Here is a 230,686-nt window from a genome sequence, read left to right on the forward strand (position 1 = left end):
CTTTAGACTACATCTACGAAATAACCAATGATTTTATTGAGTTGCACGGCGACAGAACTGTGGCAGACGATAAAGCAATGGTAGGCGGATTAGGAGATATTGACGGTAGATCTGTCATGTTTATCGGCCAGCAAAAAGGTAGAAATACCAAACAGCGTCAAATGAGGAATTTTGGGATGGCAAATCCTGAAGGATATAGAAAGGCGTTGAGGCTGATGAAAATGGCCGAGAAATTCGGTAAGCCGATTGTAACATTGATAGATACTCCAGGGGCATTTCCAGGATTAGAAGCTGAAGAAAGAGGGCAAGGAGAAGCCATTGCTCGAAATCTGAAAGAGATGTTCATGTTAAAAGTTCCTGTGATTTGTATTATCATAGGTGAAGGAGCATCTGGTGGAGCTTTGGGTATAGCTATCGGAGATAGAGTCATGATGTTAGAAAATTCTTGGTATTCAGTTATCTCTCCTGAAAACTGTTCCACAATCCTTTGGAGAAGTTGGGATTACAAAGAGCAGGCTGCCGAATCATTGAAACTAACAGCAGTGGATATGAAAGGAAATGGTTTGATAGATGATATTATTCCTGAGCCTTTGGGAGGTGCACATAGAGATATGAAAAAGATGGCTCTTAATTTAAAAGAAGCTTTGGTAAAGGCTTTGAAAGAGTTGGATAAGGTGAAACCGGAAAAGAGAATTGAACAGCGCATCGATAAGTTTTGCTCGATGGGCGTAGTTGTAGAATAAAACATATCCCGAGCTTCTTTTAGAGTTCGGGATTTTTCATTCAGATCTATATGGATTTATACGTTGTAAATACGGGTTTTTTTAAGTTGGATGGCGGTGCCATGTTTGGGGTGGTTCCCAAGACCTTATGGTCGAGAACCAATACTGCAGATGAAAACAACTTATGTACCTGGGCAATGCGCTGTATGCTGGTTGTCGATGAGGGAAGAGTAGTGCTTATTGACAATGGAATTGGAGATAAGCAGGATGCTAAGTTCTTTTCTCATTACTATCTACATGGAGAAGATTCACTTAGGGGAAGCTTGATGAAATTGGGAGTTCACCCCACAGATATTACGGATAATTTTTTAACTCACCTTCATTTTGATCATTGTGGAGGTGGTGTAGGCTATGGATCACATGGTCAATATGAGATGACTTTTCCAAGAGCGAAGTATTGGTCAAATAAAGATCATTGGCAATGGGCAACAGTTCCTAATGCCAGAGAGAAAGCTTCCTTTTTAAAGGATAATATCCTTCCTATGGAAGAAATGGGTCAACTGGAGTTTGTTGATTTAAAATCCAAATCATTGTTCAAAGGATTTGATTTTATTACCGTAGATGGCCATACTGATAAGCAAATGCTTCCGAAGCTTCAATACAAAGGAAAAACCATTGTATTTGTAGCTGACTTATTGCCTTCAGTTGGGCATATCCCAATTCCTTATGTAATGGGTTATGATACACGCCCGTTACTGACATTGGATGAGAAAACACAGTTTTTGGAAGAAGCAGCTAGAGAAGGGTATGTTCTGTTTTTTGAACATGATCCGATCAATGAATGCTGTACGGTGAAAATGACTGAAAAAGGAGTCAGGGTGGATCAAACCTTCAAACTCCATGAAATCTAATTTGAAAATTGGAATTGCTCTTTCCGGTGGAGGAGTAAGGGGAATCTCACATCTGGGAGTTTTAGAAGGTCTCAATGATGCAGGTATTTTTCCTACAAAAGTTTCTGGCACTTCAGCAGGAGCCATAGTAGGAGCTATGTACTGTAAAGGGTATCGCCCAAAAGAAATCCTGAAGATCATTGTTGAGACAAACTATTTTAAATTTATGCGCCCAGCAATTTCTCTTACAGGTATTCTAAAGATGAAGTCTGTTGGAGACTTGTTTAAGTTATATCTCAAAGATGATTGCTTTAGTGATTTAGAAACCCCATTGACAGTAGCTGCCACCGACATTAAAAAAGGAAAAGTAGTTTATTTCTCAGAAGGAAATTTGATTGATCCTATTTTAGCATCTTCCTGTATTCCAGGGATGTTTGACCCAATCGTAATTGATCAAAAGTATTATGTGGATGGGGGAGTGCTAAATAATCTACCTGTAGAACCTTTGGAAGGAATTTGTGACTTCGTGATAGGAGTAAACTGTAACCACCTACCTGAAGAAAGTAATATTCGAAACATGAAAAGTCTGATCGAAAGATCGGTGATCATGTCGATGAATTATAACGTGTATAGTCGAAAGTCTAAGTGTGATTTCTTTATTGAGGCAGAGGGTCTTGGTAAGTATGGAGTTTTTGATATCAAAAAAGCCCAGGAATTATTTCAAGCAGGATACGACCGAGTATCACAATTTATTGATGAAAATCCTGCAATTTTGGAGCTCGCAACAAAGGAAAAGAAAAAGTAAAGTTATGATGAAGTTGTTGTCCCGTTTCGTTTTTTGGATTTCAGGTTGGTCTTTAAATGCCAATTGGCCTGATGGATTAAAAAAAGCAGTTTTGATTGCAGTTCCTCATACATCCAATTGGGATATACTATATGCAAGAGCCGCTTTTTTTCTTATGGATATTCCTGTCAGGTTTACCATCAAGAAAGAAGTGATGGTTGGACCTCTAGGTTGGTTGCTTTCCGGCTTGGGAGCAATTTCTATTGATAGAAAAAGAATTCCTGGAGGAAGAAAGCAAACCTATACTGAAGCGATGGTATCGATGCTGAAGGAAAGAGATGAATTGGTGATTATGGTGACTCCTGAGGGAACAAGGTCACAAGTGAAAAGATGGAAATCAGGGTTTTATCATATTGCACTTGGAGCAGATGTCCCTATTGTGGTGGGATATTTAGATTATAAAAAGAAGGAAGCGGGAATAGGTCCATGTCTTTATCCCGATGGAAATATGAATGAACAAATTGAAGAGCTGAAAGCCTTCGGAAGGACTGTAACAGGAAAGCATCCTGAAAAAGGAATACTATAAACAAAAGCCCTGAAATTCAATTTCAGGGCTTTTTTATGTGGCTAAGCTTCATTTATTGCTTTTAAAATGATTTCGCAAGCCTCCTCAATTTCTTTCGCGGAAATGGTTAATGGGGGTGCAATTCGCATGGAATCGTCGCAGAAAAGAAACCAATCTGTGATGACTCCTAATTCAATCGCTCTGTCGATAATTGGTTTCACCACCTCAAAAGATTCGAATTCCACAGCCATCAACAAACCTTTATTTCGAATGGATTTTATTTTTGGATGAATTAGTAAAGACTTGAACTGATCTGCCTTTTGCTCTACTTGGCTGATTAAATTCTCATTCTTTAAAATTTCAATAGTAGCCAATGCTGCTGCTGAAGAAACGGGATGCCCACCAAAGGTGGTAATATGACCTAGTAGTGGGTTGTTCTTGAAAACAGACATCATTTCCTGACTTGAGATAAATGCTCCTATAGGCATTCCTCCGCCCATTCCCTTGGCACAAACAATGATATCTGGGGTAATCCCGTAATGTTCAAATGCCCAGAACTTACCTGTTCGTCCAAATCCAGCCTGGATTTCGTCCAAGATCAACAAAGTGCCAGTCTCATCACATTTTTTTCTGAGTGCCTGAAAGTATTCCTTTGTGCTTGTCCGGATGCCAGCTTCTCCCTGAACTGTTTCAAGTATGACAGCAGCAGTATCTTCATTGATTTGATCCATCTCTTTTGGGGCACCAAACTGAATATTGAATACACCAGGTAATAAGGGCCTGTAGGCACGCTTGAAGATTTCATTCCCGCCTACACTAAGTGCCCCATGAGAACTCCCGTGGTAGGCATTGACGCAAGAGATGATATTTCTTTTGCCTGTGTATCGTTTGGCTAATTTCAAGGCTCCTTCCACTGCCTCTGAACCACTATTTACCAAATAAACATTGTCAAGATTTGCTGGAAGCGTATCACATAAAGCCTTGGCAAGTTGGGATTGTGGTGACTGAACATATTCACCATAGACCATTAGGTGTAGATATTTGTCCAATTGCTCCTGAATGGCTTGGAGTACTTTAGGGTGCCTGTGGCCCACATTGCTAACTCCAATTCCTGAAATAAGGTCCATGTATTTTTCACCTTTAGGCCCAAAAAGGTATACACCTTCAGCTTTTTCCACTTCGATCATCAGGGGGAAATCCGTAGTTTGTGCTAAATGTTGAAGGAATAATTGCCTATTGTTCATGTTGAAATGTGTTCAAAAGATTCGAATTGTTTCACAAAGTTTTGAATTTTTTACTCATTGCCCTGTGAATGAATTTCTCATTACAAAAGTATAGAATTATTAAAGAATGAAGTCTGGAGAAATATTTCCATGCTAATTCATCTGGATAATGATTACCTAATAATTGTGGGGACAAAAAAGGCGATATTGGATTATTATTGTCAAGAAAAAAAGAATTAACTGAATTGGTAATCAGGGGGCTAGTATGAAAGTTGAATTCCTATCCCCAACTATTTCAGTTTTTTCTTATTTTTAATCATATTTTTCCAAAAAATAAAGTTGATTTTAATCAATTTTCACCCTACAAAACGCATTAAAAGCAATCCATGCCCGATAAGATTATCGATGTCAAAAAGGTTATAAAAAGCAAAAATCCCAAACTTTTGAAATGGATGCCGGGCTTTGCATTATCCTATATTCGTAAGGTGATCCACGAGGATTGGTTAAATGATGTGATGGGGAGAATCCATCATCTTTACGGGCTTGATTTTGTATATGCCGTAATCAGGGAATTGGAGATTGATGTAGAATTGGTGGGTGGAGAGAAAATCCCGAAAGAAGGAGGAGTAATCATCGCAGCCAATCATCCGCTTGGAGGAATTGATGGAATTGCATTGATGTATGCAGTCGGGAAAATAAGACCAGATATTCGATTTCTGGTAAATGATTTATTGATGTCTTTCGAAAATTTCCAGCCCATGTTTGTTCCAGTGAATAAATTGGGAAAAAATTCTCAAAAGAGTCTGGATAACATCGATAAGGTATATGCCGGGGATTCTGTAGTGATGGTATTCCCTGCTGGATTGGTTTCTAGAAAGTTTCCAGAAGGAATAAGAGACTTAATGTGGAAGAAAAGTTTTATAACAAAGGCCAAAAAGTATCAAAAAAATATAATTCCTTGCTTCATTGATGGGAAGAATTCGAAGTTTTTTTACAATTTGGCTAATTGGAGGAAGAAGTTAGGGGTACAAGTTAATATTGAGATGTTTTATCTTGCGGATGAAATGTATCATCAGCAGGGTAAAAAAGTAAAAGTCCATCTTGGTGAGGTCATTCCTTTTCAAAGTCTTGATTCAAGTAAATCAGATGCGAAATGGGCTTTTCATGTGAAAGAATTGGTGTACAAATTAGGACAATCATGAGTAAAGAAGAAGAAATTATTCCTGCAGTTGATAAGGCTTTGATCAAAGCAGAACTTACAGCTGATCGATTTCTTCGATATGCAAATAATGGAGATAATCTGGTCTATTTAGTCAACTATCATAATTCGCCGAATGTGGTACGTGAGATTGGAAGACTCCGAGAAATAACTTTTAGAGCAGCTGGGGGAGGTACAGGGCAAGCATTGGATCTTGATGAAAATGATACCTGCGAAAATTGTTATGAACAATTGATTACCTGGAGTCCAGAGAATGAAGAGATTGTGGCGGGCTACCGTTTGATAAAGTGTAAAAATGCTGTTTTACAGGATGGGAAATTGAATTTATCTACCACTCATCTTTTTAATTTTTCTGATCAATTTATTCAAGAGTTCATTCCAAGTACCATTGAATTAGGTAGATCTTTTGTGCAACCCAAGTATCAACCAAGCATAGATAATAGAAAGGGAATATTTAGCCTGGATAATCTTTGGGATGGTTTGGGTGCTGTGGTATTATTAAACCCCGATATCAAGTACTTATTTGGAAAGGTTACCATGTATCCCCACTATAACCGGGAAGCAAGAGACCTGTTGTTGATGTTTATGAATCATTATTTCCCAGATAAGGCAGGTTTAGTAACTCCAAAAGCTGACTTAAAGCTAGGGTATGAATCAGATCTGCCGAATAAAGGGAATCCTTTTTTAGAATTGTCCTATAAGGAAGGATATAAGCTGTTGAATACACGTATTCGTGCCTACGGAGAGAATATTCCACCATTGATCAATACGTACATGAATCTTTCACCCACGATGATGACTTTCGGTACAGCGTTAAACGATGAGTTTGGTGAGGTAGAAGAGACAGGAATATTGATAACCTTGAAAGATATTTACGAAACCAAAAAACACAGGCATATGGATACCTTTGAAAGAGATCGTGAATATGGAAGTAGAGAAATCAAATAAACGTACTCTTATTGCGGGAGCAAGTCCGGACCCTTCTAGGTATGCCTTTACGGCAGCTACGTTTTTGAATCGGTTGAATATACCATTTGTTCCAATTAGTATAAAAAAAGGAGAGGTGCTGGGAGAAACGATTCTACCCTTAAAGGAAAAACCACCTATTGAAGGAATTCATACTATTACGCTCTATTTAAACGCTACCCATCAGCAAGAGTGGGAGGATTATTTTTTGTCTTTGAAACCTAAAAGGATAATTTTTAATCCTGGCGCAGAAAACCCCAGCTTGTATCATAAAGCAGAACAAGAAGGAGTGGTATGTTTAAATGCCTGTACTTTGGTGATGCTAAGTACTGGACAGTACTGATAATCAGAGAGTAAAGCCTTTGTTTTTCGAGTGGCTATTTTACTCTTTTTGGCTTGGTAAAATGCTAGTTAAAGTCACTTTTTTTATCTATCTTGCGTATTCTTAAAATGAACACAAAATCACCATTCTAAGGCCCATTTTGAGGGTTTTCTCCAGAAAATATGAGTGAAGAAAAAGCGAAAAAACCTGCAGGTTACGGAGCAGGAAACATCCAGGTATTGGAAGGTTTGGAAGCAGTCCGTAAAAGGCCTGCCATGTACATCGGGGATGTTGGAGTTAAAGGACTTCATCACCTGATTTGGGAAGTTGTAGATAACTCAGTCGATGAAGCGTTAGCAGGACATTGCGATACAATCCATGTAACTGTCAATGTAGATAATTCGATTACTGTTGAAGATAACGGTAGAGGTATTCCAACGGACTGGCATGAGAAAGAGCAAAAATCTGCTTTAGAAGTAGTTTTGACTGTATTGCACGCCGGAGGTAAGTTTGATAAAGATACTTACAAAGTTTCCGGAGGTCTACATGGAGTAGGGGTTTCCTGTGTGAATGCCTTGTCCACGGATCTTAAAGCAACAGTCTTTAGAGATGGCGTCATAACTGAGCAGGAATTTAAAATCGGGGTTCCACAATATCCGGCCAAGGAAGTTGGCAAGACGGATAAAAGGGGAACGATGATTCATTTCAAGCCAGATGATAGCATTTTTACCCATACCGAATATAAGTACGAGACGATTGCAAATCGTTTGAGAGAAATGGCTTTCCTAAATGCAGGAGTCAGAATTTTTCTAAAGGATTTACGTGAGATTGAGGAAGATGGGAATGCTCGCACAGATGAATTTTATTCTGAAGGTGGGCTAGTTGAATTTGTTCAATATCTGGACAATACAAGAGAAAAAATCATTGAAGAGCCTATTTACATTGAAGGTGAGTTTAATTCTGTGCCTGTACAGGTGGCCATGAATTATAATACTTCCTATTCTGAAAATGTGGTTTCTTATGTGAATACGATTAACACCTATGAAGGCGGTACACATGTAACGGGCTTCAGAAGAGCATTGACTAGAACCTTGAAGTCTTATGCCGATAAGTCTGGCATGTTGGACAAGCTGAAATTGGAGGTTTCCGGAGATGACTTCCGTGAAGGTCTGACGGCAGTAATTTCAGTGAAGGTTGCTGAACCGCAGTTTGAGGGTCAGACAAAAACCAAACTTGGTAACTCTGAAGTGGTAGGTGCAGTAGATTCTGCAGTTTCTGAAACTTTACAGTCCTGGCTGGAAGAGCATCCAAAAGAAGCTAAAATCATCGTAGGTAAGGTGGTTCTCGCTGCCCAAGCAAGACATGCTGCTAGAAAAGCACGTGAGATGGTTCAAAGAAAGAACGTTCTCGGTGGCGGTGGCTTGCCAGGAAAATTAGCGGATTGTGCTAATTCAGATCCAACCGTTTGTGAATTATATCTAGTCGAAGGGGACTCAGCTGGTGGTTCTGCTAAGCAAGGTAGAGATAGAGACTTTCAAGCAATTTTGCCTTTAAAAGGTAAAATCCTGAATGTCGAGAAAGCTCACGAACATAAAATTTACGATAACGACGAAATCAAGAACATCCTTACTGCACTTGGAGTTAAATTCGGGACAGTAAATGATGATAAAGAATTAGACCTTTCTAATCTAAGATACCATAAGATCATCATCATGACGGATGCTGATATTGATGGTTCGCACATTCGAACCCTGATCTTGACACTGTTCTTTAGATATATGAGAACATTGATCGAGAAAGGCTTTATCTACATCGCTTTGCCACCACTTTATTTACTGAAAAGAGGTAAGGACGAACGATATTGCTGGACAGAGGAAGAGAGAAAACTCTTGACCAAGGAAATGGCAAAAGATGGTAAAGAAGATAGTGTGGGAATTCAGAGATACAAAGGTTTGGGTGAGATGAACCCAGAGCAGCTTTGGACTACAACCATGGATCCTAACGTAAGAACGATTAAGCAAGTGACGATTGATTCAGCTGCAGAAGCAGATCATTTGTTTAGCATGCTCATGGGAGATGAAGTGGCACCAAGGCGAGAGTTCATCGAGAAAAACGCCAAATATGCTAAAATTGATACTTAAGGCTAATTTGAATATTAAAAAGGGGCCTTGTGCCCCTTTTTTCATTCATTAACAATTTGATAACGTCAGGATTGACAAAGAGATAATAAATTGCCAACCCAAATATTAAGTTTTTATGAAACTGGCAGTAAAAGATAAATACGAATCCATTATCCAGAAAAGTGATTTGGTCAGCCGAGATTTAAGCTGGTTGAAATTTAATGATCGTGTATTAGATCAATCTAAAAAAGAGGAAAGGACAATTTTTGATAAATTGAAGTTTCTGGCCATCACTGCTTCGAATTTAGATGAGTTTTTTATGATTCGAGTAGGCTCACTCTATAATTACCTTGATTACGACAAAGAGCGAGTTGATTATTCAGGATTAAGAGAAGAACCTTTTAAGACTAAGTTGATGAATGATTGTCAGGTCTTTCATAAAGATCAACACAATCATTTTACCGATGTGATATTGCCAGGGTTGGACCAAGAGGGAGTAAGCTTGGTGAATATTTCTAAACTATCGGATTCTGAAAAGGGTAAAGTAAAAGACTACTTCGAAAAAGCGATATACCCCATGTTGACCCCGATGGTCTATGATGGATATAGAACTTTCCCGATCCTAATGAATAAGCTCTTGGTCTTCGGTGTGGTTACGACCAGCCCAGGAGAAAGAAAGGATATGAAGAAGCTGAGCTTTGTTCAGATCCCATCTAATATCCCAAGGTTTTTCGAGATCGAAAGAGAGAATTCTCTACTACTCATTCCAATAGAAGAGGTTATTCGAGAGCATATTATTTCCCTTTTCAGAAATGTAGAAATAGAAGGGATCAGCCTTTTTAGAATTACCAGAAACGGGGATTTTACTTTGGAAGAATCAGAAGATATGGATGCAAACTTCTTGGAAGAAGTGAAGCGGAAATTGATGGAGCGTAAAACTGGAAGGGTTGTAAGAATTGAAATTGAGGAAGGGTATAGCAAATGGATGCTAAACTCTTTATTGGAGCGATGGAATCTGAAAATGGATTCTGTTTTTCTGACTAAAAGAGCCAGCATGATCGATTTTACCGGTATGTGGCAGATTGTGGGTAACAAAAGATTTAGAGATCGTTTACCTGCTGTTCCAGCACCCGTCAATCCACTTTCATATCCTGAAGAGGGTAGAGCAGATATTTTTGATACGCTTAAGAGTAAGGATATTCTGCTGCACCATCCTTATAATAACATTGATTCTATTCTTGATCTTATCAATAAAGCCGCTGAAGATCCAGATGTAATGGCTATCAAAATGACTATTTATCGTTTGGCGAAGGATAGTCAGATTACCAAAGCCTTATTGAAAGCTGCAGAGAATGGTAAGCACGTGTCAGTACTTTTTGAAGTAAAGGCAAGGTTTGATGAGGAAAACAATATTCGCGAAGCGAAGCGACTTCAAAAAGCAGGTTGTTTTGTGATTTATGGTATTACTCATTTAAAAACGCATACGAAGCTCTTGCTGATTGTTAAGAAAAACTCAAGTGAGATCACACGCTACGTACATTTAGGTTCTGGAAATTATAATGAAGATACGGCAAGACTGTATACTGACATTGGACTCTTAACAACTAATGAAACATTGGCCAATGATGTCTCCGAGTTCTTCAACGTAATCACAGGGCATTCCATGCCTAGTCAATACACCAATTTGATTACTGCTCCTAGAGATATGAGGAACCAGTTGATCGATTACATAGAACAAGAAGCCGAAAATGCTAGAAATGGACTTCCAAGCGGAATCTTCATCAAAGTTAATTCCTTAGAAGACTCTGAATCCATTTATGCCTTGTATAGAGCCTCTCAGTCAGGTGTAACCATCAAAGTAATCGTAAGAGGTATTTGTTGTTTAAGACCGCAAAGAGTGGGGTTGAGCGATAAAATTGAAGTGATTTCAATAGTAGGTGATTTCTTAGAGCATTCCAGAATCTATCATTTCCATAACAATGGGAACACGAGGACCTATGCTGGAAGTGCTGATATGATGGTTCGTAGTTTTGATAAGAGATTAGAATCCTTGTTTAAAGTAGAATCTCCATTGCTTGAGAAGCAATTGATGAATATCCTTGCTTATAATCTAAGGGACAATGTCAATGCCTATACCATGCAAGAAGACGGTACTTATATAGCAAAAAAACCAATTGGAGATGAGGAGGAGTTTAATGTGCACCGAGAATTTTTCAATTTGGATCCGGATAAAGTAAGCCAAGTTCAGCTGGTAAATTAATATCAAAAGCCTCTTTTAAAGAGGCTTTTTTTGATTCTTGGCAAACAATTTTCTAATCATCCCATCTGCTAATCCAAGGTTTGGAACCAACATTTCTTTAGAATTTGCTAATTCCATAACCCTCCTATAGATTTTTCCAGCGGGGATGATGACATCCGCTCGATCTTCATTCAGGTTTAATTTATTGACTCGCTCTTCGAAGGTCATGGATTCAAGAAGTTGCAAGGTTTCCTGAATTTCGGAGAAACTTAGTTTTTGGTCTTTTGAATTTCTTGGAGAAGCTTTTTGGGCCAATTCATTTATTTTACTGATGTTACCACCGGTACCAATCGAGCATAAATTTGAGGTAGTTAATAACTCTTGCTTAAGAAACTGTTCTAATGCATCCCATTCAGCGCTTAGGTTTTTGTTCTCTAATACTCGGATGGAACCGATCTGAAAAGATCGGGATGCTGTTTTTTGATTTTGCTGATAAAGATTGATTTCAGTGCTTCCACCACCAACATCAATATGGATGTATGCTTGATTGTCTAAAATACTAATCAAGGATTCATTGACTAACGTAGCTTCTTCTTCTCCTGAGATGATTTGGATCGTCAATCCAATTTCTTTTTCTATTGCATCTGCTATCATTCTTCCATTTGTGCTTTCTCGCATCGCAGAAGTAGCGCAGACCATATGATCTTCCACCTCATAAAGGTCGATTAAGAGCTTAAAAGCTCTCATGAGTTTCAGAAATTTTTCTGCTTTGTCTTTACTGATATTTCCAGTTTGAAATACATCTAAGCCTAACTTCATTGGAAACCGAATGTATTCCAATCTTTTAAAGCGATGCTGACCTTCAAAATAAGTCACATTAGTGATCTGCATTCTGATTGCATTGGAACCGATATCTATGGCAGCAAACTTCAAATTGTATGTTTATTTCTTTTTTGAAATGACCACTAAAATAACTCCCGCTGCCAATACTGCTCCGCCAGCATAGGAAGGCCAGTTTACCTCATGTTTTTTATTCGCATTGATCTGAATAGGTCCGGCATCGACCACATTTTCTTTGGTAGTAAAACTTAGATTGTTGCTGAATAACATAAAGATGCCAGCGAGAATAAGGACAAAGCCAAATATTTTCATTGCGTGTTTTTTAACTTAAGTCTTCAAGAATATTGCCAATTGCCAGAATAAAGAATTAGAATGGAAATAAAATGGGAATGCCAATAGTTCCTATGATCCAAAATAGGATGTTTAGAGGTGTGCCGACTAATAAATAATCTTTAAAATTATAATTCCCGGGAGAATAGATCATCGTGTTGGTTTGATATCCCATAGGGGTCATGAAGCTTAAGCTAGCTGCAAAGGTTACCGCCATCAATAAGGGTCTGGAGTCAACACCTAAGCTATTGGCTATACTGATCGCAATAGGAGCCAGGAGAGCGGCTGTCGCATTGTTTGACATGACATTAGTCAATAAAAATGTCAGTCCAAAAATACCTCCTAAAACAATCCGTGGACCATATTCTCCTAATCCATTCACGATTGACTCCCCGAGCAATGCAGATCCCCCAGTTTTCTCTAAAGCAGCTCCCATAGATAAAATTCCTACCAACATTAATATCACTTTCCAGTCAATTGCTTTGTAGGCCTGCTCTGTTGTGATTACTCGAGTAATGACCATGGCAACAGCACCTGCCATCGCACTTACTACGATTGGTAAGATGTTCAAAATTGCTAAGGCCAAAACAGCCGTCATAATGATCAGGGTAAGAATCGTTTTCGTTTTATTGAGATTCCTAGTTCTAGATTCTGAGACTAAAAGCAGTCCTTCAGTTTCATAGATAGACTGAATACTTTCTTCAGTTGCTCTAAGAAGGAGTATATCTCCAGGAGCTAATCGGGTTCTGGTAAGAAGCGTATCAAGCATTCCTTTTCTATGTCTGATTCCGATGATCAAAACCTGATTAAAAAGCTCTTTAAAGTTTAATTCCTTGATGCTTTTCTTGATCAAAAATGAACTAGGGGTAATTACTGCTTCATATAGGCGCTCTTCTTCTCCAGTTACAAGTTCTTCTTCCCATACCAACTCTGCTTTTAATTTGATTCCTGGATATGCTTTTAGTTTTTCTAGCGTCTCTTTATCTGAGCTAAATCGGATGAGATCACCTTTCAGGATTGCTGTATTTGGGTAAACTCTGATTTTTTGTCCATCTTCTCTTATGATTTGTAAAGGTTGAATGGGGAGTTTGTTAAATAATTTCTGCTTTGAAACTTGTTCTTGCAACTGAGTGAAATCTTCGGTGATTATTAATTCTGATAGATAATTCCCTAGTTCCATAGAATCTCCAAACAGCTCCTTACTTTTTCTACTGGGTAATAAAAACCTTCCTACAAAAGCCATGTAAAGGATGCCGAATAATAGAAAGACAAGACCCATAATACTCATCTCAAAAATCCCAAATGCAGGTAAGCCAGCATTCTCTGCAATTCCACTAACAAGTATATTGGTACTTGTGCCAAGTAATGTGCATACTCCACCCATCAATGCACCAAATGAAAGAGGCATCAAAAGTTTGGAAGGAGGGATTTGGTTGTTTTTTGAAAGTTGAATCACCGCAGGCATCAAAAGGGCCACTACAGCAGTATCACTGATAAAAGCTGACAACACCCCGGCGGAAACCATTAAGGTAAGCATGAGTCTAAGCTCACTCTTTTTTGCTTGTTTACTTAACCGGTAGCTAAAGGAATCCAGAACTCCAGTACTGAAAATTGCTGCTGATAAAACAAACATCGAGGCGACGGTCAAAGTTGCTGAATTGGAGAAACCAGCTAAACCTTCTTTGATATCCAAAATGCCAGTAATTAAAAATAAGATCATTACTCCGATGGAAACAGTATCAATGGATAGCTTTTCAGTTAAGAAAAGAACCATTGCCAAACCTATGATGGAGAGCGTTAAGGCGATATCAAAATCCATAAATTACATATTGAGATAATTTCCTTTTTTGAGTCTAGATTTTATTCGGAAGAAATTGATAAAACCCAAAATGAAAATTGAAAAACTCAATCCGAGTGCCAGATAACCTAATTCACGGACATGGTCAAGTTTTTCGACTTCAAATAATGCGATACCACTGACCAAAAAATATAAAGAAGTCCTTATAAAGGCCAGTAAGGTCCTCTGATTTGCTAAAGTAGTACGTTGTCTGGCTAAAAAATCTCTAATTAACAGTTCACTTTCCATGTCATTTTCCATATTTGTATTTCAATGTTTTAAATTTAATAAGTTATAAACTGATATATTATGAAGAGAATCTCTACACTTTTCCTTTTTGTATTTCTAACAGGGCATTTATTTGCTCAATCAGAACCTGAAACCACCCCTGTAGATACCAGCTATTGGCTCAAGGAAATTAGTGGTGGGTTAAATTTAAATCAAGCGTCTTTTTCCGGCAACTGGCAAGGCGGTGGTGTCAATTCAATTGCTGTGGGAACTTACCTTTATGGAAGAGCTAATTATGCTAAAGATAAGTGGTCTTGGGATAATACGATGGACTTAACGTACGGGGTAGTTAAAAATAAAGATGAAGAAGGAAGAAAGTCAAACGACAGGATTTATTTGGATTCTAAAGTGGGTTACGAAATTAATGATAAGTGGGATTATTTCTTTGCTGTAAACTTCTTGTCGCAATTTGCTCCGGGTTATGAGTTTGAAGATGATGACAAAACCCTAATTTCAAAATTTTTCAATCCAGCCTATTTAACTACCTCACTGGGAGTGGAGTATAAGCCAAATGATGAATTTAGTCTGAGAATGGCACCTTTTGCTCCTAGATGGACATTTGTGACTGATACCACTTTACATAATAATGTCCCTACTAATTACGGGGTTGAAATCGGGAAGAAAGTTCGAACTGAATGGCTAGCCTTTAGCTTATTGGCAGATTGGAACAAGAAGTTAAGTGAGAATCTTACTCTAAAAATGAGATATCAGATGTATGCCAATTATGAGACATTAGCTTTTGATACGATTGATCATCGGTTAGACTTGGGTTTAGAAGCTAAAGTGTCGAATTTAATTAATGTGAGTTTAACCAGTATGAGCATCTACGATTTGGATCAGGACGATAAAATCCAATTTAGCCAAGGGCTTGCTTTAGGCATCTCATTTAAGCGCGGAAATTTCCCCGAAGAATAAAATAAGGAGAATAATTAAATACAAATTTATATTTGGAATTTTGATTTAATTATAATTGTATTATTTTTGAATTCATTGTGGTAGTTAAATAATAGTTGGTTTAGTTTTCAAATAAAGGGCAGGAGATTTTCTCCTGCTTTTTTATTGCCCTAAGGCCTATTTTGGCCATTTTTTTAAATCTCCAGTTAAATCCCCGAATAATCCAATTTTCTATTCTTTAACCGTTAGATATACTAAGAGTTGAAGCTATATTTTGGGTACTTCATCAATTCTATTTTAGTATAAACGAAAAAAGCCCAGACTTTCGTCTGAGCTTTATGTACACGCGGAAGGATTCGAACCCTCAACCCTCGGAGCCGAAATCCGATATTCTATCCAGTTGAACTACGCGTGCCTGAAAATTTCAGTTTTTTTTATCCTTGAAGAACCGCCTGAACTTTGTCAGCAGCTTCTTTCAACGTGATCGCAGAAGCAACTTTCAATCCTGATTCATCAATGATTTTTGCACCTTCAACTGCATTAGTTCCTTGTAGTCTTACGATAATAGGAACACGGATATCACCAATAGATTTGTAAGCTTCAACCACACCATTTGCAATACGGTCACATCTTACGATACCACCAAATACATTGATAAGGATCGCTTTAACATTAGGGTCCTGAAGAATAATTCGGAATCCAGCCTCTACGGTAGTAGCGTTTGCGCCTCCTCCTACATCTAGGAAGTTAGCAGGCTCGCCACCAGAAAGCTTGATCATATCCATGGTTGCCATTGCAAGGCCGGCACCATTTACCATACAACCTACGTTTCCGTCAAGTTTTACGTAATTCAATCCTGATTTTCCTGCTTCTACTTCCAAAGGATCTTCCTCAGACAAATCTCTAAGATCTGCAAGGTCCTTATGTCTGTAAAGTGCGTTGTCATCCAAATTTACTTTGGCATCAACTGCAAGAATTTTATCGTCAGAAGTTTTTAATACTGGGTTGATCTCAAATTGAGAAGAGTCAGTTCCTTCGTATGCTTTGTAAAGAGCGGCAATAAACTTCACCATTTCTTTAAATGCAGTACCGGTCAAACCTAGTTTGAAAGCAACTTTTCTAATTTGGAAACCTTGAAGTCCGACTTTAGGGTCGATCCACTCCTTAATGATTTTTTCTGGAGAGTTTTCTGCCACATCCTCAATGTCCATTCCACCTTCAGTAGAAGCCATGATTACATTACATCCTTGTGCTCGGTCAAGCAAAATAGATAAATAGTATTCCTTTGGCTCAGAGTCACCTGGATAATAGACGTCCTCTGCTACTAAGATTTTATTGACAACTTTGCCTTCCGGTCCAGTCTGATGCGTCACCAAAGTCCCGCCCAGAATTGCTTTAGCTTTGTCAGCTACATCTTCTAGTTTTTTTGCAAGAACCACACCATTGGATCCAGTTTGTTGGATTTTACCTTTACCTCGGCCTCCGGCATGAATTTGAGCTTTGATCACGTACCAGGAAGTTCCGGTTTCAGCGTTGAGTTTAACAGCTGCTTCATGAGCTGCTTCTGGATTGTCGGCTACAATACCGTTCTGAATGCGAACTCCATATCCTTTTAATACTTCTTTAGCCTGATATTCGTGAATATTCATCCTATGAAAATTTTTGCTCGAAGTTAAGCTCAAAGTGTCGATAAATCAAACGTTGAATTGTCCTTTCTTACCGAAATTTCCTGTTTATTGCCTATTCAATTGTTCAATAGGATTAGATTTATTCTAATTTTATACCTCTTAAAAAACTTACCATGCTGAAAGCCAGTGGCATCCATAAGCACTACGGAAATTTACATGTTTTAAAAGGAGTGGATCTTGAAATTTCTTCTTCGGAGATAGTTTCTATCGTTGGTTCCTCCGGCGCAGGAAAAAGTACCTTACTCCATATTTTGGGAACCCTGGATAAACCCGAAATGGGGAACCTTGAAATGAATGGAAAAGACCTACTGAAATTGACCGGAGAAGAATTGGCTAGTTTTAGAAACGAACAGATTGGTTTGATTTTTCAATTTCACAACCTTCTTCCTGAGTTTACTGCTTTGGAGAATATTAAGATTCCTGGTTTGATCAAAGGAACTTCTGAAAACAAATTGATGAAAAGAGCAGGGGAATTAGCCGAAATCCTAGGGATTAGTCATCGATTGGATCATAAGCCGGCTACTGTTTCTGGAGGGGAGCAACAAAGAATCGCTGTCGCAAGAGCTTTGATAAATGATCCCTTGGTAGTTTTCGCTGACGAACCCAGTGGTAACCTGGATACAGAAAATGCCCAATCCCTTCATTCCTTGTTTTTTACTTTAAGAGAAGAGTTAAAGCAGGCATTTGTCATTGTAACCCATAACAATGAACTCGCTGAAATGGCTGATAGGAAAGTGACTATGAAAGATGGTTTGATCCTTGAAGATTAAGCATTTAAGCTTCGTAGCATTTTATTGATATGCTTTTTGGCTTCAAACATATCAGAGAAGGATTCGATGATCATATGGTTTTCGTCTAATAAATAGGTGATCCTTTTGGGCATTTTGATCAAGGGAATTAAAGCATCATATGCCTTACATACTTTTCCTGAAGGATCCGAAAGTAGGTCGAATGGAAGTCTATGAGCCTTTTTAAACCTTTCATGAGTAGGTATATCATCTTTGCTGATTCCTAAAATGGGGATGTTAAGATCTCGAAATGCCTCAAATTGGTCCCTAAACTCACAAGCTTCTTTTGTACATCCAGGTGTGAAGTCCTTAGGATAAAAATAGAGGACCAAGGCTTGATCTTTAAAATCCTTCGATAAGTTGACTTTTTTGTCACCTGTTGATGCAAGGGTGAAATTTGGTGCTTGAGTTCCTTTTTTTAATCCCATAATGTTGGGTAAACTGTCTAGGGAAAATAAAAGTTTTAGAAATTTCATAAACTCTCAAACTTCCATGAACTATCTGGGTACTTTTGACATTTGATTCAGAATACCACCAAATAAGTTTCCAGTGAAAATATCTAGTGTCCAGTCTATGCTGTTAGCTGGTGTATTTTTTGCCTTGATGAATGTATCGGTTAAATACATTCCTCATATTCCCGCAATAGAAATTATTCTGTTCAGGTCATTTTTCAGTCTGATTTTTAGCTTCATGCTTTTGAGACGTCAGCGGGTGAATATTTTCGGGAATAACAGGAAGTTATTGGTTTTAAGAGGAGTGGTAGGGTCAGTAGGGCTCATCTCTTTTTTCTTTACACTGCAAAATATTCCATTGGCTAGTGCAGTGACTCTTCAATACCTTTCACCGATCTTGACGACCTTGTTGGGGATATTTATAGTGAAAGAGAAAGTGAAACCCATTCAGTTTGTCTTTTTTACCATTTCTTTTTTAGGAGTAATGATGGTTCAGGGCTTTGATACCCGAGTAAATCTGCTGTATGCCGGAATTGGTTTTATTTCAGCACTCTTTTCAGGGTTGGCCTATAATGTCATCAGGAAGCTAAAAAATACAGAACATCCATTAGTAATTATTTTTTACTTTCCGTTAGTGACTTTACCTATAGCTGGGGTAATCAGTTTCTTTACTTGGGTGCAACCAGTAGGTTGGGACTGGTTGATTCTTCTGTGGATTGGTCTATGTACCCAAACTGCTCAGTACTTTATGACAGTGGCCTACCAAAATGCGAATGTTTCTAAAATTTCTAGCCTGAGCTATTTAGGAGTATTCTATGCCTTGATTTTTGGTTTCTTCTTTTTTGGAGAAACCTACTCCTTGATGGCCTATATAGGGATGGGGATGTTACTGTTAGGTGTGATTTTAAATTACAGGGTGAAAAACGCAGCTTAACCTTTGTTTGTACGGTCAATCCTCAATCTTTACCTTTATAGTCTAGCGACTTTATATGAAAATTACCAAAGACTTATACCAAGGCTCTTTGGCCTTGTTGACTGATTTTTATCAAATCACCATGGCTTATGCCTATTGGAAATCAAATAAAGCTGAGCAAGAAGCCGTGTTCTCTTTATTTTTTCGGAAACATCCATTTCAAGGTGGATTTACCTTGGCAGCAGGACTTGATTATGTGATTGATTATTGCAAGAGCTTTAAATTTGAGGAGAAGGATATTTCCTACTTGCGTGAAATGAAAGCTAAGGATGGGGCAAAGATGTTTGACCCAAAATTCTTGGATTACTTGGCTAAAATGAAGTTTAGCTGTGATATTGATGCCATTGAAGAAGGAACTGTGGTATTCCCTAATGCACCTATGATCCGAGTAAAAGGTCCATTGATTCAATGCCAACTGCTAGAGACTCCTTTGTTAAATATTTTCAACTTTCAAACTCTGATAGCTACTAAAGCCGCAAGGATAAATTTAGCGGCTAAAGGTGAACCAGTGCTCGAATTTGGATTAAGGAGAGCGCAGGGAATAGATGGTGCTTTGGCAGCATCCAGAGCATCATACATTGGAGGCTGTTCTTCTACCTCCAATGTGATGGCAGGAAAGCTTTTTGGTATACCTGTATCAGGCACTCATGCTCATAGTTGGATTATGTCTTTCGAAACTGAATTGGAAGCCTTTGAGGCCTACGCAGAAGCTTTTCCTGATCAATGCATTTTCTTGGTTGATACTTATGATACACTCAATGGCGTCAAGAATGCCATCAAAGTGGGAAATGCACTGCGGAGCAAGGGGAAAGAAATGATGGGAATTCGAATTGATTCTGGAGATTTGGCTTATTACAGTAATCAAGCCCGGCAAATGCTTGATGAAGCAGGTTTTCCAGATGCGAAAATTGTCGCTTCAAATGATTTAGATGAGCATATTATTACTTCTTTGAAAGGGCAGGAGGCTTCAATTAATGTTTGGGGAGTAGGAACCAAATTAGTTACAGCCTTTGACCAACCTGCTTTGGGGGCAGTTTATAAATTGTCAGCCATCAAGGGAGAAGACGGTTCATTTGTGCCTAAGATTAAAGTTTCCCAACAATCCTTAAAAATCAATGTTCCCGGTTTGCATAATGTAAAACGCTACTATTCCAAAGGAAAAGCGGTAGCTGACATGATTTATCTAGAAGGTCAGGAAATCAATCCAAAAGGCACTGTTATCATTGACCCAACTGATAATGCGCGTAGGAAAAGGATTATGCCTTTGTTTTACCAAGAGGAGGAGTTATTGAAGCCTATTTTTAGAAATGGAAAGTTGAAATATAAAAGTCCAAACTTGGAGACTATAAGAAAGAGGGCTTCAGATCAACTTGATACTTTGGATAAGACACACAAGAGATTGGTGAACCCTCATTTATACCCGGTAGGTTTAGAAGAAAACCTGCACCATTTAAGGACCGATTTGGTTTTAAAAGCTCAACAAATGGATCAAGCATCAGATGAGAAGTAAAGAAGAGGCATTGATTATAGTAGATGTTCAGAAAGATTTTCTACCAGGTGGGGCTTTAGAAGTCAAGGATGGAGATCAAATCATTCCTATTATCAACAGACTTCAAAAAGAATTTGAATTGGTTGTAGCCACCCAGGATTTTCACCCTGCCGACCATAAAAGTTTTGCAGCAAACCATGAAGGGAAGAAAGTAGGTGATTTTGTCAAACTAGGAGGGTTAGATCAGTTCCTTTGGCCTGTGCACTGTGTACAAGGATCTGAAGGTGCCTCATTTGAGAAAGACCTTGAAAAAAAGTCCTGGGCTGAAATATTTCAAAAAGGAAAAAATCCAGAAGTGGATTCTTATTCAGGTTTTTTTGACAATGCCAGAAAAGGAGATACAGGTTTAGGAGATTATTTAAAAGAGAAAGGCGTGAAATCGGTTTATATCACTGGGCTTGCTCTAGATTACTGTGTCAAGTTTACAGCGATGGATGCATTAAGCCTTGGGTTTGAAACTTTCTTAGTGAAAGATGCTAGCAGAGCAGTCAATATTACTCCTGAGGATGGGGGGAATGCATTGAAAGAAATGCAAGAGGCAGGGATTCAAATTATCACTAGTCAAGAAATACTTTAAATCATGTTTGAATACGATCCACAGAAACATTATCCGCATGAAACAGAAAGTCGAGTTGTTGTTCGCTTTCAGGATTGCGATCCACTAAGGCATTTAAACAATGCGAAGTATTTTGATTATTTCTTCAATGCAAGGGAGGATCAAGTTCCCAAACTTTATGGGCTTGAGGTTATGGATTTGATTAAAAAGTATAAAGCTGCTTGGGTAGTTTACAATCATAACATCAGCTACGTGAAGCCAGCGATGGTTGGGGAATGGGTGAGAATCATGAGCCGTATTATATGGCATAACCATAATACCATTGTCATAGAGTATTATATGTGTGATGATTCTAAAAAGGAATTGAAAACCTTGCTTTGGTCTACGATGAGGTATGTGACCTTGGCCGAAGGAAAGTCTACAGACCATACAGGAGCTGTGATGGATTTCTTAAAAGCGACTTCCGGAAACATTGATATTTCAGAGATCAATATCAAGGATCGAGTTAAGGTTTTGGCGAAAGAACTCAAAAAATAAATTTGATTTAAGTCAAAAATATGTGTCTCAGCGAACAAGACCTGTACATCAGCGTACAGGTTTTTATTTTTTAAAGTATTTGAAATCAAGCACTTGAAATTTTTAAAAAATTATTTTTTCATAAAAAATACAATAATCTGTAACCGGGAAATTTTAAAAATCAGGCCAAATCTGTCCGCTACTATGACAGTCGAACAAGAAAATCTCTAAAAATGTTCGATAAAGGTCGGTAAAATGTCTATACAGGAAAATAATATTTTGTGTTTTTCAACATTTGTTAACAATTGCTTGATCCTGAAAGAGGGTGTTTTGGCATGCTAAAATTGGTTTGGTATGGCCTTAGTGTAATAGTAAGCACAACACTAAACCAACAATATCATGAAAACTTTATTCACTTTAGCTCTGGCTGGCGCCCTTTCTTTTAGCGCCTTGGCCAATGCAGACGACGATTTAAGAGCATTATCAGACGTCAATTCTAATTTCAAAAAAATCAATGTTCTACTTAAAGAAGGAGTAGGCCAAGCAAAGATTGCCATTTTGGATCTGGATGGTAAAAAACTACACCAGAAAAAAGTAAAAGTAAAAAATGACGATATAATGGTCCCTTATAATATGGACGACCTACCATGCGGAGAATATCTGGTGATGATTTCTACCGAAGATGAAGAGGTGGTTTATACCGTGGAAACTAAGGAAAAGCCAATACCTGCTACTGAATTACCTTTGATGGCTTATGGTAAGACTGTCGATGAAAATACAATTAATCTTACTGTGATAGGACTTACTGTACCTGGTGTTCAGGTTCAAGTAAAAACCGAAAAAGGTGGCTTGGTAATTCATGAGGAATATATAGACCAAGAAGATGGGTTCAAAAAGGATTTTTCCTTTAATGGAATAGATCCAGAAGATATATACTTAGAATTAACTGATGCCTTAGGCAGATTTAAAGTAGTTCACTTCTAAGAATTAAGATTTAGTTTAGTTGATGAAAGAGCTCCGACCATACGGGTTGGTGCTTTTTTTTGTTTACAAAGTGAAGTGTCTCCCCTTAGTGTTTTTGTGAAAGTACTGTCTTTCAAACGTTATTTTCAATGTAGTTTTTTAAAGGTAAAAACGTTTCTTTTCGGACGTTTGATGTACAATTTTGTACAGAATACCATTATAAAAAATAGGAGGGGTAATTAGATGAAAAAAAACTTTAAATAATTTTAATTAAATAACATATAATCAATGTATTGTGATTAATTTAATTATGTTCGGTACTATGACAATCGAACGAATTTTTTTATGGTTTTGGGACATTTTTTTTCACTTTTTGGGAATATCCCCCTTATCTATAAAATCCGGTCTATTTAAGAAGAATTAGCCTTGATTTATTTATTGGTTTTGGTACGCACTTGGTATTAATAATACTGTATTACTTAAACCAACATATTATGAAAACTTTATTCACACTAGCGATTTGCTGCTCATTATCATTGAGTGCGATTGCTGCAGAGGATCTCAAAGAATTGTCTTCTGTCAACACAATTTTCCAAAAGGTAAAAGTCTCACTTAAAAGTGGAGTGGGAGATGCCAAAATTTTCATCATGGACATGAATGGAAAAAAACTCTGTAAACGCAAAGTCCATGTAGAAGATAGTAATGTAGTGGTTCCTTATGACATGGGACATATGCCCGAAGGTGATTATCTAGTGAAAATCTCCACAGACGATGAAGAAGTAATTTATGAGTTCAATACGAAAGCAAGACCAAAGAAAGCAGAGTCACTTCCTCTAATGGCTTATGGTAAAACGGTTAATGATGCTACGGTCAGTCTATCTGTAATAGGGTTAACAGTTCCTGGAGTAAATGTAAAGATCTTTTCTGCTGAAAACGGGAAGTTGATCTATGAAGAATACATTTCTGAGCCGGAAGCCTTTAAAAAGGATTTTGCATTGAAAGGAGTCCAGTCTGATGATATCTACATGGAAGTCAATGATGCTCAGGGAAGAAAAAGAACTTTGTTTTTTTAATCTAAACATAGATTCGGGTAAAAAGCGTTAGCCAAGTGGCTAACGCTTTTTTTAGGTCCAGACTTTTCACTTTTTACATGGAGATGATTTTAAGAGGATTTGACTCCTAACGAACGACTACTGTACAGTTCCGAACGCCTCGAGTTTTGGCATCCATGGTATTTATCATTCTCTAAACTTTTTTCAACATTAAATTTCCTTAATAAGGACAATAAGATGCAACCTTGAGAATCTGATTTATAGACCTAATCTGTACGGTAGCAATACAATCGAACGATGAGTTGCATTTATTGTGAACACTTTTTATTAATAAATCATGATTTTATCGCAATTATATTTTGATAAATGCTGATAAAAATAATTTTGAAACTGTGAGATTGGTGTTTTAAAAATTTTAAGTTTCCATTTTGGTATGAGGTTGGCAATAAAGAGATCAGAACTTTAAACCAACGAAAATGAAAACTTTACTAACATTAGCAATGGCAAGCGCCATATCTTTTAGCTCATTAGCAGCAAACGATGACCTTAAAGATTTATCAACTGTAAACAGTCACTATCAAAAAATAAGCGTGACTTTAAAAGGTGGGGTGGGTGATGCCAAAATCACAATCCTTAACAATGAGGGAAAGAGCCTTAACAGCAGAAAAGTCCACGTGAAAGAAGATGGATTGGTCGTACCTTATAATATGGGAGAACTTCCGATCGGAGAGTATCAAGTGAAAATTTCTACAGAAGACGAAGAAGTCACTTACAAAGTAGAAACTGCTAACAAACCAATTCCTGTGGAAGAGCTTCCATTGATGGCATATGGCAAAAAGCTGGACAATAATACGGTTAGTTTATCAGTTATTGGATTGACCCAACCTGGAGTAAATGTGAAAATCATGAATTCAAAAAGTGGAAAGGTTATTCATGAAGATAAGGTAAACCAGCCTGAAGCTTTTAAAAAGAATTATTCTTTTAAAAGCATTAAAGCAGAGGATGTATATCTAGAATTAACAGATGCATTGGGAAGAAGCAAAGTAATTTACTTCTAAACTAACTAAACCAACTTGCATCAAAGCCCTGTTCGAAAGAGCAGGGCTTTTTATGTTAGAAGGTGCTGGGTCAATCGATCTGCCAATTTCTCAAGATCTATCCCCAATACCTCTTTGCTTACTTTCAATACTTTTTGTTTAGAATCTGAAGGAAGCTTCTCAAAACCAACATGAGCTCCTAAAATTCCTCCAGCTACGGCAGCTGTCGTATCATTATCTCGACCATAATTCACTAAAAAAACCATCGTTTTTTGAAAGTCAAAATCCGCATAAAGCATAGCTGTCAATACTTGCAGATAAATTTCTCCCGCATGAAACGGCATGTCTTGCTGCCTTTGGTCTAATTCAGAAAAGGCAAATTTTAAGGCCTCGCTATCCGGCGAAAACCTGTTTTCAGTACTATCCAATTGCCAGGCTTTCTGATCTATTGCCAATGAATTAATCAATATCTGTTGAGCGGTTCTTCCAACCAGCCTACTTTGGTAGTATCCTTTTGGATCAATTCTTAAAGCTGCCAAAATATCCTCTTTATTCGCCCCTTTCTTCATTCCTGCGGCAGTCATAGCAGCTGATAATGCCGTTAAATCACGGGCATAGCCGATGTCATAGATGGCTAGTTTATAGGATTCCAAATAGGCTTTTTCTGGATTTCCAGGATAAATAGCTCCAATCGCCGGTGCATATAATAATCCTGCACAGACCATTTCTCCACCATAAAATCTACTAAGAGAATCTGCATAACCATCCACATTTCCAGCGATATAAGGCTGACTGACTTTTGCCCATTCTTGAAGCCAGGTAAATTTGAGCGTGGATTTTTCTATGTCAGATGGATCAATACTTTCGCTATTTTTCAATTCTTGAACGTAGCTGCTGTATTGATTAAAGATAAACTCTGCAAAGTCTTTGGAATCCAAAGAGGTAGGGGATTGGCTCAATAGGTAATTGACGGTAAGTTCTTTCCATCTCGTATCGTCCGTGGTTCCACCTGCAGGTAGGTTTGGGAGCCAAATTCCTTCTGGAGAGACCTCTCGAATCATAGAATCTAAGGTTTCAACAAAACCATATTGTAGGTTGATATCTGCTCTGGCCCACATCTCTGTCGGTGCTCCCATGGCGTCTCCGATGGCTGATCCGACAAGCATACCTAGGATTTTGTCTTTTAACTCATTTTCATTAAGCCCGCTTTCAAGGATGTAATTAGTCTTTTCTTCCTCTATTTTATCAGGTTTAGAACAAGAAAAAATAATTAGAGTCAGTAGAATGAGGGTTAGTTTATTCATCTGTAAGGATTAAATCTACGGCTTTATCCATCAAGTTTTCTTTATAAGACAAAGTCATATTAACTGGTAGTTGCGCAATTCCGATCAATCTACGCAATATTTCCACTCCTTGGTATTGTGACAATAGCCTTGGTGATAGGGGTTGAATATAGTTTTTTAGAAATTCGATTTTCAGACTTTCTGCTTGTTGACCTAGGTCTAAATGCGCAAAAAGAACTCCTATGTCAAACTCAGGATCACCCATAAATCCAAATTCAGGATCTATAATTTTAATACCATCTTTAGTTTGAAGCCAGCTTCCTGGATAGAAATCACCATGTAAAAGGGTGTCCCCTTGTTTTAAATAGCGTTTTCCCAATTCGTCAATTTTTCTTTTTAGACTAGAATTCTTTTTGTATTTCAGACTTAGACTTTGTAAGCCTGATTGAACTGAATCTAAGTCAAATCCATTTTCTTCTAGAAAAGGAAACTGGAAAATATGTTCATGATTTAAAACTTTCATCGCCTGATTATCAGGGAAATTTTTTGGCTCAAGCTCATGAAGCGAATTGAGATAGTCTGTAAAAATTTGCATATCCTGTATGCCTATTTTCAATCTACCTTCATAAATCCCTAAAAAATCACTTCCTTTCCCTAAATCCTGAGTGATCAACAAGTGTTGGTCGGGAAGAAAAGAAATCACTTGAGGAGAGAGTTTCTTAAGTGTAATATTGTTTTTTAAGCTTTGATAGAATGCATGTTCTATTTCTATTCTTTCTACAGGAGCTGCAATCTGGGGGAATTTCCGTACGTAGTTTTTGGATTGTTTGATGATTACAGAACGTCGGTTTGTTTGAACTCTCAATACCACGTTCATATTACTTTCACCTGCTGGCTCCACTTTTTGAATCTCCTCACCATTAGCCCAAATAGGGAGTTTTGAAATCTCTTTTAAGCTGCTGGTTAATTCAAGGTTGATCATGCGTTTCTCTATCTTTTAATTAGTTGAAAATACTAACGTAATCTAACATGGCATTAGATTATTGAATCTTTCAGGAAAAAAGAATGAAAAAGGAATACTGCTTTGATTTAAATTACTTATTTAAGGCAATCAAAAATCCTTATTTTTATAAGAAGTAAACACCAATAAACCAGCTATGTTTGGATTACCCAGAACCCTATATACAGAAGAACATGAACTTTTCCGTCAAAGTGTACGGGATTTTATTGCAAAAGAAGTAAGCCCATACAATAAAGAATGGGAGCAGAATAAAATGGTTTCCCGAGAATCTTGGAAGAAATTTGGAGAGAATGGTTTTTTAGGAATACAGGCTCCAGAATCACTTGGTGGCATGAATATCCAGGATTTTAGATTTAATGCCATACTTATTGAGGAATTGGGACTGAGTGGATGTTCGGGGCCAGCTATAGGATACCCTTTACACAGTGATATCGTGATGCCTTATATTTTGCATTATGGGACAGAAAGTGCTCAATCAAAATACATCCCTAAAATGGTTTCGGGAGACTTTATAGGGGCAATAGCCATGACTGAACCAGGAGCAGGGTCAGATTTGCAGGGTATATTGACTAGTGCTGTAGATCAAGGCGATCATTACCTTGTCAATGGTACAAAGACCTTTATTACGAATGGATACCTTTCTGATGTAGTGGTAGTAGCAGTGAAAACTGATCCCAATAAAGGGGCAAAAGGAATAAGTCTTCTTATCATAGACAAGGATATGAAAGGTTTTACTAGAGGAAAGCCTTTTCAGAAAGTTGGCCTTCATGCGCAAGATACCTGCGAATTGTTTTTTGAGGATGTTATAGTTCCAAAAGAGAACCTCCTTGGAAATGAAGGTGAGGGATTTAAATATTTGATGACTGAACTAGCTCAAGAGCGTTTGGTAGTCTCTCTTGCTGCAGTGGCATTAGGAGAATATATGCTAGAGGCTACCGTAGATTACGTGAAAACCAGAAAGGCATTTAAGAAATCTCTTTCTGAATTTCAGAATACGAGATTTAAACTAGCTGAAATGACGGCTGCATTGGAGCAAGGAAGAATTTATTGTGATCACCTGGTCCAGCTACATAATCAGGGCTTATTAGATTCAGCTATGGCTTCAGCGGCCAAATATAATATGACTGAGCTTCAATGTAAGGTAGCAGATGAATGTGTCCAGTTGCATGGAGGTTATGGTTATATGTGGGACTATGGTGTGGCAAGAGCTTATGCAGATGCCCGAGTTCAGCGTATTTATGCAGGCACAAACGAGATTATGAAAGAGCTTATTGCAAGAAAAATATTGAAATAGACGACTGTAATCGTTGTCCAATCCCTAGAAATTTTAGTAATTCAGAAAAAAAACAATCACCCAAAATATAGTGAGATGCAAGATTTTCCATGGTTTAAATTTTATCCAAAGTCAGTTGACAAAGTTGTCAACTGTGATGCCTATGGTAGTGTTTCTGAACTTTTTGAAGAATCTGTCAAAAAATACGGAGATAGTACAGCCTATGAATGCATGGGTAAGACGCTCTCATTTAATGAATTAGATAAGCTTTCATCTCATTTTGCAAATTATCTCATACATGTATTGAAACTAGAGCAGGGTTCAAGAGTAGCCCTTCAGATGCCAAATACTCTGCAATATCCAGTGGCCATGTTTGGTGCACTTCGAGCTGGAATGATTGTAGTAAATACTAATCCTCTTTATACTTCTGCAGAAATGAAGCATCAATTCAATGATGCCGGAGCAGATGTCATCGTCATTGTAGCAAATTTTGCTCATAATCTAGAAAAGATTAGAGAGGAGATTTCAGCGAAAAGAATTATCATCACCGAACTAGGTGATTTATTGGGTTTTTTGAAAGGGACGATCGTAAACTTGGTTGTAAAACATGTCAAAAAGATGGTTCCAAGCTATTCACTTCCCGGAGCAGACACTTTTAAATCTGCACTGGAGCAGGGAGCCGAGTACGAATTTCATGCACCCAAAATCAAGAAGAGTGATACTGCCTTTTTACAATATACTGGAGGTACAACTGGTGTTTCAAAAGGTGCAGAACTTAGCCATGGAAATATCATTGCGAACATGCAACAGATTTCAGAATGGATGAAACCGAGTTTAAAAGAGAGAGAAGAGGTAGTAATTACGGCATTGCCACTCTATCATATTTTTGCACTGACAGTTAACTGTCTATCAATGTTGAAAATTGGGGCTCATAATGTATTGATTACCAATCCGCGTGATATGCCCGCATTTTGCAAGGACCTTTCCAAACACAAGTTTTCAGTTTTCACAGGTGTAAATACCTTATTCAATGGTTTATTAAATCAGGAATCTTTTAAGAATCTGGATTTTTCTCATTTGAAAATTGCTGTTGGAGGAGGTATGGCAGTTCAAAAGTCTACCGCTGAAAAATGGAAAAAAGTTACTGGAACTCCTCTTGCTGAAGGTTATGGTCTTACGGAAACATCACCCGTGGCTTCCTGTAATCCAATTGATGGGACAGAGAGAAATGGGACGATAGGAATTCCACTTCCCAATACCGAAATGTGTGTCATGGATGATGAGGGCAATATGTTAGACATCGGCGAGAGAGGAGAGATTTGCATCAAAGGCCCCCAAGTAATGATTGGATATTGGAATAGGCCTAAGGAAACTGCAGAAGTCATGCGTGGAGAATGGTTTAAATCTGGAGATATCGGGATAATGGATGAGGATGGATTTTTCAAGATTGTAGATCGGAAAAAGGAAATGATTTTGGTTTCTGGTTTCAATGTTTATCCAAACGAAATTGAAGATGTCATTGCATCCTGTGAAGGTGTTTTAGAGGTAGGTGTTATAGGTATGCCAGATCCAAAGTCCACTGAGAAAGTAGTGGCATACGTAGTCCCAAAAGGAGATTCTTTATCGGAAGATAAAGTGATTGCACATTGTCATGAATCGCTGACTAACTATAAAATCCCAAAAGAAGTCTATTTTACTGATGAGCTACCAAAATCGAATGTTGGGAAAATTTTAAGGAGGAAAATCAAAGAGGCGCATATGGAAAAGATTGGAGCCAAAACAAAATAATGTTCATTTTGGCAAATCACAATTGTTGCATTTATTGGCAATAGTTCGTTTGGGTTTAAATCAAACCTCCTTTCTTATGAAAAAACTGCTGTTTTTTTGCTCTTTAATGATGTTCTTCTCTTGTGATAAGGAAAAATCAGAGGAAAATTTTATTGTTGGTGACTGGACTTTGGTGGAGATTTATAATCCTTGGACTGGAACTTCAAGTAGTGAGAATCTAAGTGATTTCTTTCAGACCTACCAGTTTATGTCAGATGGAACATTTAAAAAGACAAGAAAGTCAGAAGGAGAGGAATTAAAAGAAGCAACAGGAGTTTATACTTTGGAAGATGTGCCATTATATAGTTCAAGTGATGCAAAACTTTTCATCTATTTAACTTTTACTGCCGGTGATGATATTTATAATAACTGTGGAGATCCAGACGAGGAACTGTTAACACTAAGGTTTAGTAATAAGCTAAGTAATTTTTCCGCGACTCCATGTGATGGGGCAGGATATACCTTTGAAAAGGACTAAAATCAAAAAGCCATCCTATTAGGATGGCTTTTTGATATCTTAAATAATTCCTTCGAAGTATTCTATGGTTTTGGTTAAACCATCCTTCAAGGCGATTTTTGGTTCCCAATCCAACTCCTTTTTTGCTAGATCAATTACCGGTTTCCTTTGCAATGGGTCATCTTGAGGAAGAGACATAAATACTAATTTACTCTTACTGTTAGTTAGTTCAATAATCAATTGAGCCAACTCAAGCATCGTAAACTCACCAGGGTTTCCAATATTGACAGGTCCAGTAAAACCATCTCGGCTATTCATCAATCGATACATACCTTCTATGTTATCATCAACATAGCAGAAAGACCTGGTTTGCTTCCCATCACCATAGATCGTGATGTCCTCATTTTTTAAAGCTTGTACAATAAAATTTGATACCACTCGACCATCATTGGGATGCATTCTAGGCCCGTAGGTGTTAAATATGCGCATCACCTTAATAGGGACTTGATGTTGCCTATAGTAATCAAAAAACAAAGTTTCTGCACATCGTTTTCCTTCATCATAACAGGCTCTTGGTCCCAAGGTATTTACATTACCTCTGTACGATTCTGGTTGAGGGTGAATTTCAGGATCTCCGTAAATTTCTGATGTACTTGCTTGAAGGATCTTGATTTTTAGCCTTTTAGCGAGCCCTAACATATTCATGGCACCAATTACAGAAGTTTTGGTGGTTTGAACTGGGTCAAACTGGTAGTGAATTGGAGAGGCAGGGCAGGCAAGATTGTATATTTCATCTACTTCCACATAAAGAGGATGAGTTACATCATGCCTTAGTAATTCAAAATTCTTGTTGTCAAGAAGGTGATGAATGTTTCTTCGATTTCCTGTGAAAAAGTTGTCAACACATAAAACCTCATTTCCTTCTTTTAAAAGGCGGTCACAAAGATGGCTTCCGAGGAATCCGCCACCACCGCTTACTAAAACTCTTTTCATGGATTTAATTCAGTATAAAAACTATGGGTTCAAAAATAAGCAAATGTTTTTCATTTGAAACCCTGATTTTAATTAAGCTTTATTCTTTTGCTTCTTTGGGAGCGTCTTTGATGTATTTTGCAGGATTCCCACCGACAATTACATCTGCTGGTACATCTTTGGTGACCACTGAACCTGCTGCAATAATGGATCGATCTCCAATGGTTACTCCGGGGCAAATTACCGAACTTCCTCCAATCCACACATCTGAACCTATAGTAATGGGTTTTCCAAATTCCCATAATTCTCCTCGTGACTTAGCATCAGTCGGGTGTGAGGCGGCATAAAACTGAACGTTAGGAGCTATCAATACCCGATCACCAATTTTGACAGGAGTGACATCTAAAACAACACAATTGAAATTAAAGAAACAATCATCCCCAACTTCAATGTTGTAGCCATAGTCACAAAAAAATGGCGGTTCAATCCAAACATTTTTCCCAGACTTTCCCAGTAACTCTTTTACTAAATTCGCTCTTAAAAAAGTTTCCTCTGGCTCTGAATCGTTCAATTGTTTGAGAAGTTTTCGGGCATGCATCCTTTCGGCCATCAATTCTGGATCTGCGGCCAGATACCATTTACCCGATATCATCTTCTCTTTATGGGTCATTTTTGTTTTTTATAAAGTAAAGCTGCTTCTACTCCACGAATTTCAGCCAGTCCTTTTAATCTTCCGATGGCTGAATATCCTGCATTGGTTTTCTTTTTAAGATCATCAAGCATTTGATGCCCGTGATCCGGTCGCATAGGAAGCGATTTCCCTCTTTGTTCCTGGACTTTTAAAATCTCATCAATTACAGCTACCATATCTACATTTCCATCCAAATGGTTGTCTTCAAAGAAATCACCATTCTCTTTTCGACGAGTACTTCTCAAATGTATGAAGTGGATATGTTTTCCAAATTCTGCAACCATGGCAGGAAGATCATTATCTGCTCTTACCCCATAGGAGCCTGTACAAAATGTCAACCCATTATAAGGGCTTGGTTGATCTGTAATTAATCTTCTTGCATCTGAAGCAACAGAAACTACTCTAGGTAATCCAAATAATGGAAACGGAGGATCGTCTGGGTGAATCGCTAAATAAACTTCATTTTCTTCAGCGACTGGAACGATTGCGTCAAGAAATAACTTTAAATGCTCTGCAAGCTTTTCAGCATTAATTCCTTCATAGGTTAAAAGCATTTCCTTGAATTCTTCAAGTGTATATCCTATCTCTGAACCTGGAAGACCTTTTAAAATGTTGTCAATAATCAATTGATGTTTTTCAGGACTTAGGCCTTCATAATATGCTTTTATTTCCTGAAGCTCAGAAGTTGAGTAGTCTGCCTCTGCACCTTCTCTCTTAAGTATAAATAAATCAAAAGCTTGAACAGCCTTTTTTTCATAAAGTAATGCTTTGGCGCCGTTCGGAAGTGTATGGAATAAATCTGTTCGGGTCCAATCCAATATCGGCATAAAATTATAGCAAACCGTTTTGATTCTAGCCTTAGCTAAATTTCTAATACTTTGCTTATAATTTTCAATGAGCTCTTGATAATTGCCTGTTCGGGTTTTGATTTTTTCATGAACAGGAATAGACTCTACGACAGACCAAGTCAAACCTGCTTGTTCGACGGTTGCTTTTCTCTTTAGGATTTCTTCAGAAGTCCATACTTCACCATTGGGAATGTGGTGAAGAGCAGTTACAATGCCCGTGGCTCCAGCTTGTAAAATATCCTGAAGACTAACTGGGTCATTTGGACCATACCAACGCATGGTTTGTTCCATTTTATAGGTCATAATTTTGAGTTTACAGGGTTTTATTGCTTTTATCTAAGTTAGCTTATTCTGGATGATTGATAAAACTATACTCCTGAATATGCGCTGAATCCACCATCTACAGGGATGATTGTTCCGGTTACAAATTGAGATGCATCACTGCAGAGCCATTGCAAAGAACCCAAAAGATCTTCAGGCTTTCCAAACCTATTCATTGGTGTATGACTCTTGATTTGATTACCTCTTTGAGTTAAACTTCCATCTGATTCAGTAAGCAGGGTACGATTTTGTTCCGTAAGAAAAAATCCAGGAGCAATGGCATTCACACGAAATTCGGGTCCATGTTTAGCGCTCAATTCTACTGCTAAGAATTTGGTGAAATTGTCTATTGCAGCTTTGGCAGAGGCATAACCTAAAACTCGAGTCATAGGTCTACTGGCCGCCATTGAGCTGATATTTAAGATATTCCCCTTATTATTTTTGAGCATCAAAGGAAGTAAAATTTTAGTCGGTAAGACTGTTCCCAGATAATTAAGGTCCACAACGTTCTTTAGAGATTTTGTGTCTAAGTCTAAGAAAGTTTGATTGGGAGTGATTACTGCTCCAGGCATATTACCACCAGCAGCATTGATCAAAATATCTATGTATTCATGGTCAGATTCGATTTTTGAAGCTACTTCTTGCAGCCCTTCTTCATCCGTTACATCTGCGTAGTAGCCCCAGGCATCTCGTCCTGTTGCATTTATTTCATCTACTAATTGATCAACCTTTGCCTGGGTTCTTCCAATAATGATCAATTGAGCTCCTTCCTGAGCTAAATGCAAGGCCATTGTTTTTCCTAGTACACCTGTTGCTCCTGAAAAAGCTATTTTCTTCCCTTCAATGGAAAATAATGTGCTCATATTATACGATTATGTTTTTTGGGTCAAAGTCAAAGTAATTTTTAGCGTTATAATAGCAAATGTCCTGAATGATTTTTCCAAGCCATGCTTCATCCCAAGGTAGTTCTCCATTTTTTACATCATTTCCGAAAAGATTACATAAAATCCTTCTGAAATATTCATGTCTTGGGAAAGATAGGAAGCTTCTTGAGTCAGTCAACATTCCAATAAAACAGGAAACTAAGCCCATATTGGATAGTGTGTTGATCTGTCTCTCCATACCATCCTTCTGATCTAAATACCACCAGCCAGATCCAAACTGAACCTTACCTTTGATGCCTCCACCATTGTAATTACCGATCATTGTGGCGAAAACTTCATTATCCCTTGGATTAAGATTGTATAATACCGTTTTACTCAACTGGTCAGAGGACTCCAACTTATTTAGATATTTAGAAAGGGCAGAAGCTTGATCAAAATCTCCAATAGAGTCGTATCCTGTATCTGGACCTAACACAGACAACATTCGTTCGTTGGTGTTTCGAAGTGCTCCTAAATGAAATTGCTGAACCCAACCTTTGCTATGGTACATTTTGGAAAGCTCTACCAATACTTTGAATTTAAAGAATTCGGCCATTTCCTTCGTTAAAGTGTTACCATACCTAAGGTCATGGATCAATACATCCATGTTATATGGTTCGCCTTCAAAATAATAAAGTTGTTCCAAGCCATGATCAGAAACTCTACATCCTCGATCGTGGAAATAATTTACTCTTATCTGTAGTGCTTGAATTAATTCTTCAAAATTTGCAATTCCTTGACCATTTGCTAATTCCCCAAGTTCCGCAAGGTATTTACCATAGGCCTTTGGGTCTTCAACCGCATAGGCTTTATCTGGTCTGAAAGCAGGGTACATTTGAAGATCATTTTCTTTTTTGCTAAATGAAACATGTTCATTTAAAGTGTCAGTGGGAGAATCAGTTGAACAGACAACTTCCACGTTCATTTTATTCAATAAGGAACAAGTGCTAAAATCCGATCCTTGCAACATTTCTGATGTTTGGTTAAAAATAGCAGAAGCATTTTTGGACGTAAGCAGTTCATCAATTCCAAAATAGCGCTGAAGTTCTAAGTGAGTCCAATGAAAAAGTGGGTTTCTTAAAGTATAAGGAACGGTATCCGCCCATTTTTGGAATTTCTCCTCATCACTGGCATCGCCTGTGATATATTTTTCTGGAACTCCCAAGGTCCGCATGGCTCTCCATTTATAGTGATCACCAGCTAACCAGATTTTTGAAATGTTTTCAAAGTTTTTATCAGAGTTTATCTCATTAGGAGGGAGATGGTTATGATAATCTATGATGGGTAAACCCTTGGCGTATGTATGATAAAGGTGCTGTGAATACTTGTTCTCTAAAAGAAAATCCTCTGCAATAAATGCCTGTTTTTTGTCCAAAGTTTGCATATGGTTTTTTGAATTTCATCTGCTATTAACTGAAAGCAATTTACCCTGATTTCACCCTTTTTAATTATTTAAATACGAAAACGTTTTCGAAATTATATGAGCGGAATGATTATTAGTAAAAGAACCTTCGTATTTTCAATTCCCAATTTATTAAACCCAAAATTTGACAGACCATGGCCTCAGGAATTAGTCTGAAAGAATTAGCAGCTCAACTTAATTTAGCGCCTTCAACAGTATCGAGGGCTTTAAATGATAGCTATGAAATAAGCGATAAGACAAAGGAGAAAGTGTTGAAAATGGCTGAAAAGTTAAATTATCAACCCAATCCTTTTGCGCGAAGTCTCAGGGAAAATAAGAGTAATGCTATCGCTGTTATAATGCCTGAGCGGATCAATGCTTTTTTCGCTCATTTTATAGATGGTCTTGAGTCTATTACACAGGACCATGGGTATCATTTATTAGTTTATAGCACACATGAGGACTTGGAGAAAGAAAAGAAAATTGTCAACCTACTTCTCAATGGTAGAGCGGACGCAGTCATCATGTCTGTTTCAAGTCAAACGAGTGATATTTCCCATTTGAAAATGCTTCATGAAAGGGGGCTTCCTATATTATTTTTTGATAGAGTGTGTAGTGAAATTCCTACGACGAAATATATCACGAATGATTATCAAGTCTCATATGAAGCAACCAAGCATTTAATCCAACAAGGTTGTAAAAAACCTGCATTTTTAATGTTGTCTGAAGGGATTTCTATCACTAAAGAAAGGCATAGGGGGTTTTTAGCTGCATTAAAAGAAGCAGGTATCTCAACAGAGCCACATTTAAACAAGGTTTGTTTTCAAGATGAATCTGAGAATGTTAAAGTAATTGAAGAGCTTTTATCATCAGAAGCACCGCCTGATGGGATTTTAGCTTCTGTTGAAAAATTAGCCATTGCTAGTTATATGGCTGCTAAAAATCTAGAACTGAAAATCCCAAAGGATTTGAAAGTGATTAGTTTCTCTAACATGAGAATTGCAGGGCTATTAAACCCGTCACTATCCACGATTTCCCAGCCAGCTTTTGAAATGGGAGAGGAGTGTGGCCGGCTTTTGATGAAGAAATTAACAAGGCCTAAACAACCTGATTTCCCGGATGAGTTAGTGGTTTTACCCTCAAAGCTTACGATAAGAGCTTCTACGATGGTGGAGTAACCATTTATTAAAATAAAAAAAGCTGTTCCGAAAATTTTCGGAACAGCTTTTCTGTTTATGTGGCTATTTAATTAATAGCCTGGATTCTGAGGGAATGCGCTAGCATTTCCTTCTGCCCGGTCAATTTGATTTTGAGGGATTGGTCTCAATGTATGGAAATCCTGAATGTTAGGCGCTCCTTGAGGATTATAGAGTTTCACTCTTTCCACTAAGATTCCCCATCTTTTCAGATCCAACCAGCGTGTCTGTTCCCCGATCAATTCTCTAGCTCTTTCTTCAGTAATCAACTCAAAAGTTACATCTGATGCTGAGATTTCCATTTCCGCTTCTTTTCCAGGGAAGGCAGCTCTTCTTCTTACCATGTTAAGGTTTTCCGCAGCTAGATCCATTTTTCCTTGACGGAATTGAGATTCTGCAAGTAAAAGATAAGTGTCAGCTAATCTCATTGCGATGTAGTCTCTACCACCTTCAAATTGTGTACGGTCAGCTCTTCCTGGATCCATATGCTTTCTTAAAGCTGGAAACAAGCGCTCTGTATAAAGCTCAGGCGTCAAGACCTGATAAGGATATTGGGCTCTTTCTGCTTCTGACATATTATACCCTGGTAACCACATGGTGGTATCGCCTTGAGCGAAAGTCACTGTCTCTTTTGACTTGTCAAAAGTGGTATTATAAGTCCCTGGTCTATTGGATAAGAAGGCATCACGATATGACTTTTTGTATCTTGAGTCATTCTCTCTTTCTGCAAAAATCACGTCTAAAGTATAATTAGTCGGTCTATACCTCTTAAATGGTCTACCGTTTTCCGTATCTCTAATCATTCCTGGCTGCACATCATACTCCATTAAGAAGAATACGTGCGCGTTATTACCGCCACCATTGGTCAACGGATCTCTAGTGTATTGAACAGAATAAATTACTTCATCATTGATTTCATTTCCAAATGCATAAACATCCGCAAAATCGGGAAGTAAGATTAAGCCATAATTATCAATGACACTTTGTAATAATGGCTCAGCATTAGCAAAATCAGAACTTTCAGCAGCTTCTGATGTGCCTTTAGTTAAATATACTCTGCCTAATAAATGTTCAGCTGCTGGTCTGGTAGCACGTCCGTAATCTGAAGATTTTGCCTTCGCTTCCAAGTTTGGAATAGCTTCTTGCAAATCCTGAATAATTGCTGAATACACTGTAGCTACCGTTGCTCTGGTTACTTCTTTTGTAGGAACCTCTGTTTCAGAAAGCTGCAAATCAACTCCGCCAAACAACTGAACTAAAATAAAGTAATGATGTGCTCTGATAAACTTCGCTTCTGCAATCCTTTGTTTGAGAACATCTTCAGAAACTCCAGTCACATTTACTGATCTATCGATTACTGCGTTACAGGTATTGATTCCTCGGTAAAACTCATCCCATAACTCACGCACATGACCATTTTGAGAGTCAAATTGATTGGTGTAGGTATTCATGAATTTCCAGCCACCATCTGCTCCATTGGTATAAATGTCCGTACCGAATATGGTGAAATTATTGCCTCTTTCAGTTCCGTACCAAGCTCTCATCGTGCTATAAGCAGCGTTGATTCCATCATTAAGTCCTTTTGGTGTATTTAAGTAATCGTTACCGATTTGGGAAACGACATCTTCTTCCAGAAATCCATCACAGGAAATCATAGTAGAAAATCCTATTACCAGGGCTGTTGCTTTCGCCCATTTATTCATTTTTATAGCTAAATTTTTCATTTCTATTTAGAATTTTGCATTAATACCAAATGTAAAAGAAGTGACTGCAGGAGAGACGTTTGCATTTACTGCTCCGCCACCAACTCCTTGCTCCCCATCTATAAACACTTCAGGGTCAATTCCTTTGTGCTCAGATCTGTAGTTTGCAAAAATGAAAGGTTGCTGAATACTTGTGTATAATCTTAGGCTGGTGAAACCAATTTTATTGATTACCTCAGGCGCGAAATTGTAGCCGAAATTGATGTTTCTTACTTTAATAAAAGTACCATCAAAGTATTCCATAGAGCTTGCGTATTTAGCTCTTTCCTGATTCACATTTGGCCTTGGGTAATCATTAGTCGGATTATTAGGAGTCCAATAGTTAACGTCTAGGTTGTTGTATCTACCTGCTAGCGTATTGTTTCCAGTATGGAATTGAGACCTGATCATTGAACCAAACCTTCCAAATAAGAAGAAGGATAGGTCAAAACCTTTGTAAGAAAATCTATTTGTAAAGCCTAAAGCAAAATCAGGAACTGCAGATCCAAGGAATTGTCTATCATCTGAGTTAATTACTCCATCATTGTTTAGGTCTTCTATTTTGATTTCTCCAGGTACACTACCATAAGAAGTAGCTTCATCTAATTCGTCCAATTGCCAGATTCCAATCTTTTTCAAATCATAGAATATTGTCAATGGTTGACCGATAAATCTACCTGCAGAGATGTCGTCACCATTTGGAAGTGAAATGATCTCTTCTTTGTTTTTTGTGAAAATCAGATCCGAAGTCCAAGTGAAATCACCTTTTTCTATGTTAAGCGTAGAAAGGGTCAATTCGATACCTCTGTTTTGAGTCTCTCCAATGTTAGTGGTGAATCCACCAAATCCAATGGAATTAGGAAGTGGTTGAGGAGCTAATAAATCAGATGTATTTGTGATATAATATTCTAAAGAACCAAATACTCTATTTTGCCATAAAGCAAAATCTAAGCCCACATTGAAAGTTGTAGAAGTTTCCCATCTTAAATCTGGGTTACCAATCGTACTTGGTCTATAACCGTAGGCTGGAGAATTGTCAAATGCATAGGAAGTTCTTCCTAAAAGCGCCTGAGTTTGGTATGGGTTGATTGCTTGGTTACCAATTGATCCATAAGAAACTCTAAATTTCAATTGATCAACATTCGTTGAATTTTGCATGAAGCCTTCGGAATGAATATTCCATCCTAATGCTACTGAAGGGAAGTAACCAAATCGATTATTTTCACCAAACCTTGAACTACCATCCGCTCTCAATGTAGCTGTTAACAAGAATTTGTTTTTGTAATCATAGTTAACTCTACCCATGAATGACATCAATGCCCATTCTCTCAAATTAGTATTTGCTCCTGTAATTTGAGAGGCATCCCCTAAACGGTGATAAAATTGAGATTCTGCTGGAATACCTAAAACACTAACTGTAGTCTGTTCATATCTATCTTTCTGGATAGACTGCAATGCTGTAATGTTCAGATTATGCTTTTCATTGAAAGACTTATTGAAAGTCAGGATATTTTCCAGAGTATAATTAAAGGTGAATTCATCATTTACACTACCAGTGGCATCACCACCACGTCTTGCGTTCGTTTGAGAACCTGTAAACCTACCATTTCTACTAATGGTGATATCAGGACCAAAAACCAATCTATAGGTTAAGCCGGGTATAATCTCATAATTGGCAAAAATACTATTGAAAATCCTGTAGTTTTTGGTCAGATCTTCCTGCGCTCCTTCAACAATTTCCGCAAACGGGTTGGTTCTTAATCCATCAGAAGTAGGTAGGAAGATTAAGTTTCCATCCTCATCGTAGGGCTTTCCAAGTGGATTTTCTGCAAGGGCTCCTCCGAGCGGATTGAAATTTTCTCCATTTCTTTCACTGAATGAAACCAAGGTAGAGGTGCCGAATTTTATTTTCTTATTAATCTGATGATCAATATTAGCTCTGAAAGTATATCGAGTATAATCTTGGTTTTTGATAACACCTTTATCATTAAAGTAGTTAGCAGAAACAAAGAAAGTAGTTTTTTCTGAACCACCACTTACACTTACCTGATGACTTTGAATAGCTCCTTTTCTTAAAAGTCCTCCGACATAATCAGTGCTTCTTCCCTGTGCAATACCCTCAAGCTCAACTGGTTCAAATAGTGATTCATCTGCTGCAGGTGTAGCTGGTCCATCTGGATATTCCCCACTTGTTCTACGAGATTCTCTTTTATATTCGGCAAACTCAGGTCCGTTGAAAACATCAATCTTTCCAAGCTCTTGATTCACTCCATAATAAGAGTCCACAGAAACGATTGTTTTTCCTCTAGTACCTCTTTTTGTGGTAATTAATACTACACCGTTTGATCCTCTAGAACCATAAATAGCTGTAGCTGATGCATCCTTTAGAACTTCCATAGAAGTAATATCCTGTGGGTTGATGTCATTTAATCCACCGACAACAGGAATTCCATCAATTACATAAAGTGGTTCGTTGGAAGCGTTGAAAGACCTTCTACCTCTAATTCTAACCTGTGGTGCAGAACCCGGTTTAGATCCAGGTTGAGTAACATCCACACCAGCTGCTCTACCTTGTAAAGCTTGTCTGGCATCTGTGATAGGTAATTCCTGAATTTCCTTTGAGCCAACTGATGAAATAGCTCCAGTCAATTGACTTTTTTTGGCAGTACCATATCCTACCACGACTACTTCATCCAATTCTGAAAGATCTGGGTTTAGTGTAACGTCGATTACACTTCTACTTCCAACAGATTCTTCTAATGGAGTATATCCTATAAAGGAAAATACCAAAGTTTCGGTTGAGGAAGCATTAATAGAGTAATTTCCATCCAGATCAGTGGTTGTTCCTCTAGTGGTGCCTTTGACTAATATAGTCACTCCTGGAAGGGGGAAGCCTGACTCATCATTGACAGTTCCCGTTACTTGTGAATCTTGTGCAAAAGTGGGTGAGACTCCACTTAAGAGCAAAAGAAGTACACATAAATACGTGTAAATTTTGGGTTTCATAATTTTTGAGGTTTGTGTTATAAAAATTGTTGTTTGTCTTGCCGCCCATCTTTTATGAGTGGTAAATAGGTTAGAAATACGATCATTATCTGTGATAATTTGATATAATCTGTTCAAATTAAATAGTATATCCATAGGAACTAAAATTTTTTACGCAATCGATTGCGTCAAAATATTATATTGGAAATAAAACCCAGTGTAATTGAATATACTTTATTTAAAAGTTTAGGTTTTTGATTTTTTTTCAAAAAAATGGCGAAAAATAATGTAATTTTTCAGTGGAGTACTTAATTAAAAAAATCATTTAACTCCCATAAATTCTAAAAAAAAATACCTGTTACGTTTTAGATAACAGGTATTCTATTTAGTTCTAAATATATTACAAGGAAGGAGGTTCCCAGCCTTTTTCATATTCTCTAGCCCAAAGTGCTTTTGCCTTAGTGGAGTTTTGTATATGTCCATTTTTGGGGTCGCAAACTAATGACTCTCCTGTTCTATAAGAGATGTTTGCCAAGTGACAAAGTAAAGTACTTACTGCACCTTCTTCTATAGTTGAGTTTTGTTCCTCATTTCCTCGGATAGCTTCAAAGAAATTAGAAACGTGGATCGTACTCATATCACCGCCTCCACCAAGCTGAGTTCCGCCTTCATTATTGGATGCAAGGTTCTCTTTGATAAGTTTACCTGATCTGTCAAAATGTTTATAGCCACCTCTATTTACAAAAACAGACCCTTCAGAGCCGTAGATGACTGTTCCACGATCGCTTCCATAAGTACTGTATCCATTTCGACTTTTTCCATCCCACTGAATCACGGAACCATTTTCAAATTGATAGGTTGATTCCAGTGTGTCATACATGGTCCATCCATCATCTTCGAAATGAAATTTACCTCCCACAGTTGAGACTTTTACTGGATAATCTACTTGTAGTGCCCACCTGGCTACATCCAATTCATGGGTCGCATTATTACCTGTTTCGGCAGTACCATAATCCCATCCGTACCAATGCCAATTATAATCCCATGTGTTGTCTGTATATTCTCTTCTTGGTGCAGGACCTTGAAATAATTCCCAATCAAGTCCTTCTGGTGGTGCAGCTGGTGTAGGATTTACCACTCTTCCTCTGGCATTGCTGTAAAAAGCTTTTGCCATATTGACCTTTCCAATGGCTCCTCCATGGATAGCTTTGATGATTTCAATACTTTCAGGAGCTGAGCGCTGCTGATTACCCATTTGGATGATATTGCCATATTTCTTTTGAATGGCGATTAATATTTCACCTTCCTTAGGGTTATGGCTACATGGTTTCTCTACATAAACGTGTTTACCTCTTTCGGAAGCTAGCCAAGTTCCAGGAGCATGCCAGTGATCTGGAGTGGCATTGATTAATACATCTACCTCTTTATCCTCCAGTACTTTCATAATATTCCCTTCCAATTTAGGTTTGTAATCAATCCTTTTGGAAAAGTTATTGGCAGCTCTTGTCATTTGTGACTCCATGACATCGCAGAGGTACATTAAATTTACATTGTTTTTGGCAAGGCTTATAGGCTCGTAATAAGCACCAAGTCTTCTGCCTAATCCTGCAATCGCAACATTTAATCTTTCATTAGAGCCAAGAATATTTCCGTAACTTTTTGCAGAAAAACCCAGACTTCCCATAGCTGAGAAGCCTAAAGTGGCAGCAGCTGACTTCTTTATAAATTCCCTTCTGTTTTTCTTCATCGTATTTTGGGCTTTATTTAAGTGACTTTAATTTAATGTTTTTGAAACTAACTCTGTTTCCATGATCCTGTAAAAGGATATGTCCTTGCTCAGCTTCGCCAAAATTCGGCCAGATTTTATACTTGCTATTTGCAACTAGTTCTCTAAACTCTTCAGATCCACGGTCATATTCCAAAACTTTAAGTCCATTTAGATAATGAGTAACATGATTATTTGGCTCTACTACTACACGGCCTTTGTTCCATTCTCCAATTGGATTTATAAATCTTCCTTGTTTTTGAGCAGTAATTAGATCATAAAGACTGGAAAGAGTTCTATTTCCTTCTTTTCCCATTTTGGCATCAGGATGCTTCTCATCATCTAAAATTTGGTATTCCAAACCAATTGCCGATCCTTTGTTTCCTTCAGATAAAGTCACGAAATACTTTAATCCACTATTAGCTCCTTCTGTAAGTCTAAATTCAAAGCCTAAATCGAAAGCAGAAAACTCTTCCTTGGTCACGATATCTCCGGCATTGGTAGATTCCCCACCGTCAGATTCAGCAATTGTCAAAATCCCATCATTGACCGACCAGCCAAAATCAGGAAACTCGTCTTTGTAAGCACCCTTCCATCCTTCAGAGTTTTGGCCATTAAATAGCAATTTCCATCCTGTGTTTTTTTCGTAGTCTGTCAATTCATTGAGTCTATTATTCACAACGTAAATAGATGAGCTGAAAGGCTTAGGGTCCAAATTAGTAGTCTTGATCTTTACATTTTTGAAATAAGTCTTATTGCCTTCGTCCTCTGGATTTCGAATGCTATGTACTTGTAGTCCCACGAATCCTTTGCTATCCATATCATCCACCACATAAGCAACTTCTTGTCCATTTAGCCAAGTTTTGATCTCATCTCCAATCACTTCTATTCTATAATGATTAAATTCTCCCATTTTAAAAGCAGTTTTCGCTGCTGGGTTTAGGTCCAAGGGGTATAACCATCCTCTGCGAGCTTCATCATAAATACCTGCCGACCATGCTCTTTCGCTTGGGTCAGCTTCTACCTGATATCCATAAACCAATCCATTTCCATCTCTAGCCGCAGGGTCGAATTGCCCACGGGCCATAATTCCAGAGTTACTTGTAAGGTTTTCTACTTTTAAGTCTAGCTCTAAAATGTAGTCTCCATATGTTTCTTCAGTAATTAAGAAGGTGTTTGGAGAGCCAGCAACTGCAGAACCTACAATTACTCCATCGACCACTTCAAAGTTGGCTGTCCCTGCTACAGCTTTCCATCCGCTGAGGTCTTTGCCGTTAAATAGGTCTACCCATCCATCATCGGACTTTTGAGCTCCATTGGAGCAACTTATAAACAGTATTCCTGAGAAAAGAAAAAGGAATAATTTCGAAAACATTTTCATAAAATTGGTTTTTAGTATTAAGTAAAAATCCTGATTTAAGGCTGTTCACACAACTAGGATTTGATTGAATTTACGCAAACGTTTTCGAGTTTAAAGCCTAAAAATCGATGAAAGAGTAATCTAGCATTTGAATGGAAAAAGAATCGGTCGAACTTTCTTACTTTTGCGCATGATTGATTTTGACCAACGAGGAAAAGTATTTATTACATGTAAGGATCGCTTTGTATCCTACCTGGAAGCAGAAGTGAGAGAACTGGGCTTTGTCCCAGATGAAGTTACCCGAACAGGGATAGAATTACAGGCAAGTATGGAAGAATGCATGGACCTCAATCTTCACTTGAGAACTGCGTCTCAAGTACTTTTCGAGATCAAATCTTTTTATCTCCAGCATGCAGATGATATTTATAGAAGAGTGAAGGCTATTCCTTGGGAGGAGTATTTAGATGTGGATGGTTATTTTTCTGTCAGCTCAGTGGTGGATAATGAAAGTATTAATAACCCCATGTTTGTGAACGTTCGGGTAAAAGATGCGATTGTAGACAGGTTTAGAGAAAAATCAGGAAGAAGACCAGATTCTGGTTCCGATTATCAAGGTCTCGTTTTTCAATTATACTGGAAAGGAACAAGAGCGGCTATGTACATCAATACTTCTGGAGATACGATTGGAAAACATGGATACCGGAAAATCCCAGGTAAAGCACCTATGTTAGAGTCTTTGGCTGCAGCTTCCATTTTCGCAACCGAATGGAACACTAGAGTTCCATTTATTAACCCAATGTGTGGATCAGGTACTTTAGCGATTGAAGCCGCTATGTTGGCTACTAAAAGATACCCAGGTTTGTACAGGGATAATTACTCCTTTCAATATATTCTTGGCTATCAAGAAGAAGCCTTTTTGGCTAAGAAGAGAAAGCTTGAAAATAAAATCAAAGAAATTCCAGAGCTCAAGATTATTGCCTCGGATTTATCCTTACAGGCCATTGCTTTTGCAAAAGAAAATGCAATCAATGCAGGTGTAGATCATATGATCGAGTTTCAGGTTTGCGACTTTGCTGAAACAGAAATTCCTGAAAGGCCTAGAGGGGTAGTAATTTTTAACCCAGAATATGGGCAAAGGTTAGGGGAGACGGATGAGTTGGTTGAGACCTATAAACGATTGGGAGATTTTATGAAACAAAAATGCCCAGGCTATAGAGGTTATATTTTTACAGGAAATATGGAGTTGGCAAAAAAGGTAGGTTTACGAGCCAGTAGAAGGATTGAATTTTGGAATGGTACCATTGATTGTCGCTTGCTAAAATACGACCTGTACGAAGGAAAAAAAGAAGATTAAAAAGAGCAGAAGAATTAAGCATTTTAAATGCTTAATTCTTCTGCTTCAGATACTATTGATGTTCGTCTCTTAACAAATCATTCACAGTTTTCACTGGATTGAAAGTAATTAGAGGAACTTCCACAAATAAAGTGTTCCAACCTGCCATGGCTCCATTCCAAAGGCCTGGCAATTCCAGTGCTTTTAAGTCTTTGCCACTTTTGGATTTTTCTGTAATGAAGCCAGTCATCATATCCCGGAACTCCAAAAGGTCAAAGTCCTTACCTTCAAAATCTTTGGTTCCACAGACTAGATCTACAGGGTTGAAGTGAGTGGAACTTTTAAAGACCTCTTGAGTGTCTGAATCACTCAGGTCTATTTGGGCAGTTTCAGCAATTTGCAAGGAAAGAGAACCGTCAGACTCTTGCACCCAAAAAGGACCGCCTCCTGGTTCCCCGGTGTTTTTCACCATTCCACAAACCCGTATAGGTCGATTTAATTTCTCCTGTAAAGCAGTTGCTTTATCCTCATGGGATTTGGACTCGTATCCATCCGGTAGTTTTGCTCCTAAATGGTAAGTAAGTACATGTTCTGCATGCATGATGGAGGAATCTGTAACTTCAGATTTTAACCTATTCAAGGCTTCAAAAACATGTTCCTGAATTTCTAAAAGGAGTCCACCGATAGCCATTTTATAGTTTTTGGTTTCTTCCTTTAGACGGTCGGGAACTACGTTGTCTATATTTTTGATAAAGATTAAATCGGCGGAAATGTCGTTTAGGTTTTCTAGTAAAGCCCCGTGACCTGCTGGTCTGAACAAGATAGAATCATCATCTTCCAAAAATGGGCTGTTATCCATATTGACAGCAATGGTGTCTGTTGCCTTTTTTTGTTGTGAATAACTTATGTCGAATTTGACTTCGTATTCCTTTTCAAGTTTGGGAACGATGGAAGCTATTTCAGTTTTGAATTTCGATTCATGCTCAGGGGAGACCGTAAAATGAATTTTAACAATATTGCCTTTTCCTACAGCATACTGTATTCCTTCAATTAAATGTTCATAGGCTGGAGTTCTTCTTTCCTCTGGGTAGCTATGAAACCTCAGCAAGCCTTTTGGGAGGCTTCCATAACCTAATCCATCTTCCAAAAGCAAGGCAGCTAGGATTCCTTTATAATCTCTAGAATCCAATTTGTGATTAATACTACTTCCTTGTGCCTTTAGAACCTCATTTAAGTCATCATAAAAGGCGAATTTTTCAATCTTGTCCATGAATTTCTGAACAAAAGGAGATTTGCTGAGGTCTCCATCTCCTTCAAGGAAGGCAAAAAGGTCCTTAAACATTCGTGAGGCAGCCCCACTCGCTGGAACGAATTTCACTACTTCAATTTGTGAAGTTTTTTCTGGGTAGGATTTTTGAAAGTGAGCAAGTTCCTTGTCACTCAATACTTTAATTCCATTTTTAGGAGTAGCAGCTGCTACAATTTTTAAAAAAGGAAAGCCGTTTTCGAAATGGTTTATTTGTTGTTTGACTAGCTCAGGGTTCATTCCCTGCGATAAAATTTTAGATTCTAAGCCTGTATCCATGCTTTCTTGGGTTTGACAAAAGTGATATGTTAAGATAGCAGGCTATTTGTCTTTGCTCAAATTTGAAAGAGGAATTTTAGAGGCAAATGCTAATAAATTGTCATATTCCCATTCTTTTTAAAAATTCCTCGCGTTTAGAATTAGATATGCTTACCTGTTTTTCATTGTTCATGACAATGTAGCCTCCTTCTGATTTGACAAATTTTTTAACCTCAGAAAGGTTGATTAAAAAACTATTATGAACACGCATAAAGTTGACATCAATAAGTAAGTTTTCATATTCCTTAAGGTTCTTACTGACCACTAACTTTCGATCATCTTTTAAATGAAAGTCTGTATAAGAACCGTTTGCTTCACAATATAGAATCTGGTTTACTGGAATAAACTCAACTCCCTCGGAAGTGGAAAGGCAAATTTTCCGATTCTCTGGATTTCCTGATTGAAAATTATTTAAAAGGTTTTCCAACAAATTCTGTCTAGATTCTGTTTGGATTAATTCCTTTGCTTTGTGAACTGCTTCTAAAAGCTCATCTAAATCGATAGGCTTTAATAAATAGTCTATTGAACTGAATTTTATCGCCTTGATGGCATAATGTTCAAATGCTGTGGTAAAAATCAAGTGAAAATCTAAATGTTTTACCTTTTGCAATACATCAAAGCCGGTTCCCGTTTGGAGTTCAATATCCATAAAAATGAGATCGGGCTGGTGAAGTGTTATTTTTTCAACAGCTTCTTGAACATCAGTTGCTTCACCCAAAACCTCAACCTCCGGGCAGTAATCTGCTAAAAACGTTTTGAGAGTTTCTCTATTATGATATTCATCCTCAATGATAATCACTCTTAAATTTGTCATTGTTTTGGGATTTTAATGATCACTTTCGTACCTGGCTTTAGATCCTCGTATTGAATAAAATCTTCGATGGATTGCCACTTGTTTTCCAACTTAAGTCTTTCATAAGTTAAGCTCATTCCTCTTGAGGGTCTATAATTTGCTCTCTTAAGTTCTCCTGCAGCTTTCCTACCTATACCATTGTCTTTTACTTCACAGATGATATAGTTTTCTGAATCTTTAAAATGAATTGTTAATATTTTATCTCCAGACTTTTTTGCATTAAGCCCATGTTTGATGGCATTTTCTACAAAGGGTTGGATAATCAACATGGGTACTTCTTCGTACAGCATATCTGCATTTTCAGGTAAAACAATGTTGTATTCAAAGGCATGTTCAAATCGTAGTGATTCTAGGTCTAAGTAGACCCTCAATAGTTCTACTTCTTTTTCAAGTGTCACATGGATGTCTATAGAGTTTTCCAATACCTGTCTTACGAATTTACTGAACTTCGATAGGTATCTTAAAGCAGGTTCCTTTTGTCCGCTGCTTATTAAATGCTGAATAGAACTTAGGCTATTAAATATGAAATGAGGATTAATTTGGGAGCGTAGCGCACCTAAACGAGTTTGATAAGTTTCCTTTTCAGCCTCTCTTTTTTCAATACTGATAAGTTTGATTTTATAGGATAGCCCTAAAGCAAAGATGGTACTTTCTATGGCTGAACCTGTAATCATATAATCCAGGTCAAAAAGGAACATGGTCATTAAGGCTCCTGTGGTAAATACCAAAGTGCCAGCAATCACGAAATAAACGAGCTTTCCAGGATAGGTTTTCCAAAGATATGCAACTCCCACAAATGCGAATGAGGCCATAAAATAGCGCTGCCAATTCATGATTTTTGCTTGCAGAAGACTATAAGGCTCCATATAAATTATTGCACTCACAAAAAGTAAAAAAAAGATAAGAAGGATGGCTACGCCTTTTACTACTTTATCAAACCTTGGAAGGACTTTTTGGAGTTCAAGAAAATGGCGAATAAAGAGTAAGTAAAAGGTATTGATGAGAATTTGAGATACCGTGGTGAGCCAGAAAAAAAACAAGCTATTTTCATACCCAAAGTTTGCCGCTAAATAGGGGCTGATTCTAGAATAGTAAATCAATTGAAATAGCAAAAACAGTCCATAATAGATGTACTGTCTTTCCTTCATATTGAAAAAAAGAATCAAGTTAAAAACCATTAACACTGAAGCGACTCCCAAGAAGAAGAAAGCTAAAACCTGGCTTTTAAAGGAGTTGATAGTCAGATAGTCCGAAAATACTTTGTGAGCTTGAGGGTTGCCCACGCCAAATCTTATTCTGGAAAGATTTGGGGTAGATCTTATATATTGGGTAAGTAATAAAAGCTTGTTTCCTTGAATTAGCTCATCCTTTTGAAGGGCAATAAAATAAGGACTTTCAAGATTTGTTCTTTGGAGTTCGTTCTCCTCAAATCGGTTATAGGAAAGTGCTGTCAATTTCCCTTCTCGAAAAATGTACAGGGCACCTTTTTCAACTTGACTTGGATAAAAGTATATGGAGTCTTCTATTAGGTCGCTTAAAAAATCCTGAAGGTCTATTTCAAACCAATAATAATATCCATGTTTGGGAGCTCTTAAAGAGTCTTTACTGAAAAATTGATTTTGATTAGAAAGCTCTAACGCCTGATCTGCTTTTAATGCAGTGTCGGATATATAAATCTTGGGATTTATAGGAAGCCTGTATGCGGGGATAAGTTCTTGGGCCCATAACGAACAGGCCGATATAAAGTACAAAAAGAGTAAAAAGAGGAGTTGCCTCATTGATTGGCTAGATTGGGAAAAATAAGTTGAACAGTTTTAACCGACTTATTTGATCCATCCAAAGGTGTTTCTGAAACCTTGGATTTTATTTCATAAGGTCGGAGTTCGTTCAGCATATTAACAAAATCCTCCCAAGGAATCATATTTTTCTTGTAGATGGAGTTAATTGGCGCTTCTTCTACTGCTAAAGTGTTATTTATTACCACATTGAAATTAACTTTTGAAGCGGAAATATGGAAATCCACTTCAATTTCTGTGTTTCCATTCGATTTGGCAATGTTCTCTTCAAGCAGATTTTCAATTAAACTTTGTACTATAATGGCAGGGATCTTAGCTTTTGGAAATGTCTCAATGTTACCTTTTTTCAGGTTATAAGTAAGTTTATCCTCATAGCGGAGTTTTTGAAGTTGAAGATACCATTCAAGCATTTGATATTCTTCTGAAACTTTTACAGTTTCTTCATGTAATTGCCCGAGAAAGTAACGAAGCAATTTTCCGAAAATATTCAGGAATCGGAGAGACTTTCTTTTGTCTTCCAATACAATATAATGTTGAATGGCATTTAAGGAATTAAAGACAAAGTGAGGGCTTAATTGAGCTGAAAGAGCTTCTATTTGTAATCTAGTTGCTTTTTGTTGAATTTTCCACCTTTCAAACTCCGTGTCTTTTACGGTATGTAATGCACGAATTCTGGCAATTTGTCCTGCATAGATTGAGGCAACCGCCAATAAAATTTTTAAGTGTTGATCACTGAAATAATTTGCTTGCGAATTTTCGCTATCAATTACCCCAATGACTTTTCCTTCCAGCATTATAGGAACTGCTATTTCGGATAATCTGAAAGAATCGTCCTTTATATAATCTTCATTGGTTCGTGTGTCATCAACTATAATTGGGAGACTGGTAGCTGCTACTTTTCCTGTTATACCTTCACCCACTTTAATCTTTATCGTATTTATAATAGCTGTGCCATTTGGGTTTTTTGGGCCGATAGCAGCTTTTTGCTCTAAATATTCTCCTTTATCATCTAATAAATAGATAACAGCATCCTCAAATCCTAAGATAGAGATACAGTTATTTGCCATATCCCAAAGAATTTCTTCTTCAGTCTCCAACTCTACCATTGAATTGGAGAAGTGAAGCAAAATTTCTTCTATTTCTTTTGGGCTGATATGTCCTGTTTCTTGCTGACTCACTTTTTCTACTTGAAATGATATTTATTCAAGTTGGAATTTATTGAAAAAAATAATCCATAACCAATGCTACTTAATAGAATGCCCTTTTCAGTTCATGGATGTTCGTTTCCAATTGATAGGAGTCTTAGAATATAAAAAATAGGCCTCTAAAGGCCTTAAAAGCCGTTTATTTGATTGATGAATTGAAAAGCACAATTCATCAATCAAAACCATACGTTCATCGATTAGGCGCAAATTTTTGATTTTAGAGGTTTTATGTTTGAAGTGTCGGAAGCGAAAAACACTTCAATAAACTTTATAAATAAATTTTCTAAAATCATGAAAAAGTATCTTTTTATTATCGGTTTAGGAGCTATGATTTTTAATAGTTCATGTGATTCTCAAAATGAGGATTCCATATTTGCAATGGATCAAATGGCTGCAGATGCAGATTCAAATGATAACCTAAATGCCCGTATCGGGCCCTCTGCAGGAGGTAAGGGTGAAGGAAACGCCAAGTTTAACTATGAAATTGCCGAATATTCATATGATGGTATAATGATGACCTTGCCAGCAGAAAAGGCAAAAGAAATCATGGAAACATCTAGAACTAAAGAGGATTTTATTGGTAAAATGATTGTTAAATCAATCGGGATTTTCGATTCAACTTTGGTGAAAAGAGCAACTATGTTTAGTGATTATGCTAGAAGAAATCATGCTGCATTGGCTGGAGATGAACATGAGATCGAGTATGATATCGCTGCAGGTCCTTATGCATCAGCGGCGGCTTTCATGAAAATCGGTGATATTAAAGGTGAGTCTAGAGATAAGGAATATCCATTTGCCTTACTTTTTGATAACAATAGACCCCAAGCTGCTCCTTCTACCGGACCTTGGGATGACAGTATTCCTCCAGTAAAGAAACCAGAACTGGAAAGTATGGCTGAATTTGTTTTACAATTAAACTCTAGAACAGCTGAACCAGCTTCTATAGCTGAAAGCTTAGACGAATTGGAAATTGGATATGGTGTGGATCCAGCAGCAATAGCTATGTTGTTGCCTGCCATTCAAAAAGTTCGAGAGGCTGCTTCAACAGGAACTAACGCCAGAGGAAAAGCTGATATATTGATCGAGTCACTTTCTCTAAATTATGGCTTAGATAAAGAGGGGGATTTTGCTTCTTTACTACAATTAGGCGGCATGGGATCCATAGGGAAATTAGCTAGTGATGACTATGATTCTTCCGGAGATGTGGACTGGGCGAGTATTCAATTGAATAGAAAGAAGTTTGAATTTGAAATGTTCTACCTATGGGATAGGTTTTGGGAAAATCATCAAGAACTCCCTGTTCCAGGAAGATAATTTAAAGGGAAATTTTTTAATGGAGGCCTTGAGAAATCAAGGCCTTTTTATTTTAAAATGAAATTGATCTTTAGGCTTCTTTTGAGCTAGAATTGAGATTGATTCTTCAGTTAATTGTAATACTCTTGGATAGCCTCCTGTTACCTGGGCATCTTTCATAAGTATTAATAATTTTCCGCCAGATGTAAGTTGGATCGTTCCGGGATAAACAGGAGCTGTATGCATTTCGGGAAGCTCATTGTTTAATAATTCTTCCACTTGAAATGCCATTCGGTTAATGGAATTGGCCAAGGTGAAAAGAGTTTTTTCTAGGAGGTTTTGGGAGCTTCTGTCCAGAGAAGCCCATTCCGGTCCAGGATATGCCATGATCTCATTTTCTTTCATCCATTTTCTGGGGTATTTCACATGTGCCGAAGAAAATGAAAAATCATCAAAAGATAGGTAACTCACTTGGTCTCCCTTTTTCAGCATGGATATTTTTGATATACCCTTATAAAAGCTTTTGCTGTTAAGAAATAGTTTTGATTGGAAGCCTTCCTTGATTCCGAGGTAAATGATCGCTCCAAACTCAAACTTTCCTACCTCCAAAATATCACCGATTTTGATATTAAGCAGGCCTTCTGACCTCACTTTTCGGGAATTGACTTTTACTTCTGCCAAAGCGCCAGCAATGCATATGGTGGTAGGCTCATTAAATAAAAGCTGTAGGCCTGGTTGGCATATTTCCATTACTGCAGCATTCTTATGGTTTCTCAATAAATGGTTGACCCAATTCATCGATTTTTGATCCATTACCCCAGAGATAGGAATTCCAAATTCTGCATATCCTATTCTTCCCAAATCCTGAATACTTGTGCCAGGACCTGTTTTGAGGATTGTGATATGTGAATGATTCATCATTCTATCCATTTTGGGTGGGGAGACTCTTGTTTGAATGAATCAAACTCATCTAAAGAAATTGAATAGAATTTAATTTGTTCTCCCGGTTTTGCCCAAACTGGTGGAGTCTTACCTGGATTAAATAATTCGATTGGGGTTTGACCTATCAAGTGCCATCCGCCGGGGCTTTCGCTTGGGTAAATACCGGTTTGGCTTCCTCCAATTGCTATGGAACCGGCGGGGACCTGGCCATCAGGCATTGACTTCCTAGCTTGATGTAAAATTTTTGAAAGGCCTTCTAAATACATAAAGCCTGGTAAAAAGCCGTAAAAGTGTATTCTATATTTAACAGAACTGTGAATCTCAATAAGTTCAGAAATCTTTAGGTCCTTAATTTTTGCAAGGCTTTCTAAATCTCTTCCTAATGAAGGTGAATAGCATACGGGTACTTGCCAAGTTTTAGTAGGCAATTTAATTTGATGATAATCAGATTGATTAGCTGATAGCCAATGCTCCAAAAAATTAGTATCGACCTTTTTACTCCAAAGGATGGATAATGTTTTAAATCCCATTCTTGTTTCAACAATCCTGGCTTTAAACTCCTCTTGTAAATCTTCCTTTAATTGTAATTGCTGCTGTAAAAGCTTGTCTGAGATAGGTAAATCCCAAGATACTTCGGATAGAATTGGTGTGATTTGAAAAAGTTTGGGTTTCATTACCACCAAATTTTACGAATTTCTGGTAAGAAATGAACCAATCCTGGGTTGTCTCCATGAAAACAAAGGGTGTCAGCTGAAATGGGGAGTTTCGATCCGTTAATAGCACTGATGTATCCTTTTTCTAATAAAGGCGTTAAGTGGTTTTTGATCTGCTCGATATCTGTGAACAGGGCTCCTTCGACATTCCTCGAGACCAAAGAAAAATCAGGGTTATAGGCTCTGTCAGCGAATACCTCTTTTCTTATTGGAATAAGTTTTTTAAGGGAGAATTTTTCTAACTCTGAATTTGGAGAGGTGAAAATTGGAACGTTCGGATAATTAAGAGTTAAGAAGTTTGATAATAATTCGGCTAGCCCTGGGTTTTTTGCAGCATCATTATACAGTGCGCCATGAAGTTTAATGTGATCCATGGGAAGACCTTTTAATTGGGCGATTTCTACAAATAAATCTATTTGCTCTCGTAAGGAATCAAGTAGTTCTGTTGGGGCAATTTTAATGGATTTTCGCCCGAAATTTTCTGGATCTGGATAGGAGGGGTGAGCACCAACCTTGGTGTTGAACTGAATTGCAAGATCCAGACTTTTAGAAATAGTATTTTTATCTCCAAAGTGGCCCCCACAGGCAATACTTGCCGCATCTATCCAAGGGAAAATATCTGCTTCATGACTTATGCCTTCGCCAAGATCACAATTTATTTCAGGTGCTTTATTCATCTCTTAAGAAAGATGGAAATTCATAACAAAAGAGGCAAGCAAATTCTCGTCTTTGTTTAAATTTTCCTGATCAGAAGTCCCTTGACATTGTTTTTTGAGTTTTTTAATTTAAGATCGAATCAAACCAAATAACTATGGGAAAAGGAGATATGAAAACTAAGAAAGGAAAAGTTAATAGGGGGACATTTGGAGCTAGCAGGCCTAGAAAATCTGCAAATAAAATAGCACTTCAAAAAAAATACGAAATCAAAAAGAAATAGGGGAAAGAGGGCAGGGAAGCCCTCTTTTTTATTTTCTAGGGTAAACTTTGATGACTTTCTTCGTTTCTGAATCTATTTCTAAGACTATCGGCCCCAAAACCATATCTTGAGTGGTGCTAAAATATACTTCATAGTTACCAGAAGCATTTATTCTTACAAATGCATCCCTCCAGTCACCGACAATAGTTTCTTGTTCCGAAGCATTTAAATGCTTGAAGGCAATTTCTCTGATTTTTCTAAAATCTGCCTCCTGATCATCTTTGTCTTGACAGGAAGAGATTGAGAAAAATAAGCTAATAATAAATAATGAGGATAATACGTGTTTCATTCGTGGGTTTTTCCCCCAGACGAATCATCCCTAAAAAGCGTTACTTAGTTTTTAAAGATTGTTGTAGTATTTAATCAACTCATTAAGCTGCTTAAAGTCCAGCTTGCCTTTAGCCAATTTGAGATGATGCATAATTGCCAATGATTTCTTCATTCGGCTTTCTGGGTTTTTTACTTTGGTAACGATATAAACCAAACTTCTTTGTTTACCGGGAGTAAGAGACCTGAAAAACTTATTTCCTTCCTCATCTTGGTCAAGCAAAACCTGAAATTCCTCCGGTAAATCATGGCCAAACTCACTATAATCTCTTTCTAAATGAATGGAAAGCACATCTCCTTTTTCAAGGTTTAGCTCGTTTCTTAATTCTTTATTGATTAATAAATACCAATAGTTTTTACCTTTCATCAAGGCCATATGCCATGGTCCCTGATGATTTACTGTGACCATAACTCTTCTGTTATTCTCTGTTAAAAACTCTTCAGAAATGGCATCGGGTACTGGAACATGATAGCTCCAATGATTAAAATCAAAATTTTCTAAACTTGCTTTGAAATCTGCCATACCAAAAGTGAGAACTTAGGAAGAACTCAGGTTAAAACTTATCAGAAAAGCTGTTCCTTTTCCAACTTCACTTTTTACACGGATGGACCCTCCATGACTTAATATAATGTTTTGAGTATTGGTTAAGCCTAGTCCCGATCCTGAATCTTTACTAGTGAAAAACGGTTCAAAAAGTCTTTCCAGATTTTCTTTAGGAATACCTACTCCATTGTCTTTTATTTCAACACGGCACTGTTTGTTTTTAATGTAGGTTTTCAAAGTTAGTTTCCCACCTCTTTCTGGCATTGCTTCCACAGCATTTACTAGAAGATTGATCAATGCGATCTTTACTTTTTCAGAATCCACATCAATATCACAAAGCTCATCCTGATAATCCTTGATGATTTCGAAGCCCTTAATCTCAATCCTATCTTTCACTTGTTCTAAAGCCTGGTCAAGCAATTCATTGATAGATTGATTGGAGATGTCAAGTTCACTAAATCGGGTACTTTCCAGAAGCTGAGTAACCAATTGGTTAATCCTATTGCAATTTCTTTGTATTACCTCTATCAAATCTCCACTTTCTTCCAATACTTCCTCAGGAAGCTCCATTTTGAGTTGATCTGCTGATAGGACTATGGTTGTCAAAGGATTTTTGACTTCATGAGCTAATAGCCTTGCGATTCTACCTGTTGATGAAAACTTTTTTAAGTTTAGTTCCTCTTCCTCCTTAGCTTTCATCGCTGTCAAATCCTTGATCAGTACTTGAAATAAATTGGTGTCTTGTTTGACAATGCTGATCAAGGCATTTATGGAGTTCTCACTGTTAATCTTGAGTTCCGCTTCTAAATCATAGACTTCTGATTTTTTTCCCAAGACCTCCATCAACATCAATTTGGGATCTTCATATCGGAACAAATCAGTAAAGTAATAACCTTTTCCAGAGTCCTCAGAATGAGGTTCCATCCCAAATTTATTGATGAAAATAGGATTCGCTTCCAAAATCTTACTTGAGCTATCCATCAGGAGGAAGGGATCACCAGCTCTTTCAAATATTGATCGGAATTTGACTGCAGCTTTATCTAGGGATTCCATTAATTGGGAATCTCTTATAGCATACCTAAGGGTTCTGTCTAAGGTTCTTGCATCAAACTCTCCCTTTATCAGGTAATCAGAAGCACCAACTTGTAGAGCCTCCTGGTCTATTGTGCCTGTATTCATGCCTGTAAGCATGATCACTGGTACATGTTTTTGCTTAGCCTTTATTTCTTGGATTAGTTCTAACCCAGTCTCTTTACCTAACTTATAATCCACTAAAAATACATCGAAAACCTCATTGGCTTTTTCAAGTGCCTCCTCATAGGTTGAGGCCGATTCGATTTGGTAATTTGTACCCTTATTTTTCTTTAGAATTGTTGAGAAAAGTAATAAATCATCCGGATCATCATCTACATATAAAATTCGAATGGTATCTGTACTCATAATAGTTGTTTTAGGCAGGCAATTTTACTGTGTTGGACCAATAATTTTCAATTTCTTTTGCGACTTTAACCAAGCCTTCAAATGATCCTGGTTTGGTGATAAAGCTATTTGAACCCATTTTGTAGGTTACTTCGATATCATCTTTAAGGTTAGATGTAGTAAAGATGATTACAGGGATTTTTTTAAAGTCATCATGGCTCTTTATTTCTGCCAAAGCCGCTCTACCATCTTTCTTGGGCATGTTTAAGTCCAATAAGATAATATCAGGAATAGGGAATTGGTCGATCGCATCATAAGGTGCAACTCGGTTTAAATAATGCAGTAATGCTTCTCCATCTTCCACACAGATAACGTTTTCTTTAGGAAGTGTTTTTTGGAAAGCCTTGATAATTAATAATTTGTCATCATCATCATCCTCAGCAACCAGTATGTTAATTGGTTTTTTCACGAGTATCATATTCTTATTTAAGGGTACACCAAAAGTGATTTACATGCTTTGGTGAATAAAGCTATTTGCAAGTTAGTCTCTTAGCGTTAGATATTTACAATATTATTTCAAGATGTGACCACCGGTAAGAAAAACGAAAAGGTTGAACCTTCTCCTTTAACACTGGTGGCATAGATTGTCCCATTATATTTTTCCAGGATTTTTCTAGAAATCGATAGGCCAATCCCTGTTCCTTCAAATGCTTCTCTGCCATGCAATCTTTGGAAAATGGCAAAGATTTTTTCCGAATAATCTTCGTCAAAACCTATTCCATTATCCTTGAAGCTTATTAGATGGAACTCTGTTTCTGAATCCAGAATTGGAAATTTTAACACTTCCTCGCGAGTAGCAATTCTACTGGATATCTCTATTTTAGGAGGGACATCTTGCTTTGAAAATTTCAAGGAATTGGAGATTAAATTTTGAAAGATTTGTCTGAATTCAGTTTCCTTACCTAATACTTGAGGAAGCTGTTCTACTGAAATGGTAGCCTTTTTTTCTAGAATGGCAATTTCCAGGTCATCTAAAACCGTCTCCATAACCTCTTCCAAATCGATGACTTTTGAATCTTCATTGTTTTCTCTTCCTGCTCTACTGTATTCCAATAAATCTGTGATCAGCCTTCTCATTCTATTAGCGGCTACAGTTATTCTATTAAGGTACAGTTCTCCTTCCCCATCTAGCTTGTCGGCATATTGCTCCATAAATAAATCCGAAAAGGCAGTAATCTTACGCAGGGGTTCCTGTAAATCATGGGATGCTACATATGCAAACTGCTCCAATTCTTTATTAGAGTCATCCAGTAGATAAAGTTGATCTTGTAATTTTTCCTGATATAGCTGAATTCTTCTAGAGGCAATTTTTTGGGCTTTATTATAATGGAAAATGGAAAATAGCGTAATCAAACCTACGGATATAGAAAAAAGAGAGATCAAGCCAACTATAAAGGGTAGGGCATTAATGTTATTGAGGAGAGAGCGGTTTCGCTCTACAAAAACACGGTTTTCTTCATCATTAATAGCCGTGACAGTTTGTTTAATAGAACGATACCCTACTAAGGCATTGGATACTCTGCTTTGATCAACAAACCCCTCCAAACTTCCATTTTCATTGAAATAGTTTACCGTACTTTCAAAAGTATTTACCCTGTCCTTGATTAACTCTTCTAAAACCTCTAGATTTTTTTGTTGCGTATCATTTTTTGAGGTAAGGTCATTTAATTTATCCAGCAGCATCTGTGCATCTATTAAAGACTGCTGATAATTTGTCAAAAAGTCTTCATCTCCGGTGATTACAAATCCTCTAATATTTGTTTCTCTTTCCAAGATACTAGCATAGAGCTCACTTGTTCTTTGAAGGACATCTTGTGTTTCCATCAAAGCTGAAGTGTAAAAGCTAATTCTTTGCGAGGTCCAATAAGAAACCCCACTTCCCACCATTATTAAAATTAATGAGATGATCGCATAGATTTTTATCCTTTTCATGGAGGGGGTGCTTTGGTCGTTAAGCTGTGGATTGCCAGATTTGGGGAATTTCTTTCTCATTTCTTACGGTTTTCCAAGTGAATTTCTGGGTTGGAACAATTAAAAGGTGCTTTTTTGACCAATTTAAGCTGCATTTTTCGATTTCTAATTATGTAGGCATGCACATTGAACTAAAGGACTCAAATAAAACATTAACTAAAACCACAACAACAATGAGTTCTCTATTATATTTTATCGCAGTGATTCTACTAATCGGATGGTTGATTGGAGTATTTGCTTATAGTGCTACAGGTCTTATTCACGTACTACTAGTATTGGCTGTAATTGCCGTTCTATTCCGTTTAATTAGTGGACGAGGGATATAGAATAAAGTATTCTGTATCAATCTTTAATTGAAATACAGATACGACTTAAAAGAGTGTTCTGAGAAGCAAAAGAAAGAATACTTTTCACTAAAAGTCGAAACAAAGGAAGAGGAAAAGATGTTTTAATATTCAGCTTTTGTTCTTTAAGAATTGAATAAAACAGAAAATAAATTTTTATAATTTAAATTAGTTAAGATATATGAAAGCGATCAACAAAACTTTATGGGTAAGCGGATTAGTCACTGGAGCACTAGTGGGGGCTTATTTGTATAAAAATCAAGATCAATACGCATCTCAAAAAGAAAAGATTAACGGCCTTTTAGGAGACCTTCAGCAGGTTGCAGGCGAATTAAAAAATAAATTGGTAGAAGCTAGCCAAGAAGGTTTAAATGCTACCAAGACAGCCTTGAATTCTGCCAAAGAATCAGCAAATTCAGCGAAAGAGGCTGTTAAAGAAAAAGTGTAATAAGGTTTAGAAATATGAAAAAAAGGTGCAATTCCTGATTGCACCTTTTTATATACCCTTATTATTCAAAGTAAAATAATAGTACCAAAATAAAAATTGAGTGAAGTACTCTGCCACCAATCCAAAAAATGTAGAAATGTGATGAAGAATAACGTGATTCTTGTAGTGGATGATGAATTAGAAATAAGAGCACTTTTAACTCGATTTCTTGCAAGAAAAGGATATGAGGTAATTTCGGCCGGGACACTAAGTGAAGGACGCAAATTGGTAGATCAAAAGCATCCCAACCTTATCTTTTTGGATGTCAATTTACCCGATGGAAATGGTATCAAAGAATTGAAAAAATGGTCCTCTGAATTTGATTGGCTTCAAGTCATTATGATGAGTGCATTTGACCATCAGGAGGCAAGAGATGAAGCTTTCGATTCTGGAGCGATGTATTTTTTAAGCAAACCATTTAATCTTGCCAAATTGGAGCAAGTAATTCAAAAAAAAATAACTAAGAACAATTAATACTATTTCACATGGCTAAGATTCTAGTAATCGATGACAACATTGATATTTGCCAACTTCTAGAGCGGTTTTTAACTAAAAAAGGCTACGAAGTAGATACCACTATCTCTGGTAAAAATGGACTGGAGATGGTTAAGGAAACCTATTACGATCTCATTTTCTGTGACTTTAAACTTCGAGACATGGAAGGTCGAGATGTACTGGCTAAAGTCCGTATAATATCACCTGGAACAAAAGTCGCAATCATCACCGGTTATGCAGATGTGAAAATTGCCGTGGAAGTAATCAAAAAAGGTGCTTTTGATTATATCACTAAACCGCTGATTCCAGATGAAATCATCAGTTTGATTGAGCGTGCTTTAGCTTTAAAAGAAGAAGAAAAAGTCAAATCCGTGACTTTTGAAAAAGCCGATTCAAAAGCCAAGAAAAAGACATCAAAAGCAGAGGCTGATTCTAAGTTTTTGAAGGGTACAGGTAAAGAATCCAAAAAACTTTATAAAGAGGTGAAATTGGTTGCTCCAACCAACCTAAGTGTAGTGATTTATGGAGAAAGCGGAGCAGGAAAAGAGAATATTGCCAGGTTAATTCATGATCAAAGTGAAAGAGCAGGGAAGCCATTTATTGCAGTAGACTGTGGAGCATTGACAAAGGAACTGGCAGGAAGTGAATTGTGGGGCCATGAGAAAGGATCTTTTACCGGAGCCCATACAGAGAAACCAGGGCAATTTGAAATTGCTGACGGAGGAACCATATTCCTTGATGAGATTTCAAACTTGTCTTATGAAGTGCAAGTAGGATTATTAAGATTAGTGCAAGAAAGAAAACTAAGAAGAATAGGAGGTACCAAAGATAAATCTATTGATGTAAGAATTATTGTGGCCTCTAATGAGGATTTGAGGAAAGCTGTTCAGGAAAATAAATTCCGTGAAGATCTTTATTTCAGATTCAATGAATTCAGTATTACCGTTCCTCCATTGAGAGAAAGAAAGGATGATATTGAGGCTTTTGCTTTGCATTTTCTAGAATTATCAAATGAGGAGTTAAATAAAGATGTAGAAGGCTTTGATGAGGAAGTAAAAGAAGTCTTCCAAGAATATGTATGGCCTGGAAACCTTCGTGAAATGCGCAATGTCATCAGAAGGGCTACCTTATTGACAGACGGAGAAAAAATGACTGTTTCTGCATTACCTCCTGAGGTGGTGTATGCGAGGAAATTTAATTTCACCGACTCAACTTCAAGTAATACATCCGACGCTCAAGCCAATGGTGCTCAAGCGAGCAAATCTCCAACTAACTTAAAAGATGCAGCTGCAGAAGCAGAGGCAGAAGTACTGAGAAAAGTACTTGAAGAGGTTAAGTATAACCGAACCAAAGCTGCGAAACAATTGGGGATCGATAGAAAAACTCTGTTCAACAAAATGAAACAATACGATTTATAATTCAATACAGAATCATAAAAAAAAGGGCTTTCAGTAAACTGGAAGCCCTTTTTTTGTGCAAGGCATTCAACAGGATGGGGAATCTATTTCATGCGATTTTTAAGGTGTTTTTACCAATGATTTTTGTTCTCCAATGATTCTTTGTTTCAGTAGTTAAAATCCAATAGTATCTAATGATTTTACCTTATTAGGGGAAGGATGATTTTGAATGAGGTTTATTGGCTTTGAGATTGCATTATACTTGGCATGGATAACATAACTAACATTAAAACCACAGATAATATGTCAACTAATAAAGCAACACTTGCAAATCATTTGAAACTAGATGACAAGGCTATGAAGAGTTTAGCTGGAAATATGAATGATCTATTGTCTGATTATCATATTTTTTATCAAAATGTAAGAGGATTTCACTGGAATGTAAAAGGTGAAAATTTCTTTGATCTTCATATCAAGTTTGAAGAACTATACACGCAACTTTATGAAAATATAGATGATCTGGCTGAGAGAGTCGTAACTATTGGATTCAAGCCTTTACATGCCTATTCAGATTACCTTAAGAATAGTATTCATAAAGAAATTACCGATGTAAGTAATGGAGATGAATGTGTCAAACATGTCATTGATGGACTTGGCATTCTAGCACAGTCTCACAGAAAAGTAGCCGAAGAGGCTGGCGAAGCTGGAGACATTGCAACTGAAGATATGCTGACAGCTTTTGTGGGCGATCTTGAGAAAAGAATGTGGATGTTTACTATGTTTGCAAAATAATATACCAAACACAGCCAAATTTAAGAGCCGCAGTGAGAACTGTGGCTTTTTTGGTTTAAAGCAAAAAAGCTCGCTTTATAAAAAAACGAGCTTTTGATAAAATCTACTTTTTGCTTTAAGAGAGAGCTTTTTCACAGAAATCAACACATTTCTGAACCTCTTTCACTGGATCTGATCCTTCTGGAACCTGATATTCAAGTTCTATCGTGGCAGGAAACTTATATTTATTTTTTTTCATCAATTGGAGCATTTCTGGGATTGGAGTATCTCCTTTTCCCCATTCTAAATTCCCCTTTCCGTTGGCCGGAGTTTGACGATCTTTAGTATGCATGCTTAAAATGCGCTTATGTTGTTTTTCTATCAAAGGAATTAAATCCGTATTACCTGCAGCAATATAGTGTCCGGCATCTAGGTTAAGTCCATTCTTTGGGCTTTGCGAAAGCGCAGTGTCCCAAAAAGTAAAAGTTTCTTGCTCATGACCGTGATAGCCCACTGACATTCCATTCTTCTCTCCAAGTTTACCAAGCCTCAATGTATGAGCATCATCTGAGGGGTGTTCAAGTGTTACATGAGATGCACCAAGAGCTTTGGCAGCTCGCATGCCATAGGAGATTTCAGCATCTGAATTATTCTTTCCAAAGGCACTGGGTTTAAATGCATAGATACTGACCCCAGCAGCTTTGTACATTTTGCGGAAATCTTCAAATTTTTTCATATCCACATTAGCTCTCCACTCAGCAACTTCTTTTCCGTAAGCCTCTGAAGCAGATCTCATTTCTGCCATTTCTTTCTTTTCATCCTCGGTCAATTCACCTCCATCTCGACCTTTACGCATAAGTTGAAACATTCTCATCCTATCCACTGGAGAAGATGGCATGCCAGCGAAACTCTCTGCTGGATCTCCCATGAGTTCAATTGCGCTAAGACCGGATTCAGTTACATATTTCAGTGTTGCTTCTGCACTTTGATCTGGCATGGACCGAAAGGAGTAAGTAATGCATCCAACCTGGACTCCATTTATCAAAGAGTTTGGCTTATTGTAATTTTTGAGAATATTAGGCGCTCCATGCAGCCATGCTGGGGCAGCCATAAATCCTGCTGCTCCTAGAGCTGACTTTATCAAAAATTCTCTTCTGTTTTTCATGGTATTTTGGGTTATTGAATAGGGAGAGTTTATTTTATTGAAAATCAAATTAATAATTTTCCAGTAATAAATATTGAAAAGGCAATGGTACACCAAATGATTAGATAGTTGGTCGTAATCTAATTTAAACGAAAGCAGGTATCTTACCTTTTCAATTGATTATAGAATTTGAATACGAATAGTGAGATGAAATCCTTAAGGAAAAGAATGGATGAAGGTGATTTTTTAAAGGAATTAAATTTCCAGACGGCTAGGAGTGGTGGGGCAGGTGGTCAGCATGTCAATAAAGTGGAGACCAAGGTCTTGATTAATTTCGATCTGGAAGCATCATTAGCATTGACAGAGGAGGAAAAAATTAGGTTAAAAGAAAAGCTAAAGTCCAAAATAACCGAAGCAGGATTACTTCAGGTTCAAGCACAAGAGAAGCGTTCTCAATTCCAGAATAAGGAGATTGCTATCCAAAAGTTTTATGAGTTGATCCAGAAAGGATTAAAAAAGAAAAAGACTCGCAAAGCCACTAAACCAGGTAAGGGAGCCATAGAAAAACGTCTAAAATCCAAAAAGAACAAAGCTGAAAAGAAAGCCAATAGAAGTTGGAAGTATTAAGCTAACATGATCTTTCTATTCAATAACACGGACCAAAAGTCGATTACAAACTTTTTCGCTGAGTGTTTCAGAGGAATGGTTTTCGTAATTTACTACCATACTTTGATCATAAGGTTCGACAGAACGAATGGAAAGCTCTTTTCCCAAACTCAATTCCCTGCTATTTAAGAATTCTAAAAATTCGGTTGAGGAATTAGTGAGTCCTGCTAAAGTCACTGTTTGACCAGATTTGCAAGAAGAAAGGCTGACATAATTCACTTCCTGAACCCGGCCGTTTTTATCAGGAATAGGAGAGCCATGTGGATCTACGGTAGGAAAGCCTAGCATTTCATCCATTCTTTCAAAAAATTTACCAGCGTGAATATGTTCCACTTGCTCTGCAATTTCATGAACTTCTTCCCAGCCAAATCCCATTTTATTGACCAAAAACATTTCTGTTAGCCTATGTTTTCGGATAATTAGTGCAGCTGCTTTTTGTCCATCTTTTGTCAGAGTTACCGGTCTGTATTTTTCATAAATCACCCAACCGTTTTTTTGCATGTTTTTTACCATACTATTCACCGTAGGCATACTTACCTGCATTTGTCCTGCTAATTCCGAAATGTTCACCTCATTTTCCTCATTCGCTAAGTTAAATAAGGCCTTGAGATAGTTTTCTTCTGTTTGAGAAGCCATACAATTTTCAATTTGTACTCAAATATCTAAAAAAAATATGGATAACAATTTTGTTAGATCAATCTAACAAATTACTTTTGCAATATCTAATTAAATTGTGAGAAGACTGATATGAAGAGATTACTACTAGCATTAGCAATAGTTTGTGGAGGGATTACAGGAGTTTTCGCTCAAGAATTTTTGGTGGAAGGGAGAGTTATGTCAGAAAACAAAGCACTAGAATTTGCAAATGTTCTTGTGAAAGGGACAAGTTTAGGTGCGGTGACAGATCAGGAAGGTTACTTTAAAATTGCCCTTTCTAAGTCAGGGGAGATAAGTCTTCAGGTTTCCAGTATGGGTTATAAGACGCTAAACAAGACTTTAAAAGTCCCTTCAGATCAAGCAAGAAATCTAAGTTTCGAACTAGAATCTATGGATTCAGGCTTGGATGAAGTGGTAGTAAGTGGTACTATGCAGGAAGTTTCTAAGTTAGATTCTCCTGTTCCTGTAGAGGTTTATTCTGCAAATTTTTTCAGAGCCAATCCCACCCCTTCGGTTTTTGAATCGCTTCAAAATGTGAATGGAGTTCGTCCCCAGATCAACTGTAATGTTTGTAATACAGGAGATATTCATATCAATGGATTGGAAGGACCTTATACCATGATTTTGATCGATGGGATGCCAATTGTTTCAGGTTTAGCGACTGTTTACGGCTTGACAGGAATACCTCAGTCATTGATCAATCGTATGGAAGTGGTGAAAGGACCTGCTTCCACACTATATGGTTCAGAGGCAGTAGGTGGTTTAATCAATGTCATTACCAAGAGCCCTGATACTGCACCACAAGTTGCGGTCGATGCCTTTGCCAGCAGTTGGGGAGAGGTTAATACTGATATTGGCTTTAAGAGCAATTTGGGCTCAAAGCTCCAATCTTTGTCAGGAGTAAATGTGTTTTATTACGATAACCCAATTGACAATAATTCTGATGGGTTTACGGACTTAACTTTATCTAAAAGATTTTCGGTCTTCCAAAAATTCAATTTAAAAAGGCCTCAAAATAGAGTATTCAATATTGCGGGTAGGTATGTTTATGAGGATCGTTGGGGAGGTGAGATGAACTGGGATAAAAGTTTTCGTGGAGGAGACGAAGTTTATGGTGAAAGCATATTTACCAGTAGATGGGAAACATTTGGTACGTACCAGTTGCCAACCAACGAGTCCCTAAACTTGATGTTTTCTGCAAATGGTCATCACCAAAATTCTGTTTACGGGACTACAATTTATGAAGCCAATCAAAGGATTGGTTTTGCTCAACTCACCTGGTCAAAATCTAGCCAGAATCATCAATTTCTTACTGGCTTAGCTTATCGATACACGTTTTATGATGACAATACACCTGTAACCTCTTCTGCAGATGGGAAACTTAATCAGCCTTCCAAGGTGCATTTGCCTGGTTTATTTCTTCAAGATGAAATAAAGTTTCAAAGAAATCAAAGTTTGTTACTGGGACTGAGATATGATTATAATTCAGTTCATGGTTCAATATTTTCTCCAAGGTTGAATTACAAATTGGCTTCTGAGGATAAAAGCACTGTTTTACGTGTATCGGTAGGGAATGGCTTTCGGGTAGCAAATGTTTTTACAGAAGATCATGCTGCCCTGACAGGTGCTAGAGAAGTGGTCTTTGAAGAGGAACTACAACCAGAGCAAAGCTGGAATACTAATCTGAATTTTGTGAAAAAAATATACTCTGATAAAGGGACATTTATTGGGATAGATGCCACAGGGTTTTATACTTATTTTACCAATAGGATTGTTCCTGACTATGAGACGAATCCCAATCAAATCATCTATGCAAATTTAGATGGTTCTGCTGTGTCGAAAGGGGTTTCAGTAAATCTTGATTTGGCTTGGGCAAATGGCTTGACGGTTACCACGGGAGCTACTTTGATGGATGTGTCAATAGAAGAGGAGGGCGTGAAATCTCGCCAGCTTTTGACTGAACGGTTTTCTGGTGTTTGGTCGGTAGGATATGATTTTCACGTATTAGGCCTTACAGTGGATTACACAGGCAATGTATACAGTCCAATGCGATTGCCTTTATTAGGAGAACTGGATGAGCGTGATGAGTATTCTCCTTGGTGGAGTATCCAAAATATCCAATTGACCAAAAAACTAGGGGATCGTTGGGAAATATATGGTGGAGTTAAAAACCTCTTGAATTTTACACCGCCTGCAAACAGTATTGCCAGATCATTTGATCCTTTTGATAAAGGCGTAGACTTCAACCCTGATGGTTCAGTTGAGCCAACTCCAAATAATCCGCAGGCCTTAACCTTTGACCCAACTTATGTTTTTGCACCAAATCAAGGGATAAGAGGATTTTTAGGATTCCGATGGACCATTTTATAATAAAAAAGCCCAGAGAAATCTCTGGGCTTACGCGTTAAGTTATTAAACCGATGATTGATTAGATTTCCTCTTCTACAGAACCGCAGGTTAACATTTTGTCTCCAAAATATGGATTTCTAATTTCCATCGAAGTACTTAACCAAAATGCGCCCTGATTGTTTTTTGCCATAGGACAATATTGCTTATAAAGTTTTCCAGAAGTGAGCTTTGAAGTCTTAACCATTTCTAATACTTCTGCAGAGAGTAAATCAAAAGCGTCTCTTTGCACTTCTGTGTCAGTGGTTTCCGAGATTTTTTTGATCTCTACTCTTATTACTTCAAGTTCTGTATTAGGATTAGCTGAAAGAGTTGAAGATAAATTTAGAGCGATCTCTTGGGCCTCTTGTCCATTGGTTTCTACCAATGCATTTTTAAGGTTTAAATAACCACCCAACACTTTTGAATGAAAATCATCCTCCAATGTCACTTTATCAGCAGTAGTTTCAATTGTTTCTGTTGCCGCAACGTTTTCTGTTTTACTTGTTTTTTCTGAACAGGCATAGGTAAACAGTATAGTCAGGGAGAATAGGGCGATTTTTGATAAATTTTTCATCAAGTTTAATTTTAAATAAGTATTTATTATTGTTTTAGTCTATTAGTATTGGCTAGATAGAAATTGAAAATTGTTTTCAGATTCCTGAATAACCAAGGTTTTTTAATTCCTTCCTTTGTCTGAAATTTATGCGCTTTTTTAATCTATAATTTTAATAACCTCACCACAGGTCAACATGGATTCTCCGAAATAAGGGTTCACAATGTTTTTATCTAAACTCAACCAGTCCGCTCCTTGATTACTATCGGCCATGGGGCAATGTTGCACATATAAAGTTTCCGAATAGGCATGAAATTGCTCTGTCATTTTGACCATTTCGTCAGAAATGCTTTGAAAACTTTTTCTCAACTCATCTATGTTTTTAGCAGTTTTCGCATCTGTCAAACTCTTTTTGAGATTGCCTTCGAATGTCATCCATTGAGTATGAGCATCTCCAGTAAAAAGAGCCATATTGACTTTGTTTATGGACTCCTCCATTGATTTTGCAGCTTCTTTGGAGTCATTCAGTTCATCTTTGGTCAATGCATCTTTTAATTTTAGATAGTTATCATACACTGGCTTTAAGGAATATTTCGCCTGGGGACTGATAGCTAAAGATGAATTGGAAGTTGAGCTCATAGTCCCCTGCATTTCTCCATGATTATGGCCAGTCATCGGAACTCCGCCATCAGGGCTCATCATGCTAGGTTTTCCCGCTAATTGTGCAGCAGCATCTATGCTAAATGTGCCATTGATGGCAATTTCTTCTCCACCTTGTAAACCCTCTTCAATTACATAAGTATCTCCAAGTGATGGTCCCAATGTTACTTCTCTTAGTTTAAATCTGATGCCATTTTCTGAGGTGTTTTTTACATAGACAACCGATCTTTTTCCAGTCCATAATACAGCTGATTTGGGTACTGAAAGCATTGCAGTATTGGAGTTTAAAGCTGCCTTGATAGTGCCTGAAGCAAACATTTCCGGCTTAAATTTGCCTTTAGGATTTGAAACTTCAATTCTTGCTTTAGCAACTCTTGAAGCTGGATCAATCAATGGGTCGATATAGCTGATTTTGCCTGTAAATGTTTCCCCTGGTAGAGATTGGATACTATATTCAATTTCATCTCCCACTTTGATCCAAGAAAGATCCGTCTCATAAATATCGAATAGGACCCAAACCCGAGAAAGATCTGCCACTTCATAGATCGCCTGACCTTGCTGCAAATGATCTCCAAGATTTGCCAATTTTTCTGTGACATATCCTGAGACATTGGCCCGGATTGGGAAGTTTCTCAAAATCGTATTGTTATTAAGAATTTCTGAAATCTGAGCATCGGAGATTTTCCAGTTTTTCAGTTTGTTTTTGGCAGCCTGGAATAGTTCAGGTTGGGAATCTTGAATTTTTGCTGCCTGCAATAATTCATTTTGAGCAGTAGTCAACTCAGGAGAATAGATGGTTGCGATCACCTGACCTTTGCTGATAAATTCACCTGTGAAATTCACTTTCAATTCTTCGATTCGCCCTGGAATATGGGAGGTCTGAGTATAGTTGAGACGCTCATCAGCTTGAACTTTCCCACTTAGTTTCACAGATTTATTGGCACCTGAACTTCCGACGATTGCAGTCTGCACATTGGCCAATTGCATGGCAGTAGGGGACATGCTAATAGAAAGTGGATCAATCGATTCCAGATCATTTTCTAATGGAATCAAATCCATGCCGCAAATAGGGCAAGTTCCTGGCTCATTTTGTTTGATCTGAGGGTGCATGGAGCAAGTCCAGACACCATTTTCTTCAGTCAGGTCATGTTGATGCTCATCTTGGGAATTCGAATTTCCAAAAATAAGATACCCAGCCAACAGCCCTGTGAATAACATTCCGATGGATATGATCAGAACATGTTTTTGTAGCTTTTTCATTGGTCAAATGATTTTGCAGTGAGATAATCTATTTCCGCAATGTTTATTTTTAGTGCTGTCTCTGCAGTCACTTTTAATTTTTGATATTTCAATAACTGTTGCTGCATTTGCAGCACATCCTCGATGGAACTTTCGGAATTGGAATAGGAAGTATAAAGCAATTCCAATGATTGCTTGGTTTGCTCCATCTGTTCTTCATACAATTCAATCAATTCCTGCTGTTTGGTAACCCCAAAATCCAACTTCTCATAGGAGGTTATCAATTGGTTTTCAAAATCCTCTTTTTGATATCGATAGGCCTCTTGCATCAGCTGAGCTTCTTTTTTTGCAGCTTGATATTTTCCTGAGAAAATCGGTAAGCTCATGGAAACCATTGGCATAAAGGCATTTTTCCCATTGTCATCCACCATCATATCTTCTCTTTTTCCGATGAAGACATAATCCAAACCTACTCCGATTTTCGGCATTGATTGGCTTGCGGCAGTCCGCTCATTCGATTCTGCTGCGGCAATTTTAAAATCAAATTCCTGAAGAATTGGATTGGATTCCAGCAGAGAATCTCTTCTATATTCATTAGGAATATTTTCTTCCAGTTGGAAGTCTTCAATTTCTACGACTTCATTTTCATCTCGATTTAGCAGTTTGTTGAAAGCTGAGAGCAGAGGTTTTCTTTGTTTTTCTAAGATGCTAAGATTCGTTTCAGCATCCTTTAGCATAATATCCACTCTCAAAACATCAACCATAGATCCTTTTCCATTCGAAAACTGATTTGTAGCCAATACCTTATAGTTTTGAAGGATCTCGATGTTTTCCTTTTCGATCTCAATGAATTGCTCTAACTCATAAAGTGGATAATAAGCGGAACTGACATCGTAATAAAGTTTATTCTTTGCATTAAGAAAGGATTGGAATTTGGCTTCCGCCAGAGCTTCAGAACCCTTTCCATAATATTTCAATGTTCCAAACCATGGGAACATCTGGTTTAGGGAAAGTCTTGCCCGCTGTGGCCCTACGCGCGTTTCTACTGGAGAAATAAAGTATCCAAAAGAAATCGTAGGATCAGCCAGACTTCGGATTTGTGCCGCTTTTTCTAAAGCAGCTTCAAATTCCTTGTAACTTCCCTTCAGACCTGGATTATTTTCAGCTGCAATTTTCAGATAGTCATTCAGTGATTGGCTGTAGGCAGAAATGCCAGTGAAAATCACAAGGAGCAAAGAGAAGATCCATTTATTCATATGATTTTTCATTTGCTGATTTTTTTGAGTTTGTACTCTTCTCTGATGCTGTAAAGCACAGGTACTATGAAGTAGGTAATAGCCGCGACGATCATCCCTCCGAAAGCAGGTATAGCCATTGGAATCATAATATCCGAACCTCTTCCTGTTGAGGTGAGAATCGGCAATAAAGCGATGATTGTAGTGGCTGAAGTCATGACAGCTGGTTTAATCCGTCTCTGGCCCGCTTCAATGATCGCTTCTCTGATTCCTTTTAGGTTATCCGTTTTGTTTCTTTCAAAACTTTGATCCAAATAGGTTGCCATCAACACACCATCATCCGTCGCAATCCCAAATAGTGCAATAAAACCTACCCAAACAGCCACGCTTAAGTTGATTGTTTTCATCTGGAATAATTCCCTGATATTGGTGTCGAAAAGGCTGAAATTTACGAACCAATCTTGTCCGTAAAACCAGAGCATCATAAATCCACCACTAAATGCCATTGCAATTCCGGTAAATACCATCAAGGAGGTCGTCACGGATTTGAACTGGAAATAAAGAATCAGGAATACCAGTCCCAGAACAATAGGAACGATGATAGCGAGACGTTTTTCTGCTCGAACCTGATTTTCATAACTTCCGGAAAACTTAAAGTTGATTCCAGCAGGTACTTCCAGTTCTCCTGAATCAATCCTTTCCTGAATCATCCTTTGTGCATCATTGACAACTGTGACTTCAGAAAAACCATCTCTTTTATCAAACAAGACATAACCTACCAAAAAGGTATTCTCGCTCTTGATAGCCTGAGGACCTCTTTGGTATTCAAAATCAATAATCTGTGCCAAAGGAATCTGAGCACCGGTAGGAGTAGAAATCAAGATTTTCCCCAATGATTCGGGATCATCTCTTAGTTCTCTCGGATAGCGCACTCGCACCGGGAATCGCTCTCTACCTTCCACCGTATTGGTGATATTCATTCCTCCAATCGCAGTTTCTATCGTTTGCTGTACGTCTTCAATGCTTAATCCAAAGCGCGAAATTTCATCCCTCTTGATATTCAAAAGCAAATAAGGTTTACCCACAATTCTATCTGCGAAAGCTGCTTCCGCTTTGACAGAAGGGACTTCTTTCAGGATGCTTTCTAACTTTAATCCAAAATTTTCAATCGTTTGTAAATCAGGACCATATACCTTGATTCCCATAGGCGCTCTCATACCAGTTTGAAGCATGATCAAGCGCGTTTCTATCGGTTGTAATTTTGGTGCAGATGTCACCCCAGGGATTTTGGTGACTTTGACGATTTCATTCCAAATATCATCTGGCGAATTCACTTGGCTTCTCCAGTTTCGATAGTACAAGCCATCCTCATCTGGAATCAATTGTGATTTTTTAATTCCTTTTGCGATGGCATCCTGATTGGATAATGTGTCTCCGGATTTCAAAATGAATCGGTCATTGTCATCAGTTTGGAACCTCAAGCGATACCCATCTTCATCCAAAATGTATTCAGGTTTATAATTGATCACATTTTCATACATGGAAATAGGAGCAGGGTCCAATGCCGATTCAACCCTTCCCAACTTTCCAACTGTTAATTCCACCTCTGGAATATTAGTCAGCATCATATCAAGCTTTGAAACTACCTCACCGTTAAATTCAATACCCGAATGAGGCATGGATGTTGGCATCAACAAGAAGCTTCCTTCATCGAGAGATGGCATAAATTCTTTGCCTATTCCAGGGAAAGTGTGGGTCAAAGAAGACCAAACTTTAGTCGGTCGAATATTGACACCTATGACATCAAAACCTTTCGGGATGAATCCAAATATGCCATTTACTCCCAACCAAATACTTCCAGCAAGTAGAATGAGGATTGCAGGAATGCTCAGAAAGGCTGTTTTATGGTCGAGGCACCACCTCAAGATGCTTTTGTAATAGTATTCTAGAATGGCAAAAGCCCCTAAAATCAATCCCACCAAGAGTGCTACGAAGATGAAATTGATCAATAGACTCTCTGCTGGTCCAAGTGGAAGCCAGTATTTTGCTAGTAGCCAAACTACCCCGATCACCACCAGGTAGAGTTCCGCATTTTCTACTATGCTGTTTGTTCTTTTGCTTAATGAAATGCCTGAAGTCTTCAGATAGGACTTTCCAAAACTTAATACTCCGAATAAGATAAGCATTACACCCGCCCAGGTATATCCGAAAAACAAACTGATGACTCCTAAAACCAAAAGGGCTACAGGGATGAATTTCTGGAATTTAGATTTTTTCAGATTGATCCCGAAAAAGAAATGCGCCAAACTCGGTAAAATCAAAAGGGAGACAATTAATGCAGCTACCAAGGCAAAAGTCTTTGTGAAAGCCAAAGGCCCAAATAACTTTCCTTCTGCCGCTTCCAAAGTAAATACGGGAATAAAGGAGACAATCGTAGTGGAGACAGCTGTTAATATAGCCGTGGCAACTTCTGAAGATGCTTTGTAAATGGTGTCAATCAGTTTTTGTTCCTCAGGTGCCTCATCGATGTGTTTGATGATGTTTTCGGAAAGTATAATTCCCAGATCGACCATGGTTCCGATTGCAATGGCAATCCCCGATAATGCTACGATGTTTGCATCCACACCAAAATACTTCATGGCAATGAATACCATCAAAACTGATATTGGTAATAAACTGGAAATCAACAGAGAAGCCCGAAGGTTATAAACCATCACAATAACTACCAAAATGGTGATCAAGAGCTCCAAAGTCAAAGCTTCTTCTAGCGTTCCTAAGGTTTCGTTAATCAACTGGGAACGGTCATAAAATGGTACTATGGTCAGTTGGCTTTCGGTGCCATTTGCCAATGTTTTCTTAGGTAAACCGGAACTGATTTCTGAGATTTTCCCCTTGACATCCTGGATCACAGCAAGTGGATTCGCACCATATCTTGCGACAACGACTCCACCGACGACTTCTGCTCCGTCTTTGTCCAGAGCTCCTCTTCGGTTGGCAGGTCCCAAAGAAACCACAGCAATATCCTTGATTCGAACAGGGACATTATCCTGTACAGCGACCACTGCCTTTTCGATGTCCTCCAAATTCTTGATGTATCCCAGGCCTCGAACCAAATACTCTGCTTGATTGATTTCGATGGTTTTTGCTCCAACATCACGGTTAGATTTCTTTACCGCTTCCATGACTTTCGTCAGAGGAATATTGAATGCTTTTAGCGCATCAGGATTAACATCGATTTGATATTCCTGTACATAACCTCCAATAGAAGCTACTTCAGATACACCCTCTACCGCATTGAGAGCATATTTTACATAGAAATCCTGAACTGATCTGATTTCGTGCAGGTCCCAGCCTCCGGTTGGAGTTCCATTGGAATCTCGACCTTCAAGGGTATACCAATAAACCTGTCCCAAGGCGGTTGCATCAGGACCAAGAGTTGGTTGAACTCCTTCCGGCAATAATCCCGAAGGCAAGGAATTCAGTTTTTCAAGAATTCTTGATCTTGACCAATAGAACTCAGTGTCTTCATTGAAGATGATGTAAATGCTGGAAAAGCCGAAAATGGAAGAACTTCGAATGGATTTTACCCCCGGAATTCCTAATAAATAGGTGGTCAATGGATAGGAAATTTGATCCTCAATATCTTGAGGAGATCTTCCTGGCCAATTGGTAAAAACAATTTGCTGGTTATCTCCGATATCCGGAATCGCATCCACAGGCACTGGATCCGAAGGTATTGAACCTACTTCCCAACCAAATGGAGCGGTAATAATTCCCCATAGGATCATAGCGATCAGAAGGAGAACTGTTACCAGTTTGTTTTCAAGAAAGTACTTGATGATAGAATTTAACATGTGATGAATCTGATAAATGACCAGAATAGGAATTGACCAATCTTGATTTACAAGATTTGGACAGTTTTGAGGCCTTCACCTCAGAGCATCACAGTATTAAATAAGGAAAGTTTGAAACAAAACTTGATGGTCCTGTTTCAAAATGGGAGGGGAGTAATAGAAATATTCAGCAATTGGAGTTTCCTGAATGTTTCCGTTAAAAATAAAAGTATGTACAAATGCGACAGCGAAATTCAAATGAAGATTGATTCCTGCTTTAGCAAAGCTGAAATCCTCATCCATATTCACTAGCTCAAATTCATTGTCACAGCAATTGGAGGACTTGAAATGATTTGGATGGTCTTGGTCAGTATCACAATCTGGAGTTTTTTGCTCCATACCGCAATCAATATGGGATGCCTTTAATCCCAATTCACTCAACATTTCCATTCCACCACAGAAGTGTGTGGATTTAGCCATCCCAATGCTTGCAAAAAGCAGGATGAAGGAAAGCGCTATGGAAATGGTCTTTTTCAATGCTGTAAAAGTACGGTTTTTTTAGGAAATAGGTTATTCTATTTTCTTCTTATCTGTTTCGAAGTACAAATGGTAGTGGTTACTACATCCAGGATTGAACGCTGCTTTACATTTTGGGCAAGTGTTGTTACTGCTTTGATAATCAGTTATTGATAACTCTGTGCCGCAAACTCCGCAAAGAATTGCTTTCGAATCAAATTCAGATTTTGGCCAGACCTTAGGTTCATGATCTGCAGTTTCCTCATGGCAAGAATAGCATGGATAGTACTTATCACAGCATTTAAATTTGATCGCGATGATGTCCAATTCAGAATGCCAATGTTGACATCTGGTTTGGTTGTCTATAGGTTTCCCGTAGACATTGATCCCTTTAATACTTGATTTTACCACTGGCAATGCCAAATTTGTTTGTGCTTTTGCACTGGCAATTAAGGTAAAAAGCAGAAAGAACAATAAGATTTTTCGCATTCCTGAAATTTCAATTCAATTGCAATTTATTCAGGTTTGGCAATAAATCCTGCTTTGATCACGGTTTTAAAGACTTCTTCGGGAGTAATATCCTCAGACTCTACGGTTAAAATGCGATCGTCACTCTCCAGATCTACATTCCAGGATTTGATTTTAGGTTCTGCATTTAGCATTGGAGTAACTTTAGCCAGACAATTACCGCAATTGATATTGGTTTTGAATTTTTGAGTTTTCATTATGGATCAGTTTTAATTTAATATTTAATCAGTTTGAGGACTTTCTATTTTTTCTAGTAAAAATATTATTTGTCAGGCTGAGCGGAGTCGAAGCCGGGTCCTCGACTCCGCTCGGACTGACAAATTTGAAAATCCTATTTCTGTTTAATTTCTATTCAATGTTTTAATAGGATTTACAATTTCTTACCCTTTAACCTAAGACTATTCAAAACTACCGAGACGGAACTGAAGGCCATGGCTCCACCTGCAATCATCGGATCCAACAAGAAGCCGTTAATTGGATAAAGCAAACCTGCAGCAATCGGAATCCCAATTAGATTGTAAATAAAGGCCCAAAATAGGTTTTGATGAATTCCATGAACAGTCATTTTTGAAAGCCTTAAAGCCTTTGGAATTGCCTCTAAATCGGAAGATATAATGGTCATTTTAGCCACATCCATCGCAATGTCAGATCCATGACCCATCGCAATGCTGACATCTGCCTGTGCCAAAGCTTCGGAATCATTTATCCCATCGCCGACCATCGCGACGACTTTTCCCTGGCTTTGAAGGTCCTTGATGAATTCTGATTTGTCAGAAGGTAAAACCTCCGATCTAAAATCAGTCAGACCAACTTGCTTGGCTACTTCTGCCGCTGTCTGCTGATTGTCTCCAGTCAGCATGTAGACATCGATCTTTTGGTTTTTTAGCTCCTCGATTGCCTTTTTTGAACTAGGCTTGATTTCATCAGAAATGGATAAAACTGCAAGAAGTTCATTTTTATTGGCAAAGTAAATCACGGTTTTGGCCTCTGATTTCCATTGATTCGCTTTCTTCTCAAACTCATTTGAAATCGAAATTCCTTCTGATTCCAGCAGTCTTTGATTGCCGACGAAATAAGTCATTCCTGATTCATCCTCTGCTTTGGCTCCTTTGCCAGTGATACTTTGGAAATTCTGAATTTTAGATTTATTGACCTGGCTTTCTACCAAATGCTTTGAAACTGCCTCTGCTAATGGATGCTCTGACTTGGATTCAATAGCCAGAAGAATTGGACTAAAATCTTTTCTTAGTTCTTCAGAAAGCCATTTTTCATTGCTTACACTTGGTTTTCCTGCTGTGATGGTTCCTGTTTTATCTAATACAATCGCATTTACATTGTGCGCTAATTCCAAGCTTTCGGCATCCTTGATCAGGATATTGTTTTCTGCTCCTTTTCCAACTCCCACCATGATAGCGGTAGGGGTGGCAAGGCCCAAAGCACAAGGACATGCAATCACCAAGACTGTCACGGAAGTCAGAAGAGCATGGGTAAATGCCTCATCTCCACCAAAAAACATCCAAGCTCCAAAGGTTATAATAGAAATAAGAATTACGGTAGGGACAAAGATTCCAGCGATTTTATCCGCCAACTTCTGTACTGGAGCTTTGCTGCCTTGAGCTTCCTGCACTCGTTTGATTATTTGGGAAAGGAGAGTTTCACTACCAACTTTTTCTGCCTTGAAATGAAAGCTACCTTTTTGATTGACCGTGCCTGCAAAGACTGCATCCTTTTCTTTTTTCTCTACTGGAACAGGTTCGCCAGAAATCATACTTTCATCGACGAAAGAGCTGCCTGAGATTACACTGCCATCTACAGGGATTTTTTCGCCTGGTCTGACGATGATTTCATAGCCTTTCTGGACTTCTGAAATTCGGATTTCTTTTTCCTTTCCATCGATAATCGCTTTTAGTGATTTTGGTTGAAGCCCCATCAGCTTTTTTAAAGCCGTAGTAGTATTGGACTTTGCTTTTTCTTCGAGAAGCTTACCAAAACTGATAAAGGTGATAATGACAGTAGCCGCTTCAAAATAAACATGAGGCATGATCCCTCTTTCAGTCCAGAACTCTGGAAATAACGTGTTTAGAACACTGAAAACAAATGCTATTCCGGTACTCAAAGCTACCAGCGTATCCATATTTGCTTTGCCATACTTGGCTTGCTTCAAGGCATTTACAAAGAAGCTTTTACCAAAAATGAAGAGAACAGGAATTGCTAAAACCATAGAAATCCATTTTCCCGGTTCCCAATCCATAAAAAACATCCCAAGAATAAATATCGGAAGGGTCAGAATTGCTGCTCCAATCGTTCTTTTCTTGACTTCTTCGTAATATTCTTGTTGTGCTTTCTCTCCGGCTTCTTCTGAATTTCCGTCAGTGACGACCAAACCATAACCGATCGCGGTCAAAGCTTCATTTAAACCCTCAGGTTGAATTTGGCTGGGATCATATTCCACTAAGACAGAATTGGATGCGAAATTGACCGAAGCAGATTTTACACCATCAGTATAGGATAAAATGGTTTCAACACTATTTGCACAGGATGCACAAGTCATCCCAGTGACTGGGAAAGTGTTTTTTACTAATTCTATATTACTTGCAGTGGTTGACATGATGTGTTGTGGTCTAATGACTTTACAAACTTCGGAATTATGTCATCCAATTTTGTTATGGAATTTTGAGCTTCTTTTATAAGATTTTGTCGGATGGAGAACTTTCCTCCATTCTGAATTTTACGATAACAGATGAAGCGATGGTCAGTATTCCAATGGAAAAAATAGCTACTGGAATTCCCCATTGGTCAGCAAGAATTCCTGATAAAATGGCTCCAAAAGCATATCCCAGGTCTCTCCATAATCGAAATGTGCCAATACTTTCTGCTCGTTGTACTGGATGGGTATGATCAGCGATTGCGGCCATAAATGTGGGGTAAACCAAAGCTGTTCCAAAACCCAAAAGCACCATAAATAAAATCTGAAGATGGTAATTCATCAAATTTGGAAGAAGCAAGAGGGTCAAACCTTGAAGGAGCATTCCGCCAAAAATCATCTTCTTTTTAGAAAATCGATCCGCCATTTTCCCTGTTCCAAGCTGACCAATTCCCCAAATCAAAGGATAAGTAGCAGTAATTACACCTGTTTGGTTCAGACTAAATCCATTGGATAATAATAAAACTGGCAAAAGTCCCCAGACCATTCCGTCATTAAGGTTGTTGATCAATCCAGCTTGGGTGATGCTACTTAAGGTCTTGTTTTTGATTGAGGTTTGAAGAAAAACTCGTTCTACTTTTTCTAAAGTTGCTATTTCTGACTCTTTTTTCACAAAGTGATGGGTGTCTTTGACCAGAAAAATAGAAAGGAGTAATCCCAGAATAGAAACCACAACTCCTATATAAAACGGAGTGGGGGATACTCCGAATTTCTCAGCTAGGTACGCGGATAAATAAGCGCTGACTCCCAAGGATAAATAGCCTGCAAACTCATTCATTCCCATCGCAAAACCCCTGTCTTTTTCACCGACTAAATCGATTTTCATGATGACCGTACTTCCCCAAGTCAAGCCTTGGCTGACTCCTAGAAGGACATTTGCTAGAATAACATAATTCCAATTGCTAGCAAAAATCAAAAGAATTGGAACTGGAATGGCTAAAATCCAACCTAAAATCAACAGCTTCTTTCGACCGAAATTATTGGCAAATTTCCCTGTCAGGTAATTGGTTATTGCTTTGGAGAAACCAAAAGCTGTGATGAAAGATAAAAAGGCAAAATTGGAACTCAGACCGAAAATTTCAGAAGCATACTGAGGGAAAATTGAACGTTCCATTCCCAGCATCGATCCAACCAAAGCGTTGACAATGACCAAGATGAGGAATTGTTTCCAGTTTGCTTTTAGACCTAAAATAGGATTCGTCAAGAGATTAGAATTTGACACAAAGGTCACTTTCCCTGCTTCCTGATCCTTTTACATTTGTTAAATAATCAACGGATGCTCGCCCGGATTCTACTAAGGCTTACTTGGGTGATACCAAGGTAAGATGCGATATGTTTTAATGGGATTCTTTCCAAAAGTGAGGGGAAACCGCTTAGTAATTGTCGGTATCTTTCATCAGCACTATGAAATTGCAAACTTTCAATTCGATTGACATAAGCTACGTAGGACATTTCCATCATTTTTCTAAATAGCCTTTCAATTTCTGGGTAAGAATCAAACAAGGTTTCCAATTTGGAGGCTGAGATTCCGATAAGTTCGGTGTCTTCTATAGCTTGAATTGCCTTTTTGCTGGGCTTTCCAGTGAACAAACTTTCGGCGCGGATAATCATGTCATTCTCAAAAGCAAAATATTCGGTGACATCTATTCCATCCTTCAAATAATAGATTCTTGCAAGACCGGAGCTGACAAAATAATAGGTGCGACAAGTTTGCCCAATTTCTTGGACGTGTTTGTTTTTGGGAGTTTTGATTTCGAAAGCTATGGAATTTAAGGCTTCAGCTGCCTCTTCTGAAATGGGCTGGATAGCCCTAAAATAAGCGAGTAAAGAGGGGAAGCCTTGTGTTTTTTCCATCTTTAAATGTAAGGAATTCGACTAATGAATTTACAATTGATCAAGGCTCTTACGAATTGATTTTTTGTCTTTTTTAAACTCAGAAGGAGTCATCCCAGTCTCTTTTTTGAACTGGGTAGAAAGGTAGGCAACACTGGAATAATCCATTTTGAAAGCGATTTCGGATAATGTTAGCTCATTGTAGATGAGCAGCTCTTTGATCTTTTCGATTTTCTGCCTGGTGATGAATTTTTCTATAGTGATACCCTCTACAGAGGAAAATAAACGCGATAAATGAGAGTATTCCTGATTTAGTTTTTCTGCCAAAAAAGTAGAATAATTGGTGAGCAGAACTTCATTTGAATAATGAATTTGATCAATCAATAGTGATTTTATCTTTGATATGATTGCTGATTTTTCACCTTTCAAAAGTTCGAATCCCTGATTATCTAATTTCGAGGAAAGAAGCTCTTCTTGATTCTCAGTTAAATTTTCCTGAAGGATAACTTTCCCCAACTCTACTGATTGAAAAGAGATTTCTAACTCATTCATGGTCGTTTTTACTGCTTCAATACAGCGTGGGCAGACCATGTTTTTTATCAGAACTTCTTTTGAATCGCTCATTTCAATTAGTTAAAACTCTTTCTCGCCAAACTCACTTTTGACGAATTTCGCTTTGTTTTTGGAACGATTGAGCGTATAGGAAAGGTTCAAAATGATCATATCTACTTCCTGGATGTAATTTGTAGTCGTGTAGAACTCACCGTCCCGATAAGTAGTGATTCGTTGTTCATTGGTGTCCAAAATCCCCATATCGATATTTTGCCATACCAAGTTAGCAGCTAACCTTCCATCCATCCAGCTTTTTTTGACAACAATACTCGGGGTGTAAAATCTAGAATCTTCTCCCAGAGCTGTTACTCTTTCAGATAGGTAATTTAATGTTCCCTGAATGCTCCAGTTTTTCTGGAGGGTGAAAGTGGTGTTGATATTGATTGAATGTACCCAGCTCTCCGTATTTACAGGACGATCATCAAAACTGCCTTTTATGGAATAATGGTAGAGATTTAATCCTCCGAAGACTTTCCACCAGCTGGTTGGAAATATTTCAAGTCCCATGTCAATTCCCGTGGATTTTCCTGTTCCAACATTGGAATAAATTCTATTCAAAATCGTGTCATTGTAAACGGTGTTTACTCTATTTACCAGATTTTTCACTCTGGAATGGTACGCTGTCGCATAAAAGCTAGAAGCATCCCAGGTTTTAATGACTCCCAATTCTACTTGGTTGATAAATTCAGGGAGGAGGTTTGGATCACCTTGCTCCAAGGTTTCGCTGTGTTCTCTTTCTGGGAAAGGATTCATTTTGAACGTGGTAGTTCTCTCTACTCTTTGGCTGAAGCTTGCTTTCAGTTGAAGCTCCTCATTTACCTGATAACCTAGGTTTGCACTAAAGAATGGTCTGATAAAATCGTACTGATATACGGTGTCTACAATACCAGCTTTATCTTCCAGATCAAAACTTCGATCCATGCTTTCCACTCTAAGGCCTATGCCATAATTGAATTTTTCAAATTCCTTATCAAGTTGTAGATAGGCTGCATGGATATTCCTCTTTAATTCAACGTTACTTGAAAATTCTGGAACCAGTTCAAATTCACCTGTTTCATTATTTTTTCTCTCATAAAGGAAGTCTCCCTTATGATCTAATTTTCGGAATTGATATCCCGCTAATAATTGACCAAATGAATAGGGCTTGAAAGTATAGTCTAAATTATAGCGAATTCCGTTTAATGGATTATCGTTGGTGTTGTATTCCTCTTGGTACACTGTGCTTAGATCAGGATAACCTAAGTTTAGATTAGAAGTTGGACCACCTAGCATACTGTATTCATAGAGGAAGGAGGTGCTTATTTTGGATTCATTCTCAAAAATGTGAGAATAATCAAGGCTTCCTAAAACTACATCACCTCTTCGGCTTTGGTCATTGGCATTAAAATATTGGAAATTATAAAGTTCCTGCCCATTTGCTATGGCGTGATTGTCATAATAGAGAATGTCGGCAGTTCGAAGTTTGTCTCTGACAGCTCCATAGAATCCAAGGCTAAAAGCACTTCTTTCGGATGGATTATATCCAATCGTAAATCTTCCGGAGTAGTTTTTTTCGTCGATGCTTCTTTCTCCTTCAGAAGGAAAAAATGTGGTTGTGTCACCGGACATGGTCATCACATTCCCAACTCTTCTTCCAGCGATGTCATTTCTCTGAAAACTGGCTCCAACGGAAATGTCCCACTTGCCTTTAAGGTAGTTTAGGTTAAAGTCGGCTCCATATCGTTTCGCTCGTTCTGCATTTCCATAATTTTCGATTGGAGGCATTCCTAGCTTGGTATTGAACTGCATGTACAAGCCATCGGTAGTTCCTGATTTTGTAATCACGTTGATCATTCCGGCTTTTCCTTCCGAGTCGTATTGAGCAGAAGGAGAGGAGATCCAATCTATTTTTTCAATACTGTTGGCAGGCAATTGACTTAGAATCATCATAGGGTCAGATTGAACGGGTTTCCCATTGATCATCACCACAAACCCACTTGTACCCCTAATAGAAATCTGGCCATCTACATTGATGGCTACCCCTGGAAGGTTTTTAAGAATATCAGCCGCATTTCCTCCCTGTGCTGCCTGGAAACTTTCTGCAGAATAACTTTGCTTCTGTAATTGAAATTCGGTGGAAAGTTTTTGGCCTTGGATTTCCACACCTTCGAGCGTAGTCTGATCTGGTGAGATAGAAAGTACTCCTAGGTTTTTGCTTTCCTTGTCGCCTAAATGTAAATCTGAAATAGTTTTAGATCCATAGCCGATATAGGTGATTTTTAACAAATAATCTCCTGCATCTAACTCTGAAATTAAAAATGCCCCTTCTTCATCAGTGATTCCACCATTGATCAAGGAACTATCGGATAGTTGATATACTGCTACGCTGGCAAATTCCAATGGAACCTGAGTGAGCTCATCATGGATGAACCCTGAGATACTTGATTGTCCGAAAACTACTTGTGAAACTTGAAAGAACAGAATTATAAATACTCCTGTGAATAACTTGGGCATTGACATAAGTCAAAAGTAATTCAAAAACGGTTATTTAAGCATCCTGCTTTTCTCCTGAAATCAATTCTGGTAATAATTTTTAATTGTTCCAAATAATAAAAAACCCGAAACCTAGCTTTTGCAAGTATTTCGGGTGTGTTGGTTTAGTTTTCAATTATTATTTATTACGCCTTTTTAGTCATATATATTCTAGAAGTAATTAATAATATACCTGCAACAAGTGGCTTAATGACTTTGTAAAATCACCGAATAAAGGTGTTCAACTTTGAAAGTAAGGTAGAGAAATAGTTGAATGATCAAGAAAAAATAAATTCCAATACCAGATAAAAAAGGGATGGGCAAATCAAACAGCCCAATCCTGTATAAAATGTAGCGGTTACTGCACCATAAGGAACCAATTTTGGATCTGTAGCAGCTAATCCTGCCGCGACGCCGCTGGAAGTACCCATGATCCCCCCGTAGGCCATTGCTGATCCAGGGCTTTTTAGGCCTATTTTTTTGGCAAATACTGGGGTGAAAATGGTGACAGCAATTGTCTTAACTACTCCAATTGCAATACTCAAAGCTATGATATCAGAGTCAGCTCCCAAAGCAGCACCAGTAACAGGTCCCACGATGTAGGTGCATGCACCTGCGCCTATGGTACACAAACTGATAGGGTCCGAAATTCCCCACATATATGCTACCGCTACTCCAGAGAAAAAGAAGATCAAAATCCCAAATAGTAGAGAGGCAAATCCTAATAACCCGGATTTCTTCACCAAGACATAACTTGCTCCCATGGCTGTTGCCACAATTGCAAAATCCCGAAACATGGAACCACCAAGAGTTCCTATTCCCTGAAAGATAGGGATGTCTGCTATCCCTTTTGAACCACCTGTAAACAGACCTCCTAAGTATCCTAGGACTAGACCAAGGAAAATAGCTATGGCAGAACCTGGGATTTTTCCTTGAAAGAATTTTTTGGAAAGTATTTCGGAACCAAATGCTAAAACTCCTATGCAGAAGAAACCAACGATTAGTCCATTCTTGTCCACTACTTTTAGTAATTCTTCCATGCTAAATCTCTTTGAAGAACCTTAAAAGGAAAGGGAAGAAAATAAATGCAAATGCCACTGGAATTAATCCCACTAAAACAGCCAATAGCCCACTGGAGACAGCAGATTGTACATTCAAACTGGCAGCCATTGCGATGACAACCGGTATGTACATTTTATTCCAAAAGTTGATACCCAATATCAATTCAGTATTCCACCAACCTTTCCTTTCGAAAAGTTCTTTTAATAGCATCAAAATGATCATGGCAAAACCAACTCCACCTACATTGGAATTGATACCTATTAATTTACCTAAAATTTCACCTAGCCATTGCCCAAGGAGATAAGAGAAAGAAAGTAAAGCTAAACCGTATATGAACATGGATTTTAGAAAAGTTTTTTCAATTCGTTTTTGGTCACTTTCCCCATCACGTTTCTAGGTAAATCCGGGATGAAGATGTATTTTCTTGGAGTCTTGTAGGAAGGCATCCTTTCTCTAATCCAGGAGTTTAACTCTTTGGTATCAAATTCTTTATCGGCCACCAATGCCGCAACAACCAATTCTCCCCATTCCTCATCAGGAATTCCCACCACACCACAATCTTTTATTTCTGTGTGTTTCCTTAATACTTCCTCTATTTCCAAAGCTGAGATTTTATACCCTCCGGACTTGATGATATCTATAGAATCCCTCCCTAAGATTCGATAGTAATTATCTTCTAGGACAGCAATGTCTCCAGTTTTAAACCAACCATCTTCTGTAAAACTTTTGGCTGTTGCCTCAGGCTTGCCCCAATACTCTTTGAATACCGATGGACCCTTTATCTGAATTTCTCCCGGGTCACCTGCATTTACAGGTTGTCCTTCTTCATCAACTGTTCTTAATAATACGCCAGGAAGAGGTTGTCCAATATGACCTGCTCTTCTTTCTCCATGATAAGGGTTACTGACAGCCATACCTATTTCGGTCATTCCATAACGCTCCAGTAAATAATGACCTGAAATTTCTTTCCATTTTTCCATGACAGAAACAGGCAATGCAGCAGAACCTGAGATCATCAATCTGAAATTTGACATGGCTTGATGCAGTTCTTTTTGTTCCTCTTCAGATAGTTTTTCCCATTCAGAGATGAGTTTAAAATAAATGGTTGGAACAGCCATAAAGACATTCAATTTCCCTTTAAGGAAAATTTTGAAGACTTCTTTGGCACTGAATTGATTTAAAAATTCAACAGTAGCTCCAGACCACAAGGCACAGCAAAGTACATTGATGATGCCATGAACATGATGTAAAGGCAATATTTCGAGAATATAATCATCGGAACTCCATTCCCATGCTTTCACCAAAGTGGAAATCTGAGATTCTATATTAGCATGCGTGGTCAATACACCTTTGGGGAGCGAAGTGGTTCCCGAAGTATAGAGGATCATGGCAGGCCTATCCTTGGATATTTCGGGTAGGGTGAAGGACCTCGAAAACTGTTTGGAATCACTTACATTGAAAAATTTAAATTTGGGATCTTTTTGGTATTCATTAAGTATGTTTTGGTATTCCTCCCCAACTACAATAATGGAGGCTTGAGTGTCTTCAATAACATATTGCAATGAAGGAAGAGGGTAGGTGATACATAAAGGAACCGCAATTCCTCCGGCTCTCCAGATTCCCCACTGAGTTGCAACATAGTCAAAACCTGGAGACACCATAAATGCCACTGGGGATTCGTTCAGGTCTGATTTATCACCTAATAGCATAGAGGCAACTGCATTACTACTATTTGATAAATCTTGGTAAGTATATTCTTTTCCTTGGTCTACAATCGCTACTTTTTTAGGATTGTTTTTGGCATTTGCTATTAGCTGAAGCATGACAAATTGGGTTGTTAGCTATTGGTTCAATTTGAAATATAGTCCCTAATGTTTGAAAATGAAATATTAATGATCCACAATCATTGTTATTAAGAATTGGTTTTTGACTAGCTTTAGAAATAAATAAAATATTTTGGTTCTGTATTTGCAGAACTAACTGAACTTTGTTTATCTTTGTCCCGTTAGTATCGGCATAACCCAAATTAATGGCGTATGATTTTAACTGAAAAACATAAGGAATTAATAGAGCGCATTGGAGTATTTCATGAGCATAAGGGAATGCAGCCTCTAGTAGGAAGAATTATCGGTTTGCTTTTGGTACATGAAGAAGGTGAGGTTTCTTTTGATGAGATAGTGGAGCAATTAGGAGTAAGTAAAAGTACGGTAAGTAATGCTCTTACTTTTCTTCAGGCTAAAGGAAGATGTGTGTATAGTACAAGACCTGGAGACAGGAAAAGATATTTTGCATTGAAGGTGAGTGATTGGAGAGAAGACTTTGAAAAGGAGCTTCAAAACATTGCCGAGATTCAAAAATTTATTGATGAGGTGTTGGAAGTGAGAACCGAAAAGAACCCAGAATTCAATTGTAGAATGAGAGATTTTTCAAATTTCCTATGCTTTTTTAAACAGGAGATTCCATCCTTGTTTGAGAGATTCAAAAAGCAACAAGCTTAAAAAAATTTATCTATATAGTTCTCTAATCACAGAACCAACTTTAATATTATAAATTAACTATTATTTAATACCATGTTCAGAAAATATTTGACAATTCTGATGTTTCTGCTCAGTCCATATTTGGTTTTTGCGCAAGCGAGTTCGGGAGAGATCCAGTACCCTGACACTTTAGACTTAAAGCAAACCTTACAAATTGGCATTGAAAACAACAGAAATTTGAAAAAGGCGGTTTTGGATGAGACCAAAGCCAAGTACAATCGTGACGAAATACGTGGAGCTGGATTACCTCAGTTATCTGCTTATGGACAATACAATAATTTTATCGATGTATTCCCTCAGGCAGTACCAGGTGATCCTGGAGATATCGAAGTGATTTCATTAGGTGTTCCGCAGTCATTAAAAGCTGGGTTTGAGTTAAGTCAGTTGATTTATAGTAATTCCTATTTGATTGGGCTTAAAGCTGCCAAAACAGGGGAGGAGTTTTACAGAGTGAGGAAGATATCATTCATGAAATGTCCAAGAGCTACTTAGGAACTACCTTCAAAAAGAAAACTTACTGGCTAATATCGACCAATTAAAAGGGTTTGAGAAAATACTTCAATCTCAATACGATAATGACTTGGCAAGAAAAGTTGATTTGAATAGGGTGAAAGTTAATCTGACTTCTGTTCAAAGTGAATTGGAGAACCTAGAAATCGCAATCAACAAGAGCGAAGGTTATTTGAAATTAGTAATGGGGATTCCTGTGGATACTGAAGTTTCTTTTGATCGAAGCATCGCTAATATGAATGAAAAGGTGCAGGAATTTCAGATTGCTGACTTAAATGTCTTTGATAGAAAAGATATTCAATTGCTAGGGGTTCAAGAACAGCTTTATGAATACGAGTATAAGAATATCAGATCTCAACATCTACCACAGCTGGTTGGTTTTGCTGACTGGAATACCAATGCATTCTCTCAAAACTTTGACTTTTTAAGTGAAGGGAAAGTATGGCATAAGGGATTCTTGGTCGGACTGAAACTTCAGATACCCATTTTTGACGGTTTGCAGACCAAGTCCAAAGCAGCTCAATCCAAAATAAGCGCTGAGCAATTAAGACTGGATCAACTTCAAGCAGAAGATGCAGCGAATTTAGAGTACCAAACAGCGATTAATTCTTACTTCAATTCCCTGAGTACTTTGGAAGCTTTAAAAGACAATTTGGCTTTGGCCAATGATGTATTAAGTGATTCGGAACTCTTGTACAAAGAAGGATTAAGTCCCTTGACGGATCTTTTGGAGGCTGAAACTACCCAGCGCTCAGCCCAAGCTAACTACAACAATCAAATCATTCAGGTTAGAATATCTCAATTAGAAATTTTGAATTCTACCGGCAAAATATCCAACCTTTTAAACTAAGACCAACAATGAAAAAGGCATTAATTATCATATTCATGTTTGTAGCAGTAGGAGCAGTTGCTTTTACACTTTACAACAACAAAGCAGAGCTGAATGAATCAGCTACCCTGGCAATGAAATCCAGTGACTATATCTCGGTGACTACAGAGAGAGTTGAAGCAAAAACAGTCAACAGGAATTTTGAGGCAAATGGAGTTTTTGAACCTCATCAAGAATTGAAATTGATGGCTGAAACTTCAGGTTCCATTGTAAAAATCCTAAGGAAAAAAGGAGATTATGTGAGAAGAGGAGATTTGATTGTGCAGGTAGATGACCGCTTGATTCGTGCCGATTATGAAATTGCGAAATTGAACAGAGATCAAGCAGAGAAGGATTTGGCTCGATATGCAAATCTTGCAGAGACGGACGCAATCACTAAGAAGCAATACGAGGAAAACGAGAAGGCTTTTAAAATTGCAAATGCGCAGTTTGATGCTTTAAAAAAGAGGCTTTCTGATACTCAAATTACTGCGCCTATTTCGGGATTTATAAATGAAGACTTTTATGAAATGGGAACTTTGGTTTCTCCAGGAATGCCGATTGCGGAAATCATCAATAAAAACCCACTGAAGCTTTCTGTAAAAGTCTCTGAGAATGAGATTTCTAAAGTAAAAAATGGAGATGTGATCCCCGTAAAAGTAAATGCTATTTCCGGTGAGAAGTTTTCTGGAAAAGTAGACTTTATCTCTGACAAGGCTGATGGATCATTCAAGTATGAGGTCATTTTAGAGATGTCTGGAAAAGATGCCGATGCTATCAAAGCAGGCATGTTCGGAACTGCTGAATTTGAATTTTCTCAAGATGAAGAAGTTCTCCAAATCCAAAGGAAATCAGTGGTGGGAAGTTTGAAAAACCCAGGTGTTTATACAATTGAAGATGGTAAGGCAGTCTACCATCAAGTGACAATCAATCCATTAGATGAAGGTACTGTGGAAGTTCTTGACGGCTTAACAGCAGGTCAGGAAGTGATTTCTTCTGGTTTGATCAATATCAAAGAAGGCACCAAAGTTAAAGTTCAGTAAGCATGAATATTACTAAAATATCAATTCAAAGGTCGACCATGGTCGTCGTCCTTTTTACGGTACTGACTTTACTGGGGATTTTTAGCTACACGCAATTATCCTATGAGTTATTACCTAAAATGGAAGCTAATGTGGTGACTATTTCTACGGTCTATCCTGGAGCAGCACCATCGGAGGTGGAAACATCTGTAACCAAAAAAATCGAAGATGCCGTGGCTTCCTTGGAAGGAATCAAATCAATGAATTCTATTTCTCAAGAGAGTATTTCTATCATCACCATTGAGATTGAGGCTGGCCAAAATGTGGATGTTTCACTTCAGGAGGCACAGCGTAAGATCAATGCGATATTAGGAGACTTGCCAGAGGATGCCGACCCCCCAAGTTTAGGGAAGTTTGATCTGGATGATTTACCGATCATGCAAATGGCTGTTTATTCAGACTTGAACCCATCTCAATTTTATGATTTGGTGAAAAATAAGATTCAACCATCTCTATCAAAAATCAGTGGGGTAGCTCAAGTGAATATGCTGGGCGGAACGGAGCGTGAGATCAAAGTCAATTTGGATAGAAACAAGCTAGAAGCCTATGGGATTTCTCCGATTACTGTAGCTCAAGTTATCAATGCCAGTAATCTGGATTTTCCTACAGGTAGATTGAAAAACGAGGATAGCCAGATCCTAATTCGATTGGCGGGTAAATTCTCTTCTGTTGAGCAAATAGAAAATTTAATCATTGCTTACCGAGATGATCAATCTCCGATTCAGTTGAAAGAAGTAGCAGAGGTGCAGGATGATTTCAAGGATGAAGAAATATTAACCAGGCTGAATGGAAAAGCAGCGATTGGTCTGACAGTACAAAAGCAGTCTGATGCCAACGCAGTAGAAGTTTCAGAGGTAATTGAGCATGAACTTCACTTATTGGAGACTACTTATAATGCAGAAGGAGTTTCCTTTGAAATATCTCAAAATACTTCTGAGTTTACGCTAGAGGCAGCAAACGATGTAATCAAAGATTTAGGGATCGCCATTCTACTCGTTGCACTGATCATGTTATTGTTCTTGCACAGTATTCGTAATGCGGTGATCGTAATGATTGCGGTGCCTGCTTCCATCATTGCGACTTTTACTGTGATGTATTTAGCGGGATTTACGTTGAACTTGATGAGTTTGCTTGCTCTCTCATTGGTCGTAGGGATCTTGGTGGATGATGCCATTGTGGTCATCGAAAATATTTACCGTCACTTGGAAATGGGTAAATCTATTGCCCAAGCTTCTTATGACGGAATTAGAGAAATAGGATCAACAGTTGTTTCTATCACCCTGGTAATCGTTGTGGTTTTTGTTCCGTTGGCGATGACTGGTGGATTGATTGCGGGTATCATTACCCAATTCAGTATCACAGTCGCCACGGCCACAATGATTTCCTTGTTGGTGGCATTTACACTGATCCCATTATTGACTTCGCGATTTTCTAAATTGGAGCATTTAAGCAAGGATTCCTTTTTTGGAAAGATCATCTATGGATTTGAAAGTTTTTTAGATGGCTTTGTAGACTGGTTGGTAAGTATATTGAGATGGGGATTTGCTCATAAACTCGTTTTAATGGGGATCACATTTGTCTTATTTGTTTCATCATTCCTCTTGGTAGGAAATGGTTTTATAGGCAGCGAGTTTGTAAGCCAGGGAGATCGAGGTGAGTTTTTAATACGTTTGGAATTACCAAAAGACGCCACTTTAGAGCAAACAAATTTCAAGACTAGAGAAGTGGAAGATTACTTAAGAACTCTTCCTGAAGTGACTGAAGTGTTTACAACTGTTGGTGTTTCCAGTGGTCAGTATACTGGTTCTCAATCCTCACCATTTACTTCTGAAATATCCGTAAAACTGGTAGGGAAGGAAAATAGATCACTTTCAGGTCCTGATTATGCAAGAAACGTAGAGAATTACTTAGAGGAAAATATCACAGGGGCTGAATATACAGCTGTCCCAATTTCCATTATGGGGACTGCGAATGATGCGCCGATTCAGGTCATTGTTTCTGGACCGGATAAAGATAGTATCCGAGTGACTTCTGAGAAGATCATGGGAATATTAGCTGATATCCGAGGAACGAGAAAAATTGAAAGTTCACTGGAATCTGGTAACCCTGAAATCAAAATAGAGGTTGATCGTGATCAAATGAATGAATTGAATTTGTCCATGGATATGGTCGGTGGAGCGCTTCAGGTGGCTTTCAATGGAAATGATGATTCAAAATACACGGATGGAGATTACGAATATGATATCATGGTTAAGCTGAATGAGTTTGACCGAAAATCTATTTCTGATGTAGAGAATTTGGCTTTTGTTAACAGAAAAGGTCAACAGGTGAAATTGGCTCAGTTTGCAAAGGTTACCCAATCCGAAGGGCCGACAAAACTGGAAAGAAGAGACCGTGTATCTTCTGTGAAAATTACTTCTCAGGTAGCAGGAGTCCCTTCTGGTAATGTTGGGGCTGAGTTGACAGCAGCTATTGATCAGATGACATTACCACAGCAAGTCCAGATCAATTATGATGGAGATATGAAAAACCAAAGTGAAGGTTTCGGTAGTTTGGGATTGGCTTTAATGGCATCTATAATCCTTATTTATCTGATTATGGTGGCTCTTTATGACTCCTATGTTTATCCACTGGTAGTTATGTTCTCATTGCCTATGGCCTTAATGGGCTCGCTTTTGGCATTGGCTTTGACCAAAGGAACCCTAAGCATCTTTAGTATCATGGGACTGATCATGTTGATGGGATTGGTTGCTAAAAACGCTATTCTTTTAGTAGACTTTACAAACCAGCTAAAAGAAGCTGGGGTAGAAGTGAAGGAAGCATTAGAGAAAGCAGTGAAAATTAGATTTCGTCCCATTTTGATGACTACTGTGGCAATGGTGATTGGGATGCTTCCTATTGCCTTGGCTGGTGGAGCGGGAGCTGAATGGAAAAATGGTCTTGCCTGGGTTATTATTGGAGGTCTACTTTCCTCCATGTTCTTGACCTTGGTGGTAGTACCTGTGATCTATTACTTATTTGATCGATTGATGTTCAAGCTTGGTAAAAGTGAGAAAAAACATATCGAGCTTGAAGATACAGATGTAGAAGAGTTTGATTCCGAAGCTGCTGCCTACGTCTAAAACTAAACCAATAACTATTAACAGTAAGCTTATGAAAAATGTAAATGAGCTAAAGAGAATAACAAAAGTTTTCCAACAATATGGGATTCAACTCACAGGTAAACGAAAGTTTGATCGATTTGAGCAAGACCTAAAAATGGACAAAGTGTTTGTGTCAGGTCTGATATTTGATTTGGAATACGAACTCCATAAGGAACTGGCTGATGAAATGGTACAAACCGTAAAAGCACCAGCACAGCTGATTGAAATGTTAATGAACTAGATGATACAAAAAAACGGCCTCTGATATGGAGGCCGTTTTTTTGTAAGAAGCTTTTTTATTTTCCTGAAATATTAAGCGATCCCACATAGAAATTTGGATCCACTACAAGACTTTTTTGACTGCTTTTTGTATCAATACTTTCCCATCTCGTGCTGGGATTTAACCAAGTTTCTTCTCCGTTTTCCCAGAATATTTTTACAGGCATGTTCAGTGTTTCCACTGCATTTTCCCATCGATAAAATAATTTCCCATCTTCAAAATAATAACTCAGAATTGGGATTCTTATATCCCTTAAATACTGATCAAAAACAGAAGAAAGGTTTAATCCTACTTTTTGACTGATAAAGCTTTCCACCTGATCGGTGCTTACAGTTTGATGATAAAATTCCTTATTTAAACCTCTTAATATTCCTCTCCATTTTTCATCATCATTTACAATTTGACGAATCATGTGGAGCATGTTTGCTCCTTTGTAGTACATGTCTCCAGAACCTTCCTGATTTACTCCGTAAGGACCTATGATTGGAATGTCATTGTTGATGTTTTTACGGGTACCGAGCACGTAGTCACGGCTTGCCTCTTTTCCATAATAGTAGTCCAAAAAGAGATTCTCTGAATAGGCAGTAAAACTTTCGTGGATCCACATGTCAGCTACATCCTTGTAAGTAATATTATTGGCAAACCATTCATGCCCAGATTCATGGATGATGATGAAATCAAATTTCATTCCCCATCCGGTTCCGCTCAAGTCTCTTCCCAAGTAACCATTTGCGTAGTTGTTTCCATAGGTAACCGAACTTTGGTGCTCCATCCCTAGATAGGGTGTTTCCACTAGCTTATAACTGTCTTCATAAAAAGGGTAGGGGCCAAACCAGTATTCGAATGCCTCCATCATTTTTGGAGCATCCTTAAACTGCTTTTTAGCTTTCTTTAAGTTTTCTCTCAGTACATAATAATCCATATCCAAAGTGCCTTTTTCACCTTCGTACTTTTCTCCAAAGTGAACATAATCCCCAATATTTATATTGACGCCGTAGTTATTAATTGGATTGGTCACTTCCCAATGATAGGTTTTTGTTTTCTGTTCCTTGTTATGGTCAGTCTTAATCAGTCTTCCATTGGATACATCCATAAGGTTTTCAGGAACTTCTACTGAAATTAGAACTCCCTTATCTGGTTCATCTGCTGGATAATCCTTGTTGGGCCACCATATACTTGCTCCAATTCCCTGATTGGAATTGGCAATAAAAGGAAGACCATTACTGTCTTCATTCCAAGTCAAACCTCCATCCCAAGGTGGTCTAACCGCAATCACTGGCGAACCCTCAAAAAATAATTCAAACTGGTAGGATTGCCCCACCTCTTGTTTGATTGCTGGTGTGATCAAGTAACTATATCCGATTTTTTCGATCTTCAATTCTTGGTTTCCCTGCGTGGCTTTCAACAATTTCATCGGTTCTTGCAGTTCGACTTGAAGTCTTTTTGCTTTATCTAAAACCGTATAGGTAACCAAATTGGATCCTGAAATTGATTTTGTGTCAGGGTCAACTTTTACTTTGAGATGATAATGTTCTAAGTTCCACCAAGATCTATCTGGAGTATTACTTCCTCTCAGCGTATCTTGAAAAGTAAATTGCTGAGGAGTTCTAAATATCTGAGCATCTACACTCCAGGGGAGTAGTCCAATTACAAACAATAGAAATAATCCTTTTAAAAATCTGGTTTGCTGAATTGATTTCATATAGGGCGAATTAATTATGGGCTTGAAATTAAGAATGATCTCTTGAAGATGCTAACAAAGAAAAGTCAATCAGCATTTTCAATTTCTCGATCTTCTTGTTTGGAAGGGTAACATTATAGGCCTAGTTTCAAGTTTTATTATTGAATAATTAATATTTATCAATGAAAATCATATTTTTTACTCAAAGTAACTGGAGCATTCCTGCTATTATTGAATTAGGTAAAACGCATGAAATATCGGGAGTAGTTACTCAGCTTCAGGGGCCTAATTTTAATCCCCAGCTTATCGGCTTTTTGGAGCAAAGCAACCTACCAATAATTGATTGGGATCAAATTTCAAAAGATGGCTGGGCTTCTATTAGCAAAGATTCAGATATTGGAATAAGCTTCGGGTTTTCCAAAAAAATAAAAGAGGAGATTTTTTCAAGTTTTCCCATGGGTGTATTAAATGTGCATTTTGGGAAGTTGCCAAAATATGCTGGGCCCGCACCACTATTCTGGACTTTGAAAAATCAGGAACCTACCTTGACGATAAGTTTTCATTTGATTGATCAAGATTGGGATGCTGGGGATTTAGTATATGAAGAGGATATTCCGATCTTTCCAGGAGAGCCATTTGGTTTGTTAGGGGCTAGAGCTGCACAAATTTCAGGGGGAAAGTTAAATACTTTGTTGGGGAGAATGGATTCTATTCAAAGAACGCCTCTTAAAGTGAATTCACACCAACTGAAACGACCCACCGAACTAGATTTAACTATAGATTGGAAAGAATTAAAAGCCAATGAAATTGAAGCTCTGGTCAATGCTTCTAATCCGGGTTATGGAGGAGCAATAACTACTTTTAGAGGGAGCCAGCTTAAAATATTAGAAGTTAGCCCTGCAGAAGTTAATGAGGTAGGAATCTTTTCACCTGGAACCATTGTCTATTCGGATCCTAATTATGGGGTTTTTGTGATTTGCGGTGATTACAACTGTTTACGCTTAAATATTCTTCAATTAGAAGGTACCATTATTACGGGGCAAAAGATTGCTGCTCTGGGGGTTAGGGTGAATGAAAAATTTGGAAGTTAATAGAGGTTTTAAATAACTATAAATAAATGTGTTAAACTTAAAAATCGGTTCTGAAAGAGTGAATTAACTTTTTCTAATTAATCGGTTTTTAGGTGTCGAATTTTAATTGTGAAATCTCTTGATTTTCAGGATTTTTTTCTAATAATTGGCGTAACGAAGTAAATTTATTTTTAGTATATGGCTCAGAAAAGAAGAATGTTTTTAAAGAAAATCGGGCTTTCATTGGGTGTAGCATTCTCCCCATTGGTGGGATTTGGTAAAGGTAACCTATTTAGAATTAAGAGTTCTACTAATCAAATTTTTCATTTAAGTCCTAAAGTTCTTAGAGGAGAATTTCGAAGTTCATTTAATAATTTGCAGTCTAGCCTAATCTTAGTATCTGATAATAACTATGTAACTAAATCAGAGTTATTCGAAGAAATTAGGTCTGACGCTGTGTTGTTTACTAAAAAACACTTAAATTTATCGGATTCAATAAATAAGGATTTACCCTTGGTAAATTCTAATTTTAGTCAGAAACCAGATTTTGTGTCTGATTTTTTAATTTCTAATAAGACAGGTAAGCGTATTGGTATTTTAGGAATTGCGTTTGGTGAAGTTGGGCAAACTATTTCTGGGACTATCCGAAAAGTAAATGATCAAGCTAAGTTTTTGAGGAAAGTAAAAAATTGTGAATTGGTTTATTGTTTAATGGAAAATCCGAATTCCAATGATTCAGTTTTTACTCTAAGAGATTTGGCTGAGAAAAGTGATGAAGTAGATCAGTTTTTTGCTTCTAGCTCCGAAATTAAAGGTCCTCAATTATACTGTTTAAAAAATAAAGGAGGACGACAAATATTTCTTAACGTTCAAAGTGAAACGGTTCCAGAACAGGGAATTGTCAATCTGAAAAATGGTGAGTTTTCTGGCTTTAATGTCTTTTAAAGCCTTTTTATATTATTTGCATACATTTCAATTGTATGTTTTTCTTTAATTAAGTCAAATGTTTTACATAATTATTTTAAACTAAATTATTTTTACTATGGAACCGTTTATTGCACAGATTGTAATGTTTGGTGGGAATTTTGCACCTAGAGGATGGGCTTTTTGTGATGGCCAATTGTTGGCTATTTCTCAAAACACAGCTTTGTTTTCAATCTTAGGAACCACCTATGGTGGTGATGGAAGAACGACTTTTGCACTTCCAGACTTGAGAGGTAGAGCTCCGATTGGAGAAGGCCAAGGCCCAGGATTGTCAGTTTATAGATTGGGACAAAGAGGAGGGCAGGAAACTCATACTTTAAATACTACAGAAATGCCAAACCACAATCACTCTTTAATAGCAAGTTCAGATGCTGGAACATCTCCAACACCTACAGGTAATTATATTGCTACTCATAAAGTAACTATTGAAAGAGGAAATACAGTGGATGGCGAATCCTTTAACTCTGGAGGGAACTTAGGTCAAATGAACGGTAACTCTATAGGTAACAATGGAGGTAATTTGGCTCATAACAATATGCAACCTTACCTTGCTGTAAATTATATCATTGCTTTGGTAGGGGTTTTCCCTTCTAGGAGTTAGGAAGGTATTTAGTAAGGAAGGCTTCAAGCCCTCCTTACTTTTTGTTTTTAAAATGCTCCTTACTTTTAGTTCAGGAGTTTACCATACACCTTTTTATAGGAAATTTTCCCTAAAGAAGTTAAATGAAATCGAAGATTTGATTTTACTATCTCGGATTTTGAATTAAAAGAATGTTAATACCCGCTATTATGAAGACTTTTCCGTCAAGGTTTTTCTTGTTCATCCCTATTCTGTTTTTATGGACAAGTATTTTTAGTCAAGCCCAAACCACAGTTAATTTTAATGATTACGATATAAATGAAACCTTTCCCGGACTTTCGCATATTGAGGGAGAATTAGAGTTTGAAGTGGTTTTAGGCCCAGGTGGGGTTTGTACAAATTGTATTGGCGTTGATATTGATGAAGGTAAAGATGGCACCACAGGGCTAGATGATGCTAACCTTGAGGAGTTTGGAATTGTATCTTGGAAAATTTCCAAAGCAGATAATTCTTCATTTCAATTTTTGAGCTTTTGGATACAACATAGAGGACTCGGCTCAACTTCGGGAACAATCAAAGCATTTAAAGGTGGTGTCCAAGTAGGAAGTACAGTCAATATTAACTTTGATAGTCAAACAGCAGGGTTAAAATCTTTTGCCTCCAACCCTGATTTTTATGATGTGGACGAGGTGTTGATAGAGGCCTCAGATTTTTATGTTATTTTAGATGATGTCACCTATGGAGCCCCATTCGTAGTGGGTGATGCGGACCCGGCAGAAGTAACTGGAATTAATTTGGTTGGAGCACCATTGACTACTGCTACTTCCGTTGATTATACGGTCACTTTTTCTAAAAATGCAAAAAATGTTACTTCAGATGACTTTGAATTGACCACGGTAGGTACTATTGGTACAATAGGGGCAGTTACTGGATCGGGAGATACTTACAATGTCAATATTACTGGAATTAATGGGGAAGGGACCATCCGCTTGGATTTAAAGGCTGGAACTGATATTACCAATGATGATGATGTCGACGGAACTGCGGCCTACACTAGCGGGCAACTTCATTACGTAGGCGAGTGCTTTGTAGAGACTTTTGAAACTGAAACCAATGAGGCCACCACTTTTAGTGGAAACGGTCTGAACTTCACATTAGGCACCGGTCTTCAAATCGCAATAAGATCTGGCTTTGGCGCAGGTCCTTCTAATGGATATATCGCCAATAACTTTACAGCGGGCTCTTTTTCAGTTTCCAGTGCTACAGAGTTTACCATGAAGACGATCGATTTATTCCTTTCAGATCAAACAAATGGAAACAACCCCACAGCAACTGGAACTTTGGTCATCGTAGGTAAAAAGGGAGGAGTTGATCAATTTACCATTACGAAGTCCTCTGGCTTTCCGACTACTGCTGCAGTAAATAATGGATATTTTACCATAGACTTTGCTACCGATGGCGCTGCTAATTATAGGGATACCAATGTGGACGAATTGGTGTTTACGATTAGTGGAGGATTTACTGAGCTTGCGATCGATAATATGAATTTCTGTGAGGCGGCTCCAGATGTGGATACAGATGCCCCGGCAGTGAACAGTATTTTAAAAGTTGGAAACCCAATTTCCACTTCTACTGCTGTAGATTTCCAGGTGACCTTTGATGAAAATGCCAATAATGTAACCACTGATGATTTTGAGTTAATTAAAACAGGAACCGCAACCGGTGCAATCACAGGGATTAGTGGTTCAGGTTCAGCTTATACCTTGAATGTGACAGGTATTTCAGGAGAAGGCGCTATTCAAGTAAAACTTTTGCCTGGAACTGATATCGCAGATGATTTAGGCAACACTCCTCCTTTCGAGTATGTCAATGGTGAGCTTCATTTAGTAGGGGCTTGTTACATCGAGAATTTTGAGACATTCTTGGATGGAGTTACAGCATTCACCTCTAATGGAGTGGACTTTACTTTAGGTGGAAACTGGGCCGTGAATATCAGAAATGGCTATGGTATCAATAGCTCTGACAATTATATTGAAAACACAGGCGCTGGAACTTATACCATAGATAATAGTGAACCAGTAAGATATAATCAAATCGCATTCTTCTTATCTTCAGAAGTAGGATCCAATATAAATCCTACCAATGATGGAACCCTGACCATTCGTGGAGTAAGAAATGGGGCCACAGAATATACCATTACCAAGTCTACTGCTTTCCCGACTGATTTCTCCTCTAACAATGGATTCTTCTATATAGATTTTGCTACTGAAGGAGGTTCTGATAATTCTGGAACCTATGTAGATGGTCTGGAAATCGAAATAGGAGGCAGTTTTGTTTATTTGGCAGTGGATAATCTTCAGTTTTGTAAAGATTTTGAAGCGCCTACCGGATACTCCGTCACCATAGATCAAGATCCTATAACAGTTGCCAACTCGTCCGCCATCAGCTTTACTTTTTCTGGTGCTGAACTGGATGCCACCTATAATTATACTTTTTCTACTTCAGGTGGTGCGACCACCGTGGTAGGAAGTGGAACAATTGCTACTGCTACTGATCAAATAACCGGAATTGACGTGAGTAGTTTGGAAGTAGGAACGATCACATTATCTGTTAACTTAACGGATCTTTCGGGGAATACAGGAGATCCCGCAACAGATACATCCATTAAATTATTTAATAATGCCCCTACAGCTAATGCGCCGACGGCTCCTGTAGTCAACGAGGATATTTCCGTGGACCTTGCTGATGATATTCATATTACAGATTCAGACGGAGATGATCAGACTGTGACATTCACAATCACTGGGGGAACTCTTACTATTGGTACTACAGACATCACATTTGGGGGATCAGGAAATGGGTCCGCCAGCTTTACTGCAGCAGGTACTTTAGCAGCTATAAATACAGCACTGGATGCAGCAACTTTTTCTCCTGCTCTTAATTTATCTGGTGCAGGGGTAGGTTCAATTAGTTTTGTCTCTAATGACGGCGCAGTAGATTCCAATACTGCCTCTGTGACTTTTGATATTGAAGCGATTAATGACGCTCCGGAGTTCACAGAAATAGCTAGAAGAATAAACTATACCGAAGGTGGAGTACCTGCTAATTTTGCTGATGGAGGAGGTCTTCCTTTGATTGACGTCGATAACGACAATATTTTAGAAGCCACTATAGATAATAGTCAAAATTCTAGACTTGGTGATCAGTTTACAGTAAACGCCCCTGGACCGTATACTGTCTCTACAGTGGGCGATGTTATTACACTTACAGGAAATGGAACCGTGGCTCAAATGATTTCTGCTATAGAATCCATAGACTATATCAATACTACTGATGATCCTTCTGATACCCCTTTTGGAGAAAAAAGAGTATATATTAAAGTGAAAGATGCTTCAAATACCTGGTCGAATAATTTGATTATGGGTATCGGTATTTATGCAGTGAACGATGACCCAACCTTCACAGGCTTACCGACGGATATTTCTGTTCAGGACGGAATTGCAAGCAATATTGATCTATCCGCTGCTACTTTCGGAGATGTGGATTCCGGCTCAGGTGATGTAGTCTTGTCTTTCTTGGCTAGCACTGGTTCCCTATCAGCTACTAGTGGAAATGGAGTTGTTGTTTCTTCTCTTGGGCCTGGAACCATGAGTTTGACTGGAACTGAAGGAGCAATTGAATCTTTCCTAAATACTCCTTCAAATATCAAATACATCAATGGGGTGGGATCTACAGGAGATAATGCGGCTACCTTGAGCATTTCTGGTAATGACAATGGAAATACAGGAACTGGGGGAGGTATAAGCGTAATATTTGGATCTATAAATATTGATGTGGTGACTATACCAACGGTTACTTCAGTGACAGTTCCTTCAAATGCAACATATATTGCTGGTCAAAACCTTGATTTCACGATTAACTTCAGTGAGAGCGTAATTGTAAATACAGCTGCAGGTACTCCTGAGCTTAGTTTGACGATTGGATCTACGGAACGACAGGCAGTTTTCCAAAGTGGCTCAGGTTCGGGTGCTTTGCTGTTCCGCTATACAGTACAACCAGGCGAGCTGGATAACGATGGAATAGCAGTAGGGACACTTTCGGCTAACGGCGGAACGCTAGAAGGCGCGGTTGGGAATAATGCCAATCTTACATTAAATAGCGTGGGTTCAACAACTGCGGTATTGGTAGATGCGGTTGCTCCTTCCGGTTATTCCGTATCGATAGATCAGGATCCAATTACCCCATCCAATTCATCCAATGTCAGTTTTACCTTTGCTGCGGCAGAGAGTGGGTCTACTTATAATTATACTTTTGCTAGTAGCGGAGGAGGGACGCCTGTTACCGGTTCTGGAACCATAGTAACTCCTTTTGATCAAATCACAGGAATTGATTTAAGCGGATTAGGGGATGGTACGATTACACTAGCTGCTTCTCTGGAAGATGAATATGGAAATGAAGGTTCTGCTGCCACTGATACAAAAATCAAAACATCAAATATTAACTTCTCTGTTGACGACCCTATTATAACAGAAGGTAACTCGGGTTCAAGCAACCTTACATTTACCGTTTCACTATCGCAACTAGCACCACCAGGCGGAGCTACTGTCGACTATGCCACTTCCAATGGAACGGCAACGGCCGGATCAGATTATACAGCAGCAAGTGGTACTGTATTTTTTGCAACAGGGGAAAGCAGTAAGACGGTTAATATCAGCATTTCTGGTGATGAAACTGTAGAACTTGATGAGACCTTCACTATTACACTGTCTAATCCAACAGGAACCGGAGTGGTCATAGGAGATGCCAGCGGTATAGGAACTATAACTAACGATGATCAAGCAACAGTTACCATTGCTGATGTTTCTGTTGATGAAAATAGTGGAACAGCAATTATTACAGTTATTGTAGATAAAGCAGTAGATGGAGGTTTTGATGTGGATGTAAGTACTGCTGATGGAACTGCCACAACTGCTGACGCAGATTATACAGCTGTGGCATCCCAAACTCTCACTTTTGCTGGTACGGCTGGGGAGTCGGAGACTTTTAGCATTCCGCTTGGTAGTGATACCAAAGTGGAATTAGATGAGACTGTATCTATCAGTATGGGTGGTTTAAGTCCAGTTATTGTGGATGCTGCGGACATAGATATTGCTGATGATGCAATCCTAACAATCAATAACGATGACCAAGCAACAATATCTATTGCCGATGTCAGTGGAAATGAAGATGATGGTGCCATTACAGTTACCGCAACATTAGATTTAGCTGTTCAAGGAGGATTTACAGTGAATGTCAGTTCATTGGATGGAACGGCAATAGCTGGCGTTGATTATACTTCTGTTTTGGGCAGTCTGATCTTTGCTGGAACAGCTGGAGAAACTCAGTCATTTAATGTTACTCCGATAGCTGATGGCGTTGTTGAGGCTGATGAAACCGTGCTTATATCCATGAGTGGTCTATCTCCTACTTTTGTTTCGGCAAGTGATATAGATATTACTGAAGAGGCTACCGTTACGATTTTAAATGATGATGTCGACGCACCAAGTACTCCGGACCTAGCGGCTTCTAGTGACTCGGGAATCAGTGATACGGATAATATTACGAATGATTTAACACCGACATTTACAGGGACTGCATTGGCAAATAGTACCGTTAATCTTAGCAGTGACCTAGACGGTTATTTGGGTAGCGCAGCAGTTGATGGATTGGGTAATTGGTCCTTTACTGCTGCTGTTAATGTTTCTACAGGAATCCATTCCATCACTGCAACAGCAACTGACCCTAAAGACAATGACAGTCCTCCATCAGGAGCGTTATCTGTCACAATTGATACTACTTCTCCAACCGGATATGAATTAAAACCGATTGGATTAAATGGACAACCAGCTATCAATACAATGAATGAGAATGATGTAACTGTTAACGTTCAGCGACTTCCAGAATCTGTACTTACAGCTCATTATGTTTTCACGAGTGATGGTGGTGGGACTCCTGTCCAGGATACTAGATCAACCGCTCCTTTTGGTCTTGAAATATCTTTTATAGGAAATGACGTTTCAGGTTTAGGGGATGGCTTGGTTACTTTGACATTTTATATGACTGATAGAGCTGGAAACCCAGGTCCAAGTTTGTCTGTGAATGCTTTAAAGGATACTAGTGTTCCATCAGGATATTCAGTTGGTTGGGATGATTTAATTATTAATGCGAGTGAGGCTAGCAATACTTCATTTACTATATTTAATGGTGAAGTTGGAGCTACAGCTGAATATTCTATAGCTAGTAGTGGAGATGGATACACCGCCTTGATTACGGGCTCCATTGTTTTAGGTAATACTGTGGAGTCAATTCAAACAGATGTTAGCTCATTAGCGGATGGCACTCTTTTAGTTGAGGTGAGTTTAACAGATGCTGCTAATAACCCAGGTTCTCCGGTTTCGGATAATTCGGCTATTCTAGATCGAACTCCACCTTCCGCCCCTTCTACTCCGGACTTAGCAACTTCCAGTGATTCTGGAATCAGTGATTCAGATAATATTACAAATGATTTAACTCCGACATTTAACGGAACGGCTTTAGCAAATAGGACAGTCACCGTGATCAGTGATGTGGATGGGGTATTGGGTACCACTTCGGCAGATGGATCGGGTAATTGGAGCTTTACCGCAGGAAGCAATGTTTCCATAGGTGTTCACCTCATTACTGTTACCCAATCTGACTTGGCAGGCAATAACAGTCCTGCCTCTAGTGGTTTGATGGTTACATTTGATACCCAGGCTCCAGCACCAATTTTAATTAATGGTTTGGCACTTCAATTGGATAATAATGGACTTTCTCCAACGATTACTCCTGGTGATCTTCTGGCAGTTCCAATATCTGATGATTATTCAGCATCGGGAGATATTCTGTTGAGTTTGGATAAAACAAGCTTTGATTGTTCCAATGTTGGTAGCAACTCTGTCACTGTGACTGCAACAGATGAAGCGGGGAATTCTGGTTCCGAAGATACAAATGTGTTGGTTCAAGATGTTATTGCTCCAGCCATCCAAGCTAAGTCATCTGTCACTTTAAATGTGGATGCGTTTGGAACGGTTGAACTGACTGTAGGAATGGTTGATGAAGGTTCTACAGATAATTGTGGAATTCAATCTCAGGTATTTAGTAAATCTATCTTTGACAGAAATGACGAAGGTTTAAATAACATTACTTATACCGTTACAGACGTCAATGGCAATGATGCACAGGTGAATATAGAGGTGACCATCGTGGTGGTACCGAAGGTATTGAATATTGTGACTGACCCAGGTCAATCGAAAGTCTATGGTGAAACAGATCCGGTATTTACTTATACCGCAACTGGCTTTGAAGGAGGGGATGATGAAACCATCCTAACCGGGGCTCTTTCACGAGCAGCTGGAGAAAATGTAGGAAGCTATGCAATCAACCAAGGTACTTTGGATGCAGGTCCAAACTATACGATCAACTTCACTCCAGTAGATTTTGAGATCACACCTGCTACCTTGGATGTTACGGCAGATGCAGGACAAACCAAAGTTTATGGGGATGCTGATCCGGTATTTACTTATCAAGTAACTGGTTATCAAAACGGAGATGATTCGGGAACCCTTTCAGGAGCCTTGACTCGAGATGCAGGAGAAAATGTAGGTACATACCCAATCATTCAGGGAACACTGGATGCGGGTCCAAACTATACGATCAACTATACCAGTGCTGACTTTGAGATCACTCCAGCTATTTTGGACGTCACAGCAAATGTAGGACAGTCCAAGGTGTATGGAGAAGCTGATCCAGTATTCACTTATATGGCTTCAGGCTTTAAGAATGGTGATACTGATGCCTTGATTTCTGGTACTTTAATCAGAGTAGCAGGGGAAGATGTAGGAATGTATGCTATCCAGCCGGGAACCATTGAGGCAGGATCCAATTATACAATCAACTTCACTTCAGCTGATTTCGAGATCACACCAGCAAACTTGGATATCACCGCAGATGCGGGACAGAGCAAAGTGTATGGAAATGCCGATCCGGTATTTACTTATCAGGTAAGTGGCTATCAAAACGGAGATGATGCGAGTATTCTTACAGGAGCTCTAGCCAGAGCGGCAGGAGAGGATGTAGGAAGTTATGCAATCAACTTGGGTACTCTAAGTGCTGGAGCCAATTATACCATCACCTATACTGGTACAAACTTTACCATTACTCCTAGAACACTGAGCATCACAGCTAATCCGAATCAGGCGAAAGTATATGGTTCAGCAGATCCTGTATTCGCATATACTGCTTCTAACTTTGGAAATGGAGATAATATGTCGATTCTTACTGGAGCGCTTAGCAGAGTTCCAGGAGAAAATGTTGGAATGTATGCAATTACTTTGGGTACTTTGGATGCGGGTGCAAACTATACGATCAACTTCATTTCGGCTGATTTTGAGATTGCAGAGAAGGTATTGAATGTGACAGCGGATCCAGGTCAGGGTAAAGTCTTTGGAACAGCTGATCCGGTATTGACCTATCAGGTGACTGGCTTCGAAAATGGAGATGATGCAAGTATTCTCACAGGTGCTCTAGCAAGAGCGGTAGGTGAGAATGTGGGAAGCTATGCGATTAATCTAGGAAGTCTGGATGCAGGTGCCAACTATGCGATCAACTACACGGGAGCTAATTTCCTAATAACCAAAGCCACCATCACAGGAATCACATTTGCAGATGGAACCTTTGTATATGATGGTACAGAGAAGAGTCTGACCATATCAGGTACCCTACCTGCCGGGACTTCAGTCGCCTATACTAACAATGGTAGAACCGATGTAGGAACTCAGGAAGTAACGGCAACGATTACAGGATCTAATTACAATACATTGCTATTGAATGCAGATCTGACAATCACACCTGCAGCGATCGGGGATGTGACATTAGAAGATGGAAGTTTTGTTTACGATGGAACAGAGAAGAGTCTGATGATATCAGGAACTCTTCCTGATGGGGCTTCAGTGGCTTATACTAACAATGCTAGAACTAATGTTGGAACTCAGGAGGTATTAGCCACTATTAGCGGTTCCAACTTTAACGAGGTGATCCTGACAGCTGATTTAAGTATTACGCCAGCTACTTTGATGGTGATGGCAGACGAAGGTCAAAGTAAAGAAGTCGGTATGTTGGATCCTGAATTGACCTTTGAGGCCACAGGATTTAAAGGAACAGATACTGAGGCTATTTTGACAGGTATGTTGTCAAGAGAATCTGGAGAAGAAGTTGGAAGCTATGCAATCAATCAAGGTAGCCTAAGTGCAGGAATGAATTATGACATTGACTTCACTGGGGCAGACTTTATGATTACAGAGGAGCCAAATGTTGATACTGATGGTGATGGTGTTCCTGATAAAGTAGAAGAAGAACAAGGTACAGACCCTACAGATCCTATGGATTATCTGGATGAAGATGTAGATGATGTACCGGATTATGTAGAGGAGCAACAGGGCACAGATCCGACAAATCCAGGAGATTATCTGGATTCAGACGGAGATGATGTTCCTGATTATGTGGAAGAGCAAATGGGAACAGATCCAAATAATGCCGAGGACTTCCCAGATATGGATGAAGATGGTATACCAGATTATGTGACCGAAAGATCTATTACTGAGTTTGTCGCTCAAAGTATGGAAGTGATTTGGGGTACCATGGAAGAAGACTTGAAGGTTCCAACCGAAGTTGTGTTGATCACATCTCAAGGAGAATTCATCAATCTTCCTGTGACTTGGGATCTGACAGGATATGAGCCTATGAGTTCTGGAAGTTCAGATTTTAATGGATCAGTAGATATTCCATCAGGCATCTTTAATCCTTCTGACTTAACACCAGTCTTGACGATTACAGTTCTTGATAAGCCAGCGCCATTAGATGTTTCATTAAGTGAGAATAGCTTCATTGGAATACCAGATCAATTCTTCCAAGAAATTGGAGCCTTTACTGTTCTGGATCCTTCCGATGATGTTCATACCCTGACGCTTCCAGAAGGAGTACAGGACAATGAGTTCTTCGAGGTGATCGATGGAATATTATTCTGGAGCAGTGCAGAGCAGGCACAGGGAAGAACGGACTTCACGATCCTATTGAGAGTAGAAGACCGAGGGGGCAATGTGATTCAGAAGTCCTTTACCATTACCAGACTAAGGACTCCATTGGATCAACTGGAATTGACCAATACCTTCACACCTAACAATGACGGGGTGAACGATACCTGGGGAGTTCCGGCCTTGAGATATTATCAGGGAGTAAGAATTTCCATCATGGAAGTTGGAGGCAACAGAGTATTCTACACTGAGAATCCGGACATGCGTTGGGATGGTACATTTGATGGTAAGGATATGCCGGTCGGTGCTTACTTCTGGATCATCGAAGTGGAAGAAACCGGAGAGGTAAGAAGAGGGGTATTGAACCTTTTGAGACAATAATAGAAGACTGAATCTGGAGATTCTGGAATGACAAGTTCAGAATCTCCAATTTTTAAACATTCCAATTTTGAAATGAAAAAGAACATCAGAAATATCGCAGTAGTTTTTTTAGTCCTTAGCTCAGTATTTGCAGCAAAGGCTCAGTCGAGAAAATATATTTCCAATTTCAGTCACTTCCAGAGTTATTATAATCCTGCTCTGACAGGATATGAGGGGAGTGCGATCAGGGGATTTGTAAGGAACCAATGGTCTGGCTTTGAAGGAGCACCGAAAACCTATTTTATCAGTGCAGAATTGGATTTTGGAGAAATGTCAGGCCAGGAAGACCCAGCGTTGATGGGTAAGAATGCAGTTTCTGCAAACATGCTTTATGATACCTATGGAGCTTTTCGAGAGACGGAATTATTATTGGGTTATGCCTCCAGGGTAAGACTTACAGAGAAGCATAACCTACGTTTAGGAGTTGGGTTAAATTATCAGAACATTAGACTTGATGGAAATGCATTGACCACCGAGGAACAAAATGATCCAACCTTGGGACAGTACATAGGTCAGTTCTCAAATATGACCGTTGTAGATTTTAATTTGGGGATTGCACTGACTCATGCCAAATATTATGTTTCCTATGGCATGCATCGTGTAGCTGGAGGAAAAATCACTTCAGGGGATGAGTTTATGGACGGATATCCTGCAGCCATTATGGTTCAGGCAGGTTTCCGTGAGGCTTTAGGCGAAAACTTAGCAGTAATTGTAAATGGCTTTTACCGAAGTCAAAAAGATCTAAAAGACAATCTGGAATTCAATGTGAAGGCATTGCTCATGGACCGGGTATGGGTTGGAGTAGGTAACCGAATCAACTATGCCACCAATGCCCAATTAGGAATATTGACGAAGCGATTAAGGATCGGATACCTCTATGAGTTCTCAACCGGTGGGGGATACAACCTTCCTGGAAACACCCATGAGTTCACTGCAGTTTTTAACTTATTCAGAGACAACACCCGAAGAACTGACAATGAAGTGCTGATTTGGTAATATTCAGAATCCCTTTAGAAAAAAAATCCCCCAATTAGTATCGAACTTATTGGGGGATTTTTTTGATCAAGTTATTTTTTGACTACCTCAAAGGACTTTTTAGGATTGTATAAGTCATGATCTACTTGGCTTATAGCTCCTTCGATTGCCCCTCTTTCTGATCTTTGCCAAATCAACCAGCCTTTATTATCCCATATCTTTGGGACTTTTGGAGTTTCCACTCCATACTCAGCTATCCATAATTGATATTCTTCAAATTTCGTTGAAGTAAGGTACTTATCTCCAAAGGTGTGATTAGTGTAAATAACTGGTTTAACACCCAGCTTTTGCTCTACGTAGTTTAGCCATTTTAGAACCTCCTCCTGGAATTTTTTAGGGTCTACTGTCCCTTTTATACCACCTTTTTCCAAATCTAAGACTGGCGGCATATCACCTATACCATAATCAATAGTATTAGTAAAAAATTCTGCCTGTTTTATTGGATCAGAATCAGTGGTGTAAAAATGATAGGATCCGTGTGCTAAGTCATATTCATGAGCACCTACTTTATTTTTAGCATATTTTGGGTCTGTAAAAGTTGCCCCTTCAGTTGCTTTGTCATACACAAAAATTATGTTGGCATCTTTTATTTCCTGCCAATTGACATCCCCTTGGAAATGAGATACGTCTATTCCTAAAATAGTTTTAGGAGCTTTAGCTTTCGGAGCCTCAGTAACCGCATTTGGTTCAGGTTTAGTGATAGTATCTTCCGATTCGGATTTCTCGCTACAGGAAAAAATTATACATGAGATTACCATGCAAAAAATAGGGTTTGGTAACTTTTTCATGATTTGGAAGTTTTGGAACTGCTTATACTTTTTATTTCTCCCAGCTTTTTATCTATTTCATCCAACGACTTAGAATAATTAAATAAGCGTTTTAGCGCCAAAGAGATCAGGTACCAAAAGAGAACAGGTAATAAACCAAAAATGATAAGAACATTCGTAAGTAATGCGACTGCTAATTCTAGCCCATGATTCCCTGTAAATCTTAATATTACCAATAGGTCTTTGCCTAAAGTGCTAACCTCTTCTGAAAGTTTATCAGAGACTTTAATAACATCATCTTCTACCTTATTAAAGATTGAAAGTTTGCCTTTGTGTTTTGATTTCTGTATGGTTTCTAAGGAGTCTAAAGCTTCTTTGTTAATTACTTTTTTGGAATTTATAGAGTCTTTTGTCGCTTGAAGCTGAGATTTCAATTCACTACCTAGGTCCATCTCCATTTGATGACAGATTCCTGACATAAATTGTGTGTAAATCCCCAGGCCAGGAGTAATCATAAGGGCTATAATTAATACTTTTTTGCAAATAGGTTTGGATTGACTGATAAACATTCCGATAAAGCACAACACCAAAATCACTTTAAACAGCCACCACTCACTTAACTTCAGGATACCGAGCTGAAGTAGCATCAGTAAGTCTGCGAAGTTTAAATAGGAGAGAAGCTTATCAAAATCATTTTCGTAAGTATGGGCCCATGATTTTAAGAAAGGCACATTTTCAGCTAAGGGAATGGTCAGGGTTTCGATTTCCTCTAAAATTAGAATACTCTCCGTTATTTCTTTGGAAGCATTATCTTCGAAAGCGATAGAAGAATTGTAAAATGGGTTGAAAAAAGATAGAATAATTAGAAACCCAAAAATCAACAAGACTATATTATCCAGTTTAAAAACTTTCATAATAATTAGTTTTAGATAAAAAGATAGAATGAAAAAAGAATTTATATAATTAATCTAATTTTAATTAGATAGAATAATTTAACGAATAAAAATCATATAAAAAACAGGGTGATTGGAAGCTTTATTAAACCGATATTAATTTAAAATGATAGTTTGAACTCTCCTTTTTTTGAACTGTTATTTCTTTACTAAGTTGATAAAAAGCTTCAAGTAGATATGCATTATCTACTTTACCTGCATCGATAGCTTTAAACCCTATTAATTCAATCAAACGTTTTACTCGAATTCTATCTAAATCTCCATTTCCACAGAAGTATGTCTCTTTTACTACTCCCAAAATATCAGAATTGGGATAGTCTAACCCTAGATTGTTGAAAGCTTTAAAAACCAAAGAATTAGATGCTGAGTTTTGAATTTTCACTGTGTTGGATATGCTTTGATCGGAAGCCACATTACTGTTCGTACAATCAATGATTAACTTATTACTTAAGTCTACTTTTTCTAAATTTTCACAAACAGTATCTAATTGTTCATTTTCACAACAAATAAGAATTATGTCGGCTTGAATTATAGCAGATTCGAAGGGACATATTTTATCATAAAATCTGTTTAATATTTTCCATTCTGTTGCTTCTGTATTGAAGTCAGTTCTTACACCAAAAACAACTTGTAGTCCTGCATCTAAGTATTTTTTTCCAAGAGTTTTGGAGAGATTTGTACCTCCTAAAATTCCTAATTTCATGATTGAATTGATTTGAAAGGGTGAAAATTAATTCTTAAATGAAAATTAAATTAGAGTGATAAAAGTAATTTTAAATAGGGTTACTCGGAAAGTAGCTTAATTATATTAAAAATCAAAACTTAATTTGGTTATTTTACTTTGTGTAAATATAAAACAAAAGAAAATATGTAAAGTCCAAAAAAAGGTGCTTAAAGTTGTTTCGTTAACTAATGCTTTCTAAGAAAAATGATTAGAAATAAAAAATCCCGGAAAAAGTTTTCCGGGATTTCAATACTTTAGGTTTCAGGTTTTACTCATTCCAGTCATCTTCCCAAAGCCTAAAACCACCTTTAAAGGCATTTTGGTTGGTGCCTAATCGACATCCTTCGGGTACATAGGAAAGGAGCTTTGAGTTACCTCCTCCTAATAGAATATCATCTGGTTGGAATACATGGGAGAATTTCTTGATACATCTTTTGACATGCTTTTCCCATTTTTTTGCCCCCTTCCGTTGGAGGTAACTCTTTCCAACATATTTCTCAAAAGTTTTCTTTCGATAGGGAAGGTGACCTGCTTCTAGAGGTACAATCGTTTTATTGATTACCATGGCTGTTCCTAAGCCAGTTCCAAAGCCTAAAAACAGCATCTTTTTGTATTCGTATCCTCCTAATGCTTGCATGGCAGCATCATTGATTATTTTAACCGGGCATCCAAAAGCTTTTTCAAAATCAAAGGTTTCCCAACCTACCCCTAAATTGATAGGCTCAGTAAGGATTTTATTATTTTTTACCACACCTGGAAATCCAATGGAAACTACATCGTATTTCCAATCGGATGCATGCTTTTTGATCATAGGAAGCATTTCCTCAGGTGAAAAAGTACTGCCAGATGGTATTTTAATGCGTTCAGGCTGCCCAGTTGCTAAGATTTTGATATTTGAGCCCCCGATATCTACTACTAATATTTTCATTCTTTATTTTTTGCGCTCCTACAAATTTTGAACTCTTTTATTCATTCTTGTTTCCTGGAGTAAATATAAATGATTGGTTGTGAGAGTTTAATCAGTTTACAATTGAAATGTTATATGTTGGGTTTTGGATGAATAGCCAAATAAAGATAATCATAAATAATTTTTAAGCAGGCTTGTTGCCTTAAAAGTATAAGTACAATTTTTTTCTGAGTTTGAAAAAAATGGAAAAACATTAATCGATTAATTGTTTTCAAGAATTCCTGAGTATCCTGATTTAAAAAGTCAACCATTTAAAAATGGAGCGTTTATTATTTCACTCCTTCTATGAATCTTGGAACATATCATAGAGTTCAAATTGCCATGGAATTTCAAACTTTTGGCTTAAAGCAAAGTTCTTATGATTGTTTTCATAGATAGGTTACCAGGGATTTTAGCGATTCTAATGGAATATTTTTCCCCAGATTGGTAAACTTATTCTTTAAAAAGAAATTCGTAGTTTTTCTTAAGAATTCAATTTAAGTACTGATATACAGTATTTTACGTGTTGTTTATTCACTAGTTTGTGATTAGGCATAGCTTATGCACTTGATATAACATATTAATTAAATATTCACTTAAAAATAGAAATATGAGTTCGATTGAAGATAAATTGAAAGGAAATTGGAATGTTGTCAAAGGGAAATTGAAGCAGGAATATGCTGAGCTCAATGACGATGATTTAAAATTCGAAGAAGGTCAAGAAGATGAGCTTATCGGTAGAATTCAGAAAAAAACTGGTAAGGCAAAAGAGGATGTAAAAAGTTTTATTGATAGCCTATAATTTAATAGCCCATCCATTAAAAAGTAAAAGCCCCGCACTTAATTAAGTGCGGGGCTTTTTTTTACTTTTTGGCAGCGTTTTTCTTTGCTGTTACTTCAGTTCTGATCTCTTGTGCTAGGTTTTTGATGGCTTGCATACCATTTCTTACTCTAGTTCCAGCAGCCTTGTTTCCTGCTTCATAAAATTTTTCGAAATCTGCTTCCAAAGAATGAACGAGGTCTTGAACTTCTTTAAATCTGCTCATAATAGCTTTTTTGTTTAAAATTATAATTTAGGTTTTTTGGCGAAAATTGCCATTTAGTAATATTAGTAACTTTAATGACCTTAGGAAAGGGTTTTCAAATTGATTTTGAAGTTTTTCGTTAAAAATCCTCTTTCTATTCACTTTTACTATGATTTTCCAGAAAAAATCTAAAAAAATGCCTCCAATTCGTTGAGGCTTCACTTTTGTGGGAATATTCTTAATTGATCAAAGAATTCTGGTTTTTCAATTGAAGGAATGGAATATTCTAAAAAAATCAACTGTATTTGTTTTGTGAATTCTGGTTTTAGATTTTTCGATTTTTAGAAATATGCCGTTCTTGAGCAATTATTTTTCTGAGATGACTATTTGGCAATTAATTAAAGATGCTGTTCAGGGGAAAGAACAGGATTTCACAAAACTCAGCCTTAAAACCGCAATTTTCGTTCTGGCGATTCCAATGATCTTGGAGATGGCCATGGAATCCTTGTTTGCAATCGTGGATATATTTTTTGTTGCTAAACTGGGAGAACATGCGATTGCTACGGTTGGTCTTACAGAATCAGTCGTCGTATTGGTCTATGCCATGGGTTTTGGAATCAGTATGGCCGCAACAGCTTTGATATCGAGAAGATTTGGAGAGAAAGAATATAAGGAAGCTGGTGCAGCAGCTTTCCAACTTTTATTAGTGGGAGGCAGTATTGCTATAGTACTCGGGGTTTTAGGTTGGACTTTTGCTCCACATGTTTTGTCTTTAATGGGGGCGGAACAGGCTGTAATTGACACTGGCGTAGGTTTTACCCGAATAATATTTGCAGGAAATATTGCGATACTTTTATTGTTTTTACTTAATGGTGCTTTCAGAGGAGCCGGCCAAGCTCATCATGCGATGCGTTCACTTTGGATTTCGAATGGGTTAAACATGATTTTAGACCCTTTGTTTATTTTCGGAATCGGCTCTTGGTCTGGTTGGGGGTTGGAGGGTGCAGCAATTGCAACCACCTTTGGAAGGTCTATTGGTGTACTCTATCAGTTGTACCATCTTTTTAATGGTAAACATAAGCTTACTATCCTAAAAGAAAATATCAAAGTATCATGGGCTATTATCAAGAAGATCATGAACATAGCCATAGGAGGTATGGGGCAGTTTTTAATTGACTCCGTATCTTGGATTGCTTTGACGAGGATGAATGCTGAATTTGGATCCACCTCATTGGCTGGTTATACCATTGCTTTTAGAATTTTGATTTTTACAATATTACCTGCCTGGGGACTTTCGGGAGCAGCTGCCACTTTGGTAGGGCAAAATCTGGGAGCCAAACAAGTAGATCGCGCTGAAAAAGCTGTTTGGTTAACTACCCGCTATACTATGACTTTCATGGCGGTAATTACTGTTATTTATTTACTCTTTAATGAGCAGCTCGTGCACTTTTTCACGGATATTGAAGAGGTAAAAGAAATTGCATCTCAAGGTCTTTGGGTGATTGTGTTAGGCTATGTGTTTTTTGCCATGGGAATGGTTCTTACGCAAGCTTTCAATGGAGCTGGGGACACCAAGACACCTGCTTATATCAATATTGGAGTGCTATGGTTTTTGGAGGTGCCTTTGGCTTATGTATTGGCATTTACGTTTGGTTTGGCACATTTAGGGATTTTTATAGCAATTTCTTTTGCGCACTCTTTTCATGCATTAGTAGCACTATATTACTTTAAAAAGGGAAAGTGGAAGACCATAGAGGTGTAGCTTTTTAACAAAGACTTTATTTTTACCAGATAGTTCAGGATAGTCAAATCGAGATTTAACTGAATTTTAAATGCAATTCTTATCTTTTTGAAAGAAAATAATAAACCCATGCCCAAGACCGAACCGAGCAACCCGCAGTTTCAATACAATCAGCGATACATATGGTTAATCAGTTTGACAGCGGCTTTAGGTGGATTCTTATTTGGATATGACTGGGTAGTTATCGGCGGTGCCAAACCATTTTATGAGCCTTTTTTCAATATCACTTCACCTTCCGATCAAGGATGGGGAACAAGCTCAGCATTGGTTGGCTGTATGGGAGGTGCTATTTTATGTATCCTTCTTAGTGATAAATTAGGGAGAAAACGTCTGTTGATATTTTCTGGCTTTCTATTTTCACTTTCTGCATTAGGAACTGCTCTTTCGGATACATTTTGGTGGTTTAATACCTACAGAATTATTGGTGGTATTGCCATGGGAATAGCTTTAAATTTATCACCACTTTATATCGCAGAAATTTCCCCACCGGAGAAGCGAGGGATGTTTGTCACTATCAATCAGCTTCTGGTCATGGTTGGTGTTTTATTAGCTCAGCTTTGTAATTGGCAAATATCTTTGATAGATGCGAATCTTCCTGATAATGCGACTTTTGAAATGATTGCAAGTAGTTGGAGTGGCCAATATGCTTGGAGATGGATGTTTGGTGCAGAAATGATTCCAGCAACGCTGTTTTTCTCTTTGATGTTTCTTGTTCCTGAAAGCGCTCGATGGCTTGTGAAAAATAACCAATCAGAAAAAGCAAGGTCGGTATTGGAAAGAATAGGCGGTAAAGATTATTCAGAGATTTCTATCAAAGCAATTAACACGACCTTAGAAAAGTCTGAATTGGGTAAGGTTCATTACAAAGACCTATTAAAAAAACCACTACCAAAACTAATTGGGATCGGTATTTTCCTTTCTTTTCTCCAGCAGTGGTCCGGAATTAATGTGGTGATTTATTATGCAGCAGATATTTTTCAAGCAGCAGGATATAACCTAAAGCAAATGATGCTAAATATCGTGGTCATTGGAGGGGTAATGGTACTTTCCGTTTTTATTACAATTTTCACTGTTGATAAGTTTGGAAGGAAGAAGCTTTTGCTCATTGGAACTGGTGCAATGGCTATTTTATATGCAATGATTGGGTATTCTTTTTTGGTGGAAAAAGGAGGACTTACTGTAGTGATTTTAGTTCTTTTAAACGTGATGTTTTATTCCTTTACTTTGGCTCCATTGCTTTGGGTAGTATTATCAGAAATTTTCCCTACCAGAATCCGTGGAGCTGCTATTTCCATCGGTGCTTTGGCACATTGGATTGGGAATTTTACACTGACTTATTTTTTTCCGGTGATCAAGGAAAATTTGGGTTGGGCTAATAATTTTTGGTTATACGGGGTTATCTGTGCTTTCGGGTTTTTAGTGGTTTACTTTGTCCTTCCTGAGACAAAAGGAAAATCTCTCGAGGAGTTAGAAAAGGATTTTAATTAGAAAATTGAATTTAAAATTGGAGTATTTGAAGTTAATTTACTTAATTAGTGCTTTAGTTTACAATTTTTGATTTTTCGTCCCTATGAAGTTTTAGGAGACAATTATTTGATCTGATTGTATAGTTTTTTAAACCAATCCAACAAAACCAATTTTATGATATCATTAAAAAGAAGCCTGCTGGCAATAGTTGCCACAGCAGTGCTAACTATTGCCTGTCATCCAGATCGAGGTAATGAGAAAGTTATTGTCTCTCCAACATCTACTTACTCTTCTGAGGTTGTATTAGACTGGGGAGAACTTATTTTAATCCTTTCCAGAGACTGCCCGGGATTTTCTCCACCGGTTGTTGCTAGGGCTATGGGTTATATCGGAATAAGTCTATATGAGAGTGTGCAGGGAGGGATGCCTCAATATAAAAGTTTGCAAGGGCAACTCAATGAGTTTGAAATAGGAACACTGCCCAAAGTCCAACCTGGAGAAAAGTATATCTGGGATTTAGTAGCAAACTCTGCTTTGGCTAGAATTGTAGAAAATGTTTATCCAAATGCTAGCACCTCCAATCAGGCAGCAATAGGTCAGCTTGAGGCTGACTGGATTGAAAAATATGCTGATGAGGATCCAGAACTTTTAAATAAATCTATTGCCTATGGAAATGCGGTAGGTGAAGCAATGGCAGCATTTGCAGATACCGACACGTATCAAGAAGCCTATGCTCATAATTTTCCTACAGACTATGTGGCTCCTACCACTCCGGGTAGCTGGGAGCCAACTTTACCAGGTTTTCAGTCCGCATTACAACCTTATTGGAAAGATGCGCGAGTTTGGTTGACAGAAAATGTAGACGGCACCCTTCCTGTGCCTCCATTACCTTTTTCTACCGACCCTAATTCTGATTTTTATGCGGAAGCTATGGAGGTTTATTCAGTAGTGAATAATCTTACTGAAGAAGAAATTACGATAGCCGAGTTTTGGTCAGATGATCCACAGAGAACCGCCACACCAGGAGGACATTCACTTTCTATTGCTTTAGAGATTTTAAGAAATGAAAATGCTGATTTGGCATTGGCAGCTTTGACTTTTGCGAAGTTGGGAATGGCGGTAAATGACGCTTTTATTTCTTGCTGGAATGCCAAATACATTTACAACCTTATCCGTCCTATTACTTATGTTCATCGATATATTGATAATACTTGGGAGATACCTTTAAATACACCCCCTTTTCCGGAATATACCTCTGGACATTCTGTTCAGTCTGGGGCAGCAGCACAAGTTTTGACAGATATTTTCGGAGAAAATTATGCTTTTACGGATAACATGCATTTATCACGTGGTGATATTGATGGTAGTCCAAGGAGTTTTAATTCCTTTTTTGAGTTTGCCGATGAAGCTGCAATATCCCGATTATATGGAGGTATTCATTTTCGCGCTGCAATTGAAGTTGGAGTGGATCAGGGAATGCAGGTTGGGAAAAATATTGGAAAGATTAAGTTTAAGTGATTTAAGCTAGATTAAAAAAGGTGTGGAGCAATTCACACCTTTTTTTGCTTCTTGGAATCTTCCCTTTCCATGAAAAAGCTTTAATTTCGACCAAGAAACAAAACCTATGAGCAACAACGACATCCTTAGAAGCCTTCGCTATACATTTGATCTCAATGATTTTTTAATGATTGAAATTTTCGGTTTCGCTGGAGTTGAAGTGGATAGACCTACCGTTTCAAATTGGCTTAAAAAAGATGAGGATGAGGATTTTAAGCCTATCTATGATAAAGAACTTGCGGCTTTTTTAAATGGGTTTATCATTTTAAAAAGAGGAAAAAAAGATGGACAAGAGCCTGTTAACGAGAAAAGTTTAAGCAATAACTTAGTTTTAAGAAAGCTAAAAATTGCTTTGAGCCTGATAGATGAAGACATGCTTGCCATGCTTAAATCGGTTGATTTTAGACTATCAAAACACGAACTAAGTGCATTTTTTAGAAATCCGAAGCAATCTCAATATAGGGATTGCAAAGACCAGGTTTTACGTAATTTCTTGAAAGGCTTGCAAGTAAAATATAGACCTAATTAATCTTCCTCAGGAAACACTTCTTTAACTCTTCCAACTTCACCTGTATCCAACATTACCTTGATTCCATGTGGATGAGAGGGTGAGCTGGTCAAAATCCTTTTGACAAATCCTTCAGTAAGCTCACCAGATCTCTGGTGATGTTTCTGGACGATAGTAACCTCATCACCAATTTGAATGTTTTTCCGAATATTACCCGGCAGCGTTTTTCTATCCATACTCAAAAGTACATTGTACGAAGGACTCTAAAAATTTAGTCTATTTATTTTTATTAAAATGTAGCATTTTTCAATTGAGCTGCGTCTTTAGTTTAAGTGTTTTTATTTCATAGTTTTTTACTCTTTCACCACCAAAAAGATTTTAAATGAATTATAAATTATTTATTGCCGGGGCGCTGCTTTTATCGCTTTTTAGCTGCAAAGATGACCAAGAGATTACCCCTTTGGATGAGCTTCAAGGAGAATGGAAGTTTAAAATGGAAAAAGTGGGTAATAACTACGAGCTTGATTTTGTTGATCGTTTGGTTTTTAAACCTGACGGTAGGGTATATGGTGAAGGTATAACCACAAATACAAAAACAGATAAATTATTGGGGTACCGCTATTATTTCAACGGGAAATATGAATTAGTAGAAGATAAAGTGATCATCAAAGAGCGAGAGATTTTTAACAACTCCTTCACGGATTCCTTCTTTTTAACAAAAGATGATCTTATTTATCAAGAGGAGGACTATGGATTAGTTAGCTATTTAATAAAGGAAAACTATTCAGAGCTTCATATTATTTGTCCACCCAATGCCAATTGCGCAAATATCATTTATACCAAGAGCAATTAATAATTTTAATTTATGAAAAGCTATCCATTACTATTATTACTCTTATGCTTCTTTTTTGTAAGCTGCAATGAAGATGATGAACTTAACCCAAGTGAAGCAGTATTGGGGACCTACCAAGAAGTTCTAGATGAATTAATTGAGGAACATGATGTGGTACAGACAATAAAGTTAGAATCCGGTAATTCATTTATTCATGAGTGGTCCGTTCGAGAAAAAGGTGGTTCAGAGGATTTAGGATATCAGTTTTATGGTGAGGGTACATTTACAATGTCAGACGGTGTAATTGAGCTAAATTATGATGAAAAGTATTCATTAGTAGATCCGGACATCACGTTTGTACCAAAGGAAGAACTTGATTTGATGGAAACAGATAACGCTGTTGCATTCCGGCTGAAAGTTGCAGAGGACTTTAGTTCTTTGAGCTATATCTGTCCTCCAAACGCTTTTTGTGTTGAAGTTTCGGTTTATGATCGCATCAATTAAAAACATTATCCTAATCTAATAGGCTGGTTTCAATTTTGGAACCAGCCTTTTTTATGTCTGGAAAATGATGTTAGGATTTAGTTGTTGAAATTCAGTAAATTAGATTTGTAAAAACTGATTCCTCAGAATGAAATTAAAAAGCATCTTTTATTTTCTAGCTATTTGTGCTCTTATTTCCTGTCAGGAGAAACAGGATGTAGAATTGACACCAGCTCAAGCTGTTTTAGGCTTCTATGAAATGGAGACTTCTATAAAAAATGATGAATATGTTTTGACTCACAGCTTGGAACTCAAAGCAGGAGGTTTTATTACAGGGAAGGGGCTTATTCAGAAAAAAGGAGAGAATATTGACCTTGGCTATAATTATTTCTTTACGGGCAGTTTTTTGTTAAATGAGGATGTACTCACGGTTTTTCATGAGTCTTATTTTCAAATTGGAGATATCCAGAAGTTTTTTGATGAAAAAAATAGGTTAGTCTTAGTACAAACTAGTACAAAAGGATCTGAATTCTTAGTTAATGCCAATTTTTCAGAATTACAGTTTATTTGTCCTCCAGATGCAGTATGCCTAGAAGAAAGCCCATTTAAAAAAGTTAAATGAAAATTAACAAAGAGTAAATTCTTGAAACGCTTAGTTTTCTTGTGGGATACTAATCAATAAGCTAATAAGATCTTTTGGGGTTTTTACCTCTCCGAGTTTTTCCTCCTGAATAAAAATCTGGAGTTGGTATTCCAGCTCGAAGATTAAACCATTTACAAATATCGGATCCATATGAAGTTGCTGAATGAAATGGGCATTCTTGTGCTTTCCATTGAGATAAATTCCATAAGAATGAAAAACTTCTACCGCCTTTTTTAAAAGAGCATATTGTTGAATCATTTCTTTATTGATTAAAGTTTGAATCGTTTAGGAACAATAAAATTTTGAACTTATTAACTACACGTTAGATTTTCGAAAAAGCTACAGTAAATACGAACTTTAGAATTACCTACGTAATAAATTGCACTACAGTGCTTTGAGGTTTAAAATAATTTCTTTCTAAAAGAGCCTAGGATGATAAGTATCATTAGTTAGGTTCTCAAAAACTCATCAAAAATCAAATCACTTTTCAGAAAATGATATTTTTAAATCCAACTAAGGGCAATTTATCAAACTAATCTTGAAGTTGGAATAATTTTACATTCTTTAAGTTTTCGGAAAAATCCATAGTCTTCCAGGCGCTGGAAGGGAATAAAATTGAGGTCATGACCAACTCCCCATCGTTTATAAAAAGTTCTAAAGAGTGGGCATCCAGAAAAATTGTTAATTCTTCTGCTTCCCAACTCATGGGAGCGGAGTGCAGGGCAGCAAATTCCCTGTTGAAGTCAGAATTTCCTGCATTGGTTCTATCTACAGAGACTAAGCCCATTTCTTTTGATATTATGACCTGTTCTCCAAGTTCATTGCTAATCACGATTCTAAAAGTGTCTCCTTCACTTACAGAAGCAGAAATTTCTACTGCTTGTGATGGTAAAGTTGAACTTTCATAAATAGTATAAGACTCTTTTCTAAGGTCCTCTAAAGTATTGACAGGAGAAGATTTTAATAGGTAGGTACCATCCACATCAAATAGGCTTAGTTCCCTTGCTACAGTCATCGCTGAGCGCCAGGATAGGGTAGGGACAGTTTGTGCATATAGCCAATTACTCATCCATCCTATGGCGATAGGATTATCATTAATTTCAGAACTGTTATCCCAAGTGACACTTGCGTAGTTATCGGGCCCATAATCAAGCCATCTGATCATAGTGTCATCTGGAATAAATTTACCTTCCACATAATCACCAATGAAATATTGTGTAGCAGAACCTTTCTGCGGACCTCCTGGATTGATACTTACTAAAAGGACATACTTATCTTCTCCAGATTCTGTTTTCATGGGTATTAGGTCTGGACACTCCCATACTCCTCCATGAGCTCCTATATTTCTTCCAAAACTTCCGGTCTTTTTCCAATGGATTAAATCTTCTGAACTGAAAAACTGAATCTCGTCTTTTACTGCCAAGGTCAAATTCCAATAACTACTGCCATCCTCTCTTTGGAGTCTTGTAACTTTTGGGTCTCTGAAATCTATATCTCCTGTATTAGCGATGACTGGATTTCCCTCATACTTTTTCCAAGTCCTTCCTCTATTCAAAGAGTAGGCTATGCCTTGGGTTTGATAATCAATTTCTCCTTCACCTGCAGCCTTGGCATCATGATAAGTGAAAATTGCTACAATTGGAGGTCTTTCTGAAGAACCAAATCCTGAACTATTATCTAAATCCACTACTGCCGAACCAGAGAAAATATAGCCTAAACTGTCAGGCTCTAAAGCGATAGGTAAATGCTCCCATTTTACTAAATCAGGTGATACAGCATGCCCCCAGTGCATAGGGCCCCATACAGTTGAGTCAGGATAATATTGGTAGAAAAGATGATATTCCCCTTCATAATAGAATAAGCCATTAGGGTCATTCATCCATCCGCTGGATGGAGTAAAATGATATTCAGGCCTATAGTTTTCTTTGTCAGATTCCTTGAAAGTGATCTCAGGGTTTGACTGGCATGAAAACAGGATCAGAGATCCAGAAATGAAGGTAAATAGGGTTCTAAAGATTTTCATTTTGGTTCTTAATCGCTGGTGATCAGTTGAATGATTTCTTCTTTCTTTGCTTCACTTTTCATTTCGAGAGCAACCTTTGAGGCATTTATTTTATACTGGTTGTTGGTCCAGAAATCTACTAATGCATTTTCGAAGTCCCTTGAATTGATTTTATGAATGCTAATCCCCAAATGTCCCAAATTTCTTTTAGCTATTAAACGATTCCAGAAATATTGATCAATAATATGTGGAATAATCATTTGAACACAACCATTTACAGCGGCTTGGTGGGTTGTTCCAGATCCACCATGATGTATCATTCCATACATTTTAGGCAGAACCCAATCATAAGGAATCTGTTCTACATAATACAAGTAATCTGACTCCAGTTCAATTCTTTGTAAACCACCCCAAGAAAGGTTGACAATGGTGGGGATTTTATGCTTTACCAGCTCTTTTAAGAACAACTCCGTATGCTCTTTAGGTTTAGGGTTGGTCATTGATCCAAATGTCAAAAGAACCACTTTAGGGTATTGAGCGATCCAACTCTCCAGGTTTTCGTCAACTTGGAAATCTTTCACCTGATTTCTAAAATAATACCCAGGAATATGTGCAGTGGAAGGCCAGTTTTCAGGTTTTGGGAAAAGCGTTGGCGAGATGGTGTAAATAGTTTTTAAGATTTCATTCTCAAACTTTAAAAGGTTCCTTCTATTAAAATCAACTTTTGGGAATTTCCTTTTAAATGGTTTTAATAATTTAGCCATCGATAGGTATCTAGCAAAATTAACTAATCGATAGCTCCTCATATTCCACTTGGGAGATATTGGCTTCCATTTGGCCAAACCTATATGCGGAAATTCGGAGCAAGGATGAGTGAGGCAAGGCAAAGGGGAAAGTAGGATGAATTTATCCGGTTGATCCATTGCAGCAAGGTAACAGTACAATGCCTTCGCGTGAAAAAGGACTTTATCAGGATTCGTGCTCTGTATGGCATCCCTTTGTTGCTGAACTATTAACCCTTGGATTTTAAATGAATCCTTAATCAATGTCAGGTACCCTTTTAATTGCTTGAAGCCTCCACCTCCTCCCATAACAGCTTTTCCACTTGTAGATTCAAGCATTTCAAGGAATCTTTTATCAAAACCAATAAAAGAATAACCCAATCCCTCCACCATTTTTCGAAACTGCTCTGGAAACAGGCAAATAATTTCATGACCATCTTCTTTTAAAAGTTCTGCCTGAGCTAAAAAAGGCTCAACATCACCTCTGGTACCTATAGAAACAAGTAGAATTCTCATGCTAATTTTTAAATTGTGAAGCAATCCGTAGTTTTACCACCTTAATCTACTGTTGATTTTTATTAATTCTATATGAAAGGGATCATTTTAGCAGGGGGATCTGGTACTAGATTATATCCTCTGACTATTTCTGTGAGTAAGCAACTTATGCCGGTATATGATAAACCGATGATTTATTATCCCTTATCGGTTTTAATGATGGCTGGGATAAAAGACATTTTAATTATCACTACGCCTGAAGATAATTCTTCCTTCGAAAGATTATTGGGTGATGGATCTCAGGTTGGATGTAATTTTCAATATGCCGTTCAGCCAAGTCCTGATGGATTAGCTCAAGCATTTATTATCGGTGAGGAATTTATCGGTGATGATAAAGTGGCTTTGATTTTAGGTGATAATATCTTTTATGGAACTGGCCTTCATAAGACGCTGCAGGAAAATACGAATCCTGATGGGGGAGTAGTTTTTGCTTATCATGTCAATGATCCGCATCGATACGGTGTAGTGGAGTTTGATGAGGAACAAAAAGCAATCAGTATCGAAGAAAAGCCTTCAGAGCCCAAGTCAAACTATGCAGTTCCTGGATTGTATTTTTATGATAATAGGGTAGTAGAGATAGCCAAAAATATCAAGCCGAGCCATAGAGGAGAACTGGAGATTACGGATGTGAATAATGTTTACCTAAATGAAGGAAATCTTCAAGTGGCGATTTTAAATCGGGGAACAGCTTGGTTAGATACCGGAACGCATCAGTCTTTACTTCAAGCAGGTCAGTTTGTGGAAGTAATCGAAGAGCGCCAAGGCTTAAAAATTGGTTGCATCGAAGAAATCGCCTATAGAAATGGATTTATTGGTAAAGAGGAGGTTCTTCATGCTGCCGAAAAATTAGGTAAAAGTGGCTATGGTACTTACTTAAGAAAAATAGTTACTGATTAAAAAGAAAAAGGGATTGAGTAAATAATAACTCAATCCCTTTTTTGATGGAAATTATTAATTAGTGATTTCCACAAACTTAGTATCTAAAGTTTCATTGATAAAGTAAACTTTTTTGCCACCAAATGATTGTGATTCTGTAGTATAGGCTGCTACCTGAACGATTCCTGTCGAAGTTGATCTAATATCAGATAAGTCTGATTCTGAGAAAGTAACGTTTGTTGCTTTTGTTGTTTTTGTTACAACATTATTGCCATCAGAAATTACCCAGATGATGTTGTCACAATTGGCAGGAATTCCCTGAATCGCTAGGTTAACTGAACTTGTTATAGAAATAGCATCAGGAACATTGTTGAATCGAATGACATCTGGCATTTTTTTATTCGTAGAATAGTTAAAAGCGTCAAATCCATTACCCCCTGAAACAGACCAATCATTCCCCTGACCTGGGTTTAAGGAGAGCGTAATATCTGTAGGTTTGTTGATATAGGAGTTTCCCGCTGTTTGCAAGCTAAAATCGTTAATCATAACATCTCCAGCTTTCGTTAGACTTCCTCCGCCAGCACTTGAAAAGAAATTTGCTGAAGCAACATCTATCAGGATATCACCCAATCCAGGAACAGGAGTACCCCCTGGTGTATTTGATTTAACTTTAATGGCAGCTAAAACGGCATCAGCATCTCCAGGAGTTTCTGGGGTTACATTGGTTGACGTTTGATTTGTTGGCTCATCATCATCTTTACTACATGAGGTGAAAATTAAGCCAAAAGCGAGTAAAAAGATCCAAAGGTTTGATCGTAGTAGTTTCATAAAATAATAGTCTAATTATTCATCAAACTTACTTATGGCAAAACTTTAAGTCTATAAGGCAATTGCCGTATTTATTATAAAAAAATGGCCTTTAAAATTTTTAAAGGCCATTTTTGCATTTTTTTCTCGTACTATTTGAGATGGTTCCAGTGGATCAATGCGTTCCAAACCATAGGTGAATCATGGTGATTTAAATATCGGTGTAAAGGATCAAAGGTGAATGCGAGCACAGAACCTTCTCCGACAGGTACATTAAAGATTGTGCCCTGGCCTATGATCGTTTGCTCGTTTCTTACCATTCCTGATCTTACATAAGGAGGAGACTTCTGTGGACTTCCCGCCTCCTCTTTTTCTTCAACTTCTGCATCTGGCATTCCCATAATTGGTCCAGAGTACTCTTCTTCATCCTTTCTCGGTTTTGTGCCATACTGAAGAAGCATCATGTTTCTATCATTTTTATCTACTTGATACAAAGGACCATTTCCTCGGAAAATTGGGAATGTCTCTGGATAGCCATACAATACGGGACTTTCTGAATTTCTTACTTTCACTGTAACTACGGAACCCGGATGAAATAATCCTGAAGCAGAATAAGATTCAAGTTTTCTGGTGATACCTGTTTCAGTGACCATATTAGTAGAATTGTCAAGGGTAATCAACAACCCGCCTGCTTCTACAAACTTTCTTAAATTATCAATTCCTCCAAAACCTGGACCCCCTGTAATATCTGGGCTAGAGTCAGGAAATCCATGAGATGGATATTCACTTGTTTTGGTAAAAGGTAGTGGACCAAATTCAGAGCTTACTCCATGTATAAAATCGGAACCATTTCCTCTAGCCCTTGGAACGAGGATCACGTCAAATTTTGAACGTAAGTTGCCGGATTTTAAATCATCCTTGTCAATGGAGGTATAGGGAATCTGCCTTTGTTCAAACGTATAGCGAGACCAACCTTCGTCTTGCGTATTGAACCAAGTATGATAAATAGCAATTTTTGGAAGTGTGACTTTCTGGATGTTATCAGGCGCTGGCTCTTCTGATCCTTTGATTAAATCCAGGCTAAAGCTAGAAGCCATTTCTTCTGCTTCACTTTTTGAAAGACCTTTGAAGTAGAAAGAGCCTGCTTTTAAAGTATCCTCCTCAATGATAAATGAGTTTTTAAGTACTTGAATCTCTATATTCTTGCTTTCAGAATTTAACCAATACAAAGCAGGTAGCACTGTGTTTTGGGCTTCGTATGAAAGAAAATAGGAGTTTCCACTTCCAGAAATTTCTCCTTCATAAGCTGCATCCTCTGTAAGAAGTTCTAATTCATTTGAATCATAACTGATGCTGTCAGTTTTCTCTACGTTTACACCATATAAATATCCTAATGTCCAAGCAATATCATCATAAGGAGGAAACTTAGCTTCCTTGGGGTAATTTTGTTCAGTCAATAAATTAACTGCCAAATTTCTATATTGTTGGTCCAAAAGAACTACATAGTCACCTTCTTTTTCGCCATTTGTAGCCTGATGTACTTCGATCTTTTGAGCTCTCAATTGATTTACTAAATAGGCCGCCATTGCTGGATCATGCTGCTCTCTAGGAATAACAAAAGCCTTTGGACCTTCAGTTTTTCCTTTTGCAATAGAGTTAACCCCTTTTTGATAAAAGTTTTTGAGCAATTGCTCACCATTATGTGCCGCATAGGTAAGAGATGCAAGTACTCCAGCTTGCATATAATTGACATTATTTCTTGCGGACCAATACACTTTTTGAGTAGGAGGATCGGGACGATACCATTCTCGACTGGTGGCAGGATCTCCTGCATACCTGGCGTTTGAAAGATCCCTCATATAGGTATTAGCGCCTGCGTTACCGAAAGTCTCGTAGAATCGCCCATTTGAGTTATGGTTATTGGCCACCCAAATACCATATCCTGGCCACCACCCATCATAAAAGGCCCATGTAAATGCACCTGGCATTCCTTGACTTGCCAAGCTTGCAATATCGCTATTGGCCATTATCTGCCATTCACCTATGGTAATAGGATCAACTTGTTCGTTGTAAGGGCCTGTACCTGTGGAGATGTAAAGTAGTGGTACAGACTCGTGTAAGTCTAGCATAACAGTGGGGTGCCAATCGAAAAAGATTTTAAAAATCCCCTTGGTAATTCCTTGTGAAACCTGAAGTCCATCTCTGTTATTGTCATGAAAAACATACTTCCCCCAATACGGTGTCGACTTTGGAAAACCATCATCATACTCTGTTCTTGCTTTAGTATAGCGGTGGTACCAATCAACCTGCTTATCACGTCCGTCTGGTTCAGATACTGGATTTATTAGTACTATCAGATTGTCTCGTAAATAAGTAATGTCTTTGTCTTCACTGGTTACCAAGCGATAGGCAAGTTCCATGAGCATTTCTGGCGAGCCCATTTCAGTGGAATGCATTCCTCCGTTTAGATAATAAACAGGTTTTGCATCCTCAATTATTGCTTCAGCTTGTTCTGGTGTAGTAATTCTTGGGTCCGATAGTTTGCCTAATTGGGATTTATAGTGGTCTAAACGATCCATGCTTTCGTCTCCTCCGATTGTCACGAGATAGATTGGGCGTCCTTCCTCAGTGGTTTCTACTTGCTGGATGGAAAGGTGGGGTGACTTTTCTGCCAGTTCTTTATAGTATCCATATATTTCCTCGGTACCATGCATTTCACCTGGTGCTCCGATGATTTGGCCGAAGTATTTTTTAGGAGAAGGGATTTCTGGATGATCTACCAGGTTTAAAACAGCTTTGGGTAAAAACCTTGGATCAGTGGTGTATTCTTTGATTTTGGCATTATAATCCTCATCAATTGTTTGAGAAAAAAGAGGTTGGAATGCCAGTGCTCCCAAAAGAAAACCCACATAAACACTTTTATTCATGGGTGTGTGGTTTGGTGGTTGATGTTTAAAATAGACTAGAAGATAGCCCTTTTCTTTGGGAGAAAGTAAACCTTAAATAAAAAATCGATTCTTAAGTTACTTACTTATTAAGCAGTTGTTCTAAACTAATTCTTAGTACATGCCCCATGTTTTTACAACTTAAGAACTTCGGGTTTTGGTAATGTCTTGCCAAATCCTTTTTCAAAGATTCAATGTTTTCTGGAAGAGAAATTTTATCATGTTCCATTGATCTTAAAATGTCATCTATCCCTTTTTGGGAGGAGCGAAATCTATGAGCAATTAAGGCACGCTCTTCTTTTTGGTACTGATGCATTGACTCGGGAGTAATATACTTCATTCCCAATTCGATAAGAATATTATTCTCTTTGAAATATTGGGGAAGGTAGATTGATCTTTTCCCCTCATAGGATTGCTGATCAAAATCTATGGCTCTGATTCGATAATGGGTTTCTTCAAAATCAGGTGTCACATCGATCACAAAATTGGCGGAATGCATGTCTCCCAGAAGTCTTACAAAACACCGCTCATTAAATTTCACAAACTCTTTTGCGAGTCGAATAGGGTTTAGATGAGGGTCTTGCATATGAAGACGCATAAACTTGTCCCCAGGGATACCAGCAATATGTTCTTCTATCAGGGTATTCTGATGGACCAAATAGCTAATCCTATTGGGTGAAAGTAAATGCTCTAGTTCCAGCCCATAAACCCTTGATGCATCTGCATTTTTAATGTAGAAATAATCGAAATTATCATTGATCCGATTGACTATTCTAATTCTAAAAGGCTGAGTGTTACCATAAATACATAAATCAATTCGGTCTACATACAAATGTTCCATCACCGACATATCTCCACCTGCTTTTAAAAGAGCATAGATTTTTTTGACATTTAAATGGATCTCTTCCCTGTCGGATTCATCATAAAATACCGTTTCCCAAAGCGTGTCCTGGTCTTTGGAATCATAAAGAGCTATGGAATTGGTATATCGCAGCAACTCATGGTAATGGATCGGGATGTCCACCTCGCGTGAATACTTGATCAAGTACCTTCTTAGGCCTGGGCTTATCCCAAATATTTTTTTCTTTTTGCTAATTAAGGCCATTGGCTAGAAATCTACATGCTGACTCTTTTTGAGATTCCTATCAAAAATAAAAGGTCCAAATGGTAATACGGAAGCAATTAAGGCAAATAAAGTCCTGCTAAAATCCCACTTGAGTTTATGAGCTGTAGGGAATACGGAATAGATGTAGATAATAAAAAGTAAACCGTGAATCCAGCCCACAACTTTCACTGCCATAGGCATGTCAAATACGTACTTAAGAGGCATGGCTATGAAAAGTAAAACCAACAATGAAATACCTTCCACTAGACTAATCCATCTAAATCTTTTGGCCCATGTATGCTGTTCTGGTGTTAAACTCATGTTATTTTTTAATATTAAATAGTATTTGAAGGCTTTTCCAAAGCTTAATTTTTAAATTCTTGTCCTCTGAGATTTGTGAAAGGGAATCAGCAAAAAGGTATTGAGTTTCGTTTTCTGTATAAACTTCATAAGGGATGGCTGGAACAGAATTGATTGGATGTTGAATCCTGCCAAATTTCAGAATGATATGTCCGTTTAACGCATTGAAATCCTCTAGCGTTTTACCTTCAAGCTTAGAAGATGAAAGAAGTCCCACTTCATTCATGGATTTACCTACGGCATTCATCATATTCACCAACATTTCCATAAGTTCTGACTTCACTTGCTCTTCCTCATGAAGAATGAGTAATCCATTGGAATAATTCCCTTGAACTTCAATGGGTGTTATCTCTGCTTTCTCTTCCTGTTCCTCCTGAACATAGGTGGTAGGCTCTTCCTGAACAGTCTCTTCTACAGATTCAGGAGCCGAGTGGATATTTGATTGATAGGACTTTTTATCCTCTTCCGTCAAAAAAAGAGATTCTTCGATGACAAATTGAAGTTCTTGAAGGCTAATTTTTTCCATACTGGAAAATTGCTTAAAAATCGCTTGTTCACAAAAAAAGAAGGGACAAATACCTTTTTCCCTTTCATAATTTTCTGGATTATTTTGGTTCGGTGAGGTTGAAAATAGATTTCAACTCCACTGCATCCTCAGGTTTCATTCTTTTTGAAAGAACTAGTCTCAATTGTCTTCTTCTCAAAGCTCCCTCAAAATGCTCAATTTCTTCCGGAGTTTCAGGGACTACCTCTGGTACTTCGATTGGTTTCCCATTTTGGTCAACAGCTACAAAAGTGAAAAATGCTCTGTGAGTCATGATCTTTTTGTTTGCTGGAATATCTTCAGCTATAACTTCAATGAAAACTTCCATGGAAGAATTGAAAGATCTGGTTACCTGTGACTTAAGAGTGACAACATTTCCTAAAGCGATTGGCTCTTTGAAGGAAATACTATCTGCGGAAGCGGTGACAACGATTCTATTGGAATGTTTTTGTGCGGCGATAGCGGCAACCACATCCAGCCAATGCATCAACTTTCCACCCATCAAGTTGTTGAGTGTGTTGGTGTCATTTGGTAGGACCATTTCTGTCATGATTGTGGCAGACTCTTTCGCAAATTTCTTCTTCGGCATAACTTTTAATTTGCTTCAAAAATATATATAAAATTTTGAAAAAAGTAATTAATCAATTAATAAACAGAATATTATTCTGGTGTTAATTCTTTTCTATCTCCAACCATCTTTTCCTAACAAGGGGACAAATGCAAATCCATCAAACTCTTCTCTAATAATCTGTTTTTGGGATTTCTTAGTCAGACGCAACATTGCCTGTGTTTTTCTGTCACCTACAGGAATGACCAATGTTCCTCCAATCTTTAATTGTTTTAGCAATGAATTGGGAACTACCGGGGCGCCGGCTGTTACTAATATTTTATCGTAGGGGGCATGAGCAGCTAAGCCTTCAGATCCATCTCCGTAAAATAAGTTCATCTCAATCCCTAGTCTTGTTAAGAACCGTTTGGTGCCTTCGTATAACTTTTTTTGATATTCAATAGAATAAACCTCAGCACCCAATAGGTGTAATATGGTACCTTGATAACCTGAGCCAGTTCCAATTTCCAAAACTTTATTTCCGGGCTTAATATCCAATAGTTCAGTTTGAAAAGCCACCGTATAAGGTTGAGAAATAGTCTGACCTTCTCCAATCGGGAATGCTTTGTCTTCATATGCATGTGACACCAGCGCAGAATCAAAGAAAAAATGCCTAGGTAGGTTGTTAATGGCATCTAAAACGCTTTCACTTTTAATTCCTTTTTCTCTAAGCAATGCGACAAGAGCTTTTCTTTTGCCTTTATGGAGGTAGGTATCTTCTAGTTTGAGCATCTGAGGGTACTAAATTGAAATCTTTGATCGAAGATAAAAGAATAATTGGCTTAATTTGAACTAGTATTTCGCAATTTTTGCTTAACCATTGATAGCCCGAAGTTTAAAAAATCTCATGTTTACAGGAATAGTAGAATCTTTAGGAACAATCCAAAAAATTACCAAGGAAGGCAGTAATGTTCATTTTGACTTGGAGTCGAGTATTACATCAGAATTGAAAATCGATCAATCTCTAGCACATGACGGAGTTTGTCTAACAGTGGTAGAGACAAAACCGGATTCATACCGAGTTACAGCTATAGATGAAACTATCCAAAAGACCAATCTTGCTCAATGGAGTTTGGGGAAGAAAGTGAATCTAGAGCGCTGTATGCCTTCGAATGGTAGGTTTGATGGTCACATTGTGCAAGGCCATGTGGATCAAACAGGAAAGGTTTCATCCATCCAAGATCAAAATGGGAGTTGGTTGATTGATATTGAATATGACCCAAGTTTAGGAAATGTTACCGTAGAAAAAGGGTCAATTACCATCAATGGAACTAGCTTGACATGTTTTAATTCTGAAAAAGGGAAGTTTTCTGTAGCCATCATTCCTTATACATTTGATCATACCAGTTTCCATGAACTAGAGGTTGGAGATACGGTCAATTTGGAATTTGATATTGTTGGGAAATACATTGCCAGAATTTTGAAAGGGTATTAAAATCCTTTAACCATAAAAAAGAAAAGGCTGAGACTTATTAAAATCTCAGCCTTTTTTAGTGTATAGATTGATTTATTTCAAACTTAAAGTCTTTGGTTCTGGGTCTTTGACGCATCTAAAACCTACATTGGAAGTACCAGAATCAAATGCCTGGCCTTGTCTAGCTGAGGGTCTGTAATTGACACAATAATTTTCTGCACAAAGGAAAGATCCACCTTTTATCACTCTCTCCATAGCAAAAGGATTGTCTGGGTTATAACAAGGATTCATATCCTTATCTAATTTAGGAGCTTGTCCTGCTAAGCGTGCGTACTTAAGGGCATCATACCAGTCAGAAGTTAATTCCCAGACATTTCCGATCATATCATATAATCCAAAATTATTTGGGGCATAGGCTTTAACAGGAGAGGAGCCTACAAAACCATCATTTCCTAAATTTTCATTGGGAAAGGTTCCTTGAAAAGTGTTCGCTAAATATTGACCATTTGGAGTAAGCTCGTCACCCCAAGCAAATCGTTTACCATCCACTCCACCTCTAGCAGCAAATTCCCACTCAATTTCAGTTGGTAATCTTTTTCCTGCCCATTCTGCATAAGCTTGTGCATCTTCATAAGCTACATGAACCACTGGGTGATTTCCTCTATCTTCAATATTGGAATCAGGACCTTCGGGATGCTTCCAATTTGCACCATTGACCCATACCCACCAGAGAGAAATATCTTGAAGCGGTACTTTATAAGGTGGGGGAGAGAAGACCATAGATCCAGGAACCAAGACAGATTCATCTGGTTTTGGAGTTCCAGGAGGAAGTTGTTTTTTCAACTCTTCCCATTCAGGTTTTCTTTCAGCAACTGTTACGTAATCTGTTGCTTCTACGAATGCAGCAAATTCATCATTAGTGACTTCATGGGTATCCATCCAGAAGCCTTCGACTTTTAGGTCAACGGCAGGTTTTTCTGCAGGGTAAGCTTCTGCTTCATTGGTTCCCATGACAAATTCACCTCCAGGGATCCAGGACATCCCTTCTATTTTCTGAGTTGGAACGGGGGTTCTTGAAACCACCATTTTCTCCTCGTCAATTACTTTTTCGGTCTTTTGCTCACAGGAAGCCAACATCATTAAAGGGATGGCTAATAGGAGCAAAGGTTTATTTATATAATTCATAATTACATTTTCTTCACCGAAAATTAAGAAATATCAATTAAAGTGACGGGGTATTTGACCAGAAAGATTTATTCAATAGTACTTTGGAAGGAGTCAATCTGAATAGAAATTTTCTTTCTTAGTTTATTAAAAAATTGTCTTCTTTCTTTTTCACCTACCTTACTGATTTGGGTAGATTTTTTAATAAGGTTCTTAAGATTTTGGAACATCCCCTCGTTAAAAGTTTGGTCAGAGGTGCCCATGAAATAGATCACATTGTAGTTTAAGTAAGTGATTTTGATGTCATCTAATTCAACAAAAAAAGTATTATCACCCAGAACAAATTCATTGACAAAGAAATTATAGTCTGGGCTTCCTTCATTAGGTGTCCCACCAAAGGGAAATTTTTTTCCTACCTCAGCCATATTCTCCAAATGGTCTACTACCTCAAGTAAACAATTGTACAACTTAATTGTGTCTTGAGGATCAGGAATCAAACCCATATCCTGGTATAAATGAATCTGTCTTAAAGTGGTATTGATTCCTTCCTCATTCCAAATTTCAGTGGTGTCAATCTTATTATAAACTTTAAGGATTTTGTTTTGAAGTTCTTCCAAATCCGGCTCACATTCATCTTGAAGTGAAAAATGTTTACCATTGATCGAATCACTGTAAAGGATTGATTTTTTCCAGAAAAAGAACTTAAATAATGCCAATTCTTTATGGTAATAATGGTACCAAGGAGGCATATCCTTCAATAAGAAATAGATATGTTTTTTATTGAAGCTTTGGACCATTTGAAGTTGTGCATAAACATCCTCCATCCATTTGTGAAAATTGTCTTTCTCAAACTTATTTTGGTTACTTTGAAAAACGATCGTATTTGAATTGAGGCTAAATAGTCGATCAACCGAGATATTATATTTTTGGCATAGCATGAACATTTCCTGGTAGTTCAATAACTTTTCTCCTCTGATTCTCCTGTATGCAGAATCAATACTGACATCAATGGTTTCTGCTACAGCATCTACTAATGAACAATACGAAGGAATTGCCGCCTTTAGGGAGTTGAAAAATTGAACCTGAGAGTCAAAAGCGGATTTCATATCAACCAGATTATATCTTTTAAAAGAAAAAATCAATTATGATATAATATAATAATATTTTCTTATTCAGAATAAACGGTTGTAAATACTAAATATTTAGAATAAAATTTTATAGAGTGAGGTTTTGATTGGTAAAATTGATATAGCAATAAATAATTTAATATTTCTAAGGCTAAATTGATATAATTTGACCTTTAGAGGATGTTGTTTAAACCGGTCTTGAATTACTTTTCTTTTGTATTAATCGTAAAGCTGTAACCCAAACTGAACTGCCCAACTCCGCCACCTTCAACAAACACTCTCCCATACTCTGCTCTAATAGCATATTTTGATAAATCTTTGCTGAAGGCAAAACCTAGGTTTGTAGCGAAATACCCACTACAACCTTGGCAAACATTAAAAACGTATTTAGGTGAAATAGTAGTTTCAAGCTTATTTTCAATAAGAGGTAGGGAGTAAAAAACGGTAGGTTGTAGTTGCCAGATTTCTCCGGTAAAAGTTCCCCCAACAGGCAAGAAAAATGACAGTTTTTCTGGAACAATTTCAAACTTAGGTCCTACACCAAATATCGTGACTCCTCCTTCCTCTCCATTGTTCCATAAATAAGATAGCCTTCCTCTTAAATCTATCTGATCAGAAAGACCAACGCCAAAATTTAAAGAAGCCAGAGATACTCCCTTATATTCAGAAGTAGTACCTGAGTTGGTGTAGTAGGGGGTAGCTTCTATATTTCCTTTACCTAGTGTTCTTGCGCTTTGCATGTCTGAAAAGACAGGAGCACAAGCTTCTGTTAAGAAGAGAATGTGGAAAATTCCACTTAGCTGGAAAAGTTTTTGAATTAATTGCTTAGATGATTTCATGACTTTTTTTAGGAATTTACTTCCCTTTAGAAAAGTGATGAAACCGCTTTTTCTACATTAATAATTTAGAATGTGATAGATTAATAATCTTCTAAATTCATCTTTATTTATTTTCAAGATGATGAACTATTAAGAGTTCTAAAGCTCTGTTCTAGCAAAATTTAATAATCATTTTCTCAGTTTCTGTAAGAGATACAAAAAAAGCGGCAAAAGCCGCTTTTTCAATTTTTCTGTAGGTTCAAGGAATCTTATTCACCTACCTGGGTAGCTGCGTCATGAAGTTTTCCAAGTTCCTGATCTATTGTCCAAAGACCTACACCCTCTTCTCCTATAATGTCAAATAGCTCTAAGGCCCTTCTAGACATCGTTTCTTCTTCTCTCTGTTCAGTTACGTACCATTGCATAAAACTAAATGTGGCAAAATCCTTTACCCCAAATGCATGATCAACAATCAAATTGATCGCCTTGGTTACTTTTATCTCATGCTCCAAGATCAATTCAAAAATTTCTCTTAAAGAATTGAAGTTGTGTCGAATATCCGTGATCTCTGGCTGTATCGCGTGTCCACCAGCTTCATTGATATAATGAAATATTTTCATCATATGCATACGCTCTTCATCAGCATGTGTATAAAGGTATTTTGCTGCATTATCATAGCCCATCATGTGGCACCATGAAGCCATAGATAGATAATAAGCAGAGGATTTTCCCTCCATTTCTACCTGTTTATTGAGTAGTTTCTCTGTATCGACTAGTAGTGAACGCTGAAGCGTTACGATTTCTTTAGTTTTCATATTGCAGTGTAAAAGTTGTCTTCTTTTATAAACTAAATTTAATACTTTGGGTTCCAATAAACGAATAGAAGCCCTCTATTTGTAATTAATTCAATTTAAGATTACCGATTTCCAGGAACTGGAAAAACGGCCATTGACTCTGCACCATTTGCACCAACAGCTTGTACCGCAAAGAAATAATTGTCTTTGGAATAGGGGAGAGTAAGTGATGTTTCTTCTGTATAGAATTTCTTTTCCCACATAGAGGATGAAGTCTCTCTCATCAAAACATAATACCCTTTAGCGTTACCTTTTTCAGGAGCGGACCAATGTAAGGTGGAAGAATTGCTTAAACCTCTAACTTCAATCTGAACTTCCTCTGGAACAGAGGGAGCATCTGCAAGTGTCGCCAAACTGGCGATATTAACTGCGGCTACTTTTCTTAGGTATTCAAAGTCCATAAACTCGGGTAGATCTCCATACTGACGACCATTCTCAACTCTGACATTTTCATGCTGATGGTAAAAGTTTTCATTCATTTCCGACATTCTTACAGCAGTAAATCCATTTCTGGCAAATGCTGTTTGATCACCCCCTCTTAAAAATCTATCTGCTCGATAAATTAGCTTTACTTCAAATTGGTCTACATAGCGTTCTCCGATTTCTTTTACATACCGTGCCAATTGACGTGATTTACTGTCATTTTCAGCTCCTGTATATTTTCTGATTCTTTCCATTTGTTCCGTTTCAAAAGCAGGAATGGTTTCGGAAAATACACGCATTTTTAAGTTGTCTTTGATTAATGTCCCGGATGACTCACTGTTTCCCACAATATCATTGTTTAAAACAGCTCCGATCTCCCATTCTTGCTCTTTTGCCTTATCTGCTAGATAGGTAGCACCTTTAAGTCCTTCTTCTTCTCCAGTAAAGGCAACAAACAGAATGGTTGCAGGAAATTCTCTACTTGCCATCACTCTAGCTAATTCAATTACTGCAGCTGTACCACTACCATCATCATTTGCTCCTGGAGCTATTCCTTCACTATCCATCACATCTTTATTTCGGGAATCCATATGCCCAGAAATAATGAAAATCCTATTGTCGTTTGGGTCAGTTCCTTTAAGGGTAGCAATTACATTGGCAGCTGGAGAGTCCTCAGTAATTCTTCTTCCATCAGCGGGAATAGTAAACTGTTCTATTTCTGCAGACATTCTTCCATTGGAATTTTCAGCAAAAGAGTTGAATTTCGAAAGCACATATTGTTGTGCCGCAGGCATTCCTGTTTGATCATTCGTGTTGAGGGTATGCCTTGTGGTAAAAGAAGCTAAAGTTCGCACATAGCTTTCCAAGGAATCAGAAGATACTTCAGATACCATCTTTGCGATTTTAGGATCACGAATGACTGCTACCTGCGCTATTGAGACAGAATAGAGGAAGATTAGACAAAGTCCAAGTAGAAATTTATTCATGTTTGGTTTTAGATTGTAGGTTCAGCTTAAATTTATCTTTTAATATTGTTAAATAAGACTGTTTTTACATGAAGACTCTAAAGCAACCTAAAAAAGGCGATTATTCGAATTTTTTCTCCACATACCTTAATAAAGTAAGTGGTGAAGCGTACGAAAAGTACATACTTGATCAAATTGACTTACTCAAAGAACTATTTAATTCAAAAAGTGACACATGGGCAGAGACTGCTTATGCAGAGGGGAAATGGACTTCAAAGGAAGTTTTAGGACATATTTTAGATACAGAGAGGATTATGGCATTTAGAGCTTTATGCATTGCCAGAGGAGAAAAATCTTCGCTTCCGGGTTTTGACCAAGATCCTTATGTATTAAACGCCCGATTTGGGCATGTTCCGGTGGAGCTCTTGTTGAAGGACTTTGAAATTCAACGATTGTCCTTAATATCTATGTTGAATATATTACCTCCAGAATCTTTGGATATGGAAGGATTTGCAAATGGAAACCCCATTACGCCAAGAGCATTGCTTTGGATAATTCCTGGTCATTTCGAACACCATTTTAACATTTTCACTGAAAAATATTAAATCATGAAATTACCCATTTCTATTATTGATGCCTTTACCAATAAGGCTTTCAGCGGTAATCCTGCGGCAGTTTGTCTTCTTAAGGAGTCAATTCCTGATGAACAAATGCAGACCATCGCAATGGAAATGAATCTGAGTGAAACGGCCTTTGTAGAAAAGACAAAGGATACAGGATACTTTGGTTTAAGATGGTTTACACCTACTTTGGAAATAGACCTTTGTGGACATGCTACACTTGCATCTTCTTTTCATATGCTTCAAAGTGGTTGGGCCACTCCAGGTGATACCATTCATTTTCAAACCAAAAGTGGGGAACTTAGAGTCAAGAGTGACGGTGAATGGTTAGAAATGGACTTTCCACTAATCCCTACATTTGAAGAGGAACATCCTTATTTTAAAGATGACTTCTTTGGAGAGAAGGTGATTCAAATTTCTCAATTGCGAAAAAATTGGATTATTGAATTGGAGGATTTTGAAGCTGTAACGCGAGTGATCCCTGATTTACCAACCATAGCGGCTAATTCAGAGGAAGGTATTATCATTACGGCAAAAGGAAAGGAGCCATTTGACATTTATAGTAGATTTTTTGGTCCCAATGTAGGGGTAGATGAAGATCCAGTAACGGGATTTGCACATTGTGCATTGATGGATTACTGGTACCAAAAGACAGGAAAATTTAAAATAAAAGCCTTTCAAGCTTCTAAGAGAGGAGGAGTTTTGCATCTTGAGAAACACGATGACCGAGTTATCCTTCGTGGACAAGCAGTACATGTGCTAGAAGGCACAATTGACTTTTAATAAATAAGCAATGGATAGAAAAGGTTACCATAAAAAATTTCCTGTAAAGAAAGCTTTTAACAGATTTACAGAATATTGGTTGACTGATGCCAGTTTTGGAGTTTTACTGTTAATTCTTCTGTTCACTGTCTTCGTATTACCCATTCTTATTGAATATGGGAAGGTTCACATATTGTTCGTGAATGTAGTATTCTTGTTTTTGTTTTTTACCGGGATTTGGTCTTCACGGGAAAAGCTTTTGATTTTGCTTACCAGCTTATTGTTTTTTACTCAGTTAGGTTTGAGAATCCTTCGTTTTAGCTCTTTGGATTTTGAATTTTACCTATCCGAAAGGATTGTAGGTATACTTAATATGTTGGTGTTTATATTTCTGAATATTAGGCTTTTATTTAGAGATATGCAGGTGAATGTTTACAGGGTAATTGGAGCTATCAATGTGTATTTACTTTTAGCCATATTAGGAGCTTTCGTTTTTGAAATTATTCATTTGATCACGGGTTCAGGGATTGCAGGCTTAGATGAACTGGAAGGAATTGATGAGGATTTTGCTGAATATATTTATTTCAGTTTGGTATCATTGACCACGGTAGGTTTCGGAGATATGTATCCCACTCAAGTGATGGCAAAGATGCTGTCTGTATTTTTATCTACTATTGGGATTTTGTATCCGGCAGTGGTGATTGCCAGGCTTGTAGGCGCAAGTAGAAACTAATTCTTACATCATCCATTGGTGTAATTTTGAAGGGGAATTACTGGATCCAATTGTAGATTCAAGAATTGTAACCAATACCAACAACCTTATGAGAAAAATTTACTTATCAACCTTGTTGATGCTTTGTATGGGGATTTCATGGGCGCAAACTGAGCGTCATATAGAAGTTGAGTCCAAAGTAGAAACAACCCACGAGACCACTATAAAGGGAAAAAAGGTTCCTTACAAAGCAACTGCCGGAACGCAACCTGTTTGGAATGAAGATGGGATGCCGATTGCCTCTTTATTTTACACTTACTACGAGCGAACAGATATTTCTGATAAAACCACTCGACCATTGGTGATTTCCTTCAATGGGGGGCCTGGTTCTGCTTCAATTTGGATGCATTTGGCCTATACTGGACCTGTAGTTTTAAATATTGATGATGAAGGTTACCCAGTTCAACCGTATGGCACAAAGTCCAATCCCTATTCAATTTTGGATGTGGCAGACATCGTTTATGTTGATCCTGTGAATACTGGATATTCTAGAATTGTAGATCCAGAAACACCGAGATCTACATTCTTTGGCATAAACCCAGATATCAAATACTTGGCTGACTGGGTAAATACTTTTGTTACCCGTCAAGAAAGATGGGCTTCACCTAAATATCTGATTGGCGAAAGCTATGGAACGACCCGAGTGGCAGGCTTAGTATCTCAACTTCAAAATGCTCATTGGATGTATTTCAATGGGGTTATACTAGTATCTCCAACTGATATGGGAATAGAGAGAGGTGGACCGGTGAAAATGGCTAATTACTTACCGTATTATGCCGCTACTGCATGGTACCATGAAGCACTTGATTCAGACTTACAAAGTCAGGACCTGGATGATTTTCTTCCTGAGGTGGAAGCCTTTACTATTGATGAATTATTGCCAGCCATGGTAAAAGGAGGGAAATTGACGGCCTCTGAAAGGGATGCCATAGCAACGAAATTTGCTCATTATTCAGGCTTGAGTAAAGAAGTAGTTTTGGAACACAACCTGATGATTCCTACAAGTTTTTTCTGGAAAGAGCTATTGCGAGATGAAGGAATGACTGTAGGTAGACTAGATAGTCGGTACAAAGGTTTCGATAGAGCAGGAACTGGTTCTAGACCCGATTTTGACCCTGCATTGACAGCTTGGAATCATGCCTTTGCTCCAGCTTTCAATATTTATGCAAAAGAAACATTAGAATACAATACTGATTTGACTTACAATCTATTTGGGCCTGTTCATCCATGGGATAGATCTAATGAAAATACAGGATATGATCTAGCAACAGCGATGCGTCAAAATCCTTATTTACATGTAATGGTTCAGTCCGGCCTTTATGATGGAGGAACTGACTTCTTCAATGCAAAATATAGCCTTTGGCAGATGGATCCAGCAGGTAGAATGTCAGATAGAATCAGTTGGAAAGGTTACAGAAGTGGACATATGATGTACCTAAGAGCGGAAGATCTAGAAACATCTAATGAAGATATTAGAGTGTTTATTGAAAACTCAATGGTAGATTCTGAAACTCCAGCAAAGTATAATTGATACAATATATCTTATTCAAGGCCTTGAGGTAAATCTCAAGGCCTTTTTTCATATCAGAGCTTGAAACTCCTGGAAGCTTCGGATCGGTTGAGTAAATCCCAACCTTTGTCCTATTATTTGAAAAATGTCACTTGAGGTTTTACCTTCTTTTCGAAGAAATTGGATGGAATTGGCCCCACTTGATTTTGAGAGTTTTTTATTATTCGCATCCTTAATTAGCGGGTGATGATAGTAACTGATATTTTGAAAACTTGTAAGGTTCAAACTATCAGCAATTATTTTTTGGTTTAGGGAAGAGCTAAGCAAATCTAATCCTCGAACAATAAAATCTACTCCAAAATGTTCATCATCAACTACTGAGGTTAATTGGTAGGATGGTAATTTATCTTTCTTTCTAACAATAAAGAAAGCCCCATTCTCTGGTATCGTAAAGGTGTTCTCTGTTTCTGGATAGGTTTTTATTTTAATAAAATCCGTATTGAAAGTGTTAAATCTCCAGGCTGTATCTGCTCGGTCCAGCGGTATTCTTCTATCTAAGCAATGACCCAAATAATACCCTGAGGAATCTAATTGTTGGATTCTTTTTCGGCTACAGTCACAAGCGAAAATCTGTTTCTTCTTTCGGAGTTCCTCTAAAGCTTCCTGGTAGCTGTTTATTCTATGGATTTGAGACCATTCTGATTCAAATTCTTTGACAGATCTAGGACCCAAATCATAAGAAATTTCCATAAAATCTAAAGTGTCAAAAATGTCTTGAACATATTCTTGACGAAAACGATCTCTATCCAAATCATCGATTCTAAGTAAAACCTTGGCTTGATTTCTTTCTGCTAGTACTTTGGTGACTAGAAAAGAATAAAGGTTTCCCAAATGAAGGAAACCGCTAGGAGTAGGTGCGAACCGAGTTAGTTTAAAATCCATTCCAGCAAATTAGTTAGATTCACAAAAATAATATCTATGAAAATCTCAATTCTATTTCTTTTTTGTGGCCTTTTCCTTTACTCCTGTGGAGAAGGGGAAAAGAAAGCTCCAGAGACAGGCTCAGAACTCGTTAGTCAATCGATTCAATTTCATGATCCGAATGGTATTTGGTCTTCACTAGATGCTACATTCGTAATTGAAGATAGCCTTCCTCCTGGCAGGGATTCCAGATCTTATTTCTTCAGTCTGGATAACTCTCGATCCTTTTTAAGTTATTCTATAGAGGGTTTGGAGTTTGAGGTTGAAAATGATTCTGTAAAAGTTTTGAATGGAGAAATGGCAGAGGAAAGAGCTTTGAGAATGAGGAATTATTATTCTTATCTCTGGGGTTTGCCTATGAAATTAGCGGATCCAGGAACAGAAATCGAAAAAGAAATCCAAGAGGAAGTTTTGAATGGTAAAACTTACTTAGTGGCTCGGGTTCCATATGAAAAGGATGTTTGGTACTTCTATTTTGATCCCGAAACGTATGCCATGGAGGCATATAAATTTTACCAAGACGAGGCTAACCTCAAAGGAGAGATTATTTATCTGGAAGGCTTGGTAAACTATAAAGGGCTGAAAATCCCCGCGAATAGAACATGGTATAGAACTGAAATAGATGAGTTTTTGGCAACTGACATGTTACAAGAAATTAAATGATAGCAAATGCTTAAGGTTCTTTAACTGCTCCAATTTCTACTTTAAGACATTCTGGGCTAATTTTCGATCCTAATGAAATCAATCCTTCTACTATTATTTTTCCTAGCTTCAGCTACTATGTCTTTTGGGCAGGTGTCTTATTCTGGAAACATCCTTGATGCAAATGATAAAACTTATTTGGAAGGGGTTGCTGTGCAAGTATTAGGAAAGGCAGCAGCAGATACAACGAATAACCGTGGGTATTTTAATGTTTTGGCCGAGGAAGGAGATACACTATTCATTAGTTTCCCAGGATTTTTAGAACAACGCATCAAATTAACCCAAGAGCGATTTCTGCAATTACAGATTCAGGATCGAGCTAAATTATTGCCCACTTTTGAAGTAAAGGCAGAGCCCTATTCATTCCGATTCAAAAATGGTAAGTTGGTTTTGGTTGACCCTAATGAAGAGAAACCTGGAAGCAGTCAAGGTCAAATATCAGCAGGTTATAGAGATTCTCCTGAAGGTGGGGTTGCAATAGCTGGTGTGCTTTCCTATTTCACTAAAAAGTCAAAAAACGCTAGAGAATACGCAAAAAAACAAGAGTTTTTGAAAAGAAGAGAAGGTTACCTGGAGATCGTTAACTCAGATTCGTTGAAAGTATTATTACGAGAAGAGTATTCGATCACGAAAGAAGAATGGGATCCTTTGATTATCAAATTCAATGAAATGCATGCCCATCATCAATTTTTAGATTGGTCAAGCGAAAAGGTTTATGCGAGGCTAAAAGAGTTTATAGAATGGGAAAAAGACTGGTCAAATTAAGCCTTTCTTTTAAATGACCAGGTGATATAAAATTTTGCCACCACATCACCATTGGGGTTTCTACCCGTAGAGACAGTCGTCAGCTTATTGGTATCATTTACCTTTAATTGATCAATCATTTCAAATAATTCACTCCCTTGTTCACAGGTAAGCGTGATTTTTTGATTGGCCTTTTTATGAAATTCAGCTTTAAAATCTACTACCAACATGCTAAAACTCCCTTTACCTGCTATTGCCAGCTGACATAATAGCCCTGTACTCAATTCACCTGCTCCTGCCAAAGCAGCAAAATAAATAGACTTAAATGGGTTTTTACTTCGCCAAAAATAGGGGATAGTGACTATGCACTTTTCTGAATCCAATGACTTTACCCGTAACCTCCAAAATATTGCCGAGGGCAATTTTGCTAGCATTCCCAACCAAAAATAGAATGGGCTTCTCATTTTTGTCTGGTAAGCTTGAGCAATTGGGTTTAATTTTGGATCAGGTTTTTTAGAGCTCATTAGTGAATTGATTTGAAATCAAATTAGTGAAAAATATTAGACAAAAAACTTTGGTACTCAATTTGGAATTATATTTAAAAAACGACCAACAAAATGAAAAAGTTAATAATACTATTGGGGATCGGAATGCTGGTTTATGCATGTGCGAAAGTCCCTTTAACTGGTAGATCACAACTGGCACTTGTGTCAAATGAAGAAATTCAGCCCTTAGTAAATGAACAATATGACCAAGTGCTGACCGAAGCCAAGGTGGTTACATCAACGGCTGACGGGCAAAAAATTCTCAAAGTGGGGAACAGAATGGCTAAGGCCGTAGAGGAATATTTAGTGTCAGAAGGATACGGTGAACTTGCAGAAGACTTTGCTTGGGAATTTAATCTTCTGGAAAGTGATCAAGTAAATGCTTGGTGTATGCCGGGTGGTAAAGTGGCCTTTTACACTGGGATTATGCCAATCACTCAAACTGAAACTGGTATTGCAGTAGTAATGGGGCATGAAATAGCCCATGCAGTAGCTGCTCACTCTAGAGAAAGAATGTCTAACGGTTTGGTGGCCAATTTCGGAGTAAGTTTACTTTCTTCAGCGATTGGTCAAAACCCTACCTTAACTCAACAGATTTTTCTTCAGTCTGTGGGTATTGGTAGTGAATTAGGAATGCTTAGTTTCTCGAGAAAGCATGAGTCAGAAGCAGATAGATTAGGTTTGACTTTTATGGCTTTAGCTGGCTATGACCCTAGAGAAGCACCCATTTTTTGGGAAAGAATGCAAGCACAAAGTGAGGGAGGTGCAAGACCACCAGAATTTCTTTCCACACACCCAGACCCTAACAATAGAATTAAAAAGCTAAATGGCTGGATGCCTGAAGCGCTCAAGTATTACCAAGGTCAATAAATAAAGAGAAAATGCCCGGAAAGTTAATTCCGGGCATTTTTTATTTGTTAAATCCTCTCAGTTTAACCTGAGTAAGCTTCCTTTTAGTATCCAAAGGAAAATCTCCTCGCATCATCCAATCATAATAACCAGGTTCTTCTTTAAAAACCTGTTCGATTGGTTTTCCTTTATGTTTTCCAAAGTTGAAAACTTCTTCACCCTGGCTATTGAAAATAAATCTACCGGCAAGATCCACCATTTTTTCATTTACTAAATCATGGATTTTTTTCATGTCATTTTCGAATACACCAAGTTTGTTTCCTTGGAGGTCGATCGCTTCCTCTCCGTTGTATCGCTCCACTTGTGAAATAAAAACATCCATCGTGGCAAGAGTATCTGCCTCAGCACTGTGTGCATTCTCAAGCGTTTTTCCACAGTAAAATTTATAGGCTGCCGTAAGATTCCTTTTTTCCATCATGTGGAAAATTTTCTGAGCATCAAGAAGGTTTCTTTTATCTAGCTCAAATTCAATACCCGCTCTTAGAAATTCTTCTACAAGCAAGGGGATGTCATATTTCAAAACATTGAACCCCGATAAATCGGAACCACCGATAAATTGGTAAACCTCTTTAGCAATGTCTTTAAAGCTAGGTTCATCTTTGAGGTCTTTATCATATAGTCCATGAATTAAAGATGCTTCTAGAGGAATAGGTACTCCTGGGTTTACTCTCCTAGTATAAATTTCTTGCCCTCCATCAATTTTCAGTTTTACGATTGATATTTCAACAATTCTGTCTGTTGAAATATTGGTGCCTGTGGCCTCCAAATCAAAAAATGCGATGGAGTTCTTAAGATTTAATTTCATTTTTTTGTTTCGTTTTATTGAAGCTCTTTGACTTTTAAGGTGCTTTCAATCCTTAATTTACTTGAATTTTGCTTTCAATTCTCCTAATTCCATATTGTCGTAGCTTCCGGAGGACATTAATAAGAGGTTGCTATTGGAATAATCTTGGTTTAATAAAAACTCTTTCAAGTCTTTACTATCGGTAAATAGTATTAAATCCTCTCTTTTAAATCCATCACGAAGTGTCTCTTCATCCATTAGCTCTAATTTTTTAAGAGCAGCTGCATGGGGATTTAAATAAATCACTGCGATGTCAGCGGCATCCATGGTACCTTCATAATTAGGAAGGAATTCCTTGTTTAAAGATGAATAAGTATGAAGCTCCTGTACTGCGATTAATTTTCGTTCAGGAAATTGAGATTTTACTGCATTTGCTGTTGCTTGAAGTTTGGAAGGCGCATGAGCAAAATCTCTGTAAAGACAAGCGTTTTCATTTCCTGCAATCAGCTCCTGTCTTTTTGCAGCTCCTGAGAATTTTTGGATGGAAGTGTAAAACTGCTCTTTGCTAAGTCCTAATGAACTACAAACATCCATGGCGCCTTGTAAATTTTGAAGATTATGCTCTCCAAAAATTTGGATAGGAATCAGTCCATTTTCTGTTTTTAGAAAGGTCTTTCCACTATCAATGATTGCAGGGTGCGCTTGGTAAGAAGTCTTTTGAGCTTCAATATCAACTTTTTCTGCTGCTGATTTGACTAACTTATCTGATTCACAAAAGATCAATTCACCCTTTTTTGGTGTTTTCTCCATTAAATCGCTGAATTGATTTTTATACTCTTCAAAATCAGGAAAAACATTGAAATGATCCCAAGCAATTCCGCTGACCAAAACAATGTCATGTTTATAATGAAAGAATTTCGGTGTACGGTCTAGTGGAGAAGTCAAATATTCATCTCCTTCGATAATTATTACAGGCGCATCTGATAGACGCACCATCAAATCAAAACCACTGATTTGAGCTCCTACTAGATAGTCAAAATCGACCCCTTGATCCTTCAAGACGTGCAAGATGATGGAAGTAATGGAGGTTTTGCCATGCGAACCAGCAATGACAACTCTTTTTTTATTCTTGCTTTGTTCGTAGATAAATTCCGGAAAAGAATAGACAGGGATTCCAAGTTCTTGCGCTTTTAGCAATTCTGGGTTGTCAATTCTAGCATGCATTCCCAAGATTATTCCATCCAGGTCAGCATGGATTTTTTCGGGATACCAGCCATAGTCTTTCGGTAAAATATTGGCTTTCTCAAGCCTTGATCGGGAAGGTTCATATATTTCATCATCCGACCCAGTGACATGATAGCCTTTTTTTACCAATGCCAAAGCAAGATTATGCATGACGGCACCACCTATGGCGATGAAGTGATAATTTTTCATAGAGGTTGGTTTAGCTTTCTAATATATTCCAAACTTAAAAATAAAACTTGGGTGCTTTGAACATAACGATTCATAATTGAAACAATTTTTTGAGGGCGGTACATTTTGGCTATTTTCAGCTTTTATTTGCATTATATGTTAGACGATAAATATGCCTACCTATGTCTTGCTTTGATGTATTTGATAGCATGGGCGATAGTGTTTTGGAAAAACCCTTGGAGAAAAGGGATGCTGAAGGTGGGCATAGCCGGAGGATTGATGGGGATGATTGCCGAAGTCTGGTATTTTCGAGATTATTGGAGGCCTCCAACTCTTTTTGGTATTGGAATAGTAGGTATTGAAGATTATATCATTGGCTTCGCACTGTTTGGAGTAGGGGGCTACATTTATTCCTCTTTTAGCAAAAGGGAGATTGATTATAACCGAACGTCCAAACCCGTGACTTGGGAGTTTTGGTATTTATTTTTAGGGGCATGTGTGCTTTTAAGTATCTTTACTATTGGATTTGGAATCCACTCCGGATATGTGACATTTCTTATCTTTTTTGCCATTTCTATCTTTATTTGGACGAAAAGACCTGACTTGATAAGAGTTTCACTGATTTCTGCATTCGCTACTTTAGCCATTACGCTGATTATCTATTATATCAATTTCAATGTTTTATTCCCTCATTTCTGGGATGAGTATGGAATGTTGGATGAGCCATTCTTGGGTGTGAAATTCTTTAATATTCCCTTTTCAGAGATGGTATGGCATTTTTCTTGGGCGATGTTGTGTAGCATGTTTCGAGGATATCGAAATGGCGTTTATTATAAATAAAAATATATTGTTCCGAGGCTTGATTTTTGAGGCTTAGGAATGTTGATAAGTTTGGTAAAACTTGTTTAAAACTCATGGCCGGAAGGCCATACATTTGTTAATATGACTGAGAAAAGTAGCAATACCCGTACTTCCCGTAAATCCCCAAATCCTACTAGCCCAAATATGTTGGGAAAAGTGCCTCCACAGGCTGTAGACCTAGAGGAAGCGGTGTTAGGAGCCCTTATGTTGGAGAAGGACGCGTTGACCAATGTGATTGATATCCTTAAAGTGGAGAGCTTTTATAAAGCATCCCACCAAGTGATTTTTCAAGCGATATTGGATTTGTTTACCGATAGTCAGCCGATTGACTTGCTAACTGTAACCAATCAACTCCGAAGAAATGGTGCTTTAGAAATTGCAGGAGGTGCATTTTATGTCACTGAGTTAACTTCAAAAGTTGCCTCTGCTGCAAATATTGAATACCATGCGCGGATTATTACAGAACAGTCTATCAAAAGGGAAATGATCCGTATTTCCTCAGAAATCCAAAAGGATGCCTACGAAGACACTACTGATGTTTTTGAGCTTTTGGATAAAATGGAACAATCCTTATTTGAGATTTCAGAAAAAAATATTCGAAAGAATTATTCCGACATGAAGTCAATCATGAGGGAGGCTATTATTGAATTAGAGTCAAGAAGAGATCAAAAAGATGGTTTGACGGGTGTTCCTTCTGGTTTCACAGCATTAGACCGAGTGACTTCTGGATGGCAAAAATCTGATTTGGTAATTATTGCAGCTCGTCCAGCGATGGGTAAAACTGCTTTTGTACTTTCTGTTTTGAGAAATGCAGCTGTGGATCATAGTAAGCCAGTGGCGATATTCTCTTTGGAGATGTCATCAGTCCAGTTGGTTAATCGTTTGATAAGTTCCGAAGCAGAACTTGATTCAGAGAAAATCAAAAAAGGATCTCTGGCAGAGCATGAATGGGCACAGTTAGTTCATAAAACGGCAAAACTGTCCAAAGCCCCCTTATTTGTAGATGATACACCTGCTCTATCAATTTTGGAATTGAGAGCAAAATGTAGAAAGCTCAAGGCTCAGCATGATATTCAAATGATTGTAATTGATTATTTGCAACTTATGTCTGGTGATTCCAAAGGCGGAGGCGGTGGAAATCGAGAGCAAGAGATTGCAAGTATTTCCAGAGCATTGAAGAAAATTGCCAAAGAATTAAGTGTACCTGTAATTGCACTTTCTCAGCTTTCGAGAGCAGTAGAAACCAGAGGAGGAGATAAGAGACCACAGCTTTCGGATTTGAGGGAATCTGGAGCGATTGAGCAAGATGCGGATATGGTAATGTTCCTTTATCGTCCCGAATATTATGGAATCACTGAAGATGAGGACCATAATTCGACCCAAGGAGTAGGGGAAGTAATTATCGCTAAGCACAGGAATGGTTCATTGGATACCGTTAAACTGAGGTTTATTGGGCGATATACTAAATTTCAGGATTTGGATCATTTTGGGGCTCCTGATATGAATCAACCTGTTTATGCCTCCAATTTCTCTAAAGAATCTTCAGGAGTATCTTCCTTTGATTCAGGACAGACGATAAAAATGCAAAGTAAGGCGAATAATGATTTTGACGATTCGGATGATTTCCTTACTAAACCTAACCCACCAGCTGATTTTTAATAATTTATGAAAGCAATTACTCTTGACGATACTAGTTCCTCTAAACTCAATGTAAGAGAGGTCCCTGAAAGACCTTTAAAAGAAGGAGAAGTAAGGGTGGCGATTAAAGCTGCGGCATTAAACCACCGAGATGAATGGTGTAGACAAGGCCTTTACCCCAATATTCAAAATGGGATTATTTTAGGGTCAGATGGAAGTGGTGTTGTAGAGGAAGTGTCAATTGGTACTGAGGAAAGCTGGTTAGGAAAAGAAGTTATAATTAACCCTGCAATTAATTGGGGTGAGAATCAAAAAGCTCAGAATAAGGATTTTGAAATTTTGGGCATGCCAAGAAATGGAACTTTGGCAGAAAAAGTCATTGTGCCTGTGGATAGGCTGCATTTAAAGCCAGCTCACTTAACTTTTGAAGAAGCAGCAGGCTTACCTTTAGCTGGGTTAACCGCTTTCCGAGCCCTTTTTTATCAAGGAGAAGTAAAGCCAGGTGATGCTGTTCTGATCACGGGGTTTGGTGGAGGCGTAGCTCAGTTAGCATTTCAATATGCTGTACAAGCAAATGCTTTGGTTTATGCCACCAGTAGCAAAAAAGAGAAATTGGATAAGGCAAGTGAACTGGGAGCGAAAGGAGTTTTTAATTATACCGATCCTGATTGGACATCGGAGGCTTTAGAGCAAACGGGTGGTTTTGATATTATCATAGACAGTGCTGCTGGTGATGCAATTAATAACTTGATTAATGTAGTCAAACCTGGAGGAAGGATCGTTTTTTATGGTGCAACCTTAGGGAATCCAAGTGAAATAATTGCGAGAAAAATTTTCTGGAATCAAATCAAATTGATGGGAACGACTATGGGGTCGGACCAGGATTTCCAAAACATGATACAGTTTGTTTCAGAAAACAAGGTGACGCCTTTAATTGACGAGGTATTTCCTTTTGATAAGGCTAGCGATGCCTTTGATAAGATGAAGGAAGGTAAACAATTGGGTAAAATTGTTTTAGTTCCTTAGCATTTCTCATAAGTCTCTCCGAATTCTTTTTTAGCGATACGGTATATCTCATCTTTTTCTGGTGGGGTCACTAAATAGTCATCGATCCGTAAAACTGTCAATTCTTTCCAAGGTGCTTCAAATTGTATAGTGTATTGGTTTTCAAAAGCTTTGAAATCCTCTTTGGTGATTTGAATGGCGGTCACTTTCCCTTTTGGTTGGAAACTACTCCATCCATTTCCAAGAGATTGAATCATCTCGTATTTAGTATCAAAAACATTGGGAGCAACCAGGTATTGTTCCGAGGATGAGGTTTGGTTTTCTACTAACCAATCTCCGGGTTTAGCTGTATTCTTGGTTTCATCTCCATCATTGGTCTTTGTGAAGATAAGAGTTCCAGGTGTTGCCTTTCTTGCTTTGATCAGTGTTTTTTTTCTGTAAAGTATCCCTTTTGTTTCAAGGATTGGTAAAAAATGGTTTAACATTTCTTGTTGTGTGATCATCTGAAAGGGAATTTAAGTTTATCTCCGGACATGAATTTAGTAAATAGAATTTCATTTTTTTTCATTAACCTATCAATTTGAAAACAGATATATTTTATTGAAGTGTTCAAAATTAAATTTGATCCTAGTCAAAATCGTTTTCAAAAAGAAAATTTTGGTAGGCATTTTTTAATTCTTGAAGAGCCTTTTGATTTTGTTGGGAAGAGGCTAACTCTATTCCATTTTCATAAATTTTTTTAGCTTCTTCAATTTCTTCGATTTCAGAAAAAAAGGAGGCTGCGGTGTAATAGGTTGGTAAATAAGACTTAAAATCCTTTAAAAGCATCTCAAATATTTCTTTGGCTTCCTGTGGCTTCTCCTCTCGGAATTCTAGTGCCAAGGCATACCAGTTAAATGGGTTTTCCGGTTCGTCTTTTGTAAACTGTTTCAGTAACTCCCACCTTGTTAAATTGGCCATGAATTGTTTTTTTAATTAGCTCCATCCTGTTAATTTCACATGAAATAAAACTAAAATAATCTAATTCTAAACCAATGAAGATTCTTGTTTGTATTACGCACGTGCCAGATACGACTTCTAAAATTCAGTTTACCGCTGATAATACAAAATTTGATACTACTGGTGTTCAATTTATCATTGGACCTTATGATGATTATGCATTAGCCAGAGCAGTGGAATTAAGAGATCAAACTGGAGGTAAATTAACAGTGCTGAATGTTGGTGAGTCGGAAACCGAACCTACCTTGAGAAAAGCACTTGCCATCGGCGCTGATGAAGCGATCCGTGTGAATGCTTCACCAAAGGATTCGTTTTTTGTATCCAAACAAATTGCACATTATGCCAAAGAAGGAGCGTATGATTTGATTTTGATGGGCAGAGAATCTATAGATTTTAATGGAGGAATGGTCCATGGAATGGTGGGTGAGTTATTGGGTTTACCTTCTTTCTCTCCAGTTATGAAGCTTGATGTAGAGGGTACTACTGTACAGATGGCAAGAGAAATTGAAGGAGGAAAAGAATCATTAGAGGCTTCTTTACCCTTGATCGCTGGTTGCCAGGAGCCCATTGCAGAATGGAAAATTCCTAATATGAGAGGTATTATGTCGGCAAGAACCAAACCTCTGAATGTAGTGGAAGCCGTGTCTGAAGAAACACAGGCTGAGGCTACGTCCTACGAACTTCCTCCAGCAAAAGGAGCGGTGAAGTTGGTGGATAAAGATAATGTAGGGGAGTTGGTTTCCTTGTTGAAAAATGAAGCAAAAGTGCTTTAATTATTTATTTTTAATATCTTAAAAATCAAGAATTTATGTCCGTATTAGTATATATAGAACAATCTGAAGGAAAAATAAAAAAGACTAGTTTGGAGGCAGTTTCATTTGCTCATGCATTAGCCTCAAAAACTGGTGAAGGAGATGTGGTGGCAGTTGCATTAGGAACCATAGAGCAGGGGGAACTTGCAGCTGTAGGTTCTGCTGGTGCAGCTAAAGTACTTCATTCTTCAGAAGAGAAATTGAATGCTGGAGTAATTCAGGCACATGCATCCGCAGTGGCTCAAGCGTTTACTCAGGTGGGAGCAAAAACATTGGTTTTGGCAAAATCTTCTTTGGGAGATGCAGTTGCTGCTCGTTTAGCAATTAAATTAAATGCAGGTTTGGTTTCCAATGTAGTGGCTTTGCCGTCCACTGAATCTGGCTATTTGGTGAAAAGAAGTATTTTCACTGGGAAAGCTTTTGCAGAAACTGAAGTTACTACAGAGAATAAAGTATTAGCGGTAAAGAAGAATTCTGTTGACTTGAAAACAGACGGAGGAGATGCCGCTGTGGAAAATTTTGATGTAGCTTTATCAGATGCTGATTTTTCATCAAAAATTACTTCCACAGAAAGAGCCACAGGAGAAGTTTTGTTACCTGAAGCAGATATTGTAGTTTCAGGAGGAAGAGGAATGAAAGGACCTGAAAACTGGGGTATGGTAGAGGATCTTGCCAAAACACTGGGAGCTGCGACAGGTTGTTCGAAGCCTGTTTCTGACATGGGATGGAGACCTCACCACGAACATGTGGGACAAACTGGAGTAAAAGTAGCCCCAAGTTTATACATTGCAATAGGAATTTCAGGTGCTATTCAACATCTTGCAGGTGTTAATTCTTCAAAATGTATTGTTGTAATCAATAAGGACCCTGAAGCTCCTTTCTTTAAGGCAGCAGATTATGGGATTGTTGGTGACGCATTTGAGGTAGTACCAAAATTGACTGAAGCACTAAAAGCTGAATTATAATTTTTGTGGAAAAACTAGTAGAACTGGAGATTTTAGGTTTGTCATCAAACCATTCACAGTCAGGGTCATTTACCCTTGTGATGGGGGAGGTGGAAGGTAGTAGAAGATTGCCTATTGTCATAGGAATGTTTGAAGCTCAGGCAATTGCCATTGAGATCGAAAAAATCGTTCCTAACCGACCAATGACACATGATTTATTTAAATCCTTTGCCAATAGCTTTAATTACGAGATCGATAAGATCGTTATTTCTGATATGAAAGAGGGAGTTTTTTATGCCAAAATTAAATGTCATAATGAATCCTCTGAAATCGAGATTGACGCAAGACCATCGGATGCAATTGCTATAGCCATACGGTTTGATTCTCCAGTTTTTTGCTCAGAGAAAGTAATGTCAGAAGCCTCTATTGAATTTTCAGAAGAGGAAAATAAAGAAGAAAATCTAACGAAAAAGCCAGCTGCCCAAAAAGTGAGGTCTAAAAAAGACGGCTCTTTGAAGGATTTCAGTTTAGATAAACTGAATATGATGCTTGATAAAGCCATAAGTAATGAAGATTACGAAAAAGCGGCTCGAATACGAGATGAAATAAACAAAAGAAACTAATTCTTCAAAAGCCTAGCTTCAGCTAGGCTTTTTTCTTGACCTTTATTTCCTATTTTTAGCGTTTCGAATTAAAAATTTATTCATGGACTACTTAAGGGGTGTCTTGGGACTTGCTGTCATCGTATTGATAGCCTTTCTTTTTTCCAATAACCGTCGCAGGATAGACTGGAGGCTTGTAGGGATAGGAATCGTTCTTCAGCTGGTTTTCGGTTTTCTTATTACTAAAGTTTCTTTTGTGGCAGATGGCTTTGCTGTTTTAAGCCAAGGTTTTGTCAAATTTTTGAGTTTTAGTAAAGATGGCGCCGCTTTCATTTTTGGAGACCTCGCTGGGGATAGTTTTGGATTTATTTTTGCATTTCAAGTACTTCCTACAATTATCTTTTTCTCTACCGTATCAGCTGGATTATATTATCTGGGAGTGCTACAAAAGATAGTTTTTGGTATCGCTTGGGTGATGGCTCGAACGATGAGATTATCAGGTCCAGAAAGCTTGTCTGCTGCTGGAAATATATTCCTAGGCCAAACGGAAGCCCCTCTTTTGGTGAGGCCTTTTATTCCTCAAATGAGTAAATCCGAATTGATGTGCTTGATGACTGGGGGAATGGCTACTATTGCAGGTGGGGTATTAGCAGGCTATGTGGCATTTTTAGGTGGAGACAGCTTAGAAGAGCAAAGTAAATTTGCAGCTTACCTTTTAGGCGCTAGTATTATGAATGCTCCTGCTGCTATCGTAATGTCTAAGATGTTTGTGCCCGAAGAGGAGAAAGAAATCAAACAGGATAAATTAGAAGTGAATGAGGAGGCCATGGGTGTCAATTTGATTGATGCTATGTCTATTGGTGCATCTGAAGGATTGAAGCTGGCATTGAACGTTGGGGCGATGCTTTTGGCATTCATTGCCGTCATTGCCGCTGTTAATTATGTGCTTTCTGGCTTAATTGGTGAATACACTGGCTTAAATTCCTTTGTGGCTTCGACCACGGGAGGGCAATTTCAAGGCTTTTCTTTAGAATACTTATTTGGTCAAGTATTCCGGGTTTTTGCATGGATAATAGGTGTTGATTGGGTAGATACCTTACAAGTGGGTAGTTTATTAGGTCAAAAAACAGTGATCAATGAATTTGTTGCTTATCTAAGTCTTTCAGAGATGAAGGAAGTAGGTTCTTTAAATCCAAAATCTATCGTCATTGCTACCTATGCATTATGTGGTTTCTCTAATTTCAGTTCCATAGCAATTCAGCTGGGAGGAATAGCTATTATCGCGCCCAACCAACAAGGGAATATTAGCCGCTTAGGACTTAAATCTCTTTTAGCTGCCTCAATGGCTTGTTTGATGACTGCAACGATTGCAGGAATGCTATTTGGATGATTTTTTAAGTATCAAGTAGCTAGACATAAGATATAAGACGTTGGATATAAAAAATCGCAATGGGTTAGTAGAAATTAGAAATAAAACAATCTGATGAAAATGATTGAATTGGGTTGCGAGATGAAGACTTTTCATACTTCCTTCAACTAGATAAAAAAGTGAAATGATAAGTTCGTCTTCTAAAAAAACCAAAAGAGGTAGAAAGTAACTTGAATTTCATCTTACTTTCTACCTCTTATTATTTATTTGAAGAAAAGATTAATTATCCCCATAAAGCATCTTTCCTACTTCCTCGTACTTATCACCAGGTACCCAAAATGGTTTCGTAGGCATATTACTAATTTTCTGAGCAGCTAAAATATATGCTTTCCAATATTTAACTGCATAGTCTAGATCAAATGACTCTATGCCATCTGCTTGCTTATGGTAGTATTTATTGATTTCATCATCAAAGGCTGTAAAACCAAGACTGAAGGTAGGAGCCGGAATTCCTTTTTTTGCAAAGTTTACATTATCAGACCGATCATATAAACCTTGTTCTGGAGAAGGATCAGCAATGGTTTTTAAACCAATTTCTGTTACCGCTTCAGAGATCAGGCTATCACCAGAAGTTCTACCTAGGCCAATAACCGTGATGATAGAAGTGTCATTGTATCCGCCATTATCAATATTCAAATTGAAGATGATCTTATCTAAAGGAATCAGTGGATTTGAAGCGAAATAGGCACTTCCCAATAATCCTTTTTCCTCAGCAGTCCAAGCAGCCAGCAAAACAGATCTTTTAGGTGGGTTTTCAGCAAAATATTTGGCAGCATTAATAACCGCCACTGTACCTACTGCATTATCTCTAGCTCCGTTATATATGGAATCTCCATTGGCATCAGGTTCTCCTACTCCCACATGATCGTAATGAGCAGAAAGCATGACATATTGATCTTTCAATTCTGGATCAGTCCCTTCAATCCACGCGACTACATTTTTACCTTCAATTGGTTTGTTGACCTTTTTTTCAATTCTAAACTTAGCCTCAGCTACTTTTCCCTTGGCCATATCTGATTTGACTTTGTTTTTTGGGTCTTTAATCCATATGTAAGGAAGTTCGCTTGCTTCACCTTGACTGACAGTCAATTGCGTTCTGTTTAGGTACCTGGAAACTAACTGCCATGGTACCGAGGGAAGGTTAAACATTTCTATTAAGCCTATTGCTCCATGTTCTTGAGCCAACTTTACTTTTTGAGCTCCCAATGAAAATAATGCTCCAGGACTCATTTGATCTGGGGCTCCAACATTTGCCACGACCACTTTTCCTTTTACATCTTTTCCTTCATAGTCAGCTTCTTCACCAAATCCTACATCTACAAGTTCGAATGTACCCTCAAGGTCATTTCCATTTAAGACCAATAATGATTCACCTTGCGAATAGGTTTCACCATCTATTACTATTTCCCCTGTTTTAGGTGGAGAAGACATAATAAATGGAATCGTTTGATAATATCCACTGGCACCTGGTATTTGCTTGGCTCCATATTTTTCAAATTCTGAAGCTATATAGCTTGCTGCCATTTCTATTTCTGGCCGGAGAGGATCTCTTCCTTTTAACTCATCAGAAGCTAAGTATTCAAAATGCTGAATGGCTTCTTCACGATTAAATTCCTTTTCAACACTTTCTACTTGAGCAAATGTTAGTACAGAGAAAGAAATAAGCATGCATATGCTTAAGAATATATTTTTCATGGATCTAAAATTTTAACACTCCTAATGTAAATTAATTTAGTGGAATGAGTTCTAAACGGAGGAAATTAACGGTTCTTGAAGATTTAAGCTTTTTAATATAGATTGGAAATGTTCAGGGACTGGGCAAGAAATTTCAATAGTCTCCTCAGTAATAGGGTGATTAAATGAAAGCCTAATGGCATGAAGCAACAAGTTTTCTAAGCCAAACTGGTTTTGGAAGAAGATGTTCTGCTTGTTATCCCCATGCTTTTTATCCCCAATGATGTAATGCCTGATATGTGCTAGATGCCTTCTTATTTGATGCGTTCGTCCAGTTTCAGGATTTACAGATAGTAAACTATAGCGACTTGTTGGATATCTTCCAGTAGTGTCAAATGGGATCTCGGTCTCTGAAATTACTTTATACCATGTTTGTGCTTCTTGAAGCCTTCCTGACCTTTCACTTTTCAATGGATGATCAATCAAAGCCTTCTTTTGCTCAGGAATTCCTCTTACTATGGTCAGGTAATTCTTTTTTATTTGTCGTTCAGAAAAAAGGTTTTTTAAGTGGGGGAGGATTTCCTCCTTTTTTGCGAAGAGCAGGATTCCACTCGTGGGTCTGTCCAATCGATGAACTGGGTGAACATGCATCCCTATTTGATCTCTTAGAATTTGCAAGGCAAAGACAGTCTCTTGCGCTGCAATAGAGGTTCTATGAACTAATAAGCCAGCAGGTTTATTGATGGCAATGATAGAATCATCTTCAAAAAGAATGGGTAATTCCATAAGAGGATAGAAAGAAAGCCAATACTGAGATTGGCTTTCATTAAATGGATTTATTAAAAGATGGTGCCAGAACCAATGGATTCATTTTCATCATACCAAGCAACGAATTGACCCGAAGCTACTCCTTTCTGTGCTTGGTCAAATATTACAAATAAGCCTTTTTCCTTTCTGATTAAAGTGGCCCAAGTCAAAGGTTGCCTATAACGGATTCTAGCTTTATATCTTGCACTTTCGCCGACTTGTAATTTCAAGTCTTCCCTGATCCAATGGATTTGATCTTCTTTCACAAAAAGTCCATTTCTCAAAAGACCTGGATGCGTTTCACCTAAGCCAGTATAAATCACATTCTCCTTAGTATCCGTAGAAATTACAAATAAAGGTTTTCCAGTACCTCCAACGTTAAGTCCTTTTCTTTGACCTACAGTGAAATAATGAGCACCATTATGTTCCCCTAACACTTTGCCTTCTTCTGGACGATAATGCAGGGGTAAAGAAATTGCTTCCAAATCCTCCAAATCCAAGTCTTCAGCAGCTACTCCCACAGGGATTTTTTGAGATTTATAGATTTCTAAATCTTCAGGTATTTGTATGATTCTTCCTTTTTTTGGCTTCAACTGCTGCTGAAGAAAATCAGGCAGTCGAACTTTCCCAATAAAACAAAGACCTTGCGAATCCTTTTTGTCTGCAGTAATTAAATCAAGTTCTTTTGCAATTTTACGTACCTCTGGTTTTTGTAAATGACCGATTGGGAAAAGTGCTTTACTTAACTGTTCTTGATCGAGCTGACATAAGAAATAACTCTGGTCCTTATTTGGATCTGCTCCAGCTAGGAGTTGATACACTGGCTTTCCATCTACTTCAATTTCACCTTTTTGACAATAATGACCTGTTGCAACAAAATCTGCTTTGAGTTTTTGTGCCGCTTTAAGAAATATATCGAATTTGATTTCCCTGTTACAAAGAATATCTGGGTTGGGGGTCCGGCCAGCCTTATATTCTCCAAACATATAGTCTACGATTCGCTCTCTATACTCTTCGCTTAAATCAATTGCCTGAAAAGGAATTCCAAGTTTTTCTGCCACTAACATGGCATCGGTGGAATCTTCCATCCAGGGGCATTCATTGGAAATGGTGACTGATTCATCGTGCCAGTTTTTCATAAACATGCCGATGACTTCGTATCCTTGCTCTAGGAGTAGGTGAGCAGCTACTGAACTGTCAACCCCTCCTGAGAGGCCAACTACTACTCTTGGTTTTGTTTTCATAGATTGTAATAATTAATGGATTCAAGGTCCATTAGGTTACAGATGGAGAAAGAACATTACTTTAAAGTAAAAAGGTTCTCGAAGAACAAAAATAAGTATTCTTCCTTAGAAAAAAGGTTTACAGATTTTAAAGCCAATTAGTTGGAGTTGCTACCAGATGCATTGACAGCAATTTCAGCAAACTGAAGCCCACAAGTAATCAAACTGGCCACAGACATTACACCCACAGAAACACCCTTTACTTCTGGGTTTTTATTATTTACAGCAACGCAATAGGCGATTCGTTGTATGTAAGAAGTAATATTAGAGGTTTCATCAATTATCGCATCGTCATGATCAGGTTCTACAGCGCTTTTCCCTTCTTTTCCAAGTTCGTAAAAGTGGTAAATACTACAGGTCAAAGCTGGAATAATCAAAATACAATTGATTATTGCTCCTACAGCACGTCCATCTTTCATTTTTAAGTTTTTCATGATCCCGGTGGCTTTTCCAAATTTTGCCTGCACGGGGCCACTGAATAGAATCTTACATAAAATGACTGTTACGAGAGTACCTCTACTAATCCAAACTAATTCAGGCTGTTTTAATGGATCTTTGGGGATTAGAAGGTTTACTCCCCCAACCATACCCATGGCAGCAAAATTTACTGCTGCGGATGGTAAAGCGATCGGGTTTTGCCCTGTTTCTTCCATAGCTTCAAAGCCTGTGACAATAGTAGAAACAAAAATCAGAAAAGCTCCTCCTGTATGTCCCATTACATAAAGCGCCTCTTTGTATCTTTCAGGAACTACGCCTGAAGATGACTTTTCAGAAAGTGCCATGGTATTGGTAAAAAGGGTTTGATTAGTTGAGCCCCCATTTAAATCATTTTGAAGGGTTTTGAAATCTTTGACCTGGATTAAATAATTTGTGTGTTCACTTTTAGGAAATGGAGTTTCATTATTGGCAATTTTATAGCCTATTGTCACCGGAACAGCCGCGATTAATGTTACTATATCAACTATGGAAAACTCAGGAATCCCAATGTCTTCCAGAATATCACTTATTACTGGAATATGTATTGGTGCTTCCAAAGCTTTAACAGAGGCTTTTGCTAGTAAGTAAAGTAAATCCAATAAGGCATCTAAAACATTTTCAACACTTTCTAAAACCCCATCAGCTAATATGGCTACGAGTTTCTTTAAAAAGCTTCCCAAATCCAGATCCTTGAAATCTGACGATAATTTTTCTAATTCATCAATCACCTGATCAAATATTTGACCCTCTTTTTTAATTGCATCAAAAAGTACCTCCATGGGATCACTAGGCGCATTTACTGGATCTTGCGGTTTTTTATGACTTGTATTTTTCGCGTTATTTTGAAAGTGATGGGATAAATAGGTGGTTGTTGAATCTTTGCCAGAACTTGAGTCCGACCGAGAGGCTGGGGTTTGATTTGCAGCTTTACCTAATCCATCCCAATTGTCTGGAATATCGGCCCATTTATTAATGGCTGAAATTGCTTTAGCAAATTCAGCGTTCATTTCTTTTTTGAAAACTTCAATTTGATCCACCTCATGTTGAAGAAAGATTTGAAATAAATTCTTCATTACTTTTTTGGTGCGGATGATATCCTGCCATTCAAAAAGAAATTCTAAAAACTTTAGCACATCTTTAATGGCTGTTTTTATGGCATTAAAGACCCATTTTGCTGCAGAAGCAATTTTTTCAGCACAATCCAGGAGTGCATGAAATGTTTTATCACCAATTTCCACAACAAAACTCAAAAATCCTGAAGCTGCGTCTTTGACGAATTTTACTGCAAAATCAACCGCATGCTCCAACCATTTTTCTAAATCGCCAAAGTCTGCAGCTATTTTATCCCCTATACTTTCTAATTGAACAGTAGGATGGGGGAGGTAAACTGCCATCTCCATTGGCTTCGGAGTCTTTTTTGCAACTTCGGTATACGCGTTACCTAAAGTTTGATTGGTTTGTGCGGCAAGCTCCAAGTCGCTTTTGGGTATGTCACCAGAAACCAACTTGGAAGTAGAACCATCAGGTTTCGTGATGGTCGCAGCTTTTATTTTTTCTGGGGTATTTAAACTGGCCACCTTGTTTAAAGGCTTTTTCATAGGGTCAATTTTGACCGTTGTTACCCCATCAGTCACCGTCAGTTTTGTGCCATTGATATTTCCGATGCTCTCAATAATAGTAAGACTGCCATGAGCGTCGGTATTTATGGGAATAGGGTTGGTTCCTAGTACATAATAGAGGTTGTTGATGATAAATGTCCCCCTAGTTTCAGCACTTATTTTTAACTCAAAATTAACTTTTGGCAATTTGTTTTCATCAACTATTTGGATTCGAGTAGTGTATGAGCTAAAACTATTTGCAGGAGTGGTAGTTTTTGGTGGTGGTAGCGTGACTTGCTGAGAAGTCCAAATGGAGGTTGATGGCGACTGGTACATTTTGTGAAGCAAATCACCCCCAACGGCAAAAAAAGTATTCCCTTGATTTTCTTTGTTTACATAAGGTGAAATCAAATCTACTCCTGTAAGAATGGGTAAAGGATACCTCCATGAGCTTGGCTTAGTGATTTCATTTTTTGGACAAGTAGAATAAAATACCTGATTAGCCTGGTTCAATCCCCAAAAGAAAACGGATGTATCAGACTGATACGCTTTTAGAAAAGTGCAACCAATAAAAATCTCATTTTTGAAAACCAATACACCTGTATCACTATCCTTCTGATTAGTGCTGGAAAAATAATATAAAGCACCTTGAGAAATTGCCAGTAGATCAGTACTCCCATCGGAGTTTCTAAAAGTTGATATTGCTTCCGGAATACTATTTCCTGGTAGATTTAATCTTGCTACCGGTGCCGGGATATTTGGTTTCCAAATGTTAAAACTGGTTGATATATAAATTGAGCTAAACCTCCTACAGTACCTATAGTGTACATCCCGTCTATGGTTTGCCCAGCCGATCTTCCCACTGTACTGGAATAGCCATTTTCTTCTAAATCAATATTTAAGTTATGCTCATGCCAATAATAACCATCAGTCTTTTTTAGATCGATGTAATACCTATTGATCAGTTTAGAATTGTTTGCAGGATCTTTTTCAATATCAACGAAAATATATTCAGAGCCGGTAGAAGAGGTTAATAATTCACTTATATAAATATTTTGAATGGAAAGTACTGCCTCGGTATTGTTTGGATTATCATATTCGATTATTTCCCAGCTAGGATTATGAAGCCAACTCGTATCCAAGTCTGAGTTGCTTAAACTTAGAAAAAGTGTGTCTGTTTTTCCATCTGTCACCGTGATGGCCAGTTCAAGTGTTCCATTTGTGATATTTTGGGCTGCGTCAAAAGTTTTAATTTGGACGCCAGATTTTCCTTCGAATGATTTGGCTATAAGAGCTGAGCTTAAATCTATTCGATTCCATCCTTTTTCAGATCCTGAACTTTCTTGAGTACAGTAAAAAACTCCATCGGTCCCTATTGAAAAAAGAAGTGAATGTCCGGTTTTATCTTGTAGTGCTTCAAACTTTTTGTCTGGAGCCATAATTTCAGCTTGGAGAAAATTCTTCATTAACTCTGAAGAATAAGTCAATGTATTGGAAGACATAATTAAAAATGTTAGAAGTTAAAAGTTAAGATGGCTCCACGTAATTGATGTGGGATACTAAATCCTGGTTTTTTGAAAACTCGATGTCTTGAAAAGAAAAAGTCTTTCCACCTGGGAAAAAGAAATCTTGAGCAAATGTGATTGGGATACTTTTTAGGCTTGAACTCCCAAATGTTTTTTCATAATCTTCGAAATTTTTCAATAGATCGTTAAGCCCTGTAAAAAGGTTTATAAACCAGTTGGCTTTAAGCTTGACTGAATGATCGACTTTTTTTGTAGTCTTGTTTGCTGTAAGCTCACCATTTTGCCCAACTTCTAATGAATAAGTATCTGTTATTTTTTTATCAAAAACGTTACCTGATTTAGAAGATTGTAATGAACGGATATATAAGTAGAGAACTAAATGCTGCTCTATTACTATGGTATTCGAACTGAAAGTAACGGATACTGTATAGCTTGTGTCTACCTTCATTTTACCCATATCTCCATCTAGACCTGCTTGATCATGGTCACTACTGGAATATGAAATTTTAAGCGTTTCTTCACCTGCAGATGGAAATGTAATATTTGGGTTTTGTCCTCCAGTTAACTCTCCTTTATACTTACATTTTAGGCCATCCATCCAGACTTTCACATAAACTTTGTAACAATTCTCCCTTATATAGGTAATGAGTTCATTTTTGATATAATGGGAAAATGTATCTCGTTTGATTGCTAAGGCTCCATTGTACTTTAAAGCATCAGATTCTTCAATCCAATTCCAAGTAAATGGGGATGCTGCTGGTAATGGCTTATTGTTGGCTGCACATAGATAACACAACGTAGTTATCTTTTGCTGTTCGAGAGTGGGAGAGCTTACCGGAAGACCATTGCTTCCTACGACAGGTTGTACTTCCATATTTAAGTCAGTAAGTACTAATGTTGAAGAAGGAGTTGTTGATTGAGTTATTGAATAGGATAGAACCGGCTCTCCTGACTCTTTTAGTTTTGAAAAATATGCCCCTATAAATGAGGACTCCAATGCTGTATACAAAGGAGTTCCAGCTTCAACACCTGATATGGTTGGGATAGATTCTAATGCAGCATTATCTAAATCAAATAGTAATTGTTGTACACTAAACGCATTACCTCCTATATTTTTGATTTTAGCTTGAACAGAAGGAGGGAGTTTACTGTATTCACTTGTCGCTCCTAGACGTAGATCGACTTTGGAAGAAAATACCCAAGCTTTTCCTGCCGGTTGAGATTCGTTTAACCAGCCGATTATTCCTCTAGGCCCATATTGGGCCTCTACTACAGTAAATTCCGAAGAAAGTAAATTGTAACTGACTGTTGCTGTATTGGCACCAAGAGTGACAATATTGGGTAACGATGGACCTCCTGGACTTAACGGTGCGTAGCCATTTGGTAAACCGATTTTTGCTTTAAAGCCGTAATAGAAAAAGGCCTTTGCTAAATTTTGTAATTCAGTGCTACTAGGATCAGATTTGTTGGGAACAGAAAAAGGGTCTGTTCCATTTGCCTGTTTTATTAATGTTTGGTAATCGATTTGTTTTGGATTTCCATTTGGATCCATGATGTAACAAATGGAAACTTCTGGAGAATCTATGGTGCTCATATATTCATCCATGGTTGCATTGATGCTTTCTTGTGTTGTTGCTACAACAAAGTCATAACCATAATGAGGATTTGATAAATCTGATTGGGAAATACTCATAATATTTAGAAAAAAGTGATGAAAAATTAAAAAGATAAAAAGGCAAAAAATCCTTGCCTTTTAGATTTTACTTCAAGTTACATTTTGTTTATTAAAATGCAAAATAATGATTTACAAGTAGTTATGATTCTAATTTGAGTTTGCCCTCCGGAATCATTCTTTAAATAGAAAAGAATAAAAAATAAAAAAGGGATGATTCAAGAAATAGATTGGCTCTACTTATTGAATCATCCCCAAAATAATTTTAGAATTAATGGTCTTCTAAAATTAAAATCCAATTGCTTTATCATCTCCTCTTGGATCAGCCCCGCCTTCTAGTTTACCGTCAGGTTGGACTAAAATAGCATCTACTTTTCCAATGATAGGATTGTTATTTTCGAGGATTAGATAGCCTTTACTTTTCAATGAATTGATTAAAGTTGTATCAAAAGAGTCTGGTTCAAAGCTGACTACATCTGGTAGCCATTGATGATGAAACCTTGGAGCTTCTACTGCTTCTTGCATTCCCATATCAAATTCATAAACATTAAGAATGGTTTGCAATACAGAGGTAATGATCGTTGAACCTCCGGGTGTCCCAACAACCATCCATAACTTCCCTTCTTTTTCGACAATTGTAGGGGTCATACTGCTGAGCATTCTTTTCCCGGGCTGGATTTTATTGGCATCTGCACCAATCAGCCCAAACATATTGGGTACTCCAGTTTTGGAGCTAAAATCATCCATCTCATTATTCATGAAAAAGCCTAGTTCATCGATATAAACTTTAGATCCGTAGGCTCCATTCAAGGTGGTGGTGACAGAAACTGCATTTCCCTCATTATCTACAATGGAATAATGGGTAGTTTCCATACTTTCTGAAAACAAGATTTCTCCTTCAGAAATATCAGAAGACTTTGTGGCTTTCTCTATGTTGAAAGATTCCATTCTTGAGCGTAAATAATCTTCTGATATTAACTCAGAAATTGGAATATCTGTAAAATCAGGATCACCTAAAAAGTAATTCCTATCAGCGTAGGCACGTCTTTCGGCTTCCACTAAAACTTGAATGTATTCAGGACTATGGTGGCCAAATTTATTAAGATCAAAAGGTGAAATCATTTCAAAAATCTGAGCTAATGTAACCCCACCTGAACTCGGAGGTGCCATGGATATTACTTTTAGATCCTTGTAATCAAAAACAATAGGGGTTCTCCAAACAGGTTCATAGGAAGCCAGATCCTCTGTGGTAATAATTCCTCCTTTTTCCTGATTTGCCTTTGATAGGATTTTTGCTATTTCTCCTTTATAAAAGGCATCTCTTCCATCTTCTGCAATCATTTTAAGTGTGTTCGCTAAAACTGGAATTTTTAATGTATCACCAGTCGCAAACTCCTTAGCAAAAAATGTTTCAGGTCCGTTGACTTCAATAAAAGTATCCCTTAGTCTTTCTAGCCTTTCTGCTTGTTTTGGAGTAACTAAATACCCGTTAGTGGCTAGGTCTATAACTGGCTGGAGGATTTCCTTTGGAGTTAAATTTCCAAATTTTCCCTGGGCTTCAAAAATACCAGCGATTGTTCCCGGAACCCCAGAAGCTAAGGCTCCTCTAGTACTGAGTCCAGGAATTACATTGCCTTCCTCATCGAGATACATATCAGTGAAAGCTGCCATGGGGGCTTTTTCTCTATAATCCAAAGAACCAATAGACCCATCAGCCAAACGGTAAACCATAAATCCACCTCCTCCAAGATTTCCTGCAAAAGGATAAATTACGGCTAGTGCCATTTCTGTTGCCATCATGGCATCAAATGCATTGCCTCCTTTTTTAATAATGTCTATACCTATTTTCGAAGCTTCTTCCCGAGCAGAAACCACCATTGCTTTGGTGGCGATTGTCCCCTTGACTTTAGGTTTTAATTCTGGATTTTTTTGACAGGAGTAGAATGAAAAAGATAGGGTTGCAAAAATGAGCAACCCTATCGAAAATCTAGAAATGTTTTTCATTAATCAATTAATGTGGTATTGAATAGTTTGAGGATTCGTTTGTATTCATCCGTCCAAGAACTTGGTTCTACAAAACCATGATCCTCTACCGGATAAATAGCCATTTCCCAATTGTCTTTACCTAATTCTATCAGGCGCTGTGAAAGTCTTACGACATCCTGGAAATGCACATTGACATCGACCATACCATGCGCCATCAATAGGTTTCCCTTGAGCCCTTCCGCAAAATAAATAGGGCCTGATCTTCTATAAGCTATAGGATCTTCCTCAGGAGTATTTAGAATATTTGCAGTGTAACCATGGTTATAATGTGCCCAATCGGTAACTGACCTTAAAGCTGCGCCTGAAGTAAAGACATCAGAAGCATTAAAGAGTGCCATCAAAGTGATGAAACCACCATAGCTACCCCCATAAATTCCAATTTTTTCTGAGTCTACTCCATGTGTATTAATTAGGTATTTGGCTCCATCCACTTGGTCAGAAAGGTCTTTTCCTCCCATATGTCTATAGATACCAGTTCTCCAATCTCTACCATAACCTGCACTTCCACGATAGTCAATATCCAAAACGGTATAACCTAAGTCTGTCAAAAGGTTATGGAACATGTATTCTCTAAAATAGCTGCTCCACCATTTGTGAACATTTTGTAAATAACCAGCACCATGCACAAAAATGACTGCAGCGCCGTTGTTTTTGGATGCTTCTGGTTTATAGAGTCGAGCAGGTACACTTGCACCATCTTCCGCTGTGAACTGGATAAGTTCCGGATCTCTCCAATTATAGGCTTTAAACTCTTCTGATTGTCCATCAGTAAGTTTTTGCGGAGTTGCCCCTTCTTTATTTTCCTGAAGATAAAGTTCTTCAGGTTGGTTGCTATAGGAGTAAATGATGGCTAAATTTTTCTCATCAGGTGATAAAGTCACATCATTCTTACCTGTCATCGAAGTAAGTTTGATCTTTTTGCCTCCCATCACAGGCATTTTATAGAAGTGCCTTTCACCTGGGCCTACTTCAGAGCTTGTCAGATACCAAGACTTATTATCGTTAGATAAGAAAGGATCAAATACTTCGTAGTTTCCAGAAGTCAAAGCTTTCTTCTCTCCAGTGGTGACATCAAGTAGGTACAAATGTGAATATCCTGATTCCTCAGATTGGAAATAGATGTGCTTGTTGTCTGGAAGCCATCCCATTGTTCCGCCTGAAAATGACCAACCAATACCTGGACCTGCTATCCAAGCTTCATCCCTTTGCCTATCCAAAGTTTTCAAAGTTCCAGTCGTCAAATCGATCTCTGCAATCCAACGGTCTTTATTGTCTGCTGACCTGATATTGATGATCGCTTTTTCTCCATTTGGTGAAAAATAGGGTTGAGATAAAATCACATCCCGCTCTTTTTCTTCCCAGGTTTTTTCCGGATAATCTTTTACATAATCAGGGAGATCCTTGATTCCAGGAAGTTCGGAAGTGCTTACAAAATAAACAGTGTCCCTGCTTAAATCATAAATACCAACTTCTGATTTTGTTGGTTCGGTACCGACTTTCGGTCTGGTATTTAGGTTTGTAGTATAACCTGAGGCATCTACATAATCAGGTACTATGGTTGATTTATTATTTGATGGTCTATCAAAATATAGGAAGGTAGCGTATTTCCCATCGGGAGAAAGTGAAAGGTTGATAGGGTTTTTACCTTCGGTATAGAAAGTGAATTTATCGTCATTTTCCTGAATAGACTCACGGTAGGCTTTTCTTTCTTTTGCTGTCTCTTTTCTTTCATTGACTACCTGCAAAAGATCTAAGTTGTCTTGTTCCAAAAAGCCTAATTTCTCTTCTCCATCTTCCTTCTTTTTGGAACGGTCATTACCTGATGAAATGTTGGTGACCTGTTTGACTTCACCTGAAGTCCGGTTTAAGACAAAAATGTTTCCTTGAGAGGTAAAAGAGATCAGGTTTTCATCTGCTAAAAAGCTAGGATTGTTAAGATTTTGAAACCATGTCAGGATGACTTTTTCGGTTCCTTTTTTAAGATCCTCCAAGATGATTTTTTGATCATCTAAGTATAACCTAAGCGTTTTTGAACCATTAAAAGTACTGGAGCTTTTACGAAGTGATTTCTCCTCCGGCCAGTGTACTTTTTTTATTTCTGAGGTGTTTGCAAGGTCAATTTTATAAAGAGAATCAGCAGGATCATTTTCAGCATTGTATCTAAAAAGAATCTGGGTCCCTGAATCATTCCAACGGGCAGAGGAAGGGAAAGTGCCCATCCACTTGGGATCTCGCATGATATACTCTACCGAAAGGCTGCTCTGGGCAGAGAGTTCAGTAAGGACAATAAATAGGAGTGGCAGTAAAAAGAGTTTTCGCTGCATAGTTCAAACTGGTAAATGGTTTAGATTCTGTTATAAAGAACTTACGAAAGTGTCGAGTTCGGCTATGATCGTATCCAGGTGTTCTTGTAGGACTTGGTTTTGATCATGGGAATTTTCCAAATTAGCTTCAATTTCTTCCAGTAACTTCCTTGTTTTTATGGCTCCAATATAACTCATACTGGGTTTAGCTTTATGACACCTTTTTTTAATGGTCACAAAATCCCCTTTATGGTAAAATTCATCTAACTCTTTTAGGTCTTTAATATTGGTGTCAAGAATGATTTGAATCATTTCTTGAATCATCTCCGGGTCATCATCACCAAAGTATTGATAAATCGATTGTTCACTGATAAGTTGATACATATTTGTGTCTAAAGAGTAGATATAAAAAATTGATTGGTTGGTACCTTGATGCTAAAATTAAAAACATTTTTCTATTTGTATAATTTACCAGTGAGTGATTTACTTATTATTGAATTATTTTTGGTTGAATGGTCAGATTTTAAGCTGAACCGAAATCAATGTGAACTGTTTCCACTTTTAATGGTTCTTCAAATGGAATCCTTAATTTTGCCTTGAAGAAAATGCAACCTGAATAGATGCAACGCAATAAGAAAATTTTCTTAATCCTGTTTTTGATTTTTATGTTAATCATGATGTGGATTGGGTATGATATATCATCCAGGACTACATTTCCTGGATCAAAAGGAAACCTCAAAGAACGAATTTCTAATCAAACCGATTCCTTATAATATGAAGGGAAAGAAAATAGATATTGACAAAATAGATCTGGAGGAATTAAAAAAAAGCACTACTGAAAATCCCGGTACGCTTCCTTATGCCCATCATTCCGGAAGTGCCGTCATAAAACCTGAAGATAAAGGAAAATCAACTGGAAGAGCAGTTGCAGCCATGCAAAGTCAAACGGATATGCAAATGTCCCAGATTTACGAGCAGATGAAGCTTTTAGCAGATCAAGCAAAAATGATTCAGGCTAGAGTAGAATATTCAGAAAGGATTTATGAAGCCAATATTTCATTTGAACCACTGATTAACCACCACTATTTTCTTTATCAAAAAAATGACGGAAGTGACTTTCTAAGCATGATTGCTCCTGAAGAATGGGGGCGTAAAAAAGATTTTGCACATTTTCTAGCAGAAGTCAAATTGTTGGCGGACCATACTTGGGAAGTCATTAGGGAAAAGGAATAACCAATGGATAATTTAATTACTCGACAACTCGATATAATATTAAAAGAAGGGGAAGTTGAGTTTGAAAGAAATTTTGAGCTTCCTATCAATTCTAAATTTTTGGATAAAAAAGGAGAGGAGTGGTTTCAAGAAATATATGATGATTTGGGTGGTATGGGTGAATTCCCAATCTTACATAAACTCAAATTTGATTTTAAAATCAATCGGAATGTTTTCCTTTATGATGATGAACTTCACTTTCATAGGTATAGGTTAAATACCTTTAGATCAGACTTGTACCGTGAGATGGAATTTCCATTTCTTGAATCTCACAGAAGGCTGTGCAGAACCTATGAAAAGGACTGTTTAAAAGCGGGACTTCAAGAAAGGGTTTGGAATGGGCCACCCATTGCAAAGCATTGTTTTGGAGAATCTTCTGACCCAGGAGATTTTTCATCCAATGGATCCGCTGGTTGGAAATTAATGGCTTATAACGATGCTCAGATTGATTTACAAACTCGTATTCATGGCTATAAGCTGATTCGTTTGAATCCTTATGAAACTTTAATGACTGGCGGTTCTTTGAAAAGGCTTGACCATTTATTGGTAAACCCAAAAGAAGAGCAGCGAAAAATGCTGCTCAATTGGTTTTTAAGGAAAATAGAATAATTAGCGTTTTGGATTAGGAAAAGAGACCGTAAATCTCACGGTTGACTTTTTCTATCACCAAAGATAAATCTGTAGGTCTCTCCACGAAGTCTAAATCATTGACATTAATGATCAATAACTTACCCTCTTGATAATTAGCTATCCATTCCTCATAATGCTGATTTAAGTTTTTGAGGTAATCAATCCGCATCGTGGTTTCATATTTTCTACCGCGTTTTTCTATCTGACCTACAAGTTTTGGAATATCGGCTTGTAGATAGATTAACAGGTCTGGAGCTTTTACATGATTGATCATGCTATCGAATAAGCTGCAATAATTTGCATAATCCCGATCATTTAAATAACCACTTTTATAGAGGTTAGCGGCAAAGATGTAGGCATCTTCATAGATCGTTCGATCTTGTATAAAGTCATAGTTATTCTCTTGAATTTTTTTTAATTGATTAAAACGAGAGTTCAAGAAATACACCTGTAAGTGGAAGGCCCATCTCTTCATATCTTGGTAGAAATCTTCCAAATATGGATTGTTGTCAACCGACTCAAATTCAGCTTTCCAGCCATAATGATTGGCAAGTTTCTCAGTTAAAGTAGTTTTTCCACTACCAATATTTCCTGCTACAGCTACATGCATAAGGTGTAAATATTACTTCTTCAAAAAGCGATGAGAAACGACCAACTCTTTACTCCCTTTGGTGTACTTATAAAATCCTTCGCCAGTTTTTACTCCTTTAAAACCTGCCTCAACCATATTAACTAATAAGGGACAAGGTGCATACTTAGGATTGCCAAAGCCATCATGGAGTACTTTTAAAATGGATAAACAAACATCCAAACCAATAAAATCCGCAAGTTGTAATGGTCCCATAGGGTGCGCCATACCTAGCTTCATGACTGTATCAATTTCTTGTACTCCAGCGACTCCTTCAAATAAGCTATAAATAGCCTCATTGATCATTGGCATGAGAATTCTATTAGCCACAAAACCTGGGTAATCATTTACTTCTACAGGCTCTTTGCTGAGATTGGAAGCCAAGTCCATGATTTCATTGGTGACCTCATCGGAGGTAGCATATCCACGAATGACTTCTACCAATTTCATAACTGGAACAGGATTCATGAAATGCATTCCAATTACTTGGGATGCACGATTGGTAACAGCAGCAATTTTGGTAATTGAAATTGAGGAAGTGTTGGTCGCTAAAATAGTTTTAGCAGGGCAAATCTCATCTAGCTGTCTGAATAGATCCAGTTTGATGTTCATGTTTTCTGTCGCAGCTTCCACCACTAGATCTGCATCCTTCACACCTTCGGTGAGATCTGTTGTTGTTGTAATTCGTTGAATAGCTTCTTGTTTAGCATCTTCAGAAATCAACTCTTTGCTTACCTGTCGATCAAGATTTTTGGTGATGGTTTGCAATGCTTTCTCAAGAAATTCTGCTTTTAAGTCAATCAGATGAACTGAGTGACCATGTTGTGCAAAAACATGGGCGATTCCATTCCCCATTGTTCCAGATCCTATTACTGCTATTTTTTTCATTCCGTGTTATCTATTTGGGTTTTTAGACTTTCGTTTTTGAAGTACTTTTTCAAAACTAGGTGCTAAGGATTCTAAATCCAATTTAAGAAAACCATTCTTGACGTTCATTGTCAAAATTTCATTCCTTACCAGAAAAGATTATTGTCTACCTTTGGGGTATGAAAGAACTCGGTGTAATCAGCAGCCTCCCCATCAATCGATTTACTGACTTTGGAGCCTATTTGGCCCTTAGCTCAGGAGAAGAAGTATTGCTTCCTCAAGGATATTTACTAGGGGATGAAAAAGAAGGTGAGGAAATCGCTGTTTTTGTATATACAGATAGTGAAGATAGACCCGTAGCTGTAACAGAAAGCCCCAAGGCATTATTGGATGAGTTTGCTGTTCTCGAAGCCAAGGAAGTTGCTCCATTTGGGGTATTTATGGATTGGGGATTGCCCAAAGACCTGTTGGTTCCAAAATCAGAAATGGGACAAAATATGGTGGCTGGAGAAAAATATCTGGTTAAGGTATGTGTGGATTTTCAGACCAATCGGTTGATTGGAGTCAATAAGTACCGGGATTTTATCACAGAAGCACCTGAAGATTATGTACTAGGAACCGAAGTATCTGGTTTAGTATTCGACCATACCGACCTTGGTTATAAAGTTTTGATTGAGGATAAGTATGAGGGGTTGGTTTTCAATAATGAAGTGTTTCAACCAATTGAAGTTGGAGAATTAAGAAAATTCTTTGTTAAAAAGAGGAGAGATGATGGTAAAGTGGATTTACAACTTCTACCTCCGGGAAGAATGAAGTACGAAGAAGGAGCTGACTTGATAATGTCGATTCTAGAGGAGAAAAGTTTCTTGCCTCTTCATGACAAATCAGCTCCTGATGAAATAAAAAATGAGCTGGGGATGAGTAAAAAGCATTTCAAGCAATGTATAGGTCAACTGTATAAGGCTGGGAAAATCAAGATTATGGAAAATGGAATTTCCATCAATGCTTCTAATTAAATTTTAGAATATCACTGGGAGTCCTGCATAAGATGGCCTTGTTTCTCCATATTGCTATTGGAGATTTTATCAAATGAGGGTATTTAACGAGAATGTTTAACCAACTTTCTTCATCCCAGTTTTTTCCGGCTATATGCATTTGGTAATCTGGGTGAGCCCGGTTTAAAAGATCCTTTGCTCGAAGATTTAATTTCATGAGTAGACTGTTCCATTGAGTGGTCGTAATCTTTTCTTTTACCACATCAATTTGGTTAATGAACTTTGACAATGAATGTGCATAAGCCAAAGTCTGCTTGTCTATCGGCTGTCCAGGACTGTGATAGAAGTACAGTTCAGAAGGGTGAGTTTTCATAGTTATTTGGGTTTTGTTTATTATAATATACTGAATATCTATGAATTATAATATTTTTTGAGCGGAAAAGATAAATGAAACTATAAAGATTAGTTGTAGTGAAAATTGACCTTGATACATTTTACAAAGAGAGTAAATCTGAGTATTCAGCAAATAAAAAACTGAAAGAACGCTTTCGTAAAGTCAAGCCAAAAGAATTGGACAGGAAGTTTGAAGAGCAACACGATCAGGTTTTTGAAGAAGTGGATTGCTTGGATTGTGCTAATTGTTGTAAAACCACTAGCCCGATATTTATCCAGACTGATATAGACCGACTGGCAAAAGTTTTTAGAATGAAAAACAGTCAGTTTATAGATGAATATTTACACAGAGATGAAGATGGAGATTACGTCCTTAATTCTTCACCTTGCCCATTTTTAAATGACGATAATAAATGTTTAGTCTACGATGCTAGACCCAAGGCATGTCGGGAATATCCACATACCAATCGTAAAAACATGCACGGTATTTTAGCATTAAGTTTAAAAAATACCCTTGTTTGTCCTGCAGTTTTCAAAATTTTCTTGGAGATTGGCAAAGATTATAGGAAGTAAATTATTTCTTTTGCTTTTTTGAATCACAAACCTATAACAATAAACATGGAAGATCAGGATACACACTTTTTAGGAGTGGACGTGGGAGGAACCCATTTAAAAATTGGATTAGTAGACCGTGAGGGTACTATCGTAGATTTTCAAAAAGAAGATACCACCCCATTTCGTGATGATCCCGCCGGATTCGGACCTTGCTTTATAAAAGGCATTGGTAAGTATCTGGAAAAATATAAACAAGTAAAAAAAGTGGGTATCGGGCTACCGGGTTTGATATCTAAAGACAGAACTACCACCCTAGAAATCCCTGCTATACCTGGCTTGAACGGATTTAACTTAAAAGGTGGATTGGAAGAAGCTTATCCTGATTATGAATTTTTTCTAGAAAATGATGCTGCGGCAGCTGGTATAGGAGAATTTTATTATGGAAAAGATAATCCAAGTGAAAACTTCCTATTCGTAACGATGGGGACCGGTATCGGTAGCGCATTGGTTCTAGATGGAGAAGTATTTAAAGGTTCCAGGGGGAATGCCATGGAAATGGGGCATATGCTATCTAATGGAAATGCCAGGCTAGAAACATTAGTCGGTAGAGCCGGAATTTTAAATATTATGGAGCGAATGATCGCAGCTTATCCCGAAAAAGCTGGCGATTTGGTTAATAAAGAATTAGGAACACACTTATTGGTGGATACAGCCAAGGCCGGAAATGAAGTTTCCTTAATGGTTTTTAAAGAAGTGGGTACGATTCTGGGTGAATCCATTGTTTCTACCATCAGAATATTGGATGTCACTGAAGTTTATTTTGGAGGTGGAATTTCAGCAGGTTTGGAATTTATGATGCCTGCTTTGGATCACACCATCAGACAATATTTAACTCACTATTATGTGAAAGACTTAAAACTGAAAAAAGCTACCCTTGAAAACAATGCCGGTACCCTTGGGGCTGCAGCACTTTGTTTTATGGGTTCAGGTTTGTAATCGTTACCTCAGATATTTTACTTACAGCATTTAACCGAAAAAGAACTCTCAAGGGTTCTTTTTCTGGTTTTACCCCATCACAATTTTCACTGGGTTCCAAAAAATAGAAATAGAAGCTTTGGCTTTTATCTACTAATTCCACGCGATCAGGCCTTCCAAAGGTCTTAATAATTGACTGATTGTAAGCTCCCAAGAAGTTGTTTTTAATTTTTTCAAGTTCAGCTTTATCCTGAATTCTCAGGCCTTTACAGCCATTACGGTCAGATTTCCAGTTTTCCAAATTGATATTTCCTGCATCAAGTTTACCGCCACAGGAAATGGCTGCCATTAACATAAATGGGGAAATGAATTTCAGGAACTTTTGCATGAATTATAAGGAAGCCGAGGATATTTTAGAAGTAAGCTTATGGTTTTTCCATAGCCATAGAAAGGATACAAAAGTATAAACTCCTAGGCTAGAAATCAGGATTAGTTGAGGAATAATTGATTCAAAAAGGAAAAAAACAACCAAAGAAAACAAGATAACTCTCAAGAATTCCTGAGGAAAATACCAGGATCTTTTTTCGAAAATTCCAGAAAAGCTCACGGTGGTCCATGCGATCAGTAAGCTGACACCAACTTTCGCTAACCAATCAAAGGAATTGATTTGGAACAAGAAAAAGCCTGTCAGAATCAATAATAAACCATACTGAAGAAATATGTACCAGTTGATGGAAGAAGGAACTACTGTGTCAAACTTCTGATAAGATGCGTCGATTTCCTTAGGAGCTCTGTACCCGCCAAGGTAAGAAGGAAGCCAGCCAGGCTTGTTAAAGAGATATTTTATTTTGTCAGAAAACCCGTGAATTTGCTTTAGCTCTTCCTTCATCGTAACATAATGAGCTAGATTCACCCAAATAGGATTCCAGCTATTAACAGGTGTGGTTATGCCATAAGTAGGTGTTTCTTCCTCTTCTTGAAATGTCCCAAACCACTTATCGAAAATGATGAATGTTCCACCATGGTTTTTATCGATGTATTTTGGATTTCTTCCGTGATGTACACGGTGATGGGAGGGAGTATTCATGAACTTTTCAAAAAATCCCATCTTACCAATCACCTCGGTATGTATCCAGAATTGATAAAGTAAATTGATTCCTGAAACCAGAACCAAAAGGACAGGGTCAAACCCTAAAATAGCAAGCGGGAAATAGAAGAAAAAGGTCCAGAAGGTTTGTGTGCTGCTCTGACGTAATGCTACCGAAAGGTTATATTCTTCGCTAGAATGATGTACCACATGACCGCCCCAAAAGAGGTTTATTTCATGACTCATGCGATGTGCCCAATAATAACAGAAGTCATAAAGGAAAAATAAGACACAAAATGTCCAAAAGTTGGAAGGGATATTAAAAAATGAGAGGTTTTCGTAAATCAAAGTGTAAATTCCGATGGAAAGGACTTTAATAAACACACCAGAAACTTGAGAGATCACTCCACAATTGATATTAGTGATCGCATCATTCAGGCGATATCCTGGATGTTTTTGAAATCTTAAGGCAATCATTTCTATTGCCATCAAGATGAAATAAATCGGGATGGCAATAACTACTGGACTGAGGTTCATTTATTTGGGCTTATTTTCACTATTAGCATCAAATATAATTATAAAAGGAACATGAAATTGGACTCTTTGGTTTGTTCAAATCCTTTATATTAGCACCATCAATTACATTCAATAATATGTACTATCGGTTTGGCAAGGCCTTTTATTTCCTAAGTATCCTCTTTTTTGTTTTCTTCTTATTGTATTTCTATTCTGCACTTCCTGAGCAGATAAGTTTAAGTAGAAATGACTCGGGTCAATTGTTTGATGAAATGAGTAGGGGGGCTTTCTTCTATGGTATGATTGCCATTTTCGTATTTGTCAATGCGGTGGTGTTATTGCCTCCCAAGCTTTTGGAAACCAAAAATCATCGGGGTTTGGTACGAATATTTCCAGTGGGAGATAAATTCAGAGACTATTACTTAGCTTGGTTTTATTCCTTTGGGGGAATCATGAATTCCAGTTTGGCATTATTGGTGTTTTATACTCATGCCTTGAATAACATGGATGAGAAAAATCCTCATGTTTACGACTTCCTTTTCTATATCATACCAACCCTGTTTGTGATTTGGATCATTGCATTATTTGCAATCATGGTAGGGAAGTTCAAACAAGTTCAAAAAAAGTCCTGATAGGTTTCATCAACATTAAATTATGGCGAATCCAGTACAATATACAGAAGACAGTATCAGATCACTCGATTGGAGAGAACATATCCGTTTAAGACCGGGGATGTATATCGGAAAGTTGGGAGATGGAAGTGCTCAAGATGATGGGATATATGTCTTGGTAAAAGAAGTTCTTGATAATTCCATCGATGAACACATGATGGGATATGGACGAACGATTGAAGTAAAAATTTCAGAACACAAAGTAGAAATTCGGGATTATGGTCGTGGAATTCCTTTAGGGAAAGTAATCGACTGTGTTTCCAAAATAAATACCGGAGGTAAATACGATTCCGGAGCCTTTCAAAAGTCTGTAGGTTTGAATGGAGTCGGTACTAAAGCAGTTAATGCCTTATCTGATTTCTTTAAAGTTCAGGCTTATAGAGATGGCCAAACGAAAGTGGCAGAGTTTGAAAAAGGTGTACTAACCAATGATCCGCCTGTTACCAAATCCTCTGATAGAAACGGAACGAAAGTCGTTTTCTCCCCCGATGCAAGTATTTTCAAAAACTATCATTTTATTCCAGATTATCTCGAAAATCAAATTTGGAATTATGCCTATCTAAATGCGGGATTAACGATTAATTTTAACGGCAAGAAATACTTTTCAGATAAAGGACTTTACGATCTTTTATCCAATAAAGTAGATGAAGAATCAGCTCGCTATCCTATTATTCACTTAAAAGGAAATGATATTGAGGTAGCGATAACTCACTCCAATCAATATGGGGAAGAGTATTACTCATTTGTCAATGGTCAGTATACTACCCAAGGTGGAACTCACCTTTCGGCTTTTAGGGAGTCTATTGTAAAGACTGTTCGAGAGTTTTTCAAAAAGGATTATGATGCTTCTGATATCAGACAGTCAGTAGTTGCTTCGATTGCAGTTCGAGTTCAGGAACCCGTGTTTGAATCTCAGACAAAGACCAAATTGGGATCGCATTCCGTAGGCCCAGATGGACCGACTTTACGAACTTTTGTAAATGATTTTATCAAAGTAGAACTTGACAATTACCTACATAAAAATCCTGCGGTTGCTGATGCTTTATTGAAAAGAATTCTTCAATCAGAGCGGGAAAGAAAAGAGATATCTGGCATTAAAAAGCTTGCCAATGAGCGGGCAAAAAAAGCTAATCTTCATAACAAGAAGTTGAGGGACTGCCGAGTACATTATGATGATGCCAAAGCAGATGAGGATAAGAAGAACAACACGATGCTGTTTATAACGGAAGGTGATTCTGCCTCAGGCTCTATTACCAAATCACGTGATGTTCAGACACAAGCTGTATTCTCCTTAAGAGGAAAGCCATTGAATTGTTATTCCATGACCAAGAAGGTGGTCTATGAAAACGAAGAGTTTAACCTACTTCAGCATGCTTTAAACATTGAAGATGGCATAGAAAATCTGAGGTATAGAAAGATTGTCATTGCCACTGATGCCGATGTGGATGGAATGCACATTAGGTTATTGATCATGACCTACTTTTTGCAGTTTTTTCCAGACTTGGTAAAGAATGGTCACTTATTCATTTTGGACACACCATTATTCAGGGTTAGGAATAAGAAAGAAACAATCTATTGCTACTCTGATGAAGAGCGCCAAAGAGCGATCCATAAATTAGGTTCCAAACCAGAAATAACCCGATTTAAAGGATTGGGAGAAATCTCGCCTGAGGAATTTGGTAATTTTATTGGAGAGGACATTCGTCTGGAACCCATCATTCTAAACAAGGAAACCAAAATTGCAGATCTATTAGGGTTTTACATGGGTAAAAACACACCTAATCGTCAGCAATTTATTATTAAGAACTTGAAGATTGAGAAGGATCTAGCCCTTGATGAGACCAAAGCCAAGGAAGAAAATGACGAGGAGGCTGCCTAAGTCTTTCTAAAGCCAAACTTTAGAAGTTTATAGAAAAATTGATGAGGTCCTGATGGAGGACACCTAAAGAAATATAATTGGAATTGATTCATGAGTGAAGAAAACGATTTGCCAAAAAACGGAGACGATAATTTACATGATACTGTGCCGGTATCGGGAATGTATAAGGATTGGTTTCTGGATTATGCTTCCTATGTAATTCTAGAGCGTGCTGTGCCTGCGATTGAAGATGGCCTGAAACCTGTTCAAAGAAGGATCATGCATGCCATGAAGGAAATGGACGATGGACGTTTCAATAAGGTGGCAAATATCATTGGTCAATCCATGCAATATCACCCTCATGGTGATGCTTCTATTGGAGATGCGATTGTCAATTTAGGTCAGAAAGATTTACTAATAGAAACCCAAGGAAACTGGGGTGATATCCGAACTGGAGATAGAGCAGCAGCAGCAAGATATATTGAAGCTAGACTTTCCAAGTTTGCCTTGGAGGTTGTCTTTAACCCTCAAACCACGGAATGGCAACTATCCTATGATGGGAGAAAAAGAGAGCCGATTACCCTTCCAGTAAAATTCCCTTTACTTCTTGCCCAAGGCGTGGAAGGAATCGCGGTAGGTCTATCAACGAAAATTCTTCCTCATAATTTCTGCGAATTAATTGAAGGATCAATAGAGATCTTAAAAGGAAATAAAACCAATGTCTTACCTGATTTCTTAACTGGAGGCCTTGCTGATTTTTCTGAATACAATGGAGGACAAAGGGGAGGTAAGGTTAAGGTTAGAGCAAAGATTGAGGAAGAGGATAGTAAAACTATATTAATCAAAGAGATACCGTTTGGTACAACCACCGATTCTTTGATAGATTCGATCTTGAAAGCCAATGATAAAGGCAAAATAAAGATCAAAAAAGTTGTAGATAATACTGCCAAGGATGTTGAGATTGCAGTTCATCTAGCACCCGGAATTTCTCCTGATGTGACGATAGATGCACTTTATGCTTTCACTGATTGTGAAGTATCTATTTCTCCCAATGCCTGTGTTATTATAGATGAGAAACCAGTATTTCTGGATGTCAACGACATTCTTACTTACAACACCAAGCAGACCAGGGCGCTTTTAAAGAAAGAGTTGGAAATCCGAAAGGCAGAGTTGATGGAGAAGTTACTCTTTTCTTCTCTGGAGAAGATTTTCATTGAGAACAGGATTTACCGAGATATAGAAGAATGTACCACCTGGCAGGAGGTATTAGAGGCGATTGATAAAGGTTTGGATCCTTATAAACCTGATTTTTATAGAGAAATCGTTGAGGAAGATTTGGTGAAGTTGACAGAGATTAGGATCAAGAGGATCTCGAAGTTTGACTCCTTTAAAGCTGATGAGTTAATGAAAAGGCTTCAGGATGAGTTGAAAGAAGTCAACTACAACCTGAGACACTTGACCGATTATGCGATAAAATATTACGAGTCATTATTGACGAAATATGGCAAAGGAAAGGAAAGAAAAACTGAGATTCGTGCATTTGACACCATTCAAGCTTCTGTCGTAGCGGCTAATAATGCCAAATTATACGTTAATCGTAAAGATGGATTTGTTGGAACTTCATTAAAGAAGGATGAGTTTGTATGCGATTGTTCTGACTTAGATGATATCATTGTCATCAGGAAAGATGGTATCTGTATGGTTTCCAAGATTCAGGAGAAAAACTTCATGGGCAAGGATATCTTGCATGTGGCGGTTTTTAGAAAGGGTGATGAACGAATGGTTTATAACCTTATTTACTTGGATGGAGGTACTGGAAGAGCGATGGTCAAGAGATTTCAGGTGTTAGCTGTTACTCGAGATAAAGAATATAACCTTACCAAAGGATCCAAAGGCTCTAAAACTCTTTACTTAACCGCAAACTCTAATGGTGAAGCTGAGATAGTCACCGTTTACCTCACTCAGGGAGCAAAAGCCAGAGTCAAAGTTTTTGATTTTGATTTTGCTACCATAGATATCAAAGGAAGAGGGGCAGGAGGAAACATTCTCACCAAATACCCAATCAGGAAAATTCAGCTTAAAATGGAAGGTGTTTCCACTTTGGGTGGCTTGGATATTTACTATGATGACATCGTTGGTAGACTGAATACAGAAGAAAGAGGCAGATTGATAGGTAATTTCTTAGGAGATGATCAGGTCTTGGTTTGTTACAAAAGTGGGGAATACGAGTTGACAAGCTTTGAATTAACAAATCGATATGATCCTGCAGATGTTTTATTGATTGAGAAATTTAATTCAGATAAAGTTATTTCGGCGATTTATTACGATGGTAGTAGCAAGGCTTATTATATCAAGCGATTCCAGATAGAGACAACATCAATGAATAAGAAATTCCTGTTTATCACAGATCATAAGCAGTCTTATTTGAAACTTGTTTCTACTGAGAAACAACCGCAGGTCTCAGCAACTTTGATTAAGGGGAAAGATAAGGAAGAAGAGGAGATGGAGTACGATTTGGATATGCTGATTGATGTTAAGGGATGGAAAGCCATGGGTAACAAATTAAGTACGCATCCTATAAAAGAGCTTCAATTGATCGAATCCAAGGAGTCAAAGTGTGAAACCAAAACTCAAGAAGAAGGTGAAGATGATGGGGTTGAAGTAGGAAAAACTATTGACCTTTCTGTGAAAAAAGACGAGGATGATGAGGAACAATTAGGCTTGTTTTAATTCAAGCTAAATGAATAAAGAGGGTTTAGACCATATTGACCAAGGATTAATTGATTATTTGGCTCAGTATATCACAGCGCATAAGATGCAGGTGATGGAGAAAGTCTTAGCCCAAAGAACCCGTCATTTTACTGTTGTCCTGGAAAATATCTATAAACCTCATAACGCAAGTGCGGTACTTCGTACTTGCGATTGTTTTGGGATTCAGGATGTTCATATCATTGAAAAAACCAGAGAGTACAAAGTCAATCCTTTTGTAACAAGGGGAGCTTCTCAATGGCTTACTTTACATAAATATTTTCAGCCGGAAGAACCTGAAAACGCGGTGATAAATTGCTTTTCAAGCTTAAAAAGCAATGGTTTTAAGATTTATGGGACAAGTCCTGATCCTCAAACTAGGCCTATTCAGGATTTAGACCCAAATGAAAAAATTGCCTTGGTATTTGGCAATGAACACGAAGGGATTAGCAATGAAGTGAAAAATGCAGCCGATGGCTTGGTACATATCCCTATGAGAGGATTTACTGAAAGTTTTAATATTTCTGTAGCTGCTTCACTTTTTTTACAGAACCTGGTTCAAAAGGCAAGTGATTATGTGATTCCGGATTACAATTTGACGGAAGTTGAGAAGCAAGAGCTTCGATTAACCTGGTATAGGTCAATTGTGAAAAACTCAGATATTCATGAGAAGAAATATCGTGATGGAAAAGAGTGATTTTAGTTATTCTTATTGAATAATGATTTCAGCTTATCATCCAAGGGCTCTTTGTTAGCCCTTTTTTTAGCTCTCTTTCTCTGCCTTTGTTTTTTCTTTTGCTGACTTCTTTTCACTAAGACTGTCCTTACAGAAAACCCGACTTGACCTCTCATAAACTCCTCTCTACCCGTAATATTAAAATTGGGTTTGTAATCAAGAGATAGAACTGTGCTTGCAATTGTAAACTCGATCCCTGCAATTCCTTCTACTCCAAAAGTGGAATTTCCATAAGTATGAATGATCTCTTTGCTTGCTTCATTCTTCACAAAACTTTCTTCATTCCCATAGGCCAATCCGCCTCCAAGGTAATAATTGAACCTTTTGGAGATGATAGGTCTATGCTTTTCCAGGAGAACACTAAAACTGGAGTTATTATTAAAATCTGTTTGAAGTATGGCTTCAACACTTGTTTTCTTAAGGACTCTTTGCTGGAAGCTAATGCCAACCTGCCTGCCTAGTTTATTGCTGCCTAATCGAATTCCAACAGCATTGCCATAGTGCTGAGCAAAAGAGCTTTGAATGCTAAGCGTAGTTAGTAAAAGAAGTAAAAAGTATAGTTTTTTGAACATACGAGACATTTTAACAAATGCCCATTGTCCAATAACTATTCCAATTTCAAAAGCCGTTCAAAAGTGATAAAAAAAGCCCTCCGAAAGGGAGGGCTTCAATTGTTATTCACTAACTACTATCTTTTCTATCTTATCTCCAGCTCGAATATCGTCAATTACCTCTAAGCCTTCGACCACCTTTCCAAAGCAAGTGTGATTTCTATCTAAATGTGAGGTGTTATCTCTGCTGTGGCAGATGAAAAATTGGGATCCCCCAGTATTTCTACCAGCATGTGCCATTGAAAGCACTCCTCTGTCATGATATTGGTTGTCACCATCCAATTCACACTTAATTGTATATCCTGGGCCACCAGCTCCGGTTCCTTTTGGACATCCACCTTGGATCACAAAATTAGGAATCACACGGTGGAAAGTAAGTCCATCATAAAAACCCTTATTTGATAGATCTATAAAGTTTTGAACTGCGATAGGAGCATCATTATCATAAAACTCCACCTTCATTGTTCCTTTTTCAGTTATAATCTCTGCTGTTCTCATTTCTTGTTAATTCGGAGGTATCAGATTTGGTATCAATAAAAATTAAAGTCCAAAATTAGTGCTTTAATTGAATAATATCATGAAAAAATAAAAGGAAGTAAGCATTTACTTCCTTTTACTACATTATACTTTGGGAGCACCTTTTAGTATATCCTTAGAGGAACCAGCTTTGAATTTTTCAAAATTCTTGGTAAATGCCTCTGCAAGTTTCTGATTTTGATGATCATAGGCTTCAGGATCATCCCAAGTATCTCTTGGGTTTAAGACTTTACTAGGCACTCCATCACAGGATTGGGGGACTTGAAACCCAAACTTTGGATGCTCTTTATATTCACATTGGTCTAGCTTTCCCTCTAATGCAGCTGTAATTGTTGCTCTGGTATAGGCAAGTTTCATTCTAGAACCTACGCCATAAGGTCCTCCTGTCCATCCTGTATTAATTAACCATACGTTGACATCGTTTTCCTCCATTTTTTCGCCAAACAGAGTCGCGTATTTTGTCGGATGTAAGGGAAGAAAAGCTGCCCCAAAACAGGCGGAAAAAGTCAGTTTAGGTTCAGTAATACCAATTTCTGTTCCGGCAACTTTCGCAGTGTAGCCTGATATAAAGTGATACATCGCCTGGCTTTTATTCAGTTTAGAAATAGGAGGGATGACCCCAAATGCATCTGCTGTTAGGAAGAAAATGTTTTTGGGAATTCCTCCGATAGAAGGGACGATTGCATTTGGAATAAAATGGATTGGATAGGCTGTTCTGGTGTTTTCTGTTACTGATTTATTAGCAAAATCTACCTCGCGGCTGTCCTTCTTAAACCGTGTGTTTTCCACGATAGAGCCAAATTTTATGGCGTTCCAAATCTCAGGCTCTTTCTCTTCTTTTAAGTCTACCACTTTGGCATAGCATCCACCTTCAAAATTGAATACCCCTTGATCTGTCCAAGCATGTTCATCATCACCAATCAAGCTCCTATTTGGATCTGCTGATAAAGTGGTTTTACCTGTCCCCGATAAACCAAAGAAAATTGCTGTATCACCATTCTTTCCGATGTTGGCCGAACAATGCATTGAAAGAATGTTTTTTTCCTCTGGCAATAGATAGTTAAGAACAGAGAAAATTCCTTTTTTCATTTCTCCAGCATAGGCTGTTCCACCAATGAGAATGGTTCTTTTACTCAGGTTTAGAATAGCGAAATTTGCGTTGCTGGTACCATCTGTTGCTGGGTTTGCCTGAAACTCAGGAATGCAAATGATTTTGAAATCAGGCTCAAAGTCATTTAATTCTTGCTCATCAGGTCTTAAAAACATGTTATAACAAAACAGATTGTGCCAAGCCAAGCTGTTAAAGATTCTGATTTTTAGCCGATGATTTTTATCGGCTCCTGCATAAGCATCTCTGATAAACAAGTCCTTGTCTTGCAGGAAGACTAACATTTTTTTCTCTAAAAGATCGAATTGATTGGAGTCAAAAGGGATATTGATATCTCCCCACCAAACAGTATCTTTTGTTTTTTCATCTTTGACGATGAACCGGTCCTTAGGCGATCTTCCTGTAAATTTTCCAGTATCAGCCATTAACGCACCTGTGGAAGTCAAATAACCTTCATTTCTTTTCAATGAATGCTCTACCAGAGCAGCTGGAGGTAAGTTATAGTAAACTTTACCTGTTGTTTTAAATTCCAGTGGTGGATCCTTCAATTTTGGGTTTTCCAGAAGGGAATTCAACATAAAGATTGGGTTTATATTCTGAAATAAATCTTCCCAAAAGTACATAAATTGGATTAATAAAAATCATAAAAAACGCTGTTTTTTGCCGATACAATCGGTTGCATAGTAAAAACAGAATAAAATTTTATAAGTAATAAAAATCTGTTTTTCAGTTAAATGATTTTTAATAGAAGTTTCATTCAATATGGTTTTTTCAAACCGCTCACAAGATTAAAATTGGAATAAAGTGACAAAATCGGTTATCATTGTATTCTAGATATACACCCAAAAATATATTTCATTGGAAAAACAACTTACTCCGGAATTTGATGGCCCTACAGTATTTGGTCATCCAAAGGGTCTGATGACCTTATTTTTTACAGAAATGTGGGAGCGCTTTAGCTATTATGGCATGAGAGCTTTGCTCATTCTTTTCATGACAAAAACAATTGTGGATGGAGGTTTAGGTTTTGATGACACCACATCCGGCGCAATTTATGGACTTTATACAATGGGCGTTTACTTGTTGGCACTACCTGGTGGTTGGCTTGCAGATCGTTTATTTGGTTTGAAAAAGTCAGTTTGGTACGGTGGTATTATCATTACCCTAGGTCACTTCATGATGGCAGTTCCCGGTGTGATAGCTTTATTGGAAGGAAACCATGCTCCTAAAACAGAATTAAGCACCATTGATACCTCTACCTTCTTTTTAGGTTTGATTTTAATTGTAATTGGTACCGGTTTATTAAAGCCAAATATTAGCTCTATAGTAGGGCAGTTATACCCAAAAGGAAGTTCTAAAAGAGATGCTGGTTTTTCTATTTTCTATATGGGAATTAACCTTGGAGGTTTTATTGCACCGATTGCTTGCGGTACCTTGGCAACCTATGATATGCACTTAGGTTTTGGACTTGCGGGTTTTGGAATGCTATTAGGCTTATTTCAATATAAACTAACTGCCAAAAATATCGAAGGTTATGGTGAACCACCTGTAGTGGAAACACCTTCCGAAATAGAAAGCCAGAAAAAGTTAAAGACCTCAGTAACCTGGATCTCTGTTGGATTGGTAGCATTAATTGCTGTTTTGTTTATGGGGGTTGTTCCAATAAATGTATCGGCAATAGCAAGTGCATCAGGAACGGTCATTGCATTAGTTGCCTTTGGATACCTTGGCTATGTCATTGCTTTTGGAGGTTTATCTAAATCAGATAAAAATAAAGTAGGAGTAATTGCCATTCTTTTTCTATTCTCTGCGATGTTCTGGTCTGGATTCGAACAAGCAGGTTCAACTTTGAATTTGTTTGGAGAGCGATTTACCGATAGAACAGTTTTAGGTTGGGAGATACCAGCTAGTTATTTCCAGTCCATTAACTCTTTATTCATTATCATTTTTGCACCATTCTTTGGGGCACTTTGGGTATGGCTAGGAAGAAGAAATCTTGAGCCTAGCTCACCTCTTAAATTCACCTTTGGTCTACTTTTATTGGGATTAGGCTTTTTCGTGATGTACTTCGCAGCTAAAATTGCTGCCTCAGGCGATTTAGCGGCTCCTACATGGTTAATCTTTACTTATATGCTCCATACCTTCGGAGAATTGAGTTTGTCTCCTGTGGGCTTAAGTCTTGTTACAAAGCTTGCTCCAAATGGATACGGTGGACAAATGATGGGGATTTGGTTCCTTTCAGTTGCCCTGGGTAACCTGATTGCAGGATTAATTGCTGGTGAAGCAAGTGGTGGTACTGATGAAGCATTGGCAAGTATGCCTGATCAATATATGCTCATCGTTTACACCGTCGTTGGTTCGGCAGTTTTACTGTTCTTACTGAAGCCAGTTATCAGAAAGATGATGGGAGAAGTTCATTAAAGAAAAGTCAGTTTATCTGAGAATTAGACCAAAAAATTCAGCCTTCGATTTATGATGAGAATCCATAATCGAAGGCTGTTTCTTTTATTACAAGGTATGTTTTGCTAGCAATCTATCTTGTGTTCGATATGAAATGGACCAAGTGTTTTAATATAGTCTAACAATTATTTTTCCTGTTGTTCTTTTTCACTAACCCATGCTTTAATATCAGCCAACATACTGTCTATCTTTTCACGGTCCAGGAGCTTTCCGTTGAGTATTAGGCTTTGAATTGTAAGGGTAGCTTCTATATTTTCCAAAGGGTTGGAATTTAGAAGTAACAAATTGGCTTTTTTACCTTGCTCAATTGAGCCATACTGCTCATCCATTCCAAAATATTCAGGACCATTGATGATGGAAGCCTCTAATGCCTCTCTTGGCGTCAAGCCATATTTTACTAGTTTTTGAAGCTCAAAATGAATAGCTAAGCCTGGAAAATCATAAGTGTTTAGATATCCTGCATCCGTTCCTGCATAGATTTTCATTCCCGACTCTTTTACCAAAGGAATTAAATTAGCCACCCTTTCAAAATTGTCTTTTCTAGCTTGTTTGTCTTCAGGACTTTCATTTGCCATCCGATTTATTCTCCATTGATAGCTTTCCTTTAGCTTGGGGCCTAGGTAATTTAGAATCGTGTCCTCTTTAAAATTATCTTCTTCCAGATATGCAATGTTGGAGCTAATCAAAAGGGTTGGAACTACTCCAGTTCCCTGCGCTGCCAATAACCTGAACTTCTCCAAAGCAAGTGAGTCGTCTCGAGTCTCTCTTTGTAATTTTGTAGCATCTTGTCCACTCATTGTTCCACTTCCAAGCCCTAAACTTATTTCTTCCTCAAAGGGAGTTGTCATCCGCATAAGATAGGAGAGGTGTTCCACAGTTTTTTGTCCTGCTTTAGAAACCTGATCTATCGTCAATGCAGCTGGGATATGTCCTGAAACGCTCCAGCCTCTCTCGTGGGCTCTTTTTACTGCTTCCAGAAATAGCTCAGGTTTTAAGGTATTGTCGGTGATTTTAATAAAATCAACTTTCAGCTTTTCTAATGAATCAAGTGCTAATTTGAGCTCTTCCTCTGTACCGATTTCCAGATCTCCTGGCCAAATTGAATTGATACCTTCCAGTTTTGGGCCTGAAGTTAAAATCTTAGGACCAAGCCTTTTCCCTTGATTAATTTCGTCTCTCCACTTCAAGACTTCCAGGCTAATATCACCTGCAGCGTCTCTGACTGTAGTAACTCCAAAGCTTAAATAAAGCGGAAGAAGTTGTTCATTTTCATCGACATATTCTGCTCCACCAAAGTGTACATGACTATCCCAGAGTCCCGGTAATAGGAATTTTCCTTGGCCATTGACTCTTTCTATGCCTTGGTAATTTTCTGCCTTCTCTTGCGCCAAGACTTGAAAAATGGTATCAGCTTGTATCAATACAGCTTGGTTTGGGATAACCTCACCATTCTTTACATCCACAATGTTGACTTGATCAATAATAAGATCAACTTCAGTTTTACTTTGACAAGAAAATAGAATAGAAGCAGCTAAAATGGTTTTTAAGTACTTCATGTTAAAAGAGGGAGCCTTGTACGGTACTAGGTTTCACTGCCTGAATAGTACCTTTTAGCATGTCTTGCAATAATTTAAGAAATCCTGGTTGCCAATTAGATGGTGTTATTTTGATTTCTTTTCCTTCGTAATCAATTGGTCCCATCATTTTCTCATAACCAATGATCATACTCCAAATAGTATAGAAAGTGATCTCTGGCTGAAGTTCAGGCCGAATGCTACCGTCTTTAATTCCTTGGCTGATCATCATAACACCCAGTTTTGCAGGTTCGTGATGTATCTCTAAAAGTTTTTGAAAATGGTCTGAAGCAAGAGTTTTTGGGTCTATTTGTTCTCGTGTTTCCGGATTGTTATACTTTTTCATTAGATCCAAAAAGTTCAAAATGGAGTCATAATAGACCTGGTTTTCTTTTGCAAAAGCTGGTATTCTAACTACCAGTTCGCTGATCATTTCAAGACCATTTTTCCCTTTACTTCTGTATACATCTCTAAACTCATCTTTAAACTGGTCAAAGGCTTTTTTAGTCAAGGCCATGAAAAGGTCTTCTTTATTCTTATAATAAAAATATGTCAGGCCTTTACTGATACCAGCCGTTTTAGCCACATCTTCCATTCGTGTTGCTACAAATCCTTTACTCGTAAAAAGTGAAACTGCAGCATCTAAAATGAGTTTTTCTTTGTTCGTTTTTTCTGAGGGCATTGCTATTCTGTATAGAGTTCGTTTACTAGATCAAAGATATTAAACTATAGTCAAAAATCTATTTTACCTTTGAATAAAGAAATAGTAAAAGCAAAGAAAAAGGCCTTTAAATTTGATTAAAGGCCTTTTATTTAATTGAATTTAAGTCAATTACTTTATCTCTACTATATAATAATTTTTCTTTCCTCTTTGAATCAAAAGGTATTTCCCTTGAAGTAAAGAGCAGGAAAGAGCTGCATTTGGATCAGTAAGTTTTTCTTTATTGATACTTACTCCACCCCCTTGGATCATTTTTCTTGCTTCACCTTTTGATTTGAAGATCACTCCTTGAGTTGCCTCTCCAAATAAATCAAGAGTGGATTCAAATCCAGCAAATTCATCCTTAGAGAGTTGTACCTGAGGAACCCCATCAAATACCTGAAGGAATGTTCTCTCATCCAAAGAAGCCAAATCTTCGGTAGATGATTTGCCAAAAAGTATTTCTGAAGCTTTGATAGCCATGTCTAACTCTTCTTGACCATGAACCATCACGGTAACATTTTTTGCAATCTCTTTCTGCAAAGCTCTTTGATGGGGTGCTTCTGCATGAGCTGCCTCCAAGCTTTCAATTGTTTGTTGGTCTAGAGTGGTAAAGATTCGGATATATTTTGAGGCATCTTCATCCGAAACGTTTAACCAAAACTGGTAGAAAGCATAAGGAGAAGTTTTTTCTGGATCAAGCCAAACAGAGCCACCCTCAGTTTTACCAAATTTGGAACCATCAGCTTTTGTAATCAAAGGAACGGTCAAAGCAAAAGCACTTCCTCCGCCCATTCTTCTAATCAATTCTGTTCCTGTGACAATATTTCCCCATTGGTCAGAACCACCCAGTTGAATCGTACAGTTTTCGTTTTTCCAAAGATGATAGAAATCATAGCCTTGGATCAACTGATAACTGAATTCCGTAAATGATAAGCCATTTCCGTCTTCCAATCTTCTTTTCACAGAATCTTTGGCCATCATATAATTGACGGTAATGTGCTTTCCTACATCTCTTATAAATTCCAAAAAGCTAAACTCAGACATCCAGTCGTAATTGTTTACCAATTCCGCTTTGTTGTTAGTCTCTCCAGAAAAATCAAGAAACTTAGAGAGCTGGTTCTGAATACATGAAACATTATGATCAAGCGTTTCTTTATTCAAAAGATTTCTCTCTGCAGATTTAAAAGAAGGGTCACCGATCATTCCCGTAGCACCACCGACTAAAGCGAATGGTTTATGACCTGCTCTTTGGAAATGCAATAATGTCATCACCCCAACAAGGTGACCTATATGTAATGAATCTGCTGTTGGGTCAAATCCCAAATAGGCAGAAGCCACTCCTTTGGACAAGTGTTCTTCTAATTCGGGAGTCATATCCTGAAGCATCCCCCTCCAGCGCAATTCTTCAATAAATGAATTCATCTGAGTCTTTGTGATTTTTTTGAGTGGCAAATATAGCCTTCCTGATTGTAGCATGGAAGAAATGGAGAATTGATTCTGGTGAATTTGAAAGAAAATTGCTTCATGGAATAGCTATTAATCAGGATTCAGCTTTTTAGACTCAGTTTAAGCTTCTTTTTTTAATTACTTTAGCAATAAAAATCCCTATATATGAAATCATTTCTTTACTCTTTAACCATATGCTTGGTTCTACTTGTTGGGAATATTGCTTTTGCTCAGTCTCCTCCCAAATGGATGAGATATCCAGCAATATCTCCTGACGGATCTCTAATCGCTTTTACGTTTAAAGGAGATTTATTTCTAGTTTCCAGTACGGGTGGAGATGCCAAACAACTTACTTTTCATGAAGCTCATGATTATAAGCCTGTATGGAGCAAGGATGGAGAGCAACTGGCTTTTGCTTCTGATAGGTATGGAAACTTTGATGTTTTTATCATGAGTGCTCAGGGAGGTCCGGCTACCAGACTTACATTTCATTCCAATGATGAGCAACCATTTGACTTTAGTGCAGATAATCAAAATGTGATTTTTGGGGCCACTAGAATGGATATCGCTGAACATAGACAATACCCAACAGGCTCTCAACCTGAACTCTACCAGGTTCCTAAGAAATCAGGACGGGTAGATCAAATTTGGACTATTCCTGCCGAATATGTGCAAACAAGTCAGGATGGAACCAAAATGATATATCACGATAAAAAAGGTGGAGAAAATGAGTGGAGAAAGCATCACGAATCTGGAATAGCTAGGGATATTTGGCTTTATGATGCCGAGGAAGGATCCCATAGCATGTTGACAGATTATTATGGAGAGGATCGAAATCCTGTATTCTCACCTGACGAAAGCGAAATCTATTATTTAAGTGAGGCGAATGGAAGCTTTAATGTGTTTGCAATGCCTTTAAACAATCCTAAGCAAAGTTTGGCCTTAACTAGCTTGACAGATTTTCCTGTTCGCTTTTTGACAATTTCTCAGGATGGCTTAATGAGTTTTGGATATGATGGAGAGCTTTACACGTTAAGAAAAGGAGAAAGCCCAAAAAAGTTAGAAGTACGTATTAAAACTCAAGCAGTCAGTAATTCAGATTCTTATATTGCCATCAATGGCGGTGTGCGTGAAATGGTGATTTCGCCAAATGGAAAGGAAATCGCATTAATAGCAAGGGGTGAGGTTTTTGTTACTTCTGTAGATGGTTCAATGACCAAAAGAATCACTAATACACCAGAGCAGGAGCGTTTCTTGGATTTTTCACCTGATGGTAAATCACTTGTTTATTCTAGTGAAAGAGATGGGAAATGGAGCATCTATTCCTCTTCTAAAATAAGATCTGAGGAGCCTTATTTCTTTGCTTCTACATTAATTGAAGAAAAGGTTTTGGTGTCCAAAGAAGTAGATGTTTACGAACCAGATTATTCTCCAGATGGCAAAAAACTGGCTTATGTGGAAGATCGCCGAACGCTTAAGGTTATGGATTTGGAAAGCCAAGAATCCGTGACATTAATGACCCCTGATGAGCTTTTCCATATGAGAGATGGAGATCAATATTTTACTTGGTCACCGGATAGTAAATGGCTTTTGGCCACATATAACCCTACCATGGTTAATTCTGAGGTGGTTTTATTGGATGCTACTGGCAAGGAACCTAAGAAAAACCTTACGAAAAGTGGGTATGGGGATAGCCAGCCTGTTTGGGTCAATGAGGGGAAACAAATGTTGTGGTTTTCTAACCGTGATGGTATGAGAAGCTATGCTACCTCCGGAAGAAGCCAAAATGATGTCTATTCTTTATTTTTTGACAAAGAGTCCTGGGATAAATTCAATTTGTCAAAGGAAGATTTTGACTTAATGAAGGAGATAGAGAAGTCCAAAAAATCAGATACGGATAAGAAAAATAAAGAGGGGAAAGATGAGGAGAAAAAAGAAGTTGAGCCAATTGAATTTGATTGGGATGGATTAGAAGAAAGAAAGGCGAGACTTACAATTCATTCTTCAACTTTAGGCGATGCGGTTCTTTCTAAGGACGGAGAGAAATTGTTTTACCTGACAAGTTTTGAAAAAGGGATGAATCTTTGGAGTACAAATTTAAGAACCAAAGAAACCAAACAAGAGATAGCATTGAATTCAAGCTATGGGAGTTTGGTTTGGGACAAGGATCAGAAAAATTTGTTTTTGCTTTCCAATGGCAGTATTTCCAAGATTAATCCTGAAAGCATGAAAAAGGAATCTGTTAAGATTTCTGGTGAGATGACTTATGATGCTGAAGAGGAAAGAAATTATATGTTCGAGCATATTTGGTTGAGGACTAAAGGCATTTTTTATACTCCAGATATGCATGGTGTAGACTGGGAAGCGGCAAAAGTAGCTTATGAGAAGTACTTGCCTAGTATCGGAAATAGCTATGAGTTTGCAGAAATGATTTCTGAAATGATAGGAGAATTAAATGTTTCCCATGCAGGTGCCAGATTCTCTAAGAGTATCCCGATGGCGGATGAAACAGCTTCTTTAGGAGTATTTTGGGACTATGGTTTTGCTGAGGATGGTCTTAAGATTAAAGAAATAATCAAAGGAGGGCCGCTTGATAAGGCGGATTTGGATATTAAAGAAGGTATGGTAATTCAGAAAATTGATGGAGAGTTGATTTCTGCCCAAATAGACTTTGCAAAGTTACTTAATAGGAAAGCAGACAAGTTGACTTTGTTGGAGGTCCTAGATCCAAGTAATGGGGAAACGCAACAAGTGACAATAAAGCCTATCTCATTAAGAGAGGAAAATCAGTTACTCTATAAAAGATGGGTAAAAACAAACCAAGAGGAAGTGACCAAGTTGAGTGATGGAAAACTTGGCTATGTTCATATCCCAGGAATGAGTGATGGCCCATATAGAAATGTTTATGAAGAAATGATGGGTAAATTTCATGACACGGAAGGAGTCATCGTAGATACCAGGTTTAATGGAGGAGGAGATTTGGTTGCTGATTTGGCAATGTTCTTTACCGGTGAGAAGTTTCTAACCTATGCGACGGAAGCCAAAGAGGTGGGTTATGAACCTACTGCAAGATGGACTAAGCCAACCTTAGCGATGTTCAATGAGGCTAATTATTCTGATGGACATTGTTTTGCCTGTGGTTATACAGATTTAGGTATTGGCAAGACGGTAGGAATGCCCACTCCTGGAACTTGCTCATTTGCAGGTTGGGAAGGTTTGCCAGATGGTGGTAGATGGGGAGCTGTTCCTATATCAGCGAAAAATAAAGCAGGGGAGTGGTTAGAGAATAACGAGACCAAACCACAATTTGAGATAAAGAATATGCCTGGAAAAATTGATCAAGGAATTGATCAGCAATTAGAAAAGGCCATAGAGGAATTATTGAAGGACGTGGATTAATATTTACATTTGAGTATGGCCATAAAAAAACCTGGATGATAAATCGTCCAGGTTTTTTTGATCAAAAGTCAGATTATTGATACTCTTTCGTGTTCAATGTTTCGTCATTCTTAAAAAACTCATGAAGTTTAGAGAAAGAATTATCGAAGTATCCATCCAGCATTTTCTTAATGATGAAAGTTCTGTATTCATCTTTAGAAACGATTGGGAAGTATTCGTGACTTTTACCATAAGACTTGTGACTCACAAAACCTTTTCTCTCCAAAATTCTCACAATGGTAGAAACTGTGTTGTAAGCAGGCTTTGGTTCCTGCATTGGCAATAAGATATCTTTAACAAATCCTCTTTCGATATCCCAAAGGATTTGCATGATATCCTCTTCGGCTCTAGTTAATGGTTTCATAAAATTTTAGGCGTTAAGTTTTAAATCGGAAGAAAATTATTCGTTTAGTTTGATAAAACCAAAAATTACGTCAGTTAAAATCTGTATTTTTTCCAATTATAACTTAATTAGTCCAAGTGAAACTCTGAAAATAATACAAAAAAAGTCACCCTAGAGTGACTTTCATTTGACCAAAAACGTTCGTTTAAGTGGTTCTGAGCTTAATTATTTTCGTAGCATGCAATAATTTGACAATTGGATAAGTTGGATCAAACTCATACCACTTCACTGCAAAATTAGGTCTGTTAGGAAGTTTGTGATGATTATTTTGAAATAATTCTCCCAACATCAACACGTCTAACAACAAGCTGTTTTTTGATTTATCATTATTGTCAAAATTGGCATATCCGTATTTATGACCGCTCCAATTGACAATTGCACCGTGAACAGGGCCCATTAAAAAATGAATTGGTAGCAAGAAATACATCCACCAATGTGTTCCTGGCAATTCAAAAACTGAAATACATAAAACGTAGATTAGTACATACAATAAACCCCATGCTACTCTGATGTACATGGTGTCAGCAAATTTATCGAATCGGTTCCAATCAGGAATGTCTTTTGAAAATCGCTCTTCGGGTGTCAGCCTGAAGCTGAAATATTCATTGTAAATGTTTTTGGTTTTCCACATCATTGTAAAAAGGTTTTCGGTATGATGTGGGCTATGTGGATCTTTCGGTGTGTCCGAGTAGGCATGGTGCATTCTGTGTAGAATAGCGTAAGCTCTTGGTGATAAATAAGAGCTGCCTTGCCATAGCCAGGTAAATATATAGAAGAAGCGTTCCCAGTATTTGTTCATAACAAACATCTGATGAGCAGCATATCTATGCAGAAAGAAACTCTGGCAAAACAGGGAGAAGTACCAGTGCAACAGAAAGAAGATAATTATAATCACTTGGTGTTCGGTTAAAATTGAAGCTACAAATATAAGCCTCTCAATCTAAAAAAAGTTTATTTTTATATTTTTGGATAAGATATGTTAACATGATAATTGTCAGGTTTTATATTAAATCTTAAATTTTATACCTTTTATCTAAATGGGAAATACTTCAAATGGCAGTTCTGTTCTCGTAAAAATCCTTTTAGGAGGCATTGCTGTATTAATAGCAGAATTTTTACTTCCAGGAGTACACATTGATTCATTCATTACTGGATTTTTGCTAGCTGCGGTGATAATCTTGATCAATTTGACGATAAAGCCGATTCTAATTTTATTGACTTTCCCGATTACCTTACTGACTTTGGGCTTGTTTCTTCTGGTGATTAATGCAGCTATGCTACTTTTAGCTGCGAAGATTATCCCTGGTTTCGACTTGGATGGTTTTTGGTGGGCAGTATTGTTCGCTATCGTTTTGAGTATTATTAATTCTTTGTTTGGGAATAATTTAGATTCCAGCAAATAATTTGGTTTGATCTTCAATCCTGATGTAGTGTCTCAGCTCTCCCGTATTTCCTTTGTAAAGGATAACCCCTTCATTTGATTTCTGAATTTCCACAATCAAGATCCAGGTTTCCTCCTCATTTTCTTTAGAATCTTCATCAATCCATAGAAAATCTATCATTTTAAGTTTAACCTTAGGTTGGCAATATTCCTGATTTGCCCTTTCAATCATAAATCTTTCTTCATGGACATCGATTCCTACAACCTTTTTCTGATCTGAAATTCCAATTATCAAAAATCCTCCTTCTGTGTTTGCCATTGCAGCTAGGGTTCGAGCAATCTTTGAACTGGAACTAACCTCTAGCTTGAAATCCAGAGTTTTACTTTCCTTAGATAGGATTAGATTTTTTATAAATTCTTTGCTAAAGATTGTGGATTTCATTTTATTGATTTAGATTTTGCGTGTATATTAATTATCTATTCATTAGTATTATGTCAAAATTAAACCAGACACCAAGGAGGCAGTAAAATTTTTGAACTATGTCCATTATTAACCCAGGATTTGATCCCAAACATATAGAAGAACTCAAGAGTGAGTTGAAAAAAACAGGTAAGTCTTTCAAAATCATTCCTGACGAAGAAAATTCTGATGAGTTTGTCAATTTTTATTTCATAGGAATGTACGAAGGAAAGAGTGTCATTTATGATGCTGCAGTATATACTTTGAGGCTTCATCATGCTAGCGAGGTTTACGAAATTGCAGAACATGAAGCAGCAAAAAAATTCCCCAATTTCAATGGGATTTCCTATGAAGAAGACGAAAACGGGAATATGCTACCATTAACCAGTGATCAAGAAGAAATTGGATGGTTCATCACTGAGATGATCATGGAGATGGAAGAGGAAGAAACGGTGAAGGTTCAAGAATTTATTGATATAGATACTCACCATGATTTTGGTATAGGGTTAGACGCTGCTTTGCATGTGGATTCCATTGACGAAGATGTAATAACAAAATTCATAGCTGAATTTAATGACGATACTATTGAGTTGGATGAAACGATGTATGCTTATCAGTCAGAAGCAGAAGACGCTGAAGAAGATTAAACAATTTCGAGTTAAAAGTACTTTCACGCTTGTACCCTACAAGCGTTTTTTTTATGCTTAAAATAGCCTGGTCACCCATATTTGCCCATCCATTGCCTCTGGGACACCGTTTTCCCATGGAGAAATACCAATTACTACCTGAGCAATTGATGTATGAAGGAACGGCCACCGAAGCTAATTTCTTTGCTCCTGAATTGGTAGAAGAAAGGTGGATAGTCAATACGCATGAAAGCGAGTACTGGGAAAAATTAAGAACCCTTAGCCTAAGTAAATCTGAGATAAGAAAAACAGGGTTCCCATTAAGTTCTGAATTAGTATCCCGTGAAGTCCACATCATGGCTGGTTCCATTCAAGCGGCTATTTATGCGATTGATTATGGGATTGGGATGAATATAGCAGGTGGTACTCATCATGCTTTCACCAATCGGGGAGAAGGCTTTTGTTTATTAAATGACCTCGCGATTACGGCAAATTATTTATTGGAAAATAAGCTGGCAAAAAAAGTCTTAATCATTGATTTGGATGTTCATCAGGGAAATGGCACAGCCGAAATTTTTCAGGAGACCCCAGAAGTTTTCACTTTTAGTATGCATGGAAAAGCAAATTATCCCATGCACAAAGAGAAGTCAGATTTGGATGTGGAACTGGATGATGGAATGAAGGATTTTGAGTATTTGAAATTGTTGGACGAAAATCTAAATCAAGTTTTAAAAACTTTTACTCCTGATTTCATTCTTTACCAATCCGGAGTGGATATTTTGGAAACAGATAAACTCGGGCGTCTTAGTGTAAGTATTCAGGGACTTAGAACTCGAGATAATATGGTTTTGGATCTGGCAAAAGAGATGCAGATTCCTATTATGTGCTGCATGGGAGGTGGTTATTCTCCCCAAATCAAGGATATCATTGAAGGTCATGCGCAAGTTTATAGGTTGGCACAGGATATCTTTTTTTGAGAACTTTAACTGAAATTAACCCTCTTTAATCCAAGTGTCGCTTGCAAAATCAATACTTTCTTTATATTTGCGCCCTTGTGAACTATAACAAATTAAAAGTGAAAAAAGGATTTAAAATGTTCGGTGTGCTAGGCTTGGCAACAGCACTTTTCTATAGCTGTAATCAACCTGCTGCACAAAAAACTGAGGGAGAAGGTACTACCACCACTGTATCTAGTGGAGATTTGAAAGTTGCTTTTGTTTTCACAGATTCTGTGATCAACAAGTATGATTACTTTGTAAAAAAGTCTGAAGAAATCACTGAAAAAGGTCAAAAGTTTGAAACAGAGCTTCAAAGTAGAGCTCAAGGATTTGAGAGAGAAGTAGCTAACTTCCAGCAATCGGCAAACAATATGACTCAAAACCAAGCTTTGGCAAAACAAGACGAACTTGGTAAAAAGCAACAAAACTTAATGTCATACAGAGATAATTTGATGCAAGAATTATCTGTTGATGAGGCTAATCTTTATAATGAAGTGTACACTAAAGTACAGGATTATTTGAAGCAGTATGCAGCTGACAATTCCTTGGATATCATTTTATCTTACACTAGAGGAGGAGCAGTTTGGTATGCAAATGATGCAATGGATGTAACAGAAAAGGTTATTGAAGGGTTAAATAGCAGTTATAACGAAACTGCAGTTGATTCTGTAAAATAATAGCCCTTCATAATAAGTAATTAAAAACCCGGCTGAGTCCGGGTTTTTTTGTGCTGAAAATTTGGGTAATTTTAGAGCATTAAATGAAAAAAATAACAGAATGAAAATCACCGAATTCTTAAAGCATAACTACCGACATTTCAATGCCGCAAGTCTGATTGATGCAGCAGAGGGCTATAAAGCACATCTTGATAATGGAGGTCAAATGATGATTACTCTTGCTGGAGCTATGTCCACAGCAGAATTGGGTATTTCATTAGCCGAAATGATCCGGCAGGATAAAGTACAAATCATTACTTGTACAGGGGCAAATTTGGAAGAAGATGTTTTTAACCTTGTAGCACATGACTACTATGAGAGAATTCCCAATTATAGAGAATTATCTCCAGCTCAGGAGCAGGATTTGGTAGAGCGTCATATGAATCGTGTTACTGACACATGTATTCCTGAAATGGAGGCCATGCGTAGAATCGAGGATGTTATTTTGGAAGAATGGGTTGCTGCAGATCAAGCGGGAGAATCCTATTTTCCTCATGAGTTTTTCTACAAGATTTTGCTTTCTGGAAAACTGGAGAAGTTTTACCAAATAGATCCAAAGGATAGCTGGTTGCTGGAAGCTGCCAAGAAAAATATTCCTATTATTTGTCCTGGATGGGAAGATTCTACTTTAGGGAATATGTTTGCAGGACATGTGATCACGGGTGATGTGAAAAATGTGCATACCGTGAAAACCGGAATTCAATACATGATTTACCTTGCAGATTGGTATACAAAATCAGCAACTGACGAATCTACTGTTGGATTTTTCCAGATTGGCGGGGGAATTGCAGGAGATTTCCCAATATGCGTGGTTCCAATGCTACATCAGGATTTGCAGCGTGATAATGTGCCTCTTTGGGGGTACTTCTGCCAAATTTCGGATTCCACCACTTCCTATGGTTCTTATTCAGGGGCTGTGCCTAATGAAAAGATCACCTGGGGAAAACTGGGAATCGATACACCAAAATATATCATAGAATCTGATGCTACCATTGTTGCCCCGCTGGTGTTTGCCATCGTATTGGGTCAATAATAATGAAAAGAAAAATAGCAACATATCTAAAAGCAAGTAGCCTTGTGCTGCTTGCTTTTTGCATTTCAAACTTTAGCTCAGCTCAGGAACTTAAGTCTCTCTCTGGGGCCAATAGCCCACAAGATGATCAGAATCCAGTTTGGATTGGTGACAATGTCTTGTTGTTTACCCGAGCTTTTCACCCCTTAAATTTGGGAGGGGAATCTGACCCGGGAGATATCTGGATGACAAAAAAGGATGAGCAAGGAGTATGGGGAGAAGCTATTCACCGAGCCGATTTAAGTACAGATGGTTATGACTTTGCTCTGGGTTTAGAAGATGTATTGACACTTCTTGTTTACCACAAAGGCTCAGGAAGAAATGGTCTTTATCAATATTCAAAATTTGGAACCGACTGGAATTTTCTTCGCCAAGTGAATTTTGAGGGTTTGGAAGAACTACAAGGGCAATTGCTGGGTAGAGTAGCCAAAGGGGGAAAGTTGATTTTCCTTTCTGCAAAAGGGCCAGATAATTACGGAAATGAAGACTTATATATCAGTGAAAAAATCGGAATCATCGATTGGGGGAAGGCAGTCAACTTAGGTTCTGCCATTAACACAAAAGGGCAGGAGATGAGTCCTTATTATAATCCTAGCACTCAGCTACTTTACTTTTCTTCCAATATGCATGATGACGCAGAAGGAAAAGATATCTTTATTTCAAAGAAAACAGGAGAAGATTGGAAGTCTTGGAGTAAGCCAGAGCGATGGGAATTAATTAGTTCCAGAGGTTCGGACGTTTCAGTAACTTTTATAAGTGATGATGAGGTCGTCTGGTCTAGCACAAGGAATAGTGACGGATTTGCGGATTTAATGACTTTCTCAACAAAAGTCCCATTAGAAATCCCTCAGGAATTTTCAACTGCTCCTCCAGCTATTTTACCTCCTAAAAAGGCTTTGGCTGATGTCTCCAATAATAAATCTTCTAATGAAGAGGTAACATTAGCACCTATCTATCCTAAAAGTAGTATTGGTAAGCCAGAGGTTTCTATGGAGCAGATTCAGCAAATGGCAGAAGCTAAACCTGTTGCGGAAGTAACCGAAGCACAAACACCTGAAGAGAACCCGGTGGAATGGCTCGTTCTAGATGGAAAAAATAGCACCCGATTAGATTATGAAATGAAATTTTTTAATGGAAAGAATGAAGTGATTTTTGAAGATTCTTCTGCTTATACATTGTCATTTTTGAAAGAATCAAATGTGAATTTGATTAAAGTGAAATCAGCTGGTTTTTTTCCTAAAGAGCTCACATTGAAAGATATAAACCCATTGGATAAAACGGTGGTTTTGATGACCAAGCTTGAGTCTGGAAGTGTACTTCTTCTAGAAAACGTCAATTTTAAGAGAGGCACTGCAGAGTTAGAAGGTGAAGAAACTGAAGCTGTGCTTTCAGAACTAGCTGAATTTTTATCTGAAAACTCCAGTGTTAAACTCCGGATTAATGGACATACAGATGGAGGAGGGGATCCAAGTTTGAATAAAGGCTTATCTCTGGATAGGGCCAGAAGTGTCAGAGATTATTTGGTTGATCATGGGGTTACATTCGAAAATCTAAGAATTGCAGGTTGGGGTGGAACTCGACCTATAGCTTCCAATGCAACAGAATCAGGAAGGTCAAAAAATAGAAGGGTAGAATTAGAAGTAATTCAATAAGAACCTATAAATGCAAAAAATAAAGGCTTTGAGTTAATCAAAGCCTTTATTTTTTTATAAGCTATAATCTCCTTGATATTGCCTTTTGACAAATTGATTAGCAGGTTCGAAATTGGTTATTTTCATATTTTCACCATCCCAAAGCAGTTTAATACCTCTTCCAGGATAATCAAATTGATTCTGATTTTCTTTTCTTGGAGCTCTATAATCGTAGCTTCTTATGGCAAGGTTACCCATTAAAACAGATTCTGTTAAAGGTCCAGCTACTGAAAAAGGAGAACTTAGTAAATCAAATTCTTTTGATCCATAACCTCCTATGCAAGCCTCAACCCAGTTAGCATAGTGTCCTTGATCACCTTTAGGAACTCTGTATAATGTTTCAGGAACATTGATATCCTTGGTTTTGCTGGTAGGAAGTAATTGTGGGTTAATTCCATAAGTGGAACACATCATTTTCCCCTTAGTGCCTTCGATGATTACACCATTTCCACCATCACCCATTTGTTCATTTGCCTCTAATTCCTCTGGTCTAGTGGGTTGAATACCACCATCCATCCAATGAAACTCAAGGTCTTCTTTACCTGGTCTATCAAATCGAAGCGTTATGTGAGAAGAAGGAGGGCAACTTTCAGGAAAGTATCCCTGCTGAAACTCGCCTACATAAACAGAACCTACTGAGCATTCTGCAGATTTTGGATACCCTAAGCCCAAAACTCTAAAGGGGGGCTCCATTATATGACAGGCCATATCTCCTAAAGCACCGGTTCCATAATCCCACCAGCCTCTCCAGTTGAAAGGAACTAGGTTTTCTACATAGTCTTTATAGGGTGCTGTACCTAGCCAAAGGTCCCAGTCTAAATCTTTTGGAGGTGTTTGTCCTTTCTCTGGCCAAGGAATTCCCTGAGGCCAAACAGGTCTGTTGGTCCAGGAGTAAACTTTTGTGGCCTCTCCAATCAAGCCTGCATCATACCATTCCACCATTTTTCTCACTCCATCTCCGGAGGAACCTTGGTTTCCCATTTGGGTTACCACCTTATATTTACTGGCTGCCTCCGTAAGCATTCTTGCTTCATATATGTCATGGGCCATGGGTTTTTGAACATACACATGTTTTCCCATTTTCATTGCCATCATAGCAATTACCGCGTGCATATGATCAGGAGTGGAAACAGAAACTGCATCAATATTATTCTCCTCATTTTCCAGCATTACTCTAAAGTCTTTGTAATACTTTGCTTTAGGATGAGCTTCAACACTTTGTTTAGCTCTGCTGTCATCTACATCACAAAGAGCAATCATGTCCACTTTTCCAGTGCCATAAATTCCTCTTACATCTCCTCCTCCCATACCTCCAACACCCACACTGGCGACTCTCAGTTTATCACTAGGGGCGATAAAACCCGGGCCTCCTAATACATGTCTTGGTACTATATAAAATCCTGCCAAAGCAGTGGCAGATGTTTTCATGAAATCTCTCCTGGAATTACTAGAGTTTTTGTCCTTTTTGCTCATGGAATGATGTAGGTTATTGTAATTGAAGTCTTAAAATATAAAAAACACTTTAAAAAGTAGTCCCAAGTTTTTTAAATACCCCAATTATTGTTTTAACTGATATGATGGGCCCTGATTTCAAGCGTTTTTGACCCAATGTTTTTCTGCCATTAAATTATAAAATCGTTTTATCAATTCAAGATATTTAAAAAATTACAGTAAGTTTATCCAAAATATTAATGTATGAGAAAACCAGTTTTAGGCCTTGTTACCCTTATATCGGCCGTTTTATTTAGTTGTCAAAAACCCTTGTCTGAACTTGAAAGCGCGGCGATTATACCTCTGCCCAGTAGTATAGTAGCAGGGCATGGATCTTTTGAATTAAATTCAGGTTCAGCTATTCAAATCATTGGTAACTCGGAGGGTCTGCAAGGTTTGGGAGAAGTTTTAGCCTCTCGGTTAAAACCAGCTACAGGATTTGATCTTCCAGTTAATGCAGATGGTGGGGATATTCAGCTAGAACTTTTAGGAGGAGAAGAATCAGAAGCATACACTTTAGTAGTAGAGGAAGACCTGATTAAGATTACTGCGAATTCAGAAGCAGGACTTTTCTATGGAATACAGACCTTGGTTCAGTTGTTTCCTGTTGCTATAGAAAATAACTCGATAACTGAGGCAAGCTGGACAGTTCCAGCAGGTAAAATTGTCGATCAGCCAGAGTATGGCTACCGAGGGTCTATGCTGGACGTGGCCAGACATTTCTTCACGGTAGATGATGTGAAGTATTACATCGACGAAATGGCAAAATTGAAGTTAAACAGTCTTCATTTGCATTTAACAGATGATCAAGGATGGAGAATTGAAATCAAATCTTGGCCAAACCTGACCACAATTGGTGGGAAATCTGAAGTTGGTGGTGGAGATGGAGGTTTTTACACTCAAGAAGACTACAAAGAAATTATTGCCTATGCAGCAAAGAATTACATTACAGTAATTCCTGAAATCGATATGCCAGGACATACAAATGCTGCCTTGGCCTCTTATGGAGAGTTGAATCCAGGTGTAAACCTTCCAGATGGAGATTTTAGTACTATGAATGAAGGTGAAATCGACTTTGATATTTTAGATGGTGATCCAAAAGCTGCTGAAATTTATACTGGTATTGAAGTTGGATTCAGTACACTAGCAACAAATAAGGAAATCACTTATCAGTTTGTAGAAGATGTAATAAGAGAAATTTCTGAGATGACACCTGGCCCTTATTTTCATATTGGTGGAGACGAGTCTCATGTAACAGAGAAAGACGATTACATTGAATTTGTAGAGCGAGTGCAGAAAATCACAGCTAAATATGGAAAGACAAGTATAGGTTGGGATGAGATTGCGACGACGGAGCTATTGAAGGGAAATGTTGCTCAATTTTGGGCTTTAGCAGAAAATGCGAAGTTGGCAATCGAGCAAGGAAATCAAGTATTGATGTCACCAGCCAAAAAGGCTTATTTGGATATGCAATACGATTCAACTTCAAGACTTGGCTTACATTGGGCTGCCTATATAGAATTGGATTCGGCCTATATATGGGATCCGGAAAATTACGATCCAGGAATAAAGAAACAGGATATTTTTGGGATTGAAGCGCCGCTTTGGACAGAGACCATAGAAACAAGAGAAGACCTTAACTACATGGTTTTTCCAAGGATTGCAGCAATTGCTGAAATAGCCTGGACACCAAGTGAAAAAAGAGAATGGTCTGATTTTCAAAAAAGAATTGCTGTTCAGGGGAAAAGGTGGGATATCAATGGAATTGGATTATACAAATCTCCCAAAGTGGAATGGTAAATTGATATAAGTTAAAAACCCGAGTACTTTCATTTACTCGGGTTTTTTGTTTGCATTCTGTATAAAAACTTTTGTTTTTGGATCAAATAGCTCCTAATATGGATGTTTAATTGAATATTCAATTCTAATACAAACCTTAATACTAGCTTAATAAACCTATGGGTGATCTTATTATTTCTTTCAGCAACTGGATTTGGGGCACTCCCATGTTGATCATGTTGATGGGGGGTGGTTTAATACTTTTTTTTCATTCAGGTTTATTGCCATTTAGAAAAATTGGTCACTCTATACGCCTGTTAAGTGGGAAATATGACGATGATTTAGCACCAGGTCAAATTACTTCATTTCAAGCTTTATCCTCTGCAATTGCAGCAACCGTTGGACTAGGTAACATCAGTGGAGTTGCTATAGCCATTAATATGGGAGGTCCAGGAGCAATTTTTTGGATGTGGGTTTCAGCTTTCGTGGGCATGGCCACAAAGTACTACACCTGTACTTTGGCTATTATGTTTCGAGGAAAAGATTCTTCGGGAGAAATTCAAGGTGGGCCTATGTATGTCATTCAGGAAGGAATGGGTAAGAAATGGAAATTCTTATCTGTGATTTTCTGTACAGCAGGTATTTTAGGTCTTTTGGCTATTTTCCAGGCAAATCAATTAACAGCCGTCATCAGAGCTGTTTTACTTATTCCAGCTGGATTGGATGGGGGAGAAACTTCTCGATTCGTTTTAGCAGGAGTAGACCTAGGCCAATCAACTCGATGGATTCTTGGGGTATCTATGATGGTTTTAGTGGCAATTGTGATCCTTGGAGGAATTAAAAGAATTGCTTCCGTGGCATCTAAAATGGTTCCTTTCATGGTGGCTCTTTATTTCATCACAGTGATCATGATTGTGTTTAAGTATATTGGTGATGTTCCTGAAATGCTTTGGTTTATTGTGGAAGATGCTTTTACAGGAAAAGCCATAGCTGGTGGAGCTGTGGGTGCTGTAATTGTAACAGGTGCTCGTAGAGCTGCTTTTTCTAACGAAGCAGGAATTGGAACAGCCCCTATGGTACATGGAGCTTCAAAAAACAATGAACCCGTTAGAGAAGGTCTTATTGCTATGCTCGGCCCCTTTATTGATACCATTGTAGTTTGTACGCTTACTGCCTTGGTAATTATGTTGACTGGGGTTTGGCAAACAACTGAACATGATGGAGTTAGATTGACACTCAATGCTTTTGAAATGGCGCTTCCTGGTTTTGGGAAATATCTTTTGATGGTAGCAGTACTGGTTTTTGCTTTATCTACAATGTTTACTTATTCCTATTACGGGCATAAATGTTTCAATTACTTATTTGGAGCCAGTAAAGCTGATTATTACAATTATTTTTATCTGGCAACCATCGTATTGGGTGCAGTAGCCTCATTGGAGGTTGTGATAAGCTTGGTAGATGGAATGTATGCGATTATGGCTATTCCTACGATGATTTCGACATTGTATCTAGCACCGAAGGTAAAAGCAGCCTCCGTGGATTATTTCAAAAGAATGAAAAATGTGTAAGTGAAAATACTTGTTGCTCCCAATGCTTTCAAAGGAACACTATCAGCTTTTGAAGCTGGGAGGATCATTTGTGATCAACTGAAAATCAAATACCCTGAAGCAATTATACAATTGACTCCGATTGCTGATGGTGGAGATGGTACATGTCAGCTTCTTTCTGAATCTTTAGGTTTAAAGCCTTCTCATCGATGGAGTTTAGGCCCATTAGGCAGGCCGGCCAAAGGTGTATTTTTCTTAAAAGATGAATCTGCCTATTTAGATGTTTCTAAAGTTTCAGGTTTAGGTCTTCTCGCTTCTAATGAGTTGGATGTAAAAACTGCTTCTACATTTGGTACTGGCTTATTGATAAGGGAGGCTGTTAAAGCAGGAGCAAAAGAGATAGTTTTGGGGTTAGGAGGGAGCGCAACAGTTGATCTGGGGATTGGGATTTTGCAAGCATTAGGAATCCAGTTTTTGGATCAAAATGGCCGGGAGGTAATTCCATTTAGTCCTGATTTTTTAAAACGGGTTATGCATGTTCAGAGATCCCCAACCCTACCTAAAATTGAATTTACCTTATTATGTGACGTAAAGAACTCCTTTTTAGGCTCAGAAGGAGCAATACCTGTGTATGGTCCTCAAAAAGGCTTGGCTAATGAGGATTTAGCTAGTTATGAAGCCCAATGTACTAGACTTTTGAAGTTGATGTATAAAAAAACTAACAGGGATTTTATTGATAAAAGCGGGTTTGGAGCTGCAGGAGGTATTGCAGCTGGATTATCTGCCTTTTTTGATGTGAAAATAGCTTTTGGTGCTTCCTATATTTTTAATGCGCTTAGCATAGATAAGGATATTAAAGATGCTGATTTAATTATTACGGGTGAAGGAAGGTATGATTCCCAGTCAAGGTCTGGAAAAGCATGTTACGAATTGCTTCAATTGGCAAAGAAGTATCAAAAAGAGATTTACTTAATTACTTCTGGTGATGAAGGATTTGATGAGGGCTTTTCAAAAGTTCTCCAATTACCTGATTTGGATTTTAATAGTCCTGATTTCAAGAAAAAAGCAGCTAGGAACTTAGAAGCTGTTTGTTCTAAACAATGGTTTTCCTAATAGTAGAAACAAAAAAAGAGGCATAAGCCTCTTTTAAATTTCATAGTATAGTTTGAGTTTACTTCTTCTTAGAAAAAGTGCTTCTCACATCTATGGCAGATATTCCTGCTCCTAATCCGATAAGGACACAAACGATGATTAGAAATGTCTGCGCACCAGAAGCGATTGGAGAAGAAAAAACATCAAGTAGTATCATAGTATCTGTTTCGTTGAACTTAACAGTTGCGAAGATAATTTCATTGATTGAAATTACCAAAGACTAGTAGTTTTAAAGTGCTTTAACTTTAAACTAAATCATCATCTAGATCTTCGAAATCATCATCGAAGTCCTCCTCATCATCATCGAAGTCGACAATGTTGTCATCTAGGAATTCGTTTTCTTCATCCAAGTCATATTCATCCTCGAATTCATTTTCAAATTCATCAGTATCATCAAAGTCATCAAATTCTTCGAAATCGTCATCTAAATCCTCCATGGCTGTGTTTTTAAAGGGTTTTAAATAAATAAACGGTGCGAATTAAAATAAAATTTTAATCTGTGATATCAGCTTGAGCTTTTTTTTTTTGAAAATTTTAGATTTAACAATTCTCTAAGTTTGAAAATCGCCAAAAGGAACCTTTCTTGGTCTAATTTACTGATTTCCAGTTGAAAATGCCAAGCTGTTTTTAGGTCAAAAAAAGAAGAGGGGAATGGAATTAATGAAGATCAAAAAGTGAAATGGTAGGTTGTCAATTAAATATCGACTTAATACATTTCTTAATAAGAGGTTTTGATAAGTAGTCTTTAACGAATTGGTATTCGCTTGCTTTGTTAATATCTCTTTCGTCCACAGAACTACTTAGGATATAAATTTTTGCATTATTCTTAGCAATATCAAAAGTGTCTAGAAAATCCCAACCTGTCATTTCTGGCATATTCAAATCCAGAAACAAGTAATTTGGTTTGATTTCGTAGATCTCCCTTAACGCTTCTTTAGCGCTCTGATATTTAAAAAACTGACAGGGTTCTGTCACATTTTTTGAAATCAGTTTTTCAGTCACAAAAGTGCTGATCGGATCATCATCTATGAGTACTATGGTTAACATCAAAATGCAAAAATTTGCAACTGAACTACATTAAAGATATTACAAAAGTAACATCATGGGGCTAAAACACAAATATTTTGCCAATTTAATTCTATGATCCTAATGATATATTTGTACGGTAGAAAGATAGATTTGAATGGTAACCGATGTTTGGTTGAATGAAAAAATAAGATCTAAAAGATTTTCCTTTAATTAAGCCCTTGAGAGGTGTTTAATAGTTCTATCGACGAACCGATTGAGTTTCTGTACTCATATCAAAAATGAATTTTTCCATGATTTTGTCTACTGATTTAATCACTTTTTTCTCTTTTGATTTTTTGCTACTTACCTCTGTAACACCTGTCAATGTCATGATGAATTTGTCTTGACTAGGTTCAATAAAATCTACAATAACCTGTAATAGCTCATAATTCGTTGTTTTGGGTCCGTAATCATTTCTAAAGTTTGAATAGGCCCATGGATCCCAAACTCTGTATCCCCAATAAGGTGAGGAAGGGTAATTAGTTGTAGTTCGCTCTCTTGGCTCTTCATTGGAAGTATAGCGAATTACCAGATCTGGATTCTCTTTGTCATAGGTTAATCCCTCTGCCTCCAGTAGTTCTTGGATCCGTATTTGAACTTTTTTATCTATAAACTGTGCTTTAAATCCTCTCATTCCTACTTCCTGATTGACTAATACAAATGATTGATAGCGTTTCTGAATAGGCGTTTCTGTATTTTCTTTAAAGATTTCTATAGAACTACAACTAGAAAATATCAATAGAAACAATAAGAGAAGGGAACTATACTTTTTTGAAATCATAAATACTCCTTAATATTTAATTTTTTTTACGTACCTGAGTGGCGAATGTTGGATTTAATGAATCTGGTCTTTCTATTGAAGTAAATTTCTGAAATCTTCTTCATACCTGAATTTACTTACTAATTTTGTAAAAAATTAAACGATGGAAAAACCTGATTTCGACGATATTTTTATGGAGTTGGCAGTAAACCTTGCCAAACGCTCACATTGTATAAAAAAGCATGTTGGGGCGGTTCTAACTAAAGAAACTAGGATCATTTCAATTGGCTACAACGGGCCTCCAGCGGGAACGCATAATTGCGATGATGAATTTCCTGAAAATGGATGTGCCAGAGATAGTAAGGGGTCTTGCTCCCTTGCATTACACGCAGAGCAAAATGCTATTTTATACGCAGTTAAAAACAATACTTCTGTAGAGGGTTCAACTTTATATGTTACCCTTGCACCATGCCTTGCCTGTGCTCGTATCATTTTCTCAATGGGGATCTCTAAGGTAGTTTACCTTTTTTCCTATGCAGAATATAAAGGGATAGGCACAGATGAAGGGGTAGATTTTTTAAGAAAATTTGGAATCAAAGTGGACCGATACACGAAAGAGATTTTGGTCCATGATGAATTAATTTAAATAAAATTTACTTCCGGGTTTAGTTGGATATTGAATTGATCGAAAACAGATTTTTGGATCTTTTCGGATAGTTCCTTAATGTCCATTCCATCTCCATCTCCATAGTTAACCAATACAAGGGATTGGTTTTTATGAACTCCAATTTCTCCAAAGGTTTTTCCTTTCCATCCTGCTTGTTCTATCAGCCATGCTGCGGGGACTTTTACTCCTTCCTTCAAAGGATAACCGGGGATATTGGGATAGTCTTGTTTTAGTTTTTCCCAGTCACTTGTTAGAATGGTCGGATTTTTAAAAAATGAACCAGCATTTCCTATTTCTTTTGGATCTGGAAGTTTAGACTGGCGAATTTTTATGACTGCATCACTCACTGCTTTTATACTCAGTTCATTTGATCCACTTTCTTTCAATGTATCTTTAATTGCTCCATACTCGAGCTTGAAATCAGGTTTCTTTTTGAGTTTGTATGTTACAGAAGTAATGATGTATTGGCCTTTTAATTCATGCTTAAAAACACTTTCCCTGTAACCAAATTGACAGGCTTTTTGGTCAAAAATTTCAAATTCCAGATTAGACCTGTTGAAAGCAGTTAGGCTTTCAAATACATCTTTTATTTCCACTCCATAAGCTCCGATATTTTGCATGGGCGATGCACCTACAGTTCCAGGTATCAAAGACAAATTTTCAACGCCTGCCCAATTCCTTGATATACAATATTTGACAAACTCATGCCAGTTTTCTCCTGATCCTACTTTGACCCAAACATGATCATTGTCCTCTTTAATCAGCTCTATACCGTCAATCTCGTTTTTTATCACAAGCTTATTGATATCCTGCGTGAGCAAAATATTACTTCCTCCTCCAAGTATAAAAATGTCTAAACCTCTGTGGCTTGCCCAGATTAATGCTTCGATTAAATCCTTTTCGGAACCAGCACTTGTAAAAAATCTTGCTTTTTTATCTAGGCCAAAAGTATTGAATGGCTTAAGGGAAATGTTTTCTTGTATATTCATGAACCAATTCTTGTCTTGCGAAATAAACAAGATTTCTGCTAATAAGAAATGGATTTTACATTACATTCCCCATTTCATGAAAGAATTAATAATAAACGGTATCAGAGTTCGCCCAGGTCAAAAGCTAAATATAGAATTAGCTATAGCCAAACTTCCTACTCATACCTTAATCGATCTCCCAATTTTTATTCGTTCTTCCAAAGAACCCGGTCCTGTGGTTTTGATTTCAGGAGGTGTTCATGGTGATGAGATCAACGGTATTGCCACTGCAAAGAAAGTGCTAGAAGAAATTGATGAGTCGCTGGAGCTTTTGAAAGGAACACTAATCATCATACCGCTGGTGAATATTTACGGTTTCTTATCAAATAGTCGAACTTTTCCTGATGGGAGAGATTTAAATAGAAGTTTTCCCGGAAGCAAAAAAGGTTCTCTGGCTTCGCAGATTGCCTATATTCTGAGTAATGAAATTATTCCTTTGATAGATTTTGGGGTGGATTTCCACACAGGTGGCCGCATGCTAACCAATTACCCCCAATTGAGAGTTGATTTTACTGATAAATTAGCCCTTGAGCTAGCCAGTAATTTTGCTCCTCATTTTATTGTCAATTCCAAATACATAGAAAAGTCATTCAGAAAAGCAGCTTTTAGATCTAAAAAGCGAATTTTGGTTTATGAAGGAGGGGAATCAATGCGTCTTGACGATTTTTCAATTGATGAAGGTGTAGCGGGGACAAAAAGGTTTTTAGCTAGTTTGGGGATGCTGAAATCAGAATACGCCTTACAAAAGCCTATCTATATCAAACAAAGCGATTGGATAAGAGCGAAAGCATCTGGGATCTTTAATTCAAACATTAAACTCGGTGAAGAGGTAAAAAAAGGGCAGGTGTTGGCAAAAATAACAGACCCCTATGGACAGGTAAAAATACCTGTTAAAGCTAATTCAAATGGCTATGTGATCGGAATAAATAACCTTCCTGTAATCAATGTGGGTGAAGCTTTGATCCATATCGGGAAAGAATAAAAAAAGCGCCAAATTTTTCTTTGGCGCCTTACTTTGGTTTTAGCTGAAATATTGTTTTAACCCTTCTAATTTCTGGGTCAATTCTTTTTCACAACTCCTGTATTCTTTTCCATTATCCAATGGTTGATTGACGGAAAAGTAATACTTGATTTTTGGTTCGGTTCCAGATGGCCGAGCTGAAATCTTACTTCCATCAGCTAAGTAAAATTGCATAACATTGGACTTGTCCATGTCTAACTTTTCTACCTTACCTGTAGCAACTTCGGTTATAGTGCTGGCTTTTACATCAACGATTTTTTCCACCTTTTGTCCATTCATTTCTTTTGGTGGGTTATCGCGGAAGTTTGTCATCAAAGCCTGAATTTGCTCAGCCCCATCTTTTCCTTTTTTGGTCACTGAAATTAAATTCTCCTTGTAGAAGCCAAATTTCTCATAAATCTCTGCCAAAACATCAAAGACTGTTTTTCCTTGAGACTTGTAGTATGCGATTACTTCCGCCACCATGGCACAAGCACTAACACCATCCTTATCTCTCACAAAATCACCTACTAGGTATCCATAGGACTCTTCTCCACCACCGACAAACTTCTCTTTGCCTTCAAGTTCAAGGATGATAGCTGCGATATTTTTAAATCCTGTCAATACAGAAAAACACTTTACACCAAATCCTTCACATATTCTGTCAATCAATTCTGTGGTTACAATGGTGTTAACCATAAACTGTTTTCCATCCAATTTCCCAGCTTCCTTCCATCTACTCAGTAAATAATAGGTTAGGAGGGACCCTGTTTGATTTCCATTTAACAATTCAAACTCTCCACTTTCGTTTGGAACTGCGGCTGCATAACGATCTCCATCTGGGTCACAGGCTAATATTAATTCAGCTCCAACTTCTTTACCTAATTTTACTGAAAGTGTTAAGGCTTCAGCCTCTTCAGGATTTGGATAAACTACTGTTGGGAAAGTTCCATCAGGCTCTGCTTGTTCTTTAACTACATGGATATTATCAAATCCAAATGCTTTGATCGCGGCAGGGACCATTTTTCCAGAGGCACCATGAATTGGAGAAAAAACGATAGGCATGGATTTTTGCTTCTGAATTTCTTCAGGAGCTAGACTTAAACCTTTGACTAGGTCTAAATAAATGGCGTCAAAATCCTCTTCTATATAGCTGAACAATTCATCTTTCTTATTCCAGTTGACCATATCAAAGGAGGTGATTTTCTGAACCTCTTTGATAATGTTTGTGTCATGAGGGGCAACCACTTGTGCGCCATCTTCCCAGTAAGCCTTATAGCCATTGTATTCTTTGGGATTATGGGAAGCAGTAATCATTACACCACTTTTGCATCCATAATGCCTTACAGCAAAAGAAAGCATTGGGGTAGGTCGCATTTCTTTAAAGTATAGAACTTTAATTCCATTAGCTGTTAGTACGTTGGCAGTAGTCGTAGCAAATAATGTGTTGTTAATTCTGCTATCATGAGTTATTGCAACCTTGATGTCCTCACCGGGAAAACACTTTAATAAATAATTGGCTAGTCCCTGCGTTGCCATCCCAACAGTATAAACATTCATCCTGTTGGTACCCACACCCATCAAGCCTCTTAATCCTCCAGTCCCAAATTCTAGATCTCGATAAAATGAATCCAACAGTTCGGATGGATTTTCATCGATCAACTTCTTAATTTCATTCTTTGATTCTTCATCAATGTTTCCATCTAGCCAACTTTGGGCTTTCGATAGAGTAGCAGGATCTATTACGCTCATATGTTAAAAATTACTTTGAATTCTAAGTTAGATAAAATGTGAATTAATGCCATTTCTTTGGCAGAAATCATTCCTATTTTAAAATCTGTCTAAGAAATAGACTGAGTTATTCGGTTTCTTTTGCCGTCGAACAACAATGGATTTTTTAAAGTATAGAATAAAACTAATTTTAAGAAAATTCATTAAGCCCACTTCATGACTCACCTGATTCGAGTAGCCTGCTTTCAGGCCTTTTTATTTGCATTTTCTCTTCCAGTTTTCTCCCAGACAAATAACTCTTATGAGAGAGTATATTTAAGTGGGAAGGATGTCGCTTCAGCAGTGCAATGGGATTTTAAAGTTAGTGATGGTAGAAATGCAGGTATCTGGTCAAAAATTCCCGTTCCCTCTAATTGGGAGCTTCAGGGATTTGGAACCTTCAATTATGGACATGATCATAAGGATTCCAAGATAAAACTGGGTAAAGAAATAGGTAATTATAAGACAGAGTTCTACGCTGATAAAGACTGGAAGGGGAAAGTTATCCAACTTGTTTTTGATGGTGTAATGACTGATACCGAAGTTAAAGTCAATGGAAAAATCGTCGGAGATATTCACCAAGGTGGCTTTTATCGGTTTAAATATGATATCAGTAAATATTTGGATTTTGATGATCAAAATGTACTTGAAGTAAAAGTTTCTAAAGTATCAGAAAATGAATCTGTTAACAAAGCTGAAAGAGAATCTGACTTTTGGATTTTTGGAGGGATTTTTAGACCGGTATTTTTGGAGATTTTACCCAAATATCATTTTAGCAGAATTGCTCTGAACCCAAAAGCAGGAGGTGAGTTTCAAGCTGTCTTGACCTTAGATAAATATCCGAAAAATGCTAGAGTTGATGTAGAACTTAAAACCGCGGATGAACAAACATCCTTAGGGAAATTTAGCCAAGTAGTGAACTCCGATTCTGTTTGGTTAAATCATCAATTTGAAAATGTGAGTTCATGGAATCCTGAATCCCCTAAAATGTATACAGCAATTTTTAGGCTGATGGAAGAGGGGGAAATTTTATTTGAGAAAAAGGAAAAATTGGGTTTTCGTACAGTTGAGTTGAGACCAAAAGATGGGATTTATGTGAATGATGTTCGTGTGATTTTCAAAGGAGTAAATCGGCACTCATTTTATCCAAGCACAGGAAGGGCTTTAAGTGAAGAAAATCATTTGGAAGATATTCGTTTGATGAAGGAAATGAATATGAATGCTGTTCGTATGTCACATTATATACCTGACGAACGTTTTCTAGAGTTGGCGGATTCACTTGGGCTATTCGTTTTAGATGAAGTAACAGGATGGCAAGATGGCTATGACACGGAAATAGGACCGAAGCTGATCAAAGAAGCAGTTTTAAAAGATGCCAATCATCCTTCTGTGGTTATTTGGGATCATGGAAATGAAGGAGGATGGAATTTTGAGAATGAGTTTGCTTTTCATCAATATGATATACAAAAAAGGCCTATCATATACCCTTGGCTGCTTAGGAATGATATAGATACATTCCATTATCCTACCTATGACACACGAGAAGGAAGACTTGATAAAAGTGGAGAGATTTTTATGCCTACTGAATGGCTTCACGGTTTGTATGACGGAGGTCTTGGGGCAGGGTTGAATGATTTTTGGAATAAATACAAGCCAAATCCCCTGTTTGCCGGAGGGTTTTTATGGGTGTTTTCAGATGAAGCAGTAAAGCGGGTTGATTTGGATGGTAAATTGGATTCGGATGGAAATCATGCTCCTGATGGTATTTTAGGACCCTACAGAGAAAAAGAAGGTAGTTTTTACACGATTAAGTCCATTTGGTCTCCTATTCAAATACATGGATTTGATTCTCTTGATAACAATTCAAAGGAAATTGAAGTCAGCAACCAGTATTTGTATTCGGATATTAATGGTTGTAAGCTTCAAGTGGATATTTTTAAGATTGATGCTTGGTCTAATTTGAAAATAGAAAGCAGTAAGGAAATAAAATTGCCCACAGTGATACCTGGGGAAACTATAAAAGTGAAATTAGACATACCTGAAAATTGGCAAGATGGAGACCTTATCCAACTCAAATCTTTTGGAATTCATGGAGAATTGCTCAACACATGGTCAAAGGAGATTAGAAAGCCTAAGGAAGGGAATCCTAGATACTTTGGAAAAGGAGAATTTGAAATTTATCCAATTAAAGTGCGGGAATCAGTTTCAGATTTACAAATTGAAGTAGATGGTAGAATCTACTTTTTTGGGAAAAAATCTGGAAATCTTGAAATGGTTAAAGTGAATCGAAAGTTTTTCTATCTATCTCAAAATCCTTTGATAGAGGGAATAGAATCACAGGTGAAAGATGTGACTTGGAAAAAGTTAGATGATGGCTCCATTCAAGTTAAATCCATGTTTGACTCTTACCCTAAGGAGGTTACTTGGACTGTTTTACCAACTTCAGAGCTCAAATTTGTTGCAAAGGCTCCAGGTCAAATTGGAGCAGAGGAAGAATTGCTGGGAGTAGGTTTTATTTATCCAGAAGCTAAAATGGAGGAGGCTAATTTAATTGCAAATGGGCCTTACCGAGTTTGGGGAAATAGATTGGAAGGAGTCAATTTTGGTCTTTGGAATAAGAAATTTAATAATACCCAAACTGCTTCAAATTTTGAAGAATTAATATATCCGGAATTTAAAGGTTATTATTCCAATTTTCATGCACTGCAAATCAAGACAGCCGATGGTGAAATTGATATTCGAACCGAAACTCCGGGATTATTCTTGAGTTTATTTAAGCCTCAATTTCCTGAAAATTCCACCAAAGGAGTTCTACCAGTTCAGACAAAATCAGATATTAGCTTTTTATATAAGATTCCATCTATAGGTACTAAGTTTCATACAGCAGAAGAAATGTCTCCAAAAAATGAAAGCACTAAGGCATTTAATGAAGAACTTATTTTATGGTTTAGATTCCGGTGATTCCTCGGGTTTATAGTGTTTATCAACGATTACTTCTTTTTTTTTAACTCTTGAAAAGCTTTCATTTGGTGAGATTCCATATCCGTATTTTATAGAAAATACTTTAGTGAATTCTGCACCAAAGAAGAAGATCAAACAGGAATAAGAAACCCAAAGGAGTATCAAAATAATACTTCCTGCAGCACCGTATGTAGATCCCGGGTCTGTTGCGCCAAAGTATAAGCCTAAAAGTACCTCTCCCAAAACAAACAATAAGGCTGTAAGAAAAGCCCCAACCCAAACTGATTTCCATTTGATTTTGGCATCAGGTAAATATCTGAAAATCAGTGCAAAGAGTAGCGATATAACTGATATGGAGATAATCCAGTCTAAGCCAAATGCTAAGTATAATATTACATCAGGTAACTGCTCTTTAATGTATTCACTCAAAATTGATAGAGCAGCAGTAAGGACAAAACTAACCAATAGCAGGAAACCTAAAACGAGTACAAAACCAAAGCTTATCAATCGGTCTTTTACCAATTTGAACCAACCGATATTCTCCGTCATTTTTAGCTCCCAAATTTCATTTAATGAGATTTTTAAGTGATAAAAAACACCAGTAGCACCAAATATCAATGTACCTATACCGATGACAGTTGCTACAGTAGATTTACCACCTAACTGAGTACTGGCAATCATTTCTTGTACAATAGAAGCAGTATCTGCTCCTACGATGCCTTCAATTTGTGAGGAAAGTCGACCTGTCACAGCATCAACTCCCCAAATCGATCCTACTGAATTGACAACAATTACCAGTAATGCAGGAAGAGAAAGTACAGCGTAATAGGCAATTATAGCACTTAATCTAGCTGGATCGGTTGCAGCCCAACGCTTAAACGTCAAAGCCAATAGGCTAGGAATATGCCTTACCTTGAACTTTTCTGGTGTGAACGTTCCCTCATCTGTTTCTTTCTCTTCCATTAGTTATTAGTCTGCGGTCTTATTACCATTTCCAAAAGTTAACCCTTGCATTTCTTCACTCATGGTGACACCACCTTTGATTCCAAAATCCAATGTTCTGATTGGGAATGGAATTGTAATATCTTCCTTATCAAAAGCCTTCTTCAACGCAAGAATGGCTTCATTCCTTGCTGGAATAAAATTGATTTCATCTGTGGAGAATTTCACCCATACATTTAAAGTGAAATTGATAGAACTATCTCCAAACCCTGTCCAGAAAATAGATGGATCTTCAGACTTGAGTCGACTTGGAAGGTCTTCCATCGCGGAAAGTGCTACTTCCTGAACGTGCTCTAAATCTTCGCCGTAACTGATCCCACAATCTATTTGTACCCTTCGTCTACCTTCTTCGGTGAAGTTTATAAAATACTCTTGGAAGAGCATTCTATTAGGAACATGTACAATTGGACCATTGTAAGTTCTGATTTTGGTTACTCGAAGATTTACATCTATTACTTTACCTTCATGCCCATCTTTTGTTTGAATGACATCTCCAATTTTGTAAGGTTGGTTGAAGGTGATGAAAACACCTGACATGAAATTGGCAGCAGTATCCTGAAAAGCAAAACCTAACGCCAAGCCCATAATACCTAATCCTGCAAGAATAGAAGAAACGGTTTTAGTTAATTCCATTGCTGAAAGCGAGAGCATAATCCCCAAAACCAAAACTGCTAAAAATATGATCTGGCTTAAAAACCTACTGATCGTAGGGTTGATTTTTACCTTGTTTAAATATTTATGGGAATATTTTTTCAACTTGTTTGCTGAAAAAATACTGATCGTCATGATGATTATTGCCAAGACTAGGTTGGGTAAATTATCAATTGCTGCATCTCCCCAGGCTTGAAGTTTTTCTGTTATTTTTTCGAATATTTTTTGGGTATCATACCCTAATATTTCTGCTAATCTCATGGGTTTGGTTTATGTTCGCCTTAAAGGTGAAATGATCATGCCACAATACCCCATCAGTTTTCATTTAAAAATTTAGCAGTAATCTGTGGATCTAATCTTCTTAAAACCCGTCCCTAGACTTCAAAAAATGGTTTTTTCTCCTAAATCTCCGAATTTAGGATAAGAGCAGGAATTAAATATTTAATATCTGTAGCAATTAAAAACTTGATCTTTTTCCCGAATTGGGGAATTCTTTACATGCTCAAAAGATCCTCTGTTCATTTTCTATTTCTCTCCCAAAGCTCTTTGGAGTCAGTCCCTAATTGCCTTAATAATTTCTGCACTTCTTTTTGGCTAAGGGCACTAGGTTTGATTTGGCTTTTATCAAAAATCACTAAACTTCCTTCCCAAGAATTCGGTGCTGAGGGTACAAAAACCACAACCTCTCCAGAATCTAATTCCTCTACTAAAAATGCCAGCATCCATCCATCGATAGGAACCATTACCACCGGAAAATCTTTTTCCATTTCGATCCCAGCAGTATTTTCAAATGTACTCTTCATCAGTTTATACCCTGGGAAAAGAGTCAAGATATTGTTTTCTATCCAATTGATCATGGCTTTTCCTATTCCCAATTTGGAAATGTATCCCGCAATAAGACAGATCAGAATTAGGGTGAAAATTGCAACTAAGTAAGGTGCCATTACCCTATTAAGTCCTAAAGCATTGCCAATAAAATGCGATATAGGTTGTAATAAATGAATCGCTTTTTGAAAAAGTACAACTACCAGAATTATGGGAAGTAAAAAGAATAAACCTCCTTTAAAAGTGATGGAGAAAATGGACAGTAGATTTTTCATAATCTTAAAATTTTAGAAAAAATTAAGTCTTTTTGAGGAAATTAAAAATCTGATCCTTCTTGGTTTAAGGAAAAAATAAAGCCGGAATTAATTCCGGCTCTTAGGTTACAAGTTTCCTCTGAGTTCCTGTTCTCTTTCGATGGCTTCAAATAAGGCCTTGAAATTTCCTTTACCAAAGGATTTTGCCCCCTTCCTTTGAATAATTTCAAAGAATAAAGTAGGTCTGTCTTGCACAGGTTTGGTGAAAATCTGAAGTAGGTAACCTTCATCATCTCTATCAACCAAGATGTTCAAATCCTTCAAGGGTTGTAGGTCCTCGTCAATTTTTCCTACTCGATCCAATAAGTCATCATAGTAGGACTGCGGTACTTCTAAAAACTCAACGCCTCTCTTTCTTAATTCAGAAACAGTGTAAATGATATCGTCAGTAGCGATTGCCATATGTTGAACTCCAGGTCCGTGGTAGAAATCCAAGTATTCCTCTATTTGAGATTTCTTTTTGCCTTCAGCAGGTTCATTGATAGGGAATTTAATATATCCATTGCCATTGGAGACAACTTTTGACATCAAAGCGGAATACTCGGTAGATATATCAGAATCGTCAAAAGTGATCAATAATTTAAATCCCATGACATCTTCATAGAATTTCACCCAGCGATTCATTTCCCCTAATTCTACATTGCCTACACAATGGTCAATATATTTCAATCCAATGGATTGGGAATTGTAAAGGCTTTTTCTAGGAATATATCCTGGTAGGAAGGTACCATTGTAGTTTTTTCGCTCAACAAACGTATGAATGGTTTCTCCATAAGTTTTTATTGAAGCGACTTTTACCTCTCCATTGGCATCAGACAGCACATGTGGTTCGATAGCAGATTGAGCTCCTCTGGAAGTAGTTTCTTTCCAGGATTTTTCTGCATCGTCTACCCACAGCGCAAGTACTTTTACCCCATCACCATGTTTGGCAATATGCTGAGTGATGGGATTGTCAGGAGAAAGGGGAGTGGTAAGTACGATTCTGATTTTATCCTGTTTGAGCACATAAGAGGCTCGGTCTTTAATACCCGTCTCGGGCCCTGCATAGGCTATGAGCTCAAAACCAAAAGCGTATTGGTAGTAAAGGGCTGACTGTTTGGCATTGCCAACATACAGTTCTACGTAGTCTGTCCCGTTAATTGGAAGAAAATCTTCTGTCATATTATCGTTAATTTTGGGTTTGTATTCTTTACCAAAGGTAAAAAATTAACGAAAGAACATTTCGAAAATCAGCTTTATTCCTGTGGGTTCCTATTTCCCCAAAGGCTGATGGATGCCATTATTAGAAATGCTAATGCCCAGGTGCCAAAATTAGGGTTAAAAGCTAATAGCAATAAGCCTAAGTAATAAATCGGACCTAAAGCAAAGCCAATCAAAAATTTAATTGTGGAATCAAAAACCTTATCCTTGATTTTAGGGCTTCTCCATAACCAAATCCAATACAATGGGAAATGAAAAATCTTCATCAGTTTGTTTTTTATTCCCGAATAGGACTCGATTGGATCCTCTACATTACCTGTTTCTAGAAACAAATTAACTGCTTTTTGATCTGTCAGATCTACACCATTCTCGATTAGTCTAGACAGGTTTTCATCATAATTCTCATTGGGAATTTCCACTACCATCTGATGTAAGGCTTTCTGTACAGACTTAGTCAGTTTCCCAGACTGTGAGTGAGGCATATCCACTTCTATCGTTTCGCCAAAAATCATCTGAACCTTACTTCCTGATTTCCTATGTGCAGAATAATTAATCCCTACAGGTAAAATTACAGGGTCCAAATGAGGATATTTTTCCTTAAGTCCAAAAGCCATTCTAGTGAACCCTTTGCTTAAGGGGCGTAAATTTCTAACGTTGCTATGACTTCCTTCAGCAAAGATGATGACAGTCCCATTTTTCTTTAGAATTTCATAGGTCTTGTCAAAAATTTGTTGGTTTTGCTGAATAGTAGAAAAACCATCTCTCACACGGTAGACAGGAAGCATTCTGATAAAATCCAGGAGTTTGGCTGCTATTGGGTTTTTGAATACCGAGGCACGTGTAAGAAAATAGGGCTTTAGTCGGGTATGTGTGGCTAAAAGCAGTGGATCGATCAAGGCATTCTGATGATTGGCTACCAGAATAACCGGTCTTTTCTTGGGAATATTTTCTTTCCCGAGAACTTGAATTTTTTTGAAATAGAAATGAAGGCTGACTTTCACTTGTAAGCGAAGCCAAGAGTTTATTAAGTCTTTCATTCTTTATTTTTCCAAAGAGTAGCGATTGCCATACCCGAGATTAAGTGCCAAATACCCCAAAAAGCAGTGATAATTGCCATTCCACCCAGACCATTAAAATAAGTGAAGATTAATACCAAGCCCAGCCCAGAATTCTGAATTCCAGTTTCTATGGTTAGTGATTTTACATCTGCCAAGGGAAGATGAAAAATTTTTCCTGTGGTAAAACCAGCCAACAAAGCAATGAAATTGTGGGCTAAAACCCATAAAAAGATGAGAGAAATATAGGAAAGGAAGATATCAAAATTGCCCAAAAAGGCGACTATAATAAAGGCAGTAAACAAAATTAGGCTTACTGGCTTTAAGATTTTAGATAGCTTTTCAGCCAATTGAGGGAACTTTTGATGTGTCAAAACACCAAGAATTAAGGGAATGCCTAAAATTAAGGCTACTGTAAAAAATGCGTCTTTATAATCTAACTGGATCTCTCGCAATAAGTTAGAAGTGGGAGCATACATGCTCGCCCAAAAAGCGAAATTTAATGGGGTAGAGAAAATAGACAATATACTGGATACTCCAGTTAAGCTTATTGAAAGTGCCGTATTCCCTTTGGCTAAATTTGTCAAAAAATTAGATATGTTTCCTCCGGGGCATGCAGCAACTAAAAACATTCCTAAAGCTACGCTTGGAGGAGGTTGAATGATATTAATTAATCCCCAAGTCAAGAAAGGAAGCAAAAGGAATTGGGAAAAAACTCCAAGATAAAATCCCTTTGGGTTTTTTGCCAAATACTTAAAATCATTGAATCTTAGATCCAATGCGACGCCATACATGATCAAGGCTAAAGCCAAATTGAGCAAAAGTAGGTCGCTGGGAGAAAAATTTAACTGGATAGAATCCAGACTGCTTTCTTGGGTCATTGACCCGAAAATCCTTTGAATTCTTCAATTTTCAAAGTTTTACTACTATTTATAAGCTTGTTTTTATGCAATTAAGATGGGTTATAAACTCATCTAATTGGATTGAATGCTAGAATTTGTTTCTTGAATCTTCTCTTTTTTATGGTTTTGTGCAAACGATTTCGCATCTTTTGATACTATCCAAATAATTCATATTGAATACTATACAGAGAATCTTTAGATTAAGAAAGATTTTAGTAGATAGATAGCTTAAACTAATACAATAACCCCAAACCCTTAGTCTTATGACTCAAAGAAGAGAATTCATTAAAAAGAGTGTGCTTGGAACTGCCGGGATTGCCATGGCAGGTATGAGCATGAGTGCAAAATCTTATGCTTCTATTTTAGGTGCAAACGAACGCATAAACTTAGCAGTAATTGGTATCCGAGGACAAGGATCTAATCATATCAACCAGTGGTGTGCTTTAAAAGACAATAGAAATGTTCGCCTTAAAACACTTTGTGATGTAGACGAACAGTATTTTGAACCGAAGTCAAAGGTTGTCATAGAGAAAACTGGTGTAACTCCATTGACGGAGTGGGATATGAAAAAAGTTTTTGATGACTCTGAAATCGATGCAGTTTCATTTGCCGTACCAAATCACTGGCATGCCTTAGGTACCATTTGGGCCTGTCAGGCAGGAAAACATGTGTACGTAGAAAAACCAGCAAGTCATAATGTTTGGGAAGGAAGAAAGATGGTTGAAGCTGCTAGAAAGTATGATAGGAGAGTTCAGGTAGGGTTTCAAAACAGATCCATTGAAAACGTTATGGAAGCGATGAAATTCTTGCATGATGGAGGAATTGGAGATGTTTATATGGCGCGTGGAACCTGCTATAAGCCTAGAGATTCTTTTGGTAAAGTAGCAGATAGCACTCCACCATCCAGTTTACATTATGACCAATGGTTGGGTCCTGCACAATATCAGCCTTACAATGAGAAAAAAGTACATTACAACTGGCATTGGCACTGGGCTACAGGAAATGGCGATACAGGAAACCAAGGCCCACATCAATTTGATGTCGCTAGATGGGGTTTAAATAAAAATGAACATCCAGTTTCTGTATATTCTTCAGGAGCTATTTATGGCATTACACCAGAAGAATGCTCTCAAGAGACACCTAACACACAGGTTTCTATTTTTAAATATGCCGATGGCAAAACCCTTGAGTTTGAGACAAGAGGTAGATATACCAATGGTGAAGGGGATTTAGGAATCCATATTGGTAATGTATTTTATGGAACTGATGGATACCTTGAAGTAGATGGAAGTACTTGGAGAGCTTATCGTCAAAGAGAGAAAGAACCCTTTGCAATGTCAAAGAAGAGAGAGGCTGCTCCTTCATCAAATAATAATCTTATGGCCGCTCCAGGTGGAGCTGAGCATTATGCTAATTTCATTGATGCAATCCGTGCAGGAAATAACGAGACGCTACACTGTGACATTGAAGAAGGTTTTGTTTCTTCAGTTCTGCCTCTGATTGCAAATGTTTCCTACTTAACTGGTAGCCAATTAATGTTTGATGGGAAAAAGGAAATGTTTGTTGATAATAAGAAAGCAGATAAACTTTTGACAAGGGATTATAGAGATCAGTATGCTGTTCCTAACAAAGTCTGATTTTCCACAAATAATCCGAAATTCATGAACATATTGAAACATAATTCGAGAAGGGATTTCCTTCTCAAAAGCTTTGCTGCCAGTTTAGGACTGGCAGCGGGTAGTTTGCCTTTTGAAACGATTGGTGCTCCGCAGAAAAATGGAATGCAATTCGGTCTTGTAACCTACCAATGGGGTAGAGATTGGGATTTGCCCACCTTGATAAAGAATTGCGAAAGCGCAGGCATCTTAGGAGTAGAACTGAGAACTCAGCATGCCCATGGGGTTGAAACCTCACTTTCAGGTTCAGAGCGTCTTGAGGTAAAAAAGCGTTTTGAAGATAGCCCGGTAACCTGTTTGGGTTACGGAAGTAATTTTGAGTATCATAGCCCTGATCCAAAAATTCTTAGAGATAATATTCAACAAACTAAAGCTTATATACAGCTTTGTCAGGATATTGGCGCCACTGGAATTAAAGTCAAGCCCAATACACTACCTGCAGATGTTCCTAAAGAAAAAACAATTGCACAAATAGCTTCTTCCTTTAACGAGGTAGGCAAATTTGCTGGTGATTATGGTCAATTGGTAAGAGTAGAGGTTCATGGTCATCTAACTCAAGAACTGCCTGTAATGAAGGCTATTTTTGACCAAGTAACAGACCCGAATGTCAAGATTTGCTGGAACTGCAACCCTGAAGATTTAAATGATCCGGGCCTAGAAGCCAATTTCAACTCCGTCAAAAAATGGTTTGGAGATACTGTTCATGTTCGGGAATTTAATGAAGGTGACTACCCCTATCAGGAATTGTTTGATTTGTTTGCTGGGATGGATTATCAAGGATGGATTCTGATGGAAGCTAGGACGGAACCCAATGATCGCGTGGAAGCCTTAAAAGAGCAACTCCAGCTGTTTAAGAATCTAAGAGCAAATTCTTTGGGAATAGTTTAATGTTCCCTTTTGCTCTTTTTTACAATTAACAAACCCAATATTTAAGCAAACCATGTATTTCACTCAAATAAATCAGTTTTTGATCCTGCTCTTGTTGGGATTTACCAATTCTCCAATCAATAAAACTTTTGACTCTGTGATTAATAATTCAAAGGAAGTTGAGCTTAAGAATAATGAAATAAAATTAGTCGACAACACAGCTGAAAAGAAGGTGGATGTATTAGTGGACGGAGAATTATTTACTTCATTTATCTACCCAGATACCTTAGATAAGCCTGTTCTTTTTCCCATTAATTCTTCCCAGGGTACCACAATTACCAGGGGATGGCCTTTAGATCCAAAGCCGGGAGAACGTTTTGATCATCCCCATCATATTGGGCTTTGGTTTAACTATGGCGATGTTAATGGCATTGATTTTTGGAATAATTCCTATGCTATTCCAGAAGAGAAAAAGTCGGATTATGGACACATCACATTAAAGAGTATTGATGAGGTTTCAGTGAAAAATAATGAAGGAAAACTCTCTGTGACTATGGAATGGAAAAACCATACAGGTGATGTTCTCCTAGTCGAAAACACGACTTTTATTTTTAAAGCAAAAGATTCGGAGAGAATCATTGAGCGTACTTCTACCTTGACAGCTGCCGATCAGATAGTTCGCTTTACAGATAACAAAGAAGGAATGTTGGCCATTAGGATGGCTAGAGAATTAGAGCATCCTGCTACCAAACCTGAATTATTTACGGATGCCTCTGGAAAAGTTACCGATGTTCCTGTATTGAATAATGAGGGAGTCACAGGGATGTATACCAGTAGTAATGGAAAGAAAGGTGATGATGTTTGGGGGACCAGAGGCGATTGGGTTGATTTAGAGGGGGAGATAGATGGAGAGAAAATCTCAGTGGTTATTTATGACCATCCGAAGAATGTGGGTTATCCAACGTATTGGCATGCCAGAGGATATGGGTTGTTCGCAGCAAACCCTCTTGGACAAAAAGCCATGAGTCTGGGGAAAGAGGAACTCAATTATCAATTGAATCCTGGAGAGTCAATGACATTTAAATTTAAAATTGACATATTAAATGATCAAAACCCGGATTTAAAATCAATTGAATCAACTTGGAAAAAATGGAAAAAAACTAGTTGATATTTTACTTAAAACTCGAAGAATTAGAAGCACCATAAGATCATGGTGCTTTTTTATTTTGGCATAGCATGTGAACTTAATTCATTATAAATGAAGCAAATGTCTTGAAAACGATGAAAATACAGTATTTTGAAGGTATAAAATGGGCCTTGATTCGGTAATTTCTTCACCAAACTGTGGGAAACTAGAACAATTAAATTGAGCAGTTTTTAATAGCCTCCAAAAGCAAAATTTTATTTGAAAATGATTAGAAACTATAAAAATGTAATTGCCATACTTCTTCTTGCTTTTTGCTCCTTCAGTTGTCTGGAAGATTTAAAATTTGTCCCAGAAACTGCTAAAGATGGAACTATTACTGCAAGCATAGATGGAGAACCATTTGATGTGGAGAGTGGACAAGGAGTTTTTGGTTCAGAGTTCATTGTAGCTGAATTGGAGGAGGAAAAGGACCATTTTGTATTGACAGTATTCGGGGTGGAAATAGAGGAAGATGGAAAAGCTTTTGCCATGGGAATAAAAATCGGCGGTGAAAATATCAATGAAATGAAAGCTGGTAATGTGTACAAAGAATGGGTTCCAATCGATGGATTTGAAGAGGTATATTCAGGTGCAATGGGAGGAGTGGAAAAGAGAAAATCAGTAAATGCAAAAGATAATATTTTCAAAGCAGGGTCAAATCATACAGGAGAAATGGAGATCAGTATCACTGAAATTGATTTTGAGTTAAAAAAGATTTCAGGAACATTTTCTTTTATTGCTTTGGATGAAGATAAGGATGTGAGAATAGAAGTAAAATCAGGTGTGTTCCAAGGAATAGAATGGACAAATATTTAATTAATCAATGACCAACAAAACAATCACAAACATGAAATTAAGACCAATGAAAAATTTCCTCTTAGGGATTACAGCTACCGCTTTAATAGCTTCCTGTACAAGCAGTGAAGATGAAGCTCCTGTCGAAGCTCAAAGTGAAGTAACGATTGCAGCTACTTTAGGATCTTCGATTAATGATGCAGGTGCAAGAACATCTGACTTGATCCAAGGTAATTTCAAAATCCAAGATGTAAAGCTTTCGGTTGATAATGTCAAGTTGATACTTCGTGCGACAAGTCAGGATTCTAAAAAACCAACGATCGTGCAGATTAGAGACAGAGATCCTCAAATATTAGACTTGGTGGATGATGGCGAAATCAAAGTAGCCCCAATTGGTTCAGCAATGGCTTATGATGGTGTTTATGGGAAGTTGACGCTTGACTTGGTTCACGCTGATGTTCCTGAAGAAGATGATATGAGTGGATACTCTGTGATGATCAAGGCTTCTTGGTTTGATATCCCAGCTATAGTAAATGTAGATTTAGAAGGTGAATGGGTTGTTCAATTCAACCAAGGTATTGAAGTTGATGGCGCTCAAGAAATGTTATTGACTATGTATTATGATAAAATTCTTGAAGATGTACCTCCAAGTTTGGTAGGTGATGGAAATGGTGATGGTTTGATCGAGCTAGGACCAAATAATGTGGATGACAATGGCGAAGCTTATGATATGATCGTAGCTAATATGGAAAAAGCTCTTGTTATGAAAAATGGAAAATTTAAAGATTAATATCAGACATTTTTTTTAGGCGTTTTTTATTTAGTGTGTAGACACCAGCAGGGTAAATTCTTATTCTGTTGGTGTTTTTTTATGTAAACTTCCAAAAGAATAAATCGGAATTTTTAGTCTTAAAAAAGATTTATGAAGATATATTCTTATTTTAAATTACTTTACAAGATTCTACCCAATAACCCATTCTATTCCATTCTAAACCAGAATTATAGAATTAGCTATTTTTATACACTATTAACCGACAAATATGTCCATCAGAGTTGCCTTACGCCACTATACTAAATATCAATACGACCGTCACATTACCCTAAGTCCCCAGGTAATCCGTTTAAGGCCCGCACCGCATTCCCGTACCCATATCAAAGCCTATTCCCTGAATATAAAGCCAGAAAACCATTTTATTAACTGGCAGCAAGATCCTTTTGGGAATTACTTGGCAAGAATTGTCTTTCAAGAAAAAGTGAAGTTTTTTGAAATCGATGTAGAAGTCATCGCAGATATGGTGGTGATTAATCCATTTGACTTTTTTGTGGAAGATTATGCGGAAGTTTTTCCTTTTAAGTATGAAGACAGCCTCAAGAATCAGTTGAGTCCTTATTTGGAACTGAAGGAAAAGGATCCCCTTTTGATGGACTTGGTAGCAAAAGCTAAATCCATCCTAGCTGAAAACACCAAAACAGTAGATTACTTGGTTCAAATCAATATGTTGATTCATAATCAAT

207 protein-coding genes and 1 tRNA gene (2 of these 208 running past the window's edge) are annotated in these 230,686 nt (G+C 37.7%); 96 read left to right on the forward strand and 112 right to left on the reverse strand.

Translation table 11 applies throughout. The features are described from left to right. The 4 genes in view from ALPR1_RS09690 to ALPR1_RS09705 are tightly spaced (at most 50 nt apart) and all read left to right on the forward strand, a layout consistent with a single transcriptional unit that may run on beyond the window. Positions 1-743: the 3' portion of an acetyl-CoA carboxylase carboxyltransferase subunit alpha gene (locus ALPR1_RS09690; protein WP_040303493.1), read on the forward strand. The gene continues 205 nt to the left of window position 1, outside the view; the window shows 743 of its 948 coding nt (coding positions 206-948); the start codon falls outside the window, past its left edge; the stop codon is at positions 741-743. A 50-nt stretch (positions 744-793) separates the two neighbouring features. Then, the gene (locus ALPR1_RS09695; RefSeq protein ID WP_008200294.1) at positions 794-1,633 is read left to right on the forward strand and encodes an MBL fold metallo-hydrolase; all 840 of its coding nucleotides are present in this window, start codon (positions 794-796) and stop codon (positions 1,631-1,633) included. Further along, positions 1,623-2,417 (forward strand): patatin-like phospholipase family protein, encoded by a 795-nt coding sequence (locus ALPR1_RS09700; protein ID WP_008200296.1) that lies wholly within the window; start codon positions 1,623-1,625, stop codon positions 2,415-2,417. The genes ALPR1_RS09695 and ALPR1_RS09700 overlap by 11 nt, the downstream gene beginning before the upstream one ends. Positions 2,418-2,421: 4 nt before the next feature. After that, positions 2,422-2,982: a 1-acyl-sn-glycerol-3-phosphate acyltransferase gene (locus ALPR1_RS09705; RefSeq protein WP_008200298.1), complete on the forward strand. Its 561-nt coding sequence runs from the start codon at positions 2,422-2,424 to the stop codon at positions 2,980-2,982. Between the two features lie 41 nt (positions 2,983-3,023). Here the strand turns inward: ALPR1_RS09705 and ALPR1_RS09710 are convergent, their stop codons facing one another. Further along, positions 3,024-4,205: an aspartate aminotransferase family protein gene (locus ALPR1_RS09710; RefSeq protein WP_008200299.1), complete on the reverse strand. Its 1,182-nt coding sequence runs from the start codon at positions 4,203-4,205 to the stop codon at positions 3,024-3,026. 365 nt (positions 4,206-4,570) lie between these two features. Here ALPR1_RS09710 and ALPR1_RS09715 point away from each other — a divergent pair, with 365 nt between their 5' ends. The 5 genes from ALPR1_RS09715 (at position 4,571) to ppk1 (ending at position 11,071) form a co-directional block, all read left to right on the forward strand. Beyond that, positions 4,571-5,386: a 1-acyl-sn-glycerol-3-phosphate acyltransferase gene (locus tag ALPR1_RS09715; RefSeq protein WP_008200301.1), complete on the forward strand. Its 816-nt coding sequence runs from the start codon at positions 4,571-4,573 to the stop codon at positions 5,384-5,386. Continuing rightward, a complete protein-coding gene (locus tag ALPR1_RS09720; protein WP_008200303.1) occupies positions 5,383-6,351 on the forward strand; it encodes a GNAT family N-acetyltransferase in 969 nt (322 codons plus the stop codon). Before ALPR1_RS09715 ends, ALPR1_RS09720 begins: the two co-directional genes overlap by 4 nt. Further along, the gene (locus ALPR1_RS09725) at positions 6,329-6,712 is read left to right on the forward strand and encodes a CoA-binding protein (RefSeq protein ID WP_008200304.1); all 384 of its coding nucleotides are present in this window, start codon (positions 6,329-6,331) and stop codon (positions 6,710-6,712) included. Before ALPR1_RS09720 ends, ALPR1_RS09725 begins: the two co-directional genes overlap by 23 nt. 161 nt (positions 6,713-6,873) lie before the next feature. Beyond that, positions 6,874-8,832 carry a DNA topoisomerase (ATP-hydrolyzing) subunit B gene (gene gyrB / locus ALPR1_RS09730; protein WP_008200305.1) on the forward strand — a complete coding sequence of 653 codons (1,959 nt, stop codon included), beginning with the start codon at positions 6,874-6,876 and terminating at the stop codon, positions 8,830-8,832. 115 nt (positions 8,833-8,947) lie between these two features. Then, entirely contained in the window at positions 8,948-11,071 is a 2,124-nt protein-coding gene (gene ppk1, locus ALPR1_RS09735) for a polyphosphate kinase 1 (protein ID WP_008200306.1), read from the forward strand. 15 nt (positions 11,072-11,086) lie between these two features. Here ppk1 and ALPR1_RS09740 read toward each other — a convergent pair whose 3' ends face one another. From ALPR1_RS09740 to ALPR1_RS09755, 4 genes are read right to left on the reverse strand one after another with little or no spacing between them, the layout of a single operon-like run. Further along, on the reverse strand, positions 11,087-11,983 hold the full coding sequence (locus ALPR1_RS09740; protein ID WP_008200308.1) for a Ppx/GppA phosphatase family protein: 897 nt from the start codon (positions 11,981-11,983) through the stop codon (positions 11,087-11,089). A gap of 9 nt (positions 11,984-11,992) precedes the next feature. Continuing rightward, positions 11,993-12,202, reverse strand: a complete 210-nt coding sequence (locus ALPR1_RS09745; RefSeq protein WP_008200309.1) for a hypothetical protein — start codon at positions 12,200-12,202, stop codon at positions 11,993-11,995. A 55-nt stretch (positions 12,203-12,257) separates the two neighbouring features. After that, positions 12,258-14,039, reverse strand: coding sequence for an SLC13 family permease (locus ALPR1_RS09750; RefSeq protein WP_008200310.1), 1,782 nt, complete (start codon positions 14,037-14,039; stop codon positions 12,258-12,260). Between the two features lie 3 nt (positions 14,040-14,042). After that, entirely contained in the window at positions 14,043-14,318 is a 276-nt protein-coding gene (locus tag ALPR1_RS09755; RefSeq protein WP_008200311.1) for a DUF202 domain-containing protein, read from the reverse strand. A gap of 48 nt (positions 14,319-14,366) precedes the next feature. Between ALPR1_RS09755 and ALPR1_RS09760 the strand changes: the two genes are divergently transcribed. Further along, on the forward strand, positions 14,367-15,260 hold the full coding sequence (locus ALPR1_RS09760) for a DUF3078 domain-containing protein (RefSeq protein ID WP_008200312.1): 894 nt from the start codon (positions 14,367-14,369) through the stop codon (positions 15,258-15,260). 320 nt (positions 15,261-15,580) lie between these two features. Here ALPR1_RS09760 and ALPR1_RS09765 read toward each other — a convergent pair. Together ALPR1_RS09765 and sucC are read right to left on the reverse strand one after the other, a co-directional pair. Then, positions 15,581-15,654: transfer RNA gene (locus ALPR1_RS09765), tRNA-Arg, on the reverse strand. 19 nt (positions 15,655-15,673) lie between these two features. Next, positions 15,674-16,888, reverse strand: a complete 1,215-nt coding sequence (gene sucC / locus ALPR1_RS09770; RefSeq protein WP_008200314.1) for an ADP-forming succinate--CoA ligase subunit beta — start codon at positions 16,886-16,888, stop codon at positions 15,674-15,676. Between the two features lie 152 nt (positions 16,889-17,040). On the opposite strand from sucC, the gene ALPR1_RS09775 reads away from it, so the two are divergent. Next, on the forward strand, positions 17,041-17,697 hold the full coding sequence (locus tag ALPR1_RS09775; protein ID WP_008200317.1) for an ABC transporter ATP-binding protein: 657 nt from the start codon (positions 17,041-17,043) through the stop codon (positions 17,695-17,697). On the opposite strand, the gene ALPR1_RS09780 is transcribed toward ALPR1_RS09775, so the two are convergent. Next, the gene (locus tag ALPR1_RS09780; RefSeq protein WP_008200319.1) at positions 17,694-18,143 is read right to left on the reverse strand and encodes a peroxiredoxin; all 450 of its coding nucleotides are present in this window, start codon (positions 18,141-18,143) and stop codon (positions 17,694-17,696) included. The two genes, ALPR1_RS09775 and ALPR1_RS09780, sit on opposite strands and share 4 nt — an antisense overlap. 145 nt (positions 18,144-18,288) lie before the next feature. Here ALPR1_RS09780 and ALPR1_RS09785 point away from each other — a divergent pair, with 145 nt between their 5' ends. From ALPR1_RS09785 to ALPR1_RS09815, 7 genes are all read left to right on the forward strand, one after another. Next, positions 18,289-19,101, forward strand: coding sequence for a DMT family transporter (locus ALPR1_RS09785; protein WP_008200321.1), 813 nt, complete (start codon positions 18,289-18,291; stop codon positions 19,099-19,101). A gap of 55 nt (positions 19,102-19,156) precedes the next feature. Continuing rightward, positions 19,157-20,650 carry a nicotinate phosphoribosyltransferase gene (locus ALPR1_RS09790; RefSeq protein WP_008200323.1) on the forward strand — a complete coding sequence of 498 codons (1,494 nt, stop codon included), beginning with the start codon at positions 19,157-19,159 and terminating at the stop codon, positions 20,648-20,650. Then, positions 20,640-21,266, forward strand: a complete 627-nt coding sequence (pncA, locus tag ALPR1_RS09795; RefSeq protein ID WP_008200324.1) for a bifunctional nicotinamidase/pyrazinamidase — start codon at positions 20,640-20,642, stop codon at positions 21,264-21,266. The genes ALPR1_RS09790 and pncA overlap by 11 nt, the downstream gene beginning before the upstream one ends. A gap of 3 nt (positions 21,267-21,269) precedes the next feature. Continuing rightward, positions 21,270-21,782 (forward strand): acyl-CoA thioesterase, encoded by a 513-nt coding sequence (locus tag ALPR1_RS09800; RefSeq protein WP_008200326.1) that lies wholly within the window; start codon positions 21,270-21,272, stop codon positions 21,780-21,782. Between the two features lie 378 nt (positions 21,783-22,160). Further along, positions 22,161-22,745 carry a hypothetical protein gene (locus tag ALPR1_RS09805; RefSeq protein ID WP_008200328.1) on the forward strand — a complete coding sequence of 195 codons (585 nt, stop codon included), beginning with the start codon at positions 22,161-22,163 and terminating at the stop codon, positions 22,743-22,745. Between the two features lie 473 nt (positions 22,746-23,218). Then, positions 23,219-23,797, forward strand: coding sequence for a hypothetical protein (locus tag ALPR1_RS09810; RefSeq protein WP_008200330.1), 579 nt, complete (start codon positions 23,219-23,221; stop codon positions 23,795-23,797). 455 nt (positions 23,798-24,252) lie between these two features. Then, positions 24,253-24,834: a hypothetical protein gene (locus ALPR1_RS09815; protein ID WP_008200331.1), complete on the forward strand. Its 582-nt coding sequence runs from the start codon at positions 24,253-24,255 to the stop codon at positions 24,832-24,834. A 50-nt stretch (positions 24,835-24,884) separates the two neighbouring features. On the opposite strand, the gene ALPR1_RS09820 is transcribed toward ALPR1_RS09815, so the two are convergent. Both ALPR1_RS09820 and ALPR1_RS09825 read right to left on the reverse strand, forming a co-directional pair. After that, a complete protein-coding gene (locus ALPR1_RS09820) occupies positions 24,885-26,117 on the reverse strand; it encodes an ADP-ribosylglycohydrolase family protein (protein WP_008200333.1) in 1,233 nt (410 codons plus the stop codon). Next, positions 26,110-27,078: a phosphotransferase gene (locus ALPR1_RS09825; RefSeq protein ID WP_008200334.1), complete on the reverse strand. Its 969-nt coding sequence runs from the start codon at positions 27,076-27,078 to the stop codon at positions 26,110-26,112. The genes ALPR1_RS09820 and ALPR1_RS09825 overlap by 8 nt, the downstream gene beginning before the upstream one ends. A gap of 175 nt (positions 27,079-27,253) precedes the next feature. On the opposite strand from ALPR1_RS09825, the gene ALPR1_RS09830 reads away from it, so the two are divergent. The 3 genes from ALPR1_RS09830 (at position 27,254) to ALPR1_RS09840 (ending at position 30,695) form a co-directional block, all read left to right on the forward strand. Then, positions 27,254-28,411 (forward strand): acyl-CoA dehydrogenase family protein, encoded by a 1,158-nt coding sequence (locus ALPR1_RS09830; RefSeq protein WP_008200335.1) that lies wholly within the window; start codon positions 27,254-27,256, stop codon positions 28,409-28,411. Between the two features lie 75 nt (positions 28,412-28,486). Next, on the forward strand, positions 28,487-30,178 hold the full coding sequence (locus tag ALPR1_RS09835; RefSeq protein WP_008200336.1) for an AMP-binding protein: 1,692 nt from the start codon (positions 28,487-28,489) through the stop codon (positions 30,176-30,178). Positions 30,179-30,254: 76 nt separating this feature from the next. Then, positions 30,255-30,695 (forward strand): hypothetical protein, encoded by a 441-nt coding sequence (locus ALPR1_RS09840; protein WP_008200337.1) that lies wholly within the window; start codon positions 30,255-30,257, stop codon positions 30,693-30,695. A 39-nt stretch (positions 30,696-30,734) separates the two neighbouring features. Here the strand turns inward: ALPR1_RS09840 and ALPR1_RS09845 are convergent, their stop codons facing one another. The 5 genes from ALPR1_RS09845 to uxaC all read right to left on the reverse strand — a co-directional run bounded on the left by ALPR1_RS09845 (position 30,735) and on the right by uxaC (position 35,813). Further along, on the reverse strand, positions 30,735-31,667 hold the full coding sequence (locus ALPR1_RS09845) for a UDP-glucuronic acid decarboxylase family protein (RefSeq protein WP_008200338.1): 933 nt from the start codon (positions 31,665-31,667) through the stop codon (positions 30,735-30,737). Between the two features lie 79 nt (positions 31,668-31,746). Continuing rightward, a complete protein-coding gene (locus tag ALPR1_RS09850) occupies positions 31,747-32,316 on the reverse strand; it encodes a sugar O-acetyltransferase (RefSeq protein ID WP_008200339.1) in 570 nt (189 codons plus the stop codon). After that, on the reverse strand, positions 32,313-33,488 hold the full coding sequence (gene uxuA, locus ALPR1_RS09855; RefSeq protein ID WP_008200340.1) for a mannonate dehydratase: 1,176 nt from the start codon (positions 33,486-33,488) through the stop codon (positions 32,313-32,315). The genes ALPR1_RS09850 and uxuA overlap by 4 nt, the downstream gene beginning before the upstream one ends. Before the next feature lie 65 nt (positions 33,489-33,553). After that, on the reverse strand, positions 33,554-34,369 hold the full coding sequence (locus ALPR1_RS09860; protein WP_008200341.1) for an SDR family oxidoreductase: 816 nt from the start codon (positions 34,367-34,369) through the stop codon (positions 33,554-33,556). 1 nt (position 34,370) lies between these two features. After that, on the reverse strand, positions 34,371-35,813 hold the full coding sequence (gene uxaC, locus ALPR1_RS09865; protein WP_008200342.1) for a glucuronate isomerase: 1,443 nt from the start codon (positions 35,811-35,813) through the stop codon (positions 34,371-34,373). 173 nt (positions 35,814-35,986) lie between these two features. Between uxaC and ALPR1_RS09870 the strand changes: the two genes are divergently transcribed. Then, positions 35,987-37,009: a LacI family DNA-binding transcriptional regulator gene (locus ALPR1_RS09870; protein WP_008200343.1), complete on the forward strand. Its 1,023-nt coding sequence runs from the start codon at positions 35,987-35,989 to the stop codon at positions 37,007-37,009. 71 nt (positions 37,010-37,080) lie between these two features. On the opposite strand, the gene ALPR1_RS09875 is transcribed toward ALPR1_RS09870, so the two are convergent. From ALPR1_RS09875 to ALPR1_RS09890, 4 genes are all read right to left on the reverse strand, one after another. Continuing rightward, positions 37,081-38,751, reverse strand: coding sequence for a RagB/SusD family nutrient uptake outer membrane protein (locus ALPR1_RS09875; RefSeq protein ID WP_008200344.1), 1,671 nt, complete (start codon positions 38,749-38,751; stop codon positions 37,081-37,083). A 6-nt stretch (positions 38,752-38,757) separates the two neighbouring features. After that, positions 38,758-41,775: a SusC/RagA family TonB-linked outer membrane protein gene (locus ALPR1_RS09880; RefSeq protein ID WP_008200345.1), complete on the reverse strand. Its 3,018-nt coding sequence runs from the start codon at positions 41,773-41,775 to the stop codon at positions 38,758-38,760. A gap of 379 nt (positions 41,776-42,154) precedes the next feature. Next, positions 42,155-43,501 carry a Gfo/Idh/MocA family protein gene (locus tag ALPR1_RS09885; RefSeq protein ID WP_008200347.1) on the reverse strand — a complete coding sequence of 449 codons (1,347 nt, stop codon included), beginning with the start codon at positions 43,499-43,501 and terminating at the stop codon, positions 42,155-42,157. A gap of 13 nt (positions 43,502-43,514) precedes the next feature. Continuing rightward, a complete protein-coding gene (locus ALPR1_RS09890; RefSeq protein ID WP_008200349.1) occupies positions 43,515-44,900 on the reverse strand; it encodes a 3-keto-disaccharide hydrolase in 1,386 nt (461 codons plus the stop codon). Positions 44,901-45,069: 169 nt separating this feature from the next. Between ALPR1_RS09890 and ALPR1_RS09895 the strand changes: the two genes are divergently transcribed. Further along, positions 45,070-46,233, forward strand: a complete 1,164-nt coding sequence (locus ALPR1_RS09895) for a THUMP domain-containing class I SAM-dependent RNA methyltransferase (protein ID WP_008200350.1) — start codon at positions 45,070-45,072, stop codon at positions 46,231-46,233. Positions 46,234-46,285: 52 nt separating this feature from the next. Here ALPR1_RS09895 and ALPR1_RS09900 read toward each other — a convergent pair whose 3' ends face one another. The 4 genes from ALPR1_RS09900 to ALPR1_RS09915 form a co-directional block, all read right to left on the reverse strand. Continuing rightward, positions 46,286-47,797, reverse strand: a complete 1,512-nt coding sequence (locus ALPR1_RS09900; RefSeq protein ID WP_008200352.1) for a DUF4301 family protein — start codon at positions 47,795-47,797, stop codon at positions 46,286-46,288. A gap of 100 nt (positions 47,798-47,897) precedes the next feature. Further along, a complete protein-coding gene (locus ALPR1_RS09905; protein WP_008200353.1) occupies positions 47,898-48,650 on the reverse strand; it encodes a LytR/AlgR family response regulator transcription factor in 753 nt (250 codons plus the stop codon). Further along, positions 48,647-50,467 (reverse strand): sensor histidine kinase, encoded by a 1,821-nt coding sequence (locus tag ALPR1_RS09910; protein WP_008200354.1) that lies wholly within the window; start codon positions 50,465-50,467, stop codon positions 48,647-48,649. The genes ALPR1_RS09905 and ALPR1_RS09910 overlap by 4 nt, the downstream gene beginning before the upstream one ends. Beyond that, entirely contained in the window at positions 50,464-51,663 is a 1,200-nt protein-coding gene (locus ALPR1_RS09915; RefSeq protein ID WP_008200355.1) for a histidine kinase, read from the reverse strand. The genes ALPR1_RS09910 and ALPR1_RS09915 overlap by 4 nt, the downstream gene beginning before the upstream one ends. Positions 51,664-51,981: 318 nt before the next feature. Between ALPR1_RS09915 and ALPR1_RS09920 the strand changes: the two genes are divergently transcribed. Beyond that, complete coding sequence (locus ALPR1_RS09920) at positions 51,982-53,004, forward strand: hypothetical protein (protein ID WP_153231793.1); 1,023 nt, start codon at positions 51,982-51,984, stop codon at positions 53,002-53,004. A 36-nt stretch (positions 53,005-53,040) separates the two neighbouring features. Here the strand turns inward: ALPR1_RS09920 and ALPR1_RS09925 are convergent, their stop codons facing one another. From ALPR1_RS09925 to ALPR1_RS09935, 3 genes are read right to left on the reverse strand one after another with little or no spacing between them, the layout of a single operon-like run. Further along, entirely contained in the window at positions 53,041-53,904 is an 864-nt protein-coding gene (locus ALPR1_RS09925) for a 5-oxoprolinase subunit C family protein (protein ID WP_008200357.1), read from the reverse strand. Continuing rightward, positions 53,901-54,599, reverse strand: coding sequence for a 5-oxoprolinase subunit PxpB (gene pxpB / locus ALPR1_RS09930; RefSeq protein ID WP_008200359.1), 699 nt, complete (start codon positions 54,597-54,599; stop codon positions 53,901-53,903). Before pxpB ends, ALPR1_RS09925 begins: the two co-directional genes overlap by 4 nt. Further along, positions 54,599-55,315, reverse strand: a complete 717-nt coding sequence (locus ALPR1_RS09935; RefSeq protein WP_008200361.1) for a LamB/YcsF family protein — start codon at positions 55,313-55,315, stop codon at positions 54,599-54,601. Before ALPR1_RS09935 ends, pxpB begins: the two co-directional genes overlap by 1 nt. Before the next feature lie 134 nt (positions 55,316-55,449). Between ALPR1_RS09935 and ALPR1_RS20535 the strand changes: the two genes are divergently transcribed. Further along, on the forward strand, positions 55,450-55,575 hold the full coding sequence (locus tag ALPR1_RS20535; RefSeq protein ID WP_083796150.1) for a 30S ribosomal protein THX: 126 nt from the start codon (positions 55,450-55,452) through the stop codon (positions 55,573-55,575). A gap of 28 nt (positions 55,576-55,603) precedes the next feature. Here ALPR1_RS20535 and ALPR1_RS09940 read toward each other — a convergent pair whose 3' ends face one another. The 5 genes from ALPR1_RS09940 to ALPR1_RS20315 form a co-directional block, all read right to left on the reverse strand. Then, positions 55,604-55,903 carry a hypothetical protein gene (locus ALPR1_RS09940; RefSeq protein WP_008200363.1) on the reverse strand — a complete coding sequence of 100 codons (300 nt, stop codon included), beginning with the start codon at positions 55,901-55,903 and terminating at the stop codon, positions 55,604-55,606. Positions 55,904-55,954: 51 nt separating this feature from the next. Next, positions 55,955-56,464, reverse strand: a complete 510-nt coding sequence (locus ALPR1_RS09945) for a YdeI/OmpD-associated family protein (RefSeq protein WP_008200365.1) — start codon at positions 56,462-56,464, stop codon at positions 55,955-55,957. A gap of 15 nt (positions 56,465-56,479) precedes the next feature. Next, positions 56,480-57,925, reverse strand: a complete 1,446-nt coding sequence (locus ALPR1_RS09950) for a hybrid sensor histidine kinase/response regulator (RefSeq protein WP_008200366.1) — start codon at positions 57,923-57,925, stop codon at positions 56,480-56,482. 10 nt (positions 57,926-57,935) lie between these two features. Further along, positions 57,936-58,382 carry a response regulator gene (locus ALPR1_RS09955; RefSeq protein ID WP_008200368.1) on the reverse strand — a complete coding sequence of 149 codons (447 nt, stop codon included), beginning with the start codon at positions 58,380-58,382 and terminating at the stop codon, positions 57,936-57,938. 98 nt (positions 58,383-58,480) lie between these two features. Then, positions 58,481-59,956, reverse strand: a complete 1,476-nt coding sequence (locus ALPR1_RS20315) for a sensor histidine kinase (RefSeq protein ID WP_008200370.1) — start codon at positions 59,954-59,956, stop codon at positions 58,481-58,483. A 152-nt stretch (positions 59,957-60,108) separates the two neighbouring features. On the opposite strand from ALPR1_RS20315, the gene ALPR1_RS09965 reads away from it, so the two are divergent. The 5 genes from ALPR1_RS09965 to ALPR1_RS09985 all read left to right on the forward strand — a co-directional run bounded on the left by ALPR1_RS09965 (position 60,109) and on the right by ALPR1_RS09985 (position 63,450). After that, the gene (locus ALPR1_RS09965; protein WP_143185884.1) at positions 60,109-60,261 is read left to right on the forward strand and encodes a lmo0937 family membrane protein; all 153 of its coding nucleotides are present in this window, start codon (positions 60,109-60,111) and stop codon (positions 60,259-60,261) included. 199 nt (positions 60,262-60,460) lie between these two features. Next, positions 60,461-60,727, forward strand: coding sequence for a hypothetical protein (locus ALPR1_RS09970; protein ID WP_008200373.1), 267 nt, complete (start codon positions 60,461-60,463; stop codon positions 60,725-60,727). Positions 60,728-60,868: 141 nt separating this feature from the next. Further along, entirely contained in the window at positions 60,869-61,240 is a 372-nt protein-coding gene (locus tag ALPR1_RS09975; RefSeq protein ID WP_008200374.1) for a response regulator, read from the forward strand. Between the two features lie 11 nt (positions 61,241-61,251). Beyond that, positions 61,252-62,679: a sigma-54-dependent transcriptional regulator gene (locus ALPR1_RS09980; RefSeq protein WP_008200375.1), complete on the forward strand. Its 1,428-nt coding sequence runs from the start codon at positions 61,252-61,254 to the stop codon at positions 62,677-62,679. 282 nt (positions 62,680-62,961) lie between these two features. Continuing rightward, entirely contained in the window at positions 62,962-63,450 is a 489-nt protein-coding gene (locus tag ALPR1_RS09985; RefSeq protein WP_008200376.1) for a Dps family protein, read from the forward strand. A 115-nt stretch (positions 63,451-63,565) separates the two neighbouring features. Here ALPR1_RS09985 and ALPR1_RS09990 read toward each other — a convergent pair whose 3' ends face one another. Next, positions 63,566-64,594, reverse strand: coding sequence for a sugar phosphate isomerase/epimerase family protein (locus tag ALPR1_RS09990; RefSeq protein WP_008200377.1), 1,029 nt, complete (start codon positions 64,592-64,594; stop codon positions 63,566-63,568). Positions 64,595-64,780: 186 nt separating this feature from the next. On the opposite strand from ALPR1_RS09990, the gene arfB reads away from it, so the two are divergent. After that, entirely contained in the window at positions 64,781-65,200 is a 420-nt protein-coding gene (gene arfB / locus ALPR1_RS09995; protein ID WP_040302725.1) for an alternative ribosome rescue aminoacyl-tRNA hydrolase ArfB, read from the forward strand. Positions 65,201-65,215: 15 nt separating this feature from the next. On the opposite strand, the gene ALPR1_RS10000 is transcribed toward arfB, so the two are convergent. Beyond that, positions 65,216-65,875 (reverse strand): metal-dependent transcriptional regulator, encoded by a 660-nt coding sequence (locus ALPR1_RS10000; RefSeq protein ID WP_008200380.1) that lies wholly within the window; start codon positions 65,873-65,875, stop codon positions 65,216-65,218. Positions 65,876-65,986: 111 nt separating this feature from the next. On the opposite strand from ALPR1_RS10000, the gene ALPR1_RS10005 reads away from it, so the two are divergent. Then, complete coding sequence (locus ALPR1_RS10005; RefSeq protein ID WP_008200382.1) at positions 65,987-68,266, forward strand: TonB-dependent receptor; 2,280 nt, start codon at positions 65,987-65,989, stop codon at positions 68,264-68,266. 58 nt (positions 68,267-68,324) lie between these two features. Here the strand turns inward: ALPR1_RS10005 and ALPR1_RS10010 are convergent, their stop codons facing one another. From ALPR1_RS10010 to ALPR1_RS10080, 15 genes are all read right to left on the reverse strand, one after another. Then, on the reverse strand, positions 68,325-68,858 hold the full coding sequence (locus tag ALPR1_RS10010; RefSeq protein ID WP_008200384.1) for a DUF3347 domain-containing protein: 534 nt from the start codon (positions 68,856-68,858) through the stop codon (positions 68,325-68,327). A 138-nt stretch (positions 68,859-68,996) separates the two neighbouring features. Then, positions 68,997-70,757 (reverse strand): efflux RND transporter periplasmic adaptor subunit, encoded by a 1,761-nt coding sequence (locus ALPR1_RS10015; RefSeq protein WP_008200386.1) that lies wholly within the window; start codon positions 70,755-70,757, stop codon positions 68,997-68,999. Further along, complete coding sequence (locus ALPR1_RS10020; RefSeq protein WP_008200388.1) at positions 70,754-72,004, reverse strand: TolC family protein; 1,251 nt, start codon at positions 72,002-72,004, stop codon at positions 70,754-70,756. The genes ALPR1_RS10015 and ALPR1_RS10020 overlap by 4 nt, the downstream gene beginning before the upstream one ends. After that, the gene (locus ALPR1_RS10025; RefSeq protein WP_040302727.1) at positions 72,001-75,825 is read right to left on the reverse strand and encodes an efflux RND transporter permease subunit; all 3,825 of its coding nucleotides are present in this window, start codon (positions 75,823-75,825) and stop codon (positions 72,001-72,003) included. Before ALPR1_RS10025 ends, ALPR1_RS10020 begins: the two co-directional genes overlap by 4 nt. Before the next feature lie 96 nt (positions 75,826-75,921). Beyond that, a complete protein-coding gene (locus ALPR1_RS10030; RefSeq protein ID WP_040302730.1) occupies positions 75,922-76,341 on the reverse strand; it encodes an HYC_CC_PP family protein in 420 nt (139 codons plus the stop codon). Positions 76,342-76,374: 33 nt separating this feature from the next. Further along, the gene (locus ALPR1_RS10035; RefSeq protein ID WP_008200393.1) at positions 76,375-76,809 is read right to left on the reverse strand and encodes a CHY zinc finger protein; all 435 of its coding nucleotides are present in this window, start codon (positions 76,807-76,809) and stop codon (positions 76,375-76,377) included. Between the two features lie 26 nt (positions 76,810-76,835). Further along, positions 76,836-77,045, reverse strand: a complete 210-nt coding sequence (locus ALPR1_RS10040; RefSeq protein WP_008200394.1) for a heavy-metal-associated domain-containing protein — start codon at positions 77,043-77,045, stop codon at positions 76,836-76,838. Positions 77,046-77,218: 173 nt separating this feature from the next. After that, a complete protein-coding gene (locus ALPR1_RS10045) occupies positions 77,219-79,456 on the reverse strand; it encodes a heavy metal translocating P-type ATPase (RefSeq protein ID WP_008200396.1) in 2,238 nt (745 codons plus the stop codon). 76 nt (positions 79,457-79,532) lie between these two features. Next, a complete protein-coding gene (locus tag ALPR1_RS10050) occupies positions 79,533-80,756 on the reverse strand; it encodes an MFS transporter (RefSeq protein ID WP_040302732.1) in 1,224 nt (407 codons plus the stop codon). 65 nt (positions 80,757-80,821) lie between these two features. Then, positions 80,822-81,406 carry a Crp/Fnr family transcriptional regulator gene (locus ALPR1_RS10055; protein WP_008200399.1) on the reverse strand — a complete coding sequence of 195 codons (585 nt, stop codon included), beginning with the start codon at positions 81,404-81,406 and terminating at the stop codon, positions 80,822-80,824. Positions 81,407-81,436: 30 nt separating this feature from the next. Next, positions 81,437-82,009, reverse strand: a complete 573-nt coding sequence (locus ALPR1_RS10060; protein WP_008200402.1) for a helix-turn-helix domain-containing protein — start codon at positions 82,007-82,009, stop codon at positions 81,437-81,439. A 9-nt stretch (positions 82,010-82,018) separates the two neighbouring features. Then, on the reverse strand, positions 82,019-84,490 hold the full coding sequence (locus ALPR1_RS10065) for an outer membrane beta-barrel family protein (protein ID WP_008200404.1): 2,472 nt from the start codon (positions 84,488-84,490) through the stop codon (positions 82,019-82,021). A gap of 296 nt (positions 84,491-84,786) precedes the next feature. Next, positions 84,787-85,548: a malonate transporter subunit MadM gene (gene madM / locus ALPR1_RS10070; RefSeq protein WP_008200406.1), complete on the reverse strand. Its 762-nt coding sequence runs from the start codon at positions 85,546-85,548 to the stop codon at positions 84,787-84,789. A gap of 1 nt (position 85,549) precedes the next feature. Next, positions 85,550-85,909, reverse strand: a complete 360-nt coding sequence (locus tag ALPR1_RS10075) for a malonate transporter subunit MadL (RefSeq protein WP_008200407.1) — start codon at positions 85,907-85,909, stop codon at positions 85,550-85,552. A gap of 5 nt (positions 85,910-85,914) precedes the next feature. Then, positions 85,915-87,393: an acyl-CoA synthetase gene (locus ALPR1_RS10080; protein ID WP_008200408.1), complete on the reverse strand. Its 1,479-nt coding sequence runs from the start codon at positions 87,391-87,393 to the stop codon at positions 85,915-85,917. A gap of 213 nt (positions 87,394-87,606) precedes the next feature. Here ALPR1_RS10080 and ALPR1_RS10085 point away from each other — a divergent pair, with 213 nt between their 5' ends. From ALPR1_RS10085 to ALPR1_RS10110, 6 genes are all read left to right on the forward strand, one after another. Then, positions 87,607-88,068 (forward strand): GbsR/MarR family transcriptional regulator, encoded by a 462-nt coding sequence (locus ALPR1_RS10085; RefSeq protein ID WP_008200409.1) that lies wholly within the window; start codon positions 87,607-87,609, stop codon positions 88,066-88,068. 72 nt (positions 88,069-88,140) lie between these two features. Continuing rightward, positions 88,141-88,599, forward strand: coding sequence for a TolC family protein (locus tag ALPR1_RS20740; RefSeq protein ID WP_040302734.1), 459 nt, complete (start codon positions 88,141-88,143; stop codon positions 88,597-88,599). 88 nt (positions 88,600-88,687) lie between these two features. Then, positions 88,688-89,467 carry a TolC family protein gene (locus ALPR1_RS20745; protein ID WP_040302736.1) on the forward strand — a complete coding sequence of 260 codons (780 nt, stop codon included), beginning with the start codon at positions 88,688-88,690 and terminating at the stop codon, positions 89,465-89,467. Positions 89,468-89,475: 8 nt separating this feature from the next. Next, positions 89,476-90,528 (forward strand): efflux RND transporter periplasmic adaptor subunit, encoded by a 1,053-nt coding sequence (locus ALPR1_RS10100; RefSeq protein ID WP_008200410.1) that lies wholly within the window; start codon positions 89,476-89,478, stop codon positions 90,526-90,528. A gap of 2 nt (positions 90,529-90,530) precedes the next feature. Further along, the gene (locus ALPR1_RS10105) at positions 90,531-93,689 is read left to right on the forward strand and encodes an efflux RND transporter permease subunit (protein WP_008200411.1); all 3,159 of its coding nucleotides are present in this window, start codon (positions 90,531-90,533) and stop codon (positions 93,687-93,689) included. Between the two features lie 31 nt (positions 93,690-93,720). Further along, positions 93,721-93,951 (forward strand): hypothetical protein, encoded by a 231-nt coding sequence (locus tag ALPR1_RS10110; RefSeq protein WP_008200412.1) that lies wholly within the window; start codon positions 93,721-93,723, stop codon positions 93,949-93,951. A 55-nt stretch (positions 93,952-94,006) separates the two neighbouring features. Here the strand turns inward: ALPR1_RS10110 and ALPR1_RS10115 are convergent, their stop codons facing one another. Next, a complete protein-coding gene (locus ALPR1_RS10115; RefSeq protein ID WP_008200413.1) occupies positions 94,007-95,692 on the reverse strand; it encodes a M1 family metallopeptidase in 1,686 nt (561 codons plus the stop codon). 161 nt (positions 95,693-95,853) lie between these two features. On the opposite strand from ALPR1_RS10115, the gene ALPR1_RS10120 reads away from it, so the two are divergent. The 5 genes from ALPR1_RS10120 to ALPR1_RS10140 all read left to right on the forward strand — a co-directional run bounded on the left by ALPR1_RS10120 (position 95,854) and on the right by ALPR1_RS10140 (position 109,809). Beyond that, complete coding sequence (locus tag ALPR1_RS10120) at positions 95,854-96,762, forward strand: methionyl-tRNA formyltransferase (protein WP_008200414.1); 909 nt, start codon at positions 95,854-95,856, stop codon at positions 96,760-96,762. 177 nt (positions 96,763-96,939) lie between these two features. Next, positions 96,940-97,686 (forward strand): hypothetical protein, encoded by a 747-nt coding sequence (locus ALPR1_RS10125; protein WP_040302738.1) that lies wholly within the window; start codon positions 96,940-96,942, stop codon positions 97,684-97,686. Between the two features lie 97 nt (positions 97,687-97,783). Next, positions 97,784-98,326: a phage tail protein gene (locus tag ALPR1_RS10130; RefSeq protein WP_008200417.1), complete on the forward strand. Its 543-nt coding sequence runs from the start codon at positions 97,784-97,786 to the stop codon at positions 98,324-98,326. A 188-nt stretch (positions 98,327-98,514) separates the two neighbouring features. Continuing rightward, entirely contained in the window at positions 98,515-108,774 is a 10,260-nt protein-coding gene (locus ALPR1_RS10135) for a T9SS C-terminal target domain-containing protein (RefSeq protein ID WP_040302739.1), read from the forward strand. 72 nt (positions 108,775-108,846) lie between these two features. Then, entirely contained in the window at positions 108,847-109,809 is a 963-nt protein-coding gene (locus tag ALPR1_RS10140) for a PorP/SprF family type IX secretion system membrane protein (RefSeq protein ID WP_040303504.1), read from the forward strand. A gap of 71 nt (positions 109,810-109,880) precedes the next feature. Here the strand turns inward: ALPR1_RS10140 and ALPR1_RS10145 are convergent, their stop codons facing one another. The 4 genes from ALPR1_RS10145 to ALPR1_RS10160 form a co-directional block, all read right to left on the reverse strand. After that, positions 109,881-110,636, reverse strand: coding sequence for a glycoside hydrolase family 25 protein (locus ALPR1_RS10145; RefSeq protein WP_008200424.1), 756 nt, complete (start codon positions 110,634-110,636; stop codon positions 109,881-109,883). Then, positions 110,633-111,529: a hypothetical protein gene (locus ALPR1_RS10150; RefSeq protein ID WP_008200426.1), complete on the reverse strand. Its 897-nt coding sequence runs from the start codon at positions 111,527-111,529 to the stop codon at positions 110,633-110,635. The genes ALPR1_RS10145 and ALPR1_RS10150 overlap by 4 nt, the downstream gene beginning before the upstream one ends. A gap of 124 nt (positions 111,530-111,653) precedes the next feature. Beyond that, positions 111,654-112,271, reverse strand: coding sequence for an NADPH-dependent F420 reductase (locus ALPR1_RS10155; protein ID WP_008200427.1), 618 nt, complete (start codon positions 112,269-112,271; stop codon positions 111,654-111,656). Positions 112,272-112,560: 289 nt separating this feature from the next. Then, on the reverse strand, positions 112,561-113,220 hold the full coding sequence (locus tag ALPR1_RS10160) for an ROK family protein (RefSeq protein ID WP_008200428.1): 660 nt from the start codon (positions 113,218-113,220) through the stop codon (positions 112,561-112,563). Positions 113,221-113,848: 628 nt separating this feature from the next. Between ALPR1_RS10160 and ALPR1_RS10170 the strand changes: the two genes are divergently transcribed. Continuing rightward, on the forward strand, positions 113,849-114,040 hold the full coding sequence (locus ALPR1_RS10170; protein ID WP_008200429.1) for a CsbD family protein: 192 nt from the start codon (positions 113,849-113,851) through the stop codon (positions 114,038-114,040). Between the two features lie 61 nt (positions 114,041-114,101). Here the strand turns inward: ALPR1_RS10170 and ALPR1_RS10175 are convergent, their stop codons facing one another. After that, the gene (locus tag ALPR1_RS10175; protein WP_008200432.1) at positions 114,102-114,284 is read right to left on the reverse strand and encodes a histone H1; all 183 of its coding nucleotides are present in this window, start codon (positions 114,282-114,284) and stop codon (positions 114,102-114,104) included. Positions 114,285-114,642: 358 nt separating this feature from the next. Here ALPR1_RS10175 and ALPR1_RS10180 point away from each other — a divergent pair, with 358 nt between their 5' ends. The 4 genes from ALPR1_RS10180 to ALPR1_RS10195 all read left to right on the forward strand — a co-directional run bounded on the left by ALPR1_RS10180 (position 114,643) and on the right by ALPR1_RS10195 (position 119,617). Continuing rightward, entirely contained in the window at positions 114,643-116,025 is a 1,383-nt protein-coding gene (locus ALPR1_RS10180; protein ID WP_008200434.1) for an MATE family efflux transporter, read from the forward strand. Positions 116,026-116,133: 108 nt separating this feature from the next. Further along, complete coding sequence (locus ALPR1_RS10185) at positions 116,134-117,552, forward strand: sugar porter family MFS transporter (protein ID WP_008200435.1); 1,419 nt, start codon at positions 116,134-116,136, stop codon at positions 117,550-117,552. Between the two features lie 153 nt (positions 117,553-117,705). Then, positions 117,706-119,049: a vanadium-dependent haloperoxidase gene (locus ALPR1_RS10190; RefSeq protein WP_008200437.1), complete on the forward strand. Its 1,344-nt coding sequence runs from the start codon at positions 117,706-117,708 to the stop codon at positions 119,047-119,049. 106 nt (positions 119,050-119,155) lie between these two features. Continuing rightward, positions 119,156-119,617, forward strand: coding sequence for a YehS family protein (locus ALPR1_RS10195; RefSeq protein ID WP_008200440.1), 462 nt, complete (start codon positions 119,156-119,158; stop codon positions 119,615-119,617). On the opposite strand, the gene ALPR1_RS10200 is transcribed toward ALPR1_RS10195, so the two are convergent. Beyond that, a complete protein-coding gene (locus ALPR1_RS10200) occupies positions 119,614-119,832 on the reverse strand; it encodes a YwbE family protein (RefSeq protein ID WP_008200441.1) in 219 nt (72 codons plus the stop codon). The genes ALPR1_RS10195 and ALPR1_RS10200 overlap by 4 nt on opposite strands. Positions 119,833-119,978: 146 nt before the next feature. Between ALPR1_RS10200 and ALPR1_RS10205 the strand changes: the two genes are divergently transcribed. From ALPR1_RS10205 to ALPR1_RS10215, 3 genes are all read left to right on the forward strand, one after another. After that, complete coding sequence (locus ALPR1_RS10205) at positions 119,979-120,449, forward strand: lipocalin family protein (RefSeq protein WP_008200443.1); 471 nt, start codon at positions 119,979-119,981, stop codon at positions 120,447-120,449. Between the two features lie 12 nt (positions 120,450-120,461). Next, positions 120,462-120,932: a hypothetical protein gene (locus ALPR1_RS10210; RefSeq protein WP_008200445.1), complete on the forward strand. Its 471-nt coding sequence runs from the start codon at positions 120,462-120,464 to the stop codon at positions 120,930-120,932. Between the two features lie 127 nt (positions 120,933-121,059). Then, the gene (locus tag ALPR1_RS10215; RefSeq protein WP_008200447.1) at positions 121,060-121,533 is read left to right on the forward strand and encodes a hypothetical protein; all 474 of its coding nucleotides are present in this window, start codon (positions 121,060-121,062) and stop codon (positions 121,531-121,533) included. Between the two features lie 30 nt (positions 121,534-121,563). On the opposite strand, the gene ALPR1_RS10220 is transcribed toward ALPR1_RS10215, so the two are convergent. The 3 genes from ALPR1_RS10220 to ALPR1_RS10230 form a co-directional block, all read right to left on the reverse strand. Continuing rightward, entirely contained in the window at positions 121,564-121,812 is a 249-nt protein-coding gene (locus ALPR1_RS10220; RefSeq protein ID WP_008200449.1) for a hypothetical protein, read from the reverse strand. 274 nt (positions 121,813-122,086) lie between these two features. Beyond that, complete coding sequence (locus ALPR1_RS10225; RefSeq protein WP_008200452.1) at positions 122,087-123,577, reverse strand: glycoside hydrolase family 32 protein; 1,491 nt, start codon at positions 123,575-123,577, stop codon at positions 122,087-122,089. Between the two features lie 8 nt (positions 123,578-123,585). Next, entirely contained in the window at positions 123,586-124,854 is a 1,269-nt protein-coding gene (locus tag ALPR1_RS10230) for a glycosyltransferase (RefSeq protein ID WP_008200454.1), read from the reverse strand. A gap of 72 nt (positions 124,855-124,926) precedes the next feature. Here ALPR1_RS10230 and rfbA point away from each other — a divergent pair, with 72 nt between their 5' ends. Beyond that, a complete protein-coding gene (gene rfbA, locus ALPR1_RS10235; protein ID WP_008200456.1) occupies positions 124,927-125,790 on the forward strand; it encodes a glucose-1-phosphate thymidylyltransferase RfbA in 864 nt (287 codons plus the stop codon). A gap of 54 nt (positions 125,791-125,844) precedes the next feature. On the opposite strand, the gene ALPR1_RS10240 is transcribed toward rfbA, so the two are convergent. The 7 genes from ALPR1_RS10240 to ALPR1_RS10270 form a co-directional block, all read right to left on the reverse strand. Further along, positions 125,845-126,597, reverse strand: coding sequence for a hypothetical protein (locus ALPR1_RS10240; RefSeq protein ID WP_008200458.1), 753 nt, complete (start codon positions 126,595-126,597; stop codon positions 125,845-125,847). Positions 126,598-126,728: 131 nt separating this feature from the next. Further along, positions 126,729-129,503, reverse strand: coding sequence for a M14 family zinc carboxypeptidase (locus ALPR1_RS10245; protein ID WP_008200460.1), 2,775 nt, complete (start codon positions 129,501-129,503; stop codon positions 126,729-126,731). 100 nt (positions 129,504-129,603) lie between these two features. Then, positions 129,604-130,626: a hypothetical protein gene (locus ALPR1_RS10250; protein ID WP_008200461.1), complete on the reverse strand. Its 1,023-nt coding sequence runs from the start codon at positions 130,624-130,626 to the stop codon at positions 129,604-129,606. 3 nt (positions 130,627-130,629) lie between these two features. Continuing rightward, on the reverse strand, positions 130,630-130,947 hold the full coding sequence (locus tag ALPR1_RS10255) for a DUF3817 domain-containing protein (protein WP_008200463.1): 318 nt from the start codon (positions 130,945-130,947) through the stop codon (positions 130,630-130,632). 1 nt (position 130,948) lies between these two features. After that, a complete protein-coding gene (locus ALPR1_RS10260; protein WP_008200465.1) occupies positions 130,949-131,512 on the reverse strand; it encodes a hypothetical protein in 564 nt (187 codons plus the stop codon). 79 nt (positions 131,513-131,591) lie between these two features. Then, on the reverse strand, positions 131,592-132,119 hold the full coding sequence (locus ALPR1_RS10265) for an acyl-CoA thioesterase (protein ID WP_008200467.1): 528 nt from the start codon (positions 132,117-132,119) through the stop codon (positions 131,592-131,594). 93 nt (positions 132,120-132,212) lie between these two features. Then, positions 132,213-132,869 carry a protein-L-isoaspartate(D-aspartate) O-methyltransferase gene (locus ALPR1_RS10270; protein ID WP_008200469.1) on the reverse strand — a complete coding sequence of 219 codons (657 nt, stop codon included), beginning with the start codon at positions 132,867-132,869 and terminating at the stop codon, positions 132,213-132,215. A 115-nt stretch (positions 132,870-132,984) separates the two neighbouring features. Between ALPR1_RS10270 and ALPR1_RS10275 the strand changes: the two genes are divergently transcribed. Next, positions 132,985-133,572 carry a riboflavin synthase gene (locus ALPR1_RS10275; RefSeq protein WP_008200473.1) on the forward strand — a complete coding sequence of 196 codons (588 nt, stop codon included), beginning with the start codon at positions 132,985-132,987 and terminating at the stop codon, positions 133,570-133,572. A gap of 72 nt (positions 133,573-133,644) precedes the next feature. On the opposite strand, the gene ALPR1_RS10280 is transcribed toward ALPR1_RS10275, so the two are convergent. The 5 genes from ALPR1_RS10280 to ALPR1_RS10300 all read right to left on the reverse strand — a co-directional run bounded on the left by ALPR1_RS10280 (position 133,645) and on the right by ALPR1_RS10300 (position 138,923). Beyond that, the gene (locus ALPR1_RS10280) at positions 133,645-134,736 is read right to left on the reverse strand and encodes a formylglycine-generating enzyme family protein (RefSeq protein WP_008200475.1); all 1,092 of its coding nucleotides are present in this window, start codon (positions 134,734-134,736) and stop codon (positions 133,645-133,647) included. A 68-nt stretch (positions 134,737-134,804) separates the two neighbouring features. Beyond that, positions 134,805-135,821 carry a hypothetical protein gene (locus ALPR1_RS10285; RefSeq protein WP_008200477.1) on the reverse strand — a complete coding sequence of 339 codons (1,017 nt, stop codon included), beginning with the start codon at positions 135,819-135,821 and terminating at the stop codon, positions 134,805-134,807. Positions 135,822-136,045: 224 nt separating this feature from the next. Further along, positions 136,046-136,681, reverse strand: coding sequence for a hypothetical protein (locus ALPR1_RS10290; protein ID WP_008200479.1), 636 nt, complete (start codon positions 136,679-136,681; stop codon positions 136,046-136,048). 248 nt (positions 136,682-136,929) lie between these two features. Then, a complete protein-coding gene (locus tag ALPR1_RS10295) occupies positions 136,930-137,475 on the reverse strand; it encodes a ferritin (RefSeq protein ID WP_008200481.1) in 546 nt (181 codons plus the stop codon). Positions 137,476-137,576: 101 nt separating this feature from the next. Then, complete coding sequence (locus ALPR1_RS10300; protein ID WP_008200483.1) at positions 137,577-138,923, reverse strand: M28 family metallopeptidase; 1,347 nt, start codon at positions 138,921-138,923, stop codon at positions 137,577-137,579. A 68-nt stretch (positions 138,924-138,991) separates the two neighbouring features. Between ALPR1_RS10300 and ALPR1_RS10305 the strand changes: the two genes are divergently transcribed. From ALPR1_RS10305 to ALPR1_RS10320, 4 genes are all read left to right on the forward strand, one after another. Next, complete coding sequence (locus ALPR1_RS10305) at positions 138,992-139,507, forward strand: DinB family protein (protein WP_008200484.1); 516 nt, start codon at positions 138,992-138,994, stop codon at positions 139,505-139,507. Positions 139,508-139,510: 3 nt separating this feature from the next. Further along, positions 139,511-140,305, forward strand: a complete 795-nt coding sequence (locus ALPR1_RS10310; RefSeq protein WP_008200486.1) for a PhzF family phenazine biosynthesis protein — start codon at positions 139,511-139,513, stop codon at positions 140,303-140,305. 10 nt (positions 140,306-140,315) lie between these two features. Beyond that, a complete protein-coding gene (locus tag ALPR1_RS10315) occupies positions 140,316-141,017 on the forward strand; it encodes a potassium channel family protein (protein WP_008200487.1) in 702 nt (233 codons plus the stop codon). 88 nt (positions 141,018-141,105) lie between these two features. Further along, positions 141,106-142,587, forward strand: coding sequence for a S10 family peptidase (locus ALPR1_RS10320; RefSeq protein ID WP_008200488.1), 1,482 nt, complete (start codon positions 141,106-141,108; stop codon positions 142,585-142,587). Positions 142,588-142,635: 48 nt separating this feature from the next. Here ALPR1_RS10320 and ALPR1_RS10325 read toward each other — a convergent pair whose 3' ends face one another. Continuing rightward, positions 142,636-143,508, reverse strand: coding sequence for a tRNA glutamyl-Q synthetase (locus ALPR1_RS10325; RefSeq protein ID WP_008200489.1), 873 nt, complete (start codon positions 143,506-143,508; stop codon positions 142,636-142,638). 36 nt (positions 143,509-143,544) lie between these two features. Here ALPR1_RS10325 and ALPR1_RS10330 point away from each other — a divergent pair, with 36 nt between their 5' ends. Both ALPR1_RS10330 and ALPR1_RS10335 read left to right on the forward strand, forming a co-directional pair. Further along, positions 143,545-144,210, forward strand: a complete 666-nt coding sequence (locus tag ALPR1_RS10330; protein WP_008200490.1) for a DUF6503 family protein — start codon at positions 143,545-143,547, stop codon at positions 144,208-144,210. Positions 144,211-144,282: 72 nt separating this feature from the next. Then, complete coding sequence (locus ALPR1_RS10335; protein ID WP_008200491.1) at positions 144,283-145,014, forward strand: carboxypeptidase-like regulatory domain-containing protein; 732 nt, start codon at positions 144,283-144,285, stop codon at positions 145,012-145,014. On the opposite strand, the gene ALPR1_RS10340 is transcribed toward ALPR1_RS10335, so the two are convergent. After that, positions 145,011-145,517 (reverse strand): DUF4442 domain-containing protein, encoded by a 507-nt coding sequence (locus tag ALPR1_RS10340; protein ID WP_008200492.1) that lies wholly within the window; start codon positions 145,515-145,517, stop codon positions 145,011-145,013. The genes ALPR1_RS10335 and ALPR1_RS10340 overlap by 4 nt on opposite strands. 93 nt (positions 145,518-145,610) lie before the next feature. Between ALPR1_RS10340 and ALPR1_RS10345 the strand changes: the two genes are divergently transcribed. Next, positions 145,611-146,408, forward strand: a complete 798-nt coding sequence (locus ALPR1_RS10345; protein WP_008200493.1) for a M48 family metallopeptidase — start codon at positions 145,611-145,613, stop codon at positions 146,406-146,408. Positions 146,409-146,448: 40 nt separating this feature from the next. Here ALPR1_RS10345 and ALPR1_RS10350 read toward each other — a convergent pair whose 3' ends face one another. Together ALPR1_RS10350 and ALPR1_RS10355 are read right to left on the reverse strand one after the other, a co-directional pair. Next, positions 146,449-147,252, reverse strand: coding sequence for a 3'-5' exonuclease (locus ALPR1_RS10350; RefSeq protein ID WP_008200494.1), 804 nt, complete (start codon positions 147,250-147,252; stop codon positions 146,449-146,451). A gap of 57 nt (positions 147,253-147,309) precedes the next feature. Beyond that, the gene (locus ALPR1_RS10355) at positions 147,310-148,665 is read right to left on the reverse strand and encodes a UDP-N-acetylmuramate--L-alanine ligase (protein WP_008200495.1); all 1,356 of its coding nucleotides are present in this window, start codon (positions 148,663-148,665) and stop codon (positions 147,310-147,312) included. Between the two features lie 135 nt (positions 148,666-148,800). Between ALPR1_RS10355 and ALPR1_RS10360 the strand changes: the two genes are divergently transcribed. The 3 genes from ALPR1_RS10360 to ALPR1_RS10370 all read left to right on the forward strand — a co-directional run bounded on the left by ALPR1_RS10360 (position 148,801) and on the right by ALPR1_RS10370 (position 152,169). After that, on the forward strand, positions 148,801-149,484 hold the full coding sequence (locus tag ALPR1_RS10360) for a lycopene cyclase domain-containing protein (RefSeq protein ID WP_008200497.1): 684 nt from the start codon (positions 148,801-148,803) through the stop codon (positions 149,482-149,484). 102 nt (positions 149,485-149,586) lie between these two features. Next, positions 149,587-151,164, forward strand: coding sequence for a replicative DNA helicase (gene dnaB / locus ALPR1_RS10365; RefSeq protein WP_008200498.1), 1,578 nt, complete (start codon positions 149,587-149,589; stop codon positions 151,162-151,164). 6 nt (positions 151,165-151,170) lie between these two features. Next, positions 151,171-152,169: a quinone oxidoreductase family protein gene (locus ALPR1_RS10370; RefSeq protein ID WP_008200500.1), complete on the forward strand. Its 999-nt coding sequence runs from the start codon at positions 151,171-151,173 to the stop codon at positions 152,167-152,169. Here ALPR1_RS10370 and ALPR1_RS10375 read toward each other — a convergent pair. Then, positions 152,166-152,651 carry a hypothetical protein gene (locus ALPR1_RS10375; protein WP_008200504.1) on the reverse strand — a complete coding sequence of 162 codons (486 nt, stop codon included), beginning with the start codon at positions 152,649-152,651 and terminating at the stop codon, positions 152,166-152,168. The two genes, ALPR1_RS10370 and ALPR1_RS10375, sit on opposite strands and share 4 nt — an antisense overlap. A 124-nt stretch (positions 152,652-152,775) precedes the next feature. Further along, complete coding sequence (locus ALPR1_RS10380) at positions 152,776-153,108, reverse strand: hypothetical protein (RefSeq protein ID WP_008200505.1); 333 nt, start codon at positions 153,106-153,108, stop codon at positions 152,776-152,778. Between the two features lie 74 nt (positions 153,109-153,182). Between ALPR1_RS10380 and ALPR1_RS10385 the strand changes: the two genes are divergently transcribed. From ALPR1_RS10385 to ALPR1_RS10400, 4 genes are all read left to right on the forward strand, one after another. Continuing rightward, positions 153,183-153,920 carry an electron transfer flavoprotein subunit beta/FixA family protein gene (locus tag ALPR1_RS10385; RefSeq protein WP_008200507.1) on the forward strand — a complete coding sequence of 246 codons (738 nt, stop codon included), beginning with the start codon at positions 153,183-153,185 and terminating at the stop codon, positions 153,918-153,920. A gap of 35 nt (positions 153,921-153,955) precedes the next feature. Continuing rightward, positions 153,956-154,924, forward strand: a complete 969-nt coding sequence (locus ALPR1_RS10390) for an electron transfer flavoprotein subunit alpha/FixB family protein (protein WP_008200509.1) — start codon at positions 153,956-153,958, stop codon at positions 154,922-154,924. A gap of 5 nt (positions 154,925-154,929) precedes the next feature. After that, positions 154,930-155,526 carry a bifunctional nuclease family protein gene (locus ALPR1_RS10395; protein WP_008200511.1) on the forward strand — a complete coding sequence of 199 codons (597 nt, stop codon included), beginning with the start codon at positions 154,930-154,932 and terminating at the stop codon, positions 155,524-155,526. Positions 155,527-155,608: 82 nt separating this feature from the next. Continuing rightward, positions 155,609-156,895 carry a NupC/NupG family nucleoside CNT transporter gene (locus ALPR1_RS10400; RefSeq protein WP_008200513.1) on the forward strand — a complete coding sequence of 429 codons (1,287 nt, stop codon included), beginning with the start codon at positions 155,609-155,611 and terminating at the stop codon, positions 156,893-156,895. Between the two features lie 258 nt (positions 156,896-157,153). Here ALPR1_RS10400 and ALPR1_RS10405 read toward each other — a convergent pair whose 3' ends face one another. The 9 genes from ALPR1_RS10405 to ALPR1_RS10445 all read right to left on the reverse strand — a co-directional run bounded on the left by ALPR1_RS10405 (position 157,154) and on the right by ALPR1_RS10445 (position 170,704). Continuing rightward, positions 157,154-158,629: a M28 family peptidase gene (locus tag ALPR1_RS10405; protein ID WP_008200514.1), complete on the reverse strand. Its 1,476-nt coding sequence runs from the start codon at positions 158,627-158,629 to the stop codon at positions 157,154-157,156. Positions 158,630-158,680: 51 nt separating this feature from the next. After that, positions 158,681-159,394 (reverse strand): pseudouridine synthase, encoded by a 714-nt coding sequence (locus ALPR1_RS10410; RefSeq protein WP_008200516.1) that lies wholly within the window; start codon positions 159,392-159,394, stop codon positions 158,681-158,683. A 53-nt stretch (positions 159,395-159,447) separates the two neighbouring features. Further along, positions 159,448-160,659 carry a tRNA 2-thiouridine(34) synthase MnmA gene (mnmA, locus tag ALPR1_RS10415; RefSeq protein ID WP_008200517.1) on the reverse strand — a complete coding sequence of 404 codons (1,212 nt, stop codon included), beginning with the start codon at positions 160,657-160,659 and terminating at the stop codon, positions 159,448-159,450. Positions 160,660-160,796: 137 nt separating this feature from the next. Continuing rightward, positions 160,797-163,286, reverse strand: a complete 2,490-nt coding sequence (locus tag ALPR1_RS10420; protein ID WP_153231794.1) for a hypothetical protein — start codon at positions 163,284-163,286, stop codon at positions 160,797-160,799. Positions 163,287-163,513: 227 nt separating this feature from the next. After that, positions 163,514-164,275, reverse strand: coding sequence for a hypothetical protein (locus ALPR1_RS10425; RefSeq protein ID WP_008200519.1), 762 nt, complete (start codon positions 164,273-164,275; stop codon positions 163,514-163,516). A 25-nt stretch (positions 164,276-164,300) separates the two neighbouring features. Further along, a complete protein-coding gene (locus tag ALPR1_RS10430) occupies positions 164,301-165,992 on the reverse strand; it encodes a hypothetical protein (protein WP_008200520.1) in 1,692 nt (563 codons plus the stop codon). A 267-nt stretch (positions 165,993-166,259) separates the two neighbouring features. Further along, positions 166,260-167,975 carry a gamma-glutamyltransferase gene (ggt, locus tag ALPR1_RS10435; RefSeq protein ID WP_008200521.1) on the reverse strand — a complete coding sequence of 572 codons (1,716 nt, stop codon included), beginning with the start codon at positions 167,973-167,975 and terminating at the stop codon, positions 166,260-166,262. Further along, positions 167,975-170,341 (reverse strand): S9 family peptidase, encoded by a 2,367-nt coding sequence (locus tag ALPR1_RS10440; RefSeq protein WP_008200522.1) that lies wholly within the window; start codon positions 170,339-170,341, stop codon positions 167,975-167,977. The genes ggt and ALPR1_RS10440 overlap by 1 nt, the downstream gene beginning before the upstream one ends. A gap of 30 nt (positions 170,342-170,371) precedes the next feature. Next, positions 170,372-170,704: an Hpt domain-containing protein gene (locus ALPR1_RS10445; RefSeq protein ID WP_008200523.1), complete on the reverse strand. Its 333-nt coding sequence runs from the start codon at positions 170,702-170,704 to the stop codon at positions 170,372-170,374. A gap of 390 nt (positions 170,705-171,094) precedes the next feature. Between ALPR1_RS10445 and ALPR1_RS10455 the strand changes: the two genes are divergently transcribed. Together ALPR1_RS10455 and ALPR1_RS10460 are read left to right on the forward strand one after the other, a co-directional pair. After that, a complete protein-coding gene (locus ALPR1_RS10455; RefSeq protein WP_040303514.1) occupies positions 171,095-171,553 on the forward strand; it encodes a DUF2452 domain-containing protein in 459 nt (152 codons plus the stop codon). Positions 171,554-171,556: 3 nt separating this feature from the next. Further along, positions 171,557-172,201: a DUF7255 family protein gene (locus ALPR1_RS10460; protein WP_008200526.1), complete on the forward strand. Its 645-nt coding sequence runs from the start codon at positions 171,557-171,559 to the stop codon at positions 172,199-172,201. 13 nt (positions 172,202-172,214) lie between these two features. Here ALPR1_RS10460 and ALPR1_RS10465 read toward each other — a convergent pair whose 3' ends face one another. Next, a complete protein-coding gene (locus tag ALPR1_RS10465) occupies positions 172,215-172,832 on the reverse strand; it encodes a deoxynucleoside kinase (RefSeq protein WP_008200529.1) in 618 nt (205 codons plus the stop codon). A 12-nt stretch (positions 172,833-172,844) separates the two neighbouring features. Next, positions 172,845-173,738: a 3-hydroxyacyl-CoA dehydrogenase family protein gene (locus tag ALPR1_RS10470; RefSeq protein WP_008200531.1), complete on the reverse strand. Its 894-nt coding sequence runs from the start codon at positions 173,736-173,738 to the stop codon at positions 172,845-172,847. A gap of 158 nt (positions 173,739-173,896) precedes the next feature. On the opposite strand from ALPR1_RS10470, the gene ALPR1_RS10475 reads away from it, so the two are divergent. Beyond that, the gene (locus tag ALPR1_RS10475; RefSeq protein WP_008200533.1) at positions 173,897-174,733 is read left to right on the forward strand and encodes a CvfB family protein; all 837 of its coding nucleotides are present in this window, start codon (positions 173,897-173,899) and stop codon (positions 174,731-174,733) included. Here the strand turns inward: ALPR1_RS10475 and ALPR1_RS10480 are convergent. After that, a complete protein-coding gene (locus ALPR1_RS10480) occupies positions 174,726-175,085 on the reverse strand; it encodes an arsenate reductase family protein (RefSeq protein WP_008200535.1) in 360 nt (119 codons plus the stop codon). The genes ALPR1_RS10475 and ALPR1_RS10480 overlap by 8 nt on opposite strands. Before the next feature lie 98 nt (positions 175,086-175,183). Between ALPR1_RS10480 and ALPR1_RS10485 the strand changes: the two genes are divergently transcribed. Together ALPR1_RS10485 and ALPR1_RS10490 are read left to right on the forward strand one after the other, a co-directional pair. Further along, positions 175,184-175,678 carry a YkgJ family cysteine cluster protein gene (locus tag ALPR1_RS10485; protein ID WP_008200537.1) on the forward strand — a complete coding sequence of 165 codons (495 nt, stop codon included), beginning with the start codon at positions 175,184-175,186 and terminating at the stop codon, positions 175,676-175,678. Between the two features lie 45 nt (positions 175,679-175,723). Continuing rightward, positions 175,724-176,656: an ROK family protein gene (locus ALPR1_RS10490; protein ID WP_008200539.1), complete on the forward strand. Its 933-nt coding sequence runs from the start codon at positions 175,724-175,726 to the stop codon at positions 176,654-176,656. On the opposite strand, the gene ALPR1_RS10495 is transcribed toward ALPR1_RS10490, so the two are convergent. Next, a complete protein-coding gene (locus ALPR1_RS10495) occupies positions 176,637-177,023 on the reverse strand; it encodes a hypothetical protein (protein WP_040302755.1) in 387 nt (128 codons plus the stop codon). The genes ALPR1_RS10490 and ALPR1_RS10495 overlap by 20 nt on opposite strands. Before the next feature lie 3 nt (positions 177,024-177,026). Next, on the reverse strand, positions 177,027-178,259 hold the full coding sequence (locus ALPR1_RS10500) for a sterol desaturase family protein (protein WP_008200542.1): 1,233 nt from the start codon (positions 178,257-178,259) through the stop codon (positions 177,027-177,029). A 116-nt stretch (positions 178,260-178,375) separates the two neighbouring features. On the opposite strand from ALPR1_RS10500, the gene ALPR1_RS10505 reads away from it, so the two are divergent. The 4 genes from ALPR1_RS10505 to ALPR1_RS10520 all read left to right on the forward strand — a co-directional run bounded on the left by ALPR1_RS10505 (position 178,376) and on the right by ALPR1_RS10520 (position 184,212). Next, positions 178,376-178,870 carry a hypothetical protein gene (locus ALPR1_RS10505; protein ID WP_008200544.1) on the forward strand — a complete coding sequence of 165 codons (495 nt, stop codon included), beginning with the start codon at positions 178,376-178,378 and terminating at the stop codon, positions 178,868-178,870. A 22-nt stretch (positions 178,871-178,892) separates the two neighbouring features. Then, positions 178,893-180,788 carry a DNA topoisomerase IV subunit B gene (locus ALPR1_RS10510; RefSeq protein ID WP_008200547.1) on the forward strand — a complete coding sequence of 632 codons (1,896 nt, stop codon included), beginning with the start codon at positions 178,893-178,895 and terminating at the stop codon, positions 180,786-180,788. Positions 180,789-180,878: 90 nt separating this feature from the next. Further along, positions 180,879-183,497, forward strand: coding sequence for a DNA gyrase/topoisomerase IV subunit A (locus tag ALPR1_RS10515; protein WP_008200549.1), 2,619 nt, complete (start codon positions 180,879-180,881; stop codon positions 183,495-183,497). Positions 183,498-183,507: 10 nt separating this feature from the next. Then, on the forward strand, positions 183,508-184,212 hold the full coding sequence (locus ALPR1_RS10520; protein WP_008200551.1) for a TrmH family RNA methyltransferase: 705 nt from the start codon (positions 183,508-183,510) through the stop codon (positions 184,210-184,212). A 2-nt stretch (positions 184,213-184,214) separates the two neighbouring features. Here ALPR1_RS10520 and ALPR1_RS10525 read toward each other — a convergent pair whose 3' ends face one another. The 3 genes from ALPR1_RS10525 to pckA form a co-directional block, all read right to left on the reverse strand. Further along, positions 184,215-184,823, reverse strand: coding sequence for a hypothetical protein (locus ALPR1_RS10525; RefSeq protein ID WP_008200553.1), 609 nt, complete (start codon positions 184,821-184,823; stop codon positions 184,215-184,217). 102 nt (positions 184,824-184,925) lie between these two features. After that, the gene (locus ALPR1_RS10530) at positions 184,926-185,360 is read right to left on the reverse strand and encodes a peptidylprolyl isomerase (RefSeq protein WP_008200555.1); all 435 of its coding nucleotides are present in this window, start codon (positions 185,358-185,360) and stop codon (positions 184,926-184,928) included. 123 nt (positions 185,361-185,483) lie between these two features. Next, positions 185,484-187,085 carry a phosphoenolpyruvate carboxykinase (ATP) gene (pckA, locus tag ALPR1_RS10535; RefSeq protein WP_040303520.1) on the reverse strand — a complete coding sequence of 534 codons (1,602 nt, stop codon included), beginning with the start codon at positions 187,083-187,085 and terminating at the stop codon, positions 185,484-185,486. A 343-nt stretch (positions 187,086-187,428) separates the two neighbouring features. Here pckA and ALPR1_RS10540 point away from each other — a divergent pair, with 343 nt between their 5' ends. After that, positions 187,429-188,928: a peptide MFS transporter gene (locus tag ALPR1_RS10540; protein WP_153231879.1), complete on the forward strand. Its 1,500-nt coding sequence runs from the start codon at positions 187,429-187,431 to the stop codon at positions 188,926-188,928. Between the two features lie 164 nt (positions 188,929-189,092). Here the strand turns inward: ALPR1_RS10540 and ALPR1_RS10545 are convergent, their stop codons facing one another. The 3 genes from ALPR1_RS10545 to tyrS all read right to left on the reverse strand — a co-directional run bounded on the left by ALPR1_RS10545 (position 189,093) and on the right by tyrS (position 192,666). Beyond that, positions 189,093-190,523 (reverse strand): amidohydrolase family protein, encoded by a 1,431-nt coding sequence (locus ALPR1_RS10545; RefSeq protein WP_008200561.1) that lies wholly within the window; start codon positions 190,521-190,523, stop codon positions 189,093-189,095. Between the two features lies 1 nt (position 190,524). Then, a complete protein-coding gene (locus tag ALPR1_RS10550) occupies positions 190,525-191,223 on the reverse strand; it encodes a TetR/AcrR family transcriptional regulator (RefSeq protein WP_008200562.1) in 699 nt (232 codons plus the stop codon). 150 nt (positions 191,224-191,373) lie between these two features. After that, positions 191,374-192,666 carry a tyrosine--tRNA ligase gene (gene tyrS / locus ALPR1_RS10555; protein ID WP_008200563.1) on the reverse strand — a complete coding sequence of 431 codons (1,293 nt, stop codon included), beginning with the start codon at positions 192,664-192,666 and terminating at the stop codon, positions 191,374-191,376. Between the two features lie 189 nt (positions 192,667-192,855). On the opposite strand from tyrS, the gene ALPR1_RS10560 reads away from it, so the two are divergent. Beyond that, a complete protein-coding gene (locus ALPR1_RS10560; protein ID WP_008200565.1) occupies positions 192,856-196,089 on the forward strand; it encodes a S41 family peptidase in 3,234 nt (1,077 codons plus the stop codon). A gap of 73 nt (positions 196,090-196,162) precedes the next feature. On the opposite strand, the gene ALPR1_RS10565 is transcribed toward ALPR1_RS10560, so the two are convergent. Then, a complete protein-coding gene (locus ALPR1_RS10565) occupies positions 196,163-196,492 on the reverse strand; it encodes a BlaI/MecI/CopY family transcriptional regulator (protein WP_008200567.1) in 330 nt (109 codons plus the stop codon). 184 nt (positions 196,493-196,676) lie between these two features. Further along, a complete protein-coding gene (locus ALPR1_RS10570) occupies positions 196,677-197,384 on the reverse strand; it encodes an acyl-CoA desaturase (RefSeq protein ID WP_237701656.1) in 708 nt (235 codons plus the stop codon). A gap of 184 nt (positions 197,385-197,568) precedes the next feature. Here ALPR1_RS10570 and ALPR1_RS10575 point away from each other — a divergent pair, with 184 nt between their 5' ends. Next, a complete protein-coding gene (locus tag ALPR1_RS10575) occupies positions 197,569-197,934 on the forward strand; it encodes a phage holin family protein (protein ID WP_008200572.1) in 366 nt (121 codons plus the stop codon). On the opposite strand, the gene ALPR1_RS10580 is transcribed toward ALPR1_RS10575, so the two are convergent. Continuing rightward, positions 197,917-198,354: an AlbA family DNA-binding domain-containing protein gene (locus ALPR1_RS10580; RefSeq protein WP_008200574.1), complete on the reverse strand. Its 438-nt coding sequence runs from the start codon at positions 198,352-198,354 to the stop codon at positions 197,917-197,919. The two genes, ALPR1_RS10575 and ALPR1_RS10580, sit on opposite strands and share 18 nt — an antisense overlap. A gap of 98 nt (positions 198,355-198,452) precedes the next feature. On the opposite strand from ALPR1_RS10580, the gene ALPR1_RS10585 reads away from it, so the two are divergent. The 5 genes from ALPR1_RS10585 (at position 198,453) to ALPR1_RS10605 (ending at position 203,436) form a co-directional block, all read left to right on the forward strand. After that, on the forward strand, positions 198,453-199,019 hold the full coding sequence (locus ALPR1_RS10585; protein ID WP_008200575.1) for a hypothetical protein: 567 nt from the start codon (positions 198,453-198,455) through the stop codon (positions 199,017-199,019). Between the two features lie 53 nt (positions 199,020-199,072). Further along, a complete protein-coding gene (locus tag ALPR1_RS10590; protein ID WP_008200577.1) occupies positions 199,073-199,975 on the forward strand; it encodes a histone deacetylase family protein in 903 nt (300 codons plus the stop codon). 98 nt (positions 199,976-200,073) lie between these two features. After that, positions 200,074-200,673, forward strand: a complete 600-nt coding sequence (locus tag ALPR1_RS10595) for an OmpH family outer membrane protein (protein WP_193352724.1) — start codon at positions 200,074-200,076, stop codon at positions 200,671-200,673. Positions 200,674-200,773: 100 nt separating this feature from the next. Further along, a complete protein-coding gene (locus tag ALPR1_RS10600; protein ID WP_008200580.1) occupies positions 200,774-201,745 on the forward strand; it encodes a deoxyhypusine synthase family protein in 972 nt (323 codons plus the stop codon). Positions 201,746-201,747: 2 nt separating this feature from the next. Further along, on the forward strand, positions 201,748-203,436 hold the full coding sequence (locus tag ALPR1_RS10605; protein ID WP_008200582.1) for an OmpA family protein: 1,689 nt from the start codon (positions 201,748-201,750) through the stop codon (positions 203,434-203,436). Positions 203,437-203,490: 54 nt separating this feature from the next. Here the strand turns inward: ALPR1_RS10605 and ALPR1_RS10610 are convergent, their stop codons facing one another. After that, a complete protein-coding gene (locus tag ALPR1_RS10610; RefSeq protein ID WP_008200584.1) occupies positions 203,491-204,948 on the reverse strand; it encodes a Gfo/Idh/MocA family protein in 1,458 nt (485 codons plus the stop codon). Positions 204,949-205,170: 222 nt separating this feature from the next. On the opposite strand from ALPR1_RS10610, the gene ALPR1_RS10615 reads away from it, so the two are divergent. From ALPR1_RS10615 to ALPR1_RS10625, 3 genes are all read left to right on the forward strand, one after another. Beyond that, on the forward strand, positions 205,171-206,766 hold the full coding sequence (locus ALPR1_RS10615; RefSeq protein ID WP_008200586.1) for a beta-N-acetylhexosaminidase: 1,596 nt from the start codon (positions 205,171-205,173) through the stop codon (positions 206,764-206,766). A 158-nt stretch (positions 206,767-206,924) separates the two neighbouring features. Further along, the gene (locus ALPR1_RS10620) at positions 206,925-208,313 is read left to right on the forward strand and encodes an alanine/glycine:cation symporter family protein (protein ID WP_008200587.1); all 1,389 of its coding nucleotides are present in this window, start codon (positions 206,925-206,927) and stop codon (positions 208,311-208,313) included. Continuing rightward, a complete protein-coding gene (locus tag ALPR1_RS10625) occupies positions 208,314-209,405 on the forward strand; it encodes a glycerate kinase family protein (RefSeq protein WP_008200589.1) in 1,092 nt (363 codons plus the stop codon). Between the two features lie 58 nt (positions 209,406-209,463). Here ALPR1_RS10625 and ALPR1_RS20945 read toward each other — a convergent pair whose 3' ends face one another. From ALPR1_RS20945 to ALPR1_RS10645, 4 genes are all read right to left on the reverse strand, one after another. Continuing rightward, on the reverse strand, positions 209,464-209,601 hold the full coding sequence (locus tag ALPR1_RS20945) for a hypothetical protein (RefSeq protein WP_153231796.1): 138 nt from the start codon (positions 209,599-209,601) through the stop codon (positions 209,464-209,466). Positions 209,602-209,689: 88 nt separating this feature from the next. Further along, complete coding sequence (locus ALPR1_RS20810) at positions 209,690-209,881, reverse strand: hypothetical protein (protein WP_008200591.1); 192 nt, start codon at positions 209,879-209,881, stop codon at positions 209,690-209,692. A gap of 253 nt (positions 209,882-210,134) precedes the next feature. Continuing rightward, entirely contained in the window at positions 210,135-210,491 is a 357-nt protein-coding gene (locus ALPR1_RS10640) for a response regulator (protein ID WP_008200593.1), read from the reverse strand. A 220-nt stretch (positions 210,492-210,711) separates the two neighbouring features. Continuing rightward, positions 210,712-211,293, reverse strand: coding sequence for a DUF4136 domain-containing protein (locus ALPR1_RS10645; protein ID WP_050776389.1), 582 nt, complete (start codon positions 211,291-211,293; stop codon positions 210,712-210,714). A 142-nt stretch (positions 211,294-211,435) separates the two neighbouring features. Here ALPR1_RS10645 and ALPR1_RS10650 point away from each other — a divergent pair, with 142 nt between their 5' ends. Further along, complete coding sequence (locus ALPR1_RS10650) at positions 211,436-211,918, forward strand: deoxycytidylate deaminase (RefSeq protein ID WP_008200596.1); 483 nt, start codon at positions 211,436-211,438, stop codon at positions 211,916-211,918. Here ALPR1_RS10650 and murB read toward each other — a convergent pair. Then, positions 211,915-212,928 (reverse strand): UDP-N-acetylmuramate dehydrogenase, encoded by a 1,014-nt coding sequence (murB, locus tag ALPR1_RS10655; RefSeq protein WP_008200601.1) that lies wholly within the window; start codon positions 212,926-212,928, stop codon positions 211,915-211,917. The genes ALPR1_RS10650 and murB overlap by 4 nt on opposite strands. Positions 212,929-213,004: 76 nt before the next feature. Between murB and ALPR1_RS10660 the strand changes: the two genes are divergently transcribed. Continuing rightward, positions 213,005-213,949: a succinylglutamate desuccinylase/aspartoacylase family protein gene (locus ALPR1_RS10660; protein ID WP_008200602.1), complete on the forward strand. Its 945-nt coding sequence runs from the start codon at positions 213,005-213,007 to the stop codon at positions 213,947-213,949. A 39-nt stretch (positions 213,950-213,988) separates the two neighbouring features. On the opposite strand, the gene ALPR1_RS10665 is transcribed toward ALPR1_RS10660, so the two are convergent. Continuing rightward, positions 213,989-215,719 (reverse strand): phospho-sugar mutase, encoded by a 1,731-nt coding sequence (locus tag ALPR1_RS10665; RefSeq protein ID WP_008200604.1) that lies wholly within the window; start codon positions 215,717-215,719, stop codon positions 213,989-213,991. 195 nt (positions 215,720-215,914) lie between these two features. On the opposite strand from ALPR1_RS10665, the gene ALPR1_RS10670 reads away from it, so the two are divergent. Beyond that, positions 215,915-218,698 (forward strand): glycoside hydrolase family 2 protein, encoded by a 2,784-nt coding sequence (locus ALPR1_RS10670; RefSeq protein ID WP_008200606.1) that lies wholly within the window; start codon positions 215,915-215,917, stop codon positions 218,696-218,698. On the opposite strand, the gene ALPR1_RS10675 is transcribed toward ALPR1_RS10670, so the two are convergent. The 6 genes from ALPR1_RS10675 to ALPR1_RS10700 form a co-directional block, all read right to left on the reverse strand. Next, on the reverse strand, positions 218,678-219,661 hold the full coding sequence (locus ALPR1_RS10675; protein ID WP_008200608.1) for a YihY/virulence factor BrkB family protein: 984 nt from the start codon (positions 219,659-219,661) through the stop codon (positions 218,678-218,680). The two genes, ALPR1_RS10670 and ALPR1_RS10675, sit on opposite strands and share 21 nt — an antisense overlap. 6 nt (positions 219,662-219,667) lie before the next feature. After that, positions 219,668-220,612 carry a mechanosensitive ion channel family protein gene (locus ALPR1_RS10680; protein WP_008200610.1) on the reverse strand — a complete coding sequence of 315 codons (945 nt, stop codon included), beginning with the start codon at positions 220,610-220,612 and terminating at the stop codon, positions 219,668-219,670. 257 nt (positions 220,613-220,869) lie between these two features. Next, positions 220,870-221,451 (reverse strand): DUF502 domain-containing protein, encoded by a 582-nt coding sequence (locus ALPR1_RS10685; protein WP_008200612.1) that lies wholly within the window; start codon positions 221,449-221,451, stop codon positions 220,870-220,872. A gap of 105 nt (positions 221,452-221,556) precedes the next feature. After that, the gene (hppD, locus tag ALPR1_RS10690; RefSeq protein WP_008200613.1) at positions 221,557-222,651 is read right to left on the reverse strand and encodes a 4-hydroxyphenylpyruvate dioxygenase; all 1,095 of its coding nucleotides are present in this window, start codon (positions 222,649-222,651) and stop codon (positions 221,557-221,559) included. A gap of 74 nt (positions 222,652-222,725) precedes the next feature. Next, entirely contained in the window at positions 222,726-223,727 is a 1,002-nt protein-coding gene (locus ALPR1_RS10695; protein ID WP_008200614.1) for a lysophospholipid acyltransferase family protein, read from the reverse strand. Then, on the reverse strand, positions 223,724-224,626 hold the full coding sequence (locus ALPR1_RS10700) for a bile acid:sodium symporter family protein (protein ID WP_008200615.1): 903 nt from the start codon (positions 224,624-224,626) through the stop codon (positions 223,724-223,726). Before ALPR1_RS10700 ends, ALPR1_RS10695 begins: the two co-directional genes overlap by 4 nt. 284 nt (positions 224,627-224,910) lie before the next feature. On the opposite strand from ALPR1_RS10700, the gene ALPR1_RS10705 reads away from it, so the two are divergent. The 6 genes from ALPR1_RS10705 to ALPR1_RS10730 all read left to right on the forward strand — a co-directional run. Further along, positions 224,911-226,284 carry a Gfo/Idh/MocA family protein gene (locus ALPR1_RS10705; RefSeq protein WP_008200616.1) on the forward strand — a complete coding sequence of 458 codons (1,374 nt, stop codon included), beginning with the start codon at positions 224,911-224,913 and terminating at the stop codon, positions 226,282-226,284. Between the two features lie 24 nt (positions 226,285-226,308). Then, positions 226,309-227,211, forward strand: a complete 903-nt coding sequence (locus ALPR1_RS10710) for a sugar phosphate isomerase/epimerase family protein (protein WP_008200617.1) — start codon at positions 226,309-226,311, stop codon at positions 227,209-227,211. 52 nt (positions 227,212-227,263) lie between these two features. After that, on the forward strand, positions 227,264-228,358 hold the full coding sequence (locus ALPR1_RS10715; protein ID WP_008200618.1) for a DUF6807 domain-containing protein: 1,095 nt from the start codon (positions 227,264-227,266) through the stop codon (positions 228,356-228,358). Between the two features lie 243 nt (positions 228,359-228,601). Further along, the gene (locus ALPR1_RS10720) at positions 228,602-229,192 is read left to right on the forward strand and encodes a hypothetical protein (protein ID WP_008200619.1); all 591 of its coding nucleotides are present in this window, start codon (positions 228,602-228,604) and stop codon (positions 229,190-229,192) included. 46 nt (positions 229,193-229,238) lie between these two features. Beyond that, the gene (locus tag ALPR1_RS10725; protein WP_161599229.1) at positions 229,239-229,961 is read left to right on the forward strand and encodes a hypothetical protein; all 723 of its coding nucleotides are present in this window, start codon (positions 229,239-229,241) and stop codon (positions 229,959-229,961) included. Positions 229,962-230,211: 250 nt separating this feature from the next. Continuing rightward, a protein-coding gene (locus ALPR1_RS10730; RefSeq protein WP_008200621.1) for a transglutaminase family protein crosses the window boundary here: on the forward strand, positions 230,212-230,686 show its 5' portion. It continues 2,882 nt past the right edge of the window; 475 of the gene's 3,357 nt are visible here — the first part of the coding sequence; it begins with the start codon at positions 230,212-230,214; its stop codon lies off the right edge, out of view.

This window comes from Algoriphagus machipongonensis (assembly GCF_000166275.1).
Taxonomy (GTDB): domain Bacteria; phylum Bacteroidota; class Bacteroidia; order Cytophagales; family Cyclobacteriaceae; genus Algoriphagus; species Algoriphagus machipongonensis.

Bases quoted from the DNA above. Each gene is read 5' to 3' on its own strand.
- ALPR1_RS10010 (WP_008200384.1), bottom strand. From the start codon at position 68,858: ATGAAAAATTTATCAAAAATCGCCCTATTCTCCCTGACTATACTGTTT.
- ALPR1_RS10565 (WP_008200567.1), bottom strand. From the start codon at position 196,492: ATGAAACCATTAACTAGAGCCGAAGAGGATATCATGCAAATCCTTTGG.
- ALPR1_RS10720 (WP_008200619.1), top strand. From the start codon at position 228,602: ATGATTAGAAACTATAAAAATGTAATTGCCATACTTCTTCTTGCTTTT.
- ALPR1_RS10290 (WP_008200479.1), bottom strand. From the start codon at position 136,681: ATGAAATCATCTAAGCAATTAATTCAAAAACTTTTCCAGCTAAGTGGA.
- ALPR1_RS10525 (WP_008200553.1), bottom strand. From the start codon at position 184,823: ATGTTCAAAAAACTATACTTTTTACTTCTTTTACTAACTACGCTTAGC.
- ALPR1_RS10360 (WP_008200497.1), top strand. From the start codon at position 148,801: ATGTTAGACGATAAATATGCCTACCTATGTCTTGCTTTGATGTATTTG.
- ALPR1_RS09725 (WP_008200304.1), top strand. From the start codon at position 6,329: ATGGAAGTAGAGAAATCAAATAAACGTACTCTTATTGCGGGAGCAAGT.
- ALPR1_RS09860 (WP_008200341.1), bottom strand. From the start codon at position 34,369: ATGAGCACATTATTTTCCATTGAAGGGAAGAAAATAGCTTTTTCAGGA.
- ALPR1_RS10315 (WP_008200487.1), top strand. From the start codon at position 140,316: ATGGATAGAAAAGGTTACCATAAAAAATTTCCTGTAAAGAAAGCTTTT.
- ALPR1_RS10065 (WP_008200404.1), bottom strand. From the start codon at position 84,490: ATGCCCAAGTTATTCACAGGAGTATTTATAATTCTGTTCTTTCAAGTT.
- ALPR1_RS10180 (WP_008200434.1), top strand. From the start codon at position 114,643: ATGACTATTTGGCAATTAATTAAAGATGCTGTTCAGGGGAAAGAACAG.
- ALPR1_RS20315 (WP_008200370.1), bottom strand. From the start codon at position 59,956: ATGAGAAAGAAATTCCCCAAATCTGGCAATCCACAGCTTAACGACCAA.
- ALPR1_RS10220 (WP_008200449.1), bottom strand. From the start codon at position 121,812: ATGATTCAACAATATGCTCTTTTAAAAAAGGCGGTAGAAGTTTTTCAT.
- ALPR1_RS10710 (WP_008200617.1), top strand. From the start codon at position 226,309: ATGAACATATTGAAACATAATTCGAGAAGGGATTTCCTTCTCAAAAGC.
- ALPR1_RS09880 (WP_008200345.1), bottom strand. From the start codon at position 41,775: ATGAAACCCAAAATTTACACGTATTTATGTGTACTTCTTTTGCTCTTA.
- ALPR1_RS10080 (WP_008200408.1), bottom strand. From the start codon at position 87,393: ATGCTTCAGCTAATAGCAAATGCCAAAAACAATCCTAAAAAAGTAGCG.
- ALPR1_RS10385 (WP_008200507.1), top strand. From the start codon at position 153,183: ATGAAGATTCTTGTTTGTATTACGCACGTGCCAGATACGACTTCTAAA.
- ALPR1_RS09780 (WP_008200319.1), bottom strand. From the start codon at position 18,143: ATGGGATTAAAAAAAGGAACTCAAGCACCAAATTTCACCCTTGCATCA.
- ALPR1_RS10520 (WP_008200551.1), top strand. From the start codon at position 183,508: ATGAATAAAGAGGGTTTAGACCATATTGACCAAGGATTAATTGATTAT.
- madM (WP_008200406.1), bottom strand. From the start codon at position 85,548: ATGGAAGAATTACTAAAAGTAGTGGACAAGAATGGACTAATCGTTGGT.
- ALPR1_RS10325 (WP_008200489.1), bottom strand. From the start codon at position 143,508: ATGGATTTTAAACTAACTCGGTTCGCACCTACTCCTAGCGGTTTCCTT.
- pncA (WP_008200324.1), top strand. From the start codon at position 20,640: ATGAGAAGTAAAGAAGAGGCATTGATTATAGTAGATGTTCAGAAAGAT.
- ALPR1_RS10320 (WP_008200488.1), top strand. From the start codon at position 141,106: ATGAGAAAAATTTACTTATCAACCTTGTTGATGCTTTGTATGGGGATT.
- ALPR1_RS09925 (WP_008200357.1), bottom strand. From the start codon at position 53,904: ATGATGAATCATTCACATATCACAATCCTCAAAACAGGTCCTGGCACA.
- ALPR1_RS10255 (WP_008200463.1), bottom strand. From the start codon at position 130,947: ATGAGTTTAACACCAGAACAGCATACATGGGCCAAAAGATTTAGATGG.
- ALPR1_RS10380 (WP_008200505.1), bottom strand. From the start codon at position 153,108: ATGGCCAATTTAACAAGGTGGGAGTTACTGAAACAGTTTACAAAAGAC.
- ALPR1_RS10025 (WP_040302727.1), bottom strand. From the start codon at position 75,825: ATGTTAAATTCTATCATCAAGTACTTTCTTGAAAACAAACTGGTAACA.
- ALPR1_RS09750 (WP_008200310.1), bottom strand. From the start codon at position 14,039: ATGGATTTTGATATCGCCTTAACGCTCTCCATCATAGGTTTGGCAATG.
- rfbA (WP_008200456.1), top strand. From the start codon at position 124,927: ATGAAAGGGATCATTTTAGCAGGGGGATCTGGTACTAGATTATATCCT.
- ppk1 (WP_008200306.1), top strand. From the start codon at position 8,948: ATGAAACTGGCAGTAAAAGATAAATACGAATCCATTATCCAGAAAAGT.
- ALPR1_RS10140 (WP_040303504.1), top strand. From the start codon at position 108,847: ATGAAAAAGAACATCAGAAATATCGCAGTAGTTTTTTTAGTCCTTAGC.
- ALPR1_RS10280 (WP_008200475.1), bottom strand. From the start codon at position 134,736: ATGAATTATATAAATAAACCTTTGCTCCTATTAGCCATCCCTTTAATG.
- ALPR1_RS10455 (WP_040303514.1), top strand. From the start codon at position 171,095: ATGAAGGGAAAGAAAATAGATATTGACAAAATAGATCTGGAGGAATTA.
- ALPR1_RS09745 (WP_008200309.1), bottom strand. From the start codon at position 12,202: ATGAAAATATTTGGCTTTGTCCTTATTCTCGCTGGCATCTTTATGTTA.
- ALPR1_RS10590 (WP_008200577.1), top strand. From the start codon at position 199,073: ATGCTTAAAATAGCCTGGTCACCCATATTTGCCCATCCATTGCCTCTG.
- tyrS (WP_008200563.1), bottom strand. From the start codon at position 192,666: ATGAATTCATTTATTGAAGAATTGCGCTGGAGGGGGATGCTTCAGGAT.
- ALPR1_RS10440 (WP_008200522.1), bottom strand. From the start codon at position 170,341: ATGCAGCGAAAACTCTTTTTACTGCCACTCCTATTTATTGTCCTTACT.
- ALPR1_RS10580 (WP_008200574.1), bottom strand. From the start codon at position 198,354: ATGAAATCCACAATCTTTAGCAAAGAATTTATAAAAAATCTAATCCTA.
- ALPR1_RS09850 (WP_008200339.1), bottom strand. From the start codon at position 32,316: ATGACCCATAAAGAGAAGATGATATCGGGTAAATGGTATCTGGCCGCA.
- ALPR1_RS10005 (WP_008200382.1), top strand. From the start codon at position 65,987: ATGAAGAGATTACTACTAGCATTAGCAATAGTTTGTGGAGGGATTACA.
- ALPR1_RS09965 (WP_143185884.1), top strand. From the start codon at position 60,109: ATGAGTTCTCTATTATATTTTATCGCAGTGATTCTACTAATCGGATGG.
- ALPR1_RS09875 (WP_008200344.1), bottom strand. From the start codon at position 38,751: ATGAAAAATTTAGCTATAAAAATGAATAAATGGGCGAAAGCAACAGCC.
- ALPR1_RS10100 (WP_008200410.1), top strand. From the start codon at position 89,476: ATGAAAAAGGCATTAATTATCATATTCATGTTTGTAGCAGTAGGAGCA.
- ALPR1_RS10115 (WP_008200413.1), bottom strand. From the start codon at position 95,692: ATGAAATCAATTCAGCAAACCAGATTTTTAAAAGGATTATTTCTATTG.
- ALPR1_RS10275 (WP_008200473.1), top strand. From the start codon at position 132,985: ATGTTTACAGGAATAGTAGAATCTTTAGGAACAATCCAAAAAATTACC.
- ALPR1_RS10120 (WP_008200414.1), top strand. From the start codon at position 95,854: ATGAAAATCATATTTTTTACTCAAAGTAACTGGAGCATTCCTGCTATT.
- ALPR1_RS10185 (WP_008200435.1), top strand. From the start codon at position 116,134: ATGCCCAAGACCGAACCGAGCAACCCGCAGTTTCAATACAATCAGCGA.
- ALPR1_RS09695 (WP_008200294.1), top strand. From the start codon at position 794: ATGGATTTATACGTTGTAAATACGGGTTTTTTTAAGTTGGATGGCGGT.
- ALPR1_RS09825 (WP_008200334.1), bottom strand. From the start codon at position 27,078: ATGATCAACCTTGAATTAACCAGCAGCTTAAAAGAGATTTCAAAACTC.
- ALPR1_RS10430 (WP_008200520.1), bottom strand. From the start codon at position 165,992: ATGAGTATTTCCCAATCAGATTTATCAAATCCTCATTATGGTTATGAC.
- ALPR1_RS09990 (WP_008200377.1), bottom strand. From the start codon at position 64,594: ATGAAAAACAGAAGAGAATTTTTGATAAAGTCAGCTCTAGGAGCAGCA.
- ALPR1_RS10410 (WP_008200516.1), bottom strand. From the start codon at position 159,394: ATGGAATTACCCATTCTTTTTGAAGATGATTCTATCATTGCCATCAAT.
- ALPR1_RS10250 (WP_008200461.1), bottom strand. From the start codon at position 130,626: ATGGCCTTAATTAGCAAAAAGAAAAAAATATTTGGGATAAGCCCAGGC.
- ALPR1_RS10460 (WP_008200526.1), top strand. From the start codon at position 171,557: ATGGATAATTTAATTACTCGACAACTCGATATAATATTAAAAGAAGGG.
- ALPR1_RS09985 (WP_008200376.1), top strand. From the start codon at position 62,962: ATGTCAACTAATAAAGCAACACTTGCAAATCATTTGAAACTAGATGAC.
- ALPR1_RS09805 (WP_008200328.1), top strand. From the start codon at position 22,161: ATGAAAACTTTATTCACTTTAGCTCTGGCTGGCGCCCTTTCTTTTAGC.
- ALPR1_RS10295 (WP_008200481.1), bottom strand. From the start codon at position 137,475: ATGAAAACTAAAGAAATCGTAACGCTTCAGCGTTCACTACTAGTCGAT.
- ALPR1_RS10530 (WP_008200555.1), bottom strand. From the start codon at position 185,360: ATGAGAACAGCAGAGATTATAACTGAAAAAGGAACAATGAAGGTGGAG.
- ALPR1_RS10665 (WP_008200604.1), bottom strand. From the start codon at position 215,719: ATGAGCGTAATAGATCCTGCTACTCTATCGAAAGCCCAAAGTTGGCTA.
- ALPR1_RS10155 (WP_008200427.1), bottom strand. From the start codon at position 112,271: ATGAAATTAGGAATTTTAGGAGGTACAAATCTCTCCAAAACTCTTGGA.
- ALPR1_RS10515 (WP_008200549.1), top strand. From the start codon at position 180,879: ATGAGTGAAGAAAACGATTTGCCAAAAAACGGAGACGATAATTTACAT.
- ALPR1_RS10575 (WP_008200572.1), top strand. From the start codon at position 197,569: ATGGGAAATACTTCAAATGGCAGTTCTGTTCTCGTAAAAATCCTTTTA.
- ALPR1_RS10545 (WP_008200561.1), bottom strand. From the start codon at position 190,523: ATGAAGTACTTAAAAACCATTTTAGCTGCTTCTATTCTATTTTCTTGT.
- ALPR1_RS09830 (WP_008200335.1), top strand. From the start codon at position 27,254: ATGTTTGGATTACCCAGAACCCTATATACAGAAGAACATGAACTTTTC.
- ALPR1_RS09705 (WP_008200298.1), top strand. From the start codon at position 2,422: ATGATGAAGTTGTTGTCCCGTTTCGTTTTTTGGATTTCAGGTTGGTCT.
- ALPR1_RS10190 (WP_008200437.1), top strand. From the start codon at position 117,706: ATGATATCATTAAAAAGAAGCCTGCTGGCAATAGTTGCCACAGCAGTG.
- ALPR1_RS10210 (WP_008200445.1), top strand. From the start codon at position 120,462: ATGAAAAGCTATCCATTACTATTATTACTCTTATGCTTCTTTTTTGTA.
- hppD (WP_008200613.1), bottom strand. From the start codon at position 222,651: ATGACAGAAGATTTTCTTCCAATTAACGGGACAGACTACGTAGAACTG.
- ALPR1_RS10300 (WP_008200483.1), bottom strand. From the start codon at position 138,923: ATGAATAAATTTCTACTTGGACTTTGTCTAATCTTCCTCTATTCTGTC.
- ALPR1_RS10490 (WP_008200539.1), top strand. From the start codon at position 175,724: ATGGAAGATCAGGATACACACTTTTTAGGAGTGGACGTGGGAGGAACC.
- ALPR1_RS10125 (WP_040302738.1), top strand. From the start codon at position 96,940: ATGGCTCAGAAAAGAAGAATGTTTTTAAAGAAAATCGGGCTTTCATTG.
- ALPR1_RS09710 (WP_008200299.1), bottom strand. From the start codon at position 4,205: ATGAACAATAGGCAATTATTCCTTCAACATTTAGCACAAACTACGGAT.
- ALPR1_RS10370 (WP_008200500.1), top strand. From the start codon at position 151,171: ATGAAAGCAATTACTCTTGACGATACTAGTTCCTCTAAACTCAATGTA.
- ALPR1_RS10650 (WP_008200596.1), top strand. From the start codon at position 211,436: ATGGAAAAACCTGATTTCGACGATATTTTTATGGAGTTGGCAGTAAAC.
- ALPR1_RS10105 (WP_008200411.1), top strand. From the start codon at position 90,531: ATGAATATTACTAAAATATCAATTCAAAGGTCGACCATGGTCGTCGTC.
- ALPR1_RS10150 (WP_008200426.1), bottom strand. From the start codon at position 111,529: ATGAAAGTTTTTAAACTGGATAATATAGTCTTGTTGATTTTTGGGTTT.
- ALPR1_RS10505 (WP_008200544.1), top strand. From the start codon at position 178,376: ATGTACTATCGGTTTGGCAAGGCCTTTTATTTCCTAAGTATCCTCTTT.
- ALPR1_RS10335 (WP_008200491.1), top strand. From the start codon at position 144,283: ATGAAATCAATCCTTCTACTATTATTTTTCCTAGCTTCAGCTACTATG.
- ALPR1_RS09900 (WP_008200352.1), bottom strand. From the start codon at position 47,797: ATGGATACAGGCTTAGAATCTAAAATTTTATCGCAGGGAATGAACCCT.
- ALPR1_RS10205 (WP_008200443.1), top strand. From the start codon at position 119,979: ATGAATTATAAATTATTTATTGCCGGGGCGCTGCTTTTATCGCTTTTT.
- ALPR1_RS10715 (WP_008200618.1), top strand. From the start codon at position 227,264: ATGTATTTCACTCAAATAAATCAGTTTTTGATCCTGCTCTTGTTGGGA.
- ALPR1_RS10560 (WP_008200565.1), top strand. From the start codon at position 192,856: ATGAAATCATTTCTTTACTCTTTAACCATATGCTTGGTTCTACTTGTT.
- ALPR1_RS10600 (WP_008200580.1), top strand. From the start codon at position 200,774: ATGAAAATCACCGAATTCTTAAAGCATAACTACCGACATTTCAATGCC.
- ALPR1_RS20810 (WP_008200591.1), bottom strand. From the start codon at position 209,881: ATGGAGGATTTAGATGACGATTTCGAAGAATTTGATGACTTTGATGAT.
- ALPR1_RS10075 (WP_008200407.1), bottom strand. From the start codon at position 85,909: ATGTTCATATACGGTTTAGCTTTACTTTCTTTCTCTTATCTCCTTGGG.
- uxaC (WP_008200342.1), bottom strand. From the start codon at position 35,813: ATGCAAACTTTGGACAAAAAACAGGCATTTATTGCAGAGGATTTTCTT.
- ALPR1_RS10540 (WP_153231879.1), top strand. From the start codon at position 187,429: ATGACCTTATTTTTTACAGAAATGTGGGAGCGCTTTAGCTATTATGGC.
- ALPR1_RS09760 (WP_008200312.1), top strand. From the start codon at position 14,367: ATGAAGAGAATCTCTACACTTTTCCTTTTTGTATTTCTAACAGGGCAT.
- ALPR1_RS09945 (WP_008200365.1), bottom strand. From the start codon at position 56,464: ATGGCAGATTTCAAAGCAAGTTTAGAAAATTTTGATTTTAATCATTGG.
- ALPR1_RS09755 (WP_008200311.1), bottom strand. From the start codon at position 14,318: ATGGAAAATGACATGGAAAGTGAACTGTTAATTAGAGATTTTTTAGCC.
- ALPR1_RS10310 (WP_008200486.1), top strand. From the start codon at position 139,511: ATGAAATTACCCATTTCTATTATTGATGCCTTTACCAATAAGGCTTTC.
- ALPR1_RS10245 (WP_008200460.1), bottom strand. From the start codon at position 129,503: ATGAATAAAAGTGTTTATGTGGGTTTTCTTTTGGGAGCACTGGCATTC.
- ALPR1_RS09895 (WP_008200350.1), top strand. From the start codon at position 45,070: ATGATTGATTTTGACCAACGAGGAAAAGTATTTATTACATGTAAGGAT.
- ALPR1_RS09815 (WP_008200331.1), top strand. From the start codon at position 24,253: ATGAAAACTTTACTAACATTAGCAATGGCAAGCGCCATATCTTTTAGC.
- ALPR1_RS10000 (WP_008200380.1), bottom strand. From the start codon at position 65,875: ATGGCTTCTCAAACAGAAGAAAACTATCTCAAGGCCTTATTTAACTTA.
- ALPR1_RS10670 (WP_008200606.1), top strand. From the start codon at position 215,915: ATGACTCACCTGATTCGAGTAGCCTGCTTTCAGGCCTTTTTATTTGCA.
- ALPR1_RS10585 (WP_008200575.1), top strand. From the start codon at position 198,453: ATGTCCATTATTAACCCAGGATTTGATCCCAAACATATAGAAGAACTC.
- ALPR1_RS09935 (WP_008200361.1), bottom strand. From the start codon at position 55,315: ATGAATAAAGCACCTGAAATAAATTGTGATCTTGGCGAAGGCATAAGT.
- ALPR1_RS09920 (WP_153231793.1), top strand. From the start codon at position 51,982: ATGAAAAAGTATCTTTTTATTATCGGTTTAGGAGCTATGATTTTTAAT.
- ALPR1_RS10355 (WP_008200495.1), bottom strand. From the start codon at position 148,665: ATGAAAAATTATCACTTCATCGCCATAGGTGGTGCCGTCATGCATAAT.
- ggt (WP_008200521.1), bottom strand. From the start codon at position 167,975: ATGAAAAACATTTCTAGATTTTCGATAGGGTTGCTCATTTTTGCAACC.
- ALPR1_RS10390 (WP_008200509.1), top strand. From the start codon at position 153,956: ATGTCCGTATTAGTATATATAGAACAATCTGAAGGAAAAATAAAAAAG.
- ALPR1_RS10610 (WP_008200584.1), bottom strand. From the start codon at position 204,948: ATGAGCAAAAAGGACAAAAACTCTAGTAATTCCAGGAGAGATTTCATG.
- ALPR1_RS10685 (WP_008200612.1), bottom strand. From the start codon at position 221,451: ATGAAAAATCTACTGTCCATTTTCTCCATCACTTTTAAAGGAGGTTTA.
- ALPR1_RS10615 (WP_008200586.1), top strand. From the start codon at position 205,171: ATGAGAAAACCAGTTTTAGGCCTTGTTACCCTTATATCGGCCGTTTTA.
- ALPR1_RS10170 (WP_008200429.1), top strand. From the start codon at position 113,849: ATGAGTTCGATTGAAGATAAATTGAAAGGAAATTGGAATGTTGTCAAA.
- ALPR1_RS10345 (WP_008200493.1), top strand. From the start codon at position 145,611: ATGAAAAAGTTAATAATACTATTGGGGATCGGAATGCTGGTTTATGCA.
- ALPR1_RS10495 (WP_040302755.1), bottom strand. From the start codon at position 177,023: ATGCAAAAGTTCCTGAAATTCATTTCCCCATTTATGTTAATGGCAGCC.
- mnmA (WP_008200517.1), bottom strand. From the start codon at position 160,659: ATGAAAACAAAACCAAGAGTAGTAGTTGGCCTCTCAGGAGGGGTTGAC.
- ALPR1_RS10225 (WP_008200452.1), bottom strand. From the start codon at position 123,577: ATGAAAATCTTTAGAACCCTATTTACCTTCATTTCTGGATCTCTGATC.
- ALPR1_RS09810 (WP_008200330.1), top strand. From the start codon at position 23,219: ATGAAAACTTTATTCACACTAGCGATTTGCTGCTCATTATCATTGAGT.
- ALPR1_RS09775 (WP_008200317.1), top strand. From the start codon at position 17,041: ATGCTGAAAGCCAGTGGCATCCATAAGCACTACGGAAATTTACATGTT.
- ALPR1_RS09700 (WP_008200296.1), top strand. From the start codon at position 1,623: ATGAAATCTAATTTGAAAATTGGAATTGCTCTTTCCGGTGGAGGAGTA.
- ALPR1_RS09890 (WP_008200349.1), bottom strand. From the start codon at position 44,900: ATGAAAATGTTTTCGAAATTATTCCTTTTTCTTTTCTCAGGAATACTG.
- ALPR1_RS10700 (WP_008200615.1), bottom strand. From the start codon at position 224,626: ATGACCCAAGAAAGCAGTCTGGATTCTATCCAGTTAAATTTTTCTCCC.
- ALPR1_RS10445 (WP_008200523.1), bottom strand. From the start codon at position 170,704: ATGTATCAACTTATCAGTGAACAATCGATTTATCAATACTTTGGTGAT.
- ALPR1_RS10135 (WP_040302739.1), top strand. From the start codon at position 98,515: ATGAAGACTTTTCCGTCAAGGTTTTTCTTGTTCATCCCTATTCTGTTT.
- ALPR1_RS10680 (WP_008200610.1), bottom strand. From the start codon at position 220,612: ATGAGATTAGCAGAAATATTAGGGTATGATACCCAAAAAATATTCGAA.
- ALPR1_RS09905 (WP_008200353.1), bottom strand. From the start codon at position 48,650: ATGACAAATTTAAGAGTGATTATCATTGAGGATGAATATCATAATAGA.
- ALPR1_RS10640 (WP_008200593.1), bottom strand. From the start codon at position 210,491: ATGTTAACCATAGTACTCATAGATGATGATCCGATCAGCACTTTTGTG.
- ALPR1_RS10375 (WP_008200504.1), bottom strand. From the start codon at position 152,651: ATGATCACACAACAAGAAATGTTAAACCATTTTTTACCAATCCTTGAA.
- ALPR1_RS10200 (WP_008200441.1), bottom strand. From the start codon at position 119,832: ATGGATAGAAAAACGCTGCCGGGTAATATTCGGAAAAACATTCAAATT.
- arfB (WP_040302725.1), top strand. From the start codon at position 64,781: ATGAAATCCTTAAGGAAAAGAATGGATGAAGGTGATTTTTTAAAGGAA.
- ALPR1_RS10645 (WP_050776389.1), bottom strand. From the start codon at position 211,293: ATGATTTCAAAAAAGTATAGTTCCCTTCTCTTATTGTTTCTATTGATA.
- ALPR1_RS10260 (WP_008200465.1), bottom strand. From the start codon at position 131,512: ATGGAAAAAATTAGCCTTCAAGAACTTCAATTTGTCATCGAAGAATCT.
- ALPR1_RS10145 (WP_008200424.1), bottom strand. From the start codon at position 110,636: ATGAAAAAGTTACCAAACCCTATTTTTTGCATGGTAATCTCATGTATA.
- ALPR1_RS10045 (WP_008200396.1), bottom strand. From the start codon at position 79,456: ATGTCAACCACTGCAAGTAATATAGAATTAGTAAAAAACACTTTCCCA.
- ALPR1_RS10405 (WP_008200514.1), bottom strand. From the start codon at position 158,629: ATGAAAAATATATTCTTAAGCATATGCATGCTTATTTCTTTCTCTGTA.
- ALPR1_RS09885 (WP_008200347.1), bottom strand. From the start codon at position 43,501: ATGAAGAAAAACAGAAGGGAATTTATAAAGAAGTCAGCTGCTGCCACT.
- ALPR1_RS09845 (WP_008200338.1), bottom strand. From the start codon at position 31,667: ATGAAAAGAGTTTTAGTAAGCGGTGGTGGCGGATTCCTCGGAAGCCAT.
- ALPR1_RS10340 (WP_008200492.1), bottom strand. From the start codon at position 145,517: ATGAGCTCTAAAAAACCTGATCCAAAATTAAACCCAATTGCTCAAGCT.
- ALPR1_RS10055 (WP_008200399.1), bottom strand. From the start codon at position 81,406: ATGGAAAAAACACAAGGCTTCCCCTCTTTACTCGCTTATTTTAGGGCT.
- ALPR1_RS10110 (WP_008200412.1), top strand. From the start codon at position 93,721: ATGAAAAATGTAAATGAGCTAAAGAGAATAACAAAAGTTTTCCAACAA.
- ALPR1_RS09840 (WP_008200337.1), top strand. From the start codon at position 30,255: ATGAAAAAACTGCTGTTTTTTTGCTCTTTAATGATGTTCTTCTCTTGT.
- ALPR1_RS10500 (WP_008200542.1), bottom strand. From the start codon at position 178,259: ATGAACCTCAGTCCAGTAGTTATTGCCATCCCGATTTATTTCATCTTG.
- dnaB (WP_008200498.1), top strand. From the start codon at position 149,587: ATGACTGAGAAAAGTAGCAATACCCGTACTTCCCGTAAATCCCCAAAT.
- sucC (WP_008200314.1), bottom strand. From the start codon at position 16,888: ATGAATATTCACGAATATCAGGCTAAAGAAGTATTAAAAGGATATGGA.
- ALPR1_RS10675 (WP_008200608.1), bottom strand. From the start codon at position 219,661: ATGGAAGAGAAAGAAACAGATGAGGGAACGTTCACACCAGAAAAGTTC.
- ALPR1_RS10230 (WP_008200454.1), bottom strand. From the start codon at position 124,854: ATGAGAATTCTACTTGTTTCTATAGGTACCAGAGGTGATGTTGAGCCT.
- ALPR1_RS10480 (WP_008200535.1), bottom strand. From the start codon at position 175,085: ATGAAAACTCACCCTTCTGAACTGTACTTCTATCACAGTCCTGGACAG.
- ALPR1_RS09720 (WP_008200303.1), top strand. From the start codon at position 5,383: ATGAGTAAAGAAGAAGAAATTATTCCTGCAGTTGATAAGGCTTTGATC.
- ALPR1_RS10270 (WP_008200469.1), bottom strand. From the start codon at position 132,869: ATGCTCAAACTAGAAGATACCTACCTCCATAAAGGCAAAAGAAAAGCT.
- ALPR1_RS09785 (WP_008200321.1), top strand. From the start codon at position 18,289: ATGCTGTTAGCTGGTGTATTTTTTGCCTTGATGAATGTATCGGTTAAA.
- ALPR1_RS10550 (WP_008200562.1), bottom strand. From the start codon at position 191,223: ATGCCCTCAGAAAAAACGAACAAAGAAAAACTCATTTTAGATGCTGCA.
- ALPR1_RS10265 (WP_008200467.1), bottom strand. From the start codon at position 132,119: ATGCCGAAGAAGAAATTTGCGAAAGAGTCTGCCACAATCATGACAGAA.
- ALPR1_RS10305 (WP_008200484.1), top strand. From the start codon at position 138,992: ATGAAGACTCTAAAGCAACCTAAAAAAGGCGATTATTCGAATTTTTTC.
- ALPR1_RS09970 (WP_008200373.1), top strand. From the start codon at position 60,461: ATGAAAGCGATCAACAAAACTTTATGGGTAAGCGGATTAGTCACTGGA.
- ALPR1_RS09955 (WP_008200368.1), bottom strand. From the start codon at position 58,382: ATGATACTCGTGAAAAAACCAATTAACATACTGGTTGCTGAGGATGAT.
- ALPR1_RS10660 (WP_008200602.1), top strand. From the start codon at position 213,005: ATGAAAGAATTAATAATAAACGGTATCAGAGTTCGCCCAGGTCAAAAG.
- ALPR1_RS10350 (WP_008200494.1), bottom strand. From the start codon at position 147,252: ATGAAATTAAATCTTAAGAACTCCATCGCATTTTTTGATTTGGAGGCC.
- ALPR1_RS09820 (WP_008200333.1), bottom strand. From the start codon at position 26,117: ATGAATAAACTAACCCTCATTCTACTGACTCTAATTATTTTTTCTTGT.
- ALPR1_RS09980 (WP_008200375.1), top strand. From the start codon at position 61,252: ATGGCTAAGATTCTAGTAATCGATGACAACATTGATATTTGCCAACTT.
- ALPR1_RS09950 (WP_008200366.1), bottom strand. From the start codon at position 57,925: ATGAGTACAGATACCATTCGAATTTTATATGTAGATGATGATCCGGAT.
- ALPR1_RS10175 (WP_008200432.1), bottom strand. From the start codon at position 114,284: ATGAGCAGATTTAAAGAAGTTCAAGACCTCGTTCATTCTTTGGAAGCA.
- ALPR1_RS10040 (WP_008200394.1), bottom strand. From the start codon at position 77,045: ATGAAAACTCAAAAATTCAAAACCAATATCAATTGCGGTAATTGTCTG.
- ALPR1_RS09790 (WP_008200323.1), top strand. From the start codon at position 19,157: ATGAAAATTACCAAAGACTTATACCAAGGCTCTTTGGCCTTGTTGACT.
- ALPR1_RS09715 (WP_008200301.1), top strand. From the start codon at position 4,571: ATGCCCGATAAGATTATCGATGTCAAAAAGGTTATAAAAAGCAAAAAT.
- ALPR1_RS10400 (WP_008200513.1), top strand. From the start codon at position 155,609: ATGGACTACTTAAGGGGTGTCTTGGGACTTGCTGTCATCGTATTGATA.
- ALPR1_RS10475 (WP_008200533.1), top strand. From the start codon at position 173,897: ATGAAAGAACTCGGTGTAATCAGCAGCCTCCCCATCAATCGATTTACT.
- ALPR1_RS10605 (WP_008200582.1), top strand. From the start codon at position 201,748: ATGAAAAGAAAAATAGCAACATATCTAAAAGCAAGTAGCCTTGTGCTG.
- ALPR1_RS10510 (WP_008200547.1), top strand. From the start codon at position 178,893: ATGGCGAATCCAGTACAATATACAGAAGACAGTATCAGATCACTCGAT.
- ALPR1_RS10425 (WP_008200519.1), bottom strand. From the start codon at position 164,275: ATGTCTTCCAATACATTGACTTATTCTTCAGAGTTAATGAAGAATTTT.
- ALPR1_RS10130 (WP_008200417.1), top strand. From the start codon at position 97,784: ATGGAACCGTTTATTGCACAGATTGTAATGTTTGGTGGGAATTTTGCA.
- pxpB (WP_008200359.1), bottom strand. From the start codon at position 54,599: ATGAAACCCAAACTTTTTCAAATCACACCAATTCTATCCGAAGTATCT.
- ALPR1_RS10035 (WP_008200393.1), bottom strand. From the start codon at position 76,809: ATGCGAAAAATCTTATTGTTCTTTCTGCTTTTTACCTTAATTGCCAGT.
- ALPR1_RS20535 (WP_083796150.1), top strand. From the start codon at position 55,450: ATGGGAAAAGGAGATATGAAAACTAAGAAAGGAAAAGTTAATAGGGGG.
- ALPR1_RS10085 (WP_008200409.1), top strand. From the start codon at position 87,607: ATGATTTTAACTGAAAAACATAAGGAATTAATAGAGCGCATTGGAGTA.
- gyrB (WP_008200305.1), top strand. From the start codon at position 6,874: ATGAGTGAAGAAAAAGCGAAAAAACCTGCAGGTTACGGAGCAGGAAAC.
- ALPR1_RS20945 (WP_153231796.1), bottom strand. From the start codon at position 209,601: ATGATACTACTTGATGTTTTTTCTTCTCCAATCGCTTCTGGTGCGCAG.
- ALPR1_RS10015 (WP_008200386.1), bottom strand. From the start codon at position 70,757: ATGAAAAAGCTACAAAAACATGTTCTGATCATATCCATCGGAATGTTA.
- ALPR1_RS09975 (WP_008200374.1), top strand. From the start codon at position 60,869: ATGAAGAATAACGTGATTCTTGTAGTGGATGATGAATTAGAAATAAGA.
- ALPR1_RS10705 (WP_008200616.1), top strand. From the start codon at position 224,911: ATGACTCAAAGAAGAGAATTCATTAAAAAGAGTGTGCTTGGAACTGCC.
- murB (WP_008200601.1), bottom strand. From the start codon at position 212,928: ATGAATATACAAGAAAACATTTCCCTTAAGCCATTCAATACTTTTGGC.
- uxuA (WP_008200340.1), bottom strand. From the start codon at position 33,488: ATGACCTATAAAATGGAACAAACCATGCGTTGGTATGGTCCAAATGAC.
- ALPR1_RS09835 (WP_008200336.1), top strand. From the start codon at position 28,487: ATGCAAGATTTTCCATGGTTTAAATTTTATCCAAAGTCAGTTGACAAA.
- ALPR1_RS10330 (WP_008200490.1), top strand. From the start codon at position 143,545: ATGAAAATCTCAATTCTATTTCTTTTTTGTGGCCTTTTCCTTTACTCC.
- ALPR1_RS10160 (WP_008200428.1), bottom strand. From the start codon at position 113,220: ATGAAAATATTAGTAGTAGATATCGGGGGCTCAAATATCAAAATCTTA.
- ALPR1_RS10060 (WP_008200402.1), bottom strand. From the start codon at position 82,009: ATGAGCGATTCAAAAGAAGTTCTGATAAAAAACATGGTCTGCCCACGC.
- ALPR1_RS09800 (WP_008200326.1), top strand. From the start codon at position 21,270: ATGTTTGAATACGATCCACAGAAACATTATCCGCATGAAACAGAAAGT.
- ALPR1_RS10695 (WP_008200614.1), bottom strand. From the start codon at position 223,727: ATGAAAGACTTAATAAACTCTTGGCTTCGCTTACAAGTGAAAGTCAGC.
- ALPR1_RS10240 (WP_008200458.1), bottom strand. From the start codon at position 126,597: ATGAAACTACTACGATCAAACCTTTGGATCTTTTTACTCGCTTTTGGC.
- ALPR1_RS10215 (WP_008200447.1), top strand. From the start codon at position 121,060: ATGAAATTAAAAAGCATCTTTTATTTTCTAGCTATTTGTGCTCTTATT.
- ALPR1_RS09940 (WP_008200363.1), bottom strand. From the start codon at position 55,903: ATGAAACACGTATTATCCTCATTATTTATTATTAGCTTATTTTTCTCA.
- ALPR1_RS09910 (WP_008200354.1), bottom strand. From the start codon at position 50,467: ATGAGGCAACTCCTCTTTTTACTCTTTTTGTACTTTATATCGGCCTGT.
- ALPR1_RS09870 (WP_008200343.1), top strand. From the start codon at position 35,987: ATGGCCTCAGGAATTAGTCTGAAAGAATTAGCAGCTCAACTTAATTTA.
- ALPR1_RS20740 (WP_040302734.1), top strand. From the start codon at position 88,141: ATGTTCAGAAAATATTTGACAATTCTGATGTTTCTGCTCAGTCCATAT.
- pckA (WP_040303520.1), bottom strand. From the start codon at position 187,085: ATGTTGAATTCCCTTCTGGAAAACCCAAAATTGAAGGATCCACCACTG.
- ALPR1_RS10465 (WP_008200529.1), bottom strand. From the start codon at position 172,832: ATGCATGTAGCTGTAGCAGGAAATATTGGTAGTGGAAAAACTACTTTA.
- ALPR1_RS10020 (WP_008200388.1), bottom strand. From the start codon at position 72,004: ATGAAAAATCATATGAATAAATGGATCTTCTCTTTGCTCCTTGTGATT.
- ALPR1_RS10620 (WP_008200587.1), top strand. From the start codon at position 206,925: ATGGGTGATCTTATTATTTCTTTCAGCAACTGGATTTGGGGCACTCCC.
- ALPR1_RS10285 (WP_008200477.1), bottom strand. From the start codon at position 135,821: ATGAAATCCGCTTTTGACTCTCAGGTTCAATTTTTCAACTCCCTAAAG.
- ALPR1_RS10470 (WP_008200531.1), bottom strand. From the start codon at position 173,738: ATGAAAAAAATAGCAGTAATAGGATCTGGAACAATGGGGAATGGAATC.
- ALPR1_RS10195 (WP_008200440.1), top strand. From the start codon at position 119,156: ATGAGCAACAACGACATCCTTAGAAGCCTTCGCTATACATTTGATCTC.
- ALPR1_RS10725 (WP_161599229.1), top strand. From the start codon at position 229,239: ATGAAAAATTTCCTCTTAGGGATTACAGCTACCGCTTTAATAGCTTCC.